The 230,686-nt window shown below is 66.9% G+C and carries 218 protein-coding genes (1 of these 218 cut by a window edge); 121 read left to right on the forward strand and 97 right to left on the reverse strand.

The window, feature by feature from the left end; all coding sequences use genetic code 11:
* Positions 1–231 precede the first annotated feature (231 nt).
* From DBO33_RS14265 to DBO33_RS14275, 3 genes are all read left to right on the forward strand, one after another.
* Positions 232–1,857: a class I adenylate-forming enzyme family protein gene (locus DBO33_RS14265; protein ID WP_234390833.1), complete on the forward strand. Its 1,626-nt coding sequence runs from the start codon at positions 232–234 to the stop codon at positions 1,855–1,857.
* 46 nt (positions 1,858–1,903) lie between these two features.
* Entirely contained in the window at positions 1,904–3,142 is a 1,239-nt protein-coding gene (locus tag DBO33_RS14270) for an acetyl-CoA acetyltransferase (protein WP_199856613.1), read from the forward strand.
* Between the two features lie 285 nt (positions 3,143–3,427).
* Positions 3,428–5,101: a hypothetical protein gene (locus DBO33_RS14275; protein ID WP_107655456.1), complete on the forward strand. Its 1,674-nt coding sequence runs from the start codon at positions 3,428–3,430 to the stop codon at positions 5,099–5,101.
* Positions 5,102–5,278: 177 nt separating this feature from the next.
* Here DBO33_RS14275 and DBO33_RS14280 read toward each other — a convergent pair whose 3' ends face one another.
* Positions 5,279–6,211, reverse strand: a complete 933-nt coding sequence (locus tag DBO33_RS14280) for a MerR family transcriptional regulator (RefSeq protein ID WP_199856615.1) — start codon at positions 6,209–6,211, stop codon at positions 5,279–5,281.
* 50 nt (positions 6,212–6,261) lie between these two features.
* On the opposite strand from DBO33_RS14280, the gene DBO33_RS14285 reads away from it, so the two are divergent.
* On the forward strand, positions 6,262–6,915 hold the full coding sequence (locus DBO33_RS14285; protein WP_107655457.1) for a maleylpyruvate isomerase family mycothiol-dependent enzyme: 654 nt from the start codon (positions 6,262–6,264) through the stop codon (positions 6,913–6,915).
* Between the two features lie 66 nt (positions 6,916–6,981).
* On the opposite strand, the gene DBO33_RS14290 is transcribed toward DBO33_RS14285, so the two are convergent.
* The 3 genes from DBO33_RS14290 to DBO33_RS14300 all read right to left on the reverse strand — a co-directional run bounded on the left by DBO33_RS14290 (position 6,982) and on the right by DBO33_RS14300 (position 9,141).
* Entirely contained in the window at positions 6,982–7,353 is a 372-nt protein-coding gene (locus DBO33_RS14290) for a helix-turn-helix domain-containing protein (RefSeq protein WP_107655458.1), read from the reverse strand.
* Between the two features lie 467 nt (positions 7,354–7,820).
* Positions 7,821–8,294, reverse strand: coding sequence for a GAF domain-containing protein (locus DBO33_RS14295; RefSeq protein WP_107655459.1), 474 nt, complete (start codon positions 8,292–8,294; stop codon positions 7,821–7,823).
* A gap of 139 nt (positions 8,295–8,433) precedes the next feature.
* Positions 8,434–9,141 carry a GntR family transcriptional regulator gene (locus tag DBO33_RS14300; protein ID WP_107660270.1) on the reverse strand — a complete coding sequence of 236 codons (708 nt, stop codon included), beginning with the start codon at positions 9,139–9,141 and terminating at the stop codon, positions 8,434–8,436.
* A 157-nt stretch (positions 9,142–9,298) separates the two neighbouring features.
* Here DBO33_RS14300 and DBO33_RS14305 point away from each other — a divergent pair, with 157 nt between their 5' ends.
* The 4 genes from DBO33_RS14305 (at position 9,299) to DBO33_RS14320 (ending at position 13,636) form a co-directional block, all read left to right on the forward strand.
* Complete coding sequence (locus DBO33_RS14305) at positions 9,299–10,576, forward strand: MFS transporter (protein ID WP_107655460.1); 1,278 nt, start codon at positions 9,299–9,301, stop codon at positions 10,574–10,576.
* Between the two features lie 10 nt (positions 10,577–10,586).
* A complete protein-coding gene (locus tag DBO33_RS14310; protein WP_107655461.1) occupies positions 10,587–11,246 on the forward strand; it encodes a 5-oxoprolinase subunit B family protein in 660 nt (219 codons plus the stop codon).
* Positions 11,243–12,115, forward strand: a complete 873-nt coding sequence (locus tag DBO33_RS14315; RefSeq protein ID WP_107655462.1) for a 5-oxoprolinase subunit C family protein — start codon at positions 11,243–11,245, stop codon at positions 12,113–12,115. The genes DBO33_RS14310 and DBO33_RS14315 overlap by 4 nt, the downstream gene beginning before the upstream one ends.
* Before the next feature lie 204 nt (positions 12,116–12,319).
* Positions 12,320–13,636, forward strand: a complete 1,317-nt coding sequence (locus tag DBO33_RS14320) for a lipase family protein (RefSeq protein WP_234390834.1) — start codon at positions 12,320–12,322, stop codon at positions 13,634–13,636.
* Here DBO33_RS14320 and DBO33_RS14325 read toward each other — a convergent pair.
* From DBO33_RS14325 to DBO33_RS14345, 5 genes are all read right to left on the reverse strand, one after another.
* Complete coding sequence (locus DBO33_RS14325) at positions 13,567–19,854, reverse strand: non-ribosomal peptide synthetase (RefSeq protein WP_159080249.1); 6,288 nt, start codon at positions 19,852–19,854, stop codon at positions 13,567–13,569. The two genes, DBO33_RS14320 and DBO33_RS14325, sit on opposite strands and share 70 nt — an antisense overlap.
* Positions 19,855–20,016: 162 nt before the next feature.
* Positions 20,017–20,898 (reverse strand): PaaX family transcriptional regulator, encoded by an 882-nt coding sequence (locus DBO33_RS14330; protein ID WP_107655465.1) that lies wholly within the window; start codon positions 20,896–20,898, stop codon positions 20,017–20,019.
* Complete coding sequence (locus tag DBO33_RS14335) at positions 20,879–22,114, reverse strand: kynureninase (protein WP_107655466.1); 1,236 nt, start codon at positions 22,112–22,114, stop codon at positions 20,879–20,881. Before DBO33_RS14335 ends, DBO33_RS14330 begins: the two co-directional genes overlap by 20 nt.
* Positions 22,115–22,118: 4 nt before the next feature.
* Positions 22,119–22,973 (reverse strand): tryptophan 2,3-dioxygenase, encoded by an 855-nt coding sequence (locus DBO33_RS14340; RefSeq protein ID WP_107655467.1) that lies wholly within the window; start codon positions 22,971–22,973, stop codon positions 22,119–22,121.
* 111 nt (positions 22,974–23,084) lie between these two features.
* The gene (locus DBO33_RS14345; RefSeq protein WP_107655468.1) at positions 23,085–23,534 is read right to left on the reverse strand and encodes a nitroreductase family deazaflavin-dependent oxidoreductase; all 450 of its coding nucleotides are present in this window, start codon (positions 23,532–23,534) and stop codon (positions 23,085–23,087) included.
* 188 nt (positions 23,535–23,722) lie between these two features.
* Between DBO33_RS14345 and DBO33_RS14350 the strand changes: the two genes are divergently transcribed.
* Complete coding sequence (locus tag DBO33_RS14350) at positions 23,723–24,832, forward strand: TerD family protein (protein ID WP_107655469.1); 1,110 nt, start codon at positions 23,723–23,725, stop codon at positions 24,830–24,832.
* Positions 24,833–24,866: 34 nt separating this feature from the next.
* Here DBO33_RS14350 and DBO33_RS14355 read toward each other — a convergent pair whose 3' ends face one another.
* Positions 24,867–25,595: an SDR family NAD(P)-dependent oxidoreductase gene (locus tag DBO33_RS14355; protein ID WP_234390835.1), complete on the reverse strand. Its 729-nt coding sequence runs from the start codon at positions 25,593–25,595 to the stop codon at positions 24,867–24,869.
* Positions 25,596–25,825: 230 nt separating this feature from the next.
* Between DBO33_RS14355 and DBO33_RS14360 the strand changes: the two genes are divergently transcribed.
* The 3 genes from DBO33_RS14360 (at position 25,826) to DBO33_RS14370 (ending at position 29,293) form a co-directional block, all read left to right on the forward strand.
* Entirely contained in the window at positions 25,826–27,109 is a 1,284-nt protein-coding gene (locus DBO33_RS14360; protein WP_234390836.1) for a sigma-54-dependent transcriptional regulator family protein, read from the forward strand.
* 65 nt (positions 27,110–27,174) lie between these two features.
* Positions 27,175–28,698 (forward strand): aldehyde dehydrogenase, encoded by a 1,524-nt coding sequence (adh, locus tag DBO33_RS14365; protein ID WP_107655472.1) that lies wholly within the window; start codon positions 27,175–27,177, stop codon positions 28,696–28,698.
* Positions 28,699–28,735: 37 nt separating this feature from the next.
* Positions 28,736–29,293 (forward strand): DUF779 domain-containing protein, encoded by a 558-nt coding sequence (locus DBO33_RS14370; RefSeq protein WP_107655473.1) that lies wholly within the window; start codon positions 28,736–28,738, stop codon positions 29,291–29,293.
* On the opposite strand, the gene DBO33_RS14375 is transcribed toward DBO33_RS14370, so the two are convergent.
* The 3 genes from DBO33_RS14375 to DBO33_RS14385 all read right to left on the reverse strand — a co-directional run bounded on the left by DBO33_RS14375 (position 29,275) and on the right by DBO33_RS14385 (position 32,016).
* A complete protein-coding gene (locus DBO33_RS14375) occupies positions 29,275–30,279 on the reverse strand; it encodes a 1-aminocyclopropane-1-carboxylate deaminase (RefSeq protein ID WP_107655474.1) in 1,005 nt (334 codons plus the stop codon). The two genes, DBO33_RS14370 and DBO33_RS14375, sit on opposite strands and share 19 nt — an antisense overlap.
* 31 nt (positions 30,280–30,310) lie before the next feature.
* Positions 30,311–30,982 carry a GntR family transcriptional regulator gene (locus DBO33_RS14380; protein ID WP_107655475.1) on the reverse strand — a complete coding sequence of 224 codons (672 nt, stop codon included), beginning with the start codon at positions 30,980–30,982 and terminating at the stop codon, positions 30,311–30,313.
* A 77-nt stretch (positions 30,983–31,059) separates the two neighbouring features.
* Positions 31,060–32,016, reverse strand: a complete 957-nt coding sequence (locus DBO33_RS14385) for a Gfo/Idh/MocA family protein (RefSeq protein WP_107655476.1) — start codon at positions 32,014–32,016, stop codon at positions 31,060–31,062.
* 81 nt (positions 32,017–32,097) lie between these two features.
* On the opposite strand from DBO33_RS14385, the gene DBO33_RS14390 reads away from it, so the two are divergent.
* The 7 genes from DBO33_RS14390 to DBO33_RS44575 all read left to right on the forward strand — a co-directional run bounded on the left by DBO33_RS14390 (position 32,098) and on the right by DBO33_RS44575 (position 38,008).
* Positions 32,098–32,991, forward strand: coding sequence for a LysR family transcriptional regulator (locus tag DBO33_RS14390; protein ID WP_107655477.1), 894 nt, complete (start codon positions 32,098–32,100; stop codon positions 32,989–32,991).
* A 108-nt stretch (positions 32,992–33,099) separates the two neighbouring features.
* Entirely contained in the window at positions 33,100–34,755 is a 1,656-nt protein-coding gene (locus DBO33_RS14395) for a hypothetical protein (protein WP_234390837.1), read from the forward strand.
* Complete coding sequence (locus DBO33_RS14400) at positions 34,752–35,174, forward strand: hypothetical protein (RefSeq protein WP_107655478.1); 423 nt, start codon at positions 34,752–34,754, stop codon at positions 35,172–35,174. Before DBO33_RS14395 ends, DBO33_RS14400 begins: the two co-directional genes overlap by 4 nt.
* Positions 35,175–35,232: 58 nt before the next feature.
* Complete coding sequence (locus DBO33_RS14405) at positions 35,233–36,372, forward strand: hypothetical protein (protein WP_199856616.1); 1,140 nt, start codon at positions 35,233–35,235, stop codon at positions 36,370–36,372.
* On the forward strand, positions 36,369–36,914 hold the full coding sequence (locus DBO33_RS14410; RefSeq protein ID WP_107655479.1) for a hypothetical protein: 546 nt from the start codon (positions 36,369–36,371) through the stop codon (positions 36,912–36,914). Before DBO33_RS14405 ends, DBO33_RS14410 begins: the two co-directional genes overlap by 4 nt.
* A 29-nt stretch (positions 36,915–36,943) precedes the next feature.
* Positions 36,944–37,705, forward strand: a complete 762-nt coding sequence (locus tag DBO33_RS14415; RefSeq protein WP_107655480.1) for a type 1 glutamine amidotransferase domain-containing protein — start codon at positions 36,944–36,946, stop codon at positions 37,703–37,705.
* Between the two features lie 69 nt (positions 37,706–37,774).
* Complete coding sequence (locus DBO33_RS44575) at positions 37,775–38,008, forward strand: VOC family protein (protein WP_107655481.1); 234 nt, start codon at positions 37,775–37,777, stop codon at positions 38,006–38,008.
* A 95-nt stretch (positions 38,009–38,103) separates the two neighbouring features.
* On the opposite strand, the gene DBO33_RS14425 is transcribed toward DBO33_RS44575, so the two are convergent.
* The 4 genes from DBO33_RS14425 to DBO33_RS14440 all read right to left on the reverse strand — a co-directional run bounded on the left by DBO33_RS14425 (position 38,104) and on the right by DBO33_RS14440 (position 42,612).
* The gene (locus tag DBO33_RS14425) at positions 38,104–38,922 is read right to left on the reverse strand and encodes a hypothetical protein (protein WP_159080250.1); all 819 of its coding nucleotides are present in this window, start codon (positions 38,920–38,922) and stop codon (positions 38,104–38,106) included.
* On the reverse strand, positions 38,912–40,153 hold the full coding sequence (locus tag DBO33_RS14430; RefSeq protein ID WP_107655483.1) for a sensor histidine kinase: 1,242 nt from the start codon (positions 40,151–40,153) through the stop codon (positions 38,912–38,914). The genes DBO33_RS14425 and DBO33_RS14430 overlap by 11 nt, the downstream gene beginning before the upstream one ends.
* Positions 40,150–41,550: a cytochrome P450 gene (locus tag DBO33_RS14435; RefSeq protein WP_107655484.1), complete on the reverse strand. Its 1,401-nt coding sequence runs from the start codon at positions 41,548–41,550 to the stop codon at positions 40,150–40,152. The genes DBO33_RS14430 and DBO33_RS14435 overlap by 4 nt, the downstream gene beginning before the upstream one ends.
* 159 nt (positions 41,551–41,709) lie before the next feature.
* A complete protein-coding gene (locus DBO33_RS14440; RefSeq protein WP_107655485.1) occupies positions 41,710–42,612 on the reverse strand; it encodes a LysR family transcriptional regulator in 903 nt (300 codons plus the stop codon).
* Positions 42,613–42,714: 102 nt separating this feature from the next.
* On the opposite strand from DBO33_RS14440, the gene DBO33_RS14445 reads away from it, so the two are divergent.
* The 10 genes from DBO33_RS14445 to pcaC are packed head-to-tail and all read left to right on the forward strand — an operon-like array spanning position 42,715 to position 51,659.
* Positions 42,715–43,944, forward strand: a complete 1,230-nt coding sequence (locus tag DBO33_RS14445) for an MFS transporter (protein ID WP_107655486.1) — start codon at positions 42,715–42,717, stop codon at positions 43,942–43,944.
* Positions 43,941–45,116 carry a 4-hydroxybenzoate 3-monooxygenase gene (locus tag DBO33_RS14450; protein WP_107655487.1) on the forward strand — a complete coding sequence of 392 codons (1,176 nt, stop codon included), beginning with the start codon at positions 43,941–43,943 and terminating at the stop codon, positions 45,114–45,116. The genes DBO33_RS14445 and DBO33_RS14450 overlap by 4 nt, the downstream gene beginning before the upstream one ends.
* A 30-nt stretch (positions 45,117–45,146) precedes the next feature.
* On the forward strand, positions 45,147–45,962 hold the full coding sequence (locus tag DBO33_RS14455; protein ID WP_107660272.1) for a CoA transferase subunit A: 816 nt from the start codon (positions 45,147–45,149) through the stop codon (positions 45,960–45,962).
* Complete coding sequence (locus DBO33_RS14460; protein WP_107655488.1) at positions 45,959–46,705, forward strand: CoA-transferase subunit beta; 747 nt, start codon at positions 45,959–45,961, stop codon at positions 46,703–46,705. The genes DBO33_RS14455 and DBO33_RS14460 overlap by 4 nt, the downstream gene beginning before the upstream one ends.
* The gene (locus DBO33_RS14465) at positions 46,702–47,883 is read left to right on the forward strand and encodes a thiolase family protein (RefSeq protein ID WP_107655489.1); all 1,182 of its coding nucleotides are present in this window, start codon (positions 46,702–46,704) and stop codon (positions 47,881–47,883) included. Before DBO33_RS14460 ends, DBO33_RS14465 begins: the two co-directional genes overlap by 4 nt.
* The gene (pcaH, locus tag DBO33_RS14470) at positions 47,880–48,611 is read left to right on the forward strand and encodes a protocatechuate 3,4-dioxygenase subunit beta (RefSeq protein ID WP_107655490.1); all 732 of its coding nucleotides are present in this window, start codon (positions 47,880–47,882) and stop codon (positions 48,609–48,611) included. Before DBO33_RS14465 ends, pcaH begins: the two co-directional genes overlap by 4 nt.
* On the forward strand, positions 48,604–49,140 hold the full coding sequence (gene pcaG / locus DBO33_RS14475) for a protocatechuate 3,4-dioxygenase subunit alpha (protein WP_107655491.1): 537 nt from the start codon (positions 48,604–48,606) through the stop codon (positions 49,138–49,140). The genes pcaH and pcaG overlap by 8 nt, the downstream gene beginning before the upstream one ends.
* Positions 49,133–50,485, forward strand: a complete 1,353-nt coding sequence (gene pcaB, locus DBO33_RS14480) for a 3-carboxy-cis,cis-muconate cycloisomerase (protein ID WP_107655492.1) — start codon at positions 49,133–49,135, stop codon at positions 50,483–50,485. The genes pcaG and pcaB overlap by 8 nt, the downstream gene beginning before the upstream one ends.
* Positions 50,486–50,496: 11 nt before the next feature.
* Positions 50,497–51,273 carry a 3-oxoadipate enol-lactonase gene (gene pcaD / locus DBO33_RS14485; protein WP_107655493.1) on the forward strand — a complete coding sequence of 259 codons (777 nt, stop codon included), beginning with the start codon at positions 50,497–50,499 and terminating at the stop codon, positions 51,271–51,273.
* Entirely contained in the window at positions 51,270–51,659 is a 390-nt protein-coding gene (pcaC, locus tag DBO33_RS14490; protein ID WP_107655494.1) for a 4-carboxymuconolactone decarboxylase, read from the forward strand. The genes pcaD and pcaC overlap by 4 nt, the downstream gene beginning before the upstream one ends.
* Before the next feature lie 6 nt (positions 51,660–51,665).
* On the opposite strand, the gene DBO33_RS14495 is transcribed toward pcaC, so the two are convergent.
* From DBO33_RS14495 to DBO33_RS14520, 6 genes are all read right to left on the reverse strand, one after another.
* Entirely contained in the window at positions 51,666–52,217 is a 552-nt protein-coding gene (locus DBO33_RS14495) for a TerD family protein (protein ID WP_107655495.1), read from the reverse strand.
* A 128-nt stretch (positions 52,218–52,345) separates the two neighbouring features.
* Entirely contained in the window at positions 52,346–53,800 is a 1,455-nt protein-coding gene (locus DBO33_RS14500) for an NAD-dependent succinate-semialdehyde dehydrogenase (protein WP_107655496.1), read from the reverse strand.
* Positions 53,793–55,085 carry an aminotransferase family protein gene (locus DBO33_RS14505; RefSeq protein ID WP_107655497.1) on the reverse strand — a complete coding sequence of 431 codons (1,293 nt, stop codon included), beginning with the start codon at positions 55,083–55,085 and terminating at the stop codon, positions 53,793–53,795. The genes DBO33_RS14500 and DBO33_RS14505 overlap by 8 nt, the downstream gene beginning before the upstream one ends.
* A complete protein-coding gene (locus DBO33_RS14510) occupies positions 55,082–56,317 on the reverse strand; it encodes an MFS transporter (protein WP_107655498.1) in 1,236 nt (411 codons plus the stop codon). The genes DBO33_RS14505 and DBO33_RS14510 overlap by 4 nt, the downstream gene beginning before the upstream one ends.
* Positions 56,314–57,576 carry a 5-aminolevulinate synthase gene (gene hemA / locus DBO33_RS14515; RefSeq protein WP_107655499.1) on the reverse strand — a complete coding sequence of 421 codons (1,263 nt, stop codon included), beginning with the start codon at positions 57,574–57,576 and terminating at the stop codon, positions 56,314–56,316. The genes DBO33_RS14510 and hemA overlap by 4 nt, the downstream gene beginning before the upstream one ends.
* Before the next feature lie 37 nt (positions 57,577–57,613).
* Positions 57,614–59,332 carry an acetolactate synthase catalytic subunit gene (locus DBO33_RS14520; RefSeq protein WP_107655500.1) on the reverse strand — a complete coding sequence of 573 codons (1,719 nt, stop codon included), beginning with the start codon at positions 59,330–59,332 and terminating at the stop codon, positions 57,614–57,616.
* Positions 59,333–59,463: 131 nt separating this feature from the next.
* On the opposite strand from DBO33_RS14520, the gene DBO33_RS14525 reads away from it, so the two are divergent.
* Entirely contained in the window at positions 59,464–60,345 is an 882-nt protein-coding gene (locus DBO33_RS14525; RefSeq protein WP_107655501.1) for a LysR family transcriptional regulator, read from the forward strand.
* On the opposite strand, the gene DBO33_RS14530 is transcribed toward DBO33_RS14525, so the two are convergent.
* The 8 genes from DBO33_RS14530 to DBO33_RS14565 form a co-directional block, all read right to left on the reverse strand.
* Complete coding sequence (locus DBO33_RS14530; protein ID WP_107655502.1) at positions 60,342–61,199, reverse strand: hypothetical protein; 858 nt, start codon at positions 61,197–61,199, stop codon at positions 60,342–60,344. The genes DBO33_RS14525 and DBO33_RS14530 overlap by 4 nt on opposite strands.
* Positions 61,200–61,244: 45 nt before the next feature.
* Positions 61,245–62,018: a bestrophin-like domain gene (locus tag DBO33_RS14535; protein ID WP_107655503.1), complete on the reverse strand. Its 774-nt coding sequence runs from the start codon at positions 62,016–62,018 to the stop codon at positions 61,245–61,247.
* 12 nt (positions 62,019–62,030) lie between these two features.
* Entirely contained in the window at positions 62,031–63,107 is a 1,077-nt protein-coding gene (locus DBO33_RS14540; protein ID WP_107655504.1) for a polyprenyl synthetase family protein, read from the reverse strand.
* A complete protein-coding gene (gene ispG / locus DBO33_RS14545; protein WP_107655505.1) occupies positions 63,104–64,228 on the reverse strand; it encodes a flavodoxin-dependent (E)-4-hydroxy-3-methylbut-2-enyl-diphosphate synthase in 1,125 nt (374 codons plus the stop codon). Before ispG ends, DBO33_RS14540 begins: the two co-directional genes overlap by 4 nt.
* 42 nt (positions 64,229–64,270) lie before the next feature.
* Positions 64,271–65,224, reverse strand: coding sequence for a 4-hydroxy-3-methylbut-2-enyl diphosphate reductase (gene ispH, locus DBO33_RS14550; RefSeq protein ID WP_107655506.1), 954 nt, complete (start codon positions 65,222–65,224; stop codon positions 64,271–64,273).
* Entirely contained in the window at positions 65,221–67,533 is a 2,313-nt protein-coding gene (locus tag DBO33_RS14555) for a terpene synthase family protein (RefSeq protein WP_107655507.1), read from the reverse strand. Before DBO33_RS14555 ends, ispH begins: the two co-directional genes overlap by 4 nt.
* Before the next feature lie 29 nt (positions 67,534–67,562).
* Positions 67,563–68,591, reverse strand: a complete 1,029-nt coding sequence (locus tag DBO33_RS14560; protein WP_107660273.1) for a polyprenyl synthetase family protein — start codon at positions 68,589–68,591, stop codon at positions 67,563–67,565.
* 125 nt (positions 68,592–68,716) lie between these two features.
* Entirely contained in the window at positions 68,717–70,129 is a 1,413-nt protein-coding gene (locus DBO33_RS14565) for a family 2B encapsulin nanocompartment shell protein (protein ID WP_107655508.1), read from the reverse strand.
* A 503-nt stretch (positions 70,130–70,632) separates the two neighbouring features.
* Here DBO33_RS14565 and DBO33_RS14570 point away from each other — a divergent pair.
* From DBO33_RS14570 to DBO33_RS14615, 10 genes are all read left to right on the forward strand, one after another.
* On the forward strand, positions 70,633–70,914 hold the full coding sequence (locus DBO33_RS14570; RefSeq protein ID WP_107655509.1) for a DUF2277 domain-containing protein: 282 nt from the start codon (positions 70,633–70,635) through the stop codon (positions 70,912–70,914).
* A gap of 94 nt (positions 70,915–71,008) precedes the next feature.
* A complete protein-coding gene (locus tag DBO33_RS14575) occupies positions 71,009–71,593 on the forward strand; it encodes a biotin transporter BioY (RefSeq protein ID WP_199856617.1) in 585 nt (194 codons plus the stop codon).
* Positions 71,586–72,701: a class I adenylate-forming enzyme family protein gene (locus DBO33_RS14580; protein ID WP_107655510.1), complete on the forward strand. Its 1,116-nt coding sequence runs from the start codon at positions 71,586–71,588 to the stop codon at positions 72,699–72,701. Before DBO33_RS14575 ends, DBO33_RS14580 begins: the two co-directional genes overlap by 8 nt.
* On the forward strand, positions 72,698–73,825 hold the full coding sequence (locus DBO33_RS14585) for a thiolase family protein (RefSeq protein WP_107655511.1): 1,128 nt from the start codon (positions 72,698–72,700) through the stop codon (positions 73,823–73,825). Before DBO33_RS14580 ends, DBO33_RS14585 begins: the two co-directional genes overlap by 4 nt.
* Positions 73,822–74,502, forward strand: coding sequence for an energy-coupling factor ABC transporter ATP-binding protein (locus DBO33_RS14590; RefSeq protein WP_107655512.1), 681 nt, complete (start codon positions 73,822–73,824; stop codon positions 74,500–74,502). Before DBO33_RS14585 ends, DBO33_RS14590 begins: the two co-directional genes overlap by 4 nt.
* Positions 74,499–75,101, forward strand: coding sequence for an energy-coupling factor transporter transmembrane component T family protein (locus DBO33_RS14595; RefSeq protein WP_107655513.1), 603 nt, complete (start codon positions 74,499–74,501; stop codon positions 75,099–75,101). The genes DBO33_RS14590 and DBO33_RS14595 overlap by 4 nt, the downstream gene beginning before the upstream one ends.
* The gene (locus tag DBO33_RS14600) at positions 75,094–76,503 is read left to right on the forward strand and encodes an AMP-binding protein (RefSeq protein ID WP_107655514.1); all 1,410 of its coding nucleotides are present in this window, start codon (positions 75,094–75,096) and stop codon (positions 76,501–76,503) included. Before DBO33_RS14595 ends, DBO33_RS14600 begins: the two co-directional genes overlap by 8 nt.
* Positions 76,504–76,585: 82 nt before the next feature.
* Complete coding sequence (gene ilvD, locus DBO33_RS14605; RefSeq protein WP_107655515.1) at positions 76,586–78,292, forward strand: dihydroxy-acid dehydratase; 1,707 nt, start codon at positions 76,586–76,588, stop codon at positions 78,290–78,292.
* Between the two features lie 53 nt (positions 78,293–78,345).
* The gene (locus tag DBO33_RS14610) at positions 78,346–79,854 is read left to right on the forward strand and encodes an aldehyde dehydrogenase family protein (protein ID WP_107655516.1); all 1,509 of its coding nucleotides are present in this window, start codon (positions 78,346–78,348) and stop codon (positions 79,852–79,854) included.
* A gap of 38 nt (positions 79,855–79,892) precedes the next feature.
* Complete coding sequence (locus tag DBO33_RS14615; protein ID WP_107655517.1) at positions 79,893–81,599, forward strand: DUF885 domain-containing protein; 1,707 nt, start codon at positions 79,893–79,895, stop codon at positions 81,597–81,599.
* Positions 81,600–81,635: 36 nt separating this feature from the next.
* Here DBO33_RS14615 and DBO33_RS14620 read toward each other — a convergent pair whose 3' ends face one another.
* From DBO33_RS14620 to DBO33_RS42775, 3 genes are all read right to left on the reverse strand, one after another.
* Entirely contained in the window at positions 81,636–86,012 is a 4,377-nt protein-coding gene (locus DBO33_RS14620) for a MupA/Atu3671 family FMN-dependent luciferase-like monooxygenase (RefSeq protein WP_107655518.1), read from the reverse strand.
* A gap of 224 nt (positions 86,013–86,236) precedes the next feature.
* Positions 86,237–87,601 (reverse strand): phosphatase PAP2 family protein, encoded by a 1,365-nt coding sequence (locus DBO33_RS14625; RefSeq protein WP_107655519.1) that lies wholly within the window; start codon positions 87,599–87,601, stop codon positions 86,237–86,239.
* Between the two features lie 83 nt (positions 87,602–87,684).
* A complete protein-coding gene (locus DBO33_RS42775; RefSeq protein ID WP_159080251.1) occupies positions 87,685–87,858 on the reverse strand; it encodes a hypothetical protein in 174 nt (57 codons plus the stop codon).
* Positions 87,859–87,948: 90 nt separating this feature from the next.
* Between DBO33_RS42775 and DBO33_RS14630 the strand changes: the two genes are divergently transcribed.
* Positions 87,949–88,461, forward strand: a complete 513-nt coding sequence (locus tag DBO33_RS14630) for a hypothetical protein (RefSeq protein WP_159080252.1) — start codon at positions 87,949–87,951, stop codon at positions 88,459–88,461.
* A gap of 6 nt (positions 88,462–88,467) precedes the next feature.
* Here the strand turns inward: DBO33_RS14630 and DBO33_RS14635 are convergent, their stop codons facing one another.
* Positions 88,468–89,226 carry a DeoR/GlpR family DNA-binding transcription regulator gene (locus DBO33_RS14635; protein ID WP_107660275.1) on the reverse strand — a complete coding sequence of 253 codons (759 nt, stop codon included), beginning with the start codon at positions 89,224–89,226 and terminating at the stop codon, positions 88,468–88,470.
* Positions 89,227–89,300: 74 nt separating this feature from the next.
* Between DBO33_RS14635 and DBO33_RS14640 the strand changes: the two genes are divergently transcribed.
* The gene (locus tag DBO33_RS14640; RefSeq protein WP_107660276.1) at positions 89,301–90,509 is read left to right on the forward strand and encodes an MFS transporter; all 1,209 of its coding nucleotides are present in this window, start codon (positions 89,301–89,303) and stop codon (positions 90,507–90,509) included.
* Between the two features lie 43 nt (positions 90,510–90,552).
* Here the strand turns inward: DBO33_RS14640 and DBO33_RS14645 are convergent, their stop codons facing one another.
* Positions 90,553–92,613, reverse strand: a complete 2,061-nt coding sequence (locus DBO33_RS14645) for a helix-turn-helix transcriptional regulator (protein ID WP_107655521.1) — start codon at positions 92,611–92,613, stop codon at positions 90,553–90,555.
* A gap of 722 nt (positions 92,614–93,335) precedes the next feature.
* Here DBO33_RS14645 and DBO33_RS14650 point away from each other — a divergent pair.
* Together DBO33_RS14650 and DBO33_RS42780 are read left to right on the forward strand one after the other, a co-directional pair.
* A complete protein-coding gene (locus DBO33_RS14650) occupies positions 93,336–93,539 on the forward strand; it encodes a cold-shock protein (RefSeq protein ID WP_107655522.1) in 204 nt (67 codons plus the stop codon).
* A gap of 175 nt (positions 93,540–93,714) precedes the next feature.
* Positions 93,715–93,909 (forward strand): hypothetical protein, encoded by a 195-nt coding sequence (locus DBO33_RS42780; RefSeq protein ID WP_159080253.1) that lies wholly within the window; start codon positions 93,715–93,717, stop codon positions 93,907–93,909.
* Between the two features lie 12 nt (positions 93,910–93,921).
* Here the strand turns inward: DBO33_RS42780 and DBO33_RS14655 are convergent, their stop codons facing one another.
* From DBO33_RS14655 to DBO33_RS14670, 4 genes are all read right to left on the reverse strand, one after another.
* A complete protein-coding gene (locus DBO33_RS14655; protein WP_407670511.1) occupies positions 93,922–95,976 on the reverse strand; it encodes a phosphocholine-specific phospholipase C in 2,055 nt (684 codons plus the stop codon).
* Positions 95,977–96,031: 55 nt separating this feature from the next.
* Positions 96,032–96,589 (reverse strand): fluoride efflux transporter CrcB, encoded by a 558-nt coding sequence (gene crcB / locus DBO33_RS14660; protein WP_234390839.1) that lies wholly within the window; start codon positions 96,587–96,589, stop codon positions 96,032–96,034.
* A 177-nt stretch (positions 96,590–96,766) separates the two neighbouring features.
* Complete coding sequence (locus DBO33_RS14665; RefSeq protein WP_107655523.1) at positions 96,767–97,642, reverse strand: sigma-70 family RNA polymerase sigma factor; 876 nt, start codon at positions 97,640–97,642, stop codon at positions 96,767–96,769.
* A complete protein-coding gene (locus DBO33_RS14670) occupies positions 97,639–98,022 on the reverse strand; it encodes a VOC family protein (protein WP_107660279.1) in 384 nt (127 codons plus the stop codon). The genes DBO33_RS14665 and DBO33_RS14670 overlap by 4 nt, the downstream gene beginning before the upstream one ends.
* 158 nt (positions 98,023–98,180) lie before the next feature.
* On the opposite strand from DBO33_RS14670, the gene DBO33_RS14675 reads away from it, so the two are divergent.
* Positions 98,181–98,588: a VOC family protein gene (locus DBO33_RS14675; protein ID WP_107655524.1), complete on the forward strand. Its 408-nt coding sequence runs from the start codon at positions 98,181–98,183 to the stop codon at positions 98,586–98,588.
* Here the strand turns inward: DBO33_RS14675 and DBO33_RS14680 are convergent.
* Complete coding sequence (locus DBO33_RS14680) at positions 98,585–98,944, reverse strand: Rv2640c family ArsR-like transcriptional regulator (protein ID WP_107655525.1); 360 nt, start codon at positions 98,942–98,944, stop codon at positions 98,585–98,587. The two genes, DBO33_RS14675 and DBO33_RS14680, sit on opposite strands and share 4 nt — an antisense overlap.
* A gap of 102 nt (positions 98,945–99,046) precedes the next feature.
* Between DBO33_RS14680 and DBO33_RS14685 the strand changes: the two genes are divergently transcribed.
* From DBO33_RS14685 to DBO33_RS14700, 4 genes are all read left to right on the forward strand, one after another.
* Complete coding sequence (locus DBO33_RS14685; protein WP_107655526.1) at positions 99,047–99,565, forward strand: ArsI/CadI family heavy metal resistance metalloenzyme; 519 nt, start codon at positions 99,047–99,049, stop codon at positions 99,563–99,565.
* An 88-nt stretch (positions 99,566–99,653) separates the two neighbouring features.
* Positions 99,654–100,028, forward strand: a complete 375-nt coding sequence (locus DBO33_RS14690; RefSeq protein WP_107655527.1) for an ArsR/SmtB family transcription factor — start codon at positions 99,654–99,656, stop codon at positions 100,026–100,028.
* Entirely contained in the window at positions 100,025–101,131 is a 1,107-nt protein-coding gene (gene arsB / locus DBO33_RS14695; protein WP_107655528.1) for an ACR3 family arsenite efflux transporter, read from the forward strand. Before DBO33_RS14690 ends, arsB begins: the two co-directional genes overlap by 4 nt.
* Positions 101,128–101,532: an arsenate reductase ArsC gene (locus DBO33_RS14700; protein ID WP_107655529.1), complete on the forward strand. Its 405-nt coding sequence runs from the start codon at positions 101,128–101,130 to the stop codon at positions 101,530–101,532. Before arsB ends, DBO33_RS14700 begins: the two co-directional genes overlap by 4 nt.
* Positions 101,533–101,581: 49 nt before the next feature.
* Here the strand turns inward: DBO33_RS14700 and DBO33_RS14705 are convergent, their stop codons facing one another.
* Together DBO33_RS14705 and DBO33_RS14710 are read right to left on the reverse strand one after the other, a co-directional pair.
* Positions 101,582–102,658 carry a fatty acid desaturase family protein gene (locus DBO33_RS14705; protein ID WP_107655530.1) on the reverse strand — a complete coding sequence of 359 codons (1,077 nt, stop codon included), beginning with the start codon at positions 102,656–102,658 and terminating at the stop codon, positions 101,582–101,584.
* Between the two features lie 213 nt (positions 102,659–102,871).
* A complete protein-coding gene (locus tag DBO33_RS14710; protein ID WP_159080254.1) occupies positions 102,872–103,732 on the reverse strand; it encodes a GNAT family N-acetyltransferase in 861 nt (286 codons plus the stop codon).
* Between the two features lie 82 nt (positions 103,733–103,814).
* Here DBO33_RS14710 and DBO33_RS14715 point away from each other — a divergent pair, with 82 nt between their 5' ends.
* On the forward strand, positions 103,815–104,702 hold the full coding sequence (locus tag DBO33_RS14715) for an imine reductase family protein (RefSeq protein ID WP_159080255.1): 888 nt from the start codon (positions 103,815–103,817) through the stop codon (positions 104,700–104,702).
* Positions 104,703–104,837: 135 nt separating this feature from the next.
* Here the strand turns inward: DBO33_RS14715 and DBO33_RS14720 are convergent, their stop codons facing one another.
* From DBO33_RS14720 to DBO33_RS14730, 3 genes are read right to left on the reverse strand one after another with little or no spacing between them, the layout of a single operon-like run.
* Positions 104,838–105,782, reverse strand: a complete 945-nt coding sequence (locus DBO33_RS14720; RefSeq protein WP_107655533.1) for an ankyrin repeat domain-containing protein — start codon at positions 105,780–105,782, stop codon at positions 104,838–104,840.
* A 35-nt stretch (positions 105,783–105,817) separates the two neighbouring features.
* Positions 105,818–106,273 (reverse strand): HIT domain-containing protein, encoded by a 456-nt coding sequence (locus DBO33_RS14725; RefSeq protein WP_107655534.1) that lies wholly within the window; start codon positions 106,271–106,273, stop codon positions 105,818–105,820.
* A gap of 42 nt (positions 106,274–106,315) precedes the next feature.
* Positions 106,316–107,011 carry a TetR/AcrR family transcriptional regulator gene (locus DBO33_RS14730; RefSeq protein ID WP_107655535.1) on the reverse strand — a complete coding sequence of 232 codons (696 nt, stop codon included), beginning with the start codon at positions 107,009–107,011 and terminating at the stop codon, positions 106,316–106,318.
* Positions 107,012–107,136: 125 nt separating this feature from the next.
* Here DBO33_RS14730 and DBO33_RS14735 point away from each other — a divergent pair, with 125 nt between their 5' ends.
* The 4 genes from DBO33_RS14735 to DBO33_RS14750 all read left to right on the forward strand — a co-directional run bounded on the left by DBO33_RS14735 (position 107,137) and on the right by DBO33_RS14750 (position 110,038).
* Positions 107,137–107,697: an ester cyclase gene (locus DBO33_RS14735; RefSeq protein WP_107655536.1), complete on the forward strand. Its 561-nt coding sequence runs from the start codon at positions 107,137–107,139 to the stop codon at positions 107,695–107,697.
* A 5-nt stretch (positions 107,698–107,702) separates the two neighbouring features.
* Positions 107,703–108,527 (forward strand): MBL fold metallo-hydrolase, encoded by an 825-nt coding sequence (locus tag DBO33_RS14740; protein ID WP_107655537.1) that lies wholly within the window; start codon positions 107,703–107,705, stop codon positions 108,525–108,527.
* Between the two features lie 67 nt (positions 108,528–108,594).
* Positions 108,595–109,392 (forward strand): class III extradiol ring-cleavage dioxygenase family protein, encoded by a 798-nt coding sequence (locus DBO33_RS14745; RefSeq protein WP_234390840.1) that lies wholly within the window; start codon positions 108,595–108,597, stop codon positions 109,390–109,392.
* Between the two features lie 217 nt (positions 109,393–109,609).
* Positions 109,610–110,038: a GtrA family protein gene (locus DBO33_RS14750; RefSeq protein WP_107655538.1), complete on the forward strand. Its 429-nt coding sequence runs from the start codon at positions 109,610–109,612 to the stop codon at positions 110,036–110,038.
* Positions 110,039–110,076: 38 nt separating this feature from the next.
* Here DBO33_RS14750 and DBO33_RS14755 read toward each other — a convergent pair whose 3' ends face one another.
* A complete protein-coding gene (locus tag DBO33_RS14755; protein WP_107655539.1) occupies positions 110,077–110,562 on the reverse strand; it encodes a GNAT family N-acetyltransferase in 486 nt (161 codons plus the stop codon).
* Between the two features lie 115 nt (positions 110,563–110,677).
* Here DBO33_RS14755 and DBO33_RS14760 point away from each other — a divergent pair, with 115 nt between their 5' ends.
* The 4 genes from DBO33_RS14760 to DBO33_RS14775 all read left to right on the forward strand — a co-directional run bounded on the left by DBO33_RS14760 (position 110,678) and on the right by DBO33_RS14775 (position 114,056).
* On the forward strand, positions 110,678–111,535 hold the full coding sequence (locus DBO33_RS14760) for a helix-turn-helix domain-containing protein (protein WP_234390841.1): 858 nt from the start codon (positions 110,678–110,680) through the stop codon (positions 111,533–111,535).
* Positions 111,536–111,628: 93 nt separating this feature from the next.
* Positions 111,629–112,747: a serine hydrolase domain-containing protein gene (locus tag DBO33_RS14765; RefSeq protein ID WP_234390842.1), complete on the forward strand. Its 1,119-nt coding sequence runs from the start codon at positions 111,629–111,631 to the stop codon at positions 112,745–112,747.
* 171 nt (positions 112,748–112,918) lie between these two features.
* A complete protein-coding gene (locus DBO33_RS14770; protein WP_107655540.1) occupies positions 112,919–113,293 on the forward strand; it encodes a hypothetical protein in 375 nt (124 codons plus the stop codon).
* 346 nt (positions 113,294–113,639) lie between these two features.
* Positions 113,640–114,056 (forward strand): DoxX family protein, encoded by a 417-nt coding sequence (locus DBO33_RS14775; protein ID WP_267897883.1) that lies wholly within the window; start codon positions 113,640–113,642, stop codon positions 114,054–114,056.
* 1 nt (position 114,057) lies between these two features.
* On the opposite strand, the gene DBO33_RS14780 is transcribed toward DBO33_RS14775, so the two are convergent.
* Complete coding sequence (locus DBO33_RS14780) at positions 114,058–115,134, reverse strand: threonine aldolase family protein (RefSeq protein WP_234390844.1); 1,077 nt, start codon at positions 115,132–115,134, stop codon at positions 114,058–114,060.
* A 133-nt stretch (positions 115,135–115,267) separates the two neighbouring features.
* On the opposite strand from DBO33_RS14780, the gene DBO33_RS14785 reads away from it, so the two are divergent.
* Positions 115,268–115,603: a histone-like nucleoid-structuring protein Lsr2 gene (locus DBO33_RS14785; protein WP_107655543.1), complete on the forward strand. Its 336-nt coding sequence runs from the start codon at positions 115,268–115,270 to the stop codon at positions 115,601–115,603.
* Between the two features lie 102 nt (positions 115,604–115,705).
* Here the strand turns inward: DBO33_RS14785 and DBO33_RS14790 are convergent, their stop codons facing one another.
* Positions 115,706–116,041 (reverse strand): hypothetical protein, encoded by a 336-nt coding sequence (locus DBO33_RS14790; protein WP_107655544.1) that lies wholly within the window; start codon positions 116,039–116,041, stop codon positions 115,706–115,708.
* A gap of 377 nt (positions 116,042–116,418) precedes the next feature.
* On the opposite strand from DBO33_RS14790, the gene DBO33_RS14795 reads away from it, so the two are divergent.
* A complete protein-coding gene (locus tag DBO33_RS14795; RefSeq protein ID WP_234390845.1) occupies positions 116,419–116,646 on the forward strand; it encodes a hypothetical protein in 228 nt (75 codons plus the stop codon).
* Between the two features lie 93 nt (positions 116,647–116,739).
* Here DBO33_RS14795 and DBO33_RS14800 read toward each other — a convergent pair whose 3' ends face one another.
* Positions 116,740–117,912, reverse strand: a complete 1,173-nt coding sequence (locus tag DBO33_RS14800; protein ID WP_107655546.1) for an epoxide hydrolase family protein — start codon at positions 117,910–117,912, stop codon at positions 116,740–116,742.
* Between the two features lie 103 nt (positions 117,913–118,015).
* On the opposite strand from DBO33_RS14800, the gene DBO33_RS14805 reads away from it, so the two are divergent.
* On the forward strand, positions 118,016–118,585 hold the full coding sequence (locus tag DBO33_RS14805; RefSeq protein WP_107655547.1) for a CGNR zinc finger domain-containing protein: 570 nt from the start codon (positions 118,016–118,018) through the stop codon (positions 118,583–118,585).
* A 48-nt stretch (positions 118,586–118,633) separates the two neighbouring features.
* Positions 118,634–119,185: a dihydrofolate reductase family protein gene (locus tag DBO33_RS14810; protein ID WP_107655548.1), complete on the forward strand. Its 552-nt coding sequence runs from the start codon at positions 118,634–118,636 to the stop codon at positions 119,183–119,185.
* A gap of 12 nt (positions 119,186–119,197) precedes the next feature.
* On the opposite strand, the gene bla is transcribed toward DBO33_RS14810, so the two are convergent.
* Positions 119,198–120,109 carry a class A beta-lactamase gene (gene bla, locus DBO33_RS14815; RefSeq protein WP_107655549.1) on the reverse strand — a complete coding sequence of 304 codons (912 nt, stop codon included), beginning with the start codon at positions 120,107–120,109 and terminating at the stop codon, positions 119,198–119,200.
* 144 nt (positions 120,110–120,253) lie between these two features.
* Positions 120,254–120,979 carry a LuxR C-terminal-related transcriptional regulator gene (locus tag DBO33_RS14820; RefSeq protein ID WP_107655550.1) on the reverse strand — a complete coding sequence of 242 codons (726 nt, stop codon included), beginning with the start codon at positions 120,977–120,979 and terminating at the stop codon, positions 120,254–120,256.
* Positions 120,980–121,218: 239 nt separating this feature from the next.
* Here DBO33_RS14820 and DBO33_RS14825 point away from each other — a divergent pair, with 239 nt between their 5' ends.
* The gene (locus DBO33_RS14825; RefSeq protein WP_107655551.1) at positions 121,219–122,046 is read left to right on the forward strand and encodes an LLM class F420-dependent oxidoreductase; all 828 of its coding nucleotides are present in this window, start codon (positions 121,219–121,221) and stop codon (positions 122,044–122,046) included.
* A gap of 31 nt (positions 122,047–122,077) precedes the next feature.
* Here the strand turns inward: DBO33_RS14825 and DBO33_RS14830 are convergent, their stop codons facing one another.
* Entirely contained in the window at positions 122,078–122,680 is a 603-nt protein-coding gene (locus DBO33_RS14830; RefSeq protein ID WP_159080256.1) for a L,D-transpeptidase family protein, read from the reverse strand.
* Positions 122,681–123,028: 348 nt separating this feature from the next.
* Here DBO33_RS14830 and DBO33_RS14835 point away from each other — a divergent pair, with 348 nt between their 5' ends.
* The 3 genes from DBO33_RS14835 (at position 123,029) to DBO33_RS14845 (ending at position 125,932) form a co-directional block, all read left to right on the forward strand.
* Positions 123,029–123,949, forward strand: a complete 921-nt coding sequence (locus DBO33_RS14835; RefSeq protein WP_159080257.1) for an alpha/beta fold hydrolase — start codon at positions 123,029–123,031, stop codon at positions 123,947–123,949.
* 237 nt (positions 123,950–124,186) lie between these two features.
* Positions 124,187–124,882 (forward strand): LmeA family phospholipid-binding protein, encoded by a 696-nt coding sequence (locus DBO33_RS14840; RefSeq protein ID WP_107655554.1) that lies wholly within the window; start codon positions 124,187–124,189, stop codon positions 124,880–124,882.
* 111 nt (positions 124,883–124,993) lie between these two features.
* On the forward strand, positions 124,994–125,932 hold the full coding sequence (locus DBO33_RS14845) for an SDR family NAD(P)-dependent oxidoreductase (RefSeq protein WP_107655555.1): 939 nt from the start codon (positions 124,994–124,996) through the stop codon (positions 125,930–125,932).
* A gap of 173 nt (positions 125,933–126,105) precedes the next feature.
* Here DBO33_RS14845 and DBO33_RS14850 read toward each other — a convergent pair whose 3' ends face one another.
* Positions 126,106–126,744, reverse strand: coding sequence for an SgcJ/EcaC family oxidoreductase (locus DBO33_RS14850; RefSeq protein WP_107655556.1), 639 nt, complete (start codon positions 126,742–126,744; stop codon positions 126,106–126,108).
* Between the two features lie 96 nt (positions 126,745–126,840).
* Here DBO33_RS14850 and DBO33_RS14855 point away from each other — a divergent pair, with 96 nt between their 5' ends.
* Positions 126,841–127,308 (forward strand): MarR family winged helix-turn-helix transcriptional regulator, encoded by a 468-nt coding sequence (locus DBO33_RS14855; protein WP_234390846.1) that lies wholly within the window; start codon positions 126,841–126,843, stop codon positions 127,306–127,308.
* Between the two features lie 281 nt (positions 127,309–127,589).
* Positions 127,590–128,711: an FAD-dependent oxidoreductase gene (locus tag DBO33_RS14860; RefSeq protein WP_107655558.1), complete on the forward strand. Its 1,122-nt coding sequence runs from the start codon at positions 127,590–127,592 to the stop codon at positions 128,709–128,711.
* 268 nt (positions 128,712–128,979) lie between these two features.
* Here the strand turns inward: DBO33_RS14860 and DBO33_RS14865 are convergent, their stop codons facing one another.
* The 5 genes from DBO33_RS14865 to DBO33_RS14885 all read right to left on the reverse strand — a co-directional run bounded on the left by DBO33_RS14865 (position 128,980) and on the right by DBO33_RS14885 (position 132,126).
* Positions 128,980–129,327, reverse strand: a complete 348-nt coding sequence (locus DBO33_RS14865) for a hypothetical protein (protein ID WP_159080258.1) — start codon at positions 129,325–129,327, stop codon at positions 128,980–128,982.
* A gap of 277 nt (positions 129,328–129,604) precedes the next feature.
* Positions 129,605–130,357 (reverse strand): HEAT repeat domain-containing protein, encoded by a 753-nt coding sequence (locus tag DBO33_RS14870; protein WP_159080259.1) that lies wholly within the window; start codon positions 130,355–130,357, stop codon positions 129,605–129,607.
* A 505-nt stretch (positions 130,358–130,862) separates the two neighbouring features.
* The gene (locus DBO33_RS14875) at positions 130,863–131,144 is read right to left on the reverse strand and encodes a hypothetical protein (protein ID WP_159080260.1); all 282 of its coding nucleotides are present in this window, start codon (positions 131,142–131,144) and stop codon (positions 130,863–130,865) included.
* A 75-nt stretch (positions 131,145–131,219) separates the two neighbouring features.
* Complete coding sequence (locus DBO33_RS14880; RefSeq protein WP_107655562.1) at positions 131,220–131,651, reverse strand: VOC family protein; 432 nt, start codon at positions 131,649–131,651, stop codon at positions 131,220–131,222.
* Between the two features lie 43 nt (positions 131,652–131,694).
* A complete protein-coding gene (locus tag DBO33_RS14885; RefSeq protein ID WP_107655563.1) occupies positions 131,695–132,126 on the reverse strand; it encodes a nitroreductase family deazaflavin-dependent oxidoreductase in 432 nt (143 codons plus the stop codon).
* A gap of 113 nt (positions 132,127–132,239) precedes the next feature.
* Between DBO33_RS14885 and DBO33_RS14890 the strand changes: the two genes are divergently transcribed.
* Positions 132,240–132,614, forward strand: a complete 375-nt coding sequence (locus DBO33_RS14890; RefSeq protein WP_107655564.1) for a DUF1801 domain-containing protein — start codon at positions 132,240–132,242, stop codon at positions 132,612–132,614.
* Between the two features lie 74 nt (positions 132,615–132,688).
* Here DBO33_RS14890 and thiD read toward each other — a convergent pair whose 3' ends face one another.
* Positions 132,689–133,531 (reverse strand): bifunctional hydroxymethylpyrimidine kinase/phosphomethylpyrimidine kinase, encoded by an 843-nt coding sequence (gene thiD, locus DBO33_RS14895; RefSeq protein ID WP_107655565.1) that lies wholly within the window; start codon positions 133,529–133,531, stop codon positions 132,689–132,691.
* 116 nt (positions 133,532–133,647) lie between these two features.
* Between thiD and DBO33_RS14900 the strand changes: the two genes are divergently transcribed.
* From DBO33_RS14900 to DBO33_RS14915, 4 genes are all read left to right on the forward strand, one after another.
* Positions 133,648–134,682 (forward strand): AraC family transcriptional regulator, encoded by a 1,035-nt coding sequence (locus DBO33_RS14900; protein ID WP_234390847.1) that lies wholly within the window; start codon positions 133,648–133,650, stop codon positions 134,680–134,682.
* Positions 134,683–134,784: 102 nt separating this feature from the next.
* Positions 134,785–136,242, forward strand: a complete 1,458-nt coding sequence (locus tag DBO33_RS14905; protein WP_107655567.1) for a flavin-containing monooxygenase — start codon at positions 134,785–134,787, stop codon at positions 136,240–136,242.
* Between the two features lie 127 nt (positions 136,243–136,369).
* Positions 136,370–137,272 (forward strand): LysR family transcriptional regulator, encoded by a 903-nt coding sequence (locus DBO33_RS14910; RefSeq protein ID WP_107655568.1) that lies wholly within the window; start codon positions 136,370–136,372, stop codon positions 137,270–137,272.
* A 77-nt stretch (positions 137,273–137,349) separates the two neighbouring features.
* Entirely contained in the window at positions 137,350–137,646 is a 297-nt protein-coding gene (locus DBO33_RS14915; RefSeq protein WP_107655569.1) for a DUF6506 family protein, read from the forward strand.
* A 71-nt stretch (positions 137,647–137,717) separates the two neighbouring features.
* On the opposite strand, the gene DBO33_RS14920 is transcribed toward DBO33_RS14915, so the two are convergent.
* Both DBO33_RS14920 and ligA read right to left on the reverse strand, forming a co-directional pair.
* Positions 137,718–139,199 (reverse strand): MFS transporter, encoded by a 1,482-nt coding sequence (locus DBO33_RS14920; RefSeq protein ID WP_107655570.1) that lies wholly within the window; start codon positions 139,197–139,199, stop codon positions 137,718–137,720.
* Between the two features lie 385 nt (positions 139,200–139,584).
* Entirely contained in the window at positions 139,585–141,576 is a 1,992-nt protein-coding gene (ligA, locus tag DBO33_RS14925; RefSeq protein ID WP_107655571.1) for an NAD-dependent DNA ligase LigA, read from the reverse strand.
* Between the two features lie 120 nt (positions 141,577–141,696).
* Here ligA and DBO33_RS14930 point away from each other — a divergent pair, with 120 nt between their 5' ends.
* Positions 141,697–144,837, forward strand: a complete 3,141-nt coding sequence (locus DBO33_RS14930) for a BTAD domain-containing putative transcriptional regulator (protein ID WP_107655572.1) — start codon at positions 141,697–141,699, stop codon at positions 144,835–144,837.
* On the opposite strand, the gene DBO33_RS14935 is transcribed toward DBO33_RS14930, so the two are convergent.
* Both DBO33_RS14935 and DBO33_RS14940 read right to left on the reverse strand, forming a co-directional pair.
* Positions 144,821–145,930: a serine hydrolase domain-containing protein gene (locus DBO33_RS14935; protein WP_107655573.1), complete on the reverse strand. Its 1,110-nt coding sequence runs from the start codon at positions 145,928–145,930 to the stop codon at positions 144,821–144,823. The genes DBO33_RS14930 and DBO33_RS14935 overlap by 17 nt on opposite strands.
* Positions 145,931–145,980: 50 nt before the next feature.
* Entirely contained in the window at positions 145,981–146,616 is a 636-nt protein-coding gene (locus tag DBO33_RS14940; protein WP_107655574.1) for a DUF4097 family beta strand repeat-containing protein, read from the reverse strand.
* A 277-nt stretch (positions 146,617–146,893) separates the two neighbouring features.
* Here DBO33_RS14940 and DBO33_RS14945 point away from each other — a divergent pair, with 277 nt between their 5' ends.
* Entirely contained in the window at positions 146,894–148,075 is a 1,182-nt protein-coding gene (locus DBO33_RS14945; protein WP_107655575.1) for an FAD-dependent oxidoreductase, read from the forward strand.
* A 42-nt stretch (positions 148,076–148,117) separates the two neighbouring features.
* Here the strand turns inward: DBO33_RS14945 and DBO33_RS14950 are convergent, their stop codons facing one another.
* Entirely contained in the window at positions 148,118–149,074 is a 957-nt protein-coding gene (locus tag DBO33_RS14950) for a MerR family transcriptional regulator (RefSeq protein ID WP_199856620.1), read from the reverse strand.
* Between the two features lie 131 nt (positions 149,075–149,205).
* On the opposite strand from DBO33_RS14950, the gene acpM reads away from it, so the two are divergent.
* Entirely contained in the window at positions 149,206–149,511 is a 306-nt protein-coding gene (gene acpM, locus DBO33_RS14955; protein WP_107655576.1) for a meromycolate extension acyl carrier protein AcpM, read from the forward strand.
* A 30-nt stretch (positions 149,512–149,541) separates the two neighbouring features.
* Positions 149,542–149,985 carry an SRPBCC family protein gene (locus tag DBO33_RS14960; protein WP_107655577.1) on the forward strand — a complete coding sequence of 148 codons (444 nt, stop codon included), beginning with the start codon at positions 149,542–149,544 and terminating at the stop codon, positions 149,983–149,985.
* Positions 149,986–150,221: 236 nt separating this feature from the next.
* Here the strand turns inward: DBO33_RS14960 and DBO33_RS42785 are convergent, their stop codons facing one another.
* A complete protein-coding gene (locus DBO33_RS42785; RefSeq protein ID WP_159080262.1) occupies positions 150,222–150,692 on the reverse strand; it encodes a hypothetical protein in 471 nt (156 codons plus the stop codon).
* 155 nt (positions 150,693–150,847) lie between these two features.
* Positions 150,848–151,873, reverse strand: a complete 1,026-nt coding sequence (locus tag DBO33_RS14970) for an NADP-dependent oxidoreductase (RefSeq protein WP_107655579.1) — start codon at positions 151,871–151,873, stop codon at positions 150,848–150,850.
* Between the two features lie 207 nt (positions 151,874–152,080).
* Between DBO33_RS14970 and DBO33_RS14975 the strand changes: the two genes are divergently transcribed.
* From DBO33_RS14975 to DBO33_RS14985, 3 genes are all read left to right on the forward strand, one after another.
* Positions 152,081–152,710 (forward strand): GNAT family N-acetyltransferase, encoded by a 630-nt coding sequence (locus tag DBO33_RS14975; RefSeq protein ID WP_107655580.1) that lies wholly within the window; start codon positions 152,081–152,083, stop codon positions 152,708–152,710.
* 339 nt (positions 152,711–153,049) lie between these two features.
* Positions 153,050–153,754 carry an AfsR/SARP family transcriptional regulator gene (locus DBO33_RS14980; RefSeq protein ID WP_234390848.1) on the forward strand — a complete coding sequence of 235 codons (705 nt, stop codon included), beginning with the start codon at positions 153,050–153,052 and terminating at the stop codon, positions 153,752–153,754.
* A 35-nt stretch (positions 153,755–153,789) separates the two neighbouring features.
* The gene (locus tag DBO33_RS14985) at positions 153,790–155,508 is read left to right on the forward strand and encodes a M1 aminopeptidase family protein (protein ID WP_159080263.1); all 1,719 of its coding nucleotides are present in this window, start codon (positions 153,790–153,792) and stop codon (positions 155,506–155,508) included.
* Here DBO33_RS14985 and DBO33_RS14990 read toward each other — a convergent pair.
* Positions 155,449–156,228 (reverse strand): AfsR/SARP family transcriptional regulator, encoded by a 780-nt coding sequence (locus tag DBO33_RS14990; protein ID WP_199856621.1) that lies wholly within the window; start codon positions 156,226–156,228, stop codon positions 155,449–155,451. The genes DBO33_RS14985 and DBO33_RS14990 overlap by 60 nt on opposite strands.
* A gap of 142 nt (positions 156,229–156,370) precedes the next feature.
* On the opposite strand from DBO33_RS14990, the gene DBO33_RS42790 reads away from it, so the two are divergent.
* The 7 genes from DBO33_RS42790 (at position 156,371) to DBO33_RS15025 (ending at position 166,442) form a co-directional block, all read left to right on the forward strand.
* Complete coding sequence (locus DBO33_RS42790) at positions 156,371–156,574, forward strand: hypothetical protein (RefSeq protein ID WP_159080264.1); 204 nt, start codon at positions 156,371–156,373, stop codon at positions 156,572–156,574.
* Between the two features lie 65 nt (positions 156,575–156,639).
* Complete coding sequence (locus DBO33_RS15000; RefSeq protein ID WP_234390849.1) at positions 156,640–159,066, forward strand: hypothetical protein; 2,427 nt, start codon at positions 156,640–156,642, stop codon at positions 159,064–159,066.
* Positions 159,066–160,316: a hypothetical protein gene (locus DBO33_RS15005; protein WP_107655585.1), complete on the forward strand. Its 1,251-nt coding sequence runs from the start codon at positions 159,066–159,068 to the stop codon at positions 160,314–160,316. The genes DBO33_RS15000 and DBO33_RS15005 overlap by 1 nt, the downstream gene beginning before the upstream one ends.
* A gap of 21 nt (positions 160,317–160,337) precedes the next feature.
* Positions 160,338–160,874, forward strand: a complete 537-nt coding sequence (locus DBO33_RS15010) for a hypothetical protein (protein ID WP_107655586.1) — start codon at positions 160,338–160,340, stop codon at positions 160,872–160,874.
* Positions 160,875–160,887: 13 nt separating this feature from the next.
* Positions 160,888–162,204, forward strand: coding sequence for a hypothetical protein (locus DBO33_RS15015; RefSeq protein WP_107655587.1), 1,317 nt, complete (start codon positions 160,888–160,890; stop codon positions 162,202–162,204).
* Positions 162,205–162,256: 52 nt separating this feature from the next.
* Positions 162,257–164,599, forward strand: coding sequence for a hypothetical protein (locus DBO33_RS42795; protein ID WP_159080265.1), 2,343 nt, complete (start codon positions 162,257–162,259; stop codon positions 164,597–164,599).
* A gap of 19 nt (positions 164,600–164,618) precedes the next feature.
* Entirely contained in the window at positions 164,619–166,442 is a 1,824-nt protein-coding gene (locus DBO33_RS15025; RefSeq protein ID WP_107655588.1) for a glucosaminidase domain-containing protein, read from the forward strand.
* A gap of 21 nt (positions 166,443–166,463) precedes the next feature.
* Here DBO33_RS15025 and DBO33_RS15030 read toward each other — a convergent pair whose 3' ends face one another.
* Positions 166,464–166,895 carry a hypothetical protein gene (locus DBO33_RS15030; protein WP_159080266.1) on the reverse strand — a complete coding sequence of 144 codons (432 nt, stop codon included), beginning with the start codon at positions 166,893–166,895 and terminating at the stop codon, positions 166,464–166,466.
* Between the two features lie 107 nt (positions 166,896–167,002).
* On the opposite strand from DBO33_RS15030, the gene DBO33_RS15035 reads away from it, so the two are divergent.
* Positions 167,003–167,623, forward strand: a complete 621-nt coding sequence (locus tag DBO33_RS15035; protein WP_159080267.1) for a hypothetical protein — start codon at positions 167,003–167,005, stop codon at positions 167,621–167,623.
* A 59-nt stretch (positions 167,624–167,682) separates the two neighbouring features.
* Here DBO33_RS15035 and DBO33_RS15040 read toward each other — a convergent pair whose 3' ends face one another.
* Positions 167,683–168,636 (reverse strand): hypothetical protein, encoded by a 954-nt coding sequence (locus tag DBO33_RS15040; RefSeq protein WP_199856622.1) that lies wholly within the window; start codon positions 168,634–168,636, stop codon positions 167,683–167,685.
* A 391-nt stretch (positions 168,637–169,027) separates the two neighbouring features.
* Here DBO33_RS15040 and DBO33_RS15045 point away from each other — a divergent pair, with 391 nt between their 5' ends.
* Positions 169,028–169,411, forward strand: a complete 384-nt coding sequence (locus DBO33_RS15045; RefSeq protein ID WP_107655591.1) for a DoxX family protein — start codon at positions 169,028–169,030, stop codon at positions 169,409–169,411.
* 167 nt (positions 169,412–169,578) lie between these two features.
* Here DBO33_RS15045 and DBO33_RS15050 read toward each other — a convergent pair whose 3' ends face one another.
* From DBO33_RS15050 to DBO33_RS15060, 3 genes are all read right to left on the reverse strand, one after another.
* Positions 169,579–170,541: a ferritin-like domain-containing protein gene (locus DBO33_RS15050; protein ID WP_107655592.1), complete on the reverse strand. Its 963-nt coding sequence runs from the start codon at positions 170,539–170,541 to the stop codon at positions 169,579–169,581.
* Positions 170,542–170,865: 324 nt separating this feature from the next.
* Entirely contained in the window at positions 170,866–171,408 is a 543-nt protein-coding gene (locus DBO33_RS15055) for a YaeQ family protein (RefSeq protein WP_107655593.1), read from the reverse strand.
* 51 nt (positions 171,409–171,459) lie between these two features.
* Entirely contained in the window at positions 171,460–172,707 is a 1,248-nt protein-coding gene (locus tag DBO33_RS15060; RefSeq protein ID WP_199856623.1) for an alpha/beta hydrolase family protein, read from the reverse strand.
* A 392-nt stretch (positions 172,708–173,099) separates the two neighbouring features.
* Here DBO33_RS15060 and DBO33_RS15065 point away from each other — a divergent pair, with 392 nt between their 5' ends.
* Positions 173,100–173,246 carry a DUF1059 domain-containing protein gene (locus DBO33_RS15065; protein ID WP_107655595.1) on the forward strand — a complete coding sequence of 49 codons (147 nt, stop codon included), beginning with the start codon at positions 173,100–173,102 and terminating at the stop codon, positions 173,244–173,246.
* A 22-nt stretch (positions 173,247–173,268) separates the two neighbouring features.
* Here DBO33_RS15065 and DBO33_RS42800 read toward each other — a convergent pair whose 3' ends face one another.
* Complete coding sequence (locus DBO33_RS42800; RefSeq protein WP_159080268.1) at positions 173,269–173,865, reverse strand: hypothetical protein; 597 nt, start codon at positions 173,863–173,865, stop codon at positions 173,269–173,271.
* A 1,142-nt stretch (positions 173,866–175,007) separates the two neighbouring features.
* Between DBO33_RS42800 and DBO33_RS15080 the strand changes: the two genes are divergently transcribed.
* Positions 175,008–175,859 carry a ParB/RepB/Spo0J family partition protein gene (locus tag DBO33_RS15080; protein ID WP_107655598.1) on the forward strand — a complete coding sequence of 284 codons (852 nt, stop codon included), beginning with the start codon at positions 175,008–175,010 and terminating at the stop codon, positions 175,857–175,859.
* A 637-nt stretch (positions 175,860–176,496) separates the two neighbouring features.
* Here DBO33_RS15080 and DBO33_RS42805 read toward each other — a convergent pair.
* Positions 176,497–176,637 carry a hypothetical protein gene (locus DBO33_RS42805; protein ID WP_159080269.1) on the reverse strand — a complete coding sequence of 47 codons (141 nt, stop codon included), beginning with the start codon at positions 176,635–176,637 and terminating at the stop codon, positions 176,497–176,499.
* A gap of 28 nt (positions 176,638–176,665) precedes the next feature.
* On the opposite strand from DBO33_RS42805, the gene DBO33_RS15095 reads away from it, so the two are divergent.
* The 5 genes from DBO33_RS15095 (at position 176,666) to DBO33_RS15115 (ending at position 181,081) form a co-directional block, all read left to right on the forward strand.
* Positions 176,666–177,298 carry a hypothetical protein gene (locus DBO33_RS15095; protein WP_159080270.1) on the forward strand — a complete coding sequence of 211 codons (633 nt, stop codon included), beginning with the start codon at positions 176,666–176,668 and terminating at the stop codon, positions 177,296–177,298.
* Positions 177,299–177,470: 172 nt separating this feature from the next.
* On the forward strand, positions 177,471–179,021 hold the full coding sequence (locus tag DBO33_RS15100; protein ID WP_107655602.1) for a M1 family metallopeptidase: 1,551 nt from the start codon (positions 177,471–177,473) through the stop codon (positions 179,019–179,021).
* Positions 179,018–179,623 carry a lytic polysaccharide monooxygenase auxiliary activity family 9 protein gene (locus DBO33_RS15105; RefSeq protein WP_234390850.1) on the forward strand — a complete coding sequence of 202 codons (606 nt, stop codon included), beginning with the start codon at positions 179,018–179,020 and terminating at the stop codon, positions 179,621–179,623. Before DBO33_RS15100 ends, DBO33_RS15105 begins: the two co-directional genes overlap by 4 nt.
* Before the next feature lie 119 nt (positions 179,624–179,742).
* Positions 179,743–180,546, forward strand: coding sequence for a DUF1460 domain-containing protein (locus tag DBO33_RS15110; RefSeq protein WP_107655603.1), 804 nt, complete (start codon positions 179,743–179,745; stop codon positions 180,544–180,546).
* 226 nt (positions 180,547–180,772) lie between these two features.
* Entirely contained in the window at positions 180,773–181,081 is a 309-nt protein-coding gene (locus tag DBO33_RS15115) for a hypothetical protein (protein ID WP_159080271.1), read from the forward strand.
* A 65-nt stretch (positions 181,082–181,146) separates the two neighbouring features.
* On the opposite strand, the gene DBO33_RS15120 is transcribed toward DBO33_RS15115, so the two are convergent.
* The 5 genes from DBO33_RS15120 to DBO33_RS15140 form a co-directional block, all read right to left on the reverse strand.
* The gene (locus DBO33_RS15120; RefSeq protein ID WP_107655605.1) at positions 181,147–182,457 is read right to left on the reverse strand and encodes an FAD-binding oxidoreductase; all 1,311 of its coding nucleotides are present in this window, start codon (positions 182,455–182,457) and stop codon (positions 181,147–181,149) included.
* Positions 182,458–182,557: 100 nt separating this feature from the next.
* Positions 182,558–182,944, reverse strand: coding sequence for a VOC family protein (locus DBO33_RS15125; RefSeq protein ID WP_107655606.1), 387 nt, complete (start codon positions 182,942–182,944; stop codon positions 182,558–182,560).
* 12 nt (positions 182,945–182,956) lie between these two features.
* Positions 182,957–183,301: an ArsR/SmtB family transcription factor gene (locus DBO33_RS15130; RefSeq protein WP_107655607.1), complete on the reverse strand. Its 345-nt coding sequence runs from the start codon at positions 183,299–183,301 to the stop codon at positions 182,957–182,959.
* Complete coding sequence (locus tag DBO33_RS15135) at positions 183,288–183,722, reverse strand: SRPBCC domain-containing protein (protein WP_107660287.1); 435 nt, start codon at positions 183,720–183,722, stop codon at positions 183,288–183,290. The genes DBO33_RS15130 and DBO33_RS15135 overlap by 14 nt, the downstream gene beginning before the upstream one ends.
* Before the next feature lie 244 nt (positions 183,723–183,966).
* The gene (locus DBO33_RS15140) at positions 183,967–184,785 is read right to left on the reverse strand and encodes an AraC family transcriptional regulator (RefSeq protein WP_107655608.1); all 819 of its coding nucleotides are present in this window, start codon (positions 184,783–184,785) and stop codon (positions 183,967–183,969) included.
* Positions 184,786–184,835: 50 nt separating this feature from the next.
* Between DBO33_RS15140 and DBO33_RS15145 the strand changes: the two genes are divergently transcribed.
* The 3 genes from DBO33_RS15145 to DBO33_RS15155 all read left to right on the forward strand — a co-directional run bounded on the left by DBO33_RS15145 (position 184,836) and on the right by DBO33_RS15155 (position 186,257).
* Positions 184,836–185,255 carry a DUF2000 domain-containing protein gene (locus tag DBO33_RS15145; RefSeq protein WP_107655609.1) on the forward strand — a complete coding sequence of 140 codons (420 nt, stop codon included), beginning with the start codon at positions 184,836–184,838 and terminating at the stop codon, positions 185,253–185,255.
* Positions 185,256–185,335: 80 nt separating this feature from the next.
* A complete protein-coding gene (locus DBO33_RS15150) occupies positions 185,336–185,611 on the forward strand; it encodes a hypothetical protein (protein WP_159080272.1) in 276 nt (91 codons plus the stop codon).
* A 232-nt stretch (positions 185,612–185,843) separates the two neighbouring features.
* Positions 185,844–186,257, forward strand: coding sequence for a hypothetical protein (locus tag DBO33_RS15155; RefSeq protein WP_107655611.1), 414 nt, complete (start codon positions 185,844–185,846; stop codon positions 186,255–186,257).
* Positions 186,258–186,401: 144 nt separating this feature from the next.
* On the opposite strand, the gene DBO33_RS15160 is transcribed toward DBO33_RS15155, so the two are convergent.
* A complete protein-coding gene (locus DBO33_RS15160) occupies positions 186,402–187,409 on the reverse strand; it encodes a helix-turn-helix transcriptional regulator (protein WP_107655612.1) in 1,008 nt (335 codons plus the stop codon).
* Between the two features lie 10 nt (positions 187,410–187,419).
* Between DBO33_RS15160 and DBO33_RS15165 the strand changes: the two genes are divergently transcribed.
* From DBO33_RS15165 to DBO33_RS15185, 5 genes are all read left to right on the forward strand, one after another.
* Positions 187,420–187,851 carry a TfoX/Sxy family protein gene (locus DBO33_RS15165; protein WP_234390851.1) on the forward strand — a complete coding sequence of 144 codons (432 nt, stop codon included), beginning with the start codon at positions 187,420–187,422 and terminating at the stop codon, positions 187,849–187,851.
* 336 nt (positions 187,852–188,187) lie between these two features.
* A complete protein-coding gene (locus DBO33_RS15170; RefSeq protein WP_107655614.1) occupies positions 188,188–188,694 on the forward strand; it encodes an O-acetyl-ADP-ribose deacetylase in 507 nt (168 codons plus the stop codon).
* Positions 188,695–188,857: 163 nt separating this feature from the next.
* On the forward strand, positions 188,858–189,475 hold the full coding sequence (locus DBO33_RS15175; protein ID WP_107655615.1) for a class I SAM-dependent methyltransferase: 618 nt from the start codon (positions 188,858–188,860) through the stop codon (positions 189,473–189,475).
* A gap of 193 nt (positions 189,476–189,668) precedes the next feature.
* Positions 189,669–190,259, forward strand: a complete 591-nt coding sequence (locus DBO33_RS15180) for a hypothetical protein (protein WP_159080273.1) — start codon at positions 189,669–189,671, stop codon at positions 190,257–190,259.
* Positions 190,260–190,393: 134 nt separating this feature from the next.
* Positions 190,394–191,416 carry a BUD32 family EKC/KEOPS complex subunit gene (locus DBO33_RS15185; RefSeq protein WP_107655617.1) on the forward strand — a complete coding sequence of 341 codons (1,023 nt, stop codon included), beginning with the start codon at positions 190,394–190,396 and terminating at the stop codon, positions 191,414–191,416.
* A 32-nt stretch (positions 191,417–191,448) separates the two neighbouring features.
* Here the strand turns inward: DBO33_RS15185 and DBO33_RS15190 are convergent, their stop codons facing one another.
* Complete coding sequence (locus tag DBO33_RS15190; RefSeq protein WP_107660288.1) at positions 191,449–192,042, reverse strand: DinB family protein; 594 nt, start codon at positions 192,040–192,042, stop codon at positions 191,449–191,451.
* Between the two features lie 383 nt (positions 192,043–192,425).
* On the opposite strand from DBO33_RS15190, the gene DBO33_RS15195 reads away from it, so the two are divergent.
* Positions 192,426–192,743 carry an NIPSNAP family protein gene (locus tag DBO33_RS15195; RefSeq protein ID WP_107660289.1) on the forward strand — a complete coding sequence of 106 codons (318 nt, stop codon included), beginning with the start codon at positions 192,426–192,428 and terminating at the stop codon, positions 192,741–192,743.
* A 228-nt stretch (positions 192,744–192,971) separates the two neighbouring features.
* On the opposite strand, the gene DBO33_RS15200 is transcribed toward DBO33_RS15195, so the two are convergent.
* Together DBO33_RS15200 and DBO33_RS15210 are read right to left on the reverse strand one after the other, a co-directional pair.
* Complete coding sequence (locus DBO33_RS15200) at positions 192,972–193,538, reverse strand: hypothetical protein (protein WP_159080274.1); 567 nt, start codon at positions 193,536–193,538, stop codon at positions 192,972–192,974.
* 933 nt (positions 193,539–194,471) lie between these two features.
* Complete coding sequence (locus tag DBO33_RS15210) at positions 194,472–195,605, reverse strand: lytic transglycosylase domain-containing protein (protein WP_107655620.1); 1,134 nt, start codon at positions 195,603–195,605, stop codon at positions 194,472–194,474.
* A gap of 377 nt (positions 195,606–195,982) precedes the next feature.
* Here DBO33_RS15210 and DBO33_RS15215 point away from each other — a divergent pair, with 377 nt between their 5' ends.
* Complete coding sequence (locus tag DBO33_RS15215) at positions 195,983–197,530, forward strand: beta-N-acetylhexosaminidase (RefSeq protein ID WP_234390853.1); 1,548 nt, start codon at positions 195,983–195,985, stop codon at positions 197,528–197,530.
* Between the two features lie 114 nt (positions 197,531–197,644).
* Complete coding sequence (locus DBO33_RS15220; RefSeq protein WP_234390854.1) at positions 197,645–198,787, forward strand: hypothetical protein; 1,143 nt, start codon at positions 197,645–197,647, stop codon at positions 198,785–198,787.
* Between the two features lie 80 nt (positions 198,788–198,867).
* Here the strand turns inward: DBO33_RS15220 and DBO33_RS15225 are convergent, their stop codons facing one another.
* Together DBO33_RS15225 and DBO33_RS15230 are read right to left on the reverse strand one after the other, a co-directional pair.
* Positions 198,868–199,137, reverse strand: a complete 270-nt coding sequence (locus DBO33_RS15225; RefSeq protein WP_107655622.1) for a hypothetical protein — start codon at positions 199,135–199,137, stop codon at positions 198,868–198,870.
* A gap of 33 nt (positions 199,138–199,170) precedes the next feature.
* The gene (locus DBO33_RS15230; RefSeq protein ID WP_107655623.1) at positions 199,171–200,175 is read right to left on the reverse strand and encodes an LGFP repeat-containing protein; all 1,005 of its coding nucleotides are present in this window, start codon (positions 200,173–200,175) and stop codon (positions 199,171–199,173) included.
* 619 nt (positions 200,176–200,794) lie between these two features.
* Here DBO33_RS15230 and DBO33_RS42810 point away from each other — a divergent pair.
* From DBO33_RS42810 to DBO33_RS15250, 5 genes are all read left to right on the forward strand, one after another.
* On the forward strand, positions 200,795–200,935 hold the full coding sequence (locus DBO33_RS42810; protein WP_159080275.1) for a hypothetical protein: 141 nt from the start codon (positions 200,795–200,797) through the stop codon (positions 200,933–200,935).
* 2 nt (positions 200,936–200,937) lie between these two features.
* The gene (locus DBO33_RS15235) at positions 200,938–201,267 is read left to right on the forward strand and encodes a chromosome partitioning protein (protein WP_107655624.1); all 330 of its coding nucleotides are present in this window, start codon (positions 200,938–200,940) and stop codon (positions 201,265–201,267) included.
* Between the two features lie 209 nt (positions 201,268–201,476).
* Positions 201,477–202,685 (forward strand): PucR family transcriptional regulator, encoded by a 1,209-nt coding sequence (locus tag DBO33_RS15240; RefSeq protein WP_107655625.1) that lies wholly within the window; start codon positions 201,477–201,479, stop codon positions 202,683–202,685.
* Between the two features lie 160 nt (positions 202,686–202,845).
* Positions 202,846–204,156 (forward strand): lipase family protein, encoded by a 1,311-nt coding sequence (locus DBO33_RS15245; RefSeq protein ID WP_107655626.1) that lies wholly within the window; start codon positions 202,846–202,848, stop codon positions 204,154–204,156.
* A 63-nt stretch (positions 204,157–204,219) separates the two neighbouring features.
* Positions 204,220–204,546, forward strand: coding sequence for a hypothetical protein (locus DBO33_RS15250; RefSeq protein ID WP_107655627.1), 327 nt, complete (start codon positions 204,220–204,222; stop codon positions 204,544–204,546).
* 10 nt (positions 204,547–204,556) lie between these two features.
* On the opposite strand, the gene DBO33_RS15255 is transcribed toward DBO33_RS15250, so the two are convergent.
* The 3 genes from DBO33_RS15255 to lanL form a co-directional block, all read right to left on the reverse strand.
* The gene (locus DBO33_RS15255; protein ID WP_107655628.1) at positions 204,557–205,450 is read right to left on the reverse strand and encodes an esterase/lipase family protein; all 894 of its coding nucleotides are present in this window, start codon (positions 205,448–205,450) and stop codon (positions 204,557–204,559) included.
* Between the two features lie 314 nt (positions 205,451–205,764).
* On the reverse strand, positions 205,765–205,896 hold the full coding sequence (locus DBO33_RS44435) for a hypothetical protein (RefSeq protein WP_267897884.1): 132 nt from the start codon (positions 205,894–205,896) through the stop codon (positions 205,765–205,767).
* 37 nt (positions 205,897–205,933) lie between these two features.
* The gene (lanL, locus tag DBO33_RS15265) at positions 205,934–208,630 is read right to left on the reverse strand and encodes a class IV lanthionine synthetase LanL (protein ID WP_199856625.1); all 2,697 of its coding nucleotides are present in this window, start codon (positions 208,628–208,630) and stop codon (positions 205,934–205,936) included.
* A gap of 261 nt (positions 208,631–208,891) precedes the next feature.
* On the opposite strand from lanL, the gene DBO33_RS15270 reads away from it, so the two are divergent.
* The 7 genes from DBO33_RS15270 to DBO33_RS15300 all read left to right on the forward strand — a co-directional run bounded on the left by DBO33_RS15270 (position 208,892) and on the right by DBO33_RS15300 (position 219,507).
* Entirely contained in the window at positions 208,892–210,829 is a 1,938-nt protein-coding gene (locus tag DBO33_RS15270; RefSeq protein WP_107655630.1) for a potassium transporter Kup, read from the forward strand.
* A gap of 49 nt (positions 210,830–210,878) precedes the next feature.
* Positions 210,879–214,103: a CHAT domain-containing protein gene (locus tag DBO33_RS15275; RefSeq protein WP_107655631.1), complete on the forward strand. Its 3,225-nt coding sequence runs from the start codon at positions 210,879–210,881 to the stop codon at positions 214,101–214,103.
* 262 nt (positions 214,104–214,365) lie between these two features.
* Positions 214,366–214,848, forward strand: coding sequence for a hypothetical protein (locus DBO33_RS15280; protein WP_159080276.1), 483 nt, complete (start codon positions 214,366–214,368; stop codon positions 214,846–214,848).
* Positions 214,849–214,874: 26 nt separating this feature from the next.
* Complete coding sequence (locus tag DBO33_RS15285; RefSeq protein WP_107655633.1) at positions 214,875–215,240, forward strand: CATRA system-associated protein; 366 nt, start codon at positions 214,875–214,877, stop codon at positions 215,238–215,240.
* Between the two features lie 8 nt (positions 215,241–215,248).
* On the forward strand, positions 215,249–216,961 hold the full coding sequence (locus tag DBO33_RS15290) for a CATRA conflict system CASPASE/TPR repeat-associated protein (RefSeq protein ID WP_159080277.1): 1,713 nt from the start codon (positions 215,249–215,251) through the stop codon (positions 216,959–216,961).
* Positions 216,962–216,974: 13 nt separating this feature from the next.
* Positions 216,975–218,876: a CHAT domain-containing protein gene (locus DBO33_RS15295; protein ID WP_107655635.1), complete on the forward strand. Its 1,902-nt coding sequence runs from the start codon at positions 216,975–216,977 to the stop codon at positions 218,874–218,876.
* 58 nt (positions 218,877–218,934) lie between these two features.
* Positions 218,935–219,507 (forward strand): TetR/AcrR family transcriptional regulator, encoded by a 573-nt coding sequence (locus DBO33_RS15300; RefSeq protein WP_107655636.1) that lies wholly within the window; start codon positions 218,935–218,937, stop codon positions 219,505–219,507.
* 31 nt (positions 219,508–219,538) lie between these two features.
* Here the strand turns inward: DBO33_RS15300 and DBO33_RS15305 are convergent, their stop codons facing one another.
* The gene (locus DBO33_RS15305; protein ID WP_234390855.1) at positions 219,539–220,135 is read right to left on the reverse strand and encodes an HD domain-containing protein; all 597 of its coding nucleotides are present in this window, start codon (positions 220,133–220,135) and stop codon (positions 219,539–219,541) included.
* Positions 220,136–220,277: 142 nt separating this feature from the next.
* Here DBO33_RS15305 and DBO33_RS15310 point away from each other — a divergent pair, with 142 nt between their 5' ends.
* Positions 220,278–221,045, forward strand: coding sequence for a ferritin-like domain-containing protein (locus DBO33_RS15310; RefSeq protein WP_199856627.1), 768 nt, complete (start codon positions 220,278–220,280; stop codon positions 221,043–221,045).
* Positions 221,046–221,122: 77 nt separating this feature from the next.
* Positions 221,123–221,461 (forward strand): hypothetical protein, encoded by a 339-nt coding sequence (locus tag DBO33_RS15315; RefSeq protein ID WP_159080278.1) that lies wholly within the window; start codon positions 221,123–221,125, stop codon positions 221,459–221,461.
* 51 nt (positions 221,462–221,512) lie between these two features.
* On the opposite strand, the gene DBO33_RS15320 is transcribed toward DBO33_RS15315, so the two are convergent.
* The 7 genes in view from DBO33_RS15320 to DBO33_RS15350 are tightly spaced (at most 28 nt apart) and all read right to left on the reverse strand, a layout consistent with a single transcriptional unit that may run on beyond the window.
* Positions 221,513–223,039, reverse strand: coding sequence for a condensation domain-containing protein (locus tag DBO33_RS15320; RefSeq protein ID WP_159080279.1), 1,527 nt, complete (start codon positions 223,037–223,039; stop codon positions 221,513–221,515).
* Between the two features lie 23 nt (positions 223,040–223,062).
* Entirely contained in the window at positions 223,063–224,361 is a 1,299-nt protein-coding gene (locus tag DBO33_RS15325; protein WP_107655639.1) for an ATP-grasp domain-containing protein, read from the reverse strand.
* A 28-nt stretch (positions 224,362–224,389) separates the two neighbouring features.
* Positions 224,390–226,198, reverse strand: coding sequence for a non-ribosomal peptide synthetase (locus DBO33_RS15330; RefSeq protein WP_107655640.1), 1,809 nt, complete (start codon positions 226,196–226,198; stop codon positions 224,390–224,392).
* 26 nt (positions 226,199–226,224) lie between these two features.
* Positions 226,225–226,482 carry an acyl carrier protein gene (locus tag DBO33_RS15335; protein WP_159080280.1) on the reverse strand — a complete coding sequence of 86 codons (258 nt, stop codon included), beginning with the start codon at positions 226,480–226,482 and terminating at the stop codon, positions 226,225–226,227.
* The gene (locus tag DBO33_RS15340; protein WP_107655642.1) at positions 226,475–228,364 is read right to left on the reverse strand and encodes an HAD-IIIC family phosphatase; all 1,890 of its coding nucleotides are present in this window, start codon (positions 228,362–228,364) and stop codon (positions 226,475–226,477) included. The genes DBO33_RS15335 and DBO33_RS15340 overlap by 8 nt, the downstream gene beginning before the upstream one ends.
* A gap of 24 nt (positions 228,365–228,388) precedes the next feature.
* Complete coding sequence (locus tag DBO33_RS15345; protein ID WP_107655643.1) at positions 228,389–229,390, reverse strand: 3-oxoacyl-ACP synthase III family protein; 1,002 nt, start codon at positions 229,388–229,390, stop codon at positions 228,389–228,391.
* Positions 229,391–229,410: 20 nt separating this feature from the next.
* Positions 229,411–230,686: the 3' portion of a M28 family peptidase gene (locus tag DBO33_RS15350; protein WP_199856628.1), read on the reverse strand. It continues 197 nt past the right edge of the window; only the last 1,276 of its 1,473 coding nucleotides appear in the window; its start codon lies off the right edge, out of view; its stop codon occupies positions 229,411–229,413.

The following is a 230,686-nucleotide window of genomic DNA, read 5'->3' on the forward strand; positions in this document are numbered from 1 at the left end:
CTCCCCGCAGACCCCGCCGCGCGCCGCCCCGGCGGGCCCTCTCCACCCCCATCCCCCAGCGGGTGGGCATCCCGCCCAGCGAGCTCCGCGACGCCCGAGTTAACCTCCGGAACGCCCGCACCCCCCCCCGCCGCTTCTTACCCCGCGGCCGGAGGGGGGAGGGTGCGCCCCCCCCCCCCAGAAAAGGGTGGGCGCGAATTTCGCGAGGGGGGGTGGTGGCAGCCCGACACTTTGCCGGAGCTTTTGCAGCGTCGGATCGACGCGACGCCGGACGCGCCCGCCGTAACCGATCCCGCCAACCTCACCGCGTTGATAGGTGCCGAACCACGGACACTGTCCTGGCGTGAACTCGACGAGCACATCATTGACCTCGCAGCAGTGCTGTACCGCAATGGCATTCGGCAAGGCGACACCGTCGCGGTCCTGCTGCCGAATTCGATCGCGCTGACAGCCACCTATTTCGCGCTGTGGCGGCTCGGCGCGGTCGCGACACCCATGCCCGCCTCCTACCGCCGTCACGAGCTGTCCGGCATTGTTTCCGCCGCCGACGCGACGGCGATCATCACGGCAGGTCAGCTCTCGGGTCGCGAACTCGCCCGCGAGGCAATGGAAGTAGCGGGCGACAGGGGCACTGTCTTCGCCTTCGGACCCGGCGTACCAGACGGCGCGATCCCGCTGGGCGACCCGGTCGACACCGCCGATCGGGAACGGCTGCGGTTCTATGTTCGCGGACTGACGGTTTCGGTGAACGACCGCGTAACCATCTGCTGGACCAGCGGCACCGAAGCCGCACCCAAGGGCATTCCCCGCTGCCACGGCGACTGGCTCGCCATGGCCTGGGGCGTGCAGGACGGACTGCATCTCACCCCGGAGTCGGTGCTGCTCAACCCCTTCCCCATGGTCAATATGGCGGGCTTCGCTGCATCCTTCCTGCCGTGGCTGCTCACCGGCGGACACCTGGTGCAACACCATCCGCTGGATCTACCGGTCTTCCTCGGACAGATCGCCCGACATCGAGTGACGCACACCAGCATGCCGCCCGCACTGTTGACGATGTTGCTGCACAACGAGACTCTGCGCGCATCGGCCGATCTGTCGTCGCTGCGGCGGGTCGGGGCCGGGGGCGCACCCCTGCCACCGCGCGTGGGGCGCGGCTGGCAGGACCAGTTGGGCATCGAGGTGCTCAACTTCTTCGGTTCCAACGAAGGCGTTTGCCTGCTCGGCGCACCCGTCGACTTCCCCGATCCGGAGATCCGCGCGCAGTACCTCCCGCGCTATGGCGCGCCAGGCGTCCACTGGGCGTCCCGGCTCGCCGACCGAACGGCGGTGAAACTCGTCGACGTCAGCACCGGCGCGACGGTTACGGAAGTCGGTGGGACCGGCGAACTCCGGCTCGCGGGCCCGGCCGTGTTCGGCGGCTACCTGCCCGGCACCGCCTCGGCCGAACCGTTCGACGACGACGGGTTTCTGTGCAGCGGAGACGTATTCGAGCTGTGCGGCGAGGACGGCCGATACCTGCGTTTCGTAGACCGGATCAAGGAGATCATCATCCGCGGCGGCATGAACATCGCCCCGGCGGAGATCGAGGGCCTCCTTGCCGATGCGCCCGGCGTAGCCGACGTAGCGGTGGTCGGCTACCCGGACCCGGTGCTCGGCGAAAAGTGTTGCGCGTTCGTAGTTCCCGCGCCCGACGCGACCGTGACGCTGGACGTCCTGACCGGGCACCTACGCGCCCGCGAGGTGGCCTCCTTCAAATTGCCCGAGCGACTGGAGATCGTCGAAACCTTGCCCCGCAACCCGGTCGGCAAGCTGCTGCGACGCGACCTTCGAGCGACATTGACCGGCGACCAGCCCTGAACGGAATCAGACAAGCACCGTTCAGCCCAGACATACAGGAGTTCCCGTGTCCACCAGCACCATTCATCTACTCGGCGGCAGCCAAACCGATTTCGCCGTCAACTGGCACCGCGACGGCAAGGGCTTCGACGCGCTCGTGGAAACCGTAGTCGGCCAAGCCCTCGCGACAACGACCATCGCGCCGGACGAGATCGGCGTGATCCATGTCGGCAACGCGTTCGGGCAGTTGTTCACCGGCCAGGGTCAACTCGGCGGGATGCCCGCCACGGTCATCCCCGAACTGTGGGGCGTACCGGCGAGCAGGCACGAAGCAGCCTGCGCCTCCGGCAGTATGGCGCTGCTGGCCGCGATGACCGACCTCGAATCCGGTCGCTACGACTGCGCCCTGGTGATCGGCGCCGAGCTGGAGAAGACCGTGCCCGGCGACGTGGCGGCAGGCTATCTCGGTGCCGCCGCCTGGGTCGGTCATGAGGCGCAGGACACGAAGTTCGTGTGGCCCACCATGTTCGCCGAGCTCGCCGACGAATACGACCGCCGCTACGGCCTGGACGGCACCCACCTGCGCGCCATCAGCGAGCTCAATATCGCCAACGCACGCACCAACCCGCTGGCACAGACCAGGAATTGGACATTCACCCCGGATAGCTTCGGCACCGATGACACCGCGAACCCGCCGGTGGCCGGTCGACTACGCCGTCAGGATTGCAGTCAAATGACCGACGGTGCGGCCGCCGTGGTCCTGGTCTCGGACCGATTCCTGGCGCGGCGCAGCGACTTACGGCCCGACAGCCGCGCGGTGATCAGCGGCTGGGGCCATCGCACGGCGGGCCTACCGTTGGCGCAAAAGCTAAGCGCCAGCGCCGACGACCCATATGTCTTTCCTCATGTGCGTCGGACAATGCTCGACGCACTCGGCCGTGCCGGCCTGCCCGATATCGACGCGGTGGACGGGGTGGAGGTGCACGACTGCTTCTCCATGTCCGAGTACATGGCGATAGACCACCTCGGCATCACCGGCCCGGGGGAGAGCTGGAAAGCCGTGGCAGGCGGCGATATAACGCGTGACGGCCGGATACCGGTCAATCCTGGTGGTGGATTGATCGGCGGTGGCCATCCCGTGGGTGCGACCGGTGTACGAATGGTGCTCGATGCCTATAAACAGGTCACCGGGCAGGCAGGAGCCTACCAAGTGCCGGATGCCCGTCGATTCGCCACCCTCAACATCGGTGGGAGCGCCACGACCGCAGCGAGTTTCATCGTGGAGAGCCGGACGAACCGGTCATAGTGAAGTCGGACCTTTCCTGATCTCGTCGTATTCGCCGACAGTGCAAAGACACTCGGCGCGCAGTGACCGCCGCCGCACCGCCGCCGACCGGTCGATCCCCGGCAACACAGCGGTTGCGAATCGTCGTGCCTGTTCTATGATCATCCGGGAAACACAGCGGCGGCACGCCGCATTCACCCGGCAAATCGACGGTTTTCGCTGGCAACGGTGCGTCACGGGCGAATGCGATGTAGCCTTCCCACGCGTGATCACTTGTCTGCCATCGAATCTCCTCCTGGAGCCGAAATGACCATCCAGCATCCCATTGAGGACGAGGTCACACAGCTGGCGAGGCGGGTCGAGAAGGCCCGCGGCCGGCTGGCATACCAATTCGATCCCGCGTTGACCGAAGCGCTCTCCGAGGACGAGCTGCTGGCCGAACGCGAGCTCGCCGAGAAGATTCGCGGGCAAGACCGTGGTCAGCGCTGGAAAGAGGCTCAAGCCGCCGCGTCGGCGGCCGACCGCGCCAGGCAGACCACCGAAGCGATCGAGAAGGCCGACATGCGAGATCTACTGGTGGCCCGCAAGGCAATTGCGGCGCAGCGCCGTGAGTCGAGCCCGCATGCCAAACTCGCCTCGCTATACCGGCATCGGGCCTGGTCGTTGCGTGCGCTCGCCGGTGTCGTCGGCGCGGGCATGCTGTGGTCCGCGGTGAACGTCCAGCACAACATCGCGCCCGGCGGTCCCGGTGACCCGCTGTACTGGTTCAGCTACCTGCTGGAAGCGATGATCAGCGTCTGCCTGATCATCATCATGATCGGCACGAACAAGGTGGCCGAGTGGGGTGTCGTCGACAACCGTAAGCAGGTCGTCGCCGCCGAGGTCGCGCTGCTGTCGCTGACCGTCACCCTGAACACCTACCCGTATCTGCGTGCGGAGCATTGGTACGACGCCGCCGTGCACGCCGTCGCGCCGGTGATGATCGGTGTCGCGCTGCTCATCCACGACGCCGCCAGCGCCCGCTACGGGCTCGCCATCCACCGCGCCACCGACCAGGTCCGGGATCTGCCCGACCCGGCCGAGCAGATCCGCCGCACGCTGCCCGCGATCGCCAGCTACCGGCTGCGCCGCTCGGCGGCGGAGGTGATGGCGTCCAACTCCATCGCCGAGCTGACCGTCGAGGCCGAACCGGACCCGCTCGCGGAACTGGGCGCCGGACCAACCGGCGATGCCGTGGAACCCGAGATCGAAACCGTCGTGGTCACCGACGAGGACGACGCGGCGACACCCGAGCCCGCCGCTCCCGTCCGCTCGGCGTTCCGTTCCGCTACCCCGCCGCCCTCGGCAAAGGTGGTGGCCGCCGCGACCCTCGCCAGCGACCTCGCCGACACCAAGGACATCCGCCCCGCGGCGAAGTCCGAAAACGGCTCCGCGCCCAGCACTTCCGACCGCAAGCCCACGGTGCCGGCACCGGCGCCCGAAGAGCCCGCCGCGAAGAGCAAGCCCGCCACTCCCGTGAACGGCGAGAAGCGCGACACCGACAGCAAGCCCGCCACCCCGGTGAACGGCTCGAGCACGGCGACCAAGCCCGCCGTGGCAGCCCCCAGCCAGAAGTCGGCCACCCCGACCAAGGCCGCCGCTCAGCAGGCCGCGCCGTCGAAGACCATCGCCACGCCGGCGAAGCCGAGCAAGCCGGCCGCCACCACCGCCGACAAGCTCACCGTGAAGTCGGCGGAACGCCCGTCCGCGACCGCGCCGACCGCCGCCGTCAAGCGGCCGGCCGACGAAAAGCCCACCACCCCAGCCGATACCAAGCCCGGCAAGGACGCCCCCGCCATCCCCACCCCGGAAATCCACGACACCGGCCAATTCCGCATCGCCGAGATCCTCGAACAGGAACTCGCCGAACTGCAGGCCGCCCGGCGCCGCGCCCGCACCAGCCGCAAGACGTCCACCCCCGCGGCGGGCCGCGACCGCTAGGCCCTGTGTCGAAGTCCCATCCGGCGCCTCCGGGGGCTGGATCGCCGCCTGGCCGCGTTGTCGTCGTCGCCGATACAAACCCGGTATCGGCAACTCCTCCGCCTTGCCAGGCGACGATCCAGCCCCCGGATGCATCCGGCCGGACTTCGACACAGGGCCTAGGAAACCGTTGCGGCGCTAGATCGTTTGCCGCAGCGCGTCCGACAGCCAGTAGTGAATGGCTCCGGCCGTCGCCTCCGTGCCGGTGATCTCGGCCGTGAGGCGCCAGTAGCGGTGCAGCCGAGGATCGCTGTCCGCTGTGCCGGTGAGCAGTGCGCGCCGGAACCGGGGAGTGTCCCGTTCACGGCGGGCTGCCGCGTGGGCGTGCACGTACTGGTCGAGCTCCGCTCCCGGACGGGGCCTTTCGTGGGCGGCGACCAGTGGCGCCACGATCTCGCAGACGTCGGCGACGGCCGTCGCCCAGTGCCTGCGGTCAGCGATTCTCGCGCGCCGCGATCGCCAGATCTGCTGCGTCATCGCTGTTTTGACGCGCGGATCGGTGGCGAGTGCGGTGAGCTCGGCGTAGGCGACCAACCGATGCGGCGCGGGATCGCTCGGCAGCGCGGGCAGATTCATGTCGATGAACGAATCGAACTGCTCGCGAGGTAGCGGGCCGAGAATAGGCCGCCAGAATGCGACGGCGCTATCGATGATCGAGCTCCGGTCCTGCACCGCGGCAAGCAGTTCCAGGCGACGCGCACGTTCGCCGGGCGGTGCGCATTCGATGGCGAACAGGGCCGCCCTGCGCCACCGGAGCGCTTCGAGCTCGGCATCGAGGGTGGCGCGTTCGGCGGCCGCGACCGCACCGATCGACTCGGCGCCGTCGAGCACGCCGACGATCGCGGGCAGCGGCACACCCAGCGCACGTAACCGGCGCACCAGCAGCAGCCGGTCCACCGCGGCGGGGGAGTCGAATATTCGATGCCCGCCGCCGGTCCGGCGATACTCCAGAATCCCGCTGTCGCAATAGAACCGGATCGTCCGCACGGGCACCCCGGTGCGGCGCGCCAACTCGCCGATGCTCATCGCGGCAGGGCAGGTGTCCTCGGTCACATCGACTTGAACCTCCACTCGGGTGGAGTTCCTACCGTAATGGAACTTCGAGTGAGAGGGATCGACCCATGAACCACCCCGAATCCATGACGACCGAACAGATCTGGCAGGCCGTGGCCGCCGAACGAGCGCATGTGGCCGACTTGCTCGCCGACCGCACCGAATCCGACTGGGACCACGCATCGCTCTGTGCGGGATGGCGCATCCGCGATGTCGTCGCGCATCTGGTGCTGTCGACGCGGGCGAATCTCGGCTGGATAGTGGTCAATCTGCTGCGCGCCCGCGGCAATGTGCATCGGGGCTTGCGCGACAGCGCCATTCGCTACGCCGACCGCGTCGGCACCCGCCAGCTTCTCGCGGAGCTACGCGCCACCGCACCGTCCCGATTCGTCCCGATCGGCACAGTCCCCGCCGACCGCCTGCTGGACGTGCTCGTGCACGCCCAAGACATCGCCATCCCGCTCGGCATCGTCCACGAGATGCCTTCCGTACCAGCCCGATCAGCGCTGGACCGGGTATGGGAAACGGCCGATCGTTTCGGCATCGAAGAGCGACTGTCGGGCTATCGCCTCGTCGCGACCGACATCGAGTGGTCCACGGGCGCGGGTGAACTCGTCCAGGGGACCGCAGGCGCACTGCTCTTGCTCGCGACGGGCCGTTCGGCCGCAGCAGCGCTGCTGACTGGTCCGGGCGTCGCCACATTGACCGCGAACGGGGCATGAGCCGGGGCCGCGTCTACCACCGCCCCTGTCCGCGCATCAGCTGGTCGAACCTGTTGAGCGCAACGGCTAATGCGCGATATCGCGACCGGAGCCGGCCGCATGCTGTCCGTGATTCCGGCGCAGTTCCGAATTGATGCGTTGTGCTTCGGCGAGCTGGTCTTCGAGAATGATGATGCGGCAGGCCGCGTCGAGCGCGGTGCCCTGGTCGACCAATTCGCGGACTCGGGCGGCGATGCGCAGTTGGTAGCGGGAGTAGCGGCGGTGGCCGCCGTCGGAGCGTTGGGGGGTCAGGAGTTCGGCGGCGTCGAGGGCGCGCAGGAAGGCCTGGGTGACGCCGAGGGCGTCCGCGGCGCTGCCCATGCTGTAGGCGGGATAGTCGTCGTCGTCAAGTTTGGCGCCGGGGTTGTCGGTTGCCGAGTCGGCGTGGGTCTGTTGCATGAATACCTATCTGCGAAACAAGAATTGGGCCCCGGCGCGTGCGGCGCCGGGGCCCAGAGGGGGTTTATTCACCATGCCGGTCATCGTGACCGGCTTCGTCTTTCCACATCCCGTGCTGCAGGGTGGGGTGTGGGGATCGCATCGTTAGGACTGTCGACCACCTCCAATCCATGGAACCGCGATGCCCGCTTGCGCTGCGATACGCGCTATGCCGTCCGAACGCTGAGAGCGTGTCGGAACCGGGCACCGCTCCCTACCTTTCGTGGTGTACGTCCCTCCCCTCCGGTGGCGCTGTCGTCAGCCACCCGGAGGGGAGGGTATTCAGTCACTTCATCTCATTCCGGGAAGTTCATCCTCTACCCGGCCAATGCGACTTTCTTCTCTGCTGACGGGATGAACCATATAACAGTGGTGCGGGAATGTCTACAGTCGCGACTGTAGATTTTCTGCGCGTGTCGCGCCGCAGCTCAGAGCGCTGCGGGGCGCGTGGCAAGGGTCTGTTCGGCCGCCGCGCGCAGTTCCTCGAGCCGCGCTCGTTCCCCGGCGGTGTAGTCGCGGACCTGGTCGTCGAGCACGCACACGGTGCCGTACACGCTGCCGTCCGGGTTGTGCACGGCCAGCCCGAGGTAGTTGACCAAGCCGAACTCCACTTCGTCCTCGTTCCCCGCGAAATCCGGGTCGGCGCGCGAATCACGCACGAACAGTTCGGTGTCGTTGTCGACCACCCGCTCGCAGTACAGCTCGTGCGCCTCCGGAAAGGCAGAGCCCTTCTTGCCTTCGGCACCCACTGTGTAATGCACCTCCGCCGCACCGGCCGTCGCCTCCACCGCCATATGCGTCGGCGTCGACCGCATCACCAACACCGACCGCACCCCCAACTCGGTTGCGGTCTGCGCGAGCAGCGATTCGATCGGCTGGAATTGCGCACTGCTGTCGGACATGAGGACCTCTCCTGGCACGAGACACACGGGACAAGTCGTCCCACTGTCCTCGGCCGGCGGCCCGGTGACCAGGATTGCGCTCAGGGTGCCGGAAACTGGCGCGACGGACTCGTCGGAATCGGCGCGGATGCTTGAGAGCTCAGGCGACAATCTGGGTGTACGCCGCGCGAATATGTGACTCTGCGTCGCTGAGGTAATCGGCCAGCATCTGCTCGGCCTCGGCGGTTCGACCGCCGACCATCGCCTCGTAGATCTCGTGATTGCGAGCCAGGTAGGGCTCGTGGAAGGTCAGCGGATCGGCCATCACATGGAAGACCAGACGCAGCTCGTTCCACACGCTCGACATCATCTCGTCCAGCCGCCTGCTCCGGTTCAGCGCGGCGATCGCCTTGTGGAAGTCGATGTCGGCCGTGCCGACGCCGGTCCAATCCTGTTCGGCGGCACAGGCATCCGCGTGGGCGAGCGCGGCGGCGAGGTCGGTCGGCCGCTGGCCGGCTGGATCGAAACCGTGCACCGCGGCACCCTCGATCACCCGGCGGCACTGATAGAGCTCGGCGACATCGTCCGGGGTCGGGATGCGCACGAAGGCACCACGATTGAGCTCGTGCGTCACGAGCCGTTCCTCGATCAGCGAGCGAAACGCTTCACGCAGCGTATTGCGCGAAACTCCCAGGGCCGCACAGATATCCGGCTCGGACAGGCGGGTTCCCGGCCGCAGCGACCCGTCCAGGATGCTGGCCCGCACGATGTCGGCGGTTTGCGAACTGCGACTGGACCGGGCGAGCAGCCCCTTGTGTTCGGACAGCGCCGTGTAGACGGGATCGGGCCGATCTACCGGTGTTGTCATGCAAACCTCCGCGGACCAGTGACTTTGCCGTTCGAGCATAACCCAGTGATCGAACCGCCAGCCGACGATCCCACCTTAGGATTGCAGAATCGTTCAACGATCCGTAGTCTGCTGTGACGTACGTCGCTCTCCTGAGCTCGAGCATTGCGAGGCAGCCATGAGCCTTTCCACAGACCTCCCGGTGGATCCGGCCGAAAAATCACAACCCTTCGACTGGTTCCGAACGTTGAGCGCCAAAGGCAAGAAGGCCTTCCTCGGCGCGTTCGGCGGATATGGCTTGGACGCCTACGACTTCCAGGTGCTGCCGCTGGCGCTCGGCGCCATCTCGTCGTACTTCGTCATCAGCTCGGGCCAGGCGGGCCTGCTGACCACGGTCACCCTGCTGGTGTCCGCCCTCGGCGGCGCGCTGGCCGGCGTGCTGGCCGACAAGATCGGGCGAGTGCGCACGCTGCAACTCACCGTCGCCACCTACACCCTGTTCACCGTGTTGTGCGGTTTCGCACCCAATTTCGAGACGCTGCTGGTCTTCCGGGCATTCCAGGGTCTCGGCTTCGGCGGCGAATGGGCCGCGGGCGCGATCCTCGTCGCCGAGTACGCGCAGACCAAATATCGAGGCCGCACGGTGGCCTACGTGCAGAGTGCCTGGGCGGTCGGCTGGGGCTTGGCGGTGCTGGTCTACACGCTCGTCTTCCAATTCGTCAGCGAAGACCTCGCCTGGCGGGTGCTGTTCTGGACCGGTGCGCTGCCCGCGTTGCTGATCATCTGGGTGCGCCGCAATCTGACCGACGCCGAGACGGTCACCCAGCGCCGGGAATCGGCGGGTAATCGGGCGGGATCGTTCGTCTCGATCTTCCGGCGCGACCTGCTCCGGACGACACTGTTCGCCTCTTTGCTGGCCACCGGTGTCCAGGGCGGTTACTACACCCTCGCCACCTGGTTGCCGACCTTCCTGAAGAAGACCCGCGACTTGAATGTCGTTGGTACCGGCGGTTATCTGTTCCTGCTGATCGGCGGAGCGTTCCTCGGATATGTCACCGGCGGCATCCTCGCCGACCGGATCGGCCGCAAACGCACCATCCAGCTCTTCGCCGTGCTGTCGGTCGCCTTCATGGTCTCCTATATCCAGGTGCCGGAGGGGGCGAACACCATGGTGCTGATCCTCGGCTTCCCGCTGGGCTTCTGTACCGCGGCCATCTTCTCCAGCTTCGGGTCGTTCCTGTCCGAGCTGTACCCGACCGCCTCCCGCGGTACCGGGCAAGGCTTCACCTACAACTTCGGCCGTGGTGTCGGCGCCGTATTCCCCACCGTGGTCGGCTTTTTGGCCTCCACCACGCTGGGCCTGGCCGGCGCGATGATGTTCGGCGCCTTCGGATATGTTCTCGCGGTCATCGCGCTGTTCGGCCTGCCGGAAACCCGCGGCCGCGAATTAGCCTGAAGGAGGGTCGATGTCCGCGATCACCGTGCCGAGGGCGCCGCTGCGGATCCTGCCCGCGGGGGACCGGTCGATGCTCGTCGCGCCCGACGAGCACGCCGATCTGGTCGCGTTCATCGACCTGCTCCGCCGCGAATTGCCCAGCGGCGTACACGACGTACTGCCCGCCGCGCAGACCGTCCTGGTCACCATGAGCGATGCGGCAGACAGCCGAGCCGTCGAAGAGCAACTGCGGCAGCTGTTCCGGAGTATCCAGGGGGCTGGCTCGGCCGAGGCGCTACCGGACGACGTGCGCACCATCCCGGTCCGATATGACGGGCCGGACTTGGAAAGCGTTGCGGCACAGCTGGGTATCTCGGTCCGCGCGCTGATCGCCGCACACACCCGCACGATGTGGCGGTGCTCGTTCATCGGATTCGCCCCGGGGTTCGGTTATCTCGAAGCCGCCGAGTCCGGTTTGGCCGTACCGCGCCGGTCCGAGTCGCGGACCTCGGTGCCCGCGGGCTCGGTGGCGCTGGCCGACGGATACAGCGCCGTCTACCCACGGCGTTCGCCCGGCGGCTGGCAGCTCATCGGCACCACCGACGTCCGGATGTGGGACCTCGACCGGGCCGAGCCGTCCCTGCTGCGCCCGGGCACCCGGGTCCGTTTCACCGAGGAGGCCATCGAATGACCGTGGTACGCATCCTCGATGCGGGTCTGTTGAGCACCATCCAGGACCTCGGCAGGCCCGGCTGGTTCTCCATCGGTGTCGGCGTATCCGGCGCGGCCGATAGAGGTTCGCTGAAGCTGGCGAATCGGCTGGTCGGCAACCCCGAGCACGCCGCGGGCATCGAAACCTTGCTCGGCGGACTGGAACTCGTGGCCGAGGCGCCGGTACTGCTCGCGGTGACCGGTGCCGACGCGCCGATCACCGTGGACGGTGTCGCCCAGGCCCGCGCGTCCGTCCTTGCGCTGCGCACCGGACAGCGACTGAAGCTCGGCATGGCCACCGCCGGGCTGCGCGTGTATGTCGCGGTGCGCGGCGGCATCGCCGTCGATCCGGTGCTCGGCTCCCGCAGTAGAGACACCCTCGCCGGACTCGGCCCCGAGCCGCTGACCGAGGGGGCGCGGCTCAGTGTGGGTCCGACGGAGAACTGCCCGTGGCCGAATGTCGAAGTGGCGCCGGTGCCGCCGATCGACTCCGGTCTGGTCACCGTCCGGGTGCTGCTCGGCCCCCGGGACGACTGGTTCACCGATCCCCAGTCGCTGTTCACCGGCCGCTGGCAGATGACCGACCGCGCCGATCGTGTAGGTGTGCGATTAGCCAGGGTCGGCGACGGAGCACCACTGACCCGGATCAACGACAAGGAGCTGCCGACCGAAGGGGTACCGCTCGGCGCGATCCAAGTACAACCGAGCGGCGAACCGGTCGTCTTCCTCGCCGATCACCCCATCACCGGCGGATACCCGGTCGTCGGGACTGTTGTCACAGCCGACGTCGACCTGCTCGCACAGCTGCGCCCAGGGCAACAGCTGCGATTTCGCCCGGCGACAACCTGACTGTTCGTCGGACGGGCAACTTGTGCAGTTTGCACAGGGGTAGCCGGCAAACCCTGGCCGGTTGCGTAGTGACACTTCCGCGAACAGTCGTGTGAACTGAGACCTCGTTCGGTCCGTCGGGCGCTCGATGGTGTCCCGGTTGGCGGTCGCTGTGGTCAGCGGCCTCTGGCTTCGATGTCAGCTTCGCCCGAGAGGTACCCGGTTGTGATCCCTGTTCGTTGTGCCCTATTCGCAGTAGGTTTCGCGCTCACTGTTTCCCTCGCCGTTGCTGCGACGGCGACCGCCGAAGCGGATTCGCCGAACACCGGACCTCAAGCCACCTGGCCGATCCGTCCCGACGAGAACCAGCTGCCGCAACTGCCGAGCGAAACCGACATCTACCGGTTCATCCCCGTTCCGATGCCCGCGGACGATCACTGGTACGACGACCCGGACGACCTCGACCGCTACGCCAACGGTGACGTGATCCGCAAGCGCGTGGTCACCAGCTATCTGCTCGGCGTGCCGTGGCCGCCGGTGCACACCGAACAGATCCTCTACCGCAGCACCGACAGCCGGGATCGCCCGATCGTCACCGCCACCACCGTGATGATCCCGGGGATCCCGTGGCTCGGCCCCAGCCCGCGACCGGTGATCTCCTATCAGGAGGCGATCGACGGTCTGGACCCGGCGTGCAACCCCTCGCACACCGTGCGCGCGGGAACCATGAAAGAAACCCAGCTGTTGCTGCAATTCCTCGGTGAAGGCATGGCGGTGACGATCCCCGACTTCAACGGCAAGACCAGCACCGCCCTCGCGCCGAGCGAAGGCCACATGGTGCTCGACGGCGTCCGAGCGACCCGGCGCGCGGGCCTGGGCTTGGCCGACTCGCCGATCGGACTGTGGGGCTACTCCGGCGGCGGCAGCGCCACCGGCTGGGCGGCCGAACTGCACCGCGGTTACGCCCCCGAACTGCCGATCAAGGGCAGCGCCCAGGGCGGCGTGCCCGGCGACAAACACGCCATGACCCTCTTCGCCATGGACGCCGGCCCCGGTATCGCCGGGCAAGCCGATTTCGTCGGCTGGATCTGGCTGATCGGACTGTCCAGGGAGTTCCCCGACCTGCTACCGCTCGACAAGTTCCTCACCGCCGACGGCATGACCATGGTCCACGACATCGAACGCCGCTGCCTCTACACCGCGGCCGCCACCGGCGCGTGGCGCCCGCTGAAGAACTACCTCAAAGACCCGAAAGCTTTCCTGGACCCCGACATCCAAAACGTCCTGCACCGAGACAGTCTCGGCTACGGCGACACCCCCGACGTCCCGATCGCCATGTGGCACTCCACCACCGACCCGATCATCCCCATCGCCGCCATCGAACCCGTCGTGCAACGCTACTGCGCAGCCGGCGCCAACCTCCGCTTCTTCAGAGTCCCTGCCTCCGAACACATCTCGGCCGAACTCATCGGCTACGAACCATCACTGCTCTGGCTCACCGCGGTCCTCGCGGGAGCTGACCCCGGCCCCACCACCTGCTGACCGGCACCGAGTATCGGGTCAGGTGCGGGCAAACCCGGTGCAGCGCCGGACGGCAGGAAACCGGAGGCGATGAACTCGCTGATGTAGGCGTCGAGGGCGGCCTCGGTGATGGGTGGGCAGGTGATGTCGGTGTCGGCGAGGGCGGTGCGGGTGTGGGCGTCGCTCCAGTCGAGGCGGGCGAGGCCGATGTAGTTCGAGCTGAGCAGTTCGGCGCGGACGAGTGAATCGTCACCGGCGGCGTTGCGCCGGTGGGATTCGGCGGTGAGGGCGGCGCGCACCGTGTCCAGTGGGGCGGTGGTCACCGGTAGTCCGTGGTGGCGTAGGCGGGCGAAGATGGTTTTCACGGCCACCGGGGTTTTGTTGACCAAGTGGTACACGGTCTCGGCGCGAGGGTGGGTGGCGAGTTCCACGATGGCGCGGGAGACGTAGGTCGCTGGGCTGAGGGAGACGGCGGCGTCGCTGACATCCGGTGCCTGCCCGAGGATCGTGGCGGCCCGGATCATGTTCCAGAACGAATCATCAGCACTGTTCAGGCCGGCTTGCGGGTCGCCGCAGATGGTTCCTGGACGGTAGATGCCGATCGGTACCCCGCGGTCACCCGCCTGCCACACGAGTTCCTCTGCGGCCCACTTGGACAGGACATAGCCGTTCTCGGCGAGCCGGTCTGCCCGCAGCCGGGTGGTTTCCAGGATGAGGCGGGGTGTCGCCGACTTGGCGACGGTGGTGCCCAGCGTGGAGACGAAATGTACCGGTTTGAGCCGGTGTGTCGTCGCCAGCCGGAGTATGTCGCGGGTGCCCTCGACATTGGCCGCGCGCAGTCGGGCGTACGGATCGATGTGGTTGACGCGGGCGCCGTTGTGCAGGATCACGTCGACGGTCTCGGCGAGACGGTCGAATTCCGCGTCGGAGAGCCCCAATCGTGGTGCGGCGAGATCACCGGGGACTGCGACGATTCGATCTTCGGCGGTCGCGTTCCACAGCCGATAACGCTGTAGTACCTGCCGGATTCGATCGGCGCCCTGGTCCGCAGTGTCGGCACGCACCAAACACCACACGCGTGTGTCGGTGTGCTCCAAAAGATCTCGGAGCAGGTGTGCGCCCAGGAAGCCGGTCGCGCCGGTCAGCAACACCACGCGCGGTGTCCCGGTGTGCGGGGCGAGACCGTCGTGCACCGTGATGTCGTCGTCGAGTACGGCGTCCTCGGCCGGCGTCGGCACCCGAGTCTGCGCGGCCGTTCCGGTGAGGTGTGCGGCTAGTCCGCCCACCGTGGGAGTGGTGAGCAACGCGGACATCGGTACGTCGCGCGCCAGCCTGGCCGAAAGTCGTTGATGCAGGGTGAAAGCCATCAGCGAGGATCCGCCGAGCTCGAAGAAGTCGTCGGTCACCCCGATCGGGGAGACCGCCAGCACCTCGGCGAATACCGCGGCGATGTCGGTCTCCAGCGGCGTCGACGGGGCGACGCCGTCGCGTGCCGCGAAAACCGGCTGGGGCAGTGCCGCCCGGTCGAGTTTGCCGCTGGTATTGACCGGCAACGCATCGAGCAGCAGCACCGCCGACGGCACCATATAGGCAGGAAGCATGCGAGAGAGCGACTGCCGCAATGCATTCGGGTCGACATCCGAGTCGGCCGCCGCGACGACGTAGCCGACCAGCCGGTCGCCACCGTCGCACGGTTTCACCGCGACCGCCGCCTGCCCGACTCCAGGGTCGGCGAGCAACGCGGTCTCGATATCGCCGAGTTCGATGCGGTGCCCGCGGACCTTCACCTGGAAGTCGCTGCGCCCCAAGTAGTCCAGGGTGCCGTGCGAATTCCAGCGCACCAGATCCCCGGTCCGGTACATCCGTGCACCCCGCTCGGCCGGATTCGCGACGAAACGTCCGGCAGTGAGTCCAGGCGCGCCTTTATACCCACGTGCCAACTGGACCCCGGCCAAATACAATTCGCCGACCGCGCCCACCGGCACCGGCCGCAGTCGCGTATCGAGGACGAACACCCGCGAATTCCACTCGGGCACACCTATCGGCACCGTGGTCGCAGGCTCGGCCGCATCGACGCGATGCTGGGTGATGCTCACCGCCGCCTCGGTCGGCCCGTACAGGTTGTGCACTTCGGCGCTGCTGATCGCAGCGAACGCTCGCGCGGTCTCCGGCGTCAAAGCCTCACCAATAACGAAAACCGCACGCAGCGAAGACACTTCGCTAGCCGTCGCATGTCCAGCGAATGCAGTCAGCATGGTCGGTACGAAATCGGTGAGGGTGACCCGGTGCCCGGCGATCAGCCCGCACAGCGCCGCCGGGTCCCGATGATCGTCGGGACCGGCCAGCACCATCCGCGCGCCGGCCCGCAGCGGCAAGAAGTACCCCCACAGCGACACGTCGAACGTCGCCGGCGTCTTCTGCAAATAGGTGTCGGCGGCGTCGACCCCGTACTGATGCTGCATCCAGTCGAGTTGGTTGACGATCGCCTCGTGGCTGACCACCACACCTTTCGGACGCCCGGTCGAGCCGGAGGTATAGATGACATACGCGGGATGATCCCCACGCAACGGCATCCGGCGCTCGTGGTCCCGGACGGGCGCCGAGTCCAATCCGGTCAGATCCAAGGTGTCGACGGCGTGCGCCGCCGTAACCGCGAACGCGTCCGCGCTGGTCGTCAACACGCAATGCGGCGCAGCGGAATCCAGCACATAACCGATCCGTTCGGCAGGATGATCCGGATCGATCGGCACCCAGGCGCCGCCGGCTTCGGCGATCGCGCACAGTGCGACAACCTGATCGAGGGAACGCCGCATGGCCACCGCGACAACGGCTTCCGGCCCGACACCCTGCCCGATCAGCCACCGCGCCAACCGGCTAGCGCGGGCCAGCAATTCCCCGTAGGTCAGCGTCGCCGATCCGCACACCACGGCGATGGCGTCCGGCGTGGCCGCGGCTGTGCGGCGCAATGCCGCGCCGAGGGTTTCGGGCGCGACCGAGTGAGCACCACCGGCCGACCACGATTCGATCCGCCGCCGCTCGTCCGGATGCACCATATCGATGTCATCGACGGCGGCGACCGGATCGGCGGCCACCTGGTGCAGCACCCGGATATAGGCGTCGAGGAACCGCAGCACCGTCGGTTCGTCGAAAAGGTCGGTGGCATAACCGAACCGGATGATGATCTGCCCCGGCGTGCGGTCGGCGCCATGATCGTCGACCACCGCGATATGCAGATCGGTCTTCGCCGTGCGCGTATCGACATCGAGCCCGGCGAACGTCAGACCGGGCAGTTCCAGGCTGGCCTTGCCGAAGTTCTGGAACGCGAAACCGACCTGATACAGCGGATGCCGCCCCGGCGACCGCACCGGGTTGACCGCGTCGACGACGTGCTCGAACGGCACCTCGGAATGGGCGAAGTTCGCCAGGTCCCGATCCCTGGTCCGGTCGAGCAGCGCGGCGAAACTCTCGCCGGGATCGATCCTGGTGCGCGACACCGTCGTATTGACGAACATGCCGACGAGATCGTCCAGGGCAGCCTCGGCCCGGTTGGTCATCGGCACCCCGATGGCGATGTCGGTGCTGCCGGACAGCCGCGACAGCAGCACGGCCAACGCCGTCCGCATCACCATGAACAGGGTCGCCTTGTGCTCGCGGGCGACGGCGAGCAACGCACTGTGCAGGGTGGCGGGCACCGGCCGCTGGGTGGCCGCGCCGCGCAACGACGCGGTGCTCGGGCGTGGCCGGTCGCTCGGCAGATCGAGTTCGTCCGGCAGCCCGGCCAGTTCGGTCGTCCAGTAGGAAAGCTGCCTGGCCAGCAGCGAATCCGGGTCGTCGCGGGAGCCGAGCAGCTCCTGCTGCCACAGCGCGTAGTCGGCGTATTGGATATCGAGCGGACGCCAGGCCGGAGCGGTGCCCGCGGCGCGCGCGGTGTAGGCGGTGGCGATATCGCGAGCCAGCGGCGCCAGCGAGGAGCCGTCGGCGCAGATATGGTGCACCGCGCACACCAGCACGTGTTCGTCGGCGGTCCGGAGCAGCCGAACCCGCAGCGGCACCTCGATCGACACGTCGAAGCCGCGCCACAGAATGGCGTGCACCCGTTCGGCCAGCTCGTCGGGTGTGGCCGTCGCCAGCTCCTCGACGGCGAAATCGGCGAAACCACGTCCCGCTTCGAGCGCGTGCTGGCGCGGCCCGGTGCTGTCGGCCGGATACCTCGTGCGCAGGATCTCGTGCCGCGCAACGGTATCGATGAACGCGGCGCGCAAGGCGTCCACATCGAGGTCGCCGGACATGCTGAAGGCGAAGCCGATATTGTCCACGGCCGACTCCGGGTCGAACCGGTTACGCAGCCAGAACCGCAACTGCGACGGGGACAGTGGCACCCGTTCGGGCCGCGGCCGGGCTAACAGCGCCGGTCGGCTCTCGTCGAACCGTTGCGCCTGAATGGCTTTCGCCAAAGCCGCCACGGTCGGATGGTCGAACAGCAACCGGGTCGGAATCCGCGCCTGCCACACCTCGCTCAGCCGTGCGGCGACCTGGGTGGCGAGCAGCGAATTGCCGCCCGAGGCAAAGAAATCGGAGTCCGCGCCCAGCTGGTCGTGGCCCAATACCTGAGCGAACACCTCGGCGACCAGTTCCTCACCGGGGCCGCACAAGGCGCGGCACGCGAGCTGGTCGACAGCGCGGGCCCGCAACGCCGCCCGGTCTGCTTTTCCGGTGGGCGTCAAGGGAATTCGGTCGACGACGGTGATCGTGGCGGGCAGCATGTAGTGCGGGAGCTGCCGAGCCAATGCGCTCGCCAGTTCGGCGTCATCGAGTGCATGGCCGGGTTCGGCTTGCACGTAGGCCGCCAGCGCCGTCTCGCCCGCCGCGGTCTTGCGATCGACGGTCACCGCCGCGCGCACCCCGGGCCTGCTCGCCAGCACCGATTCGATCTCGCCGAGCTCGATGCGGAAGCCGCGCACTTTGACCTGATCGTCGCTGCGGCCCAGATATTCGAGGTCACCGCCGGTGCCGCGGCGGACGATGTCGCCGGTGCGGTACATCCGGGTGCCGGGCAGCCCGTGCGGGTCGGCCACGAAACGCTGTGCCGTCAGGCCGGATCGATCGTGGTACCCGCGGGCCAGGCCGGGCCCGGAGACGTACAGTTCGCCCGCGGTACCGGCACCGACCGGGCGTAGTCGTTTGTCGAGTACCCGGCAGCTGATTCCCGGCAGTCCCGAGCCGATGGTGACCGGCAGGTCCGGGGCCAGCGGCGCGCTGATCGACACCATGATGGTGGTTTCGGTCGGACCGTAGCCGTTGAAGAATCGGCGTCCGGGAGCCGACCAGCGGTGCACCAAAGGTGCGGGGCAGGTTTCGCCACCGACGATCACCACCCGCAGCGTGTCGAGTCCGGTCGGTTCGAGCGAGGCCAGCGCCGACGGGGTCAGAAAGGCATGGCTGATCTCGTGGCGCGCGATGAGGCTCGCCAGCTCGGCGCCGCCGTAGACCGTCGGCGGCGCGATCACCATGGTGGCGGCGGAGCCGATGGCGAGCAGCAGCTCGAGCACCGAGGCGTCGAAGCTCGGTGACGCGAAATGCAGGGTGCGCGCGGCCGAAGTGAGCGTGTACCTGGCGATCTGCTCGGCGCAGAACGCGGCGAGACCGGCGTGGGTGACCGCGACGCCCTTCGGCCTGCCCGTCGAGCCGGAGGTATAGATCAGGTACGCCACGTTCGAAACTCGAAGCAGCGTAGGACGATCGAGGTAAGAAATAGGATTCGCCGATGCCGCGGCGGTCCGGGTGACCAGCTCCGGGTCATCGATCGCGAGCCAGCGCACGCCTGCGGGCAGTGCGGGCGCGTATTCGCAGTTCGTCAGCCCGATATCGGCGCCGCAGTCGGCCACTAGGAACTGGATGCGCTTACCGGGCATCCCGGGATCGATCGGCACGAACGCGGCGCCGGTCTTGGCGACCGCCCACACCGCGAGCACCGAGTCGATCGATCGGGGCAGTGCCACCGCCACCATGGTCTCCGGCCCGACGCCCATCCCGAGCAGTGTCCGCGCCAGCCGCGAGGACCGGGCATCGAGTTGGCGGTAGGTGATCGAGCTGTCGCCGCACACCGCCGCGACACCGTCGGCATTGCGTTCCACTGCGGAGGCGAGCAGTGCGGCGAGGGTGGGGGAGTGTGTCGAGGAGCTCCGGCGGGAACGTTCACGACGAGCGGACGAGGGGGTCCGCTGAATACCACTGGTCAAGCTCTGGTCCCGCCATACGAAGTGACAAAGGGGCCTGATGGTATAACGCCGCACTGCGGTCCACCACCGAATGGAATAACACCTGTTCGCGCACGTGCTCAGCCCGATTTGCCCGGCGCGGAGCCACACTTTACGGCATTGGGTGCCAAGTGATTTCGGAAATCAATGGATCAATATTCCGGGTTTGGTTCCGGCCTCGATGCGTGACCGTACCCAGCGTCGGCTCGGTGCCAGGCAGCGCTGTTGCGCCTCGGCGAACAGCCGCACACTGGCCGGTCCGGGCCAGTCGGCGGGCAACATCGACGCCGGGAGGCCGGGATCGAGGTAGGGGATGATGCGCCATTCGTCGAGCAGTGGGACGAAGTATTCGAAGGCTTGGCGGTCGGTCAGATTGTCGAGAGTGCGAATATCGCCGTGGTGGGCGAGGAACGCGCGGTGCCGCTCGGCGAGGGCGGGCAGATCCCACCATTGCGCGGCCGCGTCGCGCAGCGTGCCGGGCACCGTCAGGTCGGTGGCGCGAAACGAGGTCACGTAGTCGTCGAGCGCCAAGGCCGTGACGATCGTGGCCGCTTCGGCCGCCAGGTATTCGGGGCAGATCCACAGGCCGGCCGACACGGTGCCGCAGCCGATCGAGGACAGCCTGCGGCGCAGCTGGTGCCGCGCGGCGCGCTGGGATTCCGGGATGCCGAACGAGATCAGGTGCCAAGCATCGCCGTCGGCCATCTGCCGGAAGCCGAAGATGCGCGGATCGCCGCGCGAGTACATCGCCTCGGCCGCGGCGGTGATGCGGTATCCGCTGCGGCCGTCGCGTGACTCGGCGTCGAGCACGCCCTTGCTCTTCAGCCGGGTGACGGCGGTCCGGGTGCTCTGCTCGGGCACACCGAGTCCGGCCAGCAGTGCGCTGAAGTCGGCGATGGCGAGCCAGCCGCCCAGGTCGCGCACGTAGGCGCCGAGCACGGTCCGGGCGAGCGAGGTCGCGCTGCCCGGCCTCGAGTCGATGTCGTCGAGGACCGCGCCCGCGAGGTCAGCGCGCGGTGAGTTCATCGCGGATCGCCGAGATCCCGGCGAAAACCTCGGTGTAGGTGGTGCTGAGCGGGCTCAGGCCGATCCGGATGCCTTGCGGCGGACGGAAATCGGGGGTGACGCCGCGTTGCCAGAGTCGCGCGGGGAGCTCCTTGAACTGGGGGTGGTCGATCGTCACGTGGCCACCACGACGGGCGGGGTCGATGGGCGACGATACCGCAACGCCCAGCGGAATCAGCCAGGCCCGCACCAGTTCGAGCGCGAATTCGGTGAGGGCGACCGACTTCGCCCGCACCGCCGCCATGCCCACCTCCTCGATCAGGTCGAGGGTGTCCTGGATCGGCAGCATGCCGACGATCGCGGGCGTCCCGCTGATGACCCGCCGGATGCCCGGCGCGGGAACGTAACCCTGCGCCATCTCGAACGGACTCTCGCGGCCCATCCAGCCCCAGATCGGCTGCGTGAAATCGGCGAGGTGCGCGGCGTTGACATAACCGAAGGCGGGCGCGCCGGGGCCGCCGTTCAGATACTTGTAGGTGCAGCCGACCGCGTAATCGACTGCCCAGGAATCGAGTTCGAGCTCGACCGCGCCCGCCGAATGACAGAGGTCGAGCAGCAGCATGGCGCCGGCGCCGTGCACGACGGCACTGATGGCGGGCGCGTCGAGCAGATAGCCGGACCGGTAGGCGACGTGGCTGAGCACGACGAGCGCGGTGCGGTCGGAGACGGCGTCGGCCACCTGCTCGGCGGTGACGCCGCCGGTGAACTCCGGTTCGATCCAGCGCAGCGTCAGGCCGAGTTCGGTGGCGATCGCCTCCAGCAGGTAACGGTCGGTGGGGAAGTTGTCGCGGTCGAGCACGATCTCGGTGCGCTCGCCCCGGCGCGCGAGCGCACCACGGGCGATCTTGTACAGCAGCACCGTGGTCGAGTCGCCGATCGTGGTCTGACCCGCGGCGGCGCCGAGCACCGCCGCACCGATCCGGTCGCCGATGGCGAGCGGCAGGTCGAACCATTGCTCGTCCCAGCCGCGGATGAGGCGTCCGCCCCACGCGTCGGTGACGAAGGAGGCGAGGCGGTCGGCGGTCGCCCGGAGCGGACGGCCGAGCGAGTTGCCGTCGAGGTAGGCGACGATCTCCGGGTTGTCGCTGCCGAGGAATCGGCTCGGGTAGTCGCGCAGCGGATCTGCGTCGTCGAGAGCTTTCGCGCGCATGGCGAAGTCTGGTGCGGGCGAGGTCATGCGGTCAGCGTCCGATCTCTGTGCGTACAGCGAACAGTTCGGGGAAGAAGGTGAGGTCGAGCGCGCGCTGTAAGAAGCCGACCCCGCTGGATCCGCCCGTGCCGCGTTTCATGCCGATGGTGCGCAGCACCGTGCGCAGGTGCCGGAAGCGCCACAGCTGGAAGTTCTCCTCGAGGTCGACCAGCTCTTCGAAGGTCTCGTAGACCGACCAATGTTGTTCCGGTGCTTCGTAAATGGACTTCACCAGCGGGAGCAGCTCGGGGTCGAGCACGTAGGCCTTCGTCACGTCCCGGTCCAGGGTGGAGTGCGGCACGTCGAGTCCGCTGCGCGCGGCGTGCCGCCAGAACGCGTCGTAGAGGCTCGGTTCGTACAGCAGCGCCTGTAATTCCTTGTGCGCGACCGGGTCTGCTTCGAAGACCTTCAGCATCGAGGCGTTCTTGTTGCCGAGAATGAACTCGACGGCCCGGTACTGATACGACTGGAAGCCCGACGAATTGCCGAGAAAGTCGCGGAACTGGGCGTACTCGGTGGGCGTCAGGGTCGCGAGCACCGACCACTGCTCGGTGAGCGTCTTCTGGATGTGCTTCACGCGCGCAATGCATTTGAGGGCGACACCGATGTCGTCGGCATCGAAAGCCGCACGCGCGGCGCGGGTTTCGTGCAGGACCAGTTTGAGCCACAGCTCGGTGGTCTGGTGCTGGATGATGAACAGCAGCTCATCGTGGTGCTCCGGCTTGCTGACCGGATGCTGGGCGCTGAGCAAGGTGTTCAGGTCGAGGTAGCCGCCGTAGCTCAGGCGCGAGCTGAAGTCGGTCACGATGTCGTGTTCGAGTGCGCGGGTGTTCTGCTCGACGGTCATGCGAAATCCCCATCGGTCGGGTGTGGCCTTCCTCCACACTATGACACGATCGTGACGATCGCTAGTTATGTGTCACAACTGGGGATCGGCTGCCTGGGGTTTCGCCGCGGGTTAACGCGGTCCGGCGGCGCCGTTCGAACGCGGAACGAGCGCGAAGATCGGGATGGTGCGGTCGGTCTTGCTGCGGTAGTCGGCGAAACTGGGGTACATCGCGTCGAGGCCGGGCCATGCGGCCTCGCGTTCGGCGGGCGAGAGTTCGGTCGCCGTGACGGGGATGGTCTTGCTGTTGATCTGGACCTCCGCCTCGCGGTTCGCGCGCAGGTTCAGCACCCAGTCGGGATGGGTCGGGGTGCCGCGATGGGACCCGGCGATGAGGTAGCGGCCGCCGTCTTGCTGGTAGAGCAGCGGGGAGGTGCGGCGCTGGCCGGACTTGCGGCCGACGGTGGTGAGCAGCAGGATCGGCGCCTTACCCAGCCGGCCGCCGAGCTTGCCGCCGCTGACCCGATACAGAGATGCGTTGAGGCCCGCGAAGATTCGTTCCAGCTGATGTGTTATCGACATGGAACCAGCCTAGGTGCGGGCAGGTCTGCGAGCGGTGGATTTCGGGTCATGGAGCACCGCTGCCATGACAATACCGGCGCGCTGTGCGGCAGCTAAAAGTCGCGGCATTTTCGCGGACTTATTCGAGCGCCATAATTCGACGCGCGCCGTTGCGAGCATTCGACGATTGTTTTTGTAGGGTGTGGTGAATGACCGTGCAACTGGCTCGGGGGCAGGTAAATGTGCTCGAAGCCGAGCACATAGTTGTTTCGGTGCGACACGGCGCGGCGGTCGATCTGTCCGCATTGCTGCTCACCGCGAACGGCATGGTCCGGTCGGATGCGGATCTGGTCTTCTACAACCAGCCGCTCGGGGAAGGTGTGCGGCTGGTGCCCGGAGAAGGCGGCCAACCAGGCGCATTGGCGATAGATCTGCGCGTGGTCCCGGTAGGGATCGAGCATGTTCGTATTGTCGTCGCGCTCGACGATCAGCAGGACAGCCTGGGCAATTATCCAGCGCCTGAACTGCGGATCGACGACACCGCGGGCAATCGACTGTATGAATTCGTCATCGACGGATCAGGTGCGGAATCGACCGTCGTCGCGTTGGACCTGGATCGGGGCGACCCCTGGCGGCTGCGTGCCCTCGGGCACGGATACCGCAGTGGTTTCGCCGCCCTGGTGTCCGCGCACGGCGTCGCGGTGGGGCGCACACCGAAGCCGGTGCGGCAACTGCCCGATCCGGAAATGGCGAGTGCGCTCGCCACCGCACAGGAATTGGCGCTGCGCAATCCGGGCGGCGCCGAATTGTCCCATGTGAAGATGGCATTGGGCTGGGACCCGGTCCGTGAGCCGGGACGATTCGGTTTGCGGGAAGTCGATATCGATCTCGACGCCTCGGCCTTGGTCTTTTCCGGCCGCGAGCTACTCGACGCCGCCTTTTACGGCCACCTGTCCTCCAAAGACGGATCGGTCCGACACCAGGGCGACAATCTCACCGGTGCCGGTCGCGGCGACAACGAGATGATCGACGTCGACCTCACCAAGCTGTCCCCCGAGGCCTCGACCGTCATTTTCGTCGTAACCTCCTACGCCGGACACACATTCGAGCGCGTGCGCAACGCCTTCTGGCGCTTGGTCGACGGCACCACCGACATCGAACTCACCGGCGGCAGCCTGCGCGTCGGCGGCAAGCACACCGGCATGGTGGTCGCGAAAGTGCAACGCGAAGCCGACGTCTGGAAATTCCGAGCGCTCGGCGCCCCCATCCAGGCCGGCCACCCGGTCGAGGCGGCCGAGCAGGTGGCCCCGTTCCTCTGAGCCGACGCACGAGTCACGGGGCCGGCCGCGCAGCTCAGTCGACGAGCGCACCGCACGAGAGGTTGAGTACCGCGCCGGTCATCGCGCCCGCGCCGTCGGAGGCGGCGTACACCGCGGTCTCGGCGACCTCCGCCAGGCGGGGGAGCCGACCCAGCCGGGTATCGCGGATCAAGGGCTGAATCGCCTCATCGGATTCGGACAGCTCGGGCACGGTCTCCGGTGCGAAGTTGGAACGGATGCACACCACGCGCACGCCGTACGGCCCGACTTCACCCGCCAGGCTGCGATTCAGTGCTTCGATGCCGGCGCAGGCGATATTGAATCCGCCCATCCGGTGCCGGGATTCACCGGCCGCCGTGGCGGACAGCAGCACGATGACGCCCGAGCCCTGCGCCGTCATCCGGCGTGCGGCCGCCGTCGTGGTGATGAAATGCGATTGGGCCGACGCCATGATCGGGGCCAGGAAATCCGCCGGCTCCAAGTCGACGAGCGCGACGTCCTGAACTGCGTCCATCCCCACTGCATTGAACGAGATATCGAGCGTTCCCCCCTCGTCGACGATGCGGTCGGCGTGCGCCTCGACGGCGGCTCGATCGAACACGTCAACCGGAGTGACGGTCGCCTGCCCACCCTGCTCGATAATTTCCGCGGCCACCGCGTCGAGCGTCTGCTGCGTCCGCCCGGCCAAGAACACACGCGCACCTTCCCGAGCGAACGCTCGCGCCACCGCCGCGCCCATACTGCCCGCCGCTCCGTACACCACTGCATTCTTCTTTTCGAGTCGCATGCGAATACAGACGGTGCGAGGCTGCGAAAGTCATCGCACTGCTTGGCGAATCGGTTTTTCTGGTCGCGGGGGATCGAGGTCTTGCTGGATCGCACGCTCGGCGGGACTTCGGCCGGACGGACGGCTCGCACCGAATCGGTCGGTAGCGTCGAGCTGGACCTGGCGGCGCATTGATCGGGGCGGATTTGCCGAGGAGGATGGAGTACGTGGCCGGCGGTGCGGATATTCGGGTGAATCCGTGGGTGGCGTTGCGTCCGGACGAGGATGCGGAGCAGGTGAGCACGGATGTGTCGGCGGCGCACGAGTCGTTCGTCGAGCGGGGTGAGGCGCCCGGGTCGGTGCGGCAGGTGGTCGAGGCTTCCTGGGTGCGCAGCCGCGGCAACGGCATCGACCCGGACCGCCAAATCGGCCGGACCTCGCTGACCGGAATCGAATTGGAGCGTTATCGGCGCACCCATGCGATGTCGTCGGTGCGCCCGGTCGTGCAGACCCTGCTGGTCGAGGACGCCAGGGATACCGGGCTGCTGATCGCGCTGAGCGACGCGCACGGTCGATTGCTGTGGGTGGAGGGCGATTCGGCGGCCAGGGACCGGGCCGCGGAGATGAACTTCGTCGACGGCGCGGACTGGAGCGAAGCCGTAGTCGGCACCAACGCGCCGGGAACGGCACTGGCCCTTGATCATTGCGTGCAGATCTTCGGTGCCGAGCATTACAGCAGGGTGGTGCACCCGTGGAGCTGCGCGGCCGGGCCGGTCCATGACCCGGCGACCGGCCGGATCCTCGGCGCGATCGACATCACCGGCGGCCCCCGTGTTGCTGCGCCGGAAGTGCTTTCGCTGATCAGGGCGACCGTGGCCGTCGCGGAATCGGAACTGCGGGCCCATCCGATCACGAGCCGCTCGACACCGCGGGTCGAACTGCTGGGCACCAATCCGGCGCTGCTGTTCGGCAATGAGCGAATCCCGTTGTCGCGCAGGCATTCGGAGATCCTGCTCCTGCTGATGGAGCATCCCGAGGGCCTGGGCACCGAGCACATCGCGGTGCTGCTCGACGAGCGAGACCTCGACGCGGTCACCGTGCGCGCCGAGATCTCGCGCCTGCGCCGGATTCTCGGCGGCACCGCACTGGGCTCACGCCCTTACCGGCTACTCACCGAGCTCGATTCGGACGTGGGTGAACTGCGGCGCAGCCTGCGCCGCGGCGACATCGGCGCGGCCGTGGCGCGCTACCGCGGCCAACTGCTGCCCGCCTCCCGCGCGCCGGGCGTCGGCCGGGTGCGCGAAGCACTGCGGGCACGGATGCGGGCGGCCGTCCTGACCTCCAGGGACCCGGCGATTCTCGGCTGGTGGATCGCGTCGGTCGACGGTCGCGAGGACCGTGGCGCGTGGTCGGCCTACCTCGCCTCGCTCGAACCGGACTCCTCGCTGTATGCCCAAGTGGCGGCCCAACTCGCCATGCTGGATCGCGAGCTCGGCCGTTCCCAACGATGATGCAACGTTGGAACTCTAGTGTCGTGGATCACAGGGGGGACCGCCGTGAACGCTAGGAGTTTTCGATGACCGTATATGCCCGTCCTGGTTCGCCGGAGTCACCGGTGAGCTTCCAGCCTCGCTACGACAACTGGATCGGCGGCCAGTGGGTTGCGCCGGTCAAGGGACAGTATTTCGAGAACCCCACCCCGATCACCGGTGAAACCTTCTGCGAGGTAGCACGTTCCACCGCGGAGGACATCGAGCTCGCGCTCGACGCCGCGCACGCCGCCGCCCCGGCCTGGGGCAAGACCTCGCCGGCCGAACGCGCGGTGATCCTGAACAAGATCGCGGACCGGATCGAGGAGCACCTCGACGCGATCGCCATCGCCGAGACCTGGGACAACGGCAAGCCGATCCGGGAGGCGCTGGCCGCCGACATCCCGCTCGCCGTCGACCACTTCCGCTACTTCGCCGGAGCCATTCGCGCCCAAGAAGGTTCGCTGTCGGAGATCGACAGCGAGACCGTCGCCTACCACTTCCACGAGCCGCTCGGCGTGGTCGGGCAGATCATTCCGTGGAACTTCCCGATCCTGATGGCGACCTGGAAGCTGGCGCCCGCACTGGCCGCCGGCAATGCCGTGGTGCTCAAGCCCGCCGAGCAGACCCCGGCCTCGATCCTGTTCCTGTGGAGCATCATCGGCGATCTGCTGCCGCCCGGGGTGGTCAATATCGTGAACGGTTTCGGTTTCGAAGCGGGCAAGCCGCTCGCCTCGAGCAACCGCATCGCGAAGATCGCGTTCACCGGTGAGACGACCACCGGCAGGCTGATCATGCAGTACGCGTCGCAGAACCTGATCCCGGTGACCCTCGAACTCGGCGGCAAGAGCCCGAACATCTTCTTCTCCGACGTGATGAGCGCCGACGACGACTTCCTGGACAAGGCCCTGGAAGGTTTCACGATGTTCGCGCTCAACCAGGGCGAGGTGTGCACCTGCCCGTCGCGCTCGCTGATCCAGGCCGACATCTTCGACCGCTTCCTCGATCTCGCCGCGCTGCGCACGAAGGCGGTGCGCCAAGGTGATCCGCTGGATACCGAGACGATGATCGGCGCGCAGGCGTCCAACGATCAGCTCGAGAAGGTGCTCTCCTACATCGAGATCGGCAAAGGTGAAGGCGCACAGCTGATTACCGGCGGCGAGCGTGCGATGCTCGGCGGCGACCTGAACGGCGGCTACTACGTGCAGCCGACGATCTTCACCGGCCGCAACACGATGCGGATCTTCCAGGAGGAGATCTTCGGCCCGGTGGTGTCGGTGACCTCGTTCACCGACTACGACGACGCGATCTCGATCGCCAACGACACCCTGTACGGCCTCGGTGCCGGCGTGTGGTCCCGGGACGGTGGCACCGCCTACCGTGCGGGCCGCGAGATCCAGGCCGGGCGGGTGTGGACCAACACCTATCACCAGTACCCGGCGCACGCGGCGTTCGGCGGGTACAAGCAGTCCGGTATCGGCCGGGAGAACCACAAGATGATGCTCGACCACTACCAGCAGACCAAGAACCTGCTGGTCAGCTACGCGCCGAAAGCCATGGGATTCTTCTGATGCCGGGCGAGCGGGCAGCGCGGGAAAGGGCGCCACGGTGAGTGCCGCCCCGCCCCGTTTGGTCGCGACCGTGGGGGCGGCGGCGTTGTTGCGCCGCCTCCGCGATGTGCACGGCGCGCTGATGATGCACCAGTCCGGCGGGTGCTGCGACGGCTCGTCGCCGATGTGTTATCCGTTGGGGGAGTTCATCGTCGGCGATCGCGATGTGCTGGTGGGCCTCCTCGATCTGCGGCTGGCGGTGGGGGAGGTGCCTGCGAGCCTGCCGTCCGCCGACCTCGATGCGGTGCCGGTGTGGATCTCCGGCTCGCAGTTCCAGACGTGGAAGCACACGCAACTCGTGATCGACGTGGTGCCCGGACGGGGCGGTGGCTTCAGCCTGGAGGCGCCGGAAGGCTGGCGATTCCTCAGCAGGGCACGGGCTTTCACGGCGGCGGAGAACGAAGCGCTCGACTCGGCGCCACCCCTCGTGGGTGCCGAGTATGCCGCCGGGGCTCGTCCGCCGGTTCCCGATGCCGCGCAGGTGGTGGCCGAGGCAGCGGACGCATGTCCGGTGCCCGCGCCACCGGCCCCGTCCGGTCAGAAGACGCCGCTGTAGGCGTTGAGGGCGGGCTGGCCGCCGAGGTGCGCGTACAGAACGGTGGAACCCTTTGGGATTTCACCGTTTTGCACGAGGTCGAGCAGACCGGCCATCGACTTGCCCTCGTACACCGGGTCGATGATCATGCCTTCGAGGCTGCCGGTGAGCCGGATGGCGTCAAGCGTCGATTGCACCGGGATGCCGTAGCGGTTACCGGCCCAGCCGTCCAGGACGATGATCTCGTCGTCGTGTAGGTCGCGGCCGAGGCCGATGAGTTCGGCTGTGCTGCGGGCGATCTTGGCCACCTGTGCATGGGTCTCGGCGAGCTCGGCCGACGCGTCGATGCCGAGAACACGGCGGGGCCGGTCCTGGCCGGCGAAGCCCGCGATCATGCCCGCCTGGGTGCTGCCGGTGACGCTGCACACCACGATGGTGTCGAAGAAGACGCCCAGCTCGCGCTCTTGCCGCTGCACCTCGTAGGCCCAGTTGGCGAAGCCGAGGCCGCCCAGTGGATGGTCGGACGCGCCCGCCGGAATCGGGTACGGGGTGCCGCCCGCGGCCCGGACGTCGTCGAGGGCTTGGTGCCAGCTGTCCTTGAAGCCGATGCCGAAACCCGCCCGGACCAGCCGCACGTCGGCACCCATGATGCGGGACAACAGGATATTGCCGACCTTGTCGTTGACCGGGTCGGGCCAGTCGACCCAGCTCTCCTGGACCAGGACCGCCTTCATACCGGCTTTGGCGGCGACCGCGGCGACCTGCCGCGTGTGGTTGGACTGCACGCCGCCGATGCTGACCAGAGTGTCCGCGCCTTTGCTCAGCGCGTCGTGTACCAGGTACTCCAGTTTGCGAGTCTTGTTGCCGCCGAAAGCAAGACCGCTGTTGCAGTCTTCGCGCTTGGCCCAGATCCGCGCGCCGCCGAGATGATCGCTGAGCCGGTCCAGCGGGTGGATCGGGCTCGGTCCGAACAGCAGGGGATAACGCTCGAAGGTGTCGAGAGACATCGATGATTCCTAGGGGGTGCAGCCGGTGTGCTTATTGCGTTCCGGGACTGAGGTTTTCGAGCAGCGGCACCAGCGTCTGCCAGTTCGCGCGGGTGCCCGCCACCGCGCCCTCGACATCGCCCGCCTCGCACAGCGCGATGATGCGGTCGTGCTGCGCCACCGAACTGCGGCCGCTCAGTGAGGAGAACCGCAGGCGCTCCACCCGGCGCAGCACCGGGGTGAACTGTTCGAGGACGCTGCGGATGGCGTCGTTGGCGCTCGCGGTGACCGGGATGCGATGGAAGTCGTCGTCGGCGGTGATCGCGGCGTCGACATCATTGCGGCGCAAGGCTTCCGCGAAGCGCGCGTTGGCTTCGCGCATGGCCGCCAGTTCGTCGGTGGAGAGGTTGGGCAGGGCCTCGCGGACGGCGAGTTCGTGCATGGCGGTGGTGACCGACTGGGCGGCGCGGACCGCACGGACGTCGAGCGGGCTGACGATGGTGTAGCGGCCGGGTTTGGTCTGCACCAGCCCCGCCTGCTCCAGGCGCATCAGCGCTTCCCGCACCGGTGTGCGGCTGACACCGAGCCATTTCACCAGGTCGTTGTCGTTCAGGCGCTCGCCGGGCGCGAGGGTGCCGTCGACGATGGCGTCCCGGATCGCGCGGTAGGCGTTCTCTCGAAGCAATGACCTGGCGACGAGACCTTCGCTGTGCGGAACCGGCATGCAATATATTGCATGCTACAGCGGCGGGGGTGTCAAGGGCGCCAGTCGAATTGCAGCCCGGTGGATTTCGCCGATGATCAGGAAGATGCCTGGTGGAAGTGCTCGATCGCCTGTTGGACGCGGAGGCCTGTCGCGAAGTCGGGCAGTGCCGAGTGCTGCCCGCGGATGGCTCGGGCGAACGCGCTCAGGCGGGTGTGCTCGGTGCCGCGCGGTCCGCTCGGGGTGACTTCCGTCCACTGGCCGCCGTCACTGATGTGCAGGCGCGACCAGTCGGTGATGCGAAAAGATCGTTCGGTGCCGTAGAGGGTCCATTCGTATGTCTCGGGTGCGGCGGCAACTCTTCCAGTGATGTTGATCGGGATATCGCCTGCCGTAAATTGTCCTGCGGCAAAGGTTTCGGCTGCTGTGCCGTACCGGATATGGGTCGAAGCCGGGGTGAGCGGGCCGAGCAGATGGTCGGTGAGGAACAGGTAGTGCGAACCGACTTCGCGTAGCAGGCCGCCTTGTTCGCGACCGGCGACCCAGCGGGCGTCGCGCTGGAAGGGGCGAGGCCAGCTCGGAAACGTGAACCCCATGTCGACGCCGACGATGTCACCGGGCTCGCCGTCGCGCAGCGCTTGTCCGACCGCGAGCGCGGCCGCGCGATCGGACAGGGTGAAGTTGAGGGCATTCACCATGCCGGTCGCGGCGGCGACGTGCACCATCTCCGCGCCGTCGCTGAGCCGCACGGCGAGAGGCTTCTCCGATAAGACGGCCTTGCCCGCCGACATCGCGGCTATCGCGTAGCCGGCATGGGTGCCTGGTGGCGAGGCGATGTAGATGGCGTCCAGTCGAGCGCTGTCGAGCAGGGGTGCGGCGGAGTGGCCGAGGGAGATATCCGGATGCTGGGCGCGAATCCGTTCGAGGGCAGTGGGATTCGGGTCGGCTGCCGCTACCACCTCGAAGTCCGGGTGCTGGTGGGCGATGTCGAGCATTTCGGTGCCCATCGCGCCGAGGCCGATGATGCCCAGGCGGATGCGCTGCTGGTCGGTCATATCGTCAGCCTGGCAATCGGCTTACGACAGCACAAGCGATGATTTCGTATGAACAATTAAGTGGCACTGTAGAGTCCGGTGATGCTCGATGTGCACCGGTTGACCGTGCTCCGCTCGGTCGTGGAGAACGGCTCGATCCACGGCGCGGCCGCCCGGCTCGGTTACACGCCGTCCGCGATCAGTCAGCACATCGCCGCGCTCCAGCGGGAGACCGGAATGCCGTTGGTAGAGCGGCACGGACGCGGTATCCGGCCCACCGAGGCAGGTGTGCTGCTCGCCGAACACACGCGCCGGATCCAGGATGAAATCGCCCGTGCGGAAACCGCACTCGCCGACCTGCGCGCGGGAAAGTCCCGGCGTCTGACGATCCGGTATTTCGCGACGGCCGGGGCAGTGCTCATACCGCCGGTCGTTTCGGAGCTCGGCCGTCTGCATCCGGAGGTACGGGTCGCGCTGCGGCTGGGAAAAGGACTGTCCGAGAAGGAAACCGCCGACGCGGAGGTCATGGTGTTCGATGACACTGTGCGGGTGCCCGCGGGGCTGCGCACGCTGCACCTGCTCGACGATCCATTCCTCGCGGTGCTGCCGCCTGCCCATCCGCTCGCCACCCAGTCGGTCATCGAGTTGGCGCAGCTGCGAGCGGAACGCTGGATCGACAACGAGTGGCCGAGCACCCTGTGTCGGGAAACCATGCTGAAGGCCTGCGGTGCGGCCGGATTCAGCCCGGACTTCGTGGTCGAGGCGCACGACTACGCCGCCGCTGTCGGTTTCGTCGCCGCCGGGCTGGGGTTGACGCTGATTCCACGCCTGGCGCTGCGCGCTATCCCGACCGAGTCGGTCGTGTGCCGTCCGGTCGTCGGTCCGGTCCCGACGAGAACGATTGTCGCGGTGGTCAAGGCGGGTACCGAGTCGCAGCCGCCGCTGTCTGCCTTCCTCGATCTGCTCCGCGCGGCCGCCGATGGGCACGGTGGGTAGCGGGGCATTCTCCGGGATATCCCCTATGACGGCATCAACCCGATGGGGGAGGCGGGATCCCCTCAGGAGGTGATGATCTCGCCGGTTCGCGGCCATAGCATGGCGCGAGTGACTGTCGCCCGTGCCGTTCGCTGTCGCGCCTTGCTCGTCGCGGGGTTGCTGGCTCTGCTCGTGTCGGCTGGAATGGCGTCCGCATCCGCTGATTCCGCGTCCGCGGGTGGGGATATCTCGGTTGCGCAGTCCCTCGGTGACCGGGAGCTCACCGTCGTGCTGCGCCGGGTGACGAGCGTGCCGGGGCCGCTGCGGGTGGATGTCGTCACGCACGCGGGTACGGCTGCGGGGCAGCTGACGATCGCGGCGACGCCGATGGGGGCCGTGCGGGACCTGTCTGCTCCTGGAGCTCCCACTGCGGAGGCGGTTGTCGAACTCGACGGCACGCCGGGGATGTATTCGACGACCCTGGACATGGATCGGCCCGGCCCTTGGGAACTCGCGATCGGTGACGGTGTGCGGGTGGCACGGATTCCGTTCGTGGTGCCCGCGCAGGTCACCTCGCCGCCGGAGCGGCTGGTGTACGGCGGGTTTCTGGTAGCCGGTGTGCTGCTTCCGGTCTCGGTGTCGGTCGCGATGCGGGCGCGGCGCACGGCGTGGGCGTTGCTGCCTGCCGGTGGCATGGTGGCGGGGGTTGCCGTGTCGGTGACGGCCGCCCTGCTGTCGGTGTCGTTGCCGTTGCCGCCGCAACCAGGTAGTCAGCTCGACCCCACCGTGCACAATGTCACCGATCCGTATTCGCTGAACCAGCCGATGATCTCGGACTACTCGCGGCCGCCGGTGTTGCTCACCGTCGAGGGTTCGGCGGTAGCCGGGCGGGGGAGCGACTTCGATCTGGTGTTGATCGATGCGGCCACCGGAGCGTTGGCGGACGACATCGTCGTGCACGACAGTGCGTTCGTGCATCTGCTGGTGGTCGGTCCGAATGGTGGGCTCTCGCACCTACATCCGATCCGGACCGGTCCCGGTCGTTATCAGGTACATCTGACCGCGTCGCAGCCTGGTCGCTATGCGTTGTCGGCGGAGTTGGCCCGTCGGGGTGGGGGAGTCCAAATGATCCGTGCCGCAACCGGTGTCGAGGTCGCGCCGAGTGACGTTGTGCCCCAGCCGACTAGGGAGCCGTTGCAGCTCGGTGGGACCGGCAAGTCCGCGTCGATGGTTCTCGATGGCAGTGCCATCACCGTCAGGACAACCGAGGCGGTAGTCGGGAAACCCACGACCATCACTGCCGAAGTCGGTGACACTTCTGATCTGCAACCATGGCTCGGCATGGTCGGACACCTGGTCATGGCGGGACCGGTGCCGGAGGGCAGCGTGGATATTGCTGCGGCCGTGCAGAACTCGCCCGTTTGGGGACATGCCCACTCGATGGGGCCGAACTCGATGCACGACATGCAGGGGATGAGCGGTGGGCACGACATGTCAGGGATGAAGGGCCCGCACGACATGCCAGGGATGAGCGGTGCGCACGACACGTCGGGGACGGGCGGCATCCCTGACCTGCCCGGCGCGGGCCGCGGAGTGATGCTTATGCCGCCCGCCAACGGCGAGAGTCCGCCCGACGAAACGGTCGCCGCGTTCGGGCCCGACGTGCCGTTCACCTTCACGTTCCCGGTCGCGGGTCGGTACCGGCTCTGGATCCAGGTCGAACGCAACTACACCGTGCTCACCGTTCCGGTGGTGCTCGATGTCGCGGCGGGGGCGCGTAGATGAGCGCCTCGTCGACTCGTTTGCTTCGTATCGTCGCGGCAGTAGCCGCCGTGGTCCTCATCGCCACCATCGGGTGGCTGGTGTGGCCGAGCTCGCCCGACCCGGTCGTGCTGAAAGCCGGTACGTCGCAACACCTCGTCACCGTCACCATCGACAGCCTCCGTCTCGGCGACACCGCCGTGGATGTCACCGTCACCGACCGCGCCGGGGCGGCGATAGACCATGCGGCGGTGAAGGTTCAAGCGATCCAGCCGCTGATGGGCCACGCCGGGGCGCCGGTCGCGGCCGCCGCCACTGGGTCCGGTCATTTCCGCGCCGCGTCGGTGTCGCTGATGATGACCGGCCCAGGGGAACTGCGCTTGTTCATCGCCGCGCACCACGGCATCGACCAGGTCACCCTGCCCCTGTGGGTCGGCGGCTGAACCGAAAGACGCACGCATCAGCACGAATCGCACGACCCCCGAGGAGGGACCGCTCGTCATGGATATCTCAGCACCGTCCGACACGATCGAAGACGGGAGCACGCACACCGCCACGTCCGACAACAGCATCGCGGCCCGCGTCGGCGCCTGGGGCGTGCTGCTCGGCACCGCCGTCACGTTGATCGGCCTGAGCTGGGATATCCAGTGGCACAACGATGTCGGCCCCGACACCTTCTTCACGCTGCCGCACCTGTTCCTGTACTCCGGCAGCGCCATCTCCGGATTCGCCAGCCTCGCCATGGTTTTCCTCGCCACGGCCGCCCAACGGGCCGGACGACCGGTGCCCGCCCTGGGCGGTACGCCCATCCGGGTGTTCGGCAGTAACCTCACGGCCCCGCTCGGTTACATGGTTGCCGGGGCGGGCGCCGCACTGTTCCTGCTCTACGGGCTGCTCGACATGCAGTGGCATGCGATCTACGGTTTCGACGCGGTGCTGAACACGCCGTCGCACGTGGCCCTGTTCCTGTCGATCACGCTCACCATGATCGGCAGCATCATGGTCTTCGCGTCCCACCGTGACCACCGCTGGGGTCAAGTCGGCATCGTGCTGGCAATCCCGATCATGATCACCTTCGCGCCGATCCTCACCCAGGCGCTGGACAATCTCGAACTGCCCGTCGACTCGACCATTCTCGGTGTCCTGCTGTTCGGGCCGATGCTGCTCGTCCTCGGTGCGGCGGCGCTGGCCCGGCCCGGTGCTGCCATCGCCATCGCGGTCGCCCTCGGCGCGATCCAGGCGGCGCTGTGGTGGTTCTCGCCGTGGGCCGCGGAGGTCTATGCCTCGTCGATCGGGCTGCCACTGCGCGACGGTCTCGGCTCGCGGCCGCCGTCTCTGCCCGCCATCATGCCGATGTTCCTGATCGTCGCGGCCGTCGCCGTGGAGGGCCTGTTCTGGCTGGCCCGCACCCGTGGTTTCGACCCGAACAAGATCGTGCTGGCGGCCGGGCTGGTGACCGGGCTCGTGGTCGGCGTGACCTTCCCGCTGCAGTTGCAGTTCACCCATTTCTTCGCCCGCCTCGCCCTCAACGACGTCGTGCTGTCCACGGTCGTCGCGATACCGCTCGGCCTGCTCGCCGGTTTCCTCGCAGGCCGCTTCGTCCGCATGCTGCCCGCGCCCGCCACGGAGGTCGCCCGATGATCGCGCTGCGCAAACTCGCCCTCACCGTGCTCGCCGCGATCACCCTGTCGTTGGTCGCGATCGCCCCCGCCTCCGCATACGCCCCCGTCGACATCGTGCACACCGAACGAGTTCAGGTCGGCCCCTACGCCATGACCGTCGGCTTCTCCACCTGGCCCATCCGCGCGATGAAATCGCTCGACTTCACCTTCATGCCCGAAGGCGGTATCGCCGACAAGACCGGTGCGTTCCGGATGGCCGGCCCCGCGTTCAAGTCCTGGAAACGCAACGCCCCCTTCGTCCGCCACCCCCGCAAACGCGACTCCTGGGGCCTGGACATCATGGCCATCGACGACCCCGGCGACTACTCCATCACCTTCCTCCTCGACGGACCCCTCGGCCACGGCGAAGGCACCCTCGACGGCCTCCACGTCCTCGACCAACCCGGCCCACCCCTGCCGCTCAGCTGGACCATCGCCACCCTGCCCCTGCTCGGCCTCATCGCCTTCCTCGCGGTCGTCTGGCGCCGCACCCGACCAGGCCGTCAGCCGTTGAACCTCTAAACGGGCAAATTCACCGCTACCATTCGTAGATGATCCTGTTTCTCCTCCCCGCCCGCGACTACGACCCCACCGAATCCGCGGTGCCGTGGGCGGCTCTGCGGGACGCAGGCATACCCGTCCGCTTCGCCACCCCCGAAGGTCGAGTCGCCCTCGCCGACGATCGCCTCGTCGAACAGGGCTTCTCGATTCTCTCCCCGCTCTTGATGACCCGCCCCGACGCGCTCCACGACTACGACCGGATGCGCGAGGACCCCGACTTCCAATCACCGCTTGCCTATGCCGATGTAATCGATGACGAAATCTCCGGCGTCGTCGTCCCCGGCGGCCACGCCCCCGGCATGAAGACGATGCTCGAATCCACCACCGCCCAAGGAATTTTCGGCCGCGCCCTCCTCGCCGACAAACCCGTAGCCGCCGTCTGCCACGGCGTATTGCTGGCCGCCCGCGCCACCGACCCCGAAACCGGCCGCTCCGTGCTCTACGACCGCCGAACCACCGCTGTCACAGCAACTCTAGAACTCGCCGCCTGGAACCTGACCCGCCTGCGCCTCGGCACCTACTACCGCACCTACCCCCGAACCGTCCAAGCGGAAGTCACTGCCGCCCTACGAGATCCGCGCCAATTCGAGCCCGGGCCTCTGCTCCCGCGCCGCGACACCGCAACCCACCCGAACCGCGGCTTCACAGTCCGCGACCGCAACTACCTCTCCGCCCGCTGGCCCGGCGACTGCCACCGCCTCGCCGCCGAATACCGAGAACTGGTGTTGGAGAACCGAACCGCCACCCCCTGAGCGCAGGTGCGGCCCCCTGCCTAACGAGGGCTAGGCCCCGCCCAACACCCGCACTACCCTCGATTCATCATGCAAGAACTGCTCGGAATCAACCACCTGACCCTCACCACCCCCAACCTCGACCAACTCGTGAGCTACTACGAGATGCTCGGAGCCAGCCTCGCCTTCGAACGCCCCGCCACCCCCGACGATCCGCGAATCGCGGTCATCGACGTCGGCGGAGCCGACCACCTCATGCTCGTCGAAGCCCCCACCCCCACNAGCACGTCTATGAGTAATAGCATGACGGGAGGTGGTCTGTGAGCGGAGAGGAATGGGTCGCGTTGTTGTTTTTGATAAGGTTAGATTTGTTCGCTAGAGTAGGATGATTTATGTTAGAGTATTTATTTTTTTTTTTTTTAAAGCAGAAGCCGGCAAACGATATCCTGCCTGGTCTCGTGGGCTCGGAGATGTGTATAAGAGGCGGGGGGGGGGGGGGTGGGGGCGCGGAGTTCGTCGCGGAGTTCGGCCTCGAGCAGGCGGCATTCTTCGCGCTCGTCGGGCTGGAAGGGCACGGCGGCGGCGATGCGTTCGAGCATGGGGCGGGCGCGGCGGTCCAGGCGATCGAGTTGGCGTTTGCGTTCGGCGTTCTGCGCGTCGAGCCTGGCTTGTTTGACGGCGCGGGCGGTGGACTCGACTTCCAGTTCGTGCAGGGAACGCAGGGTGGGGCGCATGATGGCGGCGAACGCGGCGGCGATGGCGACGTTGACGAGTGGCACGATCGCCTGCACGTAGACGGTCGGGTTGCCGTCCGAAGCGAGCACGACGGCCAGCCAGGTGGCCCCGGTTCCGGTCCAGGCCAGGATGTTTCGGCCGCGCAGCACGAGCATCGCGAGCGCGCTGCCGCCAGTGTACGCGGTCCAGACGCTGGTGTTGGCGTCGAGTTCGGCGGTCACCTGGTCGCTGGCGATCAGGGTGGCGACGGCGCCGGCGGACGCCACGAAGACGGCCGCGTAGGTGTGGATCGGCTTCCCCGTGTCGAGCACGACGACGACGGTGGCGGCGACGATGACGATCGCGGCGGCCACCAGGGTCACCGAGAGGGGCAGTTCGGCTCGGCGGACCGAGCGGATCATCACGGCGGCGTCGGTGGCCAGCACCACGGCGATGATGGTCACCATGGTGGAGCGGTGCGCGCTGAGCAGCCTGCTCAGGTCGCCGCTGCTGTCAGGTGTCATCGGGCGCATTCCACTCCAGGGTGATCCGCGTGCCTGCGCCGGGCTGGGACTCGATGATGGCGCGGCCGCCCGCTTCGCGCATGCGCTGCACGATGCTCACGGTGAGCCCGAGCCGGTTGGCCGCGACGAGCGCCGGGTCGAACCCGGCACCGTCGTCGCCGACGACGACGGTCAGGCCGGACCCGCGCGCCTCGATCCTCAATTGTCTTGCGACAGTGCGCCCGGGCACGCCGGCATGCCGCACGCTGTTCCGGACAGCTTCGGCGGCGGCCTGGGCGAGCGCGGTGACGGTGGCGGAGTCGATGCGCAGATCGGCGGAGTTGCAGTCGTGCCGAACCTGCACGCGCAGTTCGGCATCGGTGGCGCCCACCGCTTCGCGCGTGATGGTGTCGATCGCCTCGAGATCGGTGCACAGGTCGCTGACCCGCCCGATGGCGGCGAATTGGCCGAGGGCTTGATTGGCTTGCCGCGCAAGCATGCTGGGGGAACCACCGCGGGAGGTGTCGAGCAGCGTCGCGAGCACCTTGTCGTGGATCACGCCGGCGAAGCGGGCTCGCTCGCCGGCGCGGGCCTCGTCCGCCGCCGCGAGCGAGGCCTGATGGTGTGCGCGCGCCCGCTCCTGGTCGAGCAGGCGGGCCGCGCGGCGCGCCATTCTCGTGATGTAGACGAAGGTCACCGTGATGCCAAGGATACGCATCGAGGTGAGCCCGAACTCGGTCCAGCTGAGGTCGCCGGTGGCCTGCCCGGTGGACGACGCGGCGAGCGTGCCGACGCCGACGACGTAGACCGAGACCACCGGCGCCCGCCAGGCCAGCGTGGCGGCGACCCCGCCGAGCGGGACCAGTCGATAGATCCAGGCCACGTCGTCGGTGATCTGTCCCGGCGCCACGGCGAAGCCGGACAACGCGACGGCCACGGCGAAAACCGTTGCGTGCGTTGCCGCGAGGGCTCGCACGGCAGTGAGCGGGGCGCGCAACGCGAGCCCCGCCATCAGCAGCGCGGTGCCGTACACACCACACATGGCCAGCACGGTCCACCAGGTCGGGAAGTGCCGCGACTGCCTGGCGATCTCGGCGGCGTCACCGACACCGAAGATCCAGACCCCGACACCGAGCGCGAAGGCGAGGATGCGTTCGATCTGCTCGGTCGCCGCCCGGGTGGACGAGGACCGCCGGCAGAATCGGCGCGACACCGCCGCCGCGACGCGGTCGGACAATGACGGCGAAGTCATCGAGATTCGCCGACCTCGATCCCGGACAGCTCGCGGGTCGATACCTGCCGCCGCGGCGTGTAGACCGCTCGGGCCGCGCGCTTCGGGCGCAGGTTGATCGTCAGCTTCATCCCGACATCGCCGTCGATCCGTTGCAGCGTGCCGCCGCTGAGCAGCAGTGCGGTGAAGATCTGCCCCTCGAGCAACGCGAGGGCCGAACCGATGCAGACGTGTTCACCGGCCCCGAAAGGCAAGTAGGACAGTCGTTCCCACGGTCGTGCCGACTCCTGGGCGAACCGATCGGGGTCGAAGGCCAAGGGATTCGGATACTGCCGCGCCGAACGGTGCATCACGTAGGGGGCGACGAACACGATCGTGCCTTCGCCGATCGTGTAGTCACCGATGTGCGTCTCCTGCGCGGCCTCGCGCAAAAACGCGGGCGACGGCGGATACAGCCGCATCGATTCCTTGAACACCTGCAAACAGTAAGGGAGCTGATGCAGATCCTCTGCCGTGGGCGTCGCCCCATCGAGGACACGGTCTGCTTCCGCAGCGGCCCGCCGGGCGATCCCGGGATGGCGCGACAGCGCGTACGCGGTCCAGAACATCGCGTCGGCGCTGGTCTCGTGCGCCGCCGCCCACAGGTTGATCACCTCGTCGACGAGCCGATCCTCGCTCATCGGCGCGCCGTCGCGATCACGCTGGGCGAGCAGCGCGGTCACGATGTCGTCGTGCCGCTCGGGATGCCGACGGCGCGCGTCGATCATCCGGGCAGCCCAGTCGCGCACCAGGGCGAGATCCTGGATGAAGTCGCGATTGCGCTTCGTCGGAATGTTCAACGGCGCGACGATCGGCCGCGACATCGCCCGCATCTCCCAGTCGAAGATCCTGGTCGCCGCGTCGACGACGTCCGCGTGCTCGTCGAGCGGCTCATCGATCAGCAGCCCGGCGACGACATCGTGCATCATCGCCTGCACGCCGGCGAGCAGGTCGACTTCGCCCGCCGCCTGCCACCGCCGCAGATGCGCCTGCATGCGGGTCGCCATCACGTCGACGTATTTCGGCACCCGCCGCGCCGTGAACAGTGGCGCGACCATTGCCCGTTGCGTGCGGTGCACCTCGCCCTCGGAGATGATCAACCCCTCGCGCAGCGCGGGCCACAGCGTGCCGGTCACCGCCCTGGCCCGCCGGAATTCCTGGGCCCGCGACACCAGGACCTCGTGGATCTGCTCGGGTCCGGTCACCAGCACCGCCGGAAACACCCCGATCCGAAACCCGGCTACCGGTCCCTGCTGGTCGGCCAGCCGTCCCATCACGGCCAGCGGATCTCGGAACCAGCGCAGAGTTGTCCCCAACCCGCGCACCCCGCTGCGCCCATGATCCAATTGCTCGAATTTTCCCGCCCGATCATCGTTCACTGACGATTCCTCCCATGGTCGTCATCGAAGTCAGAGCGATTCGTCAGCCCCGCCGCCCCCGTATTCAATTATGGGACGTCTGACGAGCAGTCTGCCTGTCCGGGGATCGTATGTGCCGTGCGGTGCGTAGTCATGCCCGTAGAACTGGGGTCGGCGGGTTCACGGCAGATCTTGCAGCGCTGCTCGGATCACCTCGAGGAACCAGGCCTGGGCGGGGCTGCGGCCGGGCGTCCGGCGGGTGTAGGCGGCGATCTCGGCGGGTTCGATCGCCCACGGCAACGCGAAGGTCCGGACCCGATGGGTTCGGGCCAGGGCGCGCGCGACGCGTTGCGGCACGATGGCGACCAGGTCGGTGTCCTGCACGGCGTACGGGAGCGTCGCGAAACGTGTTACCCGGACGGCGATTTGGCCTTCCAGGCCATAGGTACGCAGCGCTTGCCGGGGCGCGGGGTGGCCCGTTGTTCCGTCGACGACGATGTGCCGTTCGCCGCGCAGCTCGTCCTCGGTCGCCGAATCACCGCGCAGGCGTGGATGACCGACCGCGACCATACCGGCATAGCCTTCGGTGAACAGTGGAAGCCGGTGCAGCCGAACCGAATCCAGCACCGGGCTGGCCACGATCGCGTCGACCCGGCCGCGGGTGAGTTCGTCTGTCGCGGTGTCGATGTCGAACGCGTGCACCTGCAAGGTCGCGGCGGGGGCCCGGGCCGCGAGTTCCGCGAGCACCAGCGGCAGCGTGTTCACCTCGCCGAGGTCGGACAGCCCGATCGAGAAACTGACCGGTCCCGACGCATCGAATTGTGTTGCGGCGCCGATGGTCACATCGAGCTGCTCGATGGCGGTGCGCAGCGGCGGATAGAGCCGCTCGGCCTCCGAACTCGGGACCAGGCCGCCGGGCCCGCGCACGAACAGCTCGTCGCCGAGCCGCCTGCGCAGCTTGCCCAACCCGTAGCTGACGGTGGGCTGGGTGACGCCGAGCACGTCCGCCGCCGCCGTCACGCTCCGCGTCTCGTAGAGCAGCACGAAGGTCCGGATGAGGTTCAGATCGAACTCCGCCGCCATAGATCCCCTCTATACAGATGCGAAAAAACATCTATTGGATTTCTGATCTGGCCGATCGTAGCGTGATGGCAGTCACAACTGCACACCAGAAACGAAGTCACCATGAAGAAGTTGTTCTCCTGGCCGGCGGTGCTCTGCTGGCTGATCGTGCTGCTGGAGGGCTACGACCTAGTCGTGCTCGGCGCCGTCATCCCCACCCTCATCGACCAGCACCACGTCGGATTCACCGCGGCCAGTGCGACTTTCGCCGCGACCATTTCGCTGGTGGGCGTGGCCATCGGCGCGACGGCGTCCGGACCGATCGCCGACCGCTACGGCCGACGCCGCATGCTGATCAGCTCGATCGCGGTGTTCTCCCTGTTCACCGCCGTTGTTCCGCTGGCCGGATCGGTCAGTGTGTTCGCCGCGTTCCGGTTGATCGCCGGCGTCGGGCTCGGCGCATGCCTGCCGACCGCACTGACCTTCATGGCCGAACACATGCCGCCTGCGCGCCGGGCCTTCGCCAGCACGATCACCATGACCGGTTATCACACCGGGGCGGTGCTCACCGCACTGCTCGCGCTGCAAGTCATCCCGCATTGGCAGCCGCTGTTCTACGGCGGTGGCCTGGCCGGTTTCGTGCTGCTGCCGGTGATCTGGGCGAAATTGCCGGAGTCCGCGGCATTCCTCGCGGCCAAGAACGCGCCTATCCGGGTTCGGCCCGCGGTGTTGCTGAAGCCGTTGTATCTGCGTGCGACGCTGGGGGTTTGGGTCGGTTCGTTCATGGGCCTATTGCTTGTTTACGGTCTGAACACGTGGCTGCCGAAGTTGATGCGTGATGCCGGGTACAACATGTCGACCTCGTTAACGGTGCTGTTGATGTTGAACATCGGTGCGGTGATCGGCCTGCTCACGGCCGGGACGCTCGCTGACCGGCGGGGCATCAAACCGACGGTGCTGGTGTGGTTCGGTGCGGCGGCGGTTTTCCTGGCGTTGCTGAGTATCAAGATTTCCAGCACGGTGCTGCTCAACGGGTTGGTGCTGGTTACCGGAATCTTCGTTTTCTCCGCTCAGGTGCTCATCTACGCCTACGTAACTCAGGCGTACCCCGCCGAGATCAGAGCCACGGCAATGGGATTCGCCGCAGGCGTCGGCCGGCTCGGCGCCATCTTCGGACCCACCATCACCGGCTGGCTCATCGTCCTCGGTTCCGCGAACCCATGGGGCTTCTACCTTTTCGCGGCGGTCGCCGCGATCGGACTGCTCGCCATGGCCGCCGTGCCGCGCACCACCGTCGATGGACTCGTGCCGGAGCCGGCCCCGTTAATCGACGAAGGAGCGCGCCCGGCATGAGGACTACCCGCACCCAGGTAGCGATCGTTGGCGCCGGCCCGGCCGGTCTGCTGCTCTCACATCTGCTGCACCGCGCGGGGATCGAATCCGTCGTCATCGATATCCGCACGTACGAGCAGATCGCCGGCACGATCCGTGCGGGCATTCTCGAGGCGGGTTCTGTTCGGCTGCTGGTGGATTCGGGAGTGTCCGAGCGCGTGGTCACCGAGGGGCACCGGCACGACGGTGTGGTGCTGCGTTTCGACGGTGAGAACCACCGGATCGACTTCCAGGAGTTGGTCGGTGAATCCGTCTGGTTGTACCCGCAAACCGAGGTGTTCCTGGATTTGTCCAGGCGACGCACGATCGACGGGGGAGACGTGCGCTACGGCGTAGCCGATACCGCCGTCGACATCACGGGTGAACACCCGACGGTGACGTGCACCGAACCGGACGGCAGCCGAGTGCGCATCGAGGCCGACCTGCTCGTCGGTGCCGACGGCTCCCGATCGGTCTGCCGCCACGCCTTCCCGCCCGGCACCCGCGCCGAATGGTTCCGCGAGTATCCGTTCGCCTGGTTCGGCTTCCTGACCGAGGCGCCGCCTTCGCACGACGAATTGATCTATACCCGTTCGGAGTTCGGGTTCGCGCTGATCAGCCAGCGCACACCGACGATGCAGCGGATGTACTTCCAATGCGCACCCGACGAGCGCCCGCAGGACTGGGACGACGACCGGATCTGGACCGAGATGCGCCGCCGCGTCAACGGCAATGGTTTCGCTCTTCGGGAAGGCCCGATCAGCGCGAAGATGGTGCTGCCGTTCCGCTCCTTCGTCACCGCGCCGCTGCGCCACGACCGGTTGCTGCTGGCCGGTGACGCCGCGCATACCGTGCCGCCGACCGGCGCGAAAGGGCTGAACCTGGCGCTCGCCGACGTGGCCGTACTGGCCGAGGCGATCGGCGACTTCTACCGCGCCGGCGACGCCGACGTACTCGACCGGTACACCGAGCGCGCCGTGCGGCGGGTGTGGCGGGCACAGCACTTCTCGTACTGGGCGACCACGATGCTGCACGCGGTGGGCGGCGCGTCCCCCTTCGATATCGAGCGACAGCGCGGTGAGTTGTCGCTGATCGCCGATTCCCGTTATGGCGCAGCGTATTTCGCTGAGGCCTACACCGGCTGGCAGCAGTAGAACCAGACCCGACGAACGTAAGGAGTGATTGTGGCCCGGATTTCGTCCTTGGCGGACGCGGTAGCCGAACTCGTCCATGACGGCGACACCGTTGCCCTGGAAGGCTTTACACACCTGATACCGGTCGCGGCCGGGCAGGAGATCATCCGGCAGCGCAGGCGCGAGCTGACCCTGGTGCGGATGACCCCGGACATCGTGTACGACCAGCTGATCGGTGCGGGCTGCGCAGCGAAACTGATCTTCTCGTGGGGCGGCAACCCCGGAGTCGGTTCGCTGCACCGGTTTCGGGACGCGGTCGAGCATGGCTGGCCGAGCGCGCTGGCGATCGAGGAGCACAGTCACGCGGGCATGGCCAACCGCTATGTCGCGGGTGCCTCCGGTCTGCCGTTCGCGGTGCTGCGTGGTTACGTCGGCACGGATCTGCCGACGGTGACCGAGACCATCAAGCCGATCACCTGCCCGTTCACCGGTGAGCGGCTGACCGCGGTGCCCGCGATCAACCCCGACGTCACCGTGATTCACGCCCAGCGCGCGGACCGGGCCGGGAACGTGCAGCTGTGGGGTCTGCTCGGGGTGCAGAAGGAAGCCGTGCTCGCCGCGCGACGCAGCCTGGTCACCGTCGAAGAGATCGTCGACGAGCTCACCCCGGTGCCCGGTGCGATCGTATTGCCCGCCTGGGCGGTGACCGTGGTGGCCGAGGTGCCCGGCGGCGCGAATCCTTCGTACGCGCACGGGTATTCCGAACGGGACAACGCTTATTACGCCGCGTGGGACGCGATCAGCCGTGACCGAGAACGTTTCGCCGACTGGCTGGAGCAGCACGTATTCGCAGGGAGCGTGGCATGAGGAGCTCGACCTCCGACGAGACGATGACCGTCGCGGCCGCACGGGCACTGGGCGGTGGCAAGCGGTGTTTCGTCGGCATCGGCCTGCCGTCCACCGCCGCGAATCTGGCGCGCACCACCCACGCGCCGGACCTGGTGCTCATCTACGAGTCGGGCACCCTGGGTTCCAAGCCGGGCCGGCTGCCCGCCTCGATCGGTGACGGCATCCTCGCCGAGACCGCCGACGCGGTGATCAGTGTGCCGGAGGTGTTCAACTACTGGTTGCAGCCGGGACGCATCGATATCGGGTTCCTCGGCGCGGCGCAGCTGGACCGCTTCGGCAATATCAACACCACCGTCATCGGCGACTACCGGAAGCCGAAGGTGCGGTTGCCGGGAGCGGGCGGCGCGCCGGAGATCGCCGCGTCGTGCGGTGAGGTGTTCGTCGTGGTCCGGCAATCGCGCCAATCCTTTGTCGAGCGAGTCGATTTCGTCACCTCGTTCGGGCATGGGCGCGGTGGTGCCGAGCGTGCGCGACTCGGGCTGCGCGGGGCCGGACCGACCCAGGTGATCACGGATCTGGGCATCATGCGGCCCGATGAGAACGGTGAGCTGGTGCTGACCGCCGTGCATCCGGGGGTGACCGTCGAACAGGTACGCGCGGCCACCGGCTGGGAGCTGAAAGTCGCCGCCGACCTGGCGGTCACCGAGCCGCCGACCGCCGCCGAACTCGCGGCCCTGCACACCTTGCAGGCGGCGTCATGAGCGCAGCATTTCTCTACGACGGCGTGCGAACTCCTTTCGGCCGCTACGGTGGTGCGCTCGCGGGCACCCGTCCCGACGACCTCGCCGCGCACGTCCTGCGTACGCTGGCCGAGCGCACCGATTTGGACCCGGCGACGGTGGACGACGTGCTGTTCGGTGCCGCCAACCAGGCGGGTGAGGACAACCGGAACGTCGCGCGGATGGCCGCCCTGCTCGCGGGCTGGCCGACCTCGGTACCCGGCGCCACCGTGAACCGTTTGTGCGGCTCGAGTTTGGACGCGGTTCTGCACGCCTCCCGCATGATCGAGACCGGTGACGCCTCGGTTCTCGTGGCCGGCGGAGTCGAGTCGATGAGCCGCGCACCGTGGGTGATGACCAAGCCGCCCAAGGGCTTTCCTGCTGGCGATGCCACGCTGCATTCGACGACACTGGGCTGGCGGCTGGTCAATCCGGCGATGCCCGCGCGGTGGACGGTATCGCTGGGCGAGGGCACCGAACTGCTCGCCGACCTCTTCGGCATCGATCGCATGGCACAGGACGAATTCGCCACGCGCAGCCACCAACTCGCTGCGCAGGCCTGGAAGAACGGGTTCTACGACGATCACGTCGCGGCCGTGCCGGACATCGACCTCACCCGGGACGAACCGGTGCGCCCGGACACCACGGTGGCCACCCTGGCGCGCCTGCGTCCATCGTTCCGCACGAACGGGACGGTGACCGCGGGCAATGCCTCACCGCTGAGCGACGGCGCCTGCGCCCTGCTGCTCGGTGACGAGACGCTCGCCGATCGGATCGGTAGCGCGCCACTGGCCCGCATCGCCGGTCGCGGCGCGGCAGGCGTCGACCCGGACGCGTTCGGCATCGGTCCGGTAGAGGCCGCGCGAATTGCGCTGCGGCGGGCCGGGATCGGCTGGGGCGACGTGGGGGTGGTGGAACTGAACGAGGCGTTCGCCGCGCAGTCCCTCGCCTGTCTGGCCGGGTGGCCGGAGCTGGATCCGGCGATCGTCAATGTGAACGGTGGCGCGATCGCGCTCGGGCACCCGCTCGGTGCGTCCGGCGCCAGGATCGTCAACCAGCTCGCCCGCGAAATGCGGCGTCGTGGCAGCCGGTGGGGACTGGCCGCACTGTGCATCGGTGTCGGCCAAGGTCTCGCCGTCGTGCTGGAGGCAACGTCATGAAGACACAACCAGTGCACCCCGCAGGTTTCCGTCGCGATCCCGACGATATCCACCCGCCGCTGGACTTTCCCGGCTACACCTCCACGGTGCTGCGGCATCCGCGGGAATCGCTGATCCTGTTGCCGCAGCGGCTCACCGAGCTCACCGGCCCGGTGTTCGGCTCGGAGCGGTTGGGCCCCAACGATAGTGATCTGACCGCTCAGCATGCGGGCGAGCCGATCGGTCAGCGCATCATCGTGCACGGACGACTGCTCGACGGCGACGGCAAGCCCATCCCGCACTCGCTGGTGGAGATCTGGCAGGCCAACGCGGGCGGGCGCTACCGGCACGACCGCGACCGCTGGAACTGCGCGCTGGACCCCAACTTCGACGGTGCCGGGCGCACCTTTACCGATGGTGCCGGGCGCTACGAGTTCACCACGATCAAGCCCGGCGCCTACCCGTGGCGCAATCACCACAACGCGTGGCGGCCCGCGCACATCCACTTCTCGCTGTTCGGGCAGGCTTTCACGCAGCGGCTGGTGACGCAGATGTACTTCCCGGACGATCCGCTGTTCTTCCAGGATCCGGTCTTCAACTCGGTTCCCGAACATGCCCGTGAATTGCTGATCAGCCGTTTCGATTACGCGCGTAGCGAGCCGGAGCGGGCGCTGGCCTTCGAGTTCGACATCGTCCTGCGCGGACGCAACGCGACACCGTTCGAACACGAGGAGGACGACGATGACTAGCTTGCGCAGCACTCCGTCCCAGACCGTCGGGCCTTATCTGCACATCGGCTTGATTCGCGATGAGTGCGAGCTCGCCGTGCCGCTGGGAACTGCTGGCGCGGTGTGGATCACGGGCCGGGTGTTCGACGGAGCGGGCACGGCCATCGATGACGCCATGGTCGAGACCTGGCAGGTCGACGCACCAGGATCGGCCGACGACGCGAACAGCGACCGAACAGGCTTCGCGCGCAGCGACACTCGGCGCGGGCAGTTCGCCCTCTACACAGTTGTTCCCGGCCCGGTGTGCGACGGTGCCGGGGGTCAACAGGCGCCGCACCTCGATATGTCGGTGTTCGCCCGCGGGCTACTGCATCGGCTGGTCACCCGGGTCTACTTTCCGGAACATGCCGACCGTCATCGGACCGACCCGGTGCTGACCACGGTGCCACCGGAGCGTCGCGACACGCTGATCGCTGTGCGTGACGGTGACGGATACGTGTTCGACGTACACCTCCAAGGCGCGGGCGAAACGGTGTTTTTCGATGTCTGAGGGGCTGTTCGACGGCGTGCTCGCGGCGGGACCCGTCGCCGAGTTGATCGCTGATCGAGCGGGGGGGCAGGCGATGCTCGACTTCGAGGCGGCACTCGCACTGGCCTCGGCCGCGGTGGGCGAGATTCCGGCCGAGGCTGCGGCTGCCATCGAAAGGTGCTGCCAGGCAGAGCAGTACGACATCGCTGAGCTCGGCGCGGCGGCGGTGGGCATCGGCAATCCCGCGGGCCCGCTGGTACGCGCACTGACGGCGCGGGTTGTCCCTGAGGCCGCTGCCTATGTGCATCTGGGGGCGACGAGTCAGGACGTCTTCGATACCGCCGCCATGCTGGTGACCGCGCGGGCACTGACCGCGTTGCGCGCCGATCTGCACGCCTGCGCGGACCGGCTCGCGCACCTTGCCGAGGAACACTCGGGCACGGTGCTCGCTGGGCGCAGTCTGTTGCAGCAGGCTCCGCCGGTCACCTTCGGGCTCACCGCGGCCGGCTGGCTCGGCGGCGTGGTCGCGGCGCTGGACCGCATCGATGTTCTTCTCCAGGACCGTCTTGCGGTCCAATTCGGCGGCGCTGTAGGCACTTTGGCGGCATTACGAGGTAACGGCGTTCCGGTGTTGAGCGAGCTGGCGCATCGCCTCGGACTCGCCGAGCCGGTGCTGCCGTGGCACACCGAGCGCAGCCGGATCGCCGAGATCGCCGGAGTGCTCGGTCAGACGAGCGGCGCGGCTGCGAAGATCGCCCGCGATATCACCCTGTTGGCGCAGACCGAGATCGCCGAGGTGGCCGAACACGGGCCGCCGGGCAGTGGTGGCTCATCGACGATGCCGCACAAACGGAATCCGGTCGCCGCAGTGCTCGCTGCCGGTTCGGCGGCGCAAGCTCCGGGGCTGGTCGCCACGCTGCTGGCTGCCGCCGCGCACGAACACCAGCGGGCCGCCGGATCGTGGCATGCCGAGTGGCGCCCGCTGACCGAACTGCTGCGCAGCACCGGGTCCGCGGTGCACTGGCTTCGGGTCTGCCTGGACCGCCTCCAGGTCGATGCGCAGCGTATGCGTGCCGACCTCGACAGCACCGGTGGCCAGCTGCTGGCCGAGCACGTCGCGATCGAGTTGGTGTCGGCCTCGCACGGTGCGGTAGGCAGGCAAGAGGCGGGCGACCTCGTCGCGGAATGTTGCCGTCAGGCCGAGGCTACGGCGACGGATCTCGCCGACGTACTTGCGTCCAACCCAGCTACCGCAAAGTTTCTGAGCCGCAACAGAATCGGTGAACTACTCGAGCCGGCCGGCTATCTGGGTTCCACGGAGGAATTCATCCGCCGTGCACTCCGTGACCGGCAGTCGCGCCTATGAACAGGAGAGTGATGACTGCGGTCGATGTCCACCATGTCGTAGAGGGGTCTCCAACCGGTCCGCCTGTGCTGTTGAGTGGTTCGCTCGGCAGCGATCTGCGGATGTGGGAATCCCAGGTCGCCGCGCTGACGGCGGCCGGGTATCGGGTCGTGCGCTACGACCAGCGCGGGCACGGTCGTTCCCCGGTGCCACCCGGCCCGTACTCGCTGTCCGATCTCGGTGCCGACGCGCTCGCACTGCTGGACCGGCTGCACATTCGCCGGGCGCATTTCGTCGGCCTGTCGCTCGGCGGCATGGTCGGCATGTGGCTCGGCCAGCACGCACCACACCGGCTGCACTCGTTGACGCTGTGCTGCACCTCGGCCGAGCTCGGACCGCCCAGCGGCTGGGCCGACCGTGCCGCGACCGTCCGAGCCGGGGGCACCGGCGCGGTGGCGGAGGCGGCCGTGCAGCGCTGGTTCACCCCGCAGTGGCGGGCTGCTCACCCGGAACGGGCCCGCGACTTTCAAGACATGATCGCGAGCACTCCCGCCGAAGGCTACGCCGCATGTTGCGCGGCGATCGAGACGATGGACCTCACCGGACGTTTGCCCAGGATCAGCGCACCGACACTGGTCGTCGCGGGCGCGGACGATCCTGCGACGCCACCGGCGCACGCACAGCGGATAGTCGATGCGGTGCCGTTGGCTCGGCTCGAAATCATCGGTCCGGCAGCACATCTGGCCAATGTCGAACAGCCCGGCCTCGTCAATGACCTGATCCTCGGACAGCTGAAGGAGAATTCGTGAATGAGCGCGCGCAACTAGGTTCGCAGGTGCGGCGCGAGGTGCTCGGCGACGCACACGTCGACCGTGCCGAAGCGGGCACCACCGAATTCACCCGCCCCTTCCAGGAATACATCACCGAGGCGGTGTGGGGATCGCTCTGGACCCGCCCCGGCCTGGATCGCCGTACCCGAAGTTGCATAACCCTGGCGATACTCACGGCCCTGGGCAGGCACGAGGAGATAGCGATGCACGTGCGCGCCGCCCTCGGCAACGGCGTCACCGCCGCCGAGATCGCCGAAGTCCTGTTGCATACCGGTGCTTACGCGGGAGTTCCCGCCGCGAACGCCGCGTTCGCCATCGGTCAGCAGGTGCTGGACGAACTCGACGGTCCGGCCCGTGCCGATTGAATCCTGTTACAACACCGAGGTTCTCAGCTGAGACACCGCCTCGGCAGGGTGCCGAGCCGAGATGCCTTCGCCGATCGCGTCGAATTGCCAAGCGTTGCCGGATCGGGTCAGCTTGCCGAGGATCAGGCCGGTGTACGACCCGGCGCTGCTCAGGTCGTAGCGGGCGATTTCGACATCGGAGACCCCATCGACGATGCGGCAGAACGCATTCTCGATCTGATCGAAACTCTGTCCCGTGTAGCAGGTCACCAGGAACAACACTCCGGTGACCTCCGGTGCCATCCGGGTCAGGTCGACGGTGATGATCTCGTTGTCGCCGTTGCCTTCTCCGGTGGTGCTGTCGCCGAGATGGCGCACCGAACCGTCCCTGGACATGAGCTGCTCGTGGTAGACGACGTCCACGATGTTGTTCTCGGCGTAAAGCAATGCCGAAGCGTTCAGATCGATCTCTTTGGCTCCGCCCGCGAGCCAGCGGCTCTGCGGAACCGGATCCCAGCCGAGAGCCATGCTGACGTAGTCGAGTCCGCCCCTGTTGTCATCCCTGAGTGTCACGAACATGGTGCGAATCTCCCGTGGTCGAACGGCCCGACTCGCCGCTCTGCGAACCGGGTTTGCCGACCAGACTTCCCGGCGCACCTACCTGTAAAGATGCCGTAAAAATACGCGTAAGGCAAGTCGCCCCGGTCTCAAGGCAAGGCAATATATTTGGTTTCGAGGTACTCCTCGATGCCCTCGGCGCCCGCTTCGCGGCCCAATCCGGACTCCTTGACGCCGCCGAAAGGCGCTGCCACGTCGGAGATAATGCCGCGGTTCACCCCGACCATGCCGGATTCGAGTGCCTCGGCAACGCGCAGTGCGCGGTCCAGGTCAGTGGTGTAAATGTATGCGGCGAGGCCGAATTCGGTGTCGTCTGCGGCGATGATCCCCTCCGCCTCGCCGTCGAAACCGGTGATCGCCGCCACCGGACCGAACACCTCCTCGCGCAGGATGCGTGCCTCGGCAGGCACTTCCGTCAACACGGTCGGCTCGAAGAAGTAGCCTTCGCCCGCGATGGGCGCACCGCCGGTGGCGACCACCGCTCCCTTTTCTGTTGCATCCTGGACCAATTCGGTGACGATGCCACGCTGCTTCTCGCTGATCAGTGGACCGACCTGCACTCCGTCGAGATGGCCGGGACCGACTTTCAGCGCGCGCATACGCTCGGTCAACTTGGCGGTGAACTCCGCCCGGACCGCGTTGTCGATGTGGAAGCGGTTCGCCGCGGTACAGGCCTCGCCGGTGTTGCGCATCTTGGCGGCCATCGCGCCGTCGACCGCGGCATCGATATCGGCATCGGCGAAGACGACGAAGGGAGCGTTGCCGCCGAGCTCCATCGAGGCGCGCAGGACCCGGGTAGCCGACTGGGCCAGCAGGATTTTGCCGACACCGGTCGAACCTGTGAAGGTCACCTTGCGCAGCCGATCGTCGGCGAACAGCGGGTCGGTGAGTGGTGCCGCATCCGCGGTCGGCAGGATCGACAGCACGCCGGGTGGCAGTCCGGCGTCGGCGAAGACCTGCCCGAGCAGCAGCATGGTCAGCGGCGTCTCCGCTGCGGGCTTGACCACCATCGTGCAGCCTGCCGCCAGCGCGGGGGCGATCTTGCGGGTGCCCATGGCGAGCGGGAAGTTCCACGGGGTGATGGCCAAGGTCGGGCCGACGGGTTGCTTTGTGACCAGGATGCGGCCGTTGCCGGACGGCGAATGGGTGTAGCGGCCGTGCACGCGGACCGCCTCCTCGGCGAACCAGCGCAGGAACCCCGCGCCGTAGTCGACCTCGCCCTGGCTTTCCGCCAGCGGCTTGCCCATCTCCAGGGTCATCAGCATGGCGAAATCGTCACTTCGCGCGATGACCAGTTCCCATGCGCGGCGCAAGATTTCGGACCGGACCCGGGACGGTGTGGCAGCCCACCCGCTTTGCGCCGCAGCCGCGGCGTCGAGGGCTCGCGCACCATCGGCGGCGGCCGCGTCGGCGACCTCGATCAGGACCTCGCCGGTCGCCGGATTGTGCACGGGGAAGGTGCTTCCCGTCAGCGCCGGTGTCTGCTCGCCGCCGATCCACAGTTCGGTGGGGAGGGCAGCGAGCAGTTCGGCTACTTCACGCATCGCCCGCTCGACTTCCGGAGACCGCCGACAGCGTCTTGTCCAGGCGGTCGGCCAACTCATCGATGAGCTCGGGGGTGCTGTTCAGCGGCGGCGCCACGAGCACCGAATTGGTGGCCTCGCCGATGCCTGCCGCACAGAGGACAAGCCCGTTTTCCTTCGCAGCGGCGATGATTCGCTTGTTCGTGTCGGCAGGCTGTCCCGCCTGGATATGCAGCGCCTGCATCAGCCCGATGCCCGACTGATCCGACAGCAGCGCCGGATACCGATCGCACAGGGTGGTCAGCGCCGCCGCGAGCAGTTCACCTACCCGCGCGGCGTTGCTCAGCAGCGCTTCGTCCTCGATGACGCTCAGCACCGCATTGGCGGCGGCACACGCCAGCGGGTTCGCGGACATGGTGTGCCCCAGCGCGATCGGGCCGAGCGGCTCCGCGATCGCCGCGGTGATCGTCTCGGAGATCAGGGTGACCGCCAGGCTGGTGTAGCCGCCCGTGACCCCCTTCCCCGACGTCAAAATGTCAGGAGCGACGCTGGAATGGTCGCAGGCCCACCACTTTCCGGTGCGCCCGAAGCCGGACATCACCTCGTCGGCAATGAGGACGATCCCGTTGTTCTTCGTCTCCCGGCGCAGCCACTGCATGGTATGGACGTCGATGGGCGCGGCACCCGAGGACGCACCGCCGAGCGGTTCGATGACGATGGCGGCGACCTTGGACGGTCCGACGCCGAGCAGGGCTTGGGCCCATTCCTCGTGGGTGGCGCGCCGCCGACCGGGCTTGGGGCGCACCAGGACTCGGTTCCCGTTCGGCTGCCCCAACAGCGGTTCCACCGACGGGTCACGTTTGTTGGGACTGCCGGTGATGGACAGCGCCGCCGCGGTCATGCCGTGGTAGCTGGGCTCCTCGGACAGGATGACGGTGCGCTGCGCTGCACCACGCCGGTGCTGGTAGGCGAACGCGAGCCGCAGCGCGCATTCGTTGGCCTCGGAGCCGGAGTTGCTGTACTCGACGGCGGCGGTCTCGGCGGGCGCGATCGAGAGCAGGCGTTCGGTGAGTCGCCGCGCGGGATCATTGCGGAACTGGGTGCGGTGCACGAAGGTCAGTTGCCCGAGCTGGTCCTCGATGGCCTGCAGCACGGTCGGATGCGAATGTCCGACATTCACATTGAGCACGCCGGACGAGCCGTCGAGATAGTCGTTTCCGTCGGCGTCGTAGATGTAGGGACCCTGCGCCCACGCGGCGACGGGCAGGGCGGTTCGGTTCGGCACGGTGGTCGATGCGGGAATCATGCTGGCTGACGGTCCTTTCGGAGCAGGACGAGCAGGGCGGCCGCGACCAGCGCCGCCGTGATACCGAGGGCGCCGGTCAGTCCGGCGAAGGCGGCACTGCCGACGGTGAGCGTGCCGAGCAACGTGGTACCGATCGCGATGCCCGCGTTCATCATCGAGTTGTTCCAGGCGACGACGGACGCACGCTGGGTCGGATCGGCCGAGGACAGGTAGGCCTGCTGGCTGGAGTAGAACGCCCCGCCGAACACGCACCACAGGGTCAGTGCCACGAGGGCGACGAGCACATGCTGCGTGCTCAAAGCTACTGCGGCACAGGGCGCGAAGGCCGCCGCGGCCACCACCGAAACCCACACGCCGCTGACATTTCGCCGGTGCAAGTGATCGAGAATGGTGCCGGTGCTCAGCGAGCCGACCAGCGATCCCGCGCCGACGAGCAGGCCGACGAGACCGAGTGCGTTGAGGCTGAAACCGAAACGCTGGGCGAAGATCACCCCGACGAAGGTGTAGGCGCCGAGGCGGCCCGCCTGCAACAACAGTGTCGCGATGAGCCCCAAACTGATGCGCGGTTGCGCCCACGGCGCCAGCAGCGCGCTGAAGCCGCGGGCAGTGCCGGTCGCGGGAATGTGGTCGAGCCGCGCGTACAGCACCGCCGAGGTGGCGATCATCAGCACGCCCACGGCGAGGAACGGCCACCGCCAACTGGTCAGCGAGGCCAGGGCGGCGCCGAGCGGCACACCGAGCACCTGCCCGAGCGAGTAGACGCTCGCACCGAGCGAGATCACCCGTCCGCGCCGGTGCTGCGGTGTGCGCTCGGCGAGGTAAGCCCAGATCGCGGGGGCCGCGATCGCCGCACCGAGGCCGGTGATACCGCGCCCGACGACCAGCATCGGCAGCGAGCTCGCCGCCGCGCACGCCAGATTGCCGAGCATGAAGACGAGCGAGCCGAGCAGGATCGACCAGCGCCGCGGATACCGATCGGCGAGGATGCCGAACGGCGGCCCCGCGACGGCGTAGACGAGAACGTAGGCGGTGACGATGGTGGCCGAGGCGGCGACCGACGCGTGCAACGACTGGGCGATCTCCGGCAGCATCGGTGCCACCAGATACATTTCGGCGCCCATCAGGAAGAACGCGGCGTAGAGAAGTATGTGCTGAGCCCACGGCGTCGGGGGCTCAGCCTCCACCGCCGGATGCAGGCTCCGGCGTGGCTCGGTCCGCGTCTCGATACTCATACCGAAACCTTCTCCAGCGCATCGTGGCCGGCGATCGGGAGTACCGAGCGGCGGGGCAGGGTCAGCCGCGACCAGACGGTGTCGATGATCTCGGCGAATCGGTGTACGGCCGCGGGACTGTGCACCGGTGACGGATTGATCCGGAGTCGTTCGGTGCCGCGCGCGACGGACGGGAAGTTGATCGGCTGGGCGTATTGGCGGTATTCCTCGAGCAGGATGTCGGCCAGTTGTTTGCATTTGTACGGGTCACCTACGAGCACGGGAACGATATGACTTTCGGTGGACACCAAAGGGATTTCGGCGTCGGCGAGCAGGTCCTGGAGTAGTCCGGCCCGGTGGTGCAGCAGGATTCGCTCGTTGTCGGAATCCCGCAGATGCCGCACGCTCGCCAGCGCCGCGGCCGCGAGGGCGGGCGGCATCGCGAGGGTGAAGATGAAGGCCGGCGCGAAACTGCGCACGGCGTCGAGGATCGGCGCGGGCCCGGTCAGGTAACCGCCCAGGGTGCCATAGCCTTTGGCGAAGGTGCCCATCAGCAGATCGACCTGATCGGCGCAGCCGAGCTGCGCGGCCATGCCGGACCCCTCCGGGCCGTACATGCCGACCGAGTGCGCCTCGTCGACATAGACCAGCGCGCCGTGTTTCTTTGCTACAGCACACAATTCGGGCATCGGCGCGATATCGCCGTCCATCGAGTAGATCGATTCGAAGGCAACGATTTTCGGGCGATCCGGATCGGTGGCCGCGAGCAACTCGTCGAGGTGCGCGGCATCGTTGTGGCGGAAGATGCGCCGCTCGGCGCGCGAGGCGCGCATGCCGAGGATCATCGACGCGTGGTTCTGCTCATCAGAGAAGAAGATCGCGCCGGGTAGCTCCTTGCCGAGCACCCCGAGCACGGCATCGTTGACCGCATACCCGGTGATGAAGGTCAGGCCCGCTTCCTTGCGATGCAGTTGCGCCACTTCACGTTCGAGCAGGATGTGCGTGTGGTTGTTGCCCGAGATATTGCGTGATCCACCCGCCGCGACACCCGAGCGGTTCACCGACCGGTGCATGGCTTCGACGACGGCGGGGAACTGGCCCATGCCGAGGTGGTCGTTGCTACACCCCACGGTGATCTCGCGCAGCCCGTCCCGGTGGTGGTGCACCGCCTGCGGGAATCGGCCTGCCAGGCGCTCGATTTCGACAAAGGTGCGGTATTGACCCGACGCTCGGATGTCGTCGATTCGTCGCTCGAAAAAGGCCGTGTAGTCGAAAGCCATGGGAGTCTCCGTTTTCTCGAAGGGTGTGATCTGTCGGTCAGTTGAGCTGCTGGTCGGCGAGATGGTCGGTGAGTGCGGGGTTGGCGTCCCAGCCGGTGATGGGCGGGTAGGCGTCGGAGTCGGTGATGACGTCCAGGACGGTGGTCGCCGGATCGACGATCGCCTTCGAAAGGGCTTCGCGCAGTTCCACATCGGTGTGGATGGTGTGCCCGTGCGCGCCGCACGCGGTGGCGATCTGCGCGTGGTCGACGTGACCGAGTTCGACCGCCGAGGTCGGTCTGCCGAACTGGACGATCTCGGCATGCTTCTGGTAGCCGAGGATGGCGTTGTTCAGCACCACCACCACGACGTCGAGGTGCTCGCGCACGGCCGTCTCGAGCTCCGCCCAGCAGTGCGCGAAACCGCCGTCCCCGACCAGGCAGATCACCGGAGCGGACGGCCGCGCCGCCTTCGCGCCGAGCGCCAGCGGAAGTCCCCAGCCGAGCCCCGCCATGCCGCGCGGCAACAGGAACCGCTGACGATGGGTGGTGGCGCGGATGTAGTTCGCGGCCCAGATCGAGGAGTAACTGGCGTCCGCGACGACGATGGCGTCATCGGGCAGCAGCGTGCTGATCTCGTCGGCCACCCGCTCCGGGCGCAGCGGCTGCCGCGTCGAGGTACGCACGGCGGCCGTGGCCGTCTCGAACTCCGCGCGTGACCGGGCGATCTGCGCGGTGAGCGCGGGGCGTTCGGCGCTGCGCTTGCTCAGGTCGAGTTCGCGCAGTGCGGCCGCGAGATCATCGATGCCGGTCCGGACATCGCCGACCAGGCGCAGCGACGGGTAGTTGCGGCCGATCTCGGTCGGGTCGATGTCGAGGTGGAGGAAGGTGGCCTCCGGCGGGAACAGGGTCCAGCCGTCGGTGCCGTTCTCGTTGGTGCGCGAACCGACGAGCAGGACCGTGTCCACCCCGGCGATCCACTCGCGCATGCCGTGCGAAACACCGTGCGGGCCCATGTAATTGCCGATGACGCCCACGCTCAGATCGGCGGTGTCCGGGACGACGCCCTTGCCCATCGGGGTGGTGGCCACCGGTAACGAGGCCAGATCGCTCAGGCGGGCCAGCGCAGCGCCCGCGTCGGCGGAGACCGCGCCGCCACCTGCGACGACGAGTGGCCGCTCGGCACCGGCCAGCAGTCGCGCGGCGGCGTGCACAGCGGCCTCGGGCGGGCGGATCCGGTCGAGCGGGAAGGCCGGACGGTCGAGGCCGGCGGGCGGGGGCGGTGCGTCCAGTTCGAGGACGTCCTTCGGCAGCATGAGCACGGCCGGGCCGGGCCTGCCGCTGGTCGCCGCCCGGAAGGCCGCGTCGACATAATCGTGGACGCGGGCCGGATCATCGAGGCGATCGAACCATTTGGTGCATCCGGAAAACAGACTTTGGTGATCAATTTCCTGAAACGCGTTTTTGTTGCGAATCGGACTCGGCACATCCTGCACGAAGGCGACCACGGGAATCGAAACCTTCGCGGCCTCGGTCAGCGGCGGCACGAGCAGGGTCGCCGCGGGACCGTTTTGCGCTACCACGACCGAGCAATGCCCGGATACCCTGGCGAAGCCGTCGGCCATGGTGCCGCCCGCGTTTTCGGTGCGGTAAACGATCTGCCGGATCCCGAGATCCTCGGCGGCCAATACCAGCAGCGACGGCAGACTCTGGCCGAAGAATTCGGATATCTGCCTGGCGCGAAGATTCTCGGCTATGGCGGCGGCGACTGTCGGCATCGGAACACCTTCTCGCGGTAGCGGGGGCTCGGACTGTTCGGTAGCTACAGTCTCGGGCCACGCAGAACGCCAGGTCCAATACGTATTTGCTTCCCGTTGATAAGGAAGTCTTATCTGGCTAGGCTGGCCGCGTGGACGACCTACGTCGCGTTCGTTACTTCCTAGCAGTAGCCGAGCACCGACACTTCGGTCGCGCGGCGGAGTCGCTGCACATCACCCAGCCCGCGCTGTCTCAGCAGGTCAAGGCATTGGAGAAAGAGCTCGGCGTCGAGTTGCTCGCCCGCACCGGCCGGGGTTTCGTGATGACCGCAGCCGGTTTGGCATTGCAGGCGGGTGCGCAGCAACTCCTCGCCACGGCGGCTGAGCTGGAGCGCACGGTGCGTGCGCGCGCCTCGGGCACGGCGGGCGAGTTGAAGATCGCCTTCACCCGATCGGGCTCCGACAGCGATATTTCCCAGCGCATCCGGGACTTTCGCAAGGAGTTTCCCGATATCACCGTCTCGACGATTACCGGCTGGACCTCCTGGAATCTCGACCTGCTCGAATCGGGCGAGGTCGATGTCGCGTTCGTGCGCGGAAATATCACCCACCCACGGGTGCAGACGCACCTCATCGGACTGCAGGAAGCCGCCGTGGTGGTGTGCAAAGGGCACCCACTGGCCGAAAAAACGACTCTGGAAATAGCCGAGATCGTAGACGAGCCGATCGTGCTCTGGTCCCGGCACACCGGACCGGCCTTCTACGACGAATTGGTCACCCACATCTGGGGCGACGGCGCCCCCAACCTGGTGGCCGAGGAATCGGACGCAGAACAGGTCCTCGACCTGGTATCGACCGGTACCGGCATCAGCGTGCTCGACCGCAAACGCGCGACCCGAATCGCCCACGAAAATATCGTCGTCATTCCTTTCGGCACGAACCCACCACAAATCGCCATTCGCATCGCCTGGATGCGCGGCTCGGACGCCCCGGCTCTCGCCCACTTCCTCGATTGGTGGCGCCGCTGTAGTTAGCCGCTGTGCCGACGTCTGACGACCGCGACGCCGCGAACGGCGGTGAGGATGGTGACCACCATGATCGTCACCAGTTGCAGGGGGTTCCAGGCGACGGGGTCGAGGATCAGTTCCGCCTCCGCCGAATACATTGGGCGGGAGGGGGTTCGGGGACTCGGGACGGTCGGTGTCGCCGGTGTGAGTTCAGGGATGAGTGGGGTCTCGACTGGGGGAACGGGGAGGTCCGGTAGCGCGGGGAGCGGCGGCAGGGTGGGCAATGGCGGTGGGAGCAGGAGCGGGTTTCCGGGATAGGGCGGCAGAATGTCGCGCGGCCACAGCAGGCAGGCCAGCCCGCTGCCCGTGGCGGCGCTGCCGACGACGACGCTGCCGAGTGCGGAGCCGCTGGAGCCGAGGATGCCGTGCGAACTGCCGGTCACGATGCCGAGCAGGATGAGCGCGCCGCCGACGGCGACGCTGCCGGTGCATGCTGTTCGGACGCCGTCGGAGTCGAGATCGGGCAGTTCGGCGGAGCCGCCGGGCAATGTCTGCACCGGGGCCGCCGCCACGGTGTCGTCGTTTTCCGCTGTGCCGGTTTCCATTTCGACGCGCGCTGCGGTACCGAGGCCGGCGCTCCCGGTGCCGAGGTATTCGCGCACTGCGGGGCCGCCGCTCGGACCGAGCTGCAACGGTGTCCCGGAGTCCGCGCTGCCGGTCTCGATGCCACCCGGAGCGGCACTGCCCGAGACGATTTCGCCGAGCGACGGCCATTCCGGCGGTGGCAGCTCGGCGGTCGCGACCGCGGCCGGACCGGCGACCAGTGCCGCGGCGGCGAGGGGCAGTGCCGTCACGGCGGTGAATCCTCTGATCTGTGCCATGTGCGCACATCCCGTTCGTAATCGGTTCGCAGCCAACAGGTTCGGTCAGGTGATGTCCTCATAACGGGACAATGCCAGTTCGAACGCGTCCTTCGATACGATGTTCCCGCCGGAGAACGGCCGATCGAGCCCGTAGATCGCGACGATCGCCGCGCCGACCACGACACCGAGCAGCGCGGTCATCACTACGCTGCGTTTGGTCACCTCGACGCCGGAGAGCGCCGCGCTGCACAGCAGCAGAATCGTGGTGAACCACAGTGCGGTGTAAAGGAATCCGGGCATACCGAGTTTCGCGTCCATCGCGCGATCGTGGCGGGCCTGCGCTGCCGCGTCGAGGGCGGCCGCCGCCTTGGCTTGCAGCTCGGTCACCGAGGCGTCCTCCGACTGGATGCCCAGCACGGTGTCCCGCAGCTTGTCGAAGGTGTCCTGGGTGGACTGGCTCAGCCGCTCTTCGTTGTCCATCTCCGGCCACTCCACCGTGACCACCTGCTCGGTGTAGTCGTGCACCAGCCGCTGGACCTGCTGGTGCGCCGGTTCCGGCATCGAGTGCGCGGCCCAGTAGACGTCGACCAGCGCCTTGGACTCGGCGACCGTGTGGTTGTGCGCGTTGTCGTACTGCTGCCAGCAGATCACCACGACGAAGGCGGCCACGGCCATGAACAGTGTGTTGATCAGGTCGAGCACCAAAGTGCCGGACCCCTCGTCCTCGGTATCCCGCCACGAGGCGGGCCGCAGCCGATTCCCGACCACGAAGACGATGACGGCAAGGGCCGCGACCGCTAGGGGCACGACCAACTGCTGTACGAGCTCACTGTCCATAGCGCGACCTTTCTAGGTGTTCCTCGAGACGATGGCGTCGGCGACATCGCGTAGCGCTTGGTTGACCGCGGCGGGGAACGGCGCGTGGTCGAGGACCCGGTTGGCCTGCGCCCAGCGCGTGCGGATCATCGCCTCGACATGGTGTCGCGCTGTGGCGGTGAGGATTTCGCGGCAGGTGTCGGCCTGCCGGTCATCGAGCTCTGGATCACCCAGCAGGGCGAGCAACTGCGTGGCTTGTGCGGGCGTGGCGTGTTCGAGGGCCAGCGCGACCAGCGCGGTGTGCTTGCCGTCGCGCAGATCCTCCAGATCGGACTTGCCGGTGCGCGCCGGGTCGCCGTAGACGCCGAGCAGATCATCCTGCAGCTGGAACGCCTCACCGAGCGGCCCGGCGTAGGCGCTGAGCGCTGCCCGCACCCCGCTGTGCGCACCGGCGAGCACGGCGCCCAACTGGAGCGGTCGTTCGCAGGTGTAGGACACCGTCTTGTAGCGGATGATGCGCAGCGCGCGGCCGAGGTCGCTGGACGGCCGCGCGGTGGTGAGCAGGTCCAAGTACTGGCCGTACATGACGTCCGCGCGCATGCCGTCGAGCACCGTGAGCGCGTCGTCCAGCTGCTCGGCGGTGAGCTGTGCGGTGTGCAGCAGTTCGGCCGACCAGACCATCGTCAGGTCGCCGAGCACGATGGCGCAGTGTGCGCCGAACCGGTCCGGATCGCGGCGATCCCGATGTTGTTGCGCCAGTACACGATGCACGGTGGGCCGGTCGCGTCGGGTATCGCTGTTGTCGATGATGTCGTCGTGGATCAGCACGGCGGCGTGGAAAAGCTCGAGCGAGGCCGCGGCTCGCACAACCGGTTGCGGCACCGGCACTTCGCCCGCGGCCGCGTGCCAGCCGAGGACGCACAGCAGCGGGCGAATCCGCTTGCCGCCGGCGAACAGGAAGTCGTGCACGGTACCGGTGAGCTCGCCGGGCAGCGCCGGGTCGGTGGCGGTTGCCTTGTCCCGCAGGAAGTATTCGAGCGCGCTGTCCACTCGCGTCCGAATCGCCGCCAGGTCCACCGGTGTCGCGGGCTCGACGTGTGTGGTGGTCATGAGTTCCCCTCCGCCGGTGCTTCTGCGCGGCCCTCGGTGAGCGCGATGGCCTCGGCCACCAGGGTTTCCACGATCAGGTGTTCGGGCACGGTGCGAATGACCTTGCCCCGGACGAAGATCTGCCCCTTGCCGTTGCCCGAGGAGACACCGAGATCGGCCTCGCGGGCCTCGCCGGGCCCGTTGACCACGCAGCCCATCACCGCCACCCGCAGCGGATGGGGGAACCCCTCGAACGCCGCCTCCACCTGCCCGGCCAGCCGATGGATATCGACCTGAACGCGGCCACAGCCGGGGCAGGAGACGATCTCGAGCTTGCGCGGGCGTAGGCCGAGCGACTGCAGAATGTGGCAGCCCGCTTTGACCTGATCGACCGGCGGCGCCGAGATGGACACCCGGATGGTGTCGCCGATGCCCTCGCCGAGCAGAATCGCGAAGGCGACCGCCGACTTGACGGTGCCCTGGAACATCGGTCCCGCCTCGGTGACCCCGAGGTGCAGCGGATAGTCACAGCGTTGGGCGAGTAGGCGATTGGCCGCGATCATGGTGCGCGGGTCGTGATGCTTGACCGCGATCTTGAGGTCGGTGAACCCGTGTTCCTCGAACAGCGCGGCCTCCCACAGCGCCGACTCGACGAGGGCCGCCGCGGTCGCGGCGCCGTGTTTGGCGAGCACCCGTGGGTCGAGCGAACCGGCATTGACCCCGACCCGAATCGGAATGCCCGCTGCCGCTGCTGCTTTCGCGATATCGCCGACACGATCGTCGAATTGTTTGATGTTGCCCGGATTCACCCGCACCGCCGCGCAACCGGCGTCGATCGCTGCGAAGACGTACCGCGGCTGGAAGTGGATGTCGGCGATGACCGGCAGCGGGGAGCGGGCGACGAGGGCGGGCAACGCGGCCGCGTCCTCCGGGGTCGGCACCGCGACCCGGACGATGTCGCAGCCCGCGGCGGTCACCGCGGCGATCTGTTGCAGCGTGCCGTCGATGTCGGCGGTGCGGGTGGTGGTCATCGTCTGCACGGAGATCGGCGCGCCACCGCCGACCGGGACGCCGCCGATGTTCAGCCTGCGGGTGCGATGGCGGGTGGGCATGGTCGGCAGGCCGAGATCATTGCTGGTCATCGCGACCCTCCGGATCGGTGCGGGCAGCGGCCGTTGCGGTGGTCATGACAGGTGCCTGACGTGGGGCGGCGGGGCGAAGGTGATGTCCTCGACGGCCGTGGTGAGTTCGCGAACGGTGACCGGACCCCAGGCCCGTAGCGCCTCGATGACCGCGTCGACCAGCGCGGCCGGCGCGGAGGCGCCTGCGGACAGGCCGATGGTGTTCGCGCCGGCGATCCAGTCGGGCGAGATGGCGGCTGCGTCGTCGATGAGGTAGGCCGGAATGCCCTGGCGCTGCGCAACTTCCACGAGGCGATGCGAGTTCGACGAGTTGTCCGAGCCGATGACGAGCACGACGTCGCTGTGCCGGGCGACCGCCTCGACCGACTCCTGCCGGTTGGTGCTGGCGTAGCAGATATCGGCGCTCCCTGGGCCGTGCACTGCGGGAAAGCGTTGGCGCAGCACCGCAATGGTCTCCTCGGCCTCGTCGACCGACAGGGTGGTCTGCGTCAGATACGCGACCCGGCTCTCGTCGGGGACCTGGAGCGCGGCCGCCTCGGCCGGACCGTCGACCACCACGGTCACCTCCGGCGCCTCGCCCGCGGTGCCTTCGACCTCCTCGTGTCCGGCGTGACCGACCAGCACGATGGTGTCGCCGCGCGCCGCGAAACGCCGGGCCTCGGCGTGCACTTTGGTGACCAGCGGGCAGGTGGCGTCGACCACGGTGAGTCCGCGCTGTGCCGCCTGTTCGTGCACCGCGGGGGAGACGCCGTGCGCGGAGAAGACGACCGTCGCACCCACCGGCACCTCGTCGAGCTCCTCGACGAACACCGCACCGCGCGCAGCCAGATCGGCGACCACGTGGGTGTTGTGCACGATCTGCTTGCGCACGTAGACCGGACCCTGTCGGTCGGGCGCGGCCAGCAATCGTTCCACGGTGTCGATCGCCCGTTCCACGCCCGCACAGAAGGAGCGTGGCGCGGCGAGCAGCACCGTCCTCGCCCGCGCGGCGGTCATGGCGACACCGTGCTCAGTGCGGAGTCGGCCGGCCTGCGACCGAGCCCATCGATGTACACGGCTCCGGTGCCGAGGCCGGTAGGTCGCAGGTACGGCGCAGCGGGCGTAGTGGGCTCGGGCGCCGGATCCTCGGTGACCGGCGGCTCGGGGACGTCCACGCGACGATAACGTTCCTCGAGCTGCGCCTCCTTGTAGCGACCACACGAGATGTGCCAGTGCACGATTCCGGCCATCCAGTCCTGCAGTTCGACCGCGCGCCGGTCCAGCGAAGCACGCACGTCCTGATCCAGGTCGTATTCGTCGTAGAGGGCGGGCAATTCGCTGCCGACGATGCGTTCGAACTGCTGCATTCGCGCGGTCAGCAGGTCGTTGACGATGGCCACGCCGTCCTCGGGCCCGCAGTCGAAGAAGTTCTGCATGACGCGGACCGCGTTGTGGAAGTCCCCTTCGTACTGTGTCTCTTTGTGATACGAGAACAGGTCGTTCACCATCGTGGCGTAGTCGCTCGCGGTGTGCTCCAGGTCCAGGATCGTCTGGGTGCGGTAGACCTCCGGCGGCACCAGGTGACCGTGCGAGAACCGGGACAACGCCATGGTGAGATCGGAACCGAAAGTGCGGCGGCGCATCTCGACATAGTCGACCGGATCGGGAATGCGATTGGCAATGTCGTTGGCCACCTCCCATTCGCAGCTGGCCAGGAAAGCCGTGACGGCGCGGTGGAATTCGCGCCGCTGCTCGGCATCGAGGACGCTGGTCGTCCGGTGCCATAGATCGGCGAGGGCCCGCTCCATCGCGTTGGCGGCGGGCGGTGTGGCCTCGGAATCGAGCGGCATGAACGCCGCGAATCGTTTGCCCTGCAGCTTGGCCGCGACCATGTCCTTGTGCGCGGCGAACACCTGCGGGTAGTAATCGTCGATGTAGGTGCCCCAGGCCAGCCAGTTGGCCGAGAGATCGAGCTCCGCGAGGGTGGCGTCGGGGTCCAAACCCGCTGAGCACAGCGCGAAATCGAACTCCGCGAGATCGACCGGCCGCCACAGCGCGCGGCCGCCCAGCGCGGGCACAGGTTCGTGGAAGCCGACCAGAGCACCCCACTCCAGCAGGTTCTTGCGCGCCACATCGACGAGTGGATTCAGTTGGAGCTGGTAAGGCAGGTAGAGCTCGGGTAACGCTGTCGGTCCGACCTGCTCGAAGCGCGGTCGGGTGAAGCTTTTGATCCGGTTCGCCCCGAGCGCCGTTGGGGTGAACAGGTGCACCGCGGTGCTACCGAGCCCGATGGGTTTGAACAGGCGGGACAAGGGATCGCCCGCCACCGTGCCGCCCTTGTTCATGTACCGGCTCGACCGCATGTGCCATTCGTGGCCGCCGGATTGCCAGTCCTGCAAGCCTTTCGCGTAGGCGACCACGGCGGCCTGGTCCTGCGGCTCGACCGCGTACTCGGCGAACAGCATGGGAAGTTCGGTGAGCGCCGTGTGCTCGAACTGTTGCAGCCGGGAGGTCAGCAGATCGTTGACGACGTCGGCGGCGCGCTGGGTCTCGTAGCCGAAAAACCGCTCCACCACCAGGATTCCGTTGGCGTTCTCGCCCTCCTGCCGTACCTCGCGCTCATAGGAGAAGATGTCGTTGCGCAGGTGCACGCCGTCGGCGAAGGTGTCGCGCAACACCTCCAGCGGCCGGGTCGCGGCCAGTTCGGGCGGGACCGCCGCGCCGACCGCGTGTTCGACCAGGTTGGCCGACCACGGTGCGCCGCCGACCTTGCGGCGCATCTCGATGTACTCGATCGGATTCGCGATCCGGCCCTCGGTGATATTGGCCAGCTCCCACCGCGATTCCTCCAGCAGCGCAGTGGTTGTCGCGACGAAACGCTCGCGCCAGTCCAGCTCCATCGCGGGCACGGTGCGCACCCACAGGTCGGCGAGACCGCGCTCCACCGGGTTGGTCGGTTCCGGCATCGGCGCGCCGGCCAGCGGCATGAAATCGCGCAGCCGCTCCAGATACTTTCGCGCGCCTTCGGTGTCTTTGGTCCGTTTGAACAGCTCGAGGAAGTGATCGTCGAAATAGAACACCCACACGTACCAGTCGGTGATGAGCGACAGCTCCTGGCTGTCGCAGTCCGGGTGGGTGTAGGCGCACAGCAGGCCGTAGTCGTGCCGCTCCAGGTCGGTCTCGTCCCAAATATGGTGTCCCTCTTGCGGTTCGAAGAAGCCCATGGACTCGGCCCAGACCCGGGTGTGCTCGCGGGCGATGTCCACGTGCGGATTGAGCCGGGCCGGGTACGGCATGTAGAAATCGGGAAGTTCGAAGGGCTGCATGTCATCTCCTTACGATCGACGCGCGCGGCTCAGTGGTTGCGGCGGGATACCATGCCTGCCAGCACCATCAGGTCCGCGGCGGCGGCGGGATCGGCGAGCGCTGCGATCGCCGCGCGTACCCGGCGCTCGGCGAGCTGCTGGGCGCACTGCCGCCCGCCCGCCGACTCGACCAAGGCCGCGGCCCGAACGGTGTCCATCACAGCGGTGCCCGGATCGCGGCCTAACATCGTCGCCAGCTCGGCGGCCGCCTCGGTGCCGGAGCCCAGTGCCGAAACCACCGGCAGCGACATGGTGTGGCGGGCAAGGTCACTCGCCGGTTTGCCGGTGATTTTCGGGTCACCCCAGATCCCGATGAGGTCGTCGACGAACTGGAAGGCCATGCCGAGTTCGCGCCCGAACGTGTCCATCGCCGCGATGGTGGGCGGCTCCGCCTGCGCGCACAGGGCCCCCAACGCGCACGCACAGCCCATCAGCGCGCCGGTCTTACCCATGGCCATGCGCGCGTACTCCTCGACATCGACGTGCCCGCCCGAGCGGAACCGGCAATCCGCCTGCTGGCCGTGACACATCTCGATGACCGTCGTTTCCAGCCTGGCGACCGCCGCCGTAGCTGTTTGCGCCGGTAGACCGTCTACCAGCATGCGCACCGCGAGGGCGTGCAGCGCGTCGCCGAGCAGCATCGCGTCGGGGATGCCCCACACCGTCCACACGGCGGGCCTGCCGCGCCGGACCTGGTCGGCATCCATGATGTCGTCGTGCAGGAGGGTGAAATTGTGGACCAGCTCCACCGCGGCCGCCGCCGCGAGCGCGGTGTGCGGGCCGGCTCCGCATGCCACGGCCGAGCAGACGGTCAACGCGGGCCGCAGGGCCTTACCGACCGGTTGCGGGGTCGCGGTGCCGTCGGCGTCCCACCAGCCGAGGTGGTAGCCGCCCATCCGGCGCAGCGGTTCGGGTAATGACGAAATCGCCTCGCGCAGTAGCGGTTCGCATAGCTCGCGAACGTTGGACAGAATCTCTGTGGCCCGGCGGCTCGTCGCCGCCGAGGTGCTCTCGATCATCAGCACGTACACCTTCCCTAGCGGTGTCGTGGACACGGAATCCGGGTCCCACGACCGGGAACGCCGCGGCTGCTCGGTATTCGGCCGCCGCGGCGTCGAAGACATCGAGGTCGCTGATCGTCGGGTCAGTCCGCTTGGCGGGCGACCAGAACGTTGTCGAGAATGCCGAGCGCGTCGGGGACGAGGATCGCCGCCGAGTAGTAGCAACTGACCAGGTAAGAAATGATCGACTGGTCGTCGATGCCTTTGAAACGGACGTTGAGGCTCGGCTCGAATTCGTCGGGGAGCCCGGTCTGGTGCAAACCGATGACGCCCTGATCCTTTTCGCCGGTGCGCATGGCCAGAATCGAGGTGGTCTGGTTGGTGCTGACCGGGATCTTGCTACACGGGAAGATCGGCACCCCGCGCCAAGCGGGCACCCGGTTGCCCTCGATGTCGATGGTGTCCGGGTACAGGCCGCGTTTGGTGCATTCGCGACCGAAGGCGGCGATCGCTTTCGGATGCGCGATAAAGAGTTTGGTGCTGCGCCGCATGCTGAGCAGCTCGTCCATGTCGTCCGGGGTGGGCGGGCCCGACTCGGAGTAGATGCGTTGCTTCAGATCGCAATTGCGCAGCAGACCGAAGTCCGGACTGTTGACGAGGTCGTCCTCGCGGCGTTCGTAGAGCGCCTCGATGGTCAGTCGCAACTGCTGCTGGGTCTGATTCATCGGGTCGTTGAACAGATCGGCGACGCGGGTGTGCACGCGCAGCACGCTCTGCGCGAGGCTGAGCTCGTATTCGCGCGGACGGACGTCGTAGTCCACGAAGGTGCCGTCGATTTCGGGTTCACCCGCGTGGCCCGAGGTGATCTGGATATTCGCTTCGCCCTGTTTGTTCTGTGGTCGAGCAGCGGCGGCGGCAACCTGGGAGAGTTGCGTGCGGAGTGCGGGTACGTGGTCGAGCACTTCGTCCAGCGCCTGCCGCGGCAGGACCAGCACGATGCTCTTGGTGATCGCCTTGACGGTGGCCGGCCAAATGGCCGAGGGGTCGGTGAAACTCTGCTCGCCGACATAGTTGCCGCCGGCCAGGGTGCCGAGCATGGTCGGCTCGCCGTATTCGCCGGAGCCCATTTTGGCCAGTTTGCCGTGCACGATCAGTATCACTTGATTCATCGGATAGCCGAATTCGGCTACCACCGCACCCGGTTCGAATTCGCGCTGTTCGAATCGCCGCGCGAGTGCGCGCAGTACTTCCTCGTCGTCGATATCGCGCAGCGCCGCCATTTCCCGCAGCTCCATCGGGATCACCCGGGCCTGCGAGCCGTCGACCGAAAACTCGATCCGGCCGTTTCCGATGGTGTGGGTCAGTCGGCGGTTCACCCGGTACACACCGCCGTTGACCTGCGTCCACGGCAGCATTCTGGTCAGCCAGCGGGAGGTGATGCCCTGCATCTGGGGTTCGGATTTGGTGGTGGTCGCCAACTGGTGCGCGGCGGTGGTGCTGAGACTCTTGCGTCCATTGGTCTCAGCGGAGGCAGACACTGGCGTTTCGATTGTCATATTTGATCCTCACCTCGAAATGGTCACCATGGACGGTCGGCGCTGAAAGTCCGAATAGGTGATCGTTCAGATTCGACGGTTGTGCACAGCAGGTCGGCAGGCGGCGATGAGCCGGGTGCGGACGGGTCACTCGAGCGAATGTTGCTATATGACAGTGCATTTCAGACGCTATCGATCTTAAGTCGCGGAACCTGTTGGACGCAGCGAAAATTCGAATATTAGTCGTTATTATTCGGATGGTTACGACACGTATTCGATTGGGACAACGGTTGATAACGCTTCGCCGCGGTTTGTGAAAGTCGAGACAAGAGCGCGGCCGGTAGCTATCTTCTGGCTGTCGAGCCGCGCGGCGCTCGGCAAGGCGCCGGCTACCCGACGGGCAACGACATTGCGCGGCGGAGCACGCCACGCCGCCGTGCAGTGCGCGGGAAGGCTATCGTCCGACCGAGTCGCGAGTGCTCAGCTATCCGGTGCGCGGAGCGCGGGCGGATTAGCCTCGAGGTATGTGTCGAAACATCACTGCCCTGCGGGGACTAGAGCCCGCGGCGACGCCGGAGGAGATCCAGGCCGCCGCGCTGCAGTACGTACGCAAGGTCGGCGGGCTGTCCAGCATCTCGGCCGCGACCCAGCCCGCGGTCGATGCCGCCGTCGCCGACATCGCGGCGGTCACGGCCCGGCTGCTCGCGCAACTACCGGATCGTAAGGTGCCGCCGAAGTCGGTGCCGCCACTGCGCCGCCCCGAGGTGCAGGCGCGGATCCAGGCCAGGGCGCACTCGCACGACTGACCACGCGCTCGCCGACGTCCTGCGCGCGTGAGTTCGCTAACGGCGCGCCTGCTATCTTGAACATCGTTCAAGCTGGTAGTGGGAGGAAGTCGTCGTGGACGGAGTCGAGAACTCTCGGGGGTCGAGGGTCACCTTTTCGGCGCGCGATATCGCACAGATCGCCGTATTCGCAGCGCTGATCGCGGCGATGGGCCTGCCCGGCGCCATCACCGTCGGCTTCAGCGGGGTGCCGATCACGGTGCAGACGCTGGGTGTGATCCTGGCCGGCGCGGTGCTCGGCGCGCGCAAGGGAACCGCCGCTGTACTGGTCTTTCTCGCGTTGACGATGATCGGCCTGCCGCTGCTGTCGGGCGGCCGCACCGGACTGACCGCGATGGCCGGGCCCAGTGCCGGTTACCTCGTCGGGTGGGCGCCCGCGGCACTGGTCATCGGCCTGCTGACCGCGCGGATCCTGCCGAAGTACCCGCTGATCCTCGGTCTGCTGATCAACGCGTTCGGCGGAATCCTGGTCATCTACCTCTTCGGCACCATCGGGCTGCTGTTGCGCACCGACCTGGACTTCTCGCACGCGATCAGCACCAACTTCGCGTTCATCCCCGGCGACCTGGCCAAGGTTGTCGTCGCGACGGTCGTCGCCAAGGGTGTGCATCGCGCGTACCCCGGCCTGATCCGTGCGTAGTCCGGAACTCGGCGGCGCCTGCCATCGGCCCGCCCTCGAAATCGACGGCCGCACTTACACTTACGGCCAACTCGACGCTGCGATCGAGCAGTGGATCGAACGCGACAGCGCGCCCGTCTACGACGCGACGGCACTGTCGGTGCCGGAGGCGTTGATCTGCGTCTGTGCGGCGGCCCGGCGGGGTGTCCCAGTGCTCGTAGAGAATCCCGAGGCGCGTCCACAGCGTTCAGCTATTCCGTCCTCGGCGTTCCTATTGGTGACGACGTCGGGTTCTACCGGCCGCCCGCGCCCGCTGGCCCGCACCGCGGCGTCCTGGTTCGACAGTTTTCCCGCGTTCACCGCGATCACCGGTGTCGAGGCCACCGACCGCGTGCTCATCACCGGTCCCTTGCACGCGACGATGCACCTGTTCGGCGCGCTGCACGCGCTGTGGCGCGGCGCGTGCGTCACCGACGATCCGTCGCGGGCGACGGTTGTGCACGCGGTGCCCGCGGTGCTTCGGGACGTGGTGCGCAAAGCACCGAGGTTGCGAACGGCGATCGTGGCGGGCATCGCCCTGGACGACGGTGCGCGAGCGGCGGCCGACGGCCTGGAAATCATCGAGTACTACGGGTCCGCGGAGGTCTCGCTCGTCGCGGCCCGGCGGGTGCCCGAGCCGCTGCGCCTGCTCGACGGCGTCGACGCCGATATCCGGGACGGACTGCTCTATGTCCGGACGCCGTACCGCGTGCTCGGCGCTCCCGAATGGTTCAGCGTGGGCGACCTCGCCGAACTCGGGCCGAATCGCGAGCTCACGGTCCGGGGCCGCGGCGAATCCGCGATCAATGTCGGCGGCACGACGGTCCTTGCCGAGGAGGTCGAACGCGTCCTTGGCACGCTCGACGGTGTCGCCGCGGTCGCGGTGATCGGCTCGCCGCACGCGGTGCTCGGCGAGATCGTCACGGCCGCAGTGCAACTCGACGGTGTCGCGATCGACGCGGTGCGGTCGCAGGCGCGCGGGCTGCTGATGAAGGAGGCCATGCCGCGGCGCTGGGTGCCGCTGCCGACGCTGCCGAGGACGGCCAGCGGGAAAGTGGCCAGAGGTCAGCTGAAAGACTTGCTGGCATGAATTCGGTCCCCGTTCTGGTAGCGCCGCGTCGGACGCCGATCGGCAATGCCGGGCACGGGTTCGCCGAGCTGACCACCACCGACCTGGCGGCGCCGGTCTTGCGCGAGGTGCACTCGACGCTGCGTGGCGCGGGCGTGGCCGCCGAGGTGGACGATGTCGTCCTCGGCAACTGCCTCGGGCCCGGCGGCAATCCGGCGCGGATCGCGGCGTTGCGGGCGGGGCTCGGTGTGCAGGTGCCGGGTGTCACGGTGGATCGGCAATGCGGGTCCGGTCTCGACGCGGTGCTGCAGGCGGCGTTGCGGGTGCGCAGCGGGGCCGACGAGCTGATTCTGGCCGGCGGTGTCGAGTCGGCGAGCACCGCGCCGTGGCGGTTCTGGCCGCCGGTCGCGGACGCCGAGCCGGTGCGCTACACCCGGGCTCCCTTTGCGCCACCAGGATTTCCGGATCCCGACATGGGGGTGGCCGCCGACGATCTCGCGCGTGTGCGTGGCATCAGCCGGGAGCGACAGGACGCGTATGCGGCGCGTTCACACGGTCGCGCGGCGGCGACCGACTTTTCGGCGGAGATCGTGCCGATCGGCGCGGTACACCGCGACGAACGGATTCGAGCGGGGCTCACCGAGGCTCGGCTCGCGCGGTTGCGGCCCAGTTTCGGCGCCGAGGGGACAGCGACGGCGGGCAACTCGTGTGGCATCTCCGACGGTGCGGCGGTGCTGGCGGTGACCAGCGAGGCGCTGGCCGCGGGACTGCCCGCGCTGCGCATAGTCGGGTCGGCGGTGACCGGATCCGATCCCGCGTACCCGGGTCTCGGGCCGGTGCCCGCGATACGGAAGCTGCTGCGGCGCACCGGGGTCGACGTGAGCGAGCTCGGGATCATCGAGATCACCGAGGCTTTCGCTACCGTGGTGCTCGCGGTGTCGGACGAACTGGGATTGGACGAATCGAGGATCTGCCCGCAGGGCGGTGCCATCGCGATGGGGCATCCATGGGGCGCGTCGGGGGCTATCTTGCTGGTGCGGTTGGCAAGTCAGATGTTCAGCGAGGGTGGACCCGCGCTGGGGCTCGCGGCGTGCGCCATCGGTGGTGGGCAGGGGATCGCCATGCTGGTGGAGCGGGTGTCGTGAGTGAGATCGTCTTCTCGTCGGTGAGTCATCACTTCGGCGATCGAAAGGTGTTGCGCGGCATCAACCTTCGGATCACCGAGCGTCGGGTCGGCATCATCGGTGCCAACGGCTCCGGCAAATCGACATTGGCGCGCATGATCAACGGGTTGCTCACCCCGGCGTCGGGGACCGTCACCGTGGACGGTGTCGACGTGGCGCGCAAGGGCGCGCAGGTGCGGCGCAAGGTCGGGTTCGTATTCACCGACCCGGACACCCAGATCGTGATGCCGACCGTCGCGGAGGACCTCGCTTTCTCGCTGCGCCGAACGGGATTGAGCAAGCAGGAGATCGCCGCGCGCGTCGAGGAGATGCTGGTCCGGTTCGGCCTGCACGAACACGGCGATCATCCCTCGCATCTGCTGTCCGGTGGGCAGAAGCAGTTGCTCGCCATCGGCGCGGTGCTCATCCGCAGGCCCGAGGTGATCATCGCGGACGAGCCGACCACCCTGCTCGACCTGCGCAATGCGCGGGTGGTCGCCGACGCGCTGGATGCGATGGATCAGCAGGTGATCGTCGTGACGCATCAGCTGGCGCTGCTGGACAGTTTCGAGCGGGTCATCGTGATCGATGACGGTCTCGTGGCCTTCGACGGAACCCCGGCCGCCGCCGTCCCCGCCTACCGGGAACTGGTCGAATGATCGGGCTGTACCGGCCAGGTGACTCGCTGCTGCACCGGTTGCCCGCCGGGGTGAAGCTGTTGCTGTTGATCGTGTCGATCGTGGCGGCAACGGTGTTGGTGCGCAGCCCGATTCAGGTCGGCCTGGTCGGGGTGGTGGTCGCCGGGTTGTTCGCGCTGGCGCGCATTCCGTTCGGCGTGGCGGTGGCGCAACTGCGGCCGATGGTGTGGATGTTGCTGATCATCGCGGTGTTCCAGGTGCTGATCACCTCGCCCGCTCGGGCCGTCGTCGTGTGCGGCGTGCTGTTGATCTCGGTGGCGCTCGCGGCGCTGGTCACGCTCACCACCCGGGTGACCGACCTGCTCGACACCGTGACGCGGGCGCTCGGGCCGCTGCGCCGGATCGGTGTCGACCCGGAACGCGTCGGTTTGCTACTGGCGCTTGCCATTCGGTGTGTGCCCTTGCTGGCCGGCATCGTGCACGAGGTGGGCGAGGCGCGGCGGGCCCGTGGGCTGCAATGGTCGATGACGGCGTTGGTGACGCCGGTGCTGGTGCGGGCGTTGCGCACCGCGGACGCGATGGGTGACGCGCTGGCCGCGCGAGGAGTGGACGATGAGTGAGCTGCTGGCCGAGCGCATCGCCCGGTGCGCCGCCGAGTATCCGGCCTCGTCCGCGGTGATATCCGCTCGTGAGAGCGTCGACTATCAGGAGTTCTGGTCCCGGGTCACCCGGACGGCGGCGGGACTCGGCGGCATGAATCGTGTTGCGGTGCTGCCGACTTCGGATGTGGAATCGCTGGTCGCAGTGACGGCCGCCGCGTACGCGGGTGTCAGTATCGTGCTGCTGCACCGGCATCTGCTGGCGGACCAGCTGTCCGCGGTGCTAGACCTCGCGAAACCCGGTGCCGTCGTCGCGTCGACGCCGCAGCATCGTCGGCTACGGAAAATGGGGTTCGACGGGGAGATCCAGACCGCTGCCACGCTGGAATCGGCGGGAGTTCCTTGTCGTGCTCGACCCGACACCGAGCTGCTGGTCGGCATCACCTCCGGCACCACCGGCGCACCAAAGCTGTTCGTGCGCAACCAGCGATCGTGGGCCACCACCCTCGATCGCTCCGACGCCACCTTCGACATCGGCAACGGGGATCTGGTCTCGGCGCCCGGCGTGCTCGATCACACGCACTTCCTGTACGGCGCGCTGCATGCCCTCACCCGCGGGGCGACGGTGGACTTGCGACCGGTCATGCAGTCGCTGAACGACGGTGCGACACATCTCTATTCGGTGCCGACGATCGCCTGGGACGTGGTCCGGTCGGGGACCGGCCCGATCGGCAGCGTCCGCGAGGTGCTGTCCTCGGCGGCCCGGTGGCCGCGCACGGGAAGGCAAGCGCTGCAAGAGATCCTGCCCAACGCGGCCCTGGTGCATTTCTACGGCGCCTCCGAGCTGAGCTTCGTCTCCTTCGACCGGGGCCTCGGTGACACCGACGAGAAATCGGCCGGTGAACTGTTCGGCGGCGTCGAAGCCGACATCCGGGACGGCCTGGTATTCGTGCGCAGCGACATGCTGTTCGACGGTTACCTGACCGAGCACGGCGTATCCGGCGGACCCGTCGACGGATGGATGACGGTCGGCGACCGAGGCACGGTCATCGAGAATCGGCTGCGCCTGTTCGGCCGGGAGAGCGAAATGCTGATCCGAGCGGGCCTGAACGTGGAGCCCGCCGCCATCGAATCCGCACTCACCGCGCTGCCGGGCATCGCCGAAGCCGCCTGCATCGGCATCCCCGACGCCCGCATGGGCGAGGCCCCCGCCGCCGCGATTGTGGTCGACGCCGACGCCCCGACCACCGAGGAGATCTGGCGGCACCTGCGCGCGACCCTGCCCAGCCCCAGCATCCCGGTCCAATTGCTGACACTGCACAGTTTGCCGCGCACGCCACGCGGCAAGCTCGACCGCCAGGCCCTCGCCGAAGCTCTGGCCGCCGATCAGCGAGCGCACGCGGAAGACAATCCCGCCCGTTAGAAGGGGTGTGCACGTCGCGGGGTGTGTCGTTTCGGGCGTGGGGTGGTGGGGTTGCTTGGCGGGAAGAGGATGATGGGGGATCGTGTCCACTGATCCGAACGCCCCCGATATCAAGCCACGTAGCCGCGACGTCACCGACGGCCTCGAGAAAACCGCTGCTCGCGGCATGTTGCGTGCGGTCGGCATGGGCGACGACGACTGGGAGAAGCCGCAGATCGGGGTGGCGTCCTCGTGGAACGAGATCACCCCGTGCAACCTGTCGCTGGATCGGCTCGCCCGAGCCTCCAAGGACGGTGTATTCGCGGCCGGCGGCTATCCGATGCAGTTCGGCACCATCTCCGTCTCCGACGGCATCTCCATGGGCCACGAGGGCATGCACTTCTCGCTGGTGTCGCGTGAGGTGATCGCGGACAGCGTAGAGACGGTGATGCAGGCCGAGCGGCTCGACGGTTCCGTGCTGCTCGCGGGCTGCGATAAATCGCTGCCGGGCATGCTGATGGCGGCCGCCCGGCTGGACCTGGCGAGTGTGTTCCTCTACGCCGGTTCGATCCTGCCCGGCATCGCGAAGATGTCCGACGGCACCGAGCGCGAGGTGACCATCATCGACGCGTTCGAGGCGGTCGGCGCCTGCTCGCGCGGGTTGATGAGCCGCGAGGACGTGGACGCCATCGAGCGGGCCATCTGTCCCGGCGAAGGCGCCTGCGGCGGTATGTACACCGCCAACACCATGGCCAGTGCGGCCGAGGCGCTCGGCATGTCGCTGCCGGGCAGCGCGGCCCCGCCCGCGACCGACCGCCGCCGCGACGGCTACGCCAGGCGCAGCGGTGAAGCGGTGGTCGAACTGCTGCGGCGCGGCATCACCACCTCCGACATCCTGACCATGGAGGCGTTCGAGAACGCCATCGCGGTGGTGATGGCCTTCGGCGGCTCCACCAATGCCGTGCTGCACCTGCTGGCGATCGCGCACGAGGCGAACGTCGATCTGAAGCTGGCGGATTTCGCCCGCATCGGCCGTCGCGTGCCGCACCTCGCCGACGTGAAACCCTTTGGGCAGCACGTGATGACGGACGTGGATCGGGTCGGCGGCGTGCCGGTGATGATGAAGGCGCTGCTCGATGCCGGTCTGCTGCACGGGGATTGCCTGACCGTGACCGGGCGGACGGTTGCGGAGAACCTCGCCGAGATCGCGCCGCCGGACCCCGACGGCAAGGTGGTGCGCGCGATGACCTCGCCGATCCACCCGACCGGCGGCATCACCATCCTCGAAGGCTCACTCGCGCCCGGCGGCGCCGTGGTCAAGTCGGCAGGTTTCGACTCCGACGTATTCACCGGCACCGCACGGGTTTTCGACCGTGAGCGGGCGGCGATGGACGCGCTCGAGGACGGCACCATCGCGGCGGGCGACGTGGTGGTCATCCGCTACGAGGGCCCCAAGGGCGGTCCGGGCATGCGCGAGATGCTCGCGATCACCGCGGCCATCAAGGGTGCCGGACTCGGCAAGGACGTGCTGCTGCTCACCGACGGACGGTTCTCCGGCGGCACCACCGGACTGTGCGTCGGACACGTGGCACCGGAGGCGGTGGACGGCGGTCCGATCGCGTTCGTGCGCGACGGTGATCAGATCCGGCTCGATGTCGGCGCGGGCACCCTCGACCTGCTCGTCGAGGCCGATGAGCTCGCGCGCCGCGCCGAGGGCTGGGGTCCGTTGCCGCCCCGCTACACCCGCGGTGTGCTCGCCAAGTATTCGAAGCTGGTCGGGTCGGCGTCCTACGGTGCGGTCTGCGGCTGAGCCCCCTCGACTGACGTCTTTCGCGCAGCGGAGCGGTCGATAACACTGCGAGAGTGATCGAGAGACAGTCCGAGGTGGCGGTCGAGGGTTTCACTGCCGCGGTCGGGGAGCGTTTCGCGTCGTTCGATCCGGCCGGCGGCGCGGTGATCGGCACCTATCCGGTGCACTCCGCCGCGGAGGTCGGCGCGGCGGTGCGGCGGGCCCGCGAGGCGCAAGCGTCGTGGGCCGAGATCGGGTTCGACGAGCGCAGGCGGGTACTGACCGCGTGGCGGTCGGCACTGCTGCGGCGTCGCGCCGAGCTGGAAGATCTCGTGCACGCGGAGAACGGAAAGTCGCGGGCGGACGCGACGATCGAGGTGATCGTCGCGGTCCAGCACATCGACTGGGCCGCCAAGCACGCGCGCAAGGTGCTCGGCCCGCGGCGCGTGGCGTCCGGGCCGTTCATGGTGAATCAGGCGGCCTGGCTGGAGTATCGGCCGCTCGGGGTGATCGGCATCCTGGGGCCGTGGGACTTTCCCGTGTTCGGTCCGGTCGGGACGGCCGCCTACGCGCTCGCCGGCGGAAATACCGTGGTGCTCAAGCACAGTGAGTACACGCCGGGGATCGGCGAGTGGCTGGCCGAGAGTTTCGGTCGCGTCGCCGGGGATGATCGGCTGTTCCAGACCGTCACCGGCGCCGACGCGACCGGGGAGGCGCTGTGCCGGTCCGGTGTCGACAAGATCAGTTTCACCGGGTCGCTGCCCACCGCGCGAAAAGTTTTGGCGGCGTGCGCCGAAACGCTCACTCCCGTGCTGGTCGACGCCGGCGCTTCGGACGCGCTGTTGGTCGATGAGGATGCCGATCTGGCGGCGGCGGCCGACGCGGCGGTGTGGGGCGCGATGAGCAATGCCGGGCAGGTGTGTATCTCGGTGGAGCGCGCGTATGTGCACGAGCGGGTTTACCAGGCGTTCGTGGACAAGGTTGTTGCGATTGCCGGGAACTTGAAAGCCGGTGCGGGACAACCGATCGGCCCGATCACCATGCCCGAGCAGGTGGAGGTCGTCCGGCAGCACATCGCCGACGCGGTGGAGCGCGGTGGTCGTGCGCTGGTCGGCGGACTCGACGGGATCGGTGAGCGCTACATTCAGCCGACGGTGCTGGTGGATGTACCGGAAGACGCGCTGGTCGTCCGGGCGGAGACCTTCGGGCCGGTGCTGGTGATCACCAAGGTTGCCGACATGGACGAGGCGCTGGCCAAGACCGACGCCACCGGATTCGGCCTCGGCGGTGCGGTATTCGCGCGTGCCCGAGGCATGGATATCGCGCGGCGCATGCGATCCGGGATGACGTCGGTGAACTCGGTGGTCGCCTACGCCGGTGTGCCCGCGCTCCCGTACGGCGGGGTCGGCAACTCGGGTTTCGGCCGCATCCACGGCCCGGACGGGTTGCGCGAGTGGACCGCTGCCAAAGCGATTACTCGCCAGCGGTTTTCGAGCCCGGTGCGGACGACGACCTTCACGCGTCGCCCGCTCGACAATCGCGTGCTGGCCGCACTGGCCCGAGTGCTCTACGGTCGCGGTTGACCTTGTCATGAGCGCCTGTTTCGAGCAGAGTCGATGAAATGGACGAGAACACAATCGATTCGACTCCCAGGCGTACCGCGCGCGGCATCGCGGACGCGTATGTCGACGCCCTGGCTCAGCACAATCCGCTGGTCGCGGCTCGCCTGGGTCGTCACCCCGAAGACGATCGTCTCCCCGACCTTTCCCCGGCCGGACTCGACGCGACCGCCGCACTCGCCCGCGCCACCCTGGCCGAGCTCGATGCCGCCGAGCCATCCGGCGGTTTCACCGACGCGGTCGAACGGCGCTGCGCCAAGCTGCTGCGCGAGCGCCTGACGGCTGAACTGGCCGTGCACGACGCAGGCGAACATTTCCGTGCGATCCGCAACCTGGCATCGCCGGTGCACGAGCTTCGCGAATTGTTCACCCTGCTGCCGACCGACACCGAGGCGCAGTGGCAGGCCGTCGGCCGCCGACTGCGCCGCGTGCAGACCGCGCTGGGCCAGTATCGGTCCACCCTGACCGAAGGCATCGATCGTGGTCTGCAAGCCGCATCTCGGCAGGTCAGCACCGTGGCACAGCAATTGGGCGAGTGGGTGGGGGACAAGCCCGGTGGCTGGTTCGGCGAGTTCGTCGGCGCGGCCCCGGAAGCGGTACGCGCCGAATTGGCTTCGGCCGCAGTCGAAGCCACGGCCGCGGTGGCGGAACTGCGTGACTGGCTGCGAGATGTCTATGGCCCCAAGGCCGTCGGCGTTCCGGACACTGTCGGCCGCGAGCGTTATCAGCGGTGGGCCCGCTATTGGAACGGCGCCGACCTCGACCTGGACGAGGCCTACCACTGGGCGTGGGAGCAGTTCCACGAGGTCGACGCCCAGATGCGGGCCGAAGCGGACAAGGTGCTGCCTGGCTCGACCCCGATGGAAGCCATGCACTGGCTGGAGGAGCAAGGTCAGGCGCTCGACGGTGCGGAGAACGCCCGCCGCTTCCTCCAGGACCTGATCGACAAAGCCATCAACGATCTGCAAGGCACCCACTTCGACCTCGCCGAACCGCTGCTGCGGGTCGAGTCGATGATCGCGCCGCCCGGCAGCGCGGCCGCGCCGTACTACACCGAGCCCTCCCTCGACTTCACCCGCCCGGGCCGCACCTGGCTACCCACGCTCGGCCGCACCCGAATCCCGGTGTGGAGCCTGATCTCCACCTGGTACCACGAGGGTGTCCCCGGCCACCACCTCCAACTCGCGCAATGGATCTACGTAGCCGACCAGCTCTCGGTCTACCAGGTCACCGTCGGCAACGTGAGCGCCAATTCCGAAGGCTGGGCACTGTACGCCGAGCGACTGATGGACGAACTCGGCTACCTCACCGACTCCGGCCACCGCCTCGGCTACCTCAACGTGCAAATGCTGCGCGTACTCCGGGTAATCCTGGACATCGGCCTGCACGTCGGCCTCGACTACCCACCCGACTCCCCCTACCGCCCCGGCGAGCCGATGGAACCCGGCAACGCCAGAGAATTCTTCGGCCGCTACTACGGACAAACCGACGACTACCTCGACAGCGAATTCACCCGCTACCTGGGCTGGCCAGGCCAAGCCATCGGCTACAAACTCGGCGAACGCGCCTGGCTCCGCGGACGCGCCGCCGCCGCAGCCGCCGCCGAAGCACGCGGGGAAACCTTCGACCTGAAAGCCTGGCACATGGCCGCCCTCTCCCAAGGCTCCCTCGGCCTCGACGACCTCGTCACCGAACTCGCCACCCTCTGAGAGTCCGCCTCCCGCTCGGCAATTCGCCTGCCGCGGCTAACCGCTGATAACTCCCAATTCGCGGCCGACCTTGGCGAAGATCGCGAGAGCGCGGTCGAGGTGGTGGGGTTCGTGGACGGCGGTGACGGTGGTGCGGATCATGGCGCGGTTGGCGGGGACTGCGGGGGCGAGGACGCAGTTGGCGTAGATGCCGTCGTCAAGAAGGTGTTTGGCGAAGCGGAGGCAGTGGAGTTCATCGCCGATGAAGACCGGGACGATCGTGGTGCGTGAGGTTCCGGTGTCGAAGCCCAACTCGGACAGGCCTTTCCGCCAGTATGCGGAGAGTTCGCGGAGTTTCGTCATGCGGGTGGGTTCGGCTTCGAGGATGTCGAGGGCGGCGGCTGCGGCGGCGACCGCGGGGGGCGGTATGGAGGCCGAGAAGAGTTGGGCGCGGCCGTAATAGCGCACCCAGTCCATCAGGTCGTGTGGGCCGGCCAGCCAGCCGCCGACAGAGGCGAGGCTTTTGGAGAAGGTGCCGGTGAGGATGTCGGCGGTGCCGGGGAGGCCTAGTTCCTCCTCGACACCGCGACCGGTCAGCCCGATCATGCCGAGGCCGTGCGCGTCGTCGACCGCCAGCGGGACGTCGTGGCGGTCGCAGACGTCGCGGATCTCGGCCAGGCGGGCGATGTCACCGGACATCGAGTAGACGCCGTCGACCATGACCATGGCGGGGAGTCCGCCCAGCTCGGTGCGGAGCCGGCGGTCGAGATCGGCGATGTCGTTGTGCCGGAACTGGATCAGCCTGCATCCGCCGATGGCGGCGCCGTCGTAGATGGAGGCGTGGCATTCCTCGTCGACCACCAGCACGGTGCCCGCGCCCATGAAGGCCGACAGGAAGCCGAGATTGGCCTGATAACCGGTGGTGAACAGTAGTGCGTCCGGTCGGCCGAGGAAGCGGGCCAGCTTGCGTTCGAGGGCGCCGTGCGCCGGGGTCGATCCGTTCATCAGGCGAGAACCCGTGACGCTGGGCCCGTCCTGAAGTGCCGCATTCGCGGTTGCCTGCCTGACCCGAGGGTCCGCCGTGAGGCCGAGATAGTTGTTGGAGCCGAGCATGATCAGCTCGCGGCCTTCGTAGCGGCAGGTGGCGCCGTCGGAGTCGCTCAGGTCCGGATAGAACGGCAACAGGTCGGCGTCGCGCAATCGACGGGCGAGGTCGAAATCGCGGGCCTTGGCGAGGACGCCGCCGGTGTTGCGGTGGGCCAAGGCGTGCCGGTTGCGGATGGACTCGCCGAGGTCTTGCTGAGCGGCAGGCTGGGGTGGTGCCGTCGTGCGATTGGACTGGGTTGGCGTGTGGCCGGGCTGGCTCAGCGCCATGGGGGACTGGATCGCCGTGGTGTCGGGCTGGTTCGGTTTGGTCGGCCGTATCAGCATGGCGTCGGCCGGTGTCGGGTTAGTGGGCTGAGTTGCGCTGTCGGACCACCGCTTTCGCAACTCAGCGAGGTGATGCAGTCCGCCGAGCACGTGCTCCTGGTCGACACCGAAATCGACCAGGCAGGCGATCTCGTTCACCCCTGCCGCGGCCAGTTCATCGATCAGTTCGGCAGCACGGTCCGGTGTGCCCAGCAGAGCGCTGGTGTGGAAGTAGCGAGCAAACGCATAGTCGAGCACCCGATCCTGCTCGGCCTCGCTCAGATTGTTCAACGGTTCCGCGCCGCGCCGCCACAGGTCGACCGAGTCGCGAAGATAGTCCTTGAACGGCTGCTCGACCACCTGCCTGGCCCTCTGCTCGTCGGGGTCGAGGAAGGTGTGCAGCATCAGGGTGACATGGCCGGTCTGCGGATCGTGCCCATGCGCCGCACGGGCTTTGCGATAGGCCTCGATCTTGGTGCGCAACTCGTCCACATCCTGGAACAGCAGCGCGGTGAGCACGTTGGCGCCGAGCTCCCCGGCCTGCTCGAAGCGGCCGATCCCGCCGCTACAGGTGATCCACATCGGCAATTCGGGCTGGATCGGCGGCGGGAAGGTGCGAACCTCGATCTGCTCGCCCTTGCCATTGGGCAGGGTGAGCGCTTCGCGCCGCCACAGCCGCCGGACCTTGTCCGCACCGGACAGCATCACCTGCTCGCGGTCGGGGTAATCCGCTGCGGCCAAGACGAAGTCGTCGGGATTCCATCCGGTGGCGAACGCGATATCGACGCGTCCACCGGAGAGATTGTCGACCACGGACCAGTCCTCGGCGACGCGCACCGGATCGTGCAGCGGCAGTACGACACTGCCCGCGCGGATCCGAATCCGTTCCGTCGTTCGCGCGAGCACCCCGCCCAGCACCGCCGGGTTGGGGAACAGCCCGCCGAACCGATGGAAGTGCCGCTCGGGCAACCAGACCGCACGGAAGCCGTGCTCGTCGGCGAAGGTGGCGCAATCGAGAAACAGGCCATATCGGTTCGTGTTGTCCGGGTCCGCATCACTGGCGAAGAAGAACAGGCTGAACTCGACCGGAGCGCTGGACGCCCCCGTGCGAGTGGAGGTTTCGGGCGTCGTCTCCTTGCCCGAAACCTCGCCGGCGATCTCAGCTGCCAGGCCCGCCATGGTCAGCCCCTCGAACAACCGCTCGGCTGAGACCGGATAGCCGAACTCACGCTCGACATAACTGCCGAACTCGCTGGCCTTCACCGAATCCAACCCCAGCGCGGTCATCGGCTTCTCGGCAGCCAATGCCGCAGGCTCGACACCCATTTGGTTCGCCATCCACCGGGTGAGCTGGTCGAGCACAGAAGAAGACTCTGCCGCAACGGTTTCCGGTGCACCGAGGAACATATCTCTGGCTTTCAGGCGCTGCACCTTGCCGCTGGTCGTCCTCGGCAACTCGCCAGGGGAGAGGAAGACGACGCGGTGGGTATCGAGCCCATAGGCGTTCGAGATCGTGTGCCGGATGGAAGTTTCCAGCTCCGCGAGCGTCACATCGAGCTTGCCCGCGTCGACCTCCAGCAACACCGCGAGCACTTCATCACCGTCGACCTCGAGCCCGACCGCCGCGCACCGCCCCCGGCGCAGTGCCGGGTGCTGTGTCTCGATGGACCATTCGACGTCCTGCGGCGCGATATTGCGCCCGCGAATGATGATCAGCTCCTTCACCCGTCCGGTCACGAAAAGCTCGTCGCCGTGCAGGAACCCGAGATCTCCGGTGCGCAGATAGGTGACCGGATCGCTAGGCAGCCGGGCGTGGAACGCCTCGTCGGTCTCCTCCGGCTTGCCCCAGTACCCGCCGGCGACGCTCGGCCCGGCCAGCCAGATCTCGCCGATCGCACCGGGTTCGAGGCGCGTGTGACCGTCCAGATCGGCGATGATCGCGCTGCCACCCGAGACCACCCCGCAGCTGACCACATCGCGCCCGGCGAGCTGCGTCGACCGCACCCCCGCACCGCGCGGGGTCACGCTGACGAACAGGGTCGACTCGGCCAACCCGTACCCGGGCAGCAGGCTTTCCGGCCGGAAGCCGGCCGGTGCGAAATGATCGGCAAAGCGCTGCAGCGCACGGGGATTGATCGGCTCGGCGGCCACGAACGCGACCTCCCACCGGCTCAGATCCAGGGTCGCGACGTCGTCGGGAGATACCCGCCGAACGCTGTAGTCGTAGCAGACATTGGGCCCGCCGCTGGTGGTCCCGCCGTGCTCGGAGATGGCACGCAGCCAGGTGAGCGGGTCGCGGATGAACGCTTCCGGCGACATCAGCACCACCGGGAAGCCAGCGTAGAGCGGCTCCAGCAGCCCACCGATGAGCCCCATGTCGTGGTGCGCGGGCAACCAGATGACGCCCTTACTCTCCGGCGTGTGCCCGAACGCGTCCTCGATCAAAGCAAGATTGTGCGTCAGGTTCGCGTGGCTCACCATGACCCCGCGTGGGGCGCGTGTCGAACCGGATGTGTATTGCAGGAAGGCGATGTCGTCGGGCGCCGGTGCGGGCGCCTGCTCCAGCATGTGGCCTGACGGTTCGTCGCTGCTGAGCCAGGCCAGCCGGGCCAGCGGCGGGTACTGCGCGCTCGCCGCGCGCAACTGATCCAGCACCGCGCGCGGTGCCAGGATCGCCGACGGCGCACAATCCAGCGCCAACGCCGCGAACGTCGACACATCCGAGAAGACCGCGCCGGGTTGATGATTCGCGACCGGAACCGGGATTCGCCCCGCCAGTACGCAAGCGAAGAACGACGTCAGAAAGTGCGGCCCGAATACCGAAACAACCAGCACCCGGTCGCCCGGCGCACCGACCGTCCGTACCTTCGTCGCCAGATCCGCTGCCGCGGTGTACACCTCGCGATAGGTGAGCGTCTGCGCGTCACCGCCATCGGACAGATACGTATAAGCCGCCCGATCAGGCGTTTCCGCCGCCCGATCGCCCAGTATCCCCAGCAAAGTCGTCCCACGCTGCCCGGCCACAGCACCTCCAACCCCGCAACCGTGGGTATAGGCGGCGCACCGACCAGCGGCGCACAGGTCTCACGATCACTCGTCTCGACGCGACACAATCCACGACAAGTGAACGTGCACCCCCGTGTCGGAACAAGCCCTCAGAACATCGGGCACCAGAACCCGGGCAGCGCGTCAGCGGACAGCGGCCCGACCAATGCCGCCACCGTGCGATGCGCACCAGCGCATTCAGCTCAGCGCACCACCGAACTTTCGACAGCGGCTTCCGGCGCTTCCACTTTCCCCGGGCGGGTCGGCGCGAACCAGGTGGCGTAGAAGGTGGCGGACAGCGCGGCGAGCATGGCGAGCAGGCCGAAGCCGGCGAGGAGGGGGTGGGCGGCCATGGTGGGGGCCAGGTAACGGGTGGCGAGGAGGGTGGCGGCGAAGACGGCGATTCCCAAGGCGACCACGCGGATTCGGTAGTGGTCCCACCCTCGGTCGGGGTCGCGCAGGACGGATTCGACGGTGAGACACAGTGCGGCGCCCGCGATGAGGTCGACGCCGTAGTGGGCACCGAGTCCGAGGGTCGCGATGAGCGTGCAGACCAGCCAGAAGGCGCCGCCGTAGCGCAACCACCGTGGGCCGCGGCGGGAGTGGATGAACAGCGACAGCGCCCATGCGGTGTGCAGCGACGGCATGCAGTTGCGCGGAGTGATGCCGTCGAACGGCATCGGCCCGACGGAAAATGGCAGCGGCGGAATGATATTCGGCCAGACGTCGGCGATCTCCAGTCCGTTGCCCTGCGGCCCGAAGGCGAGAATCGGCCCGACGATCGGGAAGATCACGTAGAAGAGCGGGCCGATCAGGCCGAGCGCCAAGAAGGTTCGCACCAGGTGGTGCCGCGGCCATTCGCCTGTGGTCACGTTGCGCAGCTGCCAGACGGCGACGACGATGGCCGCGACCGGCAGCTCGAAATACACCCAGCGCACGACGCTCAGCGGTACCGGTCCCGCGATGTCGAGCACATGCCCGACGAACCAGGAGGGATTGCCGAGCGCATGGTCGGCCAGCTGCGCGTAGGGATCGAGCACCCGCGGGCAGGCCCACGCGGTGATGTCCAGCCAGATCTCGCCGATCTTGGTCGCGAGGATCAGCAAGGCACCGAACATGATGGCGCGCAATGCCGTTCGACGCCGCTCGCCGGACCAGCGCACCGCGGCGATCACCGCGAGCGCGGTGAGCACGATGGTCGGACCGTTGCCGACGGTGAACAGCCTGCCCTCGACGGCCCGGATCACCACGAACACCACGTCGATGGCGATCGCCGCGGCCAGCGCGGTCACTCGCACGCGGGTCGTGACGCCGACGAGCGCCAGCAGAAACCCCGCCCACGACGTGGTCGCGGACTTCGGCCTGCCCACGTAATCGCGGAACAGACTCGTCAGCGGACCGAGCGCATTGATGTGCGCGGCGATGAGCTCACCCGCCACGAGCACGAGCACCGCGGCGGCAATGCCGCACCAGATGGTCGACGGTCGAACGCGACGTTCCGGGAGCCGCGCGGTACCCGCTGGCTCGGCGGGTGGGGGCGAACTTCCCGGCGCGTCGTGAATAAGCATTCGGACATCGTAAACACGGTGTGAACGTGATCATGCGCCCGCGTGAACACGCGCCGCTCACGCGGACGCGGCAACCTACCGGTTCATAGCATCAGGACCAGCGCCGAGATGATGCCGAGACTGGCGGTCGCGGGCGCCCCGACCGAGTTGATGATCACTACGGCGGCGGTGACGATCGCGCTGAGCAGTGATTCGAGTGATGCTGTGCCCCGCTCCGCACGCGGCCTGGTGGCGCGATGTGTCGTTCTCACAGTCATGGCCCCCGCCTACCCGGCGGCCTCGGGCCCAAACGGGGCACCTGGCTATCCTGACCATCGTTCAAGGCTTGTTGATCGAGGTGGGTGGCTATGCAGCGTAGGGACATCGAGTTCGCGGCTCGATGGTGGCAGTGGGCCATGGCGATACCCGCCGACCGAAATCCGGTCAGCGACGAGACCGGAGAGTTCGCGGGCGAGGAGCAGCCTGCGGATGTCTGGTTTCTCGCAGGCACGTTCGGCGGCAAGGTCAGCAGGAAGTGCGCGGTGCCGTTCGGTCGGCCGATCTTCTTCCCCGCCTTCAATATCCTGCAGAAGTCGTCGCTGTTCGCGCGGCGGGTTCCGGTGATACCCACGGCGAGCGGGCACGCCGAGCTGAACGGCGTCTCCCTGCCGCTGCGCGAAGTCGCCAATCGCAGCCCATTTCTGGTCGACGCGGTGCCCGATGCGCCGTTCGGTCCGGCGGGCCGCTACCGGGCGAATGCCTGGGGCCTGTGGTGCCGGCTGGACGATCTGCGCCGAGGCGACTACATCCTCACGCTCGGCGGCGAGTACGAGCCCGGTGGTTTCTGGGTGGAGGTCACCTACGACCTCGAAATCGTCTGAGGCTGTTCACACTCGCCGCACGGTGACGCCCGCGGCGGTCAGCGCGTCGGTCTCCTCGGGTGCGGCGGTGTGATCGGTGACGACGGCGTGCAGGGTGGCGGCCGGTGCGACGAAGGCGAGGGCGGTGCGCGAGAGTTTCGCGGCCTCCGCAACCGCGATGACGCGGCGGGACGAGGCTATCGCGGCGCGTTTGACGGCGGCGTCGTCGAGGTCGTAGGCGGTGAGTCCGTCGGTTGCGGTCAATCCGCAGCAGCCGAGGATCGCGGTGTCGAATCGCAAGGCGGCCAGCGACGCCAGGGTGAGCGGGCCGGTCAATGCCAGCTCGCCGGAGCGTGGTTTGCCGCCGGGCACCAGCAGTGTCAGTTGGGGTGCGTCGGTGAGTGCGTGCACCGCGTGCAACGAGAGCGGCAGCACGGTCAGGCGGCGGTGTGCCAGCGCGCGGGCGACTTCCAGGCAGGTGGTGCCGCTGTCGAGAACGACCGACTCGCCGTCGGCGATGAGGCCGGCGACCTCGGCGGCGATGCGCTGCTTGAGTTCCGAGCCCTCGTGCACACGCATGGCGAACGGGGGTTCGTCGCCGCGCAGCAGCAGGGTGCGCGCGCCGCCGCGATAGCGCTCGAGGATGCCCTGGCTCGCCAACGTCTCCAGGTCGCGGCGGATGGTCATCTCCGAAGCGCCGGTGCGTTCGGCTAGTTCGGCCACTCCGAGTTGGCCCGCTTCGCGCACGGCCTCGGTGATCTGTTTCAGTCGGTCTACGCTCGCCACACCTGCCATAGAACACCGTGTGTGTTGGAAAATCAATCTTTCGAACATCAAATCTGTGCGTTATGTTCGAAACCATGCAGAGATCGTTGCGGGCCGCTCGACTGGCCACGTTCGCCTACTTCGCGTTGAACGGCTTCCTGATCGGGATCTGGGTCGTGCACATTCCCGCCGTCGAGCAGCGGGTCGGGATCGGGCACGCGACGCTCGGCTGGTTGTTGCTGCTGCTCGGCGCGGGAGCTTTCGCAGGCATGCGGCTGGTGGGTCCGCTCGCTGATCGCTTCGGCGCCCGCATCGTCGTCCCGGTCAGCGCGGCACTGTGCGCGGCCGCGGTGGTCCTGCCCGGCTTGTCGACGAACGCCTGGACGTTAGGGGCTGCGCTGCTCGCTCTCGGTTTCGGCAACGGGTGCCTGGACGTCGCCATGAACGCCCACGCCGTCCAGGTCGAACACGAATACCAGCGATCCGTCATGTCCGCGTTCCACGCCACCTATTCGCTGGGCGGGGTGCTGGCAGCACTGGTCGGCGCCCGCACACTCAGCTGGGGTTGGAGCCCCGCGACCGCTCTAGGTCTTGCGGCGTTGCTCGGCCTGGTCGGTGCCGCAGCGGCCGCACCAGCCTTGCTCCGAACCGAAACGTCTTCCGCTGCCGAGGTTTCCGCGACAGGGGAGCGGCGGACGACACCCCGGCGCATCTGGTTCCTCGCAGGTCTCGCCCTCCTACTGATGCTGTGCGAGGGCGTAGCCAACGACTGGAGCGCCCTGCACCTCCGCGACGTCCTCGCCGCACCCGCCGCCACCGCCGCCTTGGCCTACGGCGCCTTCGCCACCGCCATGACTGTCGGCAGACTCCTCGCCGACCGCATAGCCACCCGCTTCGGCCCCGTCGCCGTCCTACGCTACGGCTCAGCCCTAGCAGCCCTCGGCCTCCTGACCGCCGCCCTGTCCCCCTGGATCCCCCTGGCCCGACTCGGCTGGACCATCTTCGGCGCCGGCCTCTCCGGCTGCGTCCCCCAACTCTTCAGCGCCGCAGGCCACGCCGACCGAACCGCCGCAGGCGCCAACGTAGCCCGAGTCGCAGGCCTCGGCTACCTAGGCGTCCTAGCCGGCCCCGCCATAATCGGCCCCCTGACCCACCTNGGGTTGGGGTGGGGGGTTACGTCGACGGTGAGGACGCGTACCGTCTGCCCGCCCACCCGGTATTGCTTCGTTACCTCGGTCAACTCCAACATTGGTCACTCCGGGCCGATAAGCGCTCGCCTGAGCGGCGACCGGCAACCCGCGTGAATTATGTTCCGAGCCATGCCGTTCAGGTTACGGCGTCGATTCCTCACCTGAGCAGGTCATCCGTGCGCATCGCGAACCGCAACTCGGATCGACTGCCCACGTGCAACTTTCGGAATACCCGGGTGAGGTGCTGTTCGACGGTGCTTGTCGTGATGCCGAGCTGGTCGGCGATGTCCCGGTTGCGTTCGCCGTCTGCCGCGAGGGCGGCCACCCGCAGCTCGGCCGGGCTCAACGCGGACCGGATCTCCGCCGACGATCGAACAGAGACGGGCGGCTCCTCGGTTGCGGCACTGCCGGACAACGGTTTCACGCCACAGCGGCGGGCCAGGCGGTCGGCGTTGCGGTGGAGGGCGCGCGCACGATCCGGCTGGCCCATGCGCTGGTAGGCGTCGGCCAGATCCTGCAGTACCAGCGCGATTTCGAGCTGATCGTCGTGTACTCGGGCGATCGCTTCCGACTCGCGCAGCAGGGCGAGTCTGTCCTGCTGCGTGCTGACCGCTGCCAGCAGACGCAACGAAACACCGCCGGTCCGGTGGGCGTCGGCCCGCCCCAAATGGCTGATGTGCAACCGTGCGTAGGTGCGGGCGTTGTCCGTGTCGCCCATCGCCGAATACGCCTGCGCCAGATCGTTTCGCCACGGCACCACGACGGGCAGGTCGAGCTGCCAGCGCTGCATGAGTTCACCGCAGGTGCGGAAGTCCTCGATGCTGTCATGGAACCGGTGTGTCGCCAGATGGAGATGGCCGCGGGCATGGAGGTAGCGCAGTCCGAACCGGGACGCGAACATCGGCGGCGGCACGGCCCGATCGAGCTGCGCCTGTGCCTCGCGATACCGTCCGGCCGCGGTCAGCGCGCGGATCAACGTGGCAACGGGACTCCCGACCCAGGTGCCGAGATTCTTGGCGGCCACCTGATTCAATGCGCGCTGGGCGTAGTGCTCGGCCGCCGTCAGGTCGCCGCGGCGCAGCGACACCTCGGCGCGCAATCCCGCGAACACCGACTGCCAGGTGGGCGCAGACCGCGCATTCGCCTCGGCCAGCAAGACATCACACCAGGTCTGGGCGAGGTCGAGCCGTTCCGCGTGCACCAGTCCGTCGATCGCGGTAGCGAGCGGTTCGACGGTCGCGGGGTTCAACCGATGCTCCGTCAACAGCTCCTGAGCGGCAATCGCGATGTGGCCGATGGGTTCTCGGCCGGTGATCGCGCACAGCACCGTCGCGGCCTGCCGGTCGGCCGAGGCGGCAGTGTCCCCGGCGGGTTCGATCCGGCGCGGGTCGCAGGCCGCCGCGTCCGGATGGGTATAGGCCAGCCAGGCATCGAAGAAGGCCACCTCGTCGGAGTCCGCGTCGGTGGCCGCCGAGCGTTCGAGTGCTTCGAGCGCGACCTGCGCGTCGTCGACCTGCCCGTGCCAGAGTGCGTAGCGGACCAGGAAGCGCAGCATGCGCTCATCAAGCAGTCCGGCCCGGGCGGCAGCGGTGGTCCGCAGATAGCTCCGGGTGGTGGGGGAGGGCTTGACCTGCCACTCGATCGACACCATGCGAGTGGAGATGTCCGCCCGATCGGCGGCGTGCAGGCTGACGCGATAGGCGAGTGTCAAGCATTGGACCGCGCGATAGATCTGGTTCTGCAACATCGCGTCCTCGGCGGCGGCGACCAGCGCCGCCGCCGCCCACGGGTACCGCGCATAACCGGCGTCGAGCAGCAGTCCGGCCACCGTGCGCGGCGATTCGCCGTCGAGGTGCAGCAGTCCGGCAGCCCGGTGGGAGAGTCTCTTGCGGGCGTCGACCGCGGTGTGCCGGAGCACGCGATCGTGGAATTCGGACTGATGGAATTGGGTTGTCGTGGCGTCGATCAGCCCTGCGGCGGTCAGGCGGCCGAGGACGGGCCGGAGGGTGGATTCCTCGGCCTCGAGCAGTGCGGCGACGCGTGCGGGAGTGGACGACTCGCCGAGCACGGCGATCGCTTGCGCGATCCGCCACATCTCGCGATCGCCGATCGGTAAGCGGGCGTTGCCATTCGAGCCGAGGCGTTCGGGACGGTGCAGTGCGACCCCTGGCGGCAGTGCGGACCCGGTCGGGCAATTCGGATGTTGTGTGGAATGCATTCGACTCACTTGTGCCTCCAGCGTGTCGCGCCGATGGCCCTGCTGAAATAGATGAGGGCCGCTCCGCACGGCAACGTGGGAACGTGGTCGACCTCGATCGGCTAGCATTCCCCCGCCCAATCTTGCGTCACACAGTGCATCGCGCGCTGGACATGCTGTCAAGATTTTCGGACCACTCTGCATCCGAATGAGCAATAAGCTGTCATATTTCCGGCAAACCGAACGGGGAGTGGCATTCCGCCTGGTGGGCGGCGTATACGGCGGACGCGGGCTCGTGGTGTACCAGCGGTGGATGGGCATAGGCGGAGCAGAATCGAGCGTCCGAGGTGCGTGCGCCACCGTTGGTCCGAGTGCGGCCGCGAAGCGCGAACGACGGTCGCCCGGTAGGCGCTCTCGGCGACAGCCCGGTCGGTCCGAGTCGCCGCCGGACTGTGAAAATGCTGAGAAGGCAACCTGATTCGCCGCTCACGGCCGAGGCATCTCGGCCGCGACACAGGCCTGCGCGTGGCCGAAATACCTTGGGCCGCTGGACGATACCGACGTCTGTCACGTGGTCTACGCGGCCGCACGGGCAGCCGTCACGCACCCGATCAGTGTCGGTTAGCTCACATACCGGGCTATTTCGTAGGGTTTTTCGCCGATCCATGACATGGTAGTCCAGTGAGATCAAGCTTATCGACCTGATTCGTTTGGCTCATCTACAGAAAAGATGAAGTAACACAATGGCTCAAGGCAGTGTGAAGTGGTTCAACAGCGAAAAGGGCTTCGGCTTTATCGCACAAGACGGTGGCGGCGCTGACGTGTTCGTCCATTACTCCGCCGTGTCCGGCTCGGGATTCAAGTCCCTTGAAGAAGGACAGCGCGTGGAGTTCGAGGTCGGACAGGGACAGAAGGGGCCGCAGGCCCAGGACGTCCGCGCCATCTGATCGGCGCAGCTTGAAAGAGCCCCGCACCCCTTGGGTGCGGGGCTTTTGCGTTCTCGGCGCGCGTTTCCTGGAGCGGTCCCGCGATTCTCGTCCGCGTCGGCCGACGCGGCGGTATCGTCGGCGGACCTGAGGCACTGCCTCTGCTCGGAACCGCTTTCCCGCCGAGGAGGTCGCAATGCGGCGACGCATCTCACTCCGCCTGCTGTGGCACCATGTGCTGCGTGGCCTGGTCCTTTGCGGCGCGTGCGCCGGTGGATCGGCCCGCTGCTACACCGAATGGGCGCGGGCTAATCCCGTGCACCGGCCGACGGCGCAGTGCTGGGACTGGTCCATTCCACATCAGTGGTACGACGCGGCGCATCGCCACTGACCGCGCGGCGGCTCAGCCGGTGACGCTCGGCTGCCCGCTCTCGATGTGCCCGCGGAAGTGGCGCTGGTAGGCGGGGTCGATGTCCACGGTCAGCGAGAGGTCGTACCAGCCGTTGCCGTACTTGAGCGCGTTCCAGGTGTCGGTGGTGGTTTTTCCGGGCGCGATCTTGAAGGTCCACGGTCCGTCGGTGCGGTAGCTGTTCGCTTTGACCGTGACCACGGCCGGTGCCGTGCCCTTGTTCGTCATCGACAGTTGCAACTTGTTGTCGGCGGAGTAGGCGGCGGTCACCTCCAGCGGCGACGTCGAGGTGCCGATCATCCGCCAGAGAAATCGATTCGGTCCGTGGATCGCGATGCCGTACTTCTTGTCGGGGTAGCTCTGGACGCTCCAGGTATCGGTGACCGTGGCCTCCGCTTTCACGTCGTAGCGCCATGGGCCGTCGGTGCGACCATCGGCCCGATACGCCGCCAATTGGAGGTCGGCCGAGCCGGTGTTGCGGAAGGTCGTGGTCAATGCGCCACTGGCGGTGAGTGTTCCGTACGCGACGGCTGCATAAGGTAGGGGCCGGGCATGTCTCGTGCCCGATTCCTGCTCCGGCGGTCGCTGGCTACCTGCCGCAGGCGGAGCGGGCTTCGGCAATTTGCTCTGGGTCGCATCGGCTTGCGCGCGAAGGGCATTGGCGTCGGGCAGCATCGGCACGGTGGTATCGGTCTTACCGAAATCGAAGCAGCCGGTGAGGTCGCCGCAGATGGACCGGCGCCATGCGGAGATGTTGGGTTCGTCGACGCCGGTCCACTTCTCCAGGAAGCGGATCACCGAAGTGTGGTCGTACACTTGCGAATTCACCCAGCCGCCGCGGCTCCACGGCGAGATCACCAGCATCGGCACGCGGGGCCCGAGGCCGATGGGCTGACCGTTGACGTATTCGCCGGGGGTGCCCGGCGGTGCCATCGGCGGGGGGACGTGGTCGAAGAAGCCGTCGTTCTCATCGAAGTTGATGAGCAGGGCGGTCGAGTTCCACAGTTTCTGGTTGGCCCACAACGCTTTCAGTGCCGCCTGGGTGTAGGCGGCGCCATCGGCGGGGCGGGCGGCCGGATGTTCGGAGTATCCGTAGGGCGCCACGACCCAGGAGACCTGGGGGAGGCGTCCGCCGGAACAGTCGGCGATGAAGTCCGCCAGAACGTGGTCGACCTTCTTGCCCTGCCCCGAATCGGGCTTCCAGTTCTGTTCGCCGAATACCTTTGCGCGCGCGGCGAGTTCGGTGTTCTTCGGGTCGTGATAGGCGTTGAACAGCCATAGCGGGTTGTCGCCGTAGTCGCCGGCGAAGGGGTGGCCGCCGGAGTCGTCACCCACCTCGTCGTTGGCGTAGACCTTCCAGCTGATTCCCTTGTCCGACAGGCGTTCCGGGTACGTGGTCCAGCGATAGACCGGCTTGTAGTTGGCCGGGTTGCTGATCGCGGGCCCGCCGTACTGCCCTGCGGGATCAATGGTTCCGGTCCACTGATAGAGCCGGTTGGGTGTGGTGGGCCCGAGGACAGAACAGAAGTAGTGGTCGCAGACGGTGAACGCGTCGGCGAGGGCGCGGTGGAACGGGATGTCGGCCTCGGTGAAATAGCCCATGGCCATCTCGCCCTTCGCCGCGGTCCAGCCGTCGCTCCAGCCGCCGCGGACCGCGCGGTGCTGATCGTCCCAGCCGTGCGGCAAGTCGCCCATGTCCTGACCGTCGACCACCGTGGTATCCACGTGGAAAGGCAGCAGGTAGCCGCCGTCGGAGCGGCCCGGATCCGGCTGGAAGTAGACATTGCGGCCGTCCGCTTTCACCACGGCGGTCGCGTCGCCGAGCCCGCGCACCCCGCGCATCGTCCCGAAATAGTGGTCGAATGAACGGTTCTCCTGCATCAGGATCACCACATGCTCAACGTCGTTCAGCGACCCTTTGCTGCTCGGCGCCGCGAACGACTCGGCCATGCCGGACGGCAGGCCCTGCAGTCCACCGCTCAACGCTGCCGCACCGAGCGCCCCACCGATGAATCGTCGCCTTGGAAAACCTGGACCTACCTCGGGCACAGCAGTCCTCTCGATCCGACATGTGTCGACGTGCAGAGTAAAGAATGTTCGATTGCTATAACCACCTGCGATATTTTCGGCCGGAAGCAAATGGGCAGTAAACATGCCGTAGCGGGGAACCGAAGGAGCGAGGGCCAAGCGGTGCGAGGCGTGCTGCCACGCGAGTGAGCGCGACCGCGAGAGCGGCGGCGGTCAGCGCCACCACCAGCGTGGCGAGCAGGTAAGCGGCGGCGACGATGACCGCGTGCAGGTCGAGCAGCCCGTGAATGTCGTTGGCGTAGGTGGAAAAGGTGGTGAAGCCACCCAGCACGCCGACACCGAGAAACGGGCGGACCAACGGGTGCGCCGGGCGGATCTCGGTGACCACCACCATCAGCACACCGAGCAGGAAACTGCCCACGACATTGATGGTGAACACCGCCCAGGGAAACCCGCCGGGCGGCGTGGGCCAGGCCAGCGTCAGGCCGTACCGGGCCGAACTTCCGAGCGCACCGCCGACGGCGATAACGGCGAGTATCGCGCCATGCTTTTCCCCGGATTCGCGCCGCTGGCTGAGGTCGCGCGGTTCGATATCGGATTCGACCGAAAGGGTCGGCGGCGGTTCGATGCGCACAGCTGTCTCCTACTCCATAGCCGCCCGAAAGCGGAGTGATGGGGTAGGGACTGTTGGCCGGCGATGCCGCGGTTGTTCCGGATCGAGTGCCCGGAGCGGCGAGCCCCACCGCCGCAGCACCCATACTATGCGGTCCCGCAACCGCACAGCATCGGGTGTGTCCGGGCCGACACCGGCTCAGGCAGAGTCCGGCACATGGATCGAGGCGAGTTTGGCAGGGTCGATGACGATATGGATTGCGGTGATCCGGGCTTCGACGACCGTGAAGGCGATGACGGACAGCGGAGTTCCGTCGGGCCGCCAGGACATTTGACCGGGTACGCCGTTCAAAAGCACCGGTCGGGAGCGGGCGACGTCGCCGGAGAACATGCGGGCACCGGCGGCAACCTCGGTGGCGCCGAGTCTGACGACCACGCCGTCGGCGGTGTCGACGGTCAGCCGCACATCCGGATCCAGGACGCGCAGCAGCGCTTCGAAGTCGCCGCCGACGGCAGCAGCACGGAAGGCTTGGACGACCTCCTGGTGTTCCCGGCCTGGGCCCACCGGCCGGTCCGTGGACTGGACCTTGCGGCGGGCCCGGCTGGCGATCATCTTGCTGGCGTCGGCGGATTTGCCCAGGATGTGGCCGATTTCGTGGAACGGCACCGCGAACATGTCGTGCAGGACGAACGCGAGGCGCTCGCTCGGGGTGAGCGAATCGAGCACCACGAGCAGGGCGAAACCGACCGAATCGGCCAGCGCCACTTGCTCGTCTGGTGCCGGGCTGTCGTCCGGTGTCACCACGAAGTCCGAAAACTCCTGCCCGTAATGGGTTTCGGGGTGGGCCTGGCGGGAGCGCAAGAGGTCCAGGCTGATTCGGCCGACCACGGTGGTCAGCCAGCCGGCCAGGTTGCCGATGGTCGCCGCGTCCTGTCGGACGAGGCGCATCCAGGCTTCCTGCACCACGTCCTCGGCGTCGGCGTGCGAGCCCAGCACGCGGTACGCGACGGCGCGCAGCCGATCGCGCTGGGCTTCGAACGCTTCGGTTATCGAGCCGGAGGGGTGCGCGGTCACGGCTTCGGCGGTTGACGGAGCGAGATCCGGTTGCCGTCCGGATCCGTCGCCTCGACGCGGATCCCGAACGGGTAGTCCTCGGGTTCGGGCTGGGTGAAGGTGACGCCGCGCTCGCGCAGGATCTCGAAATCCTTTCGCAGATCGTCGGATTCGAGGACCACGGTGCCGGGCTGTCCTCCGTTGCCCGGCTGCCCGGAACCCGCCGCTTGCCGCCACAGAATGATCTGCACCGGGCTATCGGGTACCCCCACGGTGAGGAAACGTCCCTCGGGCCCCGGGAAGTCGATCCGCTTCTCCAAGCCGAGCCCCGCGGTGTAGAACTCCAGTGCGCGGTCCTGATCGGTGACGTTGATCGTCACGTACATAATGTTGGTCAGCATCGTGTTCTCCAGTTTCGTCGGTGCGCCGACCATGCGTATTCGGTCGACACACCTATGACGAGCGGCGGCGGGAGAAGGTAACAGGACCGGGCTGATGAATTTCGCGGCGTCGGGCCGTCTTTACCGCTGAGGTCTGTACCCCTTCGGAAGGAAGCGTCATGAACTGGACTCTCGAGGTCGTCATCGTGCCGGTATCGGACATCGATCGGGCGAAGGACTTCTACAGCGAGCAACTGGGATTCGCCGTCGACCACGACACGAAGATCGGCGACGGCATGCGCATCGTGCAGCTGACACCACCGGGCTCCGGCTGCTCCATCGTCATCGGCGAAGGGGCGGTCCCGAAGATGGAACCGGGCTCCGTGAAGGGGCTTCAGCTGGTCGTGCCCGATATCGAGCAGGCGCACCGGGAACTGGTGGCGCGCGGTGTCGCGGTCAGCGATGTCCAGGTGCTCGGCGAAAACCCTTCGCCCACACCGGATCCCCTGGACAACGTCGGCTTCGTCTTCTTCGAAGATCCGGACGGCAACAGCTGGGGCGTGCAGCAGATCTCCGCGCGCGGTTAGGGGCAGCAGTTCGGATCGAGCACCAGGCATAACGCGGAGAGCGCGTCTCGGCGTGCGCGGTGGTAGGTGTTCATGCCGCGGCGCTCGGAGGCGATCAGTCCGGCATTGCGCAGCTGGGTGAGGTGGTGGCTGATGGTGGACTCGGCGAGTCCCACGGTGTTGGCAAGGTCGCCGGTGTTCTCCTCGCTGTGCGGGGAGGTGAGCAGCAGTGACATGAGCTTGACGCGAACCGGGTCGGCGATGGCTTTCAGTCGCAGCGCGACTTCCAGGGCCGCGGCGTCGTCGACCGGTCCGGCGGCGACGGGGGCGCAGCACACCGGGGCGGACATGTCGATCACGGGCAGCGTCTTGGGCATGTCAACAACTCTACCCAGCTTATTGACATATGTCGAAAAGGTGGTGCAGACTCAGTCGCACCACTTCTTCGATATATGTCTCACAACCTGGAGGTTGCTGCCATGTCCCGTATTCAGCTCGCACTCAACGTCGATGACCTCGACCAGGCCATCACCTTCTACTCCACGCTGTTCAATGCCGAGCCGGCCAAGCGCAAGCCGGGGTATGCGAACTTCGCCGTCGCCGAGCCGCCGCTGAAGCTGGTGCTCATCGAGAACCCCGGCTCCGGCGGCAGTCTCAACCACCTCGGGGTGGAGGTCGAATCCTCCGAGCACGTGCACGGTGAGATCGCCCGACTGTCGCAGGCCGGGCTGTTCACCGAGGAGCAGATCGCCACGACGTGTTGTTTCGCCACCCAGGACAAAGTGTGGGTGACCGCCCCCGATGCCGAGCGGTGGGAGGTGTACACGGTGCTGTCCGACAGTGAAACCTTCGGCACCGCACCCGAACTCGCAACCACGGACGCCGAGGCGACGGCGGTGTGCTGCGGCACGGCCGAGGAGGCCGCCGCCGAGGGGGCCTGCTGCGGTACCGAGGCCAAGGGTAAGGCTGTCGCGTCGGGCGCGAGCTGCTGCGGCTGACCGGCATTTTGTAGCGCCCGCGCCGGAGTGGGCGAGTTCACCGGAAGTTCGCTTGCGTTCCTGATTCGATATCCGTCAATATCGATGGATGTCGAATCAGGGACCCGCGCTGCCGTTGGCCGCGCCCGGATGCGCGGCCACGCCGCTCGCTCGTCGGCCATTGACCGCTGCGGCCGCCGCCGAGCTGGCCGCGCAGTTCAAGGCGCTGGCCGACCCGGTGCGGTTGCGGGTGCTGTCCGCGGTCGCGGCCCGGGCCGGTGGTGAGGCCTGCGTGTGCGAGGTGTCCGAAGGTATCGACGTGACCCAGCCGACGATCTCCCATCACCTGAAGGTGCTGCGCGAGGCGGGATTGCTGACCAGCGAACGCCGCGCGTCGTGGGTGTACTACCGGACGGTTCCCGAAGCGCTGCAACGTCTTTCGGATGTGCTGGCGGCCGAGGCCGGTCTGGCGGTTACCGCGTGAGCGCCACGACCGACCACCCACCGGTCGTCGGCAAGCTGTCCACGCTGGACCGGTTCCTGCCGGTCTGGATCGGTGCGGCGATGGTGGCCGGACTGCTGCTCGGCCGGCTGATTCCAGGACTCGGCGACGCGCTGTCGGCGGTCGAGATCGATGGGATCTCGCTGCCGATCGCCCTCGGGTTGCTGGTGATGATGTATCCAGTGCTGGCCAAGGTGCGCTACGACCGCCTCGACAGTGTCACCGGCGACCGGCGCATGCTGGCCGGGTCGTTGATCCTGAACTGGGTCGTCGGGCCCGCGCTGATGTTCGCGCTGGCCTGGCTGCTGCTGCCGGATCTGCCGGAATATCGCACCGGGCTGATCATCGTCGGGCTGGCTCGCTGCATCGCGATGGTGATCATCTGGAACGACCTGGCCTGCGGTGACCGCGAAGCCGCCGCCGTGCTGGTCGCGGTGAACTCCCTGTTCCAGGTGGTGATGTTCGCGGTGCTCGGCTGGTTCTACCTATCCGTGCTGCCGGGCTGGCTCGGTCTCGCGCAAACCCATATCGACACTTCGCCGTGGCAGATCGCCAAGTCGGTGCTGATCTTCCTGGGCATCCCGCTGCTGGCCGGCTACCTGACCCGCCGCTTCGGCGAGAAAGCGAAGGGGCGCGCCTGGTACGAATCGAGCCTGCTGCCCGCGATCGGACCGTGGGCGCTCTACGGGCTGCTGTTCACCATCGTGATCCTGTTCGCTCTGCAAGGTAAGCAGATCACCTCGCAGCCCCTCGACGTCGTACGCATCGCTGTCCCGCTGCTGGCCTACTTCGCGCTCATGTGGGGCGGCGGTTACGCCCTCGGCGCGCTGATGGGCCTGGGTTACGCCCGCACCACCACGCTCGCATTCACCGCCGCGGGCAACAACTTCGAACTGGCCATCGCCGTCGCCATCGCCACCTACGGCGCCTCCTCGGGTCAAGCCCTGGCCGGGGTCGTCGGCCCGCTCATCGAGGTGCCCGTCCTCGTCGGCCTGGTGTATGTCTCCCTCGCCCTGCGAAAGCGCTTCCGCTCCACCGTATCCCCGGACCTGCATGCCGAGACCGAACAGGTGACCCGATCATGACCGTGCCCAGTGTGCTGTTCGTGTGCGTGCACAACGCCGGTCGTTCCCAGATGGCCCAAGGCTTTCTGTCCCATCTCGCCGGTGATGCGATAGAGGTCCGCTCCGCCGGGTCCGCTCCCGGCGACTCCCTCAATCCCGCTGCGGTCGAGGCCATGCGCGAGGTCGGGATCGATATCACCGATCAAGCACCGAAAATCCTTGACCCGGACACCGTCGAAGCGTCCACGGTGGTCATCACCATGGGCTGCGGCGATGCCTGCCCGTATTTTCCCGGCGTCGACTACCGCGACTGGAAACTCGACGATCCGGCGGGCAAAGGCATCGACGCCGTCCGGCCCATCCGCGACGAAATCCGTTGGCGGGTGGAGACACTCATCGAGGAGCTCGTACCTACTCGGTGAGTGTCGACACCCGCTGCGGAACCAGGTTTCGTGATGCCCAGCTTGTGCTTCAGCGATTATGTTGTGGCACTTCGGCATCCGAGTGCCGACCCGGCGAGCGCAACGGGGCGCCGACGTGGTGCATGTGTCGCAGCGCCTCGCGGTAGGAGGCGATCAGACCCGTTTCGTGGTAGGGCACGCCGATTTCATTGCAGTAGTCGAGGACGATCAACCTGGCGTGCCGCAGGTTCGGGGTCGGCATGCTCGGGAACAGATGGTGCTCGATCTGATAGTTGAGCCCGCCGAGGGCGAAGTCCGTCAGCGCGCCACCGCGCACGTTGCGGGAGGTCAGCACCTGGCGGCGGAGGTAGTCGGGGCGGTCGTCGCCGGTCAGGGTCGGCATGCCCTTGTGGTTCGGGGCGAAGATGCAGCCCATGTACAGGCCGAAAAGACCTTGGTGCACAGCGAAGAAGGCCAATGCTTTGTCGGCGGGCAGTACCGCGAACAATGCGGTCAGGTAGACGGCGAAGTGGCCGAACAGCAGCGCGCCTTCCCAGCCGCGGTGTTTGACCGAACGATCTTTGAGCGCACGCACACCGGCCACATGCAGGTTCAGGCCCTCCAGTAGCAGAAGCGGAAAGAACAGGTACGCCTGTGCCCTTCCGATGAGACGCGGCAGACCGCGGCTGGATGTCGCCTGCTTCTGTGACCAGACCAGAATGTCGGGCGCGACATCGGGGTCGAGCTCCTCGTGGTTCGGGTTGGCGTGGTGGCGCGTGTGCTTGTCCTGCCACCAGCCGTAACCCAGACCGATGCCCGCGTTGCCGACGATTCGTCCCACCAGCTCCGTCGGCTTGCGCAGCCGAAAGACCTGGCGGTGCGCGACATCATGCATGACCAGCGCGATCTGCGCGAACGCCACCGCCATGAACCCCGCCACCAGCAGCGTCCACCACGAATCGCCGATCTGGACGAACGCCACCCAGCCGGCTACGAACGCCAGCCCCACAAGACTGAGCCGAACGGCGTAGTAGGCGGGCCGCCGATCCATCAGCCCCGCTTCGGAGATCCGCCGCAATAGACGGGCGTAATCACCGCGGTGTGCTGACCGGGACGATGACTCGGGGACCAAGGCAGGTGTCGTCATAGAACTTCCTGAGAGGTGATTCGGCGACGCCACTCCTTTTTCGCCGGCCCTGCTGGCCGATCGATGGCAGAGCGCCGCTTTCGATACCCCGAAACTATCTGCTCGAGCCTCGTTACTTGTAATCCCCTGGTATGACATGAGATCGGACCGTGGGGTGAGATCGGACGCGCATCGCAGGCCGAGGCGGTTCACCGCTTATCGGCCGACACTGTCCTAATAGGTTGCGCCGAGCCGCATTTGGATCTGCTCTTCGACGACCTCGTAGCCCAACCGCTGGTAGATGCCGTTGCTCGTGGGATTCGACTTGTCGGTGAACAGCAGAATCTCGTGGTTTCCGGCGTTCAACGCGGCTTGCGATACGTGGTGTGTCACCGCCGCCGCGTAGCCATGGCCGCGATGCTCCGGTGGGGTGGCCACCAAGCCGACCCGCACGATCCCGGCCACGCTGCGCGAGAGGGAGGCGACCGACACCGGCTCTCCGTCGACCTCCCACAACCAGATGCCGTGGTAGGACAGCCGCTCACCGACCTCATCGAACGGCGCGGAGGTGTCCTCGTCCGCGAACACCTTGGTGAAATCCTCCAGCACCGCCCGGTCGGACTCCTGGGCAAGCCGGGCACGCCCGGCCGTCGGGCGGGGCGCCACCAGCTCCCGCAACCGGTAGAGAAGTTGCTCTTCGACGACCTCGGACCCGCGTTGGGTGGCCTCGGCGAAGGCCTGCACGACACCGACCGGGCCGACGACATAGTCGGGCTCCCGACCGGCGTCCTGCAATGCCGCGACCAACTCGGCCGCATCGTCGGCGGCCAGGCCGAACAGGCCCAGTGGCGATGGCCGGGTATGCAGGATCGCTCCGCCAACCCGACTCCCGCGCGATAACCAGCCGAACAGCGGCGGGTTCGGATGTCCGGGCACCTTGCCTGCGGCAACGGTCGCGCTCACGGTCAAGGCGGCATTGTGTTCGGCGGGCCGGGACCGCAGAAACTCGCCGGCCGCCCCCAGATACTGCTCGACATCGTCGGTGAAGTTCCAGCCCATGCCACCCATGCTGTCGAACCGGGGCTCGAGGCGCATCCCTATTGTTTGCGAGCTTCTCACGGCGCCAACGATTTCTGGGCTTGACCTGAAGATAGGTTTAGCTTCTAGTGTCCGTTTCGTGAGTGAACATGAGAACGCAGAAGCAGTGTCGGTCGCGGTCCTGGGGTTGGGTGAGATGGGGTCGGCGCTGGCTGCTGCCCTGATGGCGGCCGGGCATTCGGTCACCGTGTGGAACCGGTCGGAAAGCAAAGCTCATCCGCTGGTGGATGAGGGGGCGCGATGGGCCGCGACGCCCGAGGCGGCCGTTGCCGCTGCCGAGGTAGCGATCGTCAATGTCAAAGGTGGTGCGGTGGCGGCGGAGCTGCTGCGTGCGGCAGGGGCGGCATCAGCGGGGCGAACCGTGGTCGATCTGACCGACGGAACATCTGAAGAGGCCAGGGCCACTGGGCAATTGGTGACCGAGCTCGGCGCGGATTACCTGCACGGTCAGATCATGACCATCGCTCCGGCCATCGGCTCACCGGATGCGGTGGTGTTCTACGGCGGTCCTCGTCCGGCGTTCGACCGATACGAAGCGTTGCTCCAAGTCCTCGGCGGTCGTGCCACCCATGTGTCCGCCGATCCTGGTGTTGCCGTGCTGTACGGGATGGCGGTCCACGACATCATGTGGGGTCTGCTCAACGGATTCCTGCACGCCGCAGCGCTTCTCGGTAATGCCGGGCTGCGGATCGGCGACTTCAGCCGGTTGGCGGAGCCGTCGCTGTCGGCGCTGCCAACCCTGTTCCCGATGCTCGCCGACGAGATCGATCGTGCGGAGTTCGCCACACCTTACGGCGCACTCCAGCATCATCTGCCCTCGCTCGAGGATCTGATCGCCGAAAGCCGGACGCGCGGAATCGATATCGATCTGCCGACCTACACCAGAAACCTCGTCGCCGAGGCGCTCGAGGCAGGTCACGGGCACGATAGCTACGCTCGGCTGGTGGAACGCTTCAGTCGCCGGTAGTGGCGCGCACGAGTGAGCGTGCGGTCCCGGGGCGTGAGAAGGGGCGTCGGTCCCGTTTCATCCGGGTGGCTGCTGCTGGCGGCTGTTCCGGCGTCGCGGCGCTGGTTGCCGGGGTGACGGCTCGAGCCGCGACCGTCAGTGCCAGTAGTCGCCATCCGGGAGGCGCAGCCAGACGTCGGGCGGTCCCTCGAACGCGCGGGAGTCGGTAGGTCGTAGACCGGCGTACGCGCAGCAGTACGCGATGGGATTGCGCTGGTACAGGTACGAAGCGAGGATTTCGTCGGCTGAGTCGTGCTCGTCCGCGCCGCCTGCCGGGTGCAGGTCCCAGCCGATGATCTCCCCGTTGTGCGCGGTACTGCCTTGGTTGCCGCTCTTGGGGTTCGCGTACATCGCGTAGCACTTGGTGCCCGGGGATAGGCGGGTCGAGACCCCGGGCATCGAGGCGCCGTAAGCCCAGGGCTGGACGAGCACGCAGCCGCCGGGGACATCGGTTGCCCACAGCGTCAGCTCGGTGTGGTTGGCCAGGGGATAGGTCCACATGTCGTCCTCGGTCACCGAGTCCGCCGGCACGACCTCGGCGTGCAAACGACGGATCGCCTCGGCTGCGTCGATGTCCGCGGTGCAGGCGAGGCTCAATCCGTCGAGCCAGAGTTCGCCGAGTGCCGTTGTCAGACGGCGACCCTCATCGACCGCGGCTTGTTCCGAGGCGGACAACGCGCCGGCGATCAGTGGATCCGGGCCGGCAAGGCTCAACCTTCCCGGCGACCAGCCCGCCATCATCGGCCGACCCGGATCGGCGCCTGCCGCCACCAAAGCGCGGGCATTACCGGGCCGGTTGCCGAAAACCGCCCGCCACAAAGCAGTTCGGCCGCCAAGCATGGCGTCGACGTCGCTGACTCGGGCCGCCAACTCTGTCACTACTTCCGCAGAACCGTATTCGGCGGCCATGTCCAGCGGTCTGCCGTGGAATCGCAGTCGAAAGTCGGGGTCGGCGCCCGCTTCCAGCCGGGCTCGTACCAGCTCTAGGTCGGTCCAAGACCGCAAACCGACGTCGCCCCAACCGCCTTGATCATCAACCATGGCGGACAGTCTGCCGCAGTCGACGGCCACGCAGGTTAGTCCGGCTGGTCAGCCTGCTGGAAGTGCGTGGACAGGCGCGCACATAGGTCAGCCAGAGCTGGCTCATCGATGCGTGGTCCCTCGGTCCAGGAGTCGCTGTCGAACCAGCCCACCGCATCTGGGGTGCCCTGTGGCCGAACGAACACATGCTGATGGAAATGCGCGACGCTACGTCCGGCGATGGCGGAGAACACGAAATCGGGAGCCAGTTCGGTGCGCAGCGCGGCGGCGGCCCGGCGGACCGCCCATCCGACGGCGGCTGCTTCAGCGTCGCTCAGATCGGCCAGAGTGGCTGCGTGGCGGACTGTTTCAACGAAAAGGTAGCCGGGCATCGGCGAGCCTTCCGACAGCGGGCGATGGGTTACCGCCACCAGATCATTCGTATAGATCACCGGACCGACCAACCGGCCGACACCCTGGTGTTTATCGCAGATCAGGCACTCGTTCCCCATCTCGCGACAGTACCCGCAAGTCCTGCTTCTGTTCTGCCGCCACTACTTCCGCGAACCGAGCCGGGCGTTGACGAGATCGATGATGAGATCGAGCGTGTAGTCGAACTCGCGATCGCGGTCGTATCGCGCCAGATGTGGTGCGGCGGAGGCGACCTGGGGTAGGCCGGAGTTTTCGAGGGTGTGCTCGCGGTGGGTGATTTCGTCGGGGTCGCTGGTGCCGAAGAGCGGTCCGGCGGATACCTCGCGCAGCAAGGTGCCGATCAAGGTGGCCAGTAGGGTGCGTAGCAGGTGGACGGCTTCCTCGGGAGTGCTTCCGGCGCTATGCAATACCGTGAGCAGCGCTTCGGTCGGCGACAGTCCGGCCGTCGACGAGAGTTGGCGGGTCAGGACGAGGGTCGCGGCCTCTGGGTGGGCGAGGGTGACGCGGCGGAACTCGTGAGCCAGTGCCCGCAGGTCAGTTTCGATCGAACCCGTCGGTGCGGGAATCCGGAGTTGCTCCAGTACGTGCTCGGCGACGGCGTCGAGCAGATCGTCCTTGCCTGCGACATGGTGGTAGAGGCTTTTGGCGTCCACGCCGAGAACGCGACTGACCGAGCGCATTGCGAGCGCACCGATGCCCTCGTTGTCGATCACCTCGAGTGCTGCGTCTCGGATCGCGGCGCGCGACAACTGTGCCTGCGCTTTCGGCGGCCGCCCTCGGCGCGGGGGATCCGTGCGGGTCGGGGCCACACCGGTCATTGCTCACCACCTCTTGATTATTTCCACGCTGTGGGTTTAATCTACCTGATATTCCCACGGCGTGGGAATAATGCGTCGGGGCGGGGCAGCCACCTCACGCCTCGCTGATCGCTCAGGAGTTCGTCATGCTCGACCGTTTCGCCATCCCGTCGCGCGAGGTGCTGCGCGCCCGCGAAAAGCTCGTCCTCGACCACTTCCACGACGAGGTGCGCCAGCAGTGGGACGACGTGCTGGCCACCTTCCCGCACCCGCACTACGAGATCATTCCCACGCTCACCGTGCACGACGGCGACGCCGAGGTGCGCGGCTACTATCACGACACCCGCGTCGCCTTCCCCGATCAGGACCACGAGATCATCGCGCTACGGCACAGCGCCGACGCCGTGATCGTCGAATTCTGGTTGCTGGGAACGCATTCAGGCCCACTGGGTGGCATCCCGCCCACCGGCGCCAAGCATCGCACCAGGATGACGGCGTACTTCGTCTTCGACGAGAACGAGAAACTAGTCGTCGAGCGCATCTACTTCGACGCGCTGTCGATGCTCAAACAACTCATCGGTGGAGTGAACCTGCGCGACCCACGCAACTGGCCGCTGGTCGTGCGCGCACTGCGTGGGTTGCTCACGATGTCGAGCAACCCGAACCCGTTGCTGGTCAACACAACACGCGCAGACCTGTCGGACTGATCGTCATGAAAATCCATCACCTCAACTGCGGCACCATGCGACCCCTCGCCACCCCCGGCGGACTCGTCTGCCACGTCCTGCTCGTCGAAACCGAACACGGTCTGGTCCTGGTGGATTCGGGCCTCGGCGTGCACGACGCCGAAGCCCCGGGTCGGCGCTTCGGTCCCAGCCGCTTCTTCATCCGGCCGATATTCGACCCGAATGAGGCCGCGATCAACCAGATCCAGCGCCTGGGGTTCGACCCGCACGACGTTCGCCACATCGTGCTCACCCACTTCGACGCCGACCACGTCGGCGGACTGGCCGACTTCCCTTGGGCACAAGTACATCTGACACGCGCCGAGGCACTCGCATCCCAGCACCCCGCGACACAGATCGAAAAACAGCGTTATCGCGCCCCGCACCGCGCTCACGGCCCCCGGCTCGTCGAACACGACCCCGCAGCAAGCGAATCATGGCGCGGATTCGCCGCCGCCAACGAACTCACCGACATCGCCGCGGGCATCGTGCTGATCAGCCTCCCCGGCCACAGCCGCGGCCACGCCGCGATCGCCGTCGACACCGGCGATCGCTGGGTCCTGCACGCCGGAGACGCCTTCTACCACCGCGGCCAACTCGACGGCACCAACTCCGCACCCAAATCCCTGACCGCGATGGAACGGTTGACGGCATCCGATTGGCGCAAAGTCCGTTCCAATCACCAACGCCTGAGCCACCTCTGGACCGCCGCCGAACCGGACTTGATCCTCGTCAACGCCCACGACCCCCACCTGCTCGACCAGGCTCGTCAGGCCAACCCACCCAGTAGCCGAGGCGGTGGAACCGAATGAACCGGCCGTACGACGACCATACTGAAACCGCCGACGGCCAACGGCGGCATGATCGTGAGGAGTATCCGTGGCGCTCATCTCGGCGGCTGTATGCCCATACCCGCCAGGGTTGATACCCGAGGTCGCCGGTGAGGCCGCCGTGCAGTGGGATCCATTGCGAGCCGCCTGCGCGGAATCCGTTCGCCGACTGAGTCTTCCGCAGCTGGGCATAAACAACGGATGGGCCGTCTTGGACGGGTTCGGTGCGCGTCGTCCTGATGAGACGACGCCTGAACTGCTGGTGCTCGTGGGCGGTGACGATACGACGAGGCTGTTCCAGCCGGACGGTGTGTTTGCGAGCCTGCGAGCACAAGGCATCGACTGGTCGACCGGTTGGGGACAGGCCAACGAGGACGCGACGGCATTGCCGTTGTCACTGTCCGTCGGCTATTGGCTGCTCGACTCCGGCCGCCCGCCCGGAATGCTCACGGCGTCGGTCGCGTTCCAGGCCGTGGCGCTGGATGCGACATCGCAGCAGTGCGCGGCGCTGGGGCGAAAGCTCGCCGGGCGGGCCGACCGGGTCGCCATGCTTGTGATGGGGGAGGGGTCGGCGGTCCGGGGTGTGACGGTGCGGCCGCACCCGAACGAACAGGCCGGGCGTTATGACGCGGAGGTGGCGGCAGCGCTCGGCGCGGCTGACGCCGAGAGGTTGGGTCGGCTCGATCTCGTGGAGTCGAATCGGCTGAACGCGACCGGTCGAGCGGCTTGGCAGGTTCTGGCCGGTGCGGCTGATGGACGGCGATTCCAGGCAGAGCTGCTGGCGCCCGGCGGGGTTGGGTATTTCGTGTCCAGTTGGACGCAAGGTGTCACCGCGGTCGATGGGTAGGCGCGCGCCCGGGTAGGCGCGGCAGTCCCGCGGGGTCTTGCCTGGTTCGACCAGGGCTGATGCCGTGTCAGTCGGTATGTCAGTTCGACGTCAGGTCAGTGTCAGCCGGGCTGGCGACAGTGGTCGAGTGAACAGCACAGCTATTGCCGCTTCCGGGTTTCGGAAGCCATACGAGAACAGGGCAACCCTCGATAGCATCGGGGCGGGTTCCTCCTCGATGCTGGGTGTGGAATGGCTCGAGCGACTCTCGCGCGTGCTGCGCGGTGATCATGTCTTCGCTCAGCTGATCCGCTTCGCCTTGGTCGGTGGCGCGAGCAATATCGCGTACGTCCTGCTGTTCCTGGCTATGAACGCGTTCGGCCCGCTGGTCGCCAATGTCGCCGGTTCGATGGTCAGCACGGTGATTGCGAACGAACTGCATCGCCGGCTCACCTTCCATGCGGCCGGACGGGTCGACTGGTTCACCGCACAGTGGGAAGGCGGCGGGTTGGCCCTGATCGGCCTGCTGGTCAGCACTGCGGCCTTGGCGGGCCTCGAGTTCTGGGCACCCGGCCTCGGCGAGGTCGCACAGTCGGGCGCGGTGATCGTCGTCATGGCGGCAGTCGGCGGTATGCGGTTCCTGGTGTTGCGCGGGTTCGTCTTCTGACGCGCTGTCGGTGGCCGGGGCGTGCGGCAATCGCGGACTCAGAACTCGCGGTACATGACATGGAGACCGACCCGGCCGAGGGTCGGATGGCGAAACGCTCCGGGGACGGTGCCCACGATTTCGAACCCGAGACGCTGGTAGAGGTCAACGGCCCGGTGATTGGATTCCGCTACGGCGTTGAACTGCATGCCGGCGAAGCCGCGCGCTTTCGCCCAGTCCATTACGTACCGGCACAAGGCCGTTCCGGCCCCCTTGCCGCGAGCATCGGCGGCAACCATGAAGCTGGCGCTCGACACGTGGGCACCCGGACCCGGGCGATTGGCATACGCATTGGCAGTACCCACCACGCCCGCATCGGTCACGGCAACGACGCAGATCGCGGGCGGGCCGACTGTCCACATCGCGCGCGCCTGCTCCTCGGTCATCGCCGGGTCGTAGACGAATGTCTCACCGGCCCTGACGATTTCCCGAATGATGGGCCAGACCTGTGGCCAATCGTCCGGTGTGTACTCGCGAACCAACATGAACCACAAGCTATCCGGGATAGCGCGGCGTTCCCACTCATTTGGTCGCGGCGGCGTCGTTCGTCCAGGCGTGACCGCAGCCTGGACGAAAGGCAGGGAGCCGTAGCCTGGATGAGTGAGAGCTGTGGACTTCGGCCGTGAGCCTGAACTGGGCTGGGACTTCGCCGGTCCCGCCGAGGCCGTGCCGCGGGGTATCGCGATGATCGGCTATCGCGACGAGGCAGGCATCGGGTTGGATCTTCGGGTTGCCGGGACGGCGGCGGTCACGGTGGTGATCGGATTCGGGGACCATGGGCTGCTCGTCGATGACGTTCACGGGCGACGATCACTCGACGGCTTCGTTGCCGGGCTGCCCATCGAACCCATGCGCATCCGTAGCGAGCGGGCGGAATGCATCGAGGTTCGTTTGTCGCCGATCCAGGCGTATTCGCTGTTGGGTGTTGCCCCCACCGATCTGGGCCGGGGCGCCGTCGCGCTGGAGGATCTGTGGGGACCACGGGCTCGGCAACTGCGCGAGCAACTCGCGTCCGCCCGGGCCTGGGACGAGCGATTCGCATTGACGAGATCTTTTCTGGCGCAGTGCGATAGGCCCATGCGGTCGCCTGATCCCGAGGTGCTCACCGGTTGGCATCGCATACTCGCCGCGCGCGGCCAGGTGAAGATCGGTGCGCTCGCCGAATCCGTCGGCTGGAGCAACAAGCGGCTGTGGGCGCGGTTCGAGTCGCAGATCGGCCTGACACCCAAGCGGGCGGCGATGCTGGTCCGATTCCGGCACGCGGTCGACGGTCTGCTGGCGGGCCGACCGGCCGGCGACGTCGCGGCGGACTGCGGATACGCCGATCAGGCCCATCTGTGCCGAGACATATCGATATTCGCCGACCGCACACCCGGGGTACTGAAGACGCACTACCTGCCCACCATCGCCCGGCACCGGTACCAAGCTTGGGGAAAAATTTTCCAATACCGAGGGTGACCTACCGGTCGATAGTGGTGTTCACCTCGGGTGCGTCGGCGAGCAAGCCGCGACTCGAGCCGTCACCTTATCGACAGCGAGAGGACACTTATCGTGACCGACACCCTCGATCCCGCACAGCTACAGGCCGCCTTGACGGCCGTGCATCATGCGGGCATGCCCGGACTCTTTGCCGAGGTGCGCGACGACAGCGAAATCTGGCGTGGCGCAGCCGGAGTCGCGGATATCGCCATCGGCCGCCCGGTCACGGCCGACATGCGGCACCGCGTCGGCAGCGTCACCAAGACATTCACCGCCGCTGCTGTGCTGCAGCTGGTCGACAACGGCGAAATAGCGCTCGACACACCGATAGGGCACTACCTGCCGCAGCTGGTTCCCGGTGAACGCGGTAAGGCGATCACGGTCCGGATGTTGATCAACCACACCAGCGGTCTCGCCGAATACCTGCCGTATGCTTACCCATCCCTCGCGGGCTTCCCTGTCGTGGCGAAGACGACACCGAAAAGCCTGGACGAAAACCGGTTCACCAAGTTTCACGCGACCGACCTGATCCAGCTGGGCGTCTCGGCACCTGCTGTCGGAACCCTCGGTGGCACGCCGGGCGTGTACTCGAACACCAATTACTTGCTCCTATGCCAACTTCTGGAGTTGATCACCGGCACTTCGGCGGAGAAATGCATCACCGCCAACGTCATCGAGCGCGCCGGGCTGCGGGACACCGAGCTGCCGACCGGACCGTACGTCAGCGGACCGCACTCGATGCACTACGAGGCGTGGTTCGGAATGATCGACCCACCAGTCGATTACAGCGTCTTCGACATGTCGTGGGTGGGCCCGTCGGCTTCGCTGATCTCTACCGTCGCGGACCTGAACCGCTTCTTCGGGCTACTGCTGGCCGGTGAAATCGTCAGCCACGCCTCGCTGGCGCAGATGCAACGCACCGTTCCGGTCATCTCGTTCGAGGGGAAGACGATCGACTACGGTCTCGGCCTGCACAAGACGACAGTGCCCGGTCACGGCATCTACTGGGGTCACGACGGCTCCGTCTGGGGCGGCGGCGCGTTGTGCATGACCAGTGCCGACGGCAAGCGCCAACTGTCCCTCGTGGTAAACATGCAGCGCTGGAACCGAATCGGTGCCACAGGGCAGCCTGAGCCGCACCCCATCGACGACGCGCTGAGCGCTTTCACCCAACTCGTGCTGCGCGGTTGACATCTACACGCGCGACCCTGAGCCGGCGAATGTGTAGCTGTTGTGGAGGTGTTGTGTAGGAACCCGATTCGGCCGCGCGCGTTGTTATGTTCTATCCGTTGTGTCGATCTGTGACGCGACTGGGGCCAGCACCATTTCGGTTGGCGCAGAGGACAACTGGAGTTCTTGACGATGAGTATTCGTACCGCTGTCGCAACACTCGGCTTTGCCGTGATCGGGATCGGTGCCGCTGCCGGGCCGGCAGCGGCACTCGAACCGTTCCATGATCCGGAATTGGGCATCATGGGCGTGGATCTCAACCAATCCGATACCGCAGCCTTGTCCAACAGCCCGCTCCCGCAGCTGCTGGATCCGTTGCTGGGCAACGCCATTTACGTCACGCTCGACTTCGGCCTCGAGTCGGGGGAGCCCGATTCATCGATTCGCCGCGGTCCGCTGCCGGGAGGCTTCTCGGGCTTCGTCGCCGGTGCCGCGCAGTCGCAGAGCGTCATGGGAGTCATGCTGGCGGACGGAAATACGGTGATCGTGTACCAAGCCGCCCCTTAGCCGAGGAGCTGACTTGGCGGTGGTTGTCGCGGTCCGGGTGGGATCGCGACAACCGCTTGATCTGAGATGTGCAGCTGGACAGGTGATCACGAGGAAACGAGGCTCTTGGTTTCTCGCTCGATGCCACCACCAGTCCTCCTAATCGTCTGACCAGCGAATGGTTGGCATGAACTGGGGATAGCGGTGCGATGGATCCCAGTTGCTGAACGATTCATCGCTGCGGATCGTAGTGACAGATACGGGTGGCACTTGGCGATCATCCGCGTTCCGGATTCGAGGTTGTGTCATGCATCTGTTGGCTAGCGATGCGAATGCTGGGGCCGGCCCCGGTAGTCGCGGTGCGATTGTGCTGGGTTTGTTTCGGATTCTCGTGGGGCTTTCGTTCGTCGCGCACGGGCTTTCCAAGCTGTTCGCGTGGCCGGTGGCGCCGCATGGCGGTCATGTCGCGACGGTCGGGAGCTGGCCGAGTTGGTGGGCCGCGGTGATCGAGATCGGGGCGGGTGGGCTGGTGGCGCTGGGTATCGGCACTCGCATCGCCGCGTTGCTCTGTTCGGGCGCGATGGCTTACGCATTTCTGCTCGTGCATTTGAAGGAGGGCGCGATCCTGCCGATTCAGAACGGCGGCGAAACCGCTGTGCTGTTCTGCTGGTCGTTCTTCCTGATCGCCATGATCGGTCCCGGCGCGTTCGCGGTGGATACGTTGCTGCTGCGGCGAACAGGCCGCTCGATGCGCCGCGCGACCCCCGCGAACGCTCGCGGTTAGCTCACACCCGGCTCATCTCGTCGGCGATCGCCTCGGCGAGATTGTCGACATCGTCGGGGGTGGTGTCGAAAGCGCACATCCAACGGACCTCGCCGGTGCGTTCGTCCCACAGATAGAAGCGATAACGCTTCTGCAGTCGCTCGGTCACTTCGCGAGGAAGAATCGCGAAGACCGCGTTGGCTTGCACCGGGCGCACGATCCGCACACCGTCGATACCGTCGACCGCGGCCGCGAGGCGCTCGGCCATCGCGTTGGCGTGCGCGGCACTGCGCAACCAGAGATCCCCGCCGAGCAACGCCTCGAACTGCACCGAGACGAAACGCATCTTCGACGCCAATTGCAGCGACATCTTGCGCAGATAGCGGATATCCCGGACGGCTTCCGGCTCGAGCACCACGACGCACTCGCCGAGCAGCAGTCCATTTTTCGTACCGCCGAACGAGAGCACGTCGACCCCCACATCCGTGGTGATCGCGCGCAACGGCACGCCGAGCGAGGCGGCCGCGTTGGCCAGCCGGGCGCCGTCGACATGGACCAGCATGTCCCGTTCGTGGGCGTGTTCGCAGATCGCGCGAAGTTCGTCGGCGGTGTACACGGTGCCGGACTCGGTGCTCTGCGTGACGGACACGGCCGACGGCTGGGCCCGATGCTCGTCGCCCCACCCGTAGGCCTGCCGATCGATCAATTCGGGGGTCAACTTGCCGTCAAGGGTGGCGACAGTGTGGATCTTGATTCCGGCGAGCTTCTCCGGCGCGCCGCACTCGTCCACGTTGATGTGCGCGGACTCCGCCGCGATCACCGTACCCCAGCGCGGCAGCAGCGCTTGCAGCGCAACGACGTTGGCGCCGGAGCCGTTGAATACCGGGTAGGCCGTGGCTCGCTCGCCGAAGTGCCCAGCGAAAATTTCCTGCAGGTGGGCGGTGTACTCGTCCCCGCCGTAGGCGATTTGATGGCCGCCGTTGGCCAGGGTCAGCGCCGCGAGCACCTCGGGGTGAATCCCGGCGTGGTTGTCGCTGGCGAAGCCGCGTACGGCGGGATCATGCCTGCGAACGGCGTCGGTGCCGGCGGTGTCAGCCACAGATATTTTCCCATCGGGTTCGGTTGTGCCGATCTGTACAGCGATGACGCGGAACCGCAGCGACCACATGTTGTTGCGTGGGTCTACGATTGTCGCTTCTACACATTCCAGCATTCTACGAAGGGGAAACTCCATGGCACGCAAGGTCGTTGTGACACTGGTCGACGACTACGACGGCAAGTCCCAGGCCGAAGAAACAGTGCACTTCACCTTGGATGGCGTGGCGTACGAGATGGATCTGTCGGCAGTCAACGCCAAGCAACTCCGCGGTCTGTTCGCGGAGTGGACGTCGACCGCCCGCAAGGTCGGACGTGCGCCGCGAGGCACGAGCAACGGGTCGCGGCCGACGGCCGGCCGGGAGCAGACGGGTGTCATCCGTGAATGGGCACGCCAGAAGGGTATTGACGTGTCGAGCCGCGGGCGGATTTCGGCCGAGGTGGTGGACGCCTACAAGAAGGCGAGCATGTAAGTCCACCGGAATCGCCGAGTCGGGCTCGGCCGTGGGGGACTTGTTCTTCCCTGCCGAGCCCGCCCGTCTAATTCGCCGCGCCATTTTTCGGGCGCGGCTTTCTCATCTCGGACGACTGTTCGTGGCCCGTTCGATGCGCCGGATGCGTTCGCGCGCAAGAAGTTCGGTCATTTCGGTGAGCGAGTCTGCCAGCAGCGGATGCAGTTCGGCGCGCGCCCGGGCGACGGCGGCGTCGATCACCTCCGTGGACACCGTCGGGAATTCGCCGCCCAACCGCTGGACGGTCGCCCGACCGGATGTCACCGACTTCACCCACTGACCCATCAGATCCGGCGGCTTGCCCGAGCCGCCACCGAGGCTCGGCGCGGCGGCGTTCGGCCCGTAATCGGAACGCTTTCGCGCCGAACGCACCTCGGACTTATCGCTACTCAACGGCATATATCACTCCAGAGACGGCACCCAGAGGCAGCGAGCCGCGCTTCGGGACTCGGGAAAAGTAGTTGAACTGTACACCGCAATTCGTGCCGGGCACAGATCGATCCACGCATTTGCTCGTGGAAGTCGAAGAGGGGCAAAGAGTATCGCGTCTCGGTGCTGCGGATAAACGTTCCGGCTGTTCACAGCAATTCTGCCGTCGAAAGTGTCAAGCTCGCCGAAGCTGAACTGGACAGTTGCCCGACTCTGAGTTCGATGCATCGGCACTGCACCGCGCGAAGCAGCATTGTGGTGACCGCTTTCGATGTCCGTGCACTGGGGACCCAGACGCGCGTAAGATGCTGTACTGACCTGGATTTCACTGAATCTGTTGGTGGACAATGCGATCGGGGGACAGGCTGGTGGGCGCAATGCTGGTCGGGCAGTTCGATGCCAGGGACGCTGCGGGACGCGTCTTTCCGATCAATGAGTATCAGCACGCGGTATCTGTCCCAGGATCGCCGCCGATCATCACCTACGAGCTGGCCTCGGGAGAACAGGTGAAACATTTGGGCGGCGATCTGTTCGAGGTGGTGTCGACGGGCGCGGAGATCACCCGAGTCCCCTAGTCTCGGGCAACTTGCGGCGAGCGCGGCTGAAATCAGCACCGTGCGCTCGGCGCGGATTTCGCCTGAGTGTCAGCCAGGCCGAACATCGAAGAACTACCGAGCGGCGGCCAGCACTGCCGCGAGACCTTCTTGCAGGTCCTCGACGAAATATTCGGGGACCTCGAGCGATGGGAAATGTCCGCCGGTTTCGGGCGTCCTCCATCGGACGATCTGGCGGTACCGCTGCTGTGCCCAAGGGCGTGGGCACTTCTCGGTGTCGCGGGGATACATGGTCAGTGCTGACGGGACATCGACCCGAAGGTCTGGGTCGAGGGAGTTGTGGCTTTCGTAGTAGATGCGGGCTGCGGATGCGCCCGTCCGGGTCAGCCAGTACAGGGTGACGTCGTCGAGGACGCGGTCGATGGAGATCGTTTCGAACGGGCTGTCTTCGGTATCGGTCCACTCGGCGAACTTGTCGAGGATCCAGGCGAGCAGCCCGACCGGTGAGTCGACGAGTGAGTAGCCGATGGTCTGTGGTCGGGTGGCCTGCTGCTTCGCGTACGCCGCGCGGTGGCGCCAGAAGTCGCGGGTTTCCTCGGTCCAGGTGCGCTCGGCCGCTGTCAGTCCGTCCGTTGTCAGCCCAGGCGGCGCCTCGGCGAAGGTTGAGTGGATACCGAGGACGTGCGCCGGGAACCTGCCGCCGAGAACGGTGGTGATATTGCCGCCCCAGTCACCGCCGTGGGCGACGAACTTGCGGTAGCCGAGCCTTCCCATCAGTTCCACCCAGGAGGCCGCGATCTTTTCGGTCCCCCAACCGGTGGTGGCCGGCTTGTCGCTGTATCCGAAGCCCGGCAGCGACGGCACTACGACGTGGAACGCCGGCGTGGCTGCGTCTTTCGGATCTGCCAGCTCGTCTACCACATCGAGGAATCGAACAATGCTGTCCGGCCAGCCGTGCGTCAGGATCAGCGGAGTGGCATCTGCGCGCGCGGATCGGCGGTGCAGGAAGTGGATTCCCAGATCATCGATGGTCGTACGGAATTGGCCGATGCGGTTGAGGCGGTCTTCGAACGACCGCCAGTTGTATTCGGTGCGCCAGTAATTCACGACATCGACGAGGTCGGCGAGCGGAACGCCCTGGTCCCATCGGCGCGGGTCGGGCGCGGGGCGATAGACCGTCTCGGTCTCCGGTAGTCGCGCCGCAGCTAATCGCGCGCGCAGATCGTCGAGGTCGGCGTCGGTTGCGTGGGCTTCGAATGCGTGCACGTCACTGGTTGGACGGGGCATGAGACCTCCTGGCAGTCGGAAGACCGGCTACGAGTTTCGGTGAACCGGCTAAGACGGTTCTAACATCTCTTCATGCGCCCGTGCAACCGGCTAAGGTGGTTCCATGCCTGCTGGGTTCCCTGACTTCCGCCTCGGTAGCGTGCTGGCGACCAGCTTCACGGCGACGCTGACCGAGCGTCAGGGCGACGCTGTCGAGCGCATTCCCACGCCGCAGCGACTCATCGACTGGCTGGCGGTGAACGGCCTCGCCGTGGCGTCCTGCAGCACCGTCCAGCTCGAACTCGCTCGGGAACTGAGGGAGTCGATTCACGCCGCGGCGACAGCGGCCGCGATCCGAGAAGCTCTGCCCGCGTCGGCTGTTCGTGTCATCAATGACTGCAGCATCCAGGGTCGGGCCGCGGCTGTTCTGACGCCCGAGGGCAATCGCCGATGGCGACTCAGCTTGGCTTCCCGCGTAGAAGATGCCCTAGGCGTAATCGCCGCCGACGCGATCAGCATCATCGCAGGCGAACGAGACGGAAAATTAGCGCTGTGCGCATCGCCGACCTGCCGAGCAGCCTTCTTCGACACCAGCCAAAGTCGCACCCGCAAATGGTGTGACATGAACACGTGCGGGAATCGTCAGAAGAAGGCGCGCTTCAATGCCAGTCACCGCAAAAGCGCCAGAGATTGACCCCATTCGCACCGACGAGTTTCGAGCGCGCGGGAGGTCTACTCCGTTATGAGGAAACTGATTTACGGGTTCGGCGTGTCCCTGGACGGCTACGTCAACGATCGCGACGGCAGCATCGACTGGACCGATCCGGATGACGAGCTGCACCAGTTCCACAACGACAGGTTCCGCGACCTCGAGATCTCGCTGCACGGCCGCCGGATGTATGAGCTGATGGCCGAGTACTGGCCGCACGTGCCCGCGGACGCGCCACGCATCGAGCGTGAATTCGGCGAGCTGTGGACGCAGAAGCCGAAGGTCGTCTTCTCCCGCACGCTCACCGAGGTGCAGTGGAACAGCACGCTGGTCAGCGAGAACGCGGTCGAGGAGGTGCGCAAACTCAAGGCCGGCGGCGATGGCGTCATGGAGGTCGGTGGCGCCGACCTCGCCGCCTCGTTGATGCCACACGGGCTCATCGACGAGTACCAGATGTTCCTGTCTCCCTTGATACTCGGCGGTGGCACCCCGTTCTTCCCGCCGCTGGACAAGCGCATCCAGCTCCGATTGACCGAGACTCGACACTTCGACACCGTGGTGATGCTGCGCTTCCTCGCCGTCTGAGGTCCTTTCGAATCAGACCAAAGTGCTGAAGATGTGCCGTGCGGCTTCGGCGATCAGTTCGCTGCTGGGTTCGGCGTCGTAGCCGCCGGTGCGGTCGGACATGATCGCGAGGACGAGGGGTGGGTGGGCGGTCGGCCAGACGATGGCTATGTCGTTGGCTCGGCCGTAGTTGCCGGTGCCGGTTTTGTCCGCGATGGTCCAGCCTGCGGGTGCCGCGGCGGCGATTCGCTTGGCGCCGGTCACGTTTCGGACGAGCCAATCGGTGAGGATGGCGCGTTTGTCTTCGGGCAGGGCGGAGCCGAGGATCAGGTGCTGGTAGTCGGCGGCGATGGCGCGGGGTGTGGTGGTGTCCCGGTCGTCGCCGGGCGGGTCGCGGTTCAGTTCGGGTTCGTACTGGTCCATTCGGCTGACGGTGTCGCCGAGTCCGCGCAGGTAGTCGGTCAATCCGGCGGGTCCGCCGATGTCGTCGAGCAGCAGATTGCCCGCGGTGCCGTCGCTGAAGCGGACGGCGGCGTCGCACAGTTCACCGATGGTCATCGCGGTATCGACGCGTCGTTCGGTGACCGGTGAGATCGAGCGGATGTCGGCCTTGGTGACGGTCACCGGCTTGTAGAGGTGGGTGAGCGGATTGTGGTGCAGCACAGCGGCTGCGGCAAGGGCTTTGAAGGTTGAGCAGAAGGCGAAACGTTCGTCGGCGCGATGGGTCAGCGTGCGGTTCGTACCGGTGGACAGAGCATAGATGCCGAGGCGGGCGCCGAATTGTTGTTCCAGCTCGACGAAGCAGGGATTCGGTGCTTGTGCGGTAGTAGTGCTGGTCTCGACAGTAGTGCTGGTCTCGACGGAGTCGGCTGGTCTCGCACAGGCCGCCAAAGGCAGCAGTGCCGCTGCTGTGAGAAGGGTTCGGCGCGTGATCTTTCCAGTCATGGTCACCTCACTTGTCGACTCCGGCCCGTAGGCGATGTGGCGAAACGACGGCACAAGTAGTCATAGCAGGTCCGTGGGGTACGAGTCGGTGCAGCTCTCCGGCGATGCCGATGACGGGCCGTAAAATGCTGGCATGCAAGGGAATTAGAGCTTGAGACCGAGTCCGGCGTCCCTGGCACGGACGATCGCGTTGGCCCGATCCGCCACGCCCAACTTGGTGAAGATGCGAGAAAGGTAGTTGCTGATCGTTTTCGGCGCCAGCTCGAGTTCGGCCGCGATCGAGGCATTCGACAATCCCGCGGCCACCAGGCTGAGCACGGCGAACTCCCTGCTGGTCAGCTCAGGAAAGGGCCGGGTGCGCTGACCGGAGTTGGCCAGCATGGTGGCGAGTCTGGCCCCGATGTGCGGACTGAGCACCACCCAACCGGCGGAGACCGCGCAGATCGCGCGCAGAATGTCGTCGCGGTCCGCGGCGTTGCGCAGATAGCCGCCCGCACCGGCGCGCAAGGCAGCGAACACCGACTCGTCGTCCTCGGCGACGCTGAACACGAGCACCGCGACGTCCGGTGCCGAACGGGCCAATTCAGCTATGACAGAACCGCTTTCGGGCTGTCGCCACTGCCCGAGGATCAGCACGTCCGGCCGGTTGAGCACCGCCTCACGCAACGCGCCGCCGGTCGTGGTCTCGGCGACGACGGTGATCCAGTCGACGGAGCCGAGCAGCGACCGCAATCCGGCCCGGACCACGGCGTGGTCGTCGGCGAGCACCACGGTCAACCGGCGCGTTCCGGAAAAGGTGGAGCCGATTCCGTCGATGACCGAGAGCTCGGGTCCGAAGGTTCGCCGCTGGGGAGCGGGCTGCACTGTCATCAACCCCCTGGCACAGTCCTACATGTGGCCGAACGCATCCGGCTCTGCCGCCTGAGAATGGACTGGCCGACGGTGCAGCGGAAGATCGCGGACCGCTGACCGAACCCTGGAAGCGACGCAGTCTGGGAACGGTTGCGGCAATTCGCCATTGGTCAAGTCGTGTTGCGCGAGCTCTTGCTGGGGGCGTCGGATGAGCAGGTGCGGAATATTCGACGGTCGGGCGGCGGTTGAACTGCCGCATGCAGATCGGTATCAACACCTTCGTCACCGACGAGGGGATAAGCGGTCCGAAGCTCGGCCGGGCGCTGGAAGATCGGGGGTTCGAATCGCTCTTCTTGGCCGAGCACTCGCACATCCCCGCGAGCCGGGAATCTCCGTACCCGGGCGGTGGCGATCTGCCCCGGATGTACTACCGCGTGCTGGATCCGTTCGTCACCCTCGGTGCTGTCGCGGCGGTGACCGAGAAGCTGATCCTCGGCTCCGGGGGGACTCTGCTGATCCAGCGTGACGTCATCCACACTGCCAAAGAGGTCGCCACACTCGATCGAATTTCCAATGGCCGCTTTGTATTCGGCGTCGGCGTCGGCTGGAATCGGGAGGAGGTGGCCGATCACGGCACCGATCCTCGCCCCCGTGGCGAATTGCTCGATGAGCAATTGGCGGCCCTCCGCGAGATCTGGACCAAGGACCTCGCCGAATATCACGGCCGCTTCATAGATTTCGACCCGATGCACGCCTGGCCGAAGCCCGTCCAGCAGCCGCATCCGCCGATCTTCATCGGTGGTGGCGAGGCTGCGGCGAAGCGCGCGGCGCGGCACGGTGTCGGTTGGATCCCCATCGCGCTGACCGATCCCGCCGCGATTCCGGCGCAGTTGGCGCAGTTCACCGGTAGTGGTCTGCCTGTGTCTGTCGTGAGTGTGGCGCCCGACCCTGCGGTTCTCGACGCGTATGCGGAGGCCGGGGTGCAGCGCGTCACGCTCTCGCTGCCGACCCGTCCGGAATCCGAAAGTCTGGACAAGCTGGACGAATTCGCGAAGCTTGTCGATCGGTACTCGACTCTGCGGTGAGATCGGCCCATCCTGGGCTGCGGCGGTCGCACTAGCGGAATAGAACCCGCCTGGGCCCCATGATGATCCGATCGTGCGGGCGCAGAATCTTGATGATGGTTTCCAGTTCCGGACGGGCGAGAGCGACGCATCCGGCGGTGGGGCCCGAGCCGGCGTGCAGGAAGATCGCCGAACCGTTGCCATGGATGATCGGCGAGTGCGGAGGGCGGTTGTAGTCGATGACTACGACCTGTCGGTAAGGGCCGTCGTTCATCAGCTCGGTGAGGTCCTCGTCGGCGGGCAGGCACTTGCCCCGGTAGTAGGTGTTGTAGCGGTGGTCGCCGCTGGTGGAACCCCAGCAGGAACCGTGGCGCAGTGTGCGGTAAGGCAGCTCGGTGCCGGGATTCGCCTCACCGAACGCTTCGGTCAGCGGGTAGGAACCGGTGGGCGACTTGCCGTCGCCCTCGCGTTTGGCGTGCGGTTCGGCGAAGCCGTTGCTGCCGATGTACCCGGAGGTGGACAGGGTCTGTTGCCAGGTGGTGCCGTGCCGGACACAGGTGACAACGTCCACCTCGGTGCTGCCGTAATCGGTGGCGATGGCGAAGAGGACGGTCCTTGCTGACCCGGCCTGGTATTTCGACTGGCCGTTACTCAATGCTTGGCAAGGATTGCTCGCGGCGGCGGCCGGGGGAGCGGCGACGGTGGCGGTGACGCACAAAAGGTAGGTCGCGAGAACTGAATTCCACAGGCGCGCCGTAATTTCCTCGACCTCCCTTAGAGCCGGTGGATCCAGCGAACGCCGAAACAGCAGCCTAGTGACCGATGTCTTCCCGCCCCGGCGACTCGCCCAAGGCTCGACGCCGCCCGAGGTCGCCGGCTCAGGGCAATTCGGCCATTCCACCGCGCAGCCGTCGGTGTCTGAGTCAGAATCTGACACTAGTTGGTATCAGAAATGGAGTGCAGGGTTATGTCGTCATCCTCGAGGCCGCGTGGCTTTCGCAGAATGTCCACCGTCCTCGTGGTTGGGCTCATCGGTGCGCTCGGGGGAGTGTCGGCACCCGCCGGTGCGCAGCCGGTCGCTGAGCTGCCGGTCGTGTACAGCACCCTGGCCGCGGTGGCCACCTCGGTGCAGCAGCACGGTGCCGCACCTGCGGGGGCTAACGATTGGTCGTGCCGCAGTGAGCGTCATCCCGATCCGGTGGTGCTGGTGCACGGCACCCACGCCAACATGATCGTCAACTGGAATGCGTTGTCGCCCTTGCTGAGAAACAATGGCTACTGCGTATTCGCCCTCAACTACGGCGGATTGCGGTTCGGGCAGATCGGCGGCACCGCCGACGTGCGCGCCTCCGCCGCCGAACTCGGTGACTTCGTCGACCGGGTACTGGCTGCCACCGGCGCCGAAAAGGTCGATCTGGTCGGCCATTCCCAGGGCGGGCCACTGATTCGCTACTACACCGGCATCCTCAACGGCGCCGACAAGGTTCACGATGTGGTCGCTCTCGCGCCCACCTATCGTGGGTCCTCCGCCCTGGGTCTGGACCCCTGGGTCGCGCAGATGCGCTCGGCGGCACCGGAATTGGCGGCACAACTCGACGCGCTCGACACCGCCGCGATGCAACAGTTCCACAGCTCGCAGTTCATCACCGAACTCGACGCCCTACCCGACACCCAGCCCGGATTGCGCTACACCACAATCGTTTCCCGCTACGACATCGTCGCCACACCGATGCACGCCCAATTCCGGCACGGTCCCGACGCCCGCAACATCGTGATCCAGGATGTGTGCGCCAACGACCACAGCGACCACCTCGCGCTCGCCTATGACCGCACCGCGTTACGCGAAGTACTCAACGCACTGGATCCTCGATCTGCTGTCCCACCGGACTGCGCGGTGCCCAGCCTGCCTTACCTGGGTGGGTAGTCCGCCGCTACTGGCACCGTGGAAATCGGCAGTGCGGGCGCTACGGCCCGTGGGCATCGGCAGCGCGATCGCTGTGCCCACCGTGGAATCGGGAGCGCAATCGCCACTGCCCCCGTCGAAATCGGCGACCGTGTCCACAGCGGCCGGCCGGCCGGTGATCTGAGGCACGCCGGGGCCGACAGCGGCAGCCCGGCGCCGATCGCAGCATGATGGTGGGATGTCCGAGCGGGTGAGCGCATGCGCGCATTTCTGATATTGATCGTCGTGCTGGCGATCGCGCTGGTCGTCGGCGACCGAGTCGCAGTGGTGATGGCGCAGAACGAGATCGGCCGCAAGGTCGCCGCCGACTACAACCTTGCGCAGCAACCGAGCGTCGACATCGGCGGTTTCCCGTTCCTGACGCAGGCCGTCGACGGCAACTATCGCGACATCGACATCCGGGTCGGTGACTGGACCGGACAGGGCCTCACGGTCCACAACCTCGATGTCACGCTGACGAACGTGTCCGCGCCGCTGAGCGATCTGCTGCAGAAACGCACGTCGAATCTTGTAGCGGACGTGGCGACAGCGACGGCTGTGGTTCCCTACGCCGCCGTGCAGGGCTTCGCGCCTTCGGGAGTGGAGTCGATCTCTTACAGCCCGGACGGTCTGCGCGTCGCCGGCACATTCTCGGTGGAGGGTATCCGAGTGCCCGCGACGGTCATCGTCACTGTTGCGCCGACCGACAACGGCATCGAGGTCACTCCGGTCTCGGTGCAGCACGCGGCAGGTGGACCGACGATTTCGCTGGCAATGCTGCGCCGAGCCCTCACCTTCACCGTGCCGCTGCAGCGGTTGCCGCTCGGTGCGCGGCTGACGGCCATCCAACCGAGCGCCGACGGCCTCCAGGTGACCGCCACCGCCCACGACGTGCACTTCTCCAACCTGGAGTGAGTCATGACTGCCTCGCGAGGTGATCTGCTGAGCCCGGTCTCCCGATCGGTGTCGGGCTGCACGCCAGTGGCGTGTGAGGGCGGTTCAAGAGCCGGCTGACAAGGTCGTTGCATGACGTGGCATAGCGGCCGGCAGGCCGAGGGAGAGACGATTCTGGTGACCGGCGCCAACGCAGGCATCGGATATTTCGTCGCCGAACAGCTCGCGGCCAGCGGTGCCACCGTGGTGCTCGGCTGCCGTGATACCGCCAAGGCAGACCTTGCGATGCAAACCATCCGGTCTCGAGTTCCGGACGCCCGACTCCGAGGGGTGGGCTTGGATTTGTCGGATCTGTCCTCGCTGCCCACCGCCGTGGAAGCTCTCGAAGCCGATCGTCTGGACGCGGTCGTCCTCAATGCCGGCATCCTGTTGTCGGGCCCCGACCGGCGGCTGAGTCCACAGCGGCACGAATTGATGTTCGCAACCAACCACCTCGGGCACTTCGCGCTGGTCGCTCACCTCGCCCCGATCCTGACCACCACCCCGCACAGCCGCGTGATCACCGTGGGCAGTTTCGCCGCCCGGTCGGAGCGGTTGGACCTCGCTGATCTGCCATCCGAACACGACTATCGACCCAAACGAACCTACGGGCGATCGAAACTGGCCCAAATGCTCGTCGGCTTCGAACTGGACCGCCGCCTACGCGCCCACGGCTCCGATACCGCCAGCATCGTCGTCCACCCGGGCGGCGCACTGGACTCCCTGACCCCATCGCGCCCACCGCTTTTCGTCCGCACCACCACCGAGCGCCTGCGCGGGCTACCCGCAGGACTGATGCTGCACGGCAAGCACGCAGCTGCCGAAACCATTGTCCGAGCCACCCTGGATCCGGATATCACCGGCGGACAACTATGGGGACCAAGGGTTTTCGGCCTTCGCGGCCAACCCCACCGGGAAACACCTCGCCCACACATGACCGACCCCGACACCGCCGCTGAACTGTGGTCCGCCAGTTCGGCACTCACCGGACTGGATCCGTTCGAGCGTCCAGTCCCACCCGCCCAACCATGATCCGCGCCAGCCATCGTGTCATTACCGCTCGCTCCCGCGAGGTTGCGGTGCGCGAGGCGGCCGATCCCGCCCGCTCGGTACCGCGTGCCACCGCGGTCGCCGGATATCGGTCCGCCACGAGCGCTACCGCGGATTCCCACCCGATGCGGCGCTAGCCCCGGTCGCCAGCGCTCTCACTGTTCGGCCTCGGGCTTGGTGTCCGGCTCGAACAGGAACGAGATGCGCTCCATGACCGATTTCCGTTGCGTGTTCTGGAAAGCGGCGATGCGCCACTGCCCGTCCTGTTCGCGCACCATAGTGAAGGTCGCGGTCTTGGACAGCTTGCTCGGGCGCTCGTCGTCGTACCGGTCGCCCCGGGTGGTGACTACCGCGGTGTCCGCGCCGAACAAGCGGATGCCGAGGTAGGAGTCGGCGAGCTTGCTGCCCTTGAGAACCCCGTTGAACAGCGCGCGGTGACTCTCGGTGATATCGCGGCGGCCCTCGTAGTGGGTACCCGTGAACGTGGTGTAGGTGCCGTTCTCAGTGAAGAGCGCGCCGTAGGCGTCGGCATCGCCCTGCGCCCAGGCTGCGTTCAGCTCGGCGAGTGTCGCGCAGACCCCTTGCGCGTCCGCGGCGGTGCCACCGTCGGGCGTGACGTCCGTGCACTCGGTGACGCCTTGATTGCGCACGTCCGAGGTTTGATCCAGCCACACGTACCCGCTGACGGCGGCGATGCCGAGGGTCAGCGCGCTCGCGCTCAGCACCTTCACGACGGTGCGGCGACGGGGCTTGGCTGGGGTGCTGGATTCGGTATTCGTGGTGGTCGCGGTCATTGCGGGGAGCCCTCTCGTGCTATTCTCTGCTTAGAAGATGTATCTTCTCTGAAGATGTATCTTCGTTTAGGAAGAGATTACGAGGAGGGTGAGCTGTTGTCAACGGATCGACGTGACACCGATTTCGGTCAGGTTTTTCGGCGGTACCTGAGTTCCGTTGTGCTGCATGCGCAGGCGGGCGCGAAGGCGGTCGGACTCGGAGCGACCGACCTGTACGCGCTGAATGTGCTGGAACTGAGCGGGGCCATGACGCCGGGCGAACTCGGCACCCGCACCGGACTGACCACCGGACCCACCACCCGTCTCATCGACCGCCTGGAACGGGCCGGGTATGTGCGCCGCACCGCCGACCTCAACGATCGCCGCAAGGTCATGGTCGAGCCGATCGCTCAGCCTGTCGACCTCGACAAGGTGCTCGCCCCCGCCCGCCGCAAGATCGGCGACATCATCGGCGGTTACACGCCCGAACAGCGGGAATTCCTCCTCGACTACTTCGCACGGGCGGCCGATGCTTTCCAGCAGGCGGCGACGGAAATCGGCGCCACGGGCCCCGCCGCCGACTAGGTGGAGTGCGCGCCGCCACCGTCACCCCGCGTACGGCTCTCGCCACCGCGAGACGATCACTGTATTCCTCAGCCGGACGGCCCGGCTGCCGCGAGGCCGACGCCGAGCTATGATCGCGTAGTCGCGAAAAGCGATGTTCCGTGGGTTCCTACCAGGACATCGTTCGTACATCGATCCAGATGGTTCTGATCGTTGAGCGTCTCCTTGCCGAGACCGGGCATCCCGCCCGCTCCCGGCACTGACCATCGCCGGCACGTGCCGGCGCGACAGAGGAGCGCAGCATGCAACGGACCATTGCCATTGTCGGAGCAGGACTGGGCGGGTTGACGCTCGCTCGGGTACTTCAGGCTCATGGCGTCGCCGCGACGATCTACGAGGCTGAGGCTTCGGCGACGACGCGGACGCAGGGCGGCCTGCTCGACATCCACGCAGAGACCGGCCAGGTCGCGCTTCGTGCAGCCGGTCTGTACGACGAGTTCCTGACTCTGGTCCGCCCGGGCGAGGACGCCAAGCGGGTGGTCGACCGCCACGGCACGATTCTGTTCGATATGCCTGCGGACCGCGGTTCGGCCCGTCCCGAGGTGGACCGTGGCGAACTCAGGCGCCTGCTCATCGACTCACTGGCGCCCGGCACGATCAGGTGGGGTCACAAGCTCGCCTCGATCCGGCGCCGTGTGGCGGGCGGCTACCACCTCACCTTCGCGGAAGGTTCCGCCACCAACGCCGACATCGTCATCGGCGCGGATGGTGCCTGGTCGAAGGTGCGTCCGCTGCTCACCCCCGCGCAGCCTCGCTACAGCGGAACCTGCTTTGTCGAGATCGCTCTCGCCTCAGGCGGCCGGAACTGTCGAGCGAGCGTGGCCGCGATCGGCAGCGGCACGCTGATGGCGGTCGCGCCGGGCAAAGGCATCATCGCCCATCGCTACCCCGACGGGCGCGTGTTCGGATACGTGGCGCTGAACAAGCCCGAGCAGTGGATGAGGTCGATCGACTTCGGCGACCCGTCCGCAGGCCTGCGTCAACTTGCCGTCGAGTTCGATGGCTGGTCGTCGCTGCTCACCGCCTTCGTGACCGAGAGCGACGCGCCACCGTGGCTACGTCCCATCTATGCCCTGCCCGTCGGGCTCACCTGGGACAGGGTGCCCGGCGTGACGCTCGTCGGCGACGCCGCGCATCTGATGTCGCCCTTCGCCGGCGAGGGCGCGAACCTGGCCATGTACGACGGCGCTGATCTGGCTAGCAAGCTGATCGAGCAGCCCGACATCGAAGTCGCGCTCACCGCTTATGAAGAGCGGCTGTTCCCGGCTAGTAGCGACGCCGCCAGCCGCGCGGCGAATAACCTGGAGATCTTCTTCGGCCCGGAAGCACCGCAGAGCGTAGTCACTCTGTTCGATCACTCCTGACACTGGAACCCAATAGGACAACCGTCGAGCGCGGGGACTGGGCCGCCCACGAGGCTGACCTCCGACACCGCGACGCAATCGCACACGGGCTGTCTACGCCAACGCACGCCACTCGGCACGAGGGTGCGTTCATGGAACGGACTCGCCGGGTCCGGTGTGATCGCGGTGCCGGTCGACCTCTCCGGTCGCTACGCCGGGCGAGTGGAGCCGCAGACTGGGTGTCGCCGAGCAGGGAGCTGAAAGGCGACACCCGGTCTGCGGCGAGCACTCAGGGCAGTACGGCGCAGGCGGGGCCGAGATTGATGCCGGTTCCGACGTTCATTGCGTTGCGGGGGAGGTAGATATCGAAGTCGTCACCCTCCAGGAGTTCGAGGACCACGATTTTGTGCGGGCCCTTCCGATCGGGGGTCCACGTGGTGCGCGCCGCTCCCGACGCATCCGCTACCAATTCATACGGCTGGAACTGCTTGTAGTCCGCGGTGTTCGGGTCGTCGCCGATCTGGTCGAGCACGACCACCGCCTTGCCGGGGTCGGTCATCACGGTGACCGCGTAGGAGCAGCCGGTGCCGCGGGCGTCTGCCGAGCTGCCGAAGCTCTGTCCATTCTCGACGCGCACGCTCGTGACGGTTGCCCCTGCCTGAGGCGCGGCGAACGCGATCGCTGCGGCCAAGACACTGAGCGTCGCCACGGTGGTGGCGCTTGCCCTGTTGGATCTATGCATGTTGAATTACTCTCTCTAGCAATGGATTCCCCCGTTTGGAGTCGAGGCGAACTATACAGGTGACCAGGAATTTCAGGGTCTGCCTTTTTTCGCAAGCGAGGCAGATATCGTACAGCTACTGCGCCGGGCACGGTGGCACTCGTCGAATCGTGCTGAACAGATATGTCGATGGCTACCGACGCTTCGATGCCTCGTCGCGTACTTCGGGGTCCGGATCTGTAGTCAAGCGGGCCAGTAGGCGGCGCGCCTCGGTGCCGCGATAGTTGTGTAGTGCGTAGGCGAGGGCGTAGCGGACCTCGGGGTTGGGGTGATCGATGAGGTGGGCGATGTCGGTGACGTCGCCGCGGCTGCGACTGCCCAGACCGTAGAGGGCGAGGATCAGGTCGTCTTCGTTGTCCGCGTTTCGTAGCTGTTCCAGCAGTTGAGGTTTCGTGAGCTCCGGGCCTTCGGTGCCGAACCGGCGGCGCAGGTCGGCGGATTTGAACTCGCCGCGGCCGAGGCACGCCGGGCAGGCGCAGGGGCGGCGGCCGTGGGCGTTCGGAAGGTAGCGCCACCCGGTCACCTGGCGTACGTGCCGAACCCGATGGAGTTCGGTGGGGGCGATGGAACGGGATACGACGATCTGGTAGCCGCGGGCGTCGTCGGCGTGCATGATCAGCGAAATGGCTTCGGCGGCAGACATTTCCGTGCCAGCGTCGGAGTAGTGCCCGACGAGGACCGGTTCGTCGTCGGGTATCCGGAAATGTACTGCGATGAACAGGCGCTGACCGCCGCGGCGTAGCTCGCGTAACCATTGATGCGACAGCACATACGAGGGCAGCACCGGCATGCAGAAGACGCCGCGCCCGGGGCCTGGCGTGGTGATGCCTGCTCGGCGGATTCGCCGAGCGTTCTTCTCCGGTGTCAGGTGTACGAGCAGGGCCACAACGCAAACCATAGATCGGTGGCTGTGAGGACCTCCAGCGACGGGCGGGTCTCGTTGTGCCACAACCAAATGTTCACCCGTTGTTCGCCGTCGACTCGCGGAGTTTGGCGTCGCATGAAAACATCTGTGCCAGTTGACTATCGGAATGCGGATGGCAGCAGCGCCGCTTCGTCCCAAAGCTAAGGAATTCGGAGATCAGATGCTGTTCTGGGCGACCATCGTAGGCGCGGCGCTCCTCGTACTGCTGTTACTCGGCGCGGCGGCACGAGCAATGGATCCGCGGGGCCAGAAGGAGCGGCGACGCAACTCGAGTGCCGGCCCGCGCAGGCCTGTGCTGCAACAGAGTTGGCCGCAGGCCGGTCGCCCGGGGTCGCGCCGCTAGGAGTTCGCCGCAACCGTGCCGGGCTTCGCGCAAAGCGTGGCCCGGCACGGTAGCGTCGTTGCTCTGGCTGAGGTGTCTTCAACCTCGCTTCAGTAAAGCGCCAATTCAGGCAGAGTCCCTAATTCAGGCCCTGCGCATGAACGCTATTGTGTAATAAACATTTTCGATGTTCCGTTCGACCACGCTGACCAGCTCCCAGCCCTGCGATTCGAGCAGTTCGATGCCGTTGACCAGGTGCACGACCGGCTCGAAGATCGCGCGCTGGTAGTCGGCCGAGCCGAACACGAAGCCGCCGGTCTGCGGGGAGCTCAGCACGAGGTGCCTGCGTGGATACGACCGCAGATCCACCATGCCGTTCAATACGGCGATCACATCGAAAATAGGCCCGGGCGCAGGAGCGTTCACGTGCCCATCGTCCCGCACGCCCGGGCGCGCTCCACCACGGCCCACTACGGGTCGATCAGACCCGGGTGCGCTGGGTCAGGTGGCGAAGACCTGAGAGTCATCGGCGAAGGCCTTGAACTCCAAGGCATTACCCGCAGGATCGAGCAGGAACATCGTCCACTGCTCGCCGGGCTGTCCCTCGAACCGCACATACGGCTCGATCACGAATTGGGTGCCTGCGGCGCGAAGGCGCTCGGCGAGCTGATGGAACTGCGGGATCGGCAGGATCAGGCCGAAGTGGGGGACCGGTACGTCATGGCCGTCGACCGGGTTGTGGATCCGCTGCGGGCGGTCCGGTGCGAGGTGGGTGACGAATTGGTGGCCGTGCAGATTCCAGTCCACCCAGGTCTCCGCGCTGCGCCCCTGGGGCAGGCCGAGCACCGCGCCGTAGAAATGGCGCGCGGCGTCGAGGTCGTCGACCGGCATCGCCAGATGAAATCTCGGAATCGGAGAGTCGAGAGCGGTCATGCGACAACCTTATTCGGCGCGGCGCGGATAGGGCCGGTACCGGCTACTTCGGTTCGAGCACGAACACCGGGATCAGGCGGTCGGTTTTCTCCTGATACTCGGCGTAGGACGGGTAGGCGGCTACCGACCGTTCCCACCACTCGGCTCGCTCAGCGCCCTCGACCTCACGCGCGACGTAGTCCTTCGTCACGGTGCCGTCCTGCAACGGGAACTCCGGGTACGCCTTGATGTTGTAGTACCAGGTGGGGTGCTCGGGGGCGCCGCCCTTGGACGCCACCACCGCGTACTTGCCGTCGTGCTCCACGCGCATCACCGGGGTGTAGCGCAGTTTGCCGGTCTTCGCGCCGCGCAGGGTCAGCAACACCACTGGCGACCCGAGCACATCGATGCCCTCGGTGGTCCCGGTCTCGAGAATCTTCTTCGTCTGGTCCTGCACCCAATCGGTGGGGCTGAGTTCTGCGGATTCGTTGGCCATGACCAGGCCAACAATACTTGTGTCCGCCTTATTCCCGCGCCGACATACGAGAGGGTGCCCGCCCTTGTCGTACCCCTGCGAGACCATGGCGCTATCGGAAAGGAGAGGCAGCCATGACCGATAAGCACGCACAAGACGTCCAGACCTGGCTCGCCGGACTCGACGAAAACCAGCGGGGTCGAGCTGAAGAACTTGTACAACTGGTCAGTGCCGCTGATCCCCGCCTTCAGCAGGCCGTGAAGTGGGGCCGCATCACCTTCACCATCGAGAACAGCTGGCACGACTGGCTGTGCGGGATCGCGGCCGCCAAAAAGGGAGTGCGACTTGTCTTTCACAAAGGCGCGCTACTGGACGACCCCGACGGGCTGCTGGTCGGGTCGGCGCGCTACGTCCGTGAGCTCCCAATGGAGCAGGCCCTCGAGTCTCCCGAAGCGGTCGATGCCCTGATCCGCAGCGCTATCGACCACCAGACCGACCTGATCGAGTAGGTCGGAAGCGACCGAGATCCGCTCTAGCGCGAATGAAACGCCGGAGACGTTGCTGCCGTAGATGTTTCGGGCGTTCAGTCTTCGCGTAACCGCCACAGCGCCGATACTGGACCATGACCCGCGCCGAGCGGGTAGGACGCCTTCAGGGAGCGGGTGGTCCATTCCTTCGCGAATGCGATCGCCGCGGGCACGTCGTAGCCGTGTGCGAGAGCGGAGGCGGTTGCGGTGGCCAGGGTGTCGCCCGCGCCGGGATCGTGGGCCGGGCCGACGCGTGGCGCGGACAACTCGTGGAATCGTTCTCCGTCGTAGAGCAGGTCGCTGCTGAAGGCGGAGGAGCGCAGATGTCCGCCCTTCACGATCGTCCACCGCTGGCCGAACTTGTGCAGGGCCTCGGCCGCCCGGCGCGCGGTGCGATCATCGGTGACGTCGATGCCGACGAGTAACCGGACCTCGTCCAGATTGGGGGTCAGCACGGTGGCCATCGGAATCAGCGTGTGCCGCAATGCATTCAAGGCGGAGTCGGGTAGTAGTGGATCGCCGTGGATCGAGGCCGAGACCGGATCCACCACGAACGGGATCGACCCGGCCTGCCCGATGCCCACCTCGTGACACACCTGCGCGACCGCTTCAATGGTCGCCTCGGTGGCCAGCATGCCGGTCTTGGCGGCGCCGATCCCGATGTCGCTCACCACAACTCGCACCTGGTCGGCGACGGTCTGCGGCGGGATCGCGTGAATGTCGCTGACGCGCAGCGAGTTCTGCACGGTGACCGCGGTGACCGCCACGCAGGCATGCACGCCGAGCAGGGCCATGGAGCGGGAATCCGCTTGGACGCCTGCGCTGCCGCCGGAATCGGTCCCGCCGATGGTGAGCACGCGGACCGGGGTCTGACCATCGGGTGTCAGTGGCAAGTACACGGGCGACAGTCAACACCATGGCGTCGCGGCACGGTCGAGGCGCTTCGCTGTCGCGGGATCGTGGACGAGGGTCGGCTGCTCGGCAGGCCGGGCGCCCGGTATCGTCCGCGCAGGTCATGATGACAGGCGATATCGGTACAGCGGCACCCACCTGGGATCACCCACGTGGGTCGGCGGCGGTGCGCGTCCTGGTCGAGGTCGGCGTGGCGCACGGGATGTCGGTGACCGCCTGCCTGATCGGCAGCGGGCTTCGAGCCGAAGACCTCGGCGACCCGACCACGGTGGTGCAGGCTGCGCAGGAATTGTCGGTGGCGCGCAACCTCGTTCGGGAGCTCGGCGACCGGCCCGGCCTCGGCGCGGAGGCAGGCAGCAGGCACACCATCGGCAGCCTCGGCGTCTGGGGGTACGCGATGATGTCGAGCCCGACGCTGCGCGACGCCATCGTGCTCGGCATCCGCTATGTCGAGCTGTCCTTCGCGTTCGTGCGGGTACGGCTGGTGGAGGCAGGCCGCGAGGTTGCGGTGGTGTGCGACGATGCGGACATTCCCGACGATGTCCGCGCGTTCTTTGTCGAACGTGAGCTGGTCAAGATCGCTCATCTGGTTCCGATCGCGTTGGGACCGAGTGTCGGGGTGCGGGTCGAAACCGGGTTGACCGGCGTGCGAGCCGAGGCGGTGCGGTCGCGGATCGGCGACATCGAGCTACGGTCGGGGTGTCGGCACCATCGCATCGTGCTGGACCGCGACGTGCTCGATCTGCCGCTGCCCAACGCGGACCCGCTGGTCACCAGCGAGTTGGAGCGCGAATGCCTGCGGCTGCTCGACCTGCGGCGGGGGCGGGGTGCGCTGGCCGCCCGGGTGCGCGCGCTCCTGCTCGCAGACCTCGACACCGCGCCGGGCATGGACCTGATCGCTGCCCGGCTGCACGTCGACCCGCGGACGTTGCGGCGCAACCTCGCGGCCGAGGGCACTTCGTTTCGTGAACTCGCCGACGAGGTGCGCGCGGCCCTCGCGGCTGAACTGCTGGGCACCGGGCTCCCGGTGGCCGCCGTCGCCGCCCGACTGGGCTTTCACGACGCAGCTGGATTTTCGCGGGCCTACCGGAGATGGACCGGTGAGACGCCGGGTCGTGCCCGTCGCCTGCCCGGCTGACTGGATCAGATCAGCCCCGCACGGCTGGATGTCCGAAACGGACAACAACCTTGTCCGCCACGGACCTGGGGCGTGCGCGGTCCCGTTCCTATCGTTGCGAACATGACCGGATCAACACCGACGGTAGCCATTATCGGCGCGGGCTTCGGCGGCCTTGCCGCCGCTATCGAGCTGGGCCGCAACGGGATTCACAGCTATCGTGTCTTCGAGCGGGGTGACTCGGCGGGTGGGGGGTGGCGCGCCAACACCTACCCGGGCGCGGCCTGCGACGTGCCGTCCCCGGCTTACTGCTTCTCCTATGAGCTCGAGACCGAATGGTCGGCGCGCTACGGCTCCCAGCCGGAGATCCACCGGTATTTGCAGCGCTGTGCGGACAAGTACGGGGTCACGCCCAAGATCAGCTTCGATACCGAGGTCACGGCGGCGGCGTTCGTGGACGGGTGTTGGCGGCTGACGTTTGCCGACGGCGACAGTCAGGAGTTCGACGCGCTGATCTGTGCCACCGGCCAACTGTCCAGGCCGAAGATTCCGCAGCTGCCGGGTTTGGATACCTTCGCGGGCAACCAGTTCCACTCGGCGCAGTGGGATCATTCGGTGCAGCTGAGCGGCAAGCGGGTCGCCGTGGTCGGCAGCGGCGCCAGCGCCGTGCAACTGGTCCCCGCGATCGTCGACGAGGTGGCCGAACTCCATGTGGTGCAACGGTCGCCGTACTGGGTCGGCAACAAGTACAACCACCGCGGTGACGGACTGATGCACCGGCTGGTGCACCGGATTCCCGGCTTGGCCCGCCTCCAGCACAATGCCGAATGGCTTTGGTATGAACTGCGTGTCCCGATGATCTTCAACCGCGCCGACCCGCTGCGCCACATCTACCATGCGCTGTTGCGAGCCAAGATCCGCCGGGAGATCCGAGATCCGCTGCTGCGCAAGATGGTTACGCCGCATTACAAGGTCGGCTGCAATCGCGTTCTACTGTCCAATGATTGGTATCCGGCACTGGATCGGTCGCATGTCAGCGTGTACGCCGAGGGCGTCCGCCAGGTAGGTCCGCGTGGACTCGTCTTGGCCGACGGCACCGAGATCGATGTCGACGTCATCGTCTGGTGCACCGGTTTCACGCCGAACGAGTATCTGGCGCCGATCGAGATCACCGGGCGGGACGGTCGGTCGCTGCACACCGAATGGAAGGACGGACCGCAGGCGTACCTCGGCATCTGCGCGGCCGGCTACCCGAACCTGTTCATGATGTACGGACCCAACACCGGCTCACTCACCAACACCATCACCTTCCTGCTGGAGAAGCAGGCCCGCTACATCCGCATGGCGCTACAACATCTCGAGCGCACCGGCGGGTGGTTGGACGTGCGGCCCGAGGTGCAGGAGCAGTTCAACGTGAAGCTCCAGAAGCGGGCGCACGCAACAGTATTCACGTCAGGGTGCCCCGGTTGGTACCACACCGACACCGGCAAGGTGTTCGCCGTGTGGCCCGGTTCGCACGTCGCATATGCCAAGGCAACGCGGAAGCTGGTCCTCGACGATTACGAGCAGGTAGCCGGATAACGAAACCGGAAGTATCAACCGATCGCGGCGTCGACTTACGCCTGGATCGCGATGAACGGTTTTCGGCCCCGCTGACGAAGCATCGGGGCCGCAGAGGGTGCAGGGCGCGATTCGTTAGCGTTGGCGGATGGAACTGCGACAGTTGCGGTACTTTCTCGCGGTCGCCGAGGAGCGGAATCTCACGCGCGCCGCGGAGGTGGTGGGGATCCGGCCGACGTCGTTGAGTCAGCAGATCATCGCGCTCGAACGGGAGCTCGGTGCGGCGTTGTTCGTGCGTAGCTCGGCGGGGATGAAGCCGACGCAGGCCGGTGCGCGGCTGGTGGGGCATGCGCGCACGGTGGTGGAGTCGGCGCGGCGGGCGCGGGAGTCGATACAGCAGCGTTCGGGATTGCGGCTGGCTGTGACGCCCGGTGCGCCACCGTGGTGTGCGTCGGCACTGTGGCGTGCCGTCGGCGAAGTGACGCCCGAGGTGGCCGACATGCAGACCGCCGAGCAGCTGACTCGACTGCGCGACGGTGCGCTCGATGCCGGCGTATTGCTGTTGCCTGCCGACTTGTCGGGGCTCCAGGCTGTCACGATCGAGGACACCGAACTGGGCGTGGTGGTGGCGCGAGACCATCGGCTGGCCGACCGAAAGGTGGTGCGGTGGGACGATCTCGACGGCTGCGCCTTGTCGTGGTTCGCGCGTTCGTGGGCACCGGGCTACTACGACGCGATTCGTGAGACGTGGATTCGGGCCGGTTGGCATCCAACGGCGGTGCGTGAAAGCGCCCCGCGCAGGGGCCTTTTCGGCGCCGAACTCGCACACGGCGGGAATGTCGTCGCGCTACGACCGGCCTGGGAGGTGCGGCCGGGCGACGGGTTGGTGTGGTTGCCGTTTGCCGCCGACGCACCACGTATCCGGTATGCCCTGGTGTGGAATGCGGCCGATTCCGCGGCTGCGCGATACCGTTCGATCGCCGCTGACCTGGTGGCTGCGGCAACGCCGCACACGCGTGCGGTGCTGCCTCGTGGACAGGGCGGCCGGTGATCGGTTCTGCTGGAAGCAGATAGGGCCACATCGAAGCATTCGGTGCGGCCGAAGTCGGCTGACAGAGAGGTTGGCGCATGGCGCTCACCGCATGGGGATTCATCTACACCGCGAGCGGCAGTGACCCGGACCGGGAGACGGTCGTCGAAACACCCAGCTGCCGTTCGGTTTTCGTTGGCGTGGATCATCCGGAGCAGGCCGTTGCCGTGGCACGCCGCCTCGTCGCCGGTGGTGTTCAGCTGATCGAATTGTGCGGCGGGTTCGGGCCGGTATGGACCGCACGGGTGATCGAGGCTGTGCAGGGCGCGGTGCCGGTGGGTGCGGTCGCTTACGGGACCGAGGCCATCGATCAGGTACACGCGATCTTCGCTTGACCGCCGCCCCGCTCACCGTGTTCAGGAAAAGGTGGCGGCACCGGAACCGGTGCCGCCACCTCGAAACTGACTCAGTCGGCCTGGCTGCTCGCCTGCTTCGGCAGGAAGAACATCACGGCCCACATCACTGCCAAGGCCCCACCGACCCACCACAGCACACCGCTGAACGCGTCTCGGTTGAGCACGCTCGCGAGTGAGCCGCCGGTGGCGGTGAAGAACACGAGAGCAGTCAACGCGGTACCGAAAGCGATGCCCAGATGCATTGCGGTGTTGAACAGACCCGAGGCCGAACCGGCGCTCTCGTGCGGAACCTTCGCAAGCGTCAGGTCGGCGATCGGTCCGCCGACCATGCCGAGACCGAAGCCGAGCAGCATGACGGGGACGGTCATCGCGAGCAGGGTCAGCTCGGCCTGCCCGCTGCTGATCTGAAGCCCGTAGGCCGTCATCGATGCGAGTGCGATCACGACTCCGGCCTGAGGCAGGCGGCGCCCGAAACGCCCGGCGGTCTTCGTCGCGATCATCGCACCGGCCAGCTCGCCGACGGCGAGCAGCATGAAGGCCAGCGCCGCCAGCACCGGACTCATGCCGAGGCCGTGTTGCAGATACAGCGTCCACGTCATGAAGAACAGACCACACAGCAGTCCCAGCAGCAGCTGAGCGGACAGCCCACCGGCGAACGCCTTGTCCTTGAACAAGGACAGCACCACCAGCGGGGCATCGTCTTTCCGACGCTGCTGCTGGCGCAGGAAAACGCCGAGCACCAGCAGACCGCAGGCGAGCATGGCGAAGCACCAGAGCGGCCAGTGATGGGTATGGCCCTCGGTGAGCGGGAAGACGATCAGCACCATGGCCACCGCGGACAGCAACATCCCGGTGAGGTCGAGCCGATCGGCCTTCGCCGCGGTCGACTCGGTGATGAACCGCCGTCCGAGAATGAGCACGGCGAGGCCGACGGGCACGTTGATCAGGAAGATCGGCCGCCAGGACAGCCCGAACAGGTCGGCCTCGGTGAGCAGGCCGCCCAGCACGGGACCCAGGACGCTGCCGATCGACAGGACCGCCCCGTAGAAGCCGAACGCCCTGCTGCGGTTCTCGCCGTCGAAAGTGACGTGCAGGGTCGCCAGGACCTGCGGGATCATCACGGCAACACCGATGCCCTGGAACACGCGAGCGGCGATCAGCACCTCGAGGCCCGTGGCGAGGCCGCACAGCAGTGAGGCGAGCGTGAATACCGCGGTGCCGATGAGCAGGACCTTGCGCCGGCCGTAGATATCGCCGAGCCTGCCGCCGGTGATCAGCCCGAGGGCGACGGTCAGCGAGTAGCCGGCGGTCAGCCACTGCACCGCGCCCGGCCCGGCGCCGGTCGACGCCTGGATGGCGGGCAGGGCGGTGAGCACGACCGACTGGTCGAGGATGTCCATGAGTTCGGCGACGAGGACGACCACGAGGGCGATCGTGGCGGCCCGGGTCATCTTCGACGACCGGCTGGATGAGGGGTGAGCCGAGGACGCGGCGTCGCGGTGCGGCTCGTTGTCGAGCGCGGAGGAATGCACGGTGAGACTCCTGTTCAGGAATCGGGGAGCTCGCCGTCAGCCGCGCAGGGGCCGCAAAACACGAAACCCGGGGCAGTCGGCAGAGCTGCACCCGGGACTTCTGGGGGATGGGTGACACAACTCAGGCCAGTGCGAAGTCCGCCCCTCGGCACGTTCGAAGAATCAGAACGTGGGGGAAATGCGGACGACTACATGGCCTGGGATATAAGTCACCACCTCGAATCCTCTACAGAAGGAACAGAAAATCTCAGCTGTCGCCGAAGGCTCTTCGGGACAGGATCTCATCCACGGTACGACAGACCTCGGTCCCTGCGCACGTCATAGTGGTGTCCGCCACCATCCGGCTCGTCTGGCCGGTCACCCAGCCCGGCCGGACCGCCCAGACCTAGACGACCTTGGCGTCGATCAGCAGGTTCCAGATCTCACCCTGGTCCACGACCTCGACCCCGAGCTTCTCCGCCTTGGTCAGCTTGCTCTCGCCGACTCCGGCACCGGTGATCAGCATGTCGGTGCTCGCCGAGACCGAGGACGCCGCCGTCGCTCCCGCCTTCTCACACAGGCGCTGAAACGTAGGGCGGGCGACCTTTTCGCCGGAGCGCGGGTCGCTGATCGCGCCGGTGATCACCACCGTCTTGCCGGCCAGCGGCGCGCCGGCCGCGATGACAGGCGGCAGGTCCTCATCGCGCACGTCCAGCGAGACGCCCGCCTGTCGGAGCCGCTCCAGTTCCGGGCGCAGGCGAGTGAGGTGCACGACCAGGGAGGCGGCGACCTTCGGTCCGATGTCCTCCACCGCGACGAGCCGTTCCTCGCCCGCGTCGGCGACCTCCTCGAGGGAGCCGAAGCCCGCGCGGGCCAGGCGCGCGGCGGTGCCGTCGGAAGCCATCGGGATCGCCAGGCCGATCAGCGCACGGCGCAGGCCGACCTGCCGGCTGGCATCGATCGACTCGATCATGCGCGCGGCCGAGACCTCGCCGATGCGGTCGAACTCGAGCAGACGTTCCTTGGTCAGCGTGTAGAAGTCCGCGGGACTTTCCAGGATGCCCGCCTCGGCGAGCCGTTCGATCCACTTCTGCCCGATGGCGTCGATGTCGGCCGCCGCCCGCGACGCCCAATGGATCAGCCTGCGCACCGTCTGCGCGGGACAGGAGACGTTGGTGCAGAACAGCTCCCGGCTGTTGCCCTGTTCGGTTACCGGCTGCTCGCAGGAGGGGCAGACCGTGGGCGGCACGATCTCTTGCTCCTCGCCGGTGCGTTTGGAAGCGTCGAGCACGCCCGCCACGAACGGGATCACGTCGCCCGCGCGGCGCACCAGAACCGTGTCACCGACCTTGATGTCGCGCGCGCGGATCACCTCTTGGTTGGCCAGCGTGGCCTTGGTGACGGTCGTGCCGCCGACGAACACCGGCTCCAGCCACGCGACCGGGACGATCTTGCCGGTCTTGCCGACGTCCCAGATCACCTCGCGCAGCAACGTGGTCTTCTCCTCGGCGGCGAACTTGAACGCCAGCGCGCCACGCGGGGAGTTCGACCGAGTTCCGGCCGCCGCGTAGGCCTCTCGGTCGGCCAGTCGCAGTACCGCGCCGTCGAGGTCGTAATCCAGATCGTTGCGGCCCTGCTCGATCGCGGTGATCGCCGCCTGCGCCTGCTCGGCGTCGGCGCAGTGCCGCCTCTGCGCGCCGGCGATGCCCAGCGCGCGCAACCCCTCCTCGAGGTCGACGGCGGCGCCGCCGTCGGAGGTGTCCAAGTCGAAGCCGAAGAACCGCAGGCGGCGTTCGGCCACCGTGGCCGGGTCCTGCGCGCGCGGCGTGCCCGCCGCGGCGTTGCGGGGGTTGATCAGCGGCTTGTCCGGGTGCGCGGTGTTGTAGGCGACGAAGGGCGAACGCAGCATCACCGCCTCGCCACGGACCTCCACCCGGCCCGGTGCGTCGATCCGCTCCGGAATACCGTCGACCAACGCCCGGACCAGCATGGTCACATCGTCACCGGTCGTGCCGTCACCGCGGGTCACCGCACGCGCCAGCCGCCCGTCCTCGAAAACCAGAGCCAGCGACAATCCGTCGAGCTTCGGCATCACCACCACCGACTGACCGGGGAAGCGGTCGAAGAACGCCGCCACCTGCTCGGGTTTGGTCGCCTTCTCCAGCGACAGCATCGGCCGCGAATGCCGGATCGGGGCGTGCAGCACCGCGGGCGCGCCGACCTCGTCCAGCGGATTCGGGTCCGGCGCGAGCTCGGGGTTCGCCTCGATCAGGCCGCGTAGCTCGTCCTCGATCGCGTCGTACTCGGCGTCCGCGACCAGCGGCGACCCCTGGTAATAGGCATCGCGCAGCGCCACAATTCGATCCGCGAGCTCTTGGATACGTTCACCGATTTCCACAGTCCCTGACGCTACCGATACCTACCGACAACCGCGCGAAAGACGCCACCCGGCGCGCTCGATCCGGGTTGGGCAGGGTCGAGGACCAAGGCCCGGCACCGCCCACGGCAGAATGGTGCGGTGCAGATCGGGATGCTTGGACCGCTCGAGATCCGAGAAGAAGACGGCGGATTGATCGAGATACCAGGTGCTCGGTTGCGGACGCTGGTGGTTGCCCTCGCGCTCGAACCCGGGCGTGTGGTCCCGAAAGCGACGCTGGTCGACTGGATTTGGGGCGAGCAGCTGCCCGCCGACGCGGCGAATTCCTTGCAGGCGTTGGTGTCCCGGCTGCGGCGGGTGCTGCCGGAGGGGGCGCTCGACGGGCAGGCGGGTGGCTATCGGCTGACGGTGGAGCCGCGCGCTGTCGACGCGATCCGGTTCGAACAGCTGCTCGACCAGGCTCGCGGTGCTGAGGATGCGCACCAGGCCAAGCTGTTGCGGGAGGCCCTCGAGCTGTGGCGTGGTGCGCCGATGCAGGACGTCGGCGTGCAGGACAGCGGCGCGGCCGACGCGGTGGTGACGCGTCTGGAAGGGCTGCGCCTCGCCGCACTGGAGGACTGCTACGAAGCGGAGATCCGGCTCGGACGGGGTACCGAACTGGTCAATGAGCTGACCGAGCTGGTGGCCAGGTATCCGGTGCGAGAACGGCTCGTCGCCGCGCTGATGCGTGCCCTCGGTGCTGCGGGGCGTAGCAATGAGGCGCTGGTCGTGTACCAGCGGGCACGAGAAACCCTCGCCGACGAACTGGGCGTCGACCCGTCAGCGGAGCTCGCCGCGCTGCACGTCGCGTTGCTGCGCGGCGAGTTCGGCGCCGAGGACCACGACCGCAAGACGAACCTGCGGGCCGAGTTGACCACCTTCGTCGGCAAATACGGCGACGTCGCCGCGGTGCGCGAACTCGTTGCGCAACACCGGCTCACCACGTTGACCGGGCCGGGCGGCTCCGGAAAAACTCGGCTCGCCCTGGAAACCGCGCGGACACTGCTCGACGATCTGCCGGAAGGTGCCTGGTTGGTGGAGCTGGCGTCCGTCGGCGCGAATGGTGATGTGGCGCAGTCGGCGCTCGCCGCACTCGGGCTCCGGGACGCGCTGCTCGGCGGCGCACCGGACGCGGAACCGATAGACCGGCTGATCGCCGCGCTCCGCGAGCGGGAAACGCTGTTGATCCTGGACAACTGCGAGCATGTGATCGAGTCCGCGGCGACGTTCGCCCATCGGATGCTCGGCGAGTGCCGCCGGTTGCGCATTCTGGCGACGAGCCGGGAACCGCTCGGCATTACGGGTGAGGCGCTATGGCAGGTGGTGCCGCTGGCGTTGCCCGCCGAGGACGCGGACCCGGGTGTGATCGAGTCCTCGCCGGCGGTTCAGCTGCTGCGCGACCGGGCCGGCGCGGTGCGCACAGATCTTGCGGTCGACGCGAACGCACTGGAGACCATGGCGCGCGTCTGCCGCGCGCTGGACGGAATTCCCTTGGCCATCGAGCTGGCCGCGGCACGGTTGCGCACCATGTCGCTCGATCAGCTCGCCACCCGCCTCGACGATCGGTTCCGCCTGCTGACCGGCGGTAGCCGCACCGCGCTGCCGCACCATCGCACGTTGCGTGCGGTGGTCGACTGGAGCTGGGAGCTGCTCACCGACGCCGAACGGCTGGTGCTGCGCAGGCTCGCGGTGTTCGCCGGTGGCGCGAGTCTGGAAGCGGCCGAACAGGTTTGCGCGGGCGACGACGCGGTCGAGCGGTGGGAGGTGCTCGATCTGCTCACCGTGCTGACCGAGAAGTCGCTGCTGGTCGCCGCCGGGGACAGCGGTCCGCGCTATCGGATGCTCGACACGATCAAGCAGTACGCCGCGGACCGGCTGGTGGAGTCGGGGGAGGCGGACGCGGCGCGCCACGCGCATCTCGCGTACTTCACCGGGCTCGCCGACACAGCCGAGTCGCATCTGCGCCGTGCCGAGCAGTTGACGTGGCTCGCCACGCTCGAGGTCGAGCACGATAATCTCGCCGTCGCGATGCGGGGTGCGCTCGCGGCCGGTGACGCGGCCGGGGCGATGCGGCTCGCGGCGGCGGCGGGCTGGTACTGGTGGCTCAGCGGGCACAAGGCCGAGGGTATGGAGCTGATCACCGCCGCCGCCGACCTGGCGGGCGAGGTGGACGATGCGACCCGGGCGATGGTGTACGCGCTGGTCGTGCACTTCATGAGCTCGGGGCCGAGTGACGATGGCCAGGTGGAGGAATGGATCCACAAGGCGTACCGATTCAGTCGGAACAGTCAGTCCCACAACCCGTTGCTGCGGTTCGTGGACGCGCTGGAACACATGCTGCAAGGGCCGGATGCGCTGCTGCCCGCGTTCGAGCCGCTGATCACCGATGACGATCCCTGGGTGCGGGCGCTGGCCCGGCTGCAACTGGGCAAGATGCGGATCGTGCTCGGTCAGCCGGGGCGGGAGGCGGACGTCTATCTGGAGACCGCGCTCGCCGAGTTCCGAGCCATCGGCGAGCGCTGGGGCATGTCGTTCGCGTTGACCGAGCTGGCGAATCGCGTCGCCATGCGCGGCGAATTCGCCGGTGCGTGTGCGCATCTCGACCAAGCGATCGCGGTGGTCACGGAGGTCGGCACGATCGAGGACGTGCTGTCGATGCGGGCGCGACAGGCTCAGTTCTATTGGCTCCTAGGGGATGTGGCGGCGAGTGAGGCCGCGATGGTCGAGGCGCAGCGGTACGCGGATCAGTCCGCCTGGCCGAACGCACTGGCCGAACTCGCCTTGGCGCGAGCGGAGTTGGCCCGTTGGCGCGGCGACAGCGAGGAGGCGTACCGGCAAATCGACGCCGCGACAACGCTATTGGGCAGCGATGCGGAACGGGGTTATGTCCGCGCGCTGATCCGCGGCATGCGCGGCTACCTCGCGGACAGTCTCGACGACGCCCGCGAACATCACGCGGTGGCCTTCGACGCGGCATCGGCTGCGGGATTCGCGCCGCTCATTGCCCAAATGCTCGTCGGCATAGCGGATTTGGCGCTGCGCCGCGAACAGGACGAGCAGGCGGCGCGGCTGCTCGCGGCGAGTGCCGCGGTGCGCGGGCTGCCTGATCATTCCCTACCCGATGTGGCTCGGATCGAGCAGACCGCACGACGTCGCCTCGGCGAAGCACGCTTCACCGAGGCGACGGAGGATGGGGCACAAGCAGATTGGCGCGAACTGGTGGCAACTACGCTTGCTCGCTGAGGTCGGTCTGTCCGCCGCAGAACACCTCCGCGACGAGTAGCTTTGTCGCTTCCTGGAAAGCCGCGGCCATGGACAGGTCGGGGTCGTCCACGTAGTTCAGCGCGGCGGTCAGGGTCGTGCTGCCGTCGGGCGTGCTGTACATCAGGGCTGCGTGGCCCGAGATGCCGCCGTTGTGCGTGATGACGGTGCCGCCGCAGCCGGTGTCCTGCACGAACACGCCCAGGCCATAGCCGACTTTGGGGTGCGGCGTGCACATCTCGGCCAGCAGCGGTGCAGGCAGAAGCTTGCCGGTAACCAGTGCGGAGATGAACGTCTGCAAGTCCCGGGTTGTCGAGATCATGTCACCGCCGCTGGAGATCCAGGACGGGTTCTGGCCGGTGACGTCGACGATCTGCTGCTCGCCGCCGTCCTCGTAGCGGTAGTAGGCGTGGGCGTGCGGTTCGGGGATCGCCGATTCGGTGGTCGGTGCCACGGTGTCGTGCAGGCCCAGCGGCCCGAGAATCAGCCGCTGCATCTCCTCGGCGTACGGGCGGCCGCTGACCTTTTCGATCAGCAGCCTGGCCAGCACGTAGTTGGTGTTGGCGTAGCTCCAATCCGTCCCGGGTTCGAACCGGGCCGGCTTGGACAAGGCCAGCCGCACCAGTTCCTCGGGCGGGTAGGTCTTGAAACGGTTGTCCACCCATTCCTTGCCGGACCAAGCGATCCCCGGCACGAACGTCCCGTCCTCGAGTAGCTCGCCGGTGAAGTTGAAGATTCCGCTGGTGTGCTGCAACAGCATTCGTACCGTGATCCGGGGGTCCAGCTCGAACTCCGGCAGGTAGTCGACCACCGCGGTGTCGAGGTCGATCTTACCTTCGGCAACCAACTGGAGGACCAGGGTTGCGATGAAAGTCTTTGTGTTGCTGCCGATTCGGATGTGGCCGTTGGCCGGCGGCTGCGCGGTTCCGCCCAGTTCGCTCAGGCCCGCGCTGCCGAGCCACTCGCCCTGCTCGTCGTGCACGCGCAATTCGACACCGGTGAAACCGGAATCGGCCATCTGCTGGATGAGCTTCTGGAGTTCCGGACGATCCGGCGCGGTGGATGGGGTGTTCATGGTTCTGCTGCTCTCTCTGATGTCGTGCTCGGGTGGTTCAGGGTCGTTGGCTACGCGGCGTGGCGAATGGTGATGTTGCCGAAGGAGTTACGCGCGAACACCTGCACGGTTTCCGCCTTCTCCAGCTGCTGGACCGGGCTCATGGCGTTCAGGACGCTGCCTTGCACTGCATTGGTTTCCAGCCGCACCGCGCTGCCCGGGTGGATGCCTACTTCCAGCTCGCCGAAGGACGTCTCCAGCCGCAGTACACCGCGCGCTGCTTCGCCGATGCGGATATCACCCTTGGCCACCGTGGCGGTCACCGAATCGCCGGGGCGTTCGACGGTGATATCGCCCGCGGCTACCGCCAGGTCGCACTCGCCGAGCTCGCCGGCGCCAAGCAGATGGCCCACTCCGGCGCTGGCTTTCAGCCGGGAGCCGGTGGGGACCTCGATGGTGACCGTGATCGATGGGTTGCCGCCGAACGGGGTGTAGGTCCGCCACTGCTTCGGCGTTTTCACGGTCAGGGTGCCTGCGGTGAAATCGACCTGGGTTTGCTCGGCGGCGCGCACGTCGCCCTTCTTGGCCGGATCGGCCGGTCGGACCTCGACGACAGTGTCGGTGCGGTCGGAAGCTATGACGGTGACGTCGCCGCTCAGCACGTCGACGGTGATGGCGATGGGGGCGGGGGTCTGGAAGGTGGACATGGTCGTACTCCTTTGGGTGGAACGGATTTCGCGGGATCAGCTGGTGCACAGTGCCGAGGTGGGCTTGCGCTGTCCCTCGGTTGCTGTGCTGTTCATGGGACTACTGTCGCCAGTCCGGCTGATACCGACCTGACAGCGGTCTGACACGTCTACTGACATGGTGTTAGGCCAGGTCACGGCGGCATCCTGGTCCCGGATCGAGCCGTCCGCCCTGGACGGCAGCGCGGCGCAAGGGTTGTGCAAGGGGCATGCAATCGGACGCACGCAGAGTCGAGGCATGACCGAAACATTCGATGCGCACTCGCACCGCCCGGAACGAGGAACCGCCACGCACACACCCGTCACGATCATCGGCGCTGGACTCGGCGGACTCACACTGGCTCGCGTGCTGCACGTGCACGGCATTCCGGCCACCGTCTACGAGGCCGAGCCCTCGCCGACGGCGCGTGCGCAGGGCGGGCTGCTCGACATCCACGACTACAACGGGCAACTCGCCATCGCCGCAGCCGACCTGATGGACGAGTTCCGTGGTCTCATTCTCCCGGGCCGCCAAGCGATGCGGATCCTCGACCGCGACGGCACCGTCCTGCTCGACAAGGCCGACGACGGCACCGGTGGCCGTCCCGAGGTGCAGCGCGGCGAGCTGCGCGAGCTGTTACTCGACTCCTTACCCGCAGGCACCGTCCAGTGGGGCCACAAGGTCAGTGGTGTTCGCACTCTCGGCCAGGGCAGGCACGAGGTGAACTTCGCCGACGGCGGCACCATCGTCACCAACATGCTCGTCGGCGCCGACGGTGCGTGGTCACGCGTCCGCCCACTGCTGTCCACCGCCACACCCGAATACGTCGGCGAGTCGTTCGTCGAGACCTACCTCTTCGACGCCGACACCCGCCACCCCGCCGTGGCCGCAACGGTCGGCGGCGGATCGCTGATGGCGCCCGCACCCGGCCGACAGATCCACGCCCACCGAGAAAGAGGCGCGACGCTGCACGCCTATGTGGTGCTCGCCGAGACACTGGATTGGTTCGCCGGCATCGACTGGACCGATACTGCCGCGGCCACCGCGCGGATCGCCGCGGAGTTCGACGGTTGGGCCCCGGAGCTCACCGCGCTGATCACCGACACCGACACGGCGCCGATCTGGCGCCCGAACTACGCGCTGCCACGCAACCACCGGTGGGACCGAGTGCCAGGAGCAACCCTGGTCGGAGACGCTGCCCACCTCGCCGCCCCCAACGGCGAAGGCGCCAACCTCGCCATGCTCGACGGTGCCGAACTCGGCAAGGCCCTCGCCGCGCACCCCGGCGACACCGAAGCTGCCCTGACCGAATACGAGCAGGCCATGTTCGCCCGCAGCACCGAGATCGCCACCGAGGCAGCCCAATTCTTCGAAGAACTCTTCGACGGCACAGCCGCGAGCTTGGTCGCCGTGTTCGCCGGACAAGACCAGAACCGCTGAGTTCGAGTCGGCGTCGTCAGCAGCTCACGCGCACCAGGATGTTCATCCTGAAGTCGCGTGGGCTGCCGGCGCCTCGGTGCGGCTGGTGGATCGGGCCAGTGCGTCGTACATCCAGTTGTGTGCTTGTCCCACGGTGATACGGGTTTTCAGCAGCTGCTCGGTCAGCGCCCAGTATCGGTGAATCCGATGGTCGGTGTGGGTGGCGTCGTTCATTAATTGCTCGCGGAACTGCGGGGAGTCCCGTTCGCCTCGCGCGCCGGCATGGGCGTTGACGAATCGATCGAGTGCATCGCCACCATGTGGCCGTACGTTTTCCGATACCAGTGCGGACACCTCCGCCATGGCCTCGCCTACTTCCGCGTACAGTCCTTGTCGATCGCGGATAAGCTCCGGCTGATTCCGCCAGAGTTGCTGTCGGACAGCATTGTTCAAGTCGGGTTCGGCGACAAGCGCGACCAGCTCGGCATACGCGACGACCTCCTCGACAGACGGATCCGCGGGCGGTTCAGGGACATTCCAGCCGACGAAGATGTCTACATCGCACCGACGTACCGGTGCGAGGACGCGCCGCCAGAACCGCTGGAGGCCCTCGTGCGCCGCACCACTGTCCTGCACGGTGGCCAGCAGCGCGAGTCGGTGGGCTCGCTGCGTAGGGGTGGCCGTCTCGACCGCCCGTAGTGACGCCCGCCGCCATGCCATGGACCTGAATTCGATATCCAGTCTCGCACTTTCGGCCGCGATGACCTCGGCTATCGACTGCTCTCGGTGCAGCACATCGGTGATCGAGCTCAGCCCGAAACCGAGCGCGCGCAAGCGCCGGACCAGCAGCAGTCGTTCAGTGGCGCTGTGCACGTCGAACATCCGATGCCCGCCTGCGCTGCGGTGCGATTCCAGCATGCCTTCGTCGCAATAGAACCGGATCGTGCGCACCGCGAGCCCGGTGCGGCGCGCCAATTCTCCGATACTCACCAGCCCGTCGGCTTGTGTGCCGTCTGTCACAACCTCTTGAACCTCCACCCCGGTGGAGCTCTTAGCGTACTGGCACTGCGCTCGACCCTCAGGAGGGAACCGCTGCCGTCGGGCGAGCGGCGTAGCGCAGCTATGTGCTCGTATCGAGGAGAAGGTGATTCGTGGCTACCACGCAGGAAGAAATCGTCGCAGGCATTGCGGAGATCGTCGAGGAGGTGACCGGCATCGAGGCCGCCGAGGTGACGATCGAAAAGTCCTTTGTCGAGGACCTGGACATCGACTCGCTGTCACTGGTGGAGATCGCCGTGCAGCTGGAGGACCGGTACGACGCCAAGATTCCCGACGAGGACATGGCGGGTCTTCGAACAGTCGGCGATGCGGTCGCCTACGTGCAGAAGATGGAGGCGGCGGAGCCGCGACTCGCCGCGGAAATGGAGGCGCGGTTCAAAGAAGGACAGGAGAATTGAGGCCGTTGCCCTCGTAGAGGAGGGACTTCGGTGATTGCTGATCCACAGTTGAATCCTGCGGCGGTCGAGCTCGGTAGCTTTTTTCCGCAGCCGCCGGACGCCGTGTGGCGGGCGTTGACGGAGCCGGATCTGCTGGAGCGGTGGCTGCTCAGACCGACCGGATTCGTCGCCTCGGTGGGAACACGCTTTCGATTCACCGCCTCGGGCGCATCGAACGATGAGATCGTCTGCGAGGTGCTGGCGGCCCGGACGGGTGAACAGTTGACCTACAGCTGGCTGCATGCGCAGGCCGAGCAGCCCGCGCGGTGGATTGTCGATTGGACGATACGGCCCCAGGGGCGCGGCACCCGACTTCTGTTGACGCAGACCGGTTTCGACATCGAAGACCGTCGGCAGAAGATGATTCGTAACGCCACGGAGCGAAGTTGGAAACGTCGCGTTCTGCCTCGACTCGGTGCGGTAATTCACCACTGACTGCGGAATAGTGCATCCGAGGGTCTTCCAGTCAACGCGAGTGTCGACCACCGCGGGGTGGCCGCTCATCCTGCGTCCGTAGCGGCGGTCTGGTTGGTCGGCTGATCAGATGGAACTGGTGCTGGCATCGGTCGAGCTGACCAGCACCAGTTCCACGTGATCGCTTGTCCAGGAACGTATTCGGATGTCTCTATCGGAGGCAGGTCAACTGCTTGGGGTGGGTAACGGCGGGATATTCAGTTGTCGTCATCACCCTCGCTCTGGTCTTGATCTGGGTTGGTTGTGCCTCCAGCCTGGTTACCCCCGTTACCGCTCTGGTTTCCAGCCTGATTACCCGTGCCCCCGGCTTCATTGCCCGCGTTCCCGTTTTCGCTTCCGGCTTGGTTACCCACCTTCCCGTTTTCGCTTCCGGCTTGGTTACCCACCTTCCCGTTTTGATCGTCGGCTTGGTTATCCCCGTTCCCGGTTTGGCTTTGAACCTTGTTACCTGGGTCGCTGCCATCACCCTGCGCTTCGCCACCCCCGTTGGCAGCGTCCGCTTCGGCCGCCTTGCCTTCGATGCACTCCTGGAATTCCTTATAGGTCTCTGACTCCTTGGCGCACTGAACGACCGCCTTGTCGACGGCTGCGGCTGCGGGTCCGGCGAGCAGGGTGCCTCCGATGCTCGCTGCCGCAACTCCGGCTATGACCAATCCAACCTTCCGCACACACACTCCAATCGGTCGAGGAGCCACGAGTGAGCACTGCACGGCGAATGGCTCCGATGAAGGCCGCGCGAACCAACGCCGGGTATTCGGTGCGGACGTACTGAAGGATGGGCGGGGTGTCGCAGTGCCGAACCGCGAGGCAATCAGTGAGTAGGTCAGGGGCTCGGTAGGGGGTCGGGGGCGATGCGCAGGAGTTGTTTGCCGAGGTTGCGGCCTTCGAAGAGTCCGCGCAGCATCGTGGGGGCGAGTTCGAGACCCTCCTGGACGTCTTCGGCGTACACGATGTCGCCCTGCGTCATCCATGCGTGGAGTCGGCCGAAGGCCTCCGGGAATCGGTCGAGGTAGTCCAGGAAAATGAACCCTTCCATTCGTGCTCGCTTGAGTCCGAGCTGTAGGTAGTTGCGTGGTCCGGGAGGTGGTTCGCCGACCTCGTAGCCGGAAGAGATGCCGCCGCAGACCACGATCCGGGCTCGCTCGGCGATATTCGCCAGGGCGGCGTCCAGTACGGCACCACCTACGTTGTCGAAGAACACATTGATACCGTCGGGTGCGAGCTCGCGCAGCTTCGCTTCGACGTCGTCGGTCTTGTAGTCGATGCACGCGTCGAACCGAGCCACCTCGGTGACCCAGGTGCACTTGGTGGTGCCACCCGCGATGCCGATCACCCTGCACCCCAACGCTTTAGCGATCTGCCCGGCGATGGATCCCGTCGCACCGGCAGCGCCCGACACCAGCACAGTATCTCCAGCCGCAGGTTTGCCGATATCGATCATGCCGAAGTACGCGGTCAACCCGGTCGCGCCGAAAATGCTGAGCATCGCTTTCGGATCCACCCCTGGCGGAACAACATTCAGCCCGAGCAACCCTTGTCCCGTGGCGATCGTGTAGTCCTGCCACCCGACCATCCCGCACACCCAATCACCCACTGCGTAGTCGGCGCTGTTGGACGCCACAACCCGCCCGACACCACCGCCGCGCATCACTGCACCCAGCGGCACCGGATCCATGTAGTTCGGGCCGTCATTGAGCCAGCCCCGCTGCGTCGGATCGAAAGCCAGCCAGACCACCTTGACGAGTGCCTCGCCCGGTCCAGGAGACGGCACGGGGCCACTCCTGAGCTCGAAACTACTGTCATCGACCATGCCGACCGGGCGTTTGACGAGGATCCACTGGCGATTCACCGAGCGAAGCTAACCTTGCGATCCCGTCGCTGTCATCCGGTTTTCCGGTCCCGCCCAGCGGTATCGGTGAGCCTGTTGCGGCGCCTCTCGGTGACGGCCCGCGCCGATCGGCCCGTTTCGGCGTAACAAGCCGTGGCGAACCCCCGAACCGAAGGGCAGCAAGCGGTCTCAGCTGCCGAACCACACCGGACGCTATAGTCGGAAGTCGTGCTGCACCCGGACTATCCGATAGTTACCGAGCGACTACTGCTCCGCCCCGCGACTCTCGCCGATCTCGACGAAATGCATGCCTACAAATCCCAACCGGATGTTTGCCGCTATTTGCCGTACGAACCCATGTCGCGCGAACAAGTGGCCGAACGGATTTCGGGTTTATGGGCAAGAACCGAATTGACCGAAGTAGGGCAGTCGCTCAATCTGTGCGTCGAGGAGAAGGCGTCCGGCCGGTTGCTCGGCGACGTCGTCCTCTTCTGGCGTAACGCCGAAAATCGCACCGGCGAAATCGGATACGTTTTCTCGCCCGACGCAGCAGGCCACGGCTACGCCACCGAAGCCGCCACCGAACTCTTACGACTGGGCTTCGAAGGACTCGTACTACACCGCATCACCGCCCTACTAGATGCCCGCAACACTGCATCCGCCCGCGTCCTGGAGCGACTCGGCATGCGCCGCGAAGCACTCCACCGCGAGGACATGTGGTTCAAGAACGAGTGGAGCGACACGGCGGTATACGCGATGCTCGCGCACGAATGGCACAACCTGCGGACCACCGCAGGCGACCGGGCAGGACTGAACGAGCGGTCGGAGCCTGGCCCGGTGGACTTGGTCGGCGGATAGCGACCACCAGCGGATCTTTCTACTTGCCCGTGCTGGTTGTCATCGATGAACGCGACGGTCCGTCGTCGTTGCTCGGCAGCCAGAAGATCGATCGGAATAGGCGAGTTCATTCAGTGGACCGAATTTGCTCGATTCGGGCGGATTCGGGTAGCGGTCTACTCGTGTGGGGGAACATGGGGTGGGGTCTGATGGGGGCGAATGAATTGTATTCGTTGAAAGACGTGGGATATGTGGGTAGCTAAATCAGCGACTATGGGGTGGGCGCAGCCTGGCTCGGCTGGTCCACGGGCAGCGGTGTGTGCGAGCGGGAAATCGGGCGCGCGGGCTACTGCGCACCTGGTGTTGTTCGGGGGGTTCGAGCTGCGGTTGGCGGGCGCGAAAGTGGTGCTGCCGGTGCATGCGCAGCGGGTGCTCGCATATCTGGCGCTGCGCAAGATGGCGGGGGAGGAGTGTGGGCGGCAGGTGCTGGCGGAGCGGTTGTGGGAGAACTCGTCGCCGGAGCGGTCGTCGGCCAGCTTGCGGACGGCGCTGTGGCGGATCCGCCGTGCCGGTCCGCACTTGCTGGCGGGGGATGCGGATCGGGTGACGCTGGCTGATCACGTCGAGGTCGACGTGGATCAGTTCCGGCGTCGTGCCGAGGCGATGCTGTCGGGTACCGAGGGCACGCCGGCGCACGTAACCACGCTGTGCACGGCGGCCGAACTGTTGCCCGGCTGGGACGAGGACTGGCTGCTGTTGTGCCGCGAACAGGTGCGGATGCTGCGCCTGCATACGTTGGAGGCCGTCGCGCGCAGGTATTGCGAGCAGAGTCGGTATCCGCAGGCCATCGACCTGATCCTGCGTGTTGTCGCCGAGGAACCACTGCGCGAATCGGCGCAGGCGATCCTCATCGACGCCCACCTCGGCGAAGGCAATGCCGCCGAGGCGCGCAGACAATTCGACCAGTTCGCCACCACGCTGTGGCGTGAACTCGAACTGTGCCCGTCCGCGGAACTCGGGCACCGCGTCGGGCTGCCCGTGTGCGCCGCGACTACGCGGTCTTGACGCCGGCGACCACACCTGCGGCGCATGCTGAAACGATGTCGGCCGACTTCACCAACGCACCTCCTCCGACCAAGGTCGGCGGGCTGCGCGCGGTGCCGATGCACATCCGGGACCTGCGTGCCGTGGTCACCCTCGACGCCGCGACCGGTACCGGCACCGTCGAGGCGACGCTCGACTACGTAGTCGGCCCGCACGCCGGATCACCGATCTTCGACCTGCGCCAAACCGTGCGGACCTGCCTGCTCGACGGGGCAAAGCTCGATGTCGCGAAGATCGCTCCGCGCGATGTCGGCGCGGGACCGCACAGCTCGATCCGGCTCATCGGTGTCGAGCAGGCAGCGGGATCGGCGCACCGGCTCGACCTCACCTACCAGCTGGCGACTCCGGACGCCGACCTCGGCGGCGCCTACCCGCCGGTGCTGCACGGGTCGAACGGGCGGATCCGCTGGTCGTTCGGCATGTCCGACCTGTTTGCGGGCCGCTATCTCGAAGCCTGGTTCCCGTCGAACCTGCCCTTCGACCAGTTTGCGTGGACGCTCGAACTACGGATCACCGGCACCACGACCGCGCATTCACTCATCACCAATGGTTCGGCCACCGTGGTCGGCGTGAACGCGTGGTCGGTGCGCTTCCCGGACTGGTTCACCACCATGTCGTCGCTGCTCGAACTCCGCCCTTCCGACGCGCTGCTGTTCCGGTCGTCGACCGTGGTACTGCCGATTTCCCGGCGGTCGGTGGTAGTGGAAACGTGGAAACCTGTTGGCGGGCAGGAGAATCTACCCGCGCTGAACAGTCGCATCGGCACGCTGCTCGCGGAGAACGAAACAACCTACGGCGCATTCCTCGCCGACCGATTCGTGTGCTTCTTCCACGGCGCCGGTGGCGGAATGGAATACGCCGGAGCGGCAACCACCTCCGCGGGCGCGCTCGGCCATGAAGTGTTCCACTCCTGGTTCGCTCGCGGCATCACCCCGGCAGCGCAGTCCGACGGCTGGTGGGACGAGGCGTACACCAGCTTCCGCGACGACGGCGACACCCTGACCGAGCCTTTCGACTTCACGCTGCCACCGGTGGAGCTGTGCTCGCGCAAACCATTTCAGCGCACCACACCGGCGTCCGCATACGACGCGGGCAGTCGCTTCTTCCGTGGTGTGGCGCAGCGGCTCGGTGCCGACCGGCTGCGCACGCTGATGGGCGAGTTGTACCGCTCCCGCCGTGGAACACCGCTCAGCACAGGCGAACTGGAAACGCACCTGATCACCCGTTCCGGCGCAACGGATCTCGTAGACGCGTTCCACCGCTTCGTTTACGGCTTCGCAGAGCCCACCCCCGACGCGCGCATCGAATTCGTCACCGCCCCCGCACTGTGGGTGCGCCGCGCCGCCGACGGCATGGCCACCCACGTCAACCCGAAATCCGGACACGACAACTGGATTCACGCCCGCGTGCGTAACGGTGCGAAGGCCGGACCGTGCCGGCACTTCGTCGTCACCTTCACCGTCCGAACCACGACGGCGACACCACCCACCTTTCCCACCGACTTCTTCCCCGCGCAGACGGCAACAGTAGGTTTCGATCTCGCACCGGGCCGCTGGCGCACGGTGTCGGCCCGCCTACCCGCGGCGCAACTGCCCGCGCGCGGCACCCGGATATCGATACTGGCGTCGGTGCACGCCCGCCGCTCCCATCCGGCGTCAGGCACTCGGGTGCGGGAGCCGCCGTCGATTGCGCAGCGCGACATGACCATTGACTGAACGCGGCGTGGGTGGCGGCGGCGCGACCATGCCGACCCGGCCGAACAGCTCCGGCGATGGCCGGATGCTCAGCTCGGTCCAGAGCAGGTCGGTGAACATGCGCAATTGCCTGCGCGCCTCCACCACATTGCCCTCGCACAGGTGCGCTTCGATCAAGGCCGCCTGCGCCGACTCACGCAGCGGCTCCTCGGCGACCACCGCGAGCATCACATCGATCGCCTCCGGGTAGCGTCCGCGCTCCGCGAGCTTGCGCGCGTCCACCTCCAGTGCGTGTAACCGCATCTGCCGCAACTGTTCCCGTGCCAGCAGCAGCCACGTCTCGTCCCAGCCGGGCAGCAGATCGTTGGTGCGTGCCAGCAAGGCGGCGCGGTCACGCGCACAGTCCTGCTGCGCGGCCAGCATCCGCTCGGCGTTGCCGCGGAACTCGTGCACGTCGACCTGCACGTCGGCGCCGAGACGCACCCGGCCGCCTGCCCCGTGCACCAGCGCGGGGCTGGCCTGCCGGATCCGCCACAGCGCGGTGCGCAGGCTGGCCCGCGAACGATCCGCGGTCGCGTCGGGCCACAGCCGCTCGGCGAGTACCCCGCGGTCGCAGTCGGGTTCGGCGATCTGGTCCAGCGCCAGATACGCCAGCACGCGGCGCGAATGTTGCGGCACGGCAACGTGGTTCGCGTCGACCCGCAATGCGAATCCGCCGAGCAAACAGATGGCGAGCTGCATCGAAGCCTCCCTCGGTCACCGGCCGGGTTGTGGCCGGTGCAGCAAGCGTGCCGACGCGATGCTGCGCGCGCGTCAACGCCGCGTCAACGCCGCCCACGCGGCGTTGACGGGAGTTGGTATGGCCACGCGCGAGGGTGTTCCGGTGAGTGGACCCGAGAGCAAGACCATCGTGGTGCGGGCCTGGCGTGATCGCGGGCGACTGATCATCCGAGTACTGACGGGTGCCGGCGAGGTGGGCGCCGGACAGGAATGGGTGTTCGCCGATATCGACGCGTCGCTGACCCGGGTCGGCGAGCTGCTCGCCGAGCTGCACGACAATCCCGCGAACGACGAGACAAAGCGTTGACGCTCGCGCACACCGTGGCCGCGCACAGTGATCCGAAACGCCCGTCGTTTGCGGAGGTGACCACAATGCGCAGTGACTCTTACACCGAGTCTCGCGGTGCTACCGAGGACTATGTTTCGCCCTTCTCCGGGCTCTCGCCCTTCGGTGAGGCGGTGGATGAAGCGGTCGAACAGTCGACCGCGGAGTTCGACGAGTCGCCGTTCGAGAGCTACTCGTTCACCGAATCTCCCTTCGGCGAGAGCGCCTATTCGGCGGCCGACGAGCAGTCGCAGCTGGCCACCGAGTTCCTCGAGGCCTTGCGCGACGAGGAGTTCACCGAGGCGCTGGAGCAGCTGCTCGACGAGGGCGCGGCCCGCGCGCTCGCCGACGCGCAGCAGTGGTCGATGACGCCGTCGGAGGCCGAATGCCGCGAGTCGCTGCAAGAGTGGATCGCGCCGCTGATCACCGAGTGGGAACGCACCATCGACAATTTCGCCGGCGGGCTGGAGAACGCCGATCTGCACGGGCTCGCCGAGCAGGAACTCGACGAATTGCTTGATTCCCTGGAGTCGCCCGGTGCGCTCGGGTCCGAGGTGTTCGAGAATTTCCTCGGCAAGATCGTGCGCAAGGTGAAGTCGGTCATCAAGCAGAAGGTCCGGCAGGCGATCGGGTTCGTGAAGAATCCGGTGAAGGGCGTCATCGGTATTGCCAAGAGCGGCCTGAAGACCATCAAGAGTGGCCTGCAGACAATCGGCAAGCACCTGATCGGGCCGCTGCTCGCACGATTGAAGAAGATCGGGCTTTCCCTGCTCAAAGGGGTGGTCGCCAAACTGCTGAACCCGCTGACCCGAATCCTGCCCGCCGAGATCCGCCCGCTGGTGCCGATCCTGGCCAAGCGTCTCGGCATCGGTGAGACCGCCGACGAAGCGTCGGACGAAGCCGACGAAGGCGCCGACGAATCCGGCACCGCGGCCGAAATGTCGGAGGCCTTCGATCAGCAACTCTTCGCGATGTTCAGCGCCGAAGAAGCCGGCGAAGCCGACGAGGCAGGCGCGGACGAGTTCGACGAGGTCGATGCCGAAGAGCCGGAACACAATACGGTCGCCGAGCTGGATGACGCCCGCGCCCGGCTCGCCGCACAGTTGAGCGCCTACACCGGGTCGGAGGAGCCGATCGCCGAGATCGAGCAATTCATTCCCGCGGTGCTGGCGATCCGGCCGCTGCTCAAGCTGGGGCTGAAAGTCACCGGCGCCCGGGCCAAACTGGTCAATCTGATCGCGCAGCCGCTGGCCAAGCTGATCAAGGGCATGGTCGGCCCGGACGCCGCGCGCACCATCGGGAAGATCGCCGGGCAGGACCCGTCGGTGATGATCGCCCGCGCGGTGGTCGGCGTCGGATTCACCGCGCTCGGCCTGGAAACCGCAGGGCAAGAAGAAGATACGATCCCCGGCGAGGCACTGGCCTCGGCCGTCGAGGCCACGGTGACCCGGGTGCTCGACGAACTGCCGGATGAGGCGTTCACCGACCCGTTGCAGGTCAGTGCCGCGGTGCAGCGCGCGTTCGCCGAGTCGGCCGCCGCCTACCTGCCGGACCGGCTGCTGCGCGCCGACCTGCCGGAACGCGAGACCTCCGAGGAGGGCGGCTTCTGGGTGATGATGCCGCGCTCGACCAAGCCACGCTACCGATTCCGCAAGTACACCAGGGTTTTCGCGATGCCGATCCCGCGGCAGGTCGCGCGGGCGGTGCGCTGGAACGACGGCGGCACGCTGGAGACGTATCTGCTCGACCGCGGCGTCGACCGCTGGCCCGTGCACGCGGAGATAGATCTCTACGAGACCCTGCCCGGCACCATGCTTGGCCACCTGACCCGAGACGAAACCCTGCCTGCCGCAGAGCATCCCGGTGCCGATGAATTCCAGCCGCTCACCGCGGAGGCCGCCGGACTGCTGCTTCGCGAGCCTGCGCTGGGCCGCCGCCGCAAGGTCGGGACCGCGCCGGGCGCCTACCGGCCTGTGCCCGGACAGCGGTACTTCCGGGTCCGGGTGGCGAAGCTGCCAGCCCGCAAGGCCCGGCGGCCGCGCAGGCTGACCACGGTCCGCTGGGATCCCGCGTCGAAGCGCCTGGGCATCGTGATCAAGCTGTCCGAGCGACGAGCTCGCGGATTGCAGGCCCGCCTGCAACGGGCCGCACCCGCCGGTCAGCGTGATCTGCCCGCCGTGCTGTCGGCGTTGCGCGAGATCTTCCTGCCCCGCCTGCAGTATCGGATCGCCCGGCGGTTGTTGAAAGCGCAGCTGGTCACCGATCCGGTCGCGGCCGCCAAGCTGGCCGGCGAACTGACCGCCGCGACCAGCACCGGCCTGGCCACCTACCTCGCGCAACGCGGCGCTCAATTCGCCGCTGCCGTAGCCGATCCGGCCGACGGGGTCACCTTGGCGGTGACGTTCACCGGCGTCCAGGCGGAATCGGCACAACTCCCGGCCCCCGAAGTCGTCGCGACGCCCGGACTGAAGTGATGGACGCCCGATTCGCCACCGAGACAGCCGCGCTCGCCACCGAGGCGAGGCACTGGCGGCGCGCCTGCGCGGCGCTGGGTGACCTCGAGGTGAGTGCGTCGCCGGCGTCCTGGCGCGAGCTCGAGTCCTACCTCGGGCTCAGCGTCCGGGCGAGCCTCGGCGGCCAGGCGCGCAGGCTCACCGCGCAGGCCGACCGGACGATCTTCACGATCAAAGGCGCGACGACCCAGTCCGATCTGAAAACCGCACGCGCGGAACTGCTTACGCTGCGACGCAGGTACAGCCGCGCCGAGGCGATGGTCGACTTCTACTGCGATGCGGTGAACACCCGCACGAATCCGCGCCTCGCCGCGGTGCTGCGTGGGCTGGACGCCTTGGCCGTGCACAGCATGGATCAGGTGTTGCGGCCGTTGGGTATCGACACGCCCTCGGTGCTGACCTACCTCGACAAGGGTATGGGTGCGTCGATTCTGCGGGCCGGTGCGCGGCTCTGGGACGCCTCGCTGTCGCCCGCCGCGGCCGTCAAGATCACGCGGCACAACTTGTGGCAGCCCACCTCGCTGGTCCATGAGACCGGCCATCAGGTTGCCCATTTGACCGGCTGGACAAAGGAATTGGCGGCCGCACTGCACGCCGCCCTCGCCCCGCACAGCCCGATCGCCGCAGAGGCGTGGCAGAGCTGGGCGTCCGAGGTGGCGGCCGATGTGTATGCCTTCTGCCTGCTCGGCTACGCACCGGTGCCGGCCTTGGCGACCGTCGTGGACGGTCCGTCCAGCCAGGTGTTCCGAATGCCGTTCGGCGACCCGCATCCGGTGTCGGCGCTGCGCGTGCAGTTCAACGCCGCGCTGTGCCGGGCCTGGTTCGGCCAGGGGCCGTGGGACGCGCTCGCGGCACGCTGGCAGGCCAGACACCCACTCACGCAAGCCCCTTCGGATGTCGCCGCGATCATGGCGGCCAGCATGCCGCTGCTGCCCGCGATCGTCGACGTGTGCACTCGAATGCCGATGCGCGCATTCCACGGGGTGCCGCTGTCGACCCTGGCCGACCCGCGGCGCGTATCGCCGGGTGAGCTCACCCGGCTGGCCGATCGCGCGGGGGCCTCGCTGTACACCTCGACCCACCTGCAGCGGGTCGAGCCGATGCGAATCCTGGCGCTGACCGTGCTGCGCGGTCTCGAATCGTCCACCGCGCCATCGGAAATGGAGACATGGCTGCGACGGATGGGTGGCGGCGACCGCGTCGCCGCCTGAACGCACAGATAGGAGACCGAGATGGATAACGAGCCAGGCAAGGCGACGGTGGACGTGGATCAGCTGATCCAGTTGTTCACCGGTGTACTCCAGCAGTACCGGCAACCCGACAGCCCCGAGACGAACACGCTCCACGACGGCAACGACTTGACGCTGTCGATCTTCTCGGAGCTGCAGTACGCGTTGCAATCACGCAATCTCTCGTCCAAAGGGCCGGTGGCGCAGGCGCTGCCCGCGCAGGTGGATGTGCATCGCAAGATGCTGTTCTTCAAGCGGAGGCTGCCGCGGTATGCGGAGCGGGTCGTGGTCATCCACCGCGGCAACCTCGCCCCCGAGGTGCACTACGTCTACGACCAGGAGAACAGAGACGGCGGCAACGGCGGCGATTGCGATACACCGACGACGTTCGATCTCGAGTATCCCCAGGATGCGATCGCGGTGCAGATCCAGGACTGCCATGAGCGGATCCGGCTCGTGAGCTTCGTGACGTTCGCGCCGATCGACACCGGTGGCGGTTCCCGAGTCGCCGCGAACACCGTTTCGCCGCAAGCAATTTAAGGAAGGCAGCGCCATGTTCCGACAGTTGGCTACCAAGCTCCCCCCGCTCACCGGCTCGCTCACGCCGGCCGACGCGGTCTTCACATTCCATCCCGAGCAGTTGAGCCGATGGCTGGACGAGGTCTGGGCGCAAGGCGGAATCAGCAGCTGGCCCAAGGTCTTCAATCAGACCCAGGTACCGCTCGGCGACCCGGCCGCCGTCCGGATGACGCAGCTCCCGGACAACCTGATCAGGGAATCGTTCAAGTCCGGTGTGCACGGACCGACCACGGGGACGCCGCCGTTCACTCCGCCGCTGGGTTACAACCCGACCACCGACCCGCAGGTGGTGCCGCTCTGGGACCACATGTTCTACGCCTACCTGGTGGAGAGCACCGGCGTCGTCGAGATCTTCGCGGAAGTGGTGCGGCGCTATGTCGTCGGTGAAACACTGCCCGCGCCCTCGGTGGAGACCATGACCTGGGTCCGGGCCACCGAAGAACTGTTCTTCCGTGATCCGCCGCTGTTCCGGGTGGGCGGGCTGACCAGTCAGCTGCGGCCGGACGCCCGGGTGAACCGGCGAAATGCCTACTGGCGCATGTTCGGACTCGACCTGCCCCATCCCGCACCCGGTGCCGACAGTCAGGCCTGGAAGCGAGACACGGGCGCCGCGAGCAACATTCGGTTCATCGAGATCTGGAACGAACTGCTGCGTCAGATCTGGCTCGGTATCGAGAACGAGCGCAACACCTCCGGCTCGAATCCGACCGACGCCAGCTACATCGGCTACCTGTGCCAGACCCTCGCGGAGATGCTGCGGCTGCGCCGCCTCGGCGGGATGCTGTCGCGCGAAGAGTTCAGCTACTCCTGCCTGCTGAACTGGTTCCACCTCACCGTCGACTACGAAAGCGCGGTGGTGCGCGACCTCAGCGCGAATGCGGGCATCGCGGGCGGCAATCCCGCCGACCGCCTCGCCACCGTCGGTGCCAGGGTCGGCGTCGCACCCTCTCGGCAGGCGCGTGAGCTCTTCGAACTCGCGTCCCTGGTATCACCCCTGCTGTGGGCGATCGAGCTCGGTGTGTTCGACACGCAGCCGCAAGCCGAGCTGCTCTACCGCTCCACCGGGGTGCCGGGGCCCGGACCCGCGCAGACGATGAACCGAATTATCGATCTGTGGCAGTCGGCGACGGGAGAGCGGGTCAAGGACCTCGCCGTCACCATGCGCCGCAGCACGAACCAGGTCCGTTCCGCGCAACCGGCGAAACTGCTGCCCGCAGGCGTGCTTTCCGGCGCCACCGCACCGGCGGCCCCGGTGACGAACGGACATCGACGAGTCGCCCCTCGGCTCTGAGCCGTTGGGACGCCGAGTCGTTCGCCACCGCGCGATTACGAGGGAGCCTGATATGAGTACCGTTGCCGAATCGTCGATCTTCGCCTCGCCCGAGTCGACGCCTGATCCCGGCGGGTGGCCCACTCGCGAAGATGTGTTCGCCGAGGATGTGGGTGACCCGGAGGCCGGCGAGAGCTTCACCTACGGAGCCACTTACGGCCAGGAGGACGGGGATCTCGAAGCCGAGAATGAGGTGGCCTACTTCGAGGATGCTGCTGACCGAGCGGCTGACAACGAGGATGCGGGCTACGAGTCTGCCGGGTACGAAGCGGCTGACTCCGAGGATGCTGAGCCGGAAGCTGCGGACTCCGAGTACGGCGGGTACGAAGCCAGCGGTTACGAGACCACTGATCCCGAATCCGCCGGCTACGAGTACGCCGGGTACGAAGCCTCGGGCTACGAGGACGCTGAGCCCGAAGCCGCGAGCTACGGGTACGCCGGGTATGAGGCGGCCGACTATGAGAACGCTGAACCCGCAGCCTCGGGCTACGAGAACGCCGACTACGAAGCCTCGGGCGACGAGTCTGCCGCATATGGAGCCGCGGGCTACGAGTCTGCCGGATACGAAGCCGCTGACTCCGAGGATGCCGACTATGAAGTCGGCGGCTATGAGGAGGCCGACTACGAGGACGCGGACTACGAGGACGCGGACTACGAGAACGCGGACTACGAGAATGCCGACTACGCGGAAGCCGATTACGAGAACGCCGACTACGAGGACCCCCCACCGACCCCGGTGACGCCCGGCCGGTTGATCGTCAAACGTCATCCGCTGCTCCGCACCCACGCGGGCACCCCACCGGACCTGCTCGTCGAGTGGAACGGCATGGTCGAACCCTCGGTCGTCGATGTCGTCGTCCACCTGCACGGCTACGCCGGACAGGGTGCGGCCATGAACATCGTGAAGCACAAGAAGCCCATCAGCGGACTGGATTTCACCGATCCGGCCAAGCCGTCGGTCGTCGGGCGCACCATCCCGACGCTGCTGATCCTGCCGCGCGGCCACCACCAGCCGAAGGGCAATCCGGCGCGCTACACGTTCCCCGCACTCACCAAACCTGGTGCGCTGCAACGATTGATCGACGACGCCCTGGCTAGGTTCGGTGCCGCGACCGGGACCACCGTGCGCCGCAACCGATTGATCCTGACCGCGCACTCCGGCGGGGGCGCGGCACTGATGGCCATTCTCGGCCACACCGATCCCGACGAGGTGCACACCTTCGACGCGTTGTACAACGACCCGAAGGCACTGATCACCTGGGCGCGCAAGCGTATGGCGGCGGGCACGGGTGCGTTGCGTGTGCTGTATCGCCCAGGTGAGGGCACTGCGCGGGCGAGCAAGCAGGTCGCCGCGGCGGTCCGGGGTGCCGCTTCGCCGAACTTCCGAGTAGAGCGAACACGAGTGCCGCACAACGATATTCCCCGTCGCTTCGGCTGGCAGCTGTTGGCCGACGCCTCCGCCGACTTGCGCGGGGGAGTACTGCCCGGCGAGAGCAGCGATGAGCTGTGGACTCCGCAGGAGGGCGACGGCGAGTACTGGGGCGAAACCTCTTGGGAAGCAGACGATTACCTCGGTGAGTCGCCATCGCACGAGTGCGGCTGCAGGGGCAAGGAAGGCGAGTCGTCCGAAGCGCCGTGCCCGGCGAAACCCTCGCGCCGCAGCCTCGGAAAGTGCAGGCCGGCGCAGGACGACTGCAAGCCGGAGGCCCCGTGGAGCGAGGTGCAGAAGCGGTTCCGCAAGCGTTGCAGCTTGACCACACATCGCCTCGACCCCAAATCGGCGATCGACTGCGCGTGCGCGTTCGGTGATCCCCGCGATGTGGCGATCTTCTCGATGGCGCGCGTGGTGGCCGCGGGTCCGCTCGCGGCACGGCTGTTCGCCCATTTCCTCGGCGCCAGCGGCACCGAGGTCACCATCGACGTCGCCGACATGATCAAGCGGTCGGCCGGCGTGCGCGAGAAGATCCGCAAGTCGATGGCGCGCGGCGGCTCGTCCGGCGTGACCCGGATCGAACAGAGCGAATACCGCGACAGCGAACTGCAATTCGCCTACGGCGCCATCGACTGCGTGCAGTGGCGGGTGCTGCCGCCCGTCGCGAAGGATTGGCGCAAGAAGCTAGGCACCCGGATCGAGATCTCGATGCTCGACTACTACGAATTCCATCCCGCCAGGCCGGGCGTGAGCCAATGCGCGCACGCGGCATGCGTGGAACTCGTGGCGCGCGGACAGGCGAAGAACTTCTGGACCAGCGGAAGCGCCGTGGTAACCCTGGCCGACCTCGGGGCGCGCGCCCCCGCACCGGCACCCGCGCGGCCGAGAGAACGCCGCACCCGGGTCTACCAGAACACCTACTGACGCGATCGGAGGCGGAGTCATGACGACCTATGCCGAGTGGCCTGTCCGCGAAAACTATCCGGGCACTGCCGAATACGACCACGAGGCGGACTCCGAGGACATCGATGCCGAGGACTTCGGTGACGAGGTGGTCGACGAGGCCGAGGAGTCCGGTGCGGTCGAACAGCACGAGTTCGACGAAGCCTTCGCCGAGGCCTTCTTCGAAGCCGAGGCCTTCCCCTCCGGACTGGTGCTCACTGCGCGGCCCGGCCCGTCCGCCGCCGGTCAAGAGCATTGGGATCCGAACAACACCGGTCTCCCGCTCTATGACACCGGCCCGGAGGTACGCAAGAAGAAGCTGGCGCCGAACTTTACCGTCGGTGAACTCGTCAGCAGCGGTGGACGACCCGCCGATCGGGCACGTATCTCGCCTGCCCTCGTGCGCTGCCTACAGGCCATCCGCGAGCGCGCGGGGCGACCGGTGAAGATCAGCTCGGGCTACCGCTCCTGGGCGAGCAACGTGGCCGTTTACCGCGCTCGCGGGAAGAAACCGACGCTCAGCAGGCATTGCAGCGGGCAAGCCGCCGACATCACCATTGCCGGGCTCACCGGGCTGCAGATCGCCGAACTCGCGATCGACGCCTGTGGCAATGACATTGCCCTCGGTATCGGTGGGAATTTCGCGCACATCGACGTGCGGGGGCGGCCGGACACCTGGACCTATATGTCGGGCAAAGCCAATGCCGCCGCGCTCGCGCACGTTCGGCAGTATCGCCGAAACCGCGGTACGCCAACGCCAAAGCCCGTCCCCACGCCAAAGCCCGTCCCGACGCCCACACCAACGCCGACTCGGACGCCCGATCGCGCCGCGGGCATCGTCCGTCGCGGCACCTTCACTAAATGCACGACGGGCGAGCAGCCCGGAGCACGGGCAATGGCCGATCAGTGGAAGCGGTTGACCGGGCGGAAGGCCGGCACATTCAACTGCCGTTCCACCACATTCGGTACCCCGTCACTCCACGGCGAGGGCCGGGCGATCGATCTGTACGCGAACGCGGCGGACCCGGCGCAGCGCGCGCAGGTGGACGCTTACCTCGCGTGGCTGCAGGCCAACGCGGTGGAACTGCAAGTGGCATACATCATCTGGAATCGCAGGCAGTGGGGTTGGCAGTTCCGCGCCAACGGGTGGCGGCCCTACGGGGGTAGCAATCCGCACACCGACCACATCCACGTCGATCTCAGCTGGGAAGGCGCACGGACGCCGAGTCCACTGTTCGCCGGGCCGGTTCCAGGTCTCGGCGGGAATGCCGCACCGACGCCGACACCGACCCCCGTGCCGAAACCGAAGCCGGCCGGTCGCATCCCAGCACACGTCGTCGAGTTCGTGCGGAAGTACCGTCCGCACGCGCAAACGAACGAAACCCGCAGTCGCATCCCCTGGCTGGTCACCCTCGGCCAGGCCGCGCTCGAAACCGGCTGGGGCGCAAAAGCCTGCGGAAACAACTTCTTCGGCATCAAGGCGGCGACGAGCGTGCCGGAGTCGCAGCGCAGGCTCTGCACCACCACCGAGGTGCACGCCACCCCGAACGTGCGGAGCTACCCCGAGGTCATCTCCGTGACGCCGCGCCCGGACGGCCGCTACACCTACGTCGTGAAGGCCTGGTTCCGCGCCTTCGCTTCGCCGGCAGCGTCGTTCGACGGCCACGCTCGCGTACTGCTCGCGCCGCGCTACGCCAAGGCCTTCGCGTACACCGCCGACCCCTACGCCTTCGCCCGCGAAGTCGCCGCGGCCGGCTACGCCACCGAACCCAGCTATGCCGCGACGTTGACCGGCGTCATGCGGCTGATCGAGAAGGTGCCGTAGACCCGATGCGGTAACCGGAACTCATGCGGCCGCAGCGGTCTCGTGGACCGACCGCCACATGTACCCGTGGTCGGTCCTGAGCAGTATCGCGGTGACCAGCCGACGAGTCCGGTTGTCGCCCAACCGGTTCTCGGCGACGAACCGGACGGTGACAATGCTGCCGCTCTGCGCGATCTCCTCGATACCGGTGATCGCGATATCGAATCCCGGCTGCGCATTACGCGCCGACCACACCCCCGCCAGCAGCGTGTCCCGATCGATCACCTGCCCGACCGTGGTCACCGACGAAAACTTCTCGTCCAGCGCATTGGCGAACCGGTCGAACACCTTCGGTGGCGCATTCGAGCCCATCCACTCGGCAAGGTCCGAGTGCAGGGCCTCGATCACATCGGCCAGGTCGGGTTGTGCAGGCATCGCGGCAATCTCGGTCTCAGCGGGCCCGGCCGGGCCCATCCCGAAGATCATATCCAGGCCGGCCAGACCCCGGGCCGACCCGCCCTTCGGCGTCCTGGTTCATTGCCAAGGCGAAATGAGTAGCCCGCCAATAGGATCATCGAGTGGTGGGAGATGAATCAAGAAGTGGACTGACCAACCGACGCGCGGTCATCGTCGGCTCCGCAGCGGCCGTTGCGGGAGTCGGGGTGGGGGTGGGTGTCGGAAGGCTCACCGAGGCGGACGAGGATCCGTCCACAGCGGAAAGCTCGTTCACGGTCGTCGATCGGCGCGGCACGCAGCGTTTCCTGCTGGCGACGAAGAAACCGCCGATCATTCTGGGCGGCAAGACCTATCCCGCGCAGACACGGGGCGGTCCGGACGAATGCTCGGCGCTGGTGTTCAACGACGAGAACGGTGATGAGAAGGGCGGCATCGTCGCCGCCAGTGACGGGGCACTGGTCGCGCTCGACTATCCCAACGGCGACGCCATCCACTTGCAGACCAGCTGGCAGGACAAAGCGGGTGGTGCCGCGCTGGTCATCACGCACATCGGGGATCCGACGACGCCGATCGAGGAGGCGAAACATCCGCTGGCAGTGCAACTTTCCGCCGATACCGAGGAGGGTACCGCTCTGACACTGTGTGATCCACAAGGGCGGCCGCGGATCAAGTTGCGGGTCGCGATGGACGGTACGCCGTCCATCGCGATTCTCGACGAGCATGGCGGAGTTGTCAGAGAGCTCTGAGGTCGAGGGAGTGCCGCCGGTGGTCCGGTCCGGTGGCACTCCCGTTCGGTATCGGAATGTCAGGCAGTGCAATTCTTTTGGGCGTCGATGCGGACTTTGCGACCGGTGAACTCTTCGAGAATGGCGATGTTCTCGGGGGCGTAGTTCTTCGCGGTGATCTTATCGGCGTCGGGGCTGCCGAGCTTGCTGCCGTAGGGGGCGGATTTCTCCAGCCAATAGGCGGTGCGCAGGAATTGGGTGAGTACGAGGTCGCGGAGCTTGGGCTCGTTCTTGATCTTTGCCCAGTAGTCGGCGTGCTTGCTCTTGGCTACGCGCAAGTACAGCAGCAGATAACGGAGATTGGTGGCGGCGATATCCCTGGAGTTGCTGGCACCGATTCCCTTGATGTATTCCTGCACCACGGTGGCGGCGGGCAAGCCCATCAGGCCGGCGTTCAACTCCGCGGTCACCCCTTGCATACGATAGTTACCCTGCTCGCGATCGCGCAGATAGATACCGTCCATGTCGTCGCTGAGCTTGTCCGTGATCAACGGCAGGATCTCTTTGCGTGGGAAGCCGCCGTGCAGCGGGATGGCCGTCATCTGCTGCGAGGCGTTGATCCAGGACGCGGTGTACTTGTCCCATTCGGTGCGTGACCCGTCCAGGTCCCACATGTGGGTCTCCTCGTGGATCGCCACCATCATCGACTCGGCGAACGCTTCGAAGCTGCTCGTTTCCACGAACTGATTCCAGTACGGGTCCTTGGCCTGGGCGATCGCCAACTTCTCGCCGCTCGGCCAGCGGCGCTTGTACATGGCCTGCAGGGTCGGCATCCAATTCGACCGGGAGAAGCGGGCTTTGAGGTCGCTGATATCGGCTTGGGGCGTGTTGGGCTCTTCGTAACAGAACGGTGCGGCGGCCACCGGGTCGGCGTTGTCGATGCTCGGTGCCGGCACTGCCTCCGCCACCGAGCCGGTCCCGAGCGACAGGATCAAGCAGGCGGTGACTATGGGTAAAAGACGTTTGCGGTTCACGGGGTGCCTCGCTTCGGAGGGGATGTGCAGGGGGCAATGTGCTGAACAGTCAGACGAACCCGTGACCGGTGGACGCTGGGGAATTTGCTATGTGCTCGCAGTGAGCGGAGCGTCGCAGGGTATGGCCGAGCGAAAACCGAGAACTGCTGTGCGAGAGTGTTTCCCAGCTGACGGCCGTGGGGTACGCCGTCATTTCTGAACAACTTTGTGAATAGTGACACGAAACACGCGCCCCGGATCTCCCCAGTGGAAGTGGGGAGGTTTCGCAAAATTTCCGGGCGAAATAGGCGGCGGCACAGACTATCCGGATCAGTGATCTGGCTCACCCGGTGTCACAAGGATCGAGCGCCCGGTGTCTTGTGGCCGAACCTGTGAAAACGAAGGAGAACCCATGAACCTCGCACTGTGGATCGCCGCCGGACTGCTCGCCGCGGTTGCCCTCGGCGGCGGCATCATCAAGACGGTCGTGCCGAAGGAGAAACTGGCCGCGACCTCCGGCGGGGAATGGACCGAGGACTTCGGCGCCGGGTTCATCAAGGCGCTCGGCGTCCTCGAAATCCTGGCCGCGGTCGGACTGATCCTGCCCGCCGCGCTCGATATCGTGCCGGTCCTGGTACCGGTCACCGCCGTCTGCTGGGTGGTGCTGATGATCGGCGCGATGATCGTTCATCTGCGCCACGGTGGTGTCAAGTTCGCGGTGGTGAATCTGCTCTATATCGCGCTTGCGGTGTTCATCGCGTGGGGCCGCTTCGGTCCCCATTCCTTCACCGCCTGAACGATTCCCGCCGCCGAAGTCGTCGGTCTGCCGGCCCGGAGACCGAACATGGGTGCCGCCATGCAAGATCGAGCGAGGGCCGACGGCAGCCCGTAATCACCGAATTCGGGCAGCCCAACGGCCCCGCACTCGTGACCGCGAGTGCGGGGCCTCCGACGGGGCAGGACTCAGTTCAGACCGGTGACGTCCTGGGCGATCGCAGCGAGCCGCGTCTGGGCGGCCGAGACGACACCATGCCGGTTCTTGTTCGTTTCCTCGTACGCGATGACCGCGCGTACGTCGGCGGGGTCGGTCAGTTCCTTGATCGCCGCGACCGCCTGGCTGACGTTCAAATCGTCGTAGTCGCCGATCGGCAGCTCACGAGATTCGAGGACGCCGGTGGCGGTGCGGAACGAATGCAAGGCGTCGGCGGTGCCGTCCGCACCCTCGCGCCGGGTGACCTGCTCGGCGGTTTCCAGGGCGGCGTCGCGCGAGGCGGTGAGGGTTTTCACCGCGACATCGCCCACGCGCGCACCCCGGGCGAGCAGCTCGCTGAGCGCGGGCGGGGTGGAGCGGAAGGTGTCCAGTGCACGGTCCAGTCCGCGCGCGGACCAGGTGACCGGGATGGTGGCCAGCTTGACGATGGTGCCGCTGGCCGCCTGAAGCGGGGTGCGGCGCAGTGCCGCCGGCCCGCCGAGAGCCTCCTCGGCCAGCACGGTGCTCAGCCAGTCCACGGTCGCCGAGTGCGCGGTGATCAACCGCTCCGCCAGCGCCACCACATCGGGCCGCTGGGCGGTGGTCGCGAGGGCCTTGATGTAGCGGGCGCGGTCGAGGATCTGATGCTCGAGGGTGAGGTCGCCGAGCAGGGCCTCGTCGAACGGCTGGGCTTGTTCACCCACGGCCTTGACCGCGGCGGCGGCCCGGCCGATGAACGGCCCGATCAGCGCGGGCACACCGCCGAGTTCACGGATGGCGGACTCGATGGCCTCGGTGCGGGCGCGGGCGTTGTCGGCGTTCTCGGACAACTCGCGGCGCACCGCCTCCGTTCGCGCCTGCGCGATACGGGTCTCCGCGACCTGGATTTCGGTGTTGGTCAGATCGCGGACGGCGCGCAGCTGCGCCAGCAAGGTAGTGATGTCGCGTGTGCTCATGTGGAATCGCGTCCTTCGATATCGACGTCGGGTCGGCGCAAATCGCACCGTTCCGTGGGTACCCGACACACGCGACCAAAACATTGCGCTGCAAGTGATTTCGACCGCACAGCCCCGATAACCGCTGCTCACCGCGTCAGCAAACCGACGGCAGTTGTTCGTCGCCGACCGCCCGGCAAGCCACGCGCAAGTACCGGAAATACCGCACTGCGCCGGGAATTTTCGGCGACTTCCGCTGGACTCCGCACCGCGGCAAACGGTTAGGCGAAGATCAGCTCACCGATCGTCGCGCACTCTCGGCACAAATCATTTCGTCCATAGGGGTCAGCCGAGTGCGTGTTCGGTGACCGAGGACGTGAGGTTGGTGCCATTGAGGTCCATGTACAGGGAGCGTTCGGTGATCGACAGGGTCGCGGTGTTGCGACGGTCAACGGCGGCGACGGCGGCGTCGATGAAGTCGCGCTCGAAGCTGTAGAGGGGGATGGCTTCGGCGCGATGGATGCGTTTGCCCGCGAGTTGAGCCAGCACCTTGGCCGGGTCGCGATGGGTGTAGACGGCGGCGCGGCCAGCGAGTTTACTGCCGCGGTGCAGGCGTTCCGCGTCGGGCGCGCCGACCTCGATCCAGGCGGTGAGCCGGCCGGTGAGGTCGCGCACCAGCACCGCGGGCTCGTCGGTGGACGAGACGCCACCCTCGCTGAAGGCGATGCCGTCCTGGTATTCGAGGCAGTAGGCGAGCAGTCGGGTCACCATGAACTCGGCGGTTTCGGACGGGTGGCGCGCGATCCGCAACTCCAGGTCCTGGTACACGTCGCGATCGACGTCGGCCAGTTGGACGGCGAAGTTGTGCAGTGTTGCGGGAAGGGCCATAAGCCCAGGAGCTTAGGTGAACCCCGCCGGCCGCCCGGTCGGCGGCGCGGGTCAGGGGATGAACCGGGTATCCGGATGGCGCGGATCGTTCCCGTCGAACAGGTCGCTGGGGAGGCCTTTCAGGTGCAGGTCGAAGAAGGCGGCGATGTAGTCCTGCTGCGCACTCACCGACCGGGCCGGATGGATGGTGCCGACTTCGCGCTGCCGGGTTTCCGGCGACAGCAGGCTGGCACACTGCGGCACCGCCACCTGCAAATCGGTGAAGCTGTTGTGCGCGGCGCCGTCGAAGTGCAGATCCCGTTTCCAGCCATGCTGATTGGTCCAGAACTCGCGCCAGCTCGGATCCATGTCGTCTACGTGCGAGTGCTCGAACTCGCGCTTGGTCTCCGGGTGCACACCGTCGGCGCCGACCAGCATGAACGGCCGATCCACGCCGTGGCGCACGATCTCGCCGAGCTTGCCGACGCCCATGCTGCCGTCCAGGTTGATCCCCGCGCCGATGCGTGGATCGCGGAACATCGCCTCGCCCGCCGTGTAGCCGCCCAGCGAATGACCGAACATGCCCACCTTCGACAGGTCGAGCGCCTCCGCCAACCCTGCTGGCAGCGCGCGGTTTTCGGCGTCCGGATTCGCGCCTCCGGCCAGGCGGGTCAGCTGGTCGAGCACGAACCCGGTGTCGGCCACCCGCGCGTCGATCGAGGTCGCGAGGTACTGCGGATCCGGCTTGGCATCGCTGGCGAGCACCCGGCCGTCGGGGAATTCGACCACTTTCGCGTCGTAGGTGTGGGAGATGGATACGACGACGTAGCCGTGGCTGGCCAGATCGTCGGTGCGGACCGAGTTGAGCTCGCGCACCACGCCGAACCCGTGCGAGAACAGCACGACCGGCCAGGCGCCGCCGGTGCGGTCCACCTCGACCCCCGTGCTCGCCTGGCGCTTGGTGCCACCCCAATCGACCGCACCCGGCGACAGGCCGAGCATCGGTGCGTCCGAAGCGAGCCGGTCGACCGCGTCCGCCACGGCACGCGACATCCACGGTGCGCGGTCGCCGGTGTGCTGCGCCGGGTAGGTCACGGTGACCATCAACTCCCGCTTGTCGGCCGGATGCCACGGATCCTGGCGCGAGTCCACCAGATGCAGGTCGACGGTGCCGACCGGGTAGCGGCCGCTGAGCGGCGGCAGGGTGATCTTCGCCGCCGTACCGGTCGACTCGGGTGCGGTCTGCTCGCAGGCGGTCAGCGCGATGGTTGCGGCCAGCGCCGCGGCCAGGGCCAGCGCGCAACCGCGCAATGTGAACACTTTGTGGGTCCTCCTCGACGGTCGGCTCGACGTCATGATGGCAAAGGTTCCGTTGCGCGCGCGTCAGCCCGACGGCCGAGTCGGCGTACCCCGAGATGTGTAGGGGTATACCCCGAACGGTCTATTTCTCTCGCCGGGGACCCCGGCGCTGTCACGAGCGCGACCCGATGCCGCGTCGGGTCCGAATGCTCGCCAGCCTAGGGTCTGTCGCAAAGTCCCATCCGGCGCCTCCGGGGGCTGGATCGCCGCCTGGCCGCGTTGTCGTCGTCGCCGATACAAACCCGGTATCGGCAACTCCTCCGCCTTGCCAGGCGGCGATCCAGCCCCCGGATGCATCCGTCCGGACTTTGCGACAGACCCTAGACTTGTCGATCGAGAGGAAAGGACAGTCGATGAAGCGAAACCTGAACTGCCCCTGCGGAGAAGCCATCGTCGGGACCGACGAGGACGACCTGGTGGCCAAGACGCAGGCCCATCTGGCCGAGAATCATCCCGGGCACGAGTACTCGCGCGACGAGATCTTGTTCATCGCTTACTGATTCGCCGAGCAGGCGGTCCCGCTCAGTTGCGCGGCCAGCTCACCGGATCCGGCAGGCACAGGCTCGCCGAGCGGGTGGTCGGCACCGGTCCGCTGCCTGCGGGGAAGGCCCACTGGGAGATCGGGCCCGCCGCCTTCCAATGCAGCGCACCCCCGTCGGAAACCACCTCGTACACCGACTCGCTACCACCGACGAGCTGGGTGCCCACGCAATAGTCGTTGTATTCGGTGCCCGGCTGCTGAGCTCCGGCGCTGAACGTCCCTGCCGGATCGGTGCGAGCGCCGGGGTTGGCCACGGTGCCCGGCGTGCCACGGGCCGCCCCGCGAACCCAGCGCGGCGCACCGAGTTGATCTGTCGCACAGGTGAAAGCGCGGTCACCGGCCACGACGGTCGTGCCCTGCGCGTGGCCGGTGCCTGCCCACAGGCAGTCGGCGGCGGGGGTGGCAGCGGCGGCTGCGGGTCCGGCGGCGGCACTGCCGGTCGCCGCGCCGACCAGGCCGGCGGTGGCGACCGCAGCCACGGCGAGGGTCAGTCCGCCGCGCAGTCGAGTGAATGTGGGACGCATGCGGTGCTGGGCGGATGCGTGGAGAGCGAGTGAATCCGGTTCGACGTTGAGCATGTCCCGACCATAGAAATCGGCAGTGCGGCACGGCATCACGCCGCAGCGCTATTTCCCGGCGGTACCGGGGAGCTAGGGGTGATTCCGCATCGCGCGGCCGGCCGTCTCAGGGGAGCGATGGGGGTAGTCGCCCGCGAAAACGATTCGGCGGAAGGCGATCCGGCGACCGGCCCAGCACGCCGTTGACGTGTCCGATCAGGCCAGCGCGCAGTGGTGTCACAAGGAGGCCGCCTGGGAGCCGCGCGGCCGGGCGCCGGAAACCGGCACGAAGTCGGCAACAGAACTTCTGCCACCGGCGCACCGAACGCCGGCCCCTATATCACCGAAACATGCACTGCTATATGGAATCTCGTACAGTGGACAGACCTGCGATTTTCGTCCGTCGCGCTGCTGGGAGGGGGGTCCGATGATAGGATGGATCGGACACGAGGGATGTTCGGGCAGATGAGTTCCTCGGGTGAAATCGTTCGGAACAAGGCGGAACCCGCCTTGTTCTTCGTGTGCGAGAGGGGCCTTGAACACGAACTCCGCATTGGTGTGCCCGCGGCACGAGGTGTAGGTCGAGCGGTTATTCCTGGGATAGGGAATACCGCCGGTTCATTGTGTCCCGATTCGAATGGTTCAGGATTCTCTGTGTTGTCGGCGCGGCGACCGGAGTGGTCATCGTGTTCAGAATTATTGTCGCCGCGACGCCGGGGGTGGTCATCGTGTGCAGAAAATCGGTTTCACCATATATGGTGGCGTACAAGGATGTCCGTTGTCGGCTTCTTCGCCGAGGTAGAAGTCCAACTCTCGAGCGTATCCACGCCGACGCCCGTTCCGGGCTGGAACTGGTAGTTTCCGAAATGTTTCCGGAAGTCGGCGAACCGGGCCGCGAGGTTAACACCATTCACAAATAACGCCGCGAATCACGCTGGCGTTCCGCAGATTGCGAATGCAGGGGCGTTTCGACACCGTATCGTTGCTGGAACTCTGCCAATGTGAAATATTGCTGTCCGCGCTAGTTAGTCACCGCAGACACGGCACAGCGACGTGCCTTCCGCATCGATTCGTCCCGGCTTGTTGTGGCGGTTCGGATCGGTACTGGCGGCGGGGCGAAGTGTGCTACGGAATGATCTCGGCTTCGACGCAGGAGTACCGCCGTGAGTGAACACAGGTTGAACGTGGACGACGATGCGAGAGTCGGAGTTGCCGACGTAGTCATCGAGATTCCTATCGAGTCGATAGACATCAGTGGCGCACTGCGTGTGCGTGCTGAAGACTCTGCACATACCCAGGTGCTGGCAGCGACGGAGGCGGAACTGCCGCCGATCCTGGTCCACCGAGAAACCATGCGGCTGATCGACGGTGTGCACCGTCTGAAAGCCGCGAAATTGAAGGGGGCCAACGTCATCCGGGCACAGTTCTTCGACGGCACCGAGGAAGAGGCGTTCGTGCTCGCCGTCCAGGCCAATATCGCCCACGGCCTGCCGCTCTCGATCCTCGATCGCAAGGCCGCCTCCCTGCGCATCATGCGGATGTACCCGCTGTGGTCGGACCGCAAGGTCGCCGAGGTGGCGGGGCTGGACCACAAGACGGTCGGTGCGGTGCGCAGGCAGTCATCTGGGGATGTTCCCCAGACGAGGCATCGATTAGGCCGCGACGGCCGGATGCGCCGAGTGCGCCGTCCGGACGTCGAACACCAGCGCCGTAAAAAGTCCTGCGACGGTACCGAGGGTGCGCCGATGACACCCGATCCGGCACCGCCGGAGCGGGTTTGCCCCTCCTCGGTATTGCAGAGCCTGCGCCGCGATCCGTCGCTGCGGCTCACCGAGACGGGCCGGACGGTATTGCGCTGGCTGGACGCCAGTCCGCGCACGCCGACGCAGTCGCTCGATCTGGCGGATCGGATCCCGGAACACTGCCTGAATCTCGTGCTCGATATGGCTCGGCAGAACGCGGCCAACTGGCAGGACTTCGCCACCCGAATCGGCGATCGGCTGCAGGCGAAATGATGGTGCATTTTACCTCGGGATACGGTGCGTGACTTGCGAATCGACATTTATCCGCAGGTCACGCACCGGCGATCCTTCGGCGCCGCGATACCGCTCGCCGAGTCGGCGCGGTCGGCATCGAACGTTATTCGGTACGGAGCGCCGGTGCGCACCCGTGCCGGGTCGAACGCGGCGCCGGAGATCCAGCGGATGACGCCGTCGCGCAGGAGTGTCCGCGCGGCGTCAACCGCGCTCGATGACACGGTATTTCGGCGCATTTGCGCCGAAAGCAGCGCTGCCCGAGCGCAAGTGCGGTACACGGCATCGAATAGTGCTATCGGGCAACTTAATCAACTCGTGATACGAACTCCCCAGTAACTCCCCAGTCGAATCCAGCGCCCACGGTGTGGTTCTACTTGAATATGAATTACCCACATCGAAGGGCGGCTCGCGTCAGTGCTACCGCGGTGTTCGTTTTAGCGGCAACGGTTTTCACAACCAGTTCCGGTGCCTTCGCCCAGCCATCGTCAACCACGCCGACAACCACTCCTTCGACGTCGGCCCCCACGACTCCACCGTCACCGTCCGGCCCGACCACGACGATCGAGCCCACCACGACGACGACAGAACCGACCACGACGATCGAGCCGACGACGACCTACTCGTCCACCACGACCGATCCGACGACGACCACCACTACCGCGCCGACGTCGACCACCAGTCCGTCGACCACCATCGCGCCGTCGACCACCGGCCCCTCGACGACCACCAGCCCCTCGCCGACTACGGCTCCCGGCATTTTCGATCTCCCCACCATCCCGAAGAACGTGTTCACCGATCCCGACGGCATCGCCATGCAGGTGATCTTCAAGAACCCGCTGCCGAAGCCGGCGGGCGTGCCGTCCGAGGCGCAGGCGATCGCGCAGGCCCAGGCGCCGAGCATGCAACGGGTCTTCGGCGCCGAATCGATCGGCAACCTGGTCGTGGACAAGGCGTCCCCGGTCGGCCGAGGCGCCACCGTCGAGCTGCGGCAGGAAATCGACGCGGTGCCGGTCTACGGCGCGAAGGTGGCGCAGTCACTGGCCGCCGACGGCTCGCTCGTCTCGGCGAGTGGCGCGCTGTCGCAGCAGACGCAGGGCAAGTACCCGACCGGCGCCACCACACCGCCCGCGACGGTGGCGGACACCGCGGTGCGCGCGCTGGCTCAGGAGACCAAGCAGCCGCGCGGCAAGTTCGCCGTCTTCGCGACGGCCGCCATGTGGTACGACCCGAAGTTGGCCGCCAAGGACGGGGCCTCCAGCGTGGCGGTGCCCGCCTACAAGGTCGCGATCAAACGCGCAGGCACGCAAGGTGATCAATCCGCGCAGTGGGTCCTGTTCATCGATGCCAACAACACCGGCCGGGTGCTGGACAGCTGGCACGAAACCGGGGCGAAGCCCGAGGGCAGACCCCGTCGCTGAACGGTGCCGCACAGCAGCTCGTCACCTCCCGAGGGTTGGGCGCCCAGTAGGTCGCGGTGCGCCGGCAGTACCTGCGGATTGCCGAGTCGGCTTTTCCCGCAGTCGATTACAGATCCGATCGAGCATCGCCATGGCCGAGGTCCGCCGGATCGCCTAGAAAAGGTTGGCTCCCATGAGAATTCACCACTGGCGAGAGACACACGTCCCGGCCGCGTTGAGATCGCGTCCGGTTGCCGTGTCGGCCTTGGCCCTCGCATTGAGCCTCACCGCGGGCGTCGCCGCGGTGGCCGCTCCGCCGCCGGATACGCCCAACGGGTCGGCCGCCGGCGCGGCCGACCCGACCCCGGGCTCCGACGGTCTGGGCGATCCGTACTACCCGAAGGACGGCAACGGCGGCTACGACGCGACCCACTACGACGTCGCCATCGACTACAACCCGCCGACCCACAACCTCAAGGGCAAGGCCACGATCACGGCGAAGGCGACCCAGAACCTGTCCCGGTTCAACCTCGACTACGCCGGTCCCGCAGTCGGATCCGTCGCCGTCAACGGTCAGCCCGCCCGCTTCCAGAAGTCCGGCGAGCACGAGCTCGTGGTGACCCCGGCGGCGGCACTGCCGCTGGGGCAGCCGTTCACCGTCGTCGTCGACTACGCGGGCACCGTGCCGGACACCAAGGGCAACGGCTGGACCTACTCGCCGTCCGGTGGCGCCTTCGCGGCGGGTGAACCGCATTCGGCGACAACGTGGTACCCGCTCAACGACACACCGCTGGACAAGGTGACCTTCACCGTCAAGGCCACCGTGCCCACCGGTTGGGATGTGGCCTCGAACGGGGTCCGCGCATCCGATGTCCCCGTGGGCACCGGAAAGCACACCGTCACTTGGGAGGCCAAGGACCCGATCATCGGGTACCTGACGACCATCGCGATCGACAAGTTCACGCGCCTGACGCAGCGGGCCGGGAATACGCCGTTGGAGAGCTTCTTCGCACCGGGTGGCGCCCAGCAGAAACGGGAGCTGGAGAAGAAGCTGCCCGGCGTGATCGCCTTCGCCGAACAGCTGTACGGCCCGTATCCGCTCGAATCCGGCGGCGGCATCTACGTGGACACCAATCTGCAATTCTCGCTGGAGACCCAGACACGGCCGATCTACGCGCCGTGGACGGACCTGAACACGGTGATCCATGAGAACGCCCATCAGTGGTGGGGCGATTCGGTGTCGATCAAGGACTGGCGCGACATCTGCTTGAACGAATGCTTCGCCAGCTACACCGCCGACATCCTCTACCCGGAGCGGGTGCAAGGCCGTAACGCCGACCAGCTCTACCGGCGGGCGCTAGCGAGCGCCGACCAGCAGGGCGTCTGGTCGACACCGCTCTACGATCCCGGCAAGGGCAAGGAGTTCACCACCGTGTACTCCCGCGGCCCACTGTTCCTGCACGCCTTGCGCCGCAACATCGGCGACGACGTATTCCTCACCGCCGTCCGCGATTTCGCGCAGAAGCACAAGAACGGCAACACGTCGATCCCCGAGTTCCGTCAGTTCATCCAGTCCCGCACCACCAAGAAGCTGGACGGGTTCTTCGATGCTTGGCTCAACGGAAGGAAGCGGCCCGCCAGTGAATACCTCTACCCCGGCAGTCTCAACAACCAGAACATGCAGGGTAGCCCGGACGAGCGGGATATCGAGCCGTGGCCGTTCGGGCGCGGGGACCGGAAATGACGGCAGCCTCGCTGACCCGGGCGCTGCAGCAGCGCATGCTGTCTGTCGTCGCTGCGGCCACTATCGCACCGTTCATCGTGGCCGCCCTGCACGCGGCACCGGCTGACGCGTACGGCTACCTCTCCGCGCCGGCCAGCCGCCAGGTGCAATGTGCGCAAAGTCTGTTGCCGTGTGGCCCGGTCAAGTACGAGCCGCAGAACGTGCAGGGGCCACCGGGACAACGCAGTTGCAGCGGCGGTGACGGGCGCTGGGCGGATCTGGACGACGACAGCAAGCCGTGGCAGGTGCACCACACCAGCAGCACGGTGACGTTCACCTGGACGCTCACCGCCTTGCACCGGACCCACAATTACGAGTACTGGATCGGCGATACGCGGGTTGCAGTGATCGATGGCAAGAACCAGCCACCGAGCGGGCGGGCCGTCACCCACACGGTGAACCTCGGCACCTTCACCGGGCCGCAGAAGCTGCTCGGCATCTGGAACGTCGCGGACACACCCAGCGCGTTCTACTCGTGCGTGGATCTGCACATCGGTACCGGCACCGTGACGCCGGTCGGTATCAAGGGCGTCAGCAAGAAGCGGGCGCAGATAGTGGCCTGACGAGCGTGTCGGTGGACCGTCGCAGGGGGCTGCGACGGTCCACTGTCGTGCGCAGGCGCACCCGGCAGCGCGACCGCCGGGTTACCGTGGGGGCTGTGTCGACGGATGTTGGAGGCTTTGTGCGGACCATCGCTCGTGTGTTGCTCGTCCTGCTGGTGCTCGTGGGTGGCGCGGCATCGCTGGTGCCTGCGGCGGTCGGTGCGCCCGCGGTGCACATCGACGACGTCACGGCGGGCAAGATCGACGCGTTGCTGGCGTCGCGCGCGGGCGCTGGGCCGAGCAAAGGCGAGCTCGTCGAGTTGCTGTCGCGCCCGTTCCCCGGCACGCCGTACGGCGCCGACATGCTCGTCGGCTCGGTGACCCAGCCCGAGCAACTCGTCATCGACTTCCGCCGCGTGGACTGCTTCACCTACCTCGACTACGTCGAAGCGCTCAGCAGGTCCACCGACCGTGATCAGTTCGTCGCGAATCTGGTCGACACCCGTTATGCCGAGGGGCGCATCGACTTCCGGCAGCGCAAGCATTTCTTCAGCGACTGGGTGAGCACGCCGCGGATCGCCGCCACCGACATCACCGGTGCGTTGAGTACCGCTGCGGTCACCGTCGCCAAGCACTTGAACGCCAAGGCCGATGGCGGAAACTATCTGCCCGGGTTGCCGGTGGTCGATCGGGCCGTGACCTACCTGCCCAGCGCGGCGGTGGACGACAACGTCATCGGTGGTCTGCGCACCGGCGACTACCTCGGGGCCTACACCGATCAGCCGGGGTTGGACGTCACGCATGTCGGGATCCTCGTGAAAACCGCCGACGGTCCGGTCTTCCGGAACGCGTCCTCGCTCGCGGCGAACAACAAGGTGGTCGACTCACCCTTGGCCGAATATCTGCGGTCGGTTCCAGGGATCGTCGTCTACCGCGCTCAGTAGCGCTGTGGCCGAGTCGCCGACGGGCTCGCCTTCCCCAACGGAATGGTGATCACCGCCGACGGCGCCACCCGGGCGGCCGTGACGGCGTCTGCCCCGCGACGGTGGCGATCCGCGACGGCCTTCGGGTAGCGTGAGCGACCTCCGGTCGGGGGCTGGAGCCACGGCAATATCCGTGCGTCACAGACACTTTCGTGTCGCAACTTTCGAGGTACACATGCTGAAGACAGTGGTCGCCACCGCAATGGCGGCGGTCGGAATCACGATGGGGGCCGGGGCCGCCAACGCATTCACTCCGCAAGACGAGCTGAAGTTCTTCCTGATGGACCATCAGGATTGGTCACCGGATTTCAAGCAGGACGATGTCGATTCGTCGCGTCTGATCTGCGGAATTCTGGACGACGGGGTACCCGGCGACAAAGCCAGGCTCATTGCCATCGATCGCCGCTATCCCTCGATCGGTGTGGGACATCTGGGTGTCACCGACACCGAAGTAAGCGTCCTCATCTACTGCCCGCAACACCTGCTGGCTTCCTAACGCGGACTTGCCATGCAACGGCCCGAGATATTCTCGGGCCGTTGGTCTTTCGCCAGCGCCTGTGCTCAGCCGTGGACCGGGAAGTTGGCGCGGATGACACCGGCCGGGTCGCGGTCCTGCTTGATCTGCCGCAGCCGCGCCAGCGTCTCTGGGTCGAAAGCCGCTGAGGCCGACTCGCCGGGGGCCAGGAAGGTGTACGGCTTGGCTCCGGTGATGTGGGTGCCGAGCGCGCCGAGGATGTCGGTGAACCTGGTCCGGATGTCGTCGAGCAGATGCGGCAGTCCGAGCCCGAGCATGTATAGCGCGTAGGGCTCGGTGATGGGTCCGCGCGCGCCGCCGTCGGGCCGTGTTTCCGCCAATGCGCCTCCGAGACCGCGGATTTGGATGTTGAGCAAGGGCGCTACGGGGGCGTCGATGAGGGTCTTGATCACTGCGTCGTCGAGGTCGGTGAGCAGTTCGCCGCGGGAGAGGGACGGGCTCGGATCGGTGGGTTCGGCGGTGATCTGGCCGATCTGGGCCGGTGTCAGGACGCCTCGGGTGTCGGCGAGTACGCCGTCGATCGTGTCGAGGCGCGCGGTGAGTGCCCGGCCCTCCTCGGCGTCGCCGAGGTAGGCGAAATCGATGGCAACGGTGGGTGCGGCACCGGGAATCTGGTAGCGCTGCAACCACACCGACAGTTCCCGGGGTGCCTCGGTGGTGAGCTCGGTGAAGAGGTCGAAGGCCTCGCGGGTGCGGTCGGCCGACCACATCACCCGGCCGCCGTACAGCTGCGGCAGCGGGAACAGGTCGAACTCGATCTCGGTGACGATCGCGAAATCGCCACCGCCGCCACGCAATGCCCAGAACAGCTCCGGGTCCGAATCGGCGGTGACGCGCTGCTGACGGCCGGTGGCGTCGACAATGCGCAACGCGCGCACGGCGTCCGCCGCCCAGCCGTATTTGCGTGCGAACCAGCCGAATCCGCCGCCGAGCGTGTACCCGGTGATGCCGACCACGGGATTGCTACCGGCTAGCCCGGTGAGACCGTGTGCGGCGGCCGCGGCCTGCACCGCACCCCACTGCACGCCGGTGCCGACCCGCGCCACCCGCTGTCCGGCATCGATCTCGAGGTGGTTCAGGGCACCGGTCCGCACCAGAATCGACTCGTCGATATCCCCGGTGGCGCCGTGCCCGGTGGGTTGGGTCACCACTCGCCGGCCCGAAACACCGGCGTATTGCAGCACTTTCGCGATGTCCTGCGCGTCGGCGACCTCGACCACCGCGGCCACCGACTGCGCCACCGCCACGTTCCACGGCCGGGCTGCCGCCTCGAACGCCGAATCTTCCGGTAGCACAACGCTTCCGCGGGTTACGGCGCGCAATTCCTCGATACCCATGACTGCTGTCCTCATTCGCTCTTGTTGCCTCGTCATTGCTACCTGGATGACGACGTAGGGCGAGCAAGTGTGACACAGCGGATGAAGCGTCCGATCCGACTCAATCGTGGTCGGGGAGACGGACGATATGCGGGATGCCGACGGGGTTGCTGATCCAGTGGGCGTTCATGGTCGAGGGGAGTGGTTCCAGCTCGTCCTGCACCGGGACTCCGTGGGCGGCGAGGTGCTCGGTGGCGCGGTCGACGTCGTCGGTGAACAGTTCCAGCCAGAGGTCGGCGCGGGCATAGTTGTCGACCCGGTCGAGCCACAGGGTGACGGGCCCGAACTGGATTGCCGCGCTCTGGATGACGCCCTCGGCGACGGCTTCGCCACTGTTGTCGGTGACATCCATGCCGAGTGTGTCGCGGTAGAAAGCGACGGTCCGGTCGAACTGTGCTTTGGGAAGTTTCATGGCGATGTTGTGTCCGCCGCGGAAGGTGGGGGCCATGGTTCGGTGCTCCTAGGTCTGATCGAGGTGGTCGCGGAGCGCGTTCAGGCGTCCGTCCCAGCTGTGGGCGAGTGCGGCGAGAAAGGACTGAGCCACCGTCATCGGCTGGGTTTGCAGGTGATAATGGATCCGGCGTCGCTCGCCCGGTTCGGCGTGGACGAGTCCGGCCTCGGTCAGCAGGGTCAGGTGTTTGGCGATCGCCTGTCGCGAGATCGGCAGCCGGTCGGCCAGGTCGGTCGCCGTCGCCGGCCCGTGCGCGGCGAGTTCGGCGAGGATGCCGCGGCGCGTCGGGTCGGCCAGCGCGGTGAATACCGCCTGCGCTATCAGCTCGGCGTCGGGATGGTCAGGCCGCGGCATCGAGATACCCGGCGAGTTCGGCCAGTTCCGTCGCCCATCCCTTGACGTTGCCTTCGTAGGCCTCGGTCAGGTCGTCGGGCAGTTGCGCGAAGCCGGTTTCCACCACCGTGAGCCGGGTGCCGGTGGGCGTCGGTCGCAGGGTGAATTCCACCTGTGTGCGGCGTGGATCGCTGGGCGGTAGTCCTTCGATCGGCCAGGTGAATACGAACCTGCTGTGCGGATCGACGAGCTGGATCTGCAGGGTGTATGGACCGTCCTCATGCCACCACACCCGCACTGTGCCGCCGGGGCGCAGGTCATCGATTTCGGCGCGGGAACCGAACCAGCTTCCGAGGCCTTCGGAGGTGGTCAGGGCATGCCACACCTTCTCGGGTGGGTGCGGTAGTTCGAGATCGCGCTCGATGCGATCGGGTACGGGCAACGGAGCCTCCATGTATAGCAACCAATTGGTTGCAATAGAGTATCGCAACCGGTTGGTTGCGACAAGAGGGCCTTTGGTGACCGAGCTGATGCTCGGCATCTTCGAGTGGGCTCGGCGGCGCTGGTTGGCTCGTTCTACCTCGCGGGATGTCCTGGGCTGCAGTGCGTCTCGTCGATTGGCCCTGTTCAGCGGTGAGGTGTGGGTGTTCGGGGGACGCCCGCAGCGCGCAACTTTGCGGGTTGGCTCAGTCGAGCGTCGGGCCGTCAGCGCTGCGTGCGTACTGTCCGGGCGTCGTGCCGAGGATGCGTTTGAAGTGCCGGATCAGGTGCGGCTGGTCGTGAAAGCCGGTGGCGGCGGCCACATCTCGGGCGGGCATGCCGCTCAGCAGCAATGGACGGGCGCGATCGACCCGGCGCGAGATCAGGTACTGGTGCGGTGGCATCCCGAACTCGCGGCTGAATGCGCGGATGAGGTGGGTGGGGTCAGCGTGCAGTCGGGCCGCGGCCTCGGTGAGCGAAATGCCTTCTGTGGTACGGGAATCGATCAGTTCCCGCAGGCGGTGAGCCAACCCTGGATCTCGGCGTCGAGACGACGGATCGTTGCCGCGGAGCAGGTCGCCGAGACGGTCGTTGACTAGCGCGAGGCGGCTGGCGGCCTCCAACTCGTCGCCGGGATGCGCGAGTGTCGCGTGCAGCTGGCGGATACGGCGGTGCAGCAGCGGGTCGGTGAAGGTGGGAGTGTCTACCGCACAACCGATCATCGCCTCGGACAGCTGGGCGCTGTCGAGGTACAGCACACGCTTGCGAAACCCCTGCGCGGTCGCGGCCTGGCCGTTGTGCGGAACGTGCGGCGGAAGCAGCGAGACCACCGAGCCGAGGACGCCGTGCTCGTGCCGGTCGAGGTTGTAGCGGATCACCCCGTCGTCGACGATCAGCAGCGTCCAGAAATCGTGGGCGTGCATGGGGTAGACGTGCCCGACGAAACGGGCATGAAAGACCTCGACGATGCCGGGTACCCGAGGCTGCCAGGCCCTGATCTGCTCGACCGAGCTGCCGGCAACCATGCCAGGATCGTACAAGCCTCGGCGGGCCCGGCGGCGGAAGAGTCGTCGGCATGGAGAACATGCGATTCGACACCAAGATCGGGGTACTGCTGCGCGAGGACCTACAGACCTGGCAGCGGCTCAACGTGACGGCATTTCTGGTCAGCGGTCTGGGCACGGCGCAACCGGAGGTGATCGGGGAAGCGTACGAGGACGCGGATGCAACCCTCTACCTGCCGATGTTCCGCCAGCCCGTACTCGTCTTCGAGGGCGGCAAAGAGGTGCTGCGCGGCGCGCACAGCAAGGCCCTGGCCCGCGGCCTGCGCACCGCGGTGTTCACCTCCGACCTGTTCACCACCGGAAACGACCGGGACAATCGCGCTGCGGTGCGCGCGGTCGGCACCGATCACCTCGACCTCGTCGGAACCGCCGTGTACGGTCCGCGCAACGTGGTGGACAAGACGCTCAAAGGTTCACGAATGCATCCGTGAACCGGAGGAGATGGCCGAAGCACGGCGTGGCAGTGGCAGTGGACTGCCATGTACGACAAGAACTTTGGCAGTCTGCGGCAGTGATGTTTGCGCTAGCGTTGCGGGCGGAGTTACCGAACACATGGGAGGGCATCACTGTGCTACGCAAAATGATCTTCACCACTGTTGCCGCTGCGGCCGGCTTGGCTTTGCTCGCGGGCCCGGCCGAAGCCAGGCCGGACTGGGCTAACTACTGGCACAAGTACCCCACGGCGAAGCAGTGCGAAGAAGAACGCCGATTGACCGAGGCCAGAGGAACCCGAGTGAGCGACCGCTGCGACCCTGACGGCGGCGGCAGCTACCAGTACTGGACGTAGCATCCGGCCCGATCGCGATAGTTGATCGACTCCCGTGCCGACGTGGGCCTATCACGTTGGCACGGGAGTTTGCCGTAAGTGGCCTGGGTTCACTGCGCGGCCGGCAGCCGAGGTCGCGCAGTCGCCTCCTGGTCGGAAGGGCAATTACGGGAATCGGTCCGGACGGTGGGCGGCCCCGAATTACCATCGAAGTCGATTTTCTCGCGGCATTGGATGGTCAGGAGGTCGGCCGATGTTCGGTACGAGGTGCGCGCTGGTCGCGATCACGGGGGTGGCGACGACGATGCTGTGCTCGACATCGGCGAGCGCCGGTCCCGAGAACGAGTTCATCACGTTGAATTCCGTGCTCACGGCGTCGCTCGACGGCCTGCAGGCCACCGGCACCTATCGGTGTGAAGCCGGTATCGGCTATCTCGACGTCACCGCACAGATGGATACCAACGGCAGCGGCACGATCCAGCTCACCAGCTCCCCGCCCGGAGTGATTCTGCAATGCACAGATCGGGTCGAGCGCTGGTCCGTTCTGCTGAAGCCGACCAACGGGCTGCCGGTGCTCGTGCCCTACACCGAGGGCACCGGTACTGCGCAGTTGAACAGGAAGTATTGGAAGGTCGATTCGGGGCCGGTGGACCTGCACGTCGGTTAATCCGGGCGCCACCCAAGTCGCGCGCACAGTCATCGGCAGTTGCGCAGGAAGCCTAGGCGCCGGTGCAGCAGCGGCACTTGCGGAAAGCCCGATCTCCGCGGTCGACTTGTCGATGCGTGGTCCGCGCGGTAATTCGATCTGAGGTCAGGTTGCTGCTGTCGGTTCGGCCGATGGTGTGGTGATGGCGTGTGCGGCATCGATGAGGAATTGCCCCAGCTGCTCGAGATGTGGTGCGAGGGTGGGTGTTCCGGTGACGGTAGCGTCGGGGGCGAGGCCGAGGAGTTGGGCGGCGATGTCCCGGGCGTTGTCGGAGGAGAGATCGAGGCAGCTGGTGTGGTCGTCGACGGCATGGACTCGGTCGGGCAGGGCGTACGCGCGGGCGGCGGCGGTGGCCGCGTCGATCGGGACGTTGACTTGTAGCCGGTAGCGGGTGGGAGCGGTGGCCAGTCGCGCGGCAACGTAGGCGGCCGGATCGGTTGCGGGCAATTCCCGCGGGGTGACGCGATGGCAGGTGGGTATGGGGTCGGTGATGCGGTCGGCACGGTAGACGCGCCAATCGGCGTGGTGGAGGTCGTAACCGAGCAGGTACCAGCGGTCGGTGACGTAGACCAGGCTGTGCGGTTCGCTGCGTCGTCGACCGCTGCTTCCGCTTCGGGTGCGGTAGTCGAAGCCGATGACTTCCTGGTCACGGCATGCGGCGGTCAGGGTCGCCAGCACGGCTGGATCGGTGCGCGGTCCGGGAGCAATCCAGGGCAGGGGTGCCATCGGTGCGGTGGCGGCGGTGACGGCGGTGACCCGGTGTCGCAACCGAGTAGGCAGGACCTGTTGCAGCTTGGCCAGCGCGCGCAGAGCGGTCTCTTCCATGCCGGTGACGCCGCTGGAGGCGGTGCGTAGCGCCACGGCGATGGCTACGGCCTCATCGTCGTCGAGCAGCAACGGCGGCATAGCGGTGCCGGAGGCGAGGCGATAGCCGCCGGCCTGACCGGTGGTGGCATCGACGGGGTAACCCATCTCACGCAGGCGCTCGATGTCGCGGCGCACCGTGCGTAAGGTGACGCCCAATCGTTCTGCCAGCTCGTTTCCCGCCCAGGACCGCCGTGTTTGCAGCAAAGACAGCAATCGCAGCATCCGCGCGGGCAGGTCGTGACTCATATTTCCCAGATTGCCAGGTATTGGTGACATCTTCTGTCCTAAAGGGCTTCTATCGTCGATTTCGGCTCATACGGACGGCACAGAAAGCGAGGACGCGATGGCATACGACGAGGTACTGGCCGACCGCATCACCGAGCGACTGGCGCCACGCGGGGTGACCGCGAAGAAGATGTTCGCGGGTCTGACCTTCTTGTGGCAGGGCAACGCGTTGGCCAACCTTTACGACGAGGGCCTGATGGTGCGCGTCGGTCCCGACGGGATGGACGAAGCACTCACCAGTCCGAGCGCGACACAGTTGCTGTTTCGCGGCAAGCCGCAAGCCAGCTGGGTTCTGGTGGACGAGGAAACCCTCGACGACGACGCGCTGGATTCATGGCTAAATCTGGCGTTCGAGGCAACCGCCGAACTGCCGCCGAAAAAGCCGAAATCCACGAAGAAATAGACCACCGCGCAAGCGAATTCACGATAGGAGACGCAGCGATGCGCGCGCGGCGTCACCTTCGTCCACGAACCGCAGCCTCGCCCCTGGGGCCTGTCGGCGACTTTCCGCGACGACTCCGGCAGCATTTTCGAAATCCTGCAACCCGGCGGATAGGCCGGACAAAATTCCACATCGACGTCATTCGGTGACGATCCGAGGAGGAGTTCGAAGGCGCCGCGCAGATCGGCACCTCTCGGCGGATGCCCGTCGGCGACTTGGCTGCGTCGAGCATCCAGAATTGCGGGTAACCATCCATGCTGATTTTGTCGCGTTGCTGAGGGCGGCGACAATGGCGGCATGGTCGAACTTGTGCTGGTCCGGGGCGATATCACCGAGCAGGATGTGGATGCTGTGGTGAACGCGGCGAATTCGTCACTGCTCGGCGGCGGGGGCGTTGACGGGGCCATTCACCGTAAGGGTGGTCCGGCGATTCTGTCCGCGTGCCGTGATCTGCGGGCGTCGCATTACGGGAAGGGGCTGGCGACCGGGAAGGCCGTTGCGACGACCGGCGGGAATCTGCCCGCGCGGTGGGTGATTCACACGGTCGGGCCGGTGTGGTCGGCACAGGACAACCGGTCGGAGTTGCTGGCCTCCTGCTATCGCGAATCACTGCGGGTGGCAGATGAGCTGGGTGCGCGGACGGTAGCGTTTCCGGCGATCTCTACCGGGATCTACGGCTGGCCGATCGACGACGGGGCACGCATCGCGGTCGAGACTGTGCGCGCCGCCGAGACCGAGGTGCAAGAGGTGCGGTTCGTATTGTTCAGCCAGGAGGCGTACGACTCCTTCGCCGCCGCAGTGTGATTCCGGCGCTGTCGACCGCACACATCCGCGGCTTCTGGTTGCTGGGTGCAGTCGGGCTTTGCTGTTGATGCAGGCGTTTCGGCATGCGGACGTTCCGCAGCTGCGGACGGTCGGCATGCTCGAAGTGCCGCGCCGCATCCCGGGCGCATCGTAACGTCGGGACATGCTGTCGAATCCAGGCAAACCTGAAACCGATGTCTCCGTGCAGCGTTGGCAGGACATACCCGGTTGGTTCACGTGGCGAGATGCGCAGGAAGAAGCGGTCGCGCATTTTTCCGAGGGCGGTACCTTCGTCGAGGTCGGTAACTACCTCGGTCGCAGTTTGTGCTCCCTGGCTGAAGTTGTGGCCGACAGCGGTAAGCCGTTCACCGTCGTGGGAGTCGACACTTGCCGCGGCAGTGGACCCGAGGGAGTCCGCGGCATCAACGCGCACGGCACCGCGGTGTCCGCCGGTGGCGGTACCTTCGCCGGACTGCTCCATCGCAATGTCATCGAATGCGGGTTCGCCGACCAGGTACTGATCGTGGTCGGCGATTCCGAGTCCACCGCCAAGCTGTTCGCTGATGCCTCGCTCGCGTGGGTACACATCGATGCCCGGCACGACTACGACAGTGTGGTAGCGGACATCACCGCCTGGCGGCCGAAAGTGCGGCCTGGCGGCTGGCTTTCCGGCGACGACTACATTCCGTCGGCCTGGCCGGGTGTCGTCGCCGCGGTAGATGAACTGCTTCCGCAAGCGCAGCCGTGGTCGACCATTCAATGGCGATGGGTGAACGATTGACTCTCGCGCCGGCCAACCGTTCGTGAGATCAACTGCCGGCCACCGGTGTGGATTGCGGTTGAACCGGACGAACTAGGTTTATGTTTGTCGTACGTGAGTCCTCTTGTGTCGGCCCTGGTTGCCGCTCCGGATCGAGTTCACGTGTTCCTCGCGGGCTGTACCCCATTGGTGACTATCGCGAAAGAGGCGTTCGATGGCTCGTTTATGGCGTGGAGCCTTCGCTCTCGATGTCCGGACGCCGACGGCGCGGCGGGTTGCTTCCATCGCCGCCGTGGTTGCCCTCGGCATCGGAATCAACGCTGCCGAACCCGGACACAGCCACGCCGACCTTCCACAACTCCCGCTTCCCGACCTCATCTGTCAGGCAGGCACCCAGGCCGAGTTCGGGGTGGTGGACAACGCCGTCACCGGCATCTACATGGGTGCTTATCGCAACTGCACATCCCCCAACGGCCAATACCCCCAATATGTCTCGTGGGTCATCACAGTCGACCCGATCAACGTCAACGGCTGCCCGCAGACCCGTTTCTTCGGTTCCGGAACGATGACCTGGGTCAACCGCCACACCATGAATACCGAACCCGGCACAGTAGATTTCGACGTCGACCTCTCCAGCCTCTCGACGATAAAAATCGCGCTGCGGGTGACCAGTGGCCCATTGGCGGACAAGACCATCTCGGCCCTGGTCGTCCCGTCGTCAACCGACCTCCTCCTCCCGTGCCCCAACGGCGGTTTCGGTATCAAACGAATGAATTTCGACGGCCAGGGAGTGTTCCGGTCATAATCTCGAAGCCGATCCGCAACTGAATTGTCGTGCCACACTGCGTATCCGCGCCCTGGATCCGAACGAATCCCACCGTGATCACTGGGTCGCCTGACCGAAGCGGCCAACCATCCGATCGGTGGCAGGATCGGGTAATGACAGCTGCCAGAAGCGGCCGCCACCGGAGACTCTCGGCTCTTCTGGTCTCCTGCAGCGACATCCAGCTCGCCGAGTTCATGGACACGGGCCGGTCCAACAGTGCGGGAGTTGGCGGTGGCTCGGCAGTCATCGAGGTCGACGCCGTACAGGTGTTCGTCAAGCGCATCCCGCTGACCGATCGAGAGCTTGCTCACCGAGGCTCCACCGCGAACCTGTTCGACCTGCCGATGTTCTGTCAGTACGGCATCGGCGGACCGAGCTTCAACGCGTGGCGTGAGCTGGCTGCGAACGTCATCGTCACCGACGGTGTGCTGGCCGGTCGGACACAATCGTTCCCGATGCTTGACCACTGGCGGGTGCTGCCCGGTCGGTCGCGGATCGCGGCCGAACACGCCGACATCGACGCTGTGGTAGTTGCCCAGGGCGGTCATCCAGCCGTGCGCGCGCGGCTCGAAGCACTGGCCGCCGCAACGTCGAGCCTCGTGGTGTTCTGCGAGTACATCCCGCACACAATGTCGGACTTGCTGCGCGAGAAACCGGCCGACAAGGCCACGGCAGTCGCGCGGCAGCTCTCAGAGATGGTGACATTCCTCGGCGATCGCGAGTTGCTGCACATGGATGGGCACTTCGGCAACATGCGCAGCGACGGGGAGCGGATCTACCTCAGCGACTTCGGACTCGCTACCTCGCCGCATTTCGACCTGTCGACCGCCGAGCGTGCCTTCGCCGAACGTCACACCACCCATGACGCCGACTACGCCGCTATGCGTTTGGTCAACTGGCTGGTTACCGATGTGTGCGGAATTCCGACTCCGCTCAACGGCGGCCCGGTTGCCCGCAACGAATACGTACTTCAGTGCGCCGCCGGACACATCCCCGACGACGTGCCGCTGGCTGTGGCCGCGGTCCTGAGCCGGTATGCGCCTGCCGCCGCGAAGATGAACGCCTTCTACTGGAAGCTGTTCGGCGGTGACATCCACGCGGAATATCCTGCTGGGCAAGACAACTCGGGCGGATGAGTGTGCGTTGGTGGGCTCGCCCAGGGCATCGATCAGGGGAGCTCGGCGGCCTGTTGTGCTGTTTTCTCCAGCTCGGCTCGATACTGCTGCCACCAGGTCGAGTCTCTGGCGGCCATGTTGTCGTTGCCGTCGAGCAGGCCTGCGGCGCCATCGATTAGTTCACGGAGGATGTCGGCATGCCCTGCGTGCCGGTGGGTTTCGGTGGTGACGTGCACCAGAATCTGGTGCAGGGTGACGGTTCGGTGGTCCTCGTTCCACCACGGGACCGAGCCTTCGGCGGTGAGGTCGAGGGTGTCGATCGTGGCGTCGGCGTGCGCCCAGGCTCGACGGTAGAACTCGATGATGTCCTCGCGCGACTGTTCGGCGGTGGCCCACATGTCGGCCGTGGGATCGGCCTCGAAGTCGTATTCGGCCAGGGGTTCGTTATAGGGACGGGCGAAAGTGTCTCCGAAGTAGCCGAACTCGACGCCGGCGAGATGTTTCACCAAGCCGAGCAGGTTTGTGCCGGTGGGAGTCATCGGACGACGCACGTCGTACTCGGACAGGCCGTCGAGCTTCCACAACATGGCTTCGCGGGCTGAACGCAGATAGCGGTGCAGGTTCGCTTTGGGACCGGAGACAGTCATGCCGAGCACCCTGCCATGGCACCCGCCTTTCCTGCACCGATTTCGTTGCTCACCAGTGGCATTCAGGCGCGCGCGGTAACCTCCGCCGATCACGGTGACAGCCGGATCGGTGATCTCACGGGCAGAGCCGAGTGCTGACACCTCTCGCGCTCACCAACGTCCGGCGCACAATGGCAGGCCGGCGCGACCGAGTGGTCTCTTGCAGCGCACACGATTCCGGCGGACCGACCCCACATCGGTATACCAACAGTCCCGCCCGACCGCAGCCGAGCGGGCGGTGTCCCTACGGTTTCCGTCAACGGGTCGAGTGGCTCGCTCCGTGGCAGCATGGTGACCGTTGAGGTTCCATGAGGGCGGACGGGGTGGCCAGGGTGATCTATAGGATGCGCATCTATCTGGCGGTGCGAGAGAACCTGGCGATCTTCCACGATTTCTTCCGGACCCATCTGTTGCCGACGCAGCTGCGTCATGGTGCTCGACTGGTGGGGCGGTGGGAAACCGAGGATGGGCGAGTCGTCGCGGTCTGGGAGTATGACGACCGCGAGGCGTATGAGCGGGTGCAGGCCGCTGTGGCCGCCGACCCCCGGACGCGAGCCGCGCAGGAACTGCGTCGAGGGTTGCCCGCACTGTTCAGCGAGAAGGACGAAGTGTTCATGTGGTCCGCTCCGTCAGTCGACGAGCTGCCTGCCTCGGTGTCGTGATGCTGAGGACGTTCAGTCATGCATGCCGAATGCGAATCTCGGTGAGGTTCTTTGCTTTTCAACATAGCGTCGAGGACGTCGTAACCGTTACGGCACGAACCATCTGAAGTTGTCACGGAATTCGACACTTGCTCGATGCGGCGCGGCCACGGCCGAATCCGATGTATGGCGGCCAGCAACTACATGGTGACGGTGACATCGCAACGCTTTGCTGTCGTGACAACGAGCTCAGCCGGGGAGCGCGGCCGAAACGAACCCCATCACAATCGATGTCGCCGACAGTGCACCAGTTCCGAATGCCGCCGCGAGCGCAAACCCGATCAGTGCATCCTCTTCGGTCGGCTGTGGCGGTTCGACGGTATGTCCCAGCACCTTGATCTCGGTCGGCGTCTCCCATTCCACATCGATCGAGCCGTCGGCTCGTAAGGTGAACTCGCAGAACGACTTCTCGATCTCTCCCGGCCGGCCGTCGATGAACCTGCACGTGTCGATCGATTTCGGTCCAAGACTCAGTACCCGGTCGTCTATTTCGGCGATCACACGATAGCTGCGTTTGAACACGCGCCCGCTCCCCGGAAGCACTTTCATCGCGCGGTCGTTGACCCGCGCCACGAGACAGCTTGCATCCCGGGTCCCGATCGGAACACTTCGGCGCGTCCGCGCACCGACACGTTCGATGGTCACCGTCGGCGAATCCGCTGTCCTGAACCGCGCCGAAAAGCGGTCATCGGCCTTCGTGACGACGACATCCCCGAAAACGATGCTGTCGGAGATTGTTTGCACAACGTCAGGCACTGATCATCGACTCCTCGAATGCGGTCGGTACATGCCACCACGACACCCCCGTCATATTTATAGCGGATGTCCGGCGTGGGGTCGTATCAATCCAGCCGATGCCCTGGCGCCCGGCGAGGCAACGTTTAACCTCGGCCTATGACACCGGAAGCCCGAGTGCTTGCTGAGGCGTTCATGGATGACCCACTGATGACCTACTTTTGGCCGCAACCGGACCGACGACGTCGCGCGCTGCCGTACTTCTGGCACTCCCGCGTGGAGGCGCGACGATTCAAAGGGTTTGTCGACACAGCGTCAGACGGTGCGGAGATCGTGAGCGTTGTCCTGTGGGAAATGCCTGGTGTTGTCTCCCCAATGGCTAAGCCGCTCAGCTTGATTCAAGCCCTGGGATCGGCGACACCACGCGCATTGGCCGCGTCCCACCGAATCGATAGCCTCAGGCCCGCCAGCCCTCATCTGTATCTGGCTTGTGGGGGAGCGCTGCCCCGAGTTAGGGGCAAAGGGTTGACATCGAAGCTCGTCAGAGCGCGTATTGACACTAGCGACACGGATATCTTCCTCATCGCGACGAACGGAACCAGTGCGGAACTCGCTGAGCACCTGGGTTTCCGATCGACTGGAGAAGTGGTTATCGACCATGACACTGTGCTGAGGGGGATGTTGCGGACCGTATAAGACATGACGATGTGTCGGGGCGGGGTCTGATCTGAAGCACGTTGCTGTCGGCGTTTTCGGGGTGCGAGTGTGCCGAGGCGATGGGAGGTGGCTGACGGCGCTGATGATCATCGGTCAGCAACCACGTTGGCCCGGGTTACGCCGGTTTGGCGGGAATCTGTAGCGGCCAGTCAGGGCGTGATCAGGGCCTGGCTCTTATAACCATCTGACGCCTCCCACGGAGGCTTAGGGGGAGGGTCCTGCTGGCCCCGTGCCGCTTCACACGAATGCTGCTGAGGTGNTTGTGGGTCGCGGCTGGGGGCTGGTCGGCACCGGGATGGTGGGCACCTTCGGGAGGGCCGGGGCCGGGCAGAAGACACCGCAGGGGATCGGTGCTCGTCCGGGGATGTTGATCGTTACCCGGATCTTCAGTTGCAGGATGGCCCTGGGCGTTTGGGGATCCGTGGTGGAGGTGGTGTCCGGTGTGTCCGCGGGCGGGGGATCGGTTGTCGCTTCGGGTGCAAGCGTTTCTTCCGGTGGCGCAGCGGGATCGGCGACGACGGTCTCGCCGACGCTCATGCTCGACCCGGCGCCTTCGGGCATACCACCGTCGGGGGTGCTGTCCGGGATGGGGGCGAGCTCGCCTTGGGCGGGGGCGCCGCCGGTCTTGTAGGCGTTGGACCAGCTGAGGACCTTGGACGCGTACTCGAGCGAATTGTTGTAGCGCAACACCGCGCGGAGCTCTTGCTTCTGGTCGCGCATATCCAGATCGCCGGAGCACAGGTATTTGCCTGCACCGAGTACGGCGTCGAAGATGTTGTTGGGGTCGGTGTTTCGGTCACCGTTGCCGTCGGCGGCGTACATCGCCCACGTGCCGGGCAGGAATTGCATCGGCCCGACGGCGCGCACATACCCGCCGTCGGCGGCGGGGATGATTTCGTTGCCGGGCAGCGTGCCGTCCAGTGCGGGACCGTAGATGATGCCGCGGGTGGTGCCTTCGGCGTCGGTGCGCCCGTTGCCCGCGTGGTTGGACTCGATTTTGCCGATGCCGGCCAGCAGATGCCACGACATCCCGCAGTTGGGCGTCGACGACTGCAAGCTGAGTTCGGCGTTGCGGTAGGCGGCGAGCGCGATCTCGGGGATGCCGCGGGTCGGCACGTTGGGCAGGTCGACGTTGTGCAGCGGGACGGTGCCGTCGACCAGCGATTCCTCATCGAGTGGCGGCGTAATCAGTTGCTGCTGAGTGGGTTCCGGCCCGATGATGATCGATTGATCGGTCCCCGGATCGGCGGTGCCGATGGACGACGCGAGCAGTCCGTCGGGGGTGCGTGGCGTGGTGTGCGCGGCCGATCCCGACAGCACCAACCCGGTCAATACCAGCGCGGACACGGCAGTTGGTCCAGATATTCGCATCGGCGCACCAATCCCTCGGGAGGTCGAGCGCGGCGGTGTCCTGCGGTACCGCCGCCGCGAGTTCCGATCATCCGTAATCGACGGAAGTCGTTGCCGGGCGCGAAAATTTCCTACCGCCGATGTCCGAACAACCGGGGTGAATCATGGCACGAAAAAACCACCCGGAGCTCCCCAGTAGAAGTGGGGAAATTATCGGCCGACGAACTGTCGGCCATCCGGATCAAGTGTTCATTGAATGGTAATTCGCCCTATATCCCCAGTTGGGAAGGTCCCCACTCAGATCTTGCACGCTGCCCCATACTTCTGTGTGCCCCCTCGAGTTGTACCGGAGGTACGCTATGCGGAAGTTCCTATATCCCTTTGCATTCGGCGCAGTCGTGGCTTTGACCACGCTCGTCATGCCCGGCTCGGCAGGTAACGCCGCCGACAATCCACAAGCAACAGAACGCGGTGTCACCGATATCGTGCCGGTCCCCGTCGAAGCCAGGCCGGACCCCGGCTCGAACTTCAAGCTGACCGCCGAGACCGTGATCCGCGCCGAACATCAGGCCAAGGATGTCGGGAACTACCTGGCCGGTCTGCTCCGGCCCGCCACGGGTTTTCCAGTACCGGTGGTCGATCAATACGACCTCGGCAAGAAGTCCGCGATCACCCTGGAACTCGGCGACGCCGGTTCCCGCGTCGGTGATCAGGGGTATCAGCTGCACGTGACCAAAAACGGGGTCAAGCTGAAGGCCAACACCACCGACGGGCTGTTCGGCGGCGTGCAGTCGCTGCGCCAGCTGTTCCCGGCGGATATCAACAAAACGACTGTGCAGAAACGGGATTGGACGGTCTCGGGCGGAAAAGTGCTCGACTACCCGCGTTTCCGCCAGCGCGGCGCGATGCTCGACGTGGCTCGGCATTTCTTCAAGCCGGATCAGGTCAAGCGCTACATCGACCAGATCGCCCAGTACAAAATCAACACCCTGCACCTGCACCTGACCGACGATCAGGGCTGGCGCATCGAGATCAAGAGCTGGCCCCGGCTGGCCGAGATCGGCGGCCAAACCGCGGTGGGTGGTGACCCGGGTGGCTACTACACCCAGGAGCAGTACAAGGACATCGTGAATTACGCGGCGTCCCGGCACATTACGGTGATCCCGGAGATCGATATGCCGGGCCACACCAATGCCGCGCAGGCGTCGTACGGCGAATTGAACTGCGACGGTAAGCCGGTGCCGCCACGCACCGATATCGAGGTCGGCTACAGCTCGCTGTGCATCGGCCTGCCCATCACCTACAAGTTCGTCGAGGATGTCATCCGCGAGGTCGCGGCGATGACCCCCGGCAAGTACATCCACATCGGCGGTGACGAGGCGCACGCGACCTCCGACGCCGACTACAAGACCTTCTTCGACAAGGTCACCCCGATGCTGGCCACCTATGACAAGAAGGCGCAGGGCTGGCACAACATCGTGGTGACCAACCCGCCGACCTCGGCCATCCCGCAGTACTGGGATCCCGCCAGGAGCAACGCCGATGTCGCGGCAGCGGCCAAGCGCGGCAACAAGATCCTGATGTCGCCGGCCAACAAGGCGTACCTGGATATGAAGTACAACAAGGACACCAAGCTCGGTCTGCAATGGGCGGGCCTGGTCGAGGTGAAGGATTCCTACGACTGGGATCCGGCCACCTTCCTGCCCGGCGTCACGGAGAACCAGCTGGCCGGTGTGGAGGCGCCGCTGTGGTCGGAGACCCTGCGGACCAGCGCCGACATCGAATACATGGCGTTCCCCAGGCTTTCGGGCATCGCCGAGATCGGCTGGTCGCCCGCGGCGACGCACAACTGGGACAAGTATCGGGCGCGGCTCGCCAAACAGGGCCCGATCTGGACCGCGCAGGGCATCAACTTCTACCGCTCCCCGCAGGTGGATTGGAAATAGCCCGCGCAACACAACCATCCGAAAAACATTCTCGGATGGCTAGATAACCCATCGCAATTCGGATCGGCCGGATTACAGGATCGTCCCCAGCGAACGATCCGGAAGGAGTTCGAGGTGTCGCCTTACAGAAGAACTTTCATTGCTTGCCTCGCGCTGCTAGCCGGACTGGGGACGGTCCTCACCCCGGCCACCGTGGCTGCCCAACCGGACGCCGCGGCGGTCGACACCGACGGTGACGGATTGCCCGATACCTGGGAGAAGAACGGCTACGACGCCAACGGCGACGGCACGATCGACGTGGACCTGCCCAAGATGGGCGCGAATCCGAACCACAAGGACATCTTCGTCGAGATGGACTACATGAACGGGCGCCTGCCGACCACCCCGGCCCTGGACCGAGTCGTCGCGGTCTTCGCCAATGCGCCGGTCACCAACCCCGACGGCCGCAACGGGATCTCGATCCACCTGGACGCGGGCAACGCCAGGGGCACCGCCTACGATCTCGGCGGCGGCAACCAGGTGCCCTACGACAACGATCTGTCCCCGGTGGACAGCCAGGTCGCGGCGATCAAACGCAGCAACTTCGCCGCGGTGCGGGCCCGGGTGTTCCACTACATGATCTGGGCGGATTCCTACAACGGCGGTTGCAGCAGCGGTATCTCGCTGGGTATCCCGGCGGACACCTTCGTCGTCTCGCTCGGCCCGAAGTGCAATTGGAATCCCGGTGACGACGGCAACGTCGGCACGTTCATCCACGAACTGGGGCACAACCTCGGCCTGAAACACGGTGGCGTGGACCACGTCAACTACAAGCCGAACTACCTCAGCGTGATGAACTACAGCTTCCAGTTCTCGGGCGTGCCCAAGACCGACGGCACCTCGAACTTCGGCTACTCGGGCGTGAATCCGCCTGCGCTGAACGAGAACTCGCTGCAGGAGCGGCAGGGCCTCGGGCCGGTGGCCGCGGGCTGGCGGACGGTGTACTTCTGCCCGGACAACACCCGCAAGCGGACCGGTGCGGCGGACCAGCCGATCGACTGGAACTGCAACGGCAGCATCCAGACCTCCGGCGTGCGGACCAGCGTCAACAATGACCGGAACTACACCTCGCTGCAGGCCCAGAACAACTGGGCCTCAGTGGTTTACGACGGTGGCAACGTCGGTCAGGACTCCGTCGAAACCCGGCGGCTCCCGGAGCAGTCGCCGGAGGAGATGACCAAGGAGGAGTTCGACCGGATGCAACACGTGCACGAGTAACGTTCTCCGTCATGCGAATTCCCGGCGGTGCCACCTCGGAAAGAGGCCGCACCGCCGGGAATTCCGCTGTCACAACGAGATCAGCGGGCCACCCGGTCGGTGGTCTGCCGATTCTTCGCGAACATCGCCAGTACCGCGGTCAGCACGGCGCCGACGACACCGCCGCCAGCGACTTGCCCGATGACCTGCCCGAGATCCAGACCCGAGCCGGTCGCCGCCTGGATGATCGCGCCGGTGACACCGCCACCGACGGCACCCGCGGCAGTATTGCCGACGGGACCCAAGCCTTTACCCGCGCCGGCCATGTTCCCGCCGACCAGACCACCTAGTACACCCAACAACCATTCCATTGTCGTTCCTTTCCCTGGTGGAGTGTTACCGGTCTAGCGGCGCGTAGTAGGTGCGTCGCGGTGCATCTCATGTGCCCCTGAGACATTCGCGGTACCGCGCTGTCCGGTGGCTGTCGCGTCGGTGCGCGACGGTGTGAACCCTTGTCGGCCCGCCGCCGTTGCCGACGTCCCGGGGGTGGGGGCGCCGCGCATGGTCGTGGTGTCCGCCCGGCGCCTGCCGAGCATGGCGAGCAGCCCGCCTACGACGGCGGTGATGGCCAAACCGATGGGGATGCCCCACCACCGGTTGATGCCGGACCCGTCGGAGTCGGTCGTCCCCTCGATGTCGGGGTTCGGCACTGGGTTCGGTACCGCGACGTCAGGTGCGTCCGCGCGGAATCCCGGTAGGGACGCGGCTAGCTCCGGCGGCTGTGTGGCCAGCCCGTTGTTCTCCGACCACTTGATCTCGGTGCCGCCGGGGCCCTCGAAGTTGGCCGTCGCGACGCCGTCATCGACGGTCATGTCCGAGCGCGGGTAACCGAAAGGCCCGGTGACGCCGCCGCTTTCGCGCCATGCGTCGAGCACCTTGCCCTTGAGGGTCCAGGCGCCCGTTTCGGGCTTCCAGTAGATCGCGGCTCCGCCGGGCTCGGCGAAGTCGTTGTATCGGCCGACGCCGTCGCCCGCGCCGGACTCATCGTTGGTGGGGAAACTCAGCGGGCCGCTCGGTCCGCCCAGCGACTTGTACTTGACGAGGATTTCGCCGTACATCGCCTTGGCCCCGGTGTTCGGCGAGTAGTAGATGACACCGCCCTGGTAGGCGCGTTCGGCACCACCGGCGACATCGGTGGCCGGGCCGAGCGGGGCGCCCAGGAAGGATCCCGAGCCGCCGAACTCGGCGTAGTGCGCGTCGATCGCATTGACCGCGTCCGCGGACGGGTCGGCTACCGCCGGAGCTGCGGTCCCGGCCAGTAGCCCCGAAGCGAGTAGGGCCAGCACGTTGACCGTGAGAGACGTGCGGCGCCGGTTCTTTCCTCGATGGGTATCCAACATTTCAGGCATGATCTCCTCGATTCGTCAGTGCGATGCGCGAGCCGACAAAGCGCGGCCGGTCCGCCGCTGTGCCTTCGACCTGGACGTGATCGGTGGTGAGGGTCGCGCTTGCCCGAAACTCCCGGTGTATTGCCCCGGGTAAAGGCTGATTCCGGCTGTTATCCCGTCCTGGTCGAACTCGGACTGTCGGTTGGCGATATCAGCGTTGCGCTCCTGTATTCGTAGTGTATTCCCGCCCGCGTAATGGCACGGTCGATCAGCTACAGCCGGGCAATTCCCCTGTTGGAGCGGCGTCAAACATGGTTTTCGCTGGAAATCAGTGGTTGACCGCCCCGGATGCGGGAAATCGGCGGTCGAATGCCGCCGGGTCAGTTACTGCGGTGTGGCCATCGAGCGGCCCGTCAGCGCGCCATTACGCGGGAATAGCGGCGTCGGTAGTACCGCTGCGCGAGAAGCAGCAAGGGAACCACCACTCGCCAGCGTCCGCTCGGCGCGGATTTCGACAAGGCCGAACTGTATCGGTTCCCCGCCGAGCCCGCCGCTGTCGGACGTTCAGCGGATACCCAGCTCGGCCCGCGACGGCGACCATGACTGCATGGGTAGACCACAACGGGGAGTGTGACTTTCGATGGATCTGCTGGTCATCCTGGTCGGACTGGCGATCGGCGCGACGATCGTCTGGGGCGCCACCAGTTTCTGTGCCGAGGGCGTCTATCGGCGCAACCATTCGGACCGGACACCGCACGGCGACGACAAGGGCGGCCGATAGGGATGGATGTCGTCATCGAGATGCTCGTCGCCTGGTCGTTGGGCCGGGTGCGCCGGGCCGGGATGCGCGTCAACGGCCTCACCGATCAGGCCCTCGACCTCGCGGTCGATCGGGTCTGGAATGTGGTGGTCGGCAAGCTCGGTGCCGATCCGACGATCGGGCGGTTGATCGCCGAGGCGCGGACCGGCGAGCTGTCGTCGCGGGCCCGGGCGGCTGCCGAACGTTCGCTGAGCGCGGCAGCCGTGGTGGATCCGCGGTTCGCCGAGGCGCTGCGGCAGGCGGTGGCCGGGGTGGTGACGCCCGGCAGCACCCGGCGTCGACGGTGGTGGTGACGCCAGGAGGTACCCGGCGCTGACGGTGGTGGTGACGCTCGGCGGTACCCGGCCCCGACGTGGTGGTGACGCCGGGCAGCATCCGGCGTCGGTGGTGGTGAATCCGCTCGACGGCGGCGACAGGTCTGCTAAATTCTCGTAACCGGCGGTACCGGGTTAATTGAACCGCGTCTGCCGGGCGGTACCAGACATCGTCGTTGGGAGTTGCCGTGACCAGAGCGGGCACCGTTGCCGCGTTCGACCGCACCACCCGCCGGTCCGGCACCATCGAGCGGCTGCTCGCGGATGCGATCGCGCTGGTCGACGGGTTCTCCACGCAGTCGCCGGTGTACGACGGGCTACCCAGCTCGCTGGTCGACGCCGACTTCGTCCCGGCCGCCGAGTTGAATGTGCGGCTGTTCTTCCAGTTCTGGCTCGACGGGAACGAGCCGTGCGAGGACGATACCCGGCCGCTGGTCGAACGTGCGGTCTCGCTGGTGCACGACGGAATGCCGCTGGACGAGGTGCTGCGCAACTATCGGGCCGCCGTCGACTTCCTCTGGTCGCAGCTGCCGACCACGGCGTCGCCGGCCGGCCGGGCGGCGCTGGCCGAGATCGGCCGCCCGCTGTCGGAGTACCTCTCGCTGATGACGGCGCGCATCGCGGTCGCCTGCATCGAGGATGCCCGGCGGCGGCCGTGGGACGAGCTGGAACGCAGGCGCGGAATCGTCGACGCCCTACTGGCCGGGCGGGATCCGGTCGATTGGATGGGTGATCCGGCCGTGCCGGTCGCGGACGCGTTCGTGGTCACTGTGATCCGGCCCGGCGACCCGGGCCCCGGCACGCTCACCGATCTGCGGCAGCGGATCCACGATCTGCCCGGTGCGTTCCTGCGCCGCGATATCCGTGGCTGGACCGCGCTGATTCCTATCGGTCCGGACGGGGACAGCTCGGCGGTGATCGAGCAGCTGTCGGCGCGGTTGGCGCCCGGGTTCGCCAGGGAGACACCGCCATTGCTGTGGATCGGCGTCTCGCCCGCGCCGACCCGTGCGGCCATTCCGGCCGCTCTCTCGGAGGCCAGGGTGGTCGCAGAGCTCGGCCGCTGCCTCACCCGCAGCGAAATCATCTGCCGTCGGCAGGATCTGCGGATGGAGTACGCGGTGGCGGTCGACGCGTCGGTGCGCACCGAGTTGGCCTCGGTGCTGGCGCCGCTCGCGGATCAACCGGTATTGGCGGAGACGCTCGGCGTTTTCTTCGCGAACGAGTGCAATCAGAATGCCGCGGCGCGGCTATTGTTCGTGCACCGCAATACGATTACCTATCGGTTGGCGCGGATAGCCGAACTCACCGGATACGACCCGCAGCGCCCGACGGAAGCGATGACATTGTCGGCGGCGCGGACCGCGCAACTCTTGGAATCCAAGGGCTTCTCGGCCTGATTTCGTGGACCGAGTCATGGGCGACCGGCTCCGGGCGCTATGGATGTGCACAACTGCCGCGGCGGGGACTCTGTTTGTTTGTCGATAGCGAGACGGACGCGCACGGGAGTGTACTGACTCGAGTTCGGTTTGCCGGTCACACATGACGAGACGAGGGTGCATGTTCGGGGAGAGATTCACATGGGCAGCGGTGCCATTGGCGGCGCTCTGCCTTGCCGTGTCCAGCGCCGGCGTCGCGGTCGGCGATCCGTATCCGACGTTCCCGCCGGATCAGAATCAGTTGCCGCAGTTGCCCACTGAACCGCAGATCTACGATCTGCTGCCGATCCCGGTGCCCGCCGAAGACCCGTGGTACGCGGATCCGGCCGATCTGGCGTCGTACGCGCCGGGGCAGATCATTCGTACGCGCAGCGTGCAGACCCGCATTCTCGGCATTCCGTTCCCGGTGGACACCAAGCAATTGTTGTTCCGTAGCAACGACATTCACGATAACCCGATCGCCACCGCGACGTCGGTGATCACGCCGGGGATTCCCTGGACGGGTAGCGCGCGCCCGGTGGTGTCGTTCCAGGAGGCGATCGACTCGACGAACTCGGCCTGCAATCCGTCGTACACGTTGCAGGTCGGCACCATGAAAGAGGCCGCGCTGGCGACGGGTTGGCTGGCGCAGGGTTTCGCGATCAACGTGCCCGACTTCGACGGCAAGTTCAACACATTCAACACCTTCGACGAGGGCAAGATGGTGTTGGACAGCCTGCGAGCCATGAAAAACGATGCGACGCTGGGGCTTTCGGATTCCGGTATCGCCCTGTACGGCTATTCGGGTGGTGGCTCCGGATCGATCCGCGCGGCCGAGATGCGTGAAAGTTACGCGCCCGACGTGCGATTGCTGGGTACCGCCTTCGGTGGCACTCCTGGTGACCTGCGCTTGCAGGCGCGCTACGCGACACAGCAGCAACCGGGACTCACCGGCATCAGCAACTTCACGATGTGGCTCGGCTTCGCCGGGTTCTCCCGCGAATTCCCGGAGGTGTTCGACGCGACGAAGCTGCTGACCACGGAGGGCCAAGCCATCCTGCAGGACATACAGAGCCGCTGCGTGTACACGATCGCGCTGTCCGGCATGTACCGGCCGATCAGCGACTACTTCCAGCCCGGCCTGAGCCTGGAGACCGCGCCCGGCGTGTGGCAAGTGCTCCAGGAACAGAGCCTGGGCCAGCACATTCCGGACAGTCCGATCTTCTGGTTCCACGGCATCTGGGATGAGCTGATTCCCGCGTCCGCGGTGCTGCCCGTGGTGAACGACTACTGGAACCGCGGTGCGGATCTTCGATTCTTCACCGTGCCGCTGCCCGAGCACGTCGTCAACGCGGTGGCGGGCTGGCCGCCCGCGGTGGCCTGGATCAGCGCGGTGCTGCGCGGCCTCCCACCGGGCCCGCGCTTCAAGGCCGACTTCCAGATCCCTGGCTAGTCAGCCGAAATGCCTTCGCTCGGAGGCCGAGAGCTGGCTACTGTGCAGGCATGAGGAGGCTCGGTGGCGCTGCGTAAGAAGGGGGCACGTCGGATCGTCGTCGATGCGACGACCTACCGGTGGCGACTGCGTGGTCGGCCCACCTACGACCAAGGCCTCGCGGCTTCCCCGTGCACCTACGCCGTCGAGCACGCCGAGTATCCCGGCGCGACACTGGTTGTCGCGACCGGGCACGCGCACCCGAGCAACTGGATGAGCGCCCGAGCCGTTCCGGTTTACCCGGCGCACGTTGCCGAGAGCATCCAGATGGCGCTGGCCCAGGGTTGGCAGCCGGTCAGGCCCGGGTCGCCGTTCCTACTGAACCGCGCGGGGAATTTCATTCCGTTCTGAATGCACGGATCTACCGCGTCTGTGCGGATCCGGCGCCGAGGCCGCACGGGGCGGGGGAGGGGTTTTCCGGATCCAGGGCGTTGAGGACCAACTGGATGGTGGTGGGGTCGGAGGTTATTGCCATGTGCTCGGAAAGGTTTGTGGGGCAGATGTCTTGGAGGGTGATGTTGTCGACGTCGGGGCCGGTGAGGAAGCCGGTGGTGTAGGGCGTGGCGAACTCGTCGAACTTGGACACGATGACGGTGTAGCGGATGCCGGGTTGTGTTTCGCCGCCGGCGTTCAGCTGGGTGATGAACTCCGAGGTGGGCAGCTGTTCCCGGCAGGACGGGCACAGCAGGTCGGTTGCCGGGGGAATCAGGGTGATCGGGAGGCCGATCAAACCCCAGGTGGTGCCGTGGTTGTCAGGTGCGAGGCCGACGAGGGTGTGCACCTTGTCGGCACCGCCGAGGTTCTTCACGTAGTGGCGGGGCAGTACGCCGCCTTGGGAATGGCCGACGATATCGACCTGCTGTGCGCCGGTGGTCGCGAGTACTCGGTCGACGAAATCCGAGATCTCTTGGGCGGAGGCGCGCATCGGGCCGATGCCGGACACTGTTCCGCCGAGGCCGCGACCGAAATCGAGCGCGTAGACGCAGTAGCCTGCGGCCGCGAGCCGCGGGGCCATGGCGAACCAGTTGTCCAGGCGATTCTCGAAGGTGCCGTGTACCAGAACAACTGGGCGCGGATGCGCGGTACTGGGGCGGCAGGACCAGTTGTTCGCGCCCGGCGGCGGTGGCACGACATCGATGTCGGACGACCCCTCGCTGGGCGCGGGCTCGTCGGCGACTGCGGTGGCGGACGACAGAACGGTGAGCGCCAACACGCTCAGACCGGCCACGGACAGCCGGGCAATGGATCCACGCACGAAAGGCTCCTCATCTCCGGTTCGACGGCGAGCATGCCGCAATACCAGCGGGCCACCGTCCCGCGTTTCTTCGCGAAGTTATTCGGGGAAGATCGAATATGGCGGGGAGATCATGTGATAACGCGGTGATTTCGAGCCTAGCGCACACCACATCGACGAGCATCCGATGCGTTCAGTTCTACTTAACAGCGAGCTTAACGATTGGGATGAAGCCCAATTTCGCGCTGCTGAACTGGGCATCGAGCACACCGTGCGCGGTTTCGGTGGCTGCCGTGCAGGAGTGGGTTACCGATCTCCCACACGGCAGCAACACACTATTCGGGCGTCGAGTTGTAACTGTCAGCCCATACGAAGCTGCGGTAATGGCTGCGGCAGCACATCTGCGGCTCCATCGGCTGCTCTTCGATTTCCGGCAGGTCCTGCAACTCCAAGACGTCGGCTTCCACGATTCGCCTCCTTTCTGCGATTCTCTGTGTTCTTTTCTCACGGCGGGCCATCACCGGTCGGTCGGTGGTCGACCAACCAGGAACGGGATCCGCCATGTTCGAGGCGCAGCAGGAAGTCCAGTACGCCGGCGAGCCCGACGTTGTAACTCGCGCACACCGCACGCATGGTGTCGTCGGGGACGAGGAGCCTGCCGTCGCGTTCGGTGGCCCGGACGTACAGGCAGGTGGCGATCTCCGCCGCCCACTGCCGATAGCGGGGCTGCCCGGTCGCTGCGGCGAGATCGAGCAGTAGTTCGGCGTTGCCCGCGATGCCGTGGCAGGTCCCCGTCGCGAGCCGCCAGCGGTCCCGGTACACCGTGCGCCCGGCCCGTTCGGCGAACTCGCGGAACCGCGGTTCCCCGGTCACCTGCCAGAGCCGGATGAGGAAGGTGCCGATGCCGGAGGTGCCGTTGCACCAGAAGTTCAGGTCGGGAGTGTCGGTCTTGCCTGGCCCCTTCGGCCAGCGCGCGCCGTCGCCGTCGAGTTCGGCCACGGCGCACAGCGCGTGGCCGCCGCCGATCGCGATCTCGATCAGGTCGGGTTGGTGCAGATCACGGCCCGCGGCGAGCAGGAACGCCGCATTGCCCGCGACACCGTGGCCGAAACCGTAGGACTCCGAGCCCGCGAGTTCGTCGCGGAACTGTGCACCGGCCAGCCAATCCACCCGGCGGTCAGCCGCTTTGGTCAGTTGGACCAGGCGGTCGGCGCACTCCGTGGCTCGTTCGGCGAACCGCTGATCACCGCTGGATCGCCACAGCTGGAGTTGCGCCATGCCCGCGCCCGCCAAGCCGTGGCAGATGTCGGGGTTGGACCAGTCGAGCGGAATGCGCAGCGCGTAGTCCAGTGCGCGTTCGGCCAGTGCGGCATCGCCCAAAGTGTTTGCGGCGGAGTGTAATGCCCAGACGGTGCCCGAGCGTCCGAAATACAGTCCGGGCAGGATGCGGCTCGGTTTGGTGAGTCGCTGGTCGAGCCAGTCGGCTGCGGTCGCCAATGCCGGTGCCACCCAGTGCTTTCCGGAGCGCACCGCGCGGTCCAGGACGGCGAGCACGCCTGCCGCGCTCAGTTGCACGTTGCACGGATCTCCCGGCGGCAGCGCCGGAGGTCGCGGCCAGAGGTACCCGCTGTGCGGGGTCATCGTGTCGATCAGGTAGGACAGTCCGTCGCACAGCAGGCGATCGATTTTCTCCGCGGGTAGTTCCGGACCCGGAAGTTCCTGCCCGGCAATAGGTTTGGATCGCAGGAACACGGCGGCGCGGGCCAGCGACCAACGGTGCGGAACCTCAGCGGTGAGGCCCAGGATGAGCGGGGCGAGTGCACGCAGTGCAGGCGAGGTCGGCGCGGCGGCCTCGACGATCGCCGCGAGGCGCGCACCGGTCGGCCGTGCGTCGGCCGCCAGCACCGGGTTGATGCCGGCGGCGACGAACAGGAGGGTGGCGCCGAGGCTGAAGCAATCGACTTCCGGGCCTGGCGCGGGCACCGGCTGAGCGGTGTCGCGCCCGGTCGCACCGAAGTATTCCGGCGCGCCGAATCCTGGTGTGCCCGCGATATATGCCGACTGATCGGTGCGCACCGTGCATTCCATATCGATGAGCACCGGGATGTTGTCCGGTGTCACCATGACATTGCTCGGCGCGAGATCGCGCAGCACGTAACCCTTTTCGTGCACCGTGGCGATCCGCTGGGTGAGCTCGCGCGCCAGCTGCCAGACCTCGGTCACCGGGACCTGCCGCTCGCGCCCGGCAGGCCAGCGTTGCAGACTGGTGCCCTCGATCAGATCCTCGACTAGGAACACGTGCTCGGCGACCGTCACGACGTCGCGCAGTGCGGGGGTGATCCCGGTCGGGCCGAGCCGCCGCAGGATCGCTGCCTCGTGCCGCAGCCGATCCCTGGCATCCTGCCCGGTCGGATCCGCCGCGATGTGCGGGCGGGCCTCCTTGAGCAGCACCTCGTCGCCGGTGTGCTGGTCGCGAGCACGGTAGACGCCGCCGCGATTGGAATGCCGGATCGCCGCAGTGACGAGGTAGCGGCCCGCGATGAGCACCGGGTCGCCACGTTTGCGGCTCGGGCCACTCTTCGCCGGCGGGTCGAACGGTGGGCTGGCCCAGGATGGCGGCGAGAACCACGGGTTTCGCGCGTCGGCGGTCGCGGTGCCGTCCGGTGCGCGCAGTTGCCCCTCGTAGAAGCCCGTGTCGTCCAGGTCGCTCGGGGCCGCGAAACATCCGAATCGGTAGTGCACCAGGCTGTCCGGCCGGTAGCGGCGATCGGACAGGATCGCCGGGCCGGCGAGTCCGACGGTCGCCTCGTGCAGTTGTTCCGCGAGGATCCGTAGCTGATCGTCGTCGACCGGGTACACGGTGAGGAACTTGCCCGACTGCGCTCGGTCGGCCCGAACGCCATTGAGCTCGGCGATGATTCGCGGGGTCGCGGCGAATTTGAAAGCGCACTCGTGCGCCGCGAGTACCCGCGCCGCGTTGGCCAGCACTTCCGGCGCGGACACCGGGGTGGCGGAGACGTGCAACTTCCAGCCTTGCGACCGGGGCCGATGCCTCGGCGGCGTTACCGTGCACCAGGTTTCACCGACGCACAACCGCCACCGGATGCCCGCGGTCGATTCCGCCAGCACCGCCATCGCGATCGACCGATAGCCCGCCGCGACGGCCGAGTTCGCGGGCCGACCAGCCAGCACCTCGGTCATCGATGGATGCCCCTCATCCGGTACTACACAGCGATTTGCGGCAAAGCGTGCTCCGATGCTAGTCGCGGGGTGGGGGAGCGTCGTGCCCATACTTCTGGTGTGCGCCCGGTGTCCGACCGGTCGGATCTCCCGGACGACGGGCCCAGCGCAGTATCGCGCCGCAGCGCACTTCGAGCCGATGCGTCGGCTCGCCGCGTGGCTACGGTGACGTGGCGGCGAATCACGGCACGATGGGTGAGGGCCGCGCAACGAGGAGGCGACATGGGCACAGGGGTCGAGGTCAGTCCGTCGTTGCATCCCACCGGTGGCCGGACGGCGGGGGCGGCGATCGTGGTCGGGGCGCTCGGGGTGGTGTTCGGCGACATCGGAACCAGCCCGATCTACACCATTCAGACGGTCTTCAATCCGGGCGATCCGCATCCGGTGCCGATCAGCCCGGACAACGTGTACGGCGTTGTGTCCCTGATCTTCTGGTCGGTGATGATCATCGTCACGCTCACCTACATCACGCTGGTGATGCGCGCGGACAACGATGGTGAGGGCGGGATCATGGCGCTCATCACGCTGCTGCGACGGCTGGCGGGTAAGCGGGGCGGCCGGACCGCCACGCTGCTGGCCGGCCTCGGAATCTTCGGTGCCGCATTGTTTTTCGGTGACAGCATGATCACCCCGGCGATCTCGGTGTTGTCCGCGGTGGAGGGCCTGAAGATCGTGCAGCCCGGCCTGGAAGAGCTGATCGTGCCGATCACGGCGGTGATCATCATCGGGCTCTTCTCGGTGCAGCGGCGCGGCACCGCGGCGGTCGGCCGGCTGTTCGGGCCGGTGATGATCCTCTGGTTCGGGACGATTGGGATCCTCGGTGTGTCCGGCATCGTGCGTCATCCGGAGATCCTGAAGGCCCTGTCGCCGACCTATGCGCTGAGCTTCATGGTCGGGCACTTCGGTATCGCCTTCTTCGCGTTGGCCGCGATCGTGCTCGCGGTGACCGGCGCCGAGGCCCTCTACGCCGACATGGGCCACTTCGGCCGGAAGGCGATCACCCGGGGCTGGCTGGGGCTCGTGCTGCCCGCCTGCGCCCTCAGCTATCTCGGCCAAGGCGCGCTGATCCTCGGCGACGAAAGCACCGTGGGCAGTCCGTTCTTTCTGCTCGCCCCCGGCTGGGCGCGGCTGCCGCTGGTGCTGCTGGCGACCGCCGCCACGGTGATCGCCTCGCAAGCGGTGATCACCGGCGCCTACTCGGTGGCTTCCCAAGCGGCGCAACTCGGTTACCTGCCCAGGTTGCGCATAGCGCACACCTCGGAGTCGACCATCGGTCAGATCTATGTGCCGTGGATCAACTGGGTGTTGATGATCTCGGTGTTGACGCTGGTGTTCGCCTTCCGCAGTTCGGCGGCGCTGGCCTACGCGTTCGGCATGGCGGTGACCGCGACGATCTCCATCACGACCCTGGTGTTCTTCTACCTCGCCCGGATCAAATGGCACACCCCGCTGTGGCTGGTCCTGCTCGGCGCGGTCCCGCTGCTCGCGGTCGACGCGATGTTCCTGTCGGCGAACATGACCAAGCTCGTGCACGGCGCCTGGCTGCCGCTGCTGATCGGGCTCACCGCGTTCACGGTCATGAGCACGTGGGCGCGCGGTCGCGACGTCGTCACCCGCGCACGGGAGGAGAAGGAAGGCCCACTGCGCGCCTTCGTGGACGAATTGCAGCATCACGAACCACCTTTGACGCGCGTCCCCGGCACCGCGGTCTTCCTCAACCGCGGCAAAGAGACCGCGCCGCTGGCGATGCGGGCAAATGTCGAACACAATCGCGTGCTGCACGAACATGTGGTGATCCTGTCGATCGACACGCTTCCGGTGCCCCGAGTGCCCGACGTATCGCGCACCGAGATCGACGCGCTCGGCTACGCCGAAGACGGAATCATCCACGTGACAGCGCATTTCGGTTACATGGAAACCCCGAACATCCCGGCCACGCTGCGCCTGCTCGACCCCGCGCAGACCGAAGGGCGTATCTCAGTGGCGAACGCGTCCTACTTCCTGTCGAAAATCGAGTTGAAACGCGGCCCCGCCCCCACCATGGCGCAGTGGCGCAAGCGCCTGTTCATCGCCACCTCCTACATCACCGCCGACGCCGCCGAGTATTTCGGATTACCGGGGCAGCGGACGGTGATCATGGGGGAGCGGGTCGAGGTGTAGGTCGTTTGGCGGACACCGCATTCGCGCGCGCATCCATAGGCTTCCCGCTGTGGAAGCCGCGACAATCAACGACCGCGCGCTGGCACTGTATGCGGAGTTCAACCGAACCGGAGACGTTTCGGTGTTGCGCAGGATGGTTATCATGCTCCGCGACGGGGTCTCGGCGCTGAATGGGCACGACGACGAGGTAATGGCCCTGTCGAATCTGAGTGTCGCAGCCCGTCAATTGTTCGAACTGACCGGCGATGTGGCGATGCTGCGCGAGGCCGTGGGAGCAGGCCGGAGCGCGGTGGCGACCATGCCCCCGGCGGATCCCCGCAGCGCGGTGTGCCTGACGAACCTGGGATCCGCGCTACGTTCGCTGTTCGAGCAAACAGATGACATGGCGCTGTTGCTGGAAGCGGTGCAGGCCGGACGGGACGCGGTAGCCGCTGCGCCCGAGGAGCACTTCGCCCATGGCGCGGCGCTGTCGAATCTTGCGATGATCCTGCGGGGACTGTTCGAGCGGACGGGTGAGGTCGCGGTACTCGAGGAAGCAGTGCAAGTCGGCCGGAGCGCCATAGCCGCGATCGCGGTCGATGACCCGATTCGGCCCGGATGCTTAAACGACTTCGGGATGATCCTGCGGGAACTGTTCGAGCGGACGGGTGAGGTGGCAGCTATCCAAGAGGCCGCGCGGGTTGGTCGGGAGGCAGTCTCGACAGTGCCGGACGGGCACTTCCTAGCGGCCAGGCTGCGGTCCAATCTTGGGTTCACCCTGACCGGATTGTTCGAGCGGACCGGTGATCTGGCCGTGATCGAGGAGGCCGTGCGGGTCAGCCGTTCCGCAGTGGCAGCGGCCGGAGCCGACGATGCCTATCGAGCGGCGCTGTCGAGCAACCTGGAGATCGCGCTGCACGCTCAGTTCGACCGCACTGGAGAGATTTCGGTCATCGAGGAGGCGGTGCGCGCTGGTCGCTTGGCGGTCGACGCAACGCCGCCGGACCATCCCGCCATGGCAAGGCGTTTGACGAGCCTCGGCCTCGCGCTCAAATCGCTGTACGAACGCACGGGTGAGGCGGCAGCACTCGAAGAGGCAGTGCGTGCAGGTCAGCGCGCGGTTGCCAGCGCTCCCGCCGATCACCCGGACCGAACGGTGTGCCTCGGCAATCTGGAGATCACGCTGCAGCGGTTGTACCAGCGTACGAAGGAACTGCCGGTACTGGAAGAAGCGGCCCGCGTCAGTCGGGCAGCGTTGGCGGCCACCGCAGCTGACCACCGGCACCGGAGCGGACGTCTGTCGAGTCTCGGCGTCATCCTGCGGACACTGCACGAGCGAACGGGTGATCCCGCCGTGATAGCGGAAGCGGTGCGGCTGGCTCGCGCGGGCATCGCGGCCACTGCGGCCGACGACCCGGATCGGCGGATGTACCTGTCCAACTTCGGTGGCATCTTGCAGCGTTCGTTCGAGCAGACCGGTGCGCTGTCCGTGTTGGAGGAGGCGGTGCAGGTGGGCCGCGACGCGGTCGCGGCGACCCCGGTCGACGATCCGGCCCGGGCCGGGTATCTGACGAATCTGGCGCTGGCCTTGCAGCGAATGTTCGTGCGCACCAAGGGTTTAGCGTATCAGTTCGAAGCGCGTGACGTCGCCGGGGCGGCCGCGACGTCACCGACGGCACCGATCACCAAGCGCATCGCCGCCGGTCGAATGTTGGCGGGTATCGAAATGACACTTATGGCGCCCCACGCGGCGCTCGGCGCGATCGAGGCCGTCGTCGCGTTGATACCGCAGATCGCTCCTCGGGCGTGGTCGCGGCACGACCGTGAACAGGGGCTCGGTCGGCTGGCCGGACTGGCATCGGAGGTCTGTGCGATAGCGGTCGCTGCCGGGCGCCCCGGGCGTGCGGTGGAACTGCTCGAGCAGACCCGCGGTTTGCTGCTCAACGAGACAATCGAAGACCGCACCGACCTGACCGCCCTGAATCGGGCAGCGCCGGAACTGGCCGCTGAATTCGATAGCCTGCGAGCGCAATTCACCACGATGGAAGAAGCCGATCCAGTGTCGACGCAGCCCGATGGCGGCACCAGGCGCGCGATCGAGGTCGGCGAACAGCGCAAACGGCTGCTCCAGCAATGGACTTCGTTGTTGGATCGCATCAGAGCCGTGCCCGGCTTCGCCGAATTCCTGCTGCCGCCCAGCGTTTCTCGATTGCGACGGCAAGCCGACAACGGCCCGATAGTCATGGTCTACGCGGACAATGGGGGATGTGGGGCGCTGATTCTGCGGGACGGCCCCGGCGAATGCGTGGAGTCAGTGCTGTTGCCGGACCTCACTCTGAAGACCGCCGAGAAACAAGTAGACCGATTGAACGCGGCGTTGGCCGCGGCGGACGAGTCACCCGCCGACCAGGATGCCGCGCAACGGGATATCCACGAGATCCTCGGCTGGCTGTGGGACACGATCGCGAGCAGTGTGCTCGATCGGCTCGGCATCACCCTGATGGTCAATCCCCGACCGCGGGTCAGGTGGTGCCCAGTGGGGGTGCTGGCCTACTTTCCGCTGCACGCCGCGGGCCACCACACCCGGCCCGGTCGTCGCACGGTGCTGGATCGCACCGTGTCGTCCTACATCACCACGATTCGGTTGCTCGAACGGGCGCGCGGCCGTACGGTAACCGCCGCGCCGACCGCGATGATCATTGCTATGCCCAGCACGCCCGGCGTGCCCGGCGGGATGCCATTGCCGGGTGTGCATCGAGAGACTCGGCGGCTGTCCCGTCTATTGGCCGGCCCGTTGATCCTCGACGGCCCCGACGCCACCCATGATGCGGTCGCGACCGCGCTGGCCGGGCACTCGATCGCGCACTTCGCTTGTCATGGCGTATCCGACCGAGCCCGTCCGGCCGACAGCCGCCTGTTGCTCTACGACCATGCGACCGCGCCGCTCACCGTCACCGCCTTGGCGCGACTCGACCTGACCTCCGCTGATCTGGCCTACCTGTCGGTGTGCAGCACTACCCACACCACCGCGGCTCTGGTCGATGAGGCCATTCACCTCACTGCCGCAATTCATCTCGCGGGCTATCGCCACGTCATCGGCACGCTGTGGCCGATCAACGACGCCGCCGCCATACGGATCGCCGTCGATTTCTACACCCGGCTGACCAGAAACGGCACCCAGCCGCCGCGGACGGAAGACACCGCGTACGCGTTGGCCGAGGCAGTTCGCCGGCTGCGCGACGACAATCCGATGATTCCCACCCGCTGGGCCGCCCATCTCCATCAGGGCGTGTAGAAATTCGGCCACGGGGGATCGCCGGTCGCTGTAGGACGTTTGGGGGACACCGCATTCGTGTGGCTATCGATAAACTGTTGCTATGCAGAAACTTTCGTGATGCACGGGGATGGTGATCCGGAAATTGACCTCGCTCGCAGGAGTATTGGCCGGACTCGGCTGCAGTAGGCGGCGCAACAGTCGGAACAAGCTTGTGCGGGAGAGCCTTTCCGCTCTCGGCGACGCCGACAGTGACACGGTGCCGCCCTGGGAGGATGCCAAGTTGACCATGACGGAGTTCGGCAACTGGATCAAGAATGCCGACACCAAGCTGACCGTGCTGGCGGCCGCCCTCGGCATCGTGATGGCCGCCGTCGCGTCGAAAGCCGATTCGTTTCGCAAGGCGCTTGCTAATCCCGAGTTCGACTGCAAGTGGACATTGATCACGGCCTTGTTGCTGCTATCGGCTGCCATCGTGGTGACCGCCGGGTACCTGTACGTGGCACTCGTTCCGCGAACGACGTCCTTGGGTCATAACCGTTTCGCCTGGCCGAGCGTTGTTGTGGACGGGCGGCCGCCGTGGAATCTGGAGCACCGATCGACGCTGGACGAGGCCTGGTCGCACAACCACGCGCTCGCCGGTATCGCCGGAAAGAAGTACGCGGCATTCAGAAAGGCGTTGCGCACCTTCGGTATAGCTCTGCTGCTGTGCGCGGTGTGCATCACGCTCGCGACGTGGCAGGCGGTGGACGTGCATGGCCAGTAGCGGCGACCGGACAACTGAGGTGAGATATGAGTGAACCTGTCGATGGGTCGGCGGCCACGCCGGGGGTACCGCCGCTCGATGACGAAACGCGGGACGACATCCTCGATGTGCTGAGTGATCTCGCGGAGTGGCGGCTGCCACCGCCACGGGGGGCATATGTGGCGCAGGCAGTCGACGCGCTTACCGAGGCGGTGGCGAATGGTGACGCGCTCGCCGTCCGGGAAGCCATCGACGAGGTCGAGCTGATGGGTCCGGTCCGGGCCACCCGCATCGGCACCAGCGACCGCTCGTCGGCGCCGAGCCGGGTGATGGATCGGGTGAACACCCTGGTGCACACGCTGGGTGGAGATCCGGCAGCGGCCAGCTCCGGCACCACTGACGAGCCCGAGTAGGCGTGGCGATGGCCGAGGGCGGCTTGGACGACCAAGAGCTGGTCGTGCACGTGTTCGCGCCGCTCGACGGCCCGTGGGCCGAGGCGGCGGAACAGCAACTGCGCGCGATCTGGACACGCAGCAGCGAGCAACTCGGAATCGACCGCTCGGTGGGCGCATTCGGTCTGCCGTCGCGGCTGCCGGAGGGACGGCTGCACAGCGCGTCGGGCGCGCCACTTGCGGTCGCGGAGGATCGCACCGGGGACTTTCAGATGATCGCCCGCCGCGACCACGACATCGTGAACTTCTCCCTGGTGTTCGCCACACCGCTGGACACCGAGGGCCGTCGGCTGCGCATCGGATCGGCGGTGCCACCGGGCTGGCGCGAATTCGACCGGTGGTGGCGGCAGCTCGCTATCGAGGGCGTCGATGCCTTTCTCGGCACCGCTGTGCTGTACCAGGCGCAGCTTCCAGACGAAGACACCGTCGCCCTGCCCCGGACAGTGCAGTGGGCGTTGCCGTTCCGCTTGACCGCAGAACCCTGGTTGCCGCAGCCGAGCCCGGATGGATCGGGTCTGGCGGTGTGGGAGTTCGGCTCGGCTGATACCGACCCGAACCGGGTTCTCGTCGTCGGCGCGCCCCGTGGGCGCGGTGCCGAGTTGAGTGCGTGGACCTGGAGTGACGGCGGGGGGGCGATGCCGCCGCTGGCTCGTTACCTCATGCACGCGGCCAAACTTCGATACGAAGCCCGCGTCCTGGGCGACGGGTCGCGGCTTCGGCAACTGCAACGGCGGGCCAAAGACCGAGTCATCGGTCTGACTCCGGTCTTGACCGCCTCGGGTTCGGTGCCGGCGGCTACGAGCCAGATCCAGGCCTTGGCCGCCGACGAGGCGAACTTGGTTGCGACCCTGGGCGACCTGCAGGACATCCGGCACACGATCGAGATCGCCGAGCACAACATGCGGCTATCCATGCCCGCCCCGTGTCCCGCGGACCACGCTCTGGCCGAACTGCTGCCACAACGGGTCAGCGACGCGACCGTCTATTTGCACACCACGCTGGACCAGGTGCGGCACATGCGAGAGCTGCTGGCGGCAAGGCACATCGGGCCGCAGGTCGCCCCGGCTGCGCCGGAATCAGTGCTGACAGAACCGCATCCGGGTCGGGCCTCGACGCCACCGCGCGGCCGGACCGAACTGCGCCTCGGCTTCGCGGTGGACATAGCGGGCTACAGCCGCCGGTCCGCCCCGGCGCAGACCGACGTCCAACGCAGACTGGCTGCCCTGGTCCGCGAGGTGGTGCGGGCGCTCGGACTCGAGCTGGCGGAGACCGATCGGGAAGGCACCGGCGACGGGATGAAGGTGTTCCTCCCGCTGACGACCGAAATCCCCGAGGCACTACCGACTTTGCTGCGCGCATGGCACGAATTGATCACTATCGACAATCGTCGCTCACCGGATCGCATGCGGTTACGTGCCTCGGCCGCCGTCGGCCTGTTCGGCCCCGGTGACATCGGGTTCACCGGCGAGACGGTCATCGAGATCATCCGAATCCTCGACAGCCCACCGCTGTATCAGGCGCTGGCCGACAACCCGGATTCGGACTTGGAGTTCATGATCTCGGGCCGGCTGCACGAGGTGGTTGTCGAACCCGAATACCCACTGCTCGAGGCGTTTCGATTCGAGCGCCGCCGGGTGCAAACGAAGAACTACGACAAGGACGGCTGGCTGTGGGTCAGATGAGTCCGCGGCTGCCATGAGCGCAATGGATCAGGGCGCGCTGAGCGATCTGGTATTCAGCAAGTCTTACTCGAACGGATTGGCTCGGCAGGTGTTCAAGCGGAAGAAGAGCCGGATCGATCCGGTGATGGTGCGGCGGGTTGAGCAGCTGAGGCAGCAATTCACCCTCGCTGAGGGATCGGATTCGCTGGAGCAGGTTCGGGCGACGCTTGCCGAATTGAATCTGTTCGTCTTGGAGTTCGTGCCGACGATGGGTACCGATCTGCGGAAGGCGTTGATCGGCACGGAGGTGTTGCGCTGGGCGATCATCCTGGAAACGCGACTACCGGAGTGTAATTGGTTCCGGGTGGCGATGATGGCGACGATGCACTCCGGGGCCTACGCACACGCCGTGGCGCAGTTCTGGCAGAACGATGAAACGCAGATGCCGTTGCGGGCGGCCAATCAGCTCGTCTTCGAGCTCGGCGCCTATGCCAACCATCGGTGTTCGATGCCTGCTTTCGCGCCGCTGCTGCTGGAAAACGTTTCTGGCAGTTTGTATCTGGCGACGCAGGTGATGACCGCGATCCGTGCCGTCGACCCCGACCCGCAGCGCCTGTTCGACCTGGCGCAAGAAAACCAGCGATGGGTCGCCGACATCCAGTCGGAGGACTTCTGGGACCACCGGGATCGTGATACGCGAGTGATCAATCGGCGGCTCGAGGAGTTCCGTGCCCGCCAGGTGAAACTCGTCGAAGCCGCACCGCCCCATCGCATCACGCTCGAAGCCGATGTGCGGCACTGTGTCACCGAGCTGGCGGCCGTTCGCTCGTGCCGCGACATCCTTTACGTCGTCGCGACCCCGCTCGGCGGTGTCGCGTTTCGTACCTTCGGCGACACCGCGCGTATCGGCCGGACAGTCAGCGTCGACCTGCCTCGGTTCACGAGTCAGTACGTGCAAGCGTGGCACGCGCGCATCGTCGAACTGTATCGGCGGCGAGAGCATGACGGTCTGGGCGCGGTGGCGTTACACAACGAACTCAGCGAGATCCTGACCGAACTCGGCGCGGCCACCTTGGCGGTGATCCGCGTGCAATGGCCGGACCTGCACGCCTTCGCGCTCGCACCAGTCGGTGCGGCCGCCACGCTGCCACTCGGCGGCGCACTGGTGGACGGCCTCCCCGCGCAACTGCAATTCGACATGACCGTCGTACCCAACGCCAGCATCTTTCTCACCGCCACTCTGCACGCCAGACCGGCTTCCCGCGCCGCGGTAGTTGCCGTGGATCCGTCGACAGGCGATGATTTCTTGCCGAAGGTCGGGCCGGAAGGTGACGCGATAGCCGCTATACACCAGACACATTCGGTGAATCTGCGACCGAACATCGCGCCGATATCGGACGAGAACGAACCGATCCGCGTCCGGACCATGGCACCGAGCAGGCAACGCGAGATCGCCGATGAGCTAGTTCTCTACCCTGCCGCGCCGCATCCGGACGGCGGCATCCTGGACGGCATCGAGCGCGCCGCCATCGTGCACCTCGCGTGCCATGGCGTACTGGTCGAGGAGCCGGTGTTCAACTCGGTGCTGCTGCTCGGCGAGAATCCGGTATCGCTCAGCGAGTTCCTCATCCGGCCGGTGGCGCCGGGCGGGGTGATCGTTCTGTCGGCCTGCTACGTGGGCGGCGTGGTGACCAGTCTGCCGAACGAGCTGCTCGGGTTCCCCGCCGTCTTCTTGTCGGCGGGGGCGCGCACCGTGATCGCCTCCGCGATACCGGTGATCGATTCCCGCGCGACGATCACCTTCCTGGAAGATCTCCATCGCGGACTGCGGGCGGGCGAGGAAGGGCACATCGCGCTGCGGTCGGCCGTCGCGGCGTCGTATGCCCGCGGCGACCGTTGCTTCACCTGGGCCGGATTCACCGCATACGGTGCTTGACGACCTGGCTAAGACATCCGTCTACGACAAATGTCTAAGACGCTGGTAACCTCGCGGGATGGGAAATCGCGAAGACCTGCTGGCCGGAGCGCGCAAGGCGGTGCTGGAGCGTGGGCTCGCCAAGACCACCGCGCGCGATATCGCCGGTGCGGCGGGTGTGAGTCTCGCGGCCATCGGCTATCACTTCGGGTCGAAGGACCGGCTGGTCACCGAGGCGATCGCCGAGTCGGTCGGGGGCGGGGTGGGGGACGGCATGGAGGCGGCGATCCGGGCCGGGGGCGCGGGCAAAACGCTGTGGGATGCGTTGGGCCCCACCTGGTCCGGTCTGCTCGAGATACTCGACACCAGCCATGAGGCGCTGTTGCTGAGCGCGGAGAATGCCCTGCTCATCGCGCGGTCGCCGGAGTCGCAGGAGTACATGGCCGAGGCCATCCAGACCGGGTACGACGATCTCGCGACTACGTTGCGCGAGGTGCATCCCGAGCTGTCGGTGGAGCAGGCGCGAGCCGTCGGCACGCTGTTCTTCCTGCTGTTCCAGGGGCTGGCGATGACGCATCTGATCGCACCGACCGCCGCGGCCGTGGATGGCGAGCAGATCGCCCTTGCCGTGCAGACGTTGCGCGACATGTAGTTTCAGCCGCCCAGTCGGTGCTGCCGCGTGGTCAGCGGTCGAGCGGGTTTGCCGCGATGCGGGTCGCGATACCGCTGCGCAGAGCCGCGGCGGGTGAACTGTGCGGTTTACGGTCGGCCTGGTTCTGGAAGCAGGCGAGGAATTTTTCGGGGAGTCCCGCCCTGGGGTGGCTTTCCAGGACGCTGCGGCGGAACTCGGCCGGGAACGCCGTGCAGTCGCGACCCGAGATGTCCACTGCGGTCCCGTATGCCAAGAGATGGCCTTCGGGGTCGGCGGTGACGTCGACACCGTCCGCCATATGGGCGACGATCACCTCGGACACCCGCACGCGCCGCGGCACGGGCCAACCGGATGCGGCGCCGAAGACCCAGGCCAGGTGACCGCCCGCGACCTCGAACGAGAGACCGTGGTTGTCGAACTGCTCGACCAGGCCGAGATCGTGCAGCAGCGCCGCGACATACAGCAGTTCCGCGTCGAAAGCGATGCCGTTGGACTGCGCATGGCCCGCGGCCCACAGGTACGAACGAACCGAGTGGTTGAACAGGGCGGGCGTGCAGTAGGCGGCCGCCACCTCGGTGGCGGCGCGGCAACTCGCGGAGTCGGGCATCGTCAGGTCTTGGAGCTTCACGAACTTATTGTGCCAGCGGATTCTCTGCACAGGATCTCCACACTCGACACCGAGGACCTGCACAATCGGTGTCTAGGTTGGCCTGCAGGTATCCGGAAGGGCTCGCCGCTGGTGGCGGCGGGCCGACGCACATGGAGGTCGTATGCAGGGTGAGTTTTCCCGGTGGGCAACCGAGTTCGAGGCGAAGGTAGTGGCTCGGGCGGCGGCGGGGGACCCGGACTGGGACCGGGGAGCGCACCTCGATCCGGCGGTCGCGCGCAGTGTGCAGCGGTTTCAGGTCGGCGAGAGCGGGGACGGGGCAAATTTGATTGCCAAGGCCGAAGCCGCAGGCGACCCGGAGTATGCCGCCGCGGTGCGATTGTTCGTCGCCGAGGAGGTCAATCATGCCCGGATGCTGGAGCTGCTGCTGAAGGCCGGTGGGGCGCAGACCATTCGCGGGCACTGGAGCGACGCGGTGTTCGTCCGGCTGCGGCGGGCGCTGGGTTTGCGATTGGAGTTGATGGTGCTGATGGTCGCCGAGGTGGTCGCGCTGCGGTACTACCGCGCGTTGCGCGACGGCACCGACGACGCGCTGACCGCCCAGGTCGCCGGGCTGATCCTGAACGACGAACTGCGGCACGTGCCGTTTCACTGTCACCGCCTGCGGCTCGCGTTCGCGACGGCCTCGGGTCCGGCCCGGCTCATCCCGGTGCTGCTGTGGTGGCTCGTGCTGATCGGCGCGACCGTGGTGGTCGCCGCCGACCACGGACCCGCGTTGCGCCGATTGGGCGTCACCCGAACCGGTTTCGTGCTCGACGTGATCGCTTTGTTCAAGGGCATTGTGCCCACTGCTGTCTCCGCCGAGTCGGTGGCCATTACCAGTAGCGGGACCGGAGCGCGCCGGGCCGCGCTCAATTTGTTGAAACATTGATCATGATCGGCACGAGATGCGCCGTCGCGCAGCGTTTTTGGCGCGCCTGACCGGTTTGTTCTGGCATGGTGTCAGATGTGACCGAGTTCAGCGACAGGGGCAAGCTGATGTACCTGGTCGAAATCTCCGAAGCCGACCGCTCGAGCCCGCTCTGGTGGCAGGTGAGCAACGCCGGGGGTGCCGCGCAGGTGGCGGCCGCTCTGGTCGAGATGGCGGTGCGCCTGGAACTCGAGCTGCCCTACCACCCGAGCGAGGTCCGCTGCTGGTACCGCTACGAAGTGCGCTGGCCCGACGGCGGAATCCTGGAAGGCTTCGAGGGCGCGGTCGAGCCGCTGCTCATCCCCGATGACCTGCGCGCACTGGCCCGCTCGGTCATCGCGGTGACCGTGCGCGACCGGCGACGGCGCAGCGAGTAGCGAGGACCGAACGGTGCTGACCCCGGGGTGGTCGCCCGAGGTCAGCCCTGCCTAGTGCCGGGACAGTTCGTGGATGTCGTGCAACAGCGCCTTCAGTAGGCGGGCGGGCAGGTCTTCGCCGAAGCGGGCGGTGTCGGCGGTGACGTGCACGCTGAGGCCGTGTCCGCGGCGGTCGTCGAGCAGTTCGACGCGGACGGGCAGGCTGGTGTGGTCGCGCATGTCCTCCTCGGCCGCGATCAGGCCTGCGGCGAGTAGTTCGTCGCGTGGGTGGAAGCGGACGTAGTTGAACATGACGTCGTAGGGGTCGCCGCCGAGCAGTTTGCGGACCTCGGAATGCGGGAAACGGCGGTGGGCCAGTAGCCGATTCTCCGCCTCGAAGGCTCGCCGGGCGGTGTCTTGCCAGTCGCCGTCGCGCAGTTCGAGGCGCAGCGGCAGTTGATTGAGGAACAGGCCGAGGGTGACATCGGAGCCTGCGCGTTCCGGCCGTCCGTTGAGCAACAGTCCGACCACCGGGGCTTCGGTGTTCCAGACCTCGCCCACGGCAGCGCAGTTCGCCGCCAGCAGCAGGCTTTTCAGCGGCAGACCCCACTGCGCGGACAATTCTTCGAGGCGCCGGGTGTCGGCGTCGGGCACCGCGGCGCTTACTTTGCGATGCACCGGAACGTCGTGCCCCGGGTCGGGCACCGTGCCGGCCAGTTCCCGGAACAGATCCGCGGAGTCGGTCGCCCGCATGGCTTCGCGTTCGAGGCGGATGAACTCCGAATATGGCACCGGGTCGGGGAATTTCGGCGGTTCCCCGTCGAGCAGGCCCGCGTAGGTGCGCACCAGCTCGTTGCAGAACACCGCCTCGCTCCACCCGTCGAGGATCGCGTGATGGAACGAGTAGGACAGCGTGAAAGCCCGAGTATCGGTGGTGGTGGCGTGAACTCGCACCAACGGTGCGGATTCCGGATCGAATGGTTGCGCGAGCTCCGCCATGATCTGCTCGTACCGTTGGGTTTTCACCGTGTCATCGAGTCCGCGATGGTCATCCGTGCTCAGCGGGATCGGCGCGGACCGCTGCACCAACTGCATCGGTTCGCTGAAGGTAGCCAGGTCGAACCGGCTGCGCAGCAAGGGATGTCGTGCCGACAGCAGATCCAGGGCCTGCCGCAGCACCGTGGGTTCCAACGGCCGATGCACGGTGCGCGAGACGACATCGAGGTAGAACGCGCCGTCGCTGATCAGGCTCTCGTGAATGAGCCCGAGTTGCAGCCGCGCCGCCGGATACGCCTGGTCGACATCGTCGGGTATCCGCGCCTGATCCAGCAGCGACAGCAGGTCGTCGGTACCGGCCGCGGCCCGGTCGGCGGACCTGGCCAGGGCCGCGCAGGCGCCGCGGGGGGTCGGATTGCGGAACAGGTCGAGCAGCGTCAGCGCCAGACCTTGCTCCTGCGCCGCCCCGAGCACCTTGAGTGCGAGCAGCGAATCGCCGCCGAGGGAGAAGAAGTCGTCGTCGGGGCCGACCTGGTCGACGCGCAGTACTTCCTGCCAGATGGCGGCGAATACGTCCTCGGGCGCCGCGGTGTTGTCGTTCATCGAGAGTTCCTTCCGTAGCGAGGTCACAACTGCCCCAGTTCCGCCGCGGTGACCGTGCGGGTGTGCGCCGGAGCGTCCGGCGCGGCCGGGAAGTCGAATCGGTAGCGCAGGGTCGACTCGACTTTCGTTGCGAGCACGGCCAATTCGTCGATATCGCGGGCTTCGCCCATCACGATGTCCATCTCCCGGGTCTCCACTCCGCCGGGAAATGGCGTGCCGGGCCGGGCATATGGCCGATGCAGGGTGACGCCGGGCAGCTGCTTGACGGCGTCTACACCGTCGACGGCGACCAGCGTGGCGGGCAGACGCGGCGCGGGGTGGAACAGCTGGAAATAGGCCTGTCCTCGGTAAACCGGTGGGGTACTCACCGATTCGCCGAGTGCGATGCGCCCGGCCAGCTCGATCAGATCCAAGCCCAGAGCGCGCCTGGCGAGTTCGTTGATGCCGCCGCCGAGCCTTCCGTTGACCTCGATCAGCCGCGGCCCCTGCGGGGTGAGCTTGACCTCGGTGTGGGTGAGTCCCGCGACCACACCGAGCGCCTCGACGGCCTGCCGCGCCAGCGCGCGTACCTGCTCGTCCTCATCCGGGCTGAGCGGCGAGGGCCAGAACCGGCCGGTCTCCCGAAACGGCGGCACCATCGGGAATTTGCCGGTGACGGCCAGATCATGAATGTGCCCGTCCTGCACCACGCTCTCGATGGAGACGTAGTCACCGAACGGACCGCAGTCGCGACCGGCCAGGTACTCCTCGAGCACGAGCGTGCCCCCGGCCACCAGGCCGGGCCGGTCCTGCGCGAGCAGCGTTCGTGTCAGCTCGAGGCCCGCGGCCGCGTCGTCGATGTAGAAGGTGTTGCGGCTGCCGCCGCCGTGCGCCGGTTTGAGCACGGCGGGCAGTCCGGTCGCGGCGACGGCGGCGGGCCAGTCGGACTCGGCGTCGATCCGGTGACAGCGCACGGCGTCGACGCCCGCCTCACGCAGCGCGGCGCGCTGCTGCCACTTGTCGGTCAGCAGCCCGAGGGTCCGTCGATCGTGGAACGGCAGCCCGAGCTCATGTGCCAGTTCGACCGCCAGACCGAGACCGCGCTCGGTGTAGGTGACCACGCCGCCGGGCCGGTGCGCGCGCACCGCATCGGCAGCGAGCGCGGCCGACTCTGCCCATAAGACCGAACCGAGTTGGGACAGTAGGGGTTCCATCGTGCGGGTGTGCTCGTTCGGTTCGAGAACGAAGACACAGTTCGCCCACCCCGCCAGTCCGACGGCGATATCGCCCGGATGCGCGGCGCCGTCGTCATAGACGACCACGAGGGTCGGGCGTTCACTCATGCCGACCTGCCTTTCCGCCGGAGCCGATTCACAGCTCGACGACCGTGACGGCCCGGCCTGGGGTAGGGACCGGCGCGGACGGACCATCCAGCGCGGCGGCCAGCTCGGCGATCGAGGCGTGCGCGTAGATCTGGGCGATGACCAGCGCCGGATAGTGCCGCCGCAGCCGCGCGAACACGGTCAGTGCTTTGAAGGAATCCCCGCCGATCTCCATGAACCGCTCGTCCCGCCCGATCTCGGCCCGGCCGAGCACTTCGCACCAAATCCCTGCTACTAGTTGCTCGGTCGGCGTGCGCGGCGGATCTGTCGCGCGGATGGGGGCAGGCCCGCTGTCGGCTAGCGCGCGCAGAGCGGCGAAGTCGGCCTTGCCGTTCGGGGTGACCGGAATATGCGGCACCGGCACGATCCGGCTCGGCACCAGCGCGGACGGCAGTTCGTCGCGCAGCGACCGGGTCAGCTCCGCCGGTTCCGCAGTTCCCACTACGTAGGCCACCAGTTCGAGCGGCTGGTCCGGGTGCGCGCGCTCGCCGGTGACCACCGCCTGCCGCACGCCGGGCGAAACCAGCAGCGCCGCTTCGACTTCCCCCGGCTCGACCCGATTACCGCGGATCTTGATCTGCCGGTCGGCCCGCCCCAGATAGTCGAGCGAGCCGCCGGGCTCGCGGATCACCAGGTCGTCGGTGCAGTAGAACCGGGCATCGGAGGCGTCGAGCCGGATGAACTTCGCCTCGGTGCGCGCGGTGTCGCCGAGATAGCCCAGTGCCACGCATTCGCCGCCGAGATACAGCGTGCCCGGTGTCCCGTCCGGTACCGGAGCCAACTCGTCGTCGAGCACCACGGCGCGTACGCCGCTGAGCGCGGTGCCGACCGGAACCCGGGGCCGCTGCGCGTCCGCGGTCGTCACCCGGTGCATGGTCGCCAGAATGGTGGCCTCGGACGGGCCGTAACCGTTGTGCACTTCCAGGTTCGGCCGGGCGCGCAGGATCGCGGCGGCCAGCCGCGGCGGGAAGGCCTCGCCGGCGACCACGAGCAGGCGCTGCGGCAGTAGCGCGGCGAGATCGCCTTCGGCGGCCAGCGCTTCGAGCTGGGACGGTGTGTAGGTGAGGCAGTCGGCGGGGTGCGCCGCCAGATCTGCGGCCAGCGCGACCGGATCGAGAGTTGTTTCGCGCGAATACACGTCCAGCCGGGCACCGGACAGCAGCGCCCCGTACACCGACACCTTGCCGAGGTCGGCGGCGAAAGTCGTGGTGAGACCGAAGCTGTCGATGGGCACGGCCACCCGCTCCCAGAAAGCCGCGCAGTAGTTGAGCAAGGCACGATGGGAGACCTGAACGGCCTTCGGGGTGCCGGTCGATCCGGACGTGCACACCAGATAGGCGACGTCGTCGCGGTGCAGGCCGGACGCGAGGTCGACGGGCGCTCCCTTCGCCGCGTCGGTGAGCACATGCACCGGCAAGTCGTCGTCGAAAAGCCGCGATCGGTTCCGCGGATCGGTGAGTACGGCTCTGGCACCGGTGGTTTCGAGCAACGCGCGCAGCCGCGGCTCTGGATCGGTCGCCTCGAGGTGCACGTACGCCGCACCGACCGACCACGCGCCGAGCACCCCGGCCAGGCAGCGGACGGACCGATCCATCAGTGTGGCAACAACATCGCCGCGGCCGATGCCCTGGCCGCGCAACCAGGCGGCCACCGCGCCTGCGCTGCCGGCCAGTTCGCGGTAGGTGAGCTGAATATCGCCCTGCCGCAAGGCCGGACGATCGGGAAGTTCTGTGGCGAGATAGGCGAAGGTGTGTGCCGCGGTCGCGGACTGTCGCAGCGTCGCAGACAGGGTCGACATGGAGAACTCGATTCGATCGGGGTAAGTCAGCGGAGGCGGGGCAGGGACGCCGGACGGGCGGTGGCGATCAGGTCGGCCAGCGCCGCGACGGTCGCAGTCTGGAAGTAGGTCTTGAGATCGAGCCGGATCGCGAAGCGGTCTTCCAGCGCGGTGAACAGGCGCAGCGCGGTGTGGCTGGTCCAGTTGTCCAGCTCGTCGAACCGGCGCTCCTCGGTGATCTGCTCGGGCGGCAGATCGGTGACCGTGGAGATCAATTGGGCGAGTGTGGTTTTCGGATCAGACATGGGGTTTCGTCCATTCGTCGGTGTGGACCGAGATCCACGCGGGGGACAGGGCCGGACGCGGGTCGAGCGGGAGGATCCGGCGCGTGCCGCCGTCGGCATCGGGCTCGCGGTCGGCCGCGACGAAACCGGCGTCGGCCAGGAACTTCTCGGCCGGCCCGTTGCGGCCGCTGCTGCGGAAGGCCGCCTCGAGCCGCACCACGCCCGTCGCGACCGCCTCGTCGATCACCGTTTGCAGCACCGCGAATTCGATACCGCGCGCGAAGACCCGGCAGCTCATGACGGCGTTCTCGATGAGCCAGTGGTCGGTGTGCTTGGCGATCCACAACGCACCGACCATGCCCTCGCGGCCGAATCGATCGCTGACCTCGAAACCGAGCACGGCGTGCTCGGCGGAGCCGGCCATGCTGCGCGTCTGCTGCGCCGTATGCGCGCGCCCGGTGAGATTGAACTGGTTGGTGCGCCCGCCGAGCTGCACGATGCGCGGCAGCAGGTACTCGTCGGCCCGGCGGACGGTGACCTCGATGCCGAGATCGGTCAGGTAGCCGTCGAGCGCGGAGCGGCTGCTCGTCCACTCCTGCCTGCGCACCCGGGCTCGATACAGGTCGGTGCGCTGCCGGTCGGTGTCGGTGGTGGTGAGCACGGTGAAGTGGTCGCCGGACAGCAGCGTGCCGAGGTGCCCGGCCGGGTCGCCCGCCAGCGGTACCACGGTCACCTGTGGCAGCGCGCGACCGACGAGCTCGCATTCGAACGCCGAGTCGTCGGCGAAGACCAGGCTGTCCAGCCCGAGATTCAGCTCGGCCGCGATCGCCGCCAGACTGCCGTCCTTGGGCTCCCAGTTCGCCTTGACGGCGACGAAATCATCTGTGCGAACCAGCATTTCGGGATGCTCGGTGAGCACCTGTGCCACCAGGTCCGGATCGTTCTTGCTGGCGACCGCGAGCAGCACGCCCTGATCGCGCAGCGCCAGCACTGCCCGCTGAAACTCGGTGTACGCATTGCCCGGGTACAGCGAGCCGAGCTCGATGTTCTCCGGCCCGTCGTCGCCGAGTACGCCGCCCCACAGGGTGTTGTCCAGGTCCAGCACCAGGCACTTCTTGGCGCGGCCGGTCAACGCGCGGGCGTACCCGGCGATCTGCCCGGCGTACAGCTGCTCGACCGCGGGGGACCAGGCCATGCTGCCGAAGCGGTAGAGCCGATCGTCGCGCAACGCGACGGCGGCGTCGGTGAGCAGCAGTTCCAGGTCCACTACGTCGACGTTGTCGATGCGATCGGCGAATTCGAGTAGGCCACTGTTGAGTTCGCGCCAGGCCCGGCCCAGCCGCGCGCGGGACCGGTAAGCGTTGACGGTCCGCCATCGGAGCTGTGGCAGCGGCACGGTGTGTACCAGTACGGTGCCTGCGGTGCGGGCCGCGAAAGCCGACACTGCCGTACCGAACAGGTCGAGGCGCTGCGTGAGGAGGTCGCGCACGGTGTCGAGATCCGCGGGATCGGCGTCGCGGGGGAGGAACAGCTCCTCGTGGATCGGGCATACCGTGAGTGCGGGTGCGAATCGCGCCAAGGCGGACTCCGGATCGTTCAGCTGCATGAGCAGTTGATCCGGTGGCGTCAGGTGGAACTCTGGGTCGATGCCCGCCGCGAGCAACGAAATGCGGAGCAGCGGAACGAGATTGTCGGCGGTGAAGGAACCGGCCACGGCCACCCGCAGCGGGTGCGGCGTGGTGCCCGGCCTGCGCACCAGCGCGGAGTCGATGCGGGCGAGCAGCCTGCCCGCCTCGCGGGCGGTGCCGATATCGGGGGTGTGCGCCAGCGCGGCAGGCAGCGCGGGATCGGGCTCGGCGCCCGGCGCGGTGAGCCGCCGGACGCGTTCGAGTAGGTCGTCCACGACCCTCCTCACTTTCGTAGTCGGTCAGATGCGCAGCAGGGTGCAGGCCCAGTGCATGCCGGTGCCCATGCTCAGCAGGGCGACGAGGTCGCCGGTGACGAGTTCGCCGGTGGCCAGCAGCCGCTCCAGGCTCAGTAGTTGGTCGGCCGGGCCGAAATGGCCGTGGTCGCAGGCGATCTCGATATTGGTGCGATCGAGCGGCATGCCGAGCGCCTTGGCCAGATCGGCGAAGGCGCCGGCATTGTCGTGCAGGTACAGCACCCGCTCGATCTCGCCGATCGCGACATCCGCACTCGCACAGGCACGTTCGACGACCTCGCGGTTGCGGGTGTGCAGTTGCTCGACGAAGGCGAGTGCGGCGCGGCCGTCTCCGTCGAAGAAGGTGTCCATGCGGTCGATCAGTCCGGCGATGGCGGGCCGCTCGGCGTCCTGCGCGAACGGGCGGGCGGCGCCGCCGATCTCCATCCGCATGAAGTCCGCGTAGCGGCCGTCGGTGACGACCTCGGTCGCCAGCCAGCGGCACTCCGGGTGGTCGCGGCGCAGGACCGCGGCCGCCGCACCGTCCGAGCTCAACGAGGTGCTCGTTTCGACACGGTCCCAATAGGTTTCACAGATTCGGTTGGCCGCGATGACCAGTGCGGTCCGGTACTTGGGATGGGTGGCGAATTTTCCGGCGACGATGTCGAACGCCGCGACACCGCCACCGCAGGCCTGGCTCAGCAGGATCGCCTCCGCCAGCGGGGTATCGAGGCGGCCCGCTACCGCGGCGGCAGGATCCCAATACAGGTATTCGGCGATATCGGTGATCGCCAGCACCACCAGATCGACCTCGCCCGCACCGATTCCGGCGCGACGCAATGCGGCCTCCCCGGCGCGCACGGCCAGGTCGGTCAGGCCGACCTCGGCCGGCGCGCGGTGCAGGCGGCGGTAGCCCCACTGCCGCACCTTCTGGTCGTCGCCGGCCAGCTCGTCGATGGTGACGGGTGCGCCGAGGGCGTACCCGATCGCCATGATGCCCAATGACATTCGTCGTCCCTTCGGTGCGGCTAGCGCACGCCGTTGACGTCCTCGGTGCTGACGGCGAACCGGCCTGCCGACCACGCCATCGCGCGCCCGAACTGGTCGAAGCTGGTGCGATTGATATTGGCGAGGTTGTCGCAGCCCTGGTGGTAGCAGCGGTCGAGCATCTGGCCCTCGATACCGCCGAACAGCCGCACCCACTCCGCCGATTTGAGGGTGTCCGAGCCGCCGTTGACGCCGCCCGCGGGAATGCCCGCCGTGATGAACGGGGCGTGGTCGGAGCGCCCGTCCAGGACCAGTCCGACGGTCGGCAGGTTTTGCCCGGCGAAGTACCCGTTGATCAGGGTGGAGATCTGGTCGGAGCCGGCCGGTGCCGGGCCGTTCGCCGTTTTGCCGTTGTACACCTGGCGCGCGAAGTTGTCCGAGCCGATCATTTCCGCGTTCAGATAAAGGGCGGTGTTCTTGCGCTGCTCGGGGGTCAATTGATCGATGTAGAACTGTGCGCCCGCAAGGCCCTTCTCCTCGGCCGCCCACCAGGCGAATCGCACCTTGTTGCGGATCTGGTCGCGGTACGGGGCCATGCGCAGGGCGGTCTCCAGCGTCATCACGGCGGAGGTGCCGTTGTCGTTGACGCCGGGGCCCGTGTCGACGGAGTCCAGGTGCGCGCCCATCACGATCATGTTGTCCGCGCGGCCGGTGGGGGTGTCGGCGATCAGGTTGTAGGTGTTGGTGAGTATCTCGTTGCCGCGCAGGTCGAGGGTGACCTGCACCGGCCCGGCGGCGACATCGGCCTGCAACTGCTCGGCTTCGCCCCGCGGCAGCGTCGCGGTGGGGATGCGGGCGTCGGCGGGCGGCACCATCCGGTAGCGCAGATTGAGCGTCGGGTCCGGCGCGTCGCCGTTCATCAGCATGGCTGCGGCGCCGACCTCGGCGGCCACCAACTGTTTCTGGGTGATGAAACAGTCGCCCACCCGGACCAGCACGATCTTGCCGCGCACCTCGGCGTTCGCGTAATCGTCGACGGTGCAGCCGGTGTCCTTGCCCGTCGGCAGGCTCACCGCGGCGTTGAGACCGCCGTCGGGAGTGGAACGGGAGAATCGGGCGATCACCGGGTGCAGCGGGCGGGCTTGTGGCGCGGTCACCGAGCCGGTCTCGGCGCGAATGTCGTAGTCGGGGAAGCTGAATTGCTGCCGCGTCACCTGGTAACCGGCGGCGGTGAGGGCCGCAGTGAAGTACTGAGCGGTCGCCTCGTAGCCAGGGGAGCCCGATACTCGGTGTCCGCCGAAAGTCGTCGTGAGGTTC

The sequence above is a fragment of the Nocardia suismassiliense genome (genome assembly GCF_900269665.1).
Classification (GTDB): Bacteria; Actinomycetota; Actinomycetes; order Mycobacteriales; family Mycobacteriaceae; genus Nocardia; species Nocardia suismassiliense.

Coding starts and splice junctions, on each gene's coding strand:
- DBO33_RS14570 (WP_107655509.1), top strand. CDS start 70,633: ATGTGTCGAAACATCACTGCCCTGCGGGGACTAGAGCCCGCGGCGACG.
- DBO33_RS14410 (WP_107655479.1), top strand. CDS start 36,369: ATGATCGCGCTGCGCAAACTCGCCCTCACCGTGCTCGCCGCGATCACC.
- DBO33_RS42810 (WP_159080275.1), top strand. CDS start 200,795: ATGGATCTGCTGGTCATCCTGGTCGGACTGGCGATCGGCGCGACGATC.
- DBO33_RS15155 (WP_107655611.1), top strand. CDS start 185,844: ATGTTCGGTACGAGGTGCGCGCTGGTCGCGATCACGGGGGTGGCGACG.
- DBO33_RS14835 (WP_159080257.1), top strand. CDS start 123,029: ATGTCCACCGTCCTCGTGGTTGGGCTCATCGGTGCGCTCGGGGGAGTG.
- DBO33_RS15055 (WP_107655593.1), bottom strand. CDS start 171,408: ATGGCCCTTCCCGCAACACTGCACAACTTCGCCGTCCAACTGGCCGAC.
- DBO33_RS14555 (WP_107655507.1), bottom strand. CDS start 67,533: ATGCAGCCCTTCGAACTTCCCGATTTCTACATGCCGTACCCGGCCCGG.
- DBO33_RS15065 (WP_107655595.1), top strand. CDS start 173,100: ATGAAGCGAAACCTGAACTGCCCCTGCGGAGAAGCCATCGTCGGGACC.
- DBO33_RS15325 (WP_107655639.1), bottom strand. CDS start 224,361: ATGAGTGAACGCCCGACCCTCGTGGTCGTCTATGACGACGGCGCCGCG.
- DBO33_RS15120 (WP_107655605.1), bottom strand. CDS start 182,457: ATGGGTATCGAGGAATTGCGCGCCGTAACCCGCGGAAGCGTTGTGCTA.
- ispH (WP_107655506.1), bottom strand. CDS start 65,224: ATGACCGCCGCGCGGGCGAGGACGGTGCTGCTCGCCGCGCCACGCTCC.
- DBO33_RS14565 (WP_107655508.1), bottom strand. CDS start 70,129: ATGACAATCGAAACGCCAGTGTCTGCCTCCGCTGAGACCAATGGACGC.
- DBO33_RS14945 (WP_107655575.1), top strand. CDS start 146,894: ATGACCGAAACATTCGATGCGCACTCGCACCGCCCGGAACGAGGAACC.
- DBO33_RS14425 (WP_159080250.1), bottom strand. CDS start 38,922: ATGACACCTGACAGCAGCGGCGACCTGAGCAGGCTGCTCAGCGCGCAC.
- DBO33_RS14885 (WP_107655563.1), bottom strand. CDS start 132,126: ATGGCCAACGAATCCGCAGAACTCAGCCCCACCGATTGGGTGCAGGAC.
- DBO33_RS14705 (WP_107655530.1), bottom strand. CDS start 102,658: ATGACGACACCTGCCTTGGTCCCCGAGTCATCGTCCCGGTCAGCACAC.
- DBO33_RS15125 (WP_107655606.1), bottom strand. CDS start 182,944: ATGGCCCCCACCTTCCGCGGCGGACACAACATCGCCATGAAACTTCCC.
- DBO33_RS15300 (WP_107655636.1), top strand. CDS start 218,935: ATGGGAAATCGCGAAGACCTGCTGGCCGGAGCGCGCAAGGCGGTGCTG.
- DBO33_RS42800 (WP_159080268.1), bottom strand. CDS start 173,865: ATGCTCAACGTCGAACCGGATTCACTCGCTCTCCACGCATCCGCCCAG.
- DBO33_RS15030 (WP_159080266.1), bottom strand. CDS start 166,895: ATGGGCCCGGCCGGGCCCGCTGAGACCGAGATTGCCGCGATGCCTGCA.
- DBO33_RS14990 (WP_199856621.1), bottom strand. CDS start 156,228: ATGCAGCTCGCCATCTGTTTGCTCGGCGGATTCGCATTGCGGGTCGAC.
- DBO33_RS15185 (WP_107655617.1), top strand. CDS start 190,394: ATGACAGCTGCCAGAAGCGGCCGCCACCGGAGACTCTCGGCTCTTCTG.
- DBO33_RS14290 (WP_107655458.1), bottom strand. CDS start 7,353: ATGCAACAGACCCACGCCGACTCGGCAACCGACAACCCCGGCGCCAAA.
- adh (WP_107655472.1), top strand. CDS start 27,175: ATGACCGTATATGCCCGTCCTGGTTCGCCGGAGTCACCGGTGAGCTTC.
- DBO33_RS14625 (WP_107655519.1), bottom strand. CDS start 87,601: ATGCTTATTCACGACGCGCCGGGAAGTTCGCCCCCACCCGCCGAGCCA.
- DBO33_RS14510 (WP_107655498.1), bottom strand. CDS start 56,317: ATGAGTATCGAGACGCGGACCGAGCCACGCCGGAGCCTGCATCCGGCG.
- DBO33_RS42805 (WP_159080269.1), bottom strand. CDS start 176,637: ATGCCGGGAGCCGTAGTCGGCGAGGGGCTGGTGGTCGTCGAGGGGCCG.
- DBO33_RS15190 (WP_107660288.1), bottom strand. CDS start 192,042: ATGACTGTCTCCGGTCCCAAAGCGAACCTGCACCGCTATCTGCGTTCA.
- DBO33_RS15145 (WP_107655609.1), top strand. CDS start 184,836: ATGGAGAACATGCGATTCGACACCAAGATCGGGGTACTGCTGCGCGAG.
- pcaD (WP_107655493.1), top strand. CDS start 50,497: ATGACTGCGGTCGATGTCCACCATGTCGTAGAGGGGTCTCCAACCGGT.
- DBO33_RS15245 (WP_107655626.1), top strand. CDS start 202,846: ATGTTCGGGGAGAGATTCACATGGGCAGCGGTGCCATTGGCGGCGCTC.
- DBO33_RS14630 (WP_159080252.1), top strand. CDS start 87,949: ATGCAGCGTAGGGACATCGAGTTCGCGGCTCGATGGTGGCAGTGGGCC.
- DBO33_RS14380 (WP_107655475.1), bottom strand. CDS start 30,982: ATGCCGGTTCCGCACAGCGAAGGTCTCGTCGCCAGGTCATTGCTTCGA.
- DBO33_RS14335 (WP_107655466.1), bottom strand. CDS start 22,114: ATGACCTCGCCCGCACCAGACTTCGCCATGCGCGCGAAAGCTCTCGAC.
- DBO33_RS14730 (WP_107655535.1), bottom strand. CDS start 107,011: ATGACCGGTGTGGCCCCGACCCGCACGGATCCCCCGCGCCGAGGGCGG.
- DBO33_RS14300 (WP_107660270.1), bottom strand. CDS start 9,141: ATGACAACACCGGTAGATCGGCCCGATCCCGTCTACACGGCGCTGTCC.
- DBO33_RS14880 (WP_107655562.1), bottom strand. CDS start 131,651: ATGACCGCTCTCGACTCTCCGATTCCGAGATTTCATCTGGCGATGCCG.
- DBO33_RS14805 (WP_107655547.1), top strand. CDS start 118,016: ATGCCTGCTGGGTTCCCTGACTTCCGCCTCGGTAGCGTGCTGGCGACC.
- DBO33_RS14800 (WP_107655546.1), bottom strand. CDS start 117,912: ATGCCCCGTCCAACCAGTGACGTGCACGCATTCGAAGCCCACGCAACC.
- DBO33_RS14710 (WP_159080254.1), bottom strand. CDS start 103,732: ATGCGCCTCGAGCCCCGGTTCGACAGCATGGGTGGCATGGGCTGGAAC.
- pcaG (WP_107655491.1), top strand. CDS start 48,604: ATGACTAGCTTGCGCAGCACTCCGTCCCAGACCGTCGGGCCTTATCTG.
- DBO33_RS15310 (WP_199856627.1), top strand. CDS start 220,278: ATGCAGGGTGAGTTTTCCCGGTGGGCAACCGAGTTCGAGGCGAAGGTA.
- DBO33_RS14670 (WP_107660279.1), bottom strand. CDS start 98,022: ATGCTGACCAACATTATGTACGTGACGATCAACGTCACCGATCAGGAC.
- DBO33_RS14275 (WP_107655456.1), top strand. CDS start 3,428: ATGACCATCCAGCATCCCATTGAGGACGAGGTCACACAGCTGGCGAGG.
- DBO33_RS14540 (WP_107655504.1), bottom strand. CDS start 63,107: ATGACCACCACACACGTCGAGCCCGCGACACCGGTGGACCTGGCGGCG.
- DBO33_RS14520 (WP_107655500.1), bottom strand. CDS start 59,332: ATGCCGACAGTCGCCGCCGCCATAGCCGAGAATCTTCGCGCCAGGCAG.
- DBO33_RS14530 (WP_107655502.1), bottom strand. CDS start 61,199: ATGGCACAGATCAGAGGATTCACCGCCGTGACGGCACTGCCCCTCGCC.
- DBO33_RS15025 (WP_107655588.1), top strand. CDS start 164,619: ATGACGACCTATGCCGAGTGGCCTGTCCGCGAAAACTATCCGGGCACT.
- DBO33_RS14500 (WP_107655496.1), bottom strand. CDS start 53,800: ATGCGTGAAGTAGCCGAACTGCTCGCTGCCCTCCCCACCGAACTGTGG.
- lanL (WP_199856625.1), bottom strand. CDS start 208,630: ATGACCGAGGTGCTGGCTGGTCGGCCCGCGAACTCGGCCGTCGCGGCG.
- DBO33_RS15050 (WP_107655592.1), bottom strand. CDS start 170,541: ATGAGCACACGCGACATCACTACCTTGCTGGCGCAGCTGCGCGCCGTC.
- DBO33_RS14740 (WP_107655537.1), top strand. CDS start 107,703: ATGAAAATCCATCACCTCAACTGCGGCACCATGCGACCCCTCGCCACC.
- DBO33_RS14330 (WP_107655465.1), bottom strand. CDS start 20,898: ATGAACTCACCGCGCGCTGACCTCGCGGGCGCGGTCCTCGACGACATC.
- DBO33_RS14910 (WP_107655568.1), top strand. CDS start 136,370: ATGGAACTGCGACAGTTGCGGTACTTTCTCGCGGTCGCCGAGGAGCGG.
- DBO33_RS15170 (WP_107655614.1), top strand. CDS start 188,188: ATGGTCGAACTTGTGCTGGTCCGGGGCGATATCACCGAGCAGGATGTG.
- DBO33_RS14860 (WP_107655558.1), top strand. CDS start 127,590: ATGCAACGGACCATTGCCATTGTCGGAGCAGGACTGGGCGGGTTGACG.
- DBO33_RS14375 (WP_107655474.1), bottom strand. CDS start 30,279: ATGTCTCTCGACACCTTCGAGCGTTATCCCCTGCTGTTCGGACCGAGC.
- DBO33_RS14940 (WP_107655574.1), bottom strand. CDS start 146,616: ATGTCCACCTTCCAGACCCCCGCCCCCATCGCCATCACCGTCGACGTG.
- DBO33_RS14850 (WP_107655556.1), bottom strand. CDS start 126,744: ATGACCGCGACCACCACGAATACCGAATCCAGCACCCCAGCCAAGCCC.
- DBO33_RS15005 (WP_107655585.1), top strand. CDS start 159,066: ATGGACGCCCGATTCGCCACCGAGACAGCCGCGCTCGCCACCGAGGCG.
- DBO33_RS14405 (WP_199856616.1), top strand. CDS start 35,233: ATGGATATCTCAGCACCGTCCGACACGATCGAAGACGGGAGCACGCAC.
- DBO33_RS15175 (WP_107655615.1), top strand. CDS start 188,858: ATGCTGTCGAATCCAGGCAAACCTGAAACCGATGTCTCCGTGCAGCGT.
- DBO33_RS14985 (WP_159080263.1), top strand. CDS start 153,790: ATGTCGGCCGACTTCACCAACGCACCTCCTCCGACCAAGGTCGGCGGG.
- DBO33_RS14615 (WP_107655517.1), top strand. CDS start 79,893: ATGGACGAGAACACAATCGATTCGACTCCCAGGCGTACCGCGCGCGGC.
- DBO33_RS14345 (WP_107655468.1), bottom strand. CDS start 23,534: ATGTCGATAACACATCAGCTGGAACGAATCTTCGCGGGCCTCAACGCA.
- DBO33_RS14905 (WP_107655567.1), top strand. CDS start 134,785: ATGACCGGATCAACACCGACGGTAGCCATTATCGGCGCGGGCTTCGGC.
- DBO33_RS15045 (WP_107655591.1), top strand. CDS start 169,028: ATGAACCTCGCACTGTGGATCGCCGCCGGACTGCTCGCCGCGGTTGCC.
- DBO33_RS14735 (WP_107655536.1), top strand. CDS start 107,137: ATGCTCGACCGTTTCGCCATCCCGTCGCGCGAGGTGCTGCGCGCCCGC.
- DBO33_RS14845 (WP_107655555.1), top strand. CDS start 124,994: ATGACGTGGCATAGCGGCCGGCAGGCCGAGGGAGAGACGATTCTGGTG.
- DBO33_RS15010 (WP_107655586.1), top strand. CDS start 160,338: ATGGATAACGAGCCAGGCAAGGCGACGGTGGACGTGGATCAGCTGATC.
- DBO33_RS14585 (WP_107655511.1), top strand. CDS start 72,698: ATGAATTCGGTCCCCGTTCTGGTAGCGCCGCGTCGGACGCCGATCGGC.
- DBO33_RS14785 (WP_107655543.1), top strand. CDS start 115,268: ATGGCACGCAAGGTCGTTGTGACACTGGTCGACGACTACGACGGCAAG.
- DBO33_RS15290 (WP_159080277.1), top strand. CDS start 215,249: ATGGCCGAGGGCGGCTTGGACGACCAAGAGCTGGTCGTGCACGTGTTC.
- DBO33_RS42775 (WP_159080251.1), bottom strand. CDS start 87,858: ATGACTGTGAGAACGACACATCGCGCCACCAGGCCGCGTGCGGAGCGG.
- DBO33_RS14305 (WP_107655460.1), top strand. CDS start 9,299: ATGAGCCTTTCCACAGACCTCCCGGTGGATCCGGCCGAAAAATCACAA.
- DBO33_RS14685 (WP_107655526.1), top strand. CDS start 99,047: ATGTCCCGTATTCAGCTCGCACTCAACGTCGATGACCTCGACCAGGCC.
- DBO33_RS15295 (WP_107655635.1), top strand. CDS start 216,975: ATGAGCGCAATGGATCAGGGCGCGCTGAGCGATCTGGTATTCAGCAAG.
- DBO33_RS14690 (WP_107655527.1), top strand. CDS start 99,654: ATGTCGAATCAGGGACCCGCGCTGCCGTTGGCCGCGCCCGGATGCGCG.
- DBO33_RS14390 (WP_107655477.1), top strand. CDS start 32,098: ATGCTCGATGTGCACCGGTTGACCGTGCTCCGCTCGGTCGTGGAGAAC.
- DBO33_RS14675 (WP_107655524.1), top strand. CDS start 98,181: ATGAACTGGACTCTCGAGGTCGTCATCGTGCCGGTATCGGACATCGAT.
- DBO33_RS14465 (WP_107655489.1), top strand. CDS start 46,702: ATGAGCGCAGCATTTCTCTACGACGGCGTGCGAACTCCTTTCGGCCGC.
- DBO33_RS15230 (WP_107655623.1), bottom strand. CDS start 200,175: ATGCCTGAAATGTTGGATACCCATCGAGGAAAGAACCGGCGCCGCACG.
- DBO33_RS15330 (WP_107655640.1), bottom strand. CDS start 226,198: ATGTCGACCCTGTCTGCGACGCTGCGACAGTCCGCGACCGCGGCACAC.
- DBO33_RS14935 (WP_107655573.1), bottom strand. CDS start 145,930: ATGAACACCCCATCCACCGCGCCGGATCGTCCGGAACTCCAGAAGCTC.
- DBO33_RS14440 (WP_107655485.1), bottom strand. CDS start 42,612: ATGGCGGCGGAGTTCGATCTGAACCTCATCCGGACCTTCGTGCTGCTC.
- DBO33_RS15100 (WP_107655602.1), top strand. CDS start 177,471: ATGAGAATTCACCACTGGCGAGAGACACACGTCCCGGCCGCGTTGAGA.
- DBO33_RS14535 (WP_107655503.1), bottom strand. CDS start 62,018: ATGGACAGTGAGCTCGTACAGCAGTTGGTCGTGCCCCTAGCGGTCGCG.
- DBO33_RS14750 (WP_107655538.1), top strand. CDS start 109,610: ATGCTGGGTGTGGAATGGCTCGAGCGACTCTCGCGCGTGCTGCGCGGT.
- DBO33_RS14495 (WP_107655495.1), bottom strand. CDS start 52,217: ATGTTCGTGACACTCAGGGATGACAACAGGGGCGGACTCGACTACGTC.
- DBO33_RS14285 (WP_107655457.1), top strand. CDS start 6,262: ATGAACCACCCCGAATCCATGACGACCGAACAGATCTGGCAGGCCGTG.
- DBO33_RS14680 (WP_107655525.1), bottom strand. CDS start 98,944: ATGCCCAAGACGCTGCCCGTGATCGACATGTCCGCCCCGGTGTGCTGC.
- bla (WP_107655549.1), bottom strand. CDS start 120,109: ATGACTGGAAAGATCACGCGCCGAACCCTTCTCACAGCAGCGGCACTG.
- DBO33_RS14340 (WP_107655467.1), bottom strand. CDS start 22,973: ATGACCGTCGAGCAGAACACCCGCGCACTCGAACACGACATCGTGACC.
- DBO33_RS15015 (WP_107655587.1), top strand. CDS start 160,888: ATGTTCCGACAGTTGGCTACCAAGCTCCCCCCGCTCACCGGCTCGCTC.
- DBO33_RS42795 (WP_159080265.1), top strand. CDS start 162,257: ATGAGTACCGTTGCCGAATCGTCGATCTTCGCCTCGCCCGAGTCGACG.
- DBO33_RS15345 (WP_107655643.1), bottom strand. CDS start 229,390: ATGTCATTGGGCATCATGGCGATCGGGTACGCCCTCGGCGCACCCGTC.
- pcaB (WP_107655492.1), top strand. CDS start 49,133: ATGTCTGAGGGGCTGTTCGACGGCGTGCTCGCGGCGGGACCCGTCGCC.
- DBO33_RS14400 (WP_107655478.1), top strand. CDS start 34,752: ATGAGCGCCTCGTCGACTCGTTTGCTTCGTATCGTCGCGGCAGTAGCC.
- DBO33_RS14820 (WP_107655550.1), bottom strand. CDS start 120,979: ATGACAGTGCAGCCCGCTCCCCAGCGGCGAACCTTCGGACCCGAGCTC.
- DBO33_RS14310 (WP_107655461.1), top strand. CDS start 10,587: ATGTCCGCGATCACCGTGCCGAGGGCGCCGCTGCGGATCCTGCCCGCG.
- pcaH (WP_107655490.1), top strand. CDS start 47,880: ATGAAGACACAACCAGTGCACCCCGCAGGTTTCCGTCGCGATCCCGAC.
- DBO33_RS15195 (WP_107660289.1), top strand. CDS start 192,426: ATGCGCATCTATCTGGCGGTGCGAGAGAACCTGGCGATCTTCCACGAT.
- DBO33_RS14840 (WP_107655554.1), top strand. CDS start 124,187: ATGCGCGCATTTCTGATATTGATCGTCGTGCTGGCGATCGCGCTGGTC.
- DBO33_RS14505 (WP_107655497.1), bottom strand. CDS start 55,085: ATGATTCCCGCATCGACCACCGTGCCGAACCGAACCGCCCTGCCCGTC.
- DBO33_RS15335 (WP_159080280.1), bottom strand. CDS start 226,482: ATGTCTGATCCGAAAACCACACTCGCCCAATTGATCTCCACGGTCACC.
- DBO33_RS15235 (WP_107655624.1), top strand. CDS start 200,938: ATGGATGTCGTCATCGAGATGCTCGTCGCCTGGTCGTTGGGCCGGGTG.
- DBO33_RS15105 (WP_234390850.1), top strand. CDS start 179,018: ATGACGGCAGCCTCGCTGACCCGGGCGCTGCAGCAGCGCATGCTGTCT.
- DBO33_RS14450 (WP_107655487.1), top strand. CDS start 43,941: ATGAGGACTACCCGCACCCAGGTAGCGATCGTTGGCGCCGGCCCGGCC.
- DBO33_RS14915 (WP_107655569.1), top strand. CDS start 137,350: ATGGCGCTCACCGCATGGGGATTCATCTACACCGCGAGCGGCAGTGAC.
- DBO33_RS14810 (WP_107655548.1), top strand. CDS start 118,634: ATGAGGAAACTGATTTACGGGTTCGGCGTGTCCCTGGACGGCTACGTC.
- DBO33_RS14600 (WP_107655514.1), top strand. CDS start 75,094: ATGAGTGAGCTGCTGGCCGAGCGCATCGCCCGGTGCGCCGCCGAGTAT.
- DBO33_RS14650 (WP_107655522.1), top strand. CDS start 93,336: ATGGCTCAAGGCAGTGTGAAGTGGTTCAACAGCGAAAAGGGCTTCGGC.
- DBO33_RS14315 (WP_107655462.1), top strand. CDS start 11,243: ATGACCGTGGTACGCATCCTCGATGCGGGTCTGTTGAGCACCATCCAG.
- DBO33_RS14795 (WP_234390845.1), top strand. CDS start 116,419: ATGCGATCGGGGGACAGGCTGGTGGGCGCAATGCTGGTCGGGCAGTTC.
- DBO33_RS15140 (WP_107655608.1), bottom strand. CDS start 184,785: ATGGTTGCCGGCAGCTCGGTCGAGCAGATCAGGGCCTGGCAGCCTCGG.
- DBO33_RS15180 (WP_159080273.1), top strand. CDS start 189,669: ATGGCTCGTTTATGGCGTGGAGCCTTCGCTCTCGATGTCCGGACGCCG.
- DBO33_RS14645 (WP_107655521.1), bottom strand. CDS start 92,613: ATGCATTCCACACAACATCCGAATTGCCCGACCGGGTCCGCACTGCCG.
- DBO33_RS14595 (WP_107655513.1), top strand. CDS start 74,499: ATGATCGGGCTGTACCGGCCAGGTGACTCGCTGCTGCACCGGTTGCCC.
- DBO33_RS14700 (WP_107655529.1), top strand. CDS start 101,128: ATGACCGTGCCCAGTGTGCTGTTCGTGTGCGTGCACAACGCCGGTCGT.
- ispG (WP_107655505.1), bottom strand. CDS start 64,228: ATGACCAGCAATGATCTCGGCCTGCCGACCATGCCCACCCGCCATCGC.
- DBO33_RS14900 (WP_234390847.1), top strand. CDS start 133,648: ATGATGACAGGCGATATCGGTACAGCGGCACCCACCTGGGATCACCCA.
- DBO33_RS14825 (WP_107655551.1), top strand. CDS start 121,219: ATGCAGATCGGTATCAACACCTTCGTCACCGACGAGGGGATAAGCGGT.
- DBO33_RS14890 (WP_107655564.1), top strand. CDS start 132,240: ATGACCGATAAGCACGCACAAGACGTCCAGACCTGGCTCGCCGGACTC.
- DBO33_RS14720 (WP_107655533.1), bottom strand. CDS start 105,782: ATGGTTGATGATCAAGGCGGTTGGGGCGACGTCGGTTTGCGGTCTTGG.
- DBO33_RS14725 (WP_107655534.1), bottom strand. CDS start 106,273: ATGGGGAACGAGTGCCTGATCTGCGATAAACACCAGGGTGTCGGCCGG.
- DBO33_RS14770 (WP_107655540.1), top strand. CDS start 112,919: ATGAGTATTCGTACCGCTGTCGCAACACTCGGCTTTGCCGTGATCGGG.
- DBO33_RS15000 (WP_234390849.1), top strand. CDS start 156,640: ATGCGCAGTGACTCTTACACCGAGTCTCGCGGTGCTACCGAGGACTAT.
- DBO33_RS14430 (WP_107655483.1), bottom strand. CDS start 40,153: ATGACTTCGCCGTCATTGTCCGACCGCGTCGCGGCGGCGGTGTCGCGC.
- DBO33_RS14560 (WP_107660273.1), bottom strand. CDS start 68,591: ATGATCGAGAGCACCTCGGCGGCGACGAGCCGCCGGGCCACAGAGATT.
- DBO33_RS15320 (WP_159080279.1), bottom strand. CDS start 223,039: ATGAACGACAACACCGCGGCGCCCGAGGACGTATTCGCCGCCATCTGG.
- DBO33_RS14445 (WP_107655486.1), top strand. CDS start 42,715: ATGAAGAAGTTGTTCTCCTGGCCGGCGGTGCTCTGCTGGCTGATCGTG.
- DBO33_RS14385 (WP_107655476.1), bottom strand. CDS start 32,016: ATGACCGACCAGCAGCGCATCCGCCTGGGCATCATCGGCCTCGGCGCG.
- hemA (WP_107655499.1), bottom strand. CDS start 57,576: ATGGCTTTCGACTACACGGCCTTTTTCGAGCGACGAATCGACGACATC.
- DBO33_RS15285 (WP_107655633.1), top strand. CDS start 214,875: ATGAGTGAACCTGTCGATGGGTCGGCGGCCACGCCGGGGGTACCGCCG.
- DBO33_RS14415 (WP_107655480.1), top strand. CDS start 36,944: ATGATCCTGTTTCTCCTCCCCGCCCGCGACTACGACCCCACCGAATCC.
- DBO33_RS14755 (WP_107655539.1), bottom strand. CDS start 110,562: ATGTTGGTTCGCGAGTACACACCGGACGATTGGCCACAGGTCTGGCCC.
- DBO33_RS14295 (WP_107655459.1), bottom strand. CDS start 8,294: ATGTCCGACAGCAGTGCGCAATTCCAGCCGATCGAATCGCTGCTCGCG.
- DBO33_RS15270 (WP_107655630.1), top strand. CDS start 208,892: ATGGGCACAGGGGTCGAGGTCAGTCCGTCGTTGCATCCCACCGGTGGC.
- DBO33_RS14350 (WP_107655469.1), top strand. CDS start 23,723: ATGACCGTGCAACTGGCTCGGGGGCAGGTAAATGTGCTCGAAGCCGAG.
- DBO33_RS15160 (WP_107655612.1), bottom strand. CDS start 187,409: ATGAGTCACGACCTGCCCGCGCGGATGCTGCGATTGCTGTCTTTGCTG.
- DBO33_RS15225 (WP_107655622.1), bottom strand. CDS start 199,137: ATGGAATGGTTGTTGGGTGTACTAGGTGGTCTGGTCGGCGGGAACATG.
- DBO33_RS42780 (WP_159080253.1), top strand. CDS start 93,715: ATGCGGCGACGCATCTCACTCCGCCTGCTGTGGCACCATGTGCTGCGT.
- DBO33_RS14790 (WP_107655544.1), bottom strand. CDS start 116,041: ATGCCGTTGAGTAGCGATAAGTCCGAGGTGCGTTCGGCGCGAAAGCGT.
- DBO33_RS14460 (WP_107655488.1), top strand. CDS start 45,959: ATGAGGAGCTCGACCTCCGACGAGACGATGACCGTCGCGGCCGCACGG.
- DBO33_RS15130 (WP_107655607.1), bottom strand. CDS start 183,301: ATGCCGCGGCCTGACCATCCCGACGCCGAGCTGATAGCGCAGGCGGTA.